Raw genomic sequence first — 227233 nt, forward strand, 5'->3', positions numbered from 1 at the left:
TTGAGGATTGATAAATGTTCCGTCGAATCACCCTGTTGATTCCCCTGCTGGCCATGCTGACCCTGTCAGGCTGCATCATCATGCCCCGCGATGGCTGGCATCACCGCTACCATGACGGCGGCCCGGGCTACTACTACCACCGTTGAGCGACTGCCAGCGCCGAGCCATCCGGCCAGTCCACCGCCCACCACGCATCGCCCACTAGCCACGCCCGCCCTGTCGCGGGCGTTTTGCTGCCCGGGCCCGGCCCTGATTGCGACCACGGATGAGTTCGTCCTGCCGGGCGAACAGATCCACCAGCCAGTCGACGAACACCCGTATGCGAGTCGAAAGGTGGCGCTGGGGCGGATACAACGCTGTCAACGGCAAGGGCGGTGGCGCATGTTCCGCCAGCACCTCTTGCAAGGCACCGGCCTGCAGTTGTCGGGCGGCATGGTAGTACGGGGTCTGGATCAAGCCGTAGCCCGCTTCGCAGGCCGCCAGGTAGCCATCGGCACTGTTGACGGCGACCTGCTTGGGCAAATTGACCTCAAGCAGCTCACCGCCCACCAGGAACTCCAAGCCATAGCGTTTGCCGGAAACCGCAGAGAAGTACTCCACCATCCGATGCCCCTGCAACTGCGCCACGGAGGTCGGAACACCATGCTCGCGCAAGTAGCCGGGGCTGGCGCAAGTCACCTGAGCCAGCTGCGCCAGAGGGCGCGCCACCAGGCTCTCGTCCAGTAGCGGACCGCCACGCAAGGCACAGTCCACGCCCTCGCGAATCAGGTCCACCGGGCGGTCATTGAGACCGATCTCCAGTTCGAGCAAGGGATAGCGCGCGGAGAACTCCGGCAACGCCGGCATCACGATCAGGTGGCCGATACCGGCCGGCATGTCGACGCGCAAGGTGCCCCGGGGATTGTGCCGCCCCAGGGAAAAGGCCGCCTCGGCCTCCTCCAGATCTGCCAGCAGACGTATGCAACGCTGGTAATAAGCGGCTCCGTCCAAGGTCGGGCTGACCTGGCGGGTGGTGCGATGCAGCAATTGCACCCCCAGGTGCGCCTCCAACTGCTTGATCAGGATGGTCACCGAGGCCCTGGGCAGTTGCAGGCTATCGGCTGCCCGGGCAAAACCGCCAAGCTCGACGATCCGGGTGAACACGCGCATGGCGTTGAAACGGTCCATGGAAAGCGCTCTTGATTATTTGGAATATCTTAATAGTGATAGCGTTTTTAGCCGGTTTATCGCTGTTTTGTCGAGTAGCACAATGAGCGCCTCCCCACTACTACTGGAGTAGCCAGCGATGCACACTCGACAACTGGGCCACAACGGCCCGCAGGTTTCCGCCATTGGCCTGGGCTGCATGGGCATGAGCGATTTCTACACCACCGGCAGCGATTCCCGGGAGTCGATCGCCACCCTGCACCGGGCGCTGGACTTGGGCGTGACCCTGCTGGACACCGCCGACATGTACGGCCCCCACAGCAATGAAGAACTGATCGGCCAGGCCATTCGCGGCAAGCGCGAACAAGTGGTGCTGGCCAGCAAGTTCGGCATTGTCCGTGACCCCGCCAATGCCTCGGCCCGTGGTGTCGATGGTCGTCCGGAGTATGTGCGCGCCGCCATCGATGGCAGCCTGCGGCGCCTGGGCGTGGATACCCTGGACCTCTACTACCAGCACCGGGTCGACCCACAGGTGCCGATCGAGGAAACCGTCGGCGCCATGGCCGAACTGGTCAAGGCCGGCAAGGTGCGCTACCTGGGCTTGAGCGAAGCCTCGGCGGCGACCCTGGAACGGGCGCATAAGGTCCACCCCATCAGCGCCCTGCAAAGCGAATACTCATTGTGGAGCCGCGACCCCGAGGAAAACGGCTGCCTTGCCACCTGCCAGCGCCTGGGCATCGCTTTCGTTCCCTACAGCCCGCTGGGCCGGGGGTTTCTCACCGGCGCCCTGAAGAGCCCGGACGACTTCGCCGCCGATGATTACCGGCGTTTCAACCCGCGTTTCCAGGGAGAGAACTTCCAGCGCAACCTGCGCCTGGTGGAACAGGTGCAGCAGTTGGCAATACAGAAGGAGGTCAGCGCTGGGCAACTGGCCCTGGCCTGGGTCCTGGCTCAGGGCGAATACCTGATACCCATCCCCGGCACCAAGCAGCGGCGCTATCTGGAGGAGAACGTAGCAGCCCTGGACGTGCGCCTGAGCGCCGATGACCTGGCGTCGCTGGACCGCATCTTCAGCCCGCAAGCCGCCGCCGGCACTCGCTACAGCGAAGAGGTGCTGGCCCTGCTGGATCGCTGAAACGACAAGGCCGGGGTCGCTGGAAAGCGCCCCGGCCCTTTTTCGAAACCCGGCTCAGGCCTTGGCGGAGGTAGCACCGTCTTTGTTGGGTACCGTGGTGCCGTTGCCCTTGCCGTAGTTCTGCAGGCTCTGCAGGACGTAGATGGCCTTCTTGTACTCGGGAATCAGGTAGTTGGCGTACTTGTTGCCCTTGAGGTTGTTGTTCTGGATATCGTCGATCTTCATCGCGAAGTATTCCAGCGCGTTGAAAGGCTCCTCGGGGTTTTTCGGAATGCCGAAACGGTCGAACTTGTCACCGGCATTGAGCAGGTTGAGCGCAGTGACATCGGAGATCAGGCCGTTGTTCTTGAGGAAAGTGCTCATGCCACCCAAGGACTTGATGGTGACATTCGTCGGATCGAAGCCCTTGATCTGCTTGTGCAGCTTCAACTGATCCATCTTGCGCACGTCGAGCACGGTAGCGTTCTGCCCCACCATGGTCAGGATCTGGCGCACCTTGGCGCTCTGCGGGGCCTTCTTGACGTCGCCGCCTCCCTGCAACAGGCCTGCCTTGCTGCTCCAGCCGCCAACGTATCCGATTGCCATACTGCAACTCCTGTAGTCCGGCTTGTCGATTCCCCTGTCCTGCCTTCATGGAAACTTCGTAAAGCTCCGGGAAGACCTCAGAGACAGGTCGGCAAGCCATGGTGAAACATCTGAATGGGGGCAAGTATCAACGCCGAAACAATTCGCGCCAACGAATTATTTCGGAAATTTACATTTTTTATACATTTCCGACAAATTCGCCAGGAGCCCCTGATTTAAAGGGCCTGGCCAATATTCAAGACTTCTCTCGGAGCATTTTCGCGGGCCTTGCCGGTTACCGCTGCCGACGTCACTGGCACTTCGGCAAACTCCTTGCAAACAAAATCGATTTTTCTGGACGAACGTCCTAAAGAGCGCATGTCTGGCGCCGATACCTTCTTAATGCCCTGCATAAGGCGCAGCTCTCCCAAAGAATAAGAAACGCTCGGTAAGGACAGGTCCCATGCCCGCTTTGCGCACGATTCAAGCCCGCTACACGCTCTTTCTGGTCCTGTTCATAGCCGTGATGCTGGTACTCACGGTGTTGGGTATCGGCCAGCTGGTGGCCCCCAAATTGCGTCAGACCGAAGAACAGGTCGCCCTGGACCGCATCGCCGAAGTGGCGCAACGCATCCAGGGTGAACTGAACAAGGTCCAGGCCCAGCAACGCAGCATTACCCAGACCGTCGCCCTGCTCGACAGCGACAGCATCGACCGGGTCCTGCCGGGACTGGTGGACCAGTATGGAGAGCAGAAGGTCTTCGGCGGTGGCATCTGGCCCCTGCCCGGCCAGCGCACTCCAGGGCGCCCCAAGCACAGTACCTTCTGGCACCGCGATGCCTCGGGCCAGCTCAAGGTCAATACCTTCTGGAACAGCGACGCGGCGCCCAACTACTACGACCAGCCCTGGTACAAGGGCGGCATGCGGACCGCCCCGGGCCAATGCGCCTGGGCCGCCGCCTACAAGGACGATGCCAGCGCCGAACCGCGTACCAACTGTGCCATGGCCATCAGCCGCGACGGCGTGCCCTATGGCGTGGCCACCATCGACGTGACCCTGGGCTTCTTCAATGACCTGGTGGCCACCCAGGAAAAAGCCCTGGGCGCGCAGATGCTGATCGTCGAGGGCGACGGCAAGATCATCAGCAACAGTTCGCGGATCAACGGCCCCATCGTCCTGAAGAACATCGCCGAACTGGCCAGCAGCTCGGCCTTCGTCGCCCAGGTGCAGCAGGCCCTGGGCAATCGCGGCAGCGGCCTGCAGCGCCTGGAGTTCGACAACGCCGGGGAACCGAGCACCTTCTTCATGCAGCCTATCGACGGCACTCCCTGGTTCCTCGCCAGCGCCCTGCCCAACCGCCTGATCACCGCCCAGCGCGACGACGTGCTGAGCACCCTGGGCCTGCTGCAACTGCCCATGGTGATCCTGCTGGTGTTGCTGCAGATCTATGCCATCGGCCAGTTGGTGCAGCGCATGAAGGCCCTCAAGGCCAACATCGACACCCTGGCCACCGGCGACGCCGACCTGACCCGGCGCATCACCATCCGCGCCGAGGATGAGCTGGGGGCCATCGGCCACTCGGTCAATCGCTTCATCATCTATCTGCAGGACATGATCGGCGAGGTGACCCAGGCCACCGAGGCCATGGCCGGCAGCCTGCAACAACTGCAACGCACCAGCGAGCAAAGCGGACAGATTCTCGCCCGGCACGCCTCGGAAACCGACCAGACCGTCACCGCCATCACCCAGATGAGCTCCACCGCTGACAGCGTGGCGGCCAATGCCGCCGAAACCGCGGCATTCACCCAGCGCGCCAACGAGCATGCCGAGCGTTCGCGGGTGGTGGTGGGCGAAGCGTCCGGCAGCGTGATCGCCCTGATCGACGAAGTGGCCAGCGCCACCCACAAGGTCGAGGCCATGCAGCAAGATGCCCAGCGCATCACCGAGATCCTCGGGGTGATCGGCGCCATCGCCGGGCAGACCAACCTGCTGGCGCTCAACGCCGCCATCGAGGCGGCCCGGGCCGGGGAGCAGGGTCGCGGCTTTGCCGTGGTGGCCGACGAAGTACGCGCCTTGGCCGCCCGTACCCAGGCCAGTACCTCGGAAATCAACGAGATGCTCACTCGCCTGACCCAGGGGGTCAGCTCCTCGGTCAGCGCCATGGAAAACACCCAGGCCAGCTGCCAGTCGGCGGCCGATGCCACTGCCCGGGTCAACTCGGGCCTAGATGAAATGGCCGGCTCGGTCAGCCAGATCAACAGCCTGAGCACCCAGATCGCCACCGCCGCCGAACAACAGAGCGCGGTCACCGAGGAAATCAACCGCAGCATGGTGAGCATCCGACATATGGTCGAGGAACTACTGCAAAGCGGCCAGGCCAGTGAACACAACACCCGGAGCCTGGTCCAGGCCAACCAGCGGGTCAGTGCCCTGATGGGCCGCTTCAAAGTCCGCTGAATGGTCGAGCGCACTCCCGCCCCAGCGCGGGAGTGCGACTATATTTGCAGCTCCGGCCACAAGGAGGTGCATGCATCATGGGCCAGCGCCAGCCCCACCTGACGGGCGAATACATCAGCCAGCAGCGGTACATCGCCGCCAGCATCGATACGGTCTACTACTACCTTTCCCAACCTGACCGCTGGCACGAATGGCATCCCGGGTCCCTGCGCGCCGATACCGGCCTGGGCGGCTCGCTGCCGGCCGGCCACAGGTTCAGCGAAACCATCAACCTGCTGGGCTTGCAGGTGCACCTGAGCTGCCGGGTCCTGTGCGCAGTGCTGCCCAGGGAATTCAAGATCGTGTTCAGCTCTGCGCCCCTGGATGGCATCGTCCACTACCAGTTGCGCAAACAGGGCGGCGGCACCCTGCTCAAGCACAGCCTGCAATACTCCACCGACCTCAATCTCGGCGGCTTGCGCTCGCGCATGGAGCGCTGTTGCGAGCAGGCCCTAGACAACCTCAAGCGCCTCCTCGAAGCAGCGCCTGGCTGATCAAGCGCCCGGGCCCGGATACCGTCGACGGTCGAGGCCAATACCCCATCAGCCACGCTGACAAATCTGTAACCTGAACCTCAGTTGGCTGACAGCCAGCGCCGATTAGTCTCTGCCTGAACCTGAACCCCAGGACTGACAGGACTCACTCGGCATGCTTGGCAATCCAACACGACGCAGCTTGATCAAGGGCCTGGGCGTCGCCGGCGCACTGGCCGGCAGCGGCCTCTGGCACTCCCCCGCCTGGCCCCGGGCCAACCCTGGCCTGCCCCAGGAAATACGCGGTCGACAGTTCGACCTGCACATCGGCCAAACGCCGGTGAACTTCAGCGGTACCCCGCGCACCGCGATGACCATCAATGGTGGCCTGCCCGGCCCGCTGCTGCGCTGGCGCGAAGGCGATACAGTGAGCATCCGCGTGAGCAACCGCCTGGAGGAAGACACCTCGATCCACTGGCACGGCATCCTCCTGCCGGCCAACATGGACGGCGTGCCCGGCCTGAGTTTCGCCGGCATCGCCCCGGGCAGCGTCTACGAGTACCGCTTCCAGGTCCGCCAGCACGGCACCTACTGGTACCACAGCCATTCCGGACTGCAGGAGCAGGCCGGGGTCTATGGCCCGTTGGTGATCGATCCCCGGGAGCCTGAGTCGTTCCAGTACGATCGCGAGCATGTGCTGCTGCTCAGCGACTGGAGCGACCTTGCACCACAGCGCCTGATGCAGATCCTGAAAAAGCAGTCCGGCTACTTCAATTACCACAAGCGCACCGTGGGCGACTTCATCGACGATGTCGGCCGCGATGGCTGGGCCGCGACCCTGGCTGATCGCAAGATGTGGGCCGAAATGAACATGAGCCCCACCGACCTGGCCGACATCAGCGCCGCCAGCTACAGCTACCTGCTCAACGGCCAGACCCCGGGCAGCAACTGGACCGGGCTGTTCAAGCCCGGTGAACGGCTGCGCCTGCGGCTGATCAACGCCTCGGCCATGAGCTACTTCGATGTGCGCATCCCGGGATTGCAGATGACGGTGGTCGCCGCCGACGGCCAGCAGGTGCGCCCGGTCAGCGTCGACGAATTGCGCATCGCCGTGGCCGAGACCTACGACGTGCTGGTGGAACCCGGCCGCGAGCCGGCCTACACCGTCTTCGCCCAGTCCATGGATCGTACCGGCTATGCCCGTGGCACCCTGGCGGTGAGCCACGGCCTGGGCGCCGTAGTACCGCCGCTGGATCCGCGTCCACTGCTGAGCATGGCCGACATGGGCATGAGCCACGGCGCCATGGCGCCCGCGGGCATGGGGGACATGCCGGGAATGGGACACGAGCCGATGGCCGCCATGGACCATGGCGACATGCAGGGCATGGACCACAGCCAGGCCAGCGAGATGGCGCCGATGCAACGCCACCCGGCGTCGGAGCGCGGCAACCCGCTGGTGGACATGCAGACCATGAACCCGACGCCAAAACTTGCCGACCCCGGGATTGGCCTGCGCGACAACGGCCGACGGGTGCTGACCTACGCCGACTTGCGCAGCACCTTCGAGGATCCCGACGGCCGCGAGCCCAGCCGCACCATCGAGTTGCACCTGACCGGACACATGGAGAAGTTCGCCTGGTCCTTCGATGGCATCAAGTTCAGCGACGCCCAGCCCTTGCGCCTGGCCTATGGCGAGCGAGTGCGGATCGTCCTGGTCAACGACACCATGATGACCCACCCCATCCACCTGCACGGCGTATGGAGCGACCTGGAGGACGAACAGGGACGCTTCCAGGTGCGCAAGCACACCATCGACATGCCCCCCGGCACCCGCCGCAGTTATCGGGTCACCGCCGATGCCCTGGGCCGCTGGGCCTATCACTGCCACCTGCTGTACCACATGGAGATGGGCATGTTCCGCGAAGTACGCATCGACCAGGAAGGAAGTCCGTCATGAAGCGCCAGCCTGCTGCGCCGTTACCCGGCTTGCTGCTCGGCCTGGGCCTGGTGGCCAGCGCCGCCAATGCCACGCCCGACCCTGTCGCCATGGACCACCGGAGCATGCCCGGCATGGCGCCCGGCGCGATGTCCACCATGGATCACGGCGCCCACGACCTGCCCCCTACCCCAGCCCGGGAACGCAGCCGGACGCCGATCCCGACGCCTACCGAAGCCGATCGACGCGCAGCCTTTCCCGAGGTGTCAGGCCATGGTGTCCATGACCAGGCGATCAATTCGCTCTGGCTGATCAACCAGCTGGAATACCAGGATGCAGATCGCGGCAGTACCCTGGCCTGGGAAATGAATGCCTGGATCGGTGGCGATATCGATCGCCTGTGGCTGCGCAGCGAAGGCGAACGCAACGACGGTCGCAGCGAGAAAATCGAGCTCGAGGCGCTCTGGGGCCATGCCATCGGCCCTTGGTGGGACCTGGTCGGCGGTGTGCGCCAGGATTTCAAACCCGCCTCGCCCCAGACCTGGGCCGCCATCGGCCTGCAGGGCATGGCCTTGTACAACTTCGAAAGCCAGGTCACCGCCTACCTCGGCGAAGGCGGCCAAACGGCCCTGCGTCTCAAGGGCGACTACGACATCTTGCTGAGCAATCGCTTGATCCTGCAGCCCACGATGGAGATCAACCTCTATGGCCGCAACGATCCTGAGCGGGGCCTGGGATCGGGCCTGGCGCAAACCGAAGTCGGGCTGCGCCTGCGCTATGAACTGGATCGCCAGTTCGCCCCCTACCTGGGCGTGACCTGGAACCGCAGCTACGGCAGCAGTGCCGATTACGCCCGTGCCGAAGGCGACAAACGCAGCGAGGCACGCCTGGTACTGGGTGTCCGCCTGTGGTTCTGACCCCGGTTGCCCGCCTGTGTCTTGTATAACCTTGATACACAAGCCTCGCTCCTGGCGCTGCAAAAAACGCAAAATGCACGGCGATTCGCGCAGCCCCCAGGGCGCCACCTTCGATCCACACGAGACTCCCGATGATATCCACCCTGCGTCTGGCGGCCCTGTCCGCCCTGCTGTTCACTTCCCTGGCCCAGGCCGCCGCCCCCATCGACATCGATGTGCACCGCGACGCCAACTGCGGCTGCTGCAAAAAGTGGATCGAGCATTTGCAAGCCAATGGTTTCAAGGTCCATGACCATGTCGAGAACGACATGAGCAGCGTCAAGCAGCGCCTAGGCGTGGCCCCGCGCCTGGCCTCTTGCCATACCGCGGTGCTCGACGGCAAGTTCGTCGAAGGTCATGTGCCGGCCGAGCAGATCCTGGCCTTGCGCAAGCGCGATGACCTGCTGGGCATCGCCGCTCCCGGCATGCCCATGGGATCGCCGGGCATGGAAATGGACGGCATGGGCGCCGACGCCTACCAGGTCATCGGCCTGACCAAGGAAGGTCGGGACGTGGTGGTCGCGGACTACCCGGCCCGTTGATCGGCGTCTATTTCGGCTTGTTCCTGGCGGCCTTCGGCGCCGCCACCCTGCTACCGCTGCAGTCCGAAGCGCTGCTGGCAGGCCTGCTGCTCAACGGCCAATGGTCGGTGCTGGGCCTGTGGCTGGTGGCGACCCTGGGCAATGTCCTCGGCTCGTTGGTCAACTGGTGGCTGGGGCAGCGCCTGGAGCACTACAAGGACCGCCGCTGGTTCCCCGTCGGCCCGCGTCACCTGCAACGGGCCCGGGTGCATTACCAGCGCTACGGGCATTGGTCGCTACTGCTGAGCTGGCTGCCGCTGATCGGCGACCCACTGACCCTGGTGGCCGGGGTGATGGGCGAGCCGCTCAAGCGCTTCCTGCTGATCGTCAGCCTGGCCAAGGGCGCGCGTTATGCGGTGCTGGCCTGGCTGACCCTGGGCTGGATCGGCTGATCCCCAGGCTCCACAGTAGATTCCCGGCTGGCCGCCGAAGGTTTTGCGGCTTGTCGCAGCTTCACGGTCTCAGCAGCGGCTAAAGGTTGCGAGGTCGCAGACTGCTTCGTGTAGCCGCTGCCGCAGGCAGCATAGGGCGTGCAGCGGCCGCCATCGCGCGACCCGGGCCAGCCCCGAAGATCCCAATGCCCCATCACGGACCGCCTGGCGCTCGACGCACCCATTTCGGGCATCCCCAGACCCTGCGCGGGCGACCTTTCGTCGGCTGCAACCCCATGCCCTGCCTGGCGCCACGGCGAAACGCGAACCCCGTCCGGCACCGCCAAGGCTTCTGTCCTAGACTGGCTCTCGCATCGTGACCAGGCAGTCACAGCGGCAGGAAAAAAGTCGAAACTTTTCGTTCCGGCCCAGGGTCAGGGTAAAGGTAGGGCCGCTGCCGCTGGTGCATTCCTTGCAGCGACTCCTCCATCCATTCTGCTTCAGCACTCGGGCAGCACGGGCTGATCGAAGTGCGATGCGTTCGTGCCCGGCCACAGGAACCGGCCGGCACGGCGTGCAATACGCCAAAACAGATCGACGACACGGGAGAGACATATGATCAGCGCCGTATTGGATACCCAGGGAGAACCCATTCCGCAGCAGGCCGGTGGACGCAGCCATCCCCTGGTCCCGCTCCCCGGGAGCAAGACGATACTGCCGCTGGCCCACCAGAACCCCAACCGCAAGCGGGTGCTGTTCGTCACCTCGGAGCTCACCGACCTGGTCAAGACCGGCGGCCTGGGCGACGTCTCCGCCGCCCTGCCCCGGGCCATGGCCCATCTGCACGACGTACGGGTGCTGATCCCCGGCTATCCGCAGGTCCTGCACAGCGAGAACCCAATCCATATAATCGGCGAACTGGGCGGCCATGCCGCGCTGCCGGCCTGCAAGATCGGTCGCATGGACATGCCCGACGGCCTGGTGATCTACGTGCTGATCTGCCCCGAACTCTATGAGCGCGAAGGCACGCCCTATGGCGCCAACAACGGCCGCGACTGGCCGGACAACCATATCCGCTTCGCCCGCCTGGGCCTGGCCGCCGCCGATATCGCCGCCAACCTGGCGCAGATTCACTGGTGCCCGGACCTGGTGCATGCCCACGACTGGCCCGCCGGCCTGGCACCGGCCTACATGCACTGGCGCGGCCAACGCACCCCGACGTTGTTCACCATCCACAACCTGGCCTACCAGGGCGTGGTCAGCCTGGCCTGCTGCCCGGAGCTGGGCATCCCTGAGCACGCCCTGCAACAAGAAGGCATGGAGTTCTACGGCAAGCTGTCGTTCCTCAAGGCGGGCATGGCCTATGCCAGCCACATCACCACGGTGAGCGCCACCTACGCCCGGGAGATCACCACCCCGGACTTCGGCTGCGGGCTCGACGGCTTCCTGGCCAGCAAGACCCAGCAAGGCCTGCTCAGCGGCATTCCCAACGGTATCGACGAAAGCTGGGACGCCGCCACCGACCCGCACCTGTTCTGCCCCTTCGGCATCGGCGACTGGGATGGCAAGGCCGTCAACGCCGCCCACGTACGCCAGCTGTTCGGCCTGGAGCCAAGCGCCGGACCGTTGTTCGCCGTGGTATCGCGGCTGGTCTACCAGAAAGGCCTGGACCTGACCGAAGCGGTGGCCGAGTTCATCGTCGACGCGGGCGGCCAGATCGCCATCATCGGCCGCGGCGAACCGGAGGAAGAACAAGCCATGCGCGAGCTGGCCCGGCGCTTCCCCGGCCGCGTCGGCGTGCACATCGGCTTCAACGAGACCGATGCCCGGCGCATGTTCGCCGGCAGCGACTTCCTGCTCATGCCCTCGCGCTACGAGCCCTGCGGCCTGAGCCAGATGTACGCCCAGCGCTTCGGCTCGCTGCCGGTGGCGCGCAACACCGGCGGCCTTGCGGACACCATCGACGACGGTGTCACCGGCTTCTTGTTCGACGAGTCCAGCGTGGCCAGCTACCAGGCCGCCTTGCAGCGCGCCTTCCAGGTGTTCGCCCGGCCCGCGCTGCTGCATGCCATGCGCTGCCGGGCCATGGCCGCGCCCTTCAACTGGTGCCAGGCGGTGGAACCCTATGCCGAACTCTACGAGCAACTGGTGACCCAGGCCTTGGGCTACACCGCCAGGTAAGGGAGCCCTGACCAATGCCCGCAAGCACGCCATCCAGTCTGCGCCACGGCGCAGTGCTGCTCGACGCCGAACGGACCCGCTTCGCGCTCTGGGCCCCGGATGCGCACCATGTCAGCGTTGAACTGGGCAACGGCCAGTCCGTGCCCATGCTGCCCCAGCCCGAAGGCTGGTTCATGATCCAGGTGCGCTGCCCGGCGGGCAGCCGCTACCGGTTCAATATCGACGACCGACTGCAGGTGCCGGACCCGGCGTCCCGGGCCCAGGACGGCGGCGTGCATGGCCCCAGCCTGGTGGTCGATCCCCATGCCTATGCCTGGCAGCACCCACAGTGGGCCGGCCGGCCCTGGGCCGAAGCGGTGATCTACGAGTTGCACGTGGGCTTGCTGGGCGGCTACCAGGGAGTACAGCAGGTGCTGCCGGCGCTGGTGGAACTGGGGGTGACGGCCATCGAACTGATGCCCCTGGCGCAGTTCCCTGGTGAACGCAACTGGGGCTACGACGGCGTCTTGCCTTATGCCCCACAAGCCTCCTATGGCACGCCCGAGCAACTCAAGGCCCTGGTGGACGCGGCCCACGGCCTGGGTCTTGCGGTGATCCTGGACGTGGTCTACAACCACTTCGGCCCCGACGGCAACTATTTGCAGCGCTACGCCAGTGCATTCTTTCGCGAGGACCGGCAGACCCCCTGGGGTGCCGCCATCGACTTCCGTCGCCGGCCGGTGCGTGACTTCTTCATCGACAACGCCTTGATGTGGCTGCTGGACTACCGTTTCGACGGCCTGCGCCTGGATGCGGTGCATGCCATCGACGATCCGGGTTTCCTGAAGGAGCTGGCCCAGCGGGTGCGCGAAGCTGTTCCCGGCGACCGCCAGGTGTGGCTCAACCTGGAGAACGAGGCGAACCAGGCCAGCCTGTTGCAGCACGGCTTCGATGCCCAGTGGAACGACGACGGCCATAACGCCCTGCACGTATTGCTCACCGGGGAAACGGAGGCTTACTACGCTGACTTCGCCGAACAGCCGACCCAGCAGCTGGCGCGCTGCCTGGGCCAGGGCTTCGCCTTCCAGGGCCACCTGGACCGCCATGGGCGGCGGCGCGGCGAACCCAGCGCCCACTTGCCGCCCAATGCCTTCGTGCTGTTCTTGCAGAACCACGACCAGATCGGCAACCGCGCGTTCGGCGAACGCCTCAACCAGCTGGCCCCGCCACAAGCCTTGCACGCGGCCACGGTGCTGTTGCTGCTGGCACCGATGATCCCGCTGCTGTTCATGGGCGATGAAGTGGCGGCGCAGGAGCCTTTCCTGTTCTTCACCAGCCACCAGGGCGAGCTGGCCGAAGCCGTGCGCCAGGGCCGGCGCGACGAATTCGCCGCCTTCAGCGCCTTCGCCGATGCCTCAGAGCGCCAGCGCATTCCCGATCCCAATGCCCAGTCGACCTTCCAGGCCTCGCGTCCGGGCCATGACGGCGAGCAGGCCGAGGCCACCCGGGCGCTGTACCGCGAACTGCTGCGGATCCGCCACCGCGAACTGGTGCCGCGCCTGCCCGGGTCCCGTGCCCTGGGCGCCGAGGTGCTGGCCGACGGCGCCCTCACCGCCCGCTGGCGCCTGGGCGATGGCAGCCTGCTGCGCATCGACCTCAACCTCAGCGCGCACCGGGTCGAACTGCAGCCCGGGACCGATGCCCAGCCATGGTTCCAGCACCCGCCAGGCACCCTGGAGCATTGGCGCCAGGGCTGGTTGCCGGCCTTCAGCGCGCTGGTGCAACTGCAGCCTGCGACAGCCCCCGATGGAGAGCGTTAATGAGCGATGCGCAACTGGAAATACTCGCCAGCCGCGCCGGCCTGGCGGTGGACTGGATCGACGCCAACGGCCGGCCGCAGAAGGTCGAGCCCCGGGTCCTGCGGGCGGTGCTGGCCGGATTGGGCCACCCGGCCGGCAACGACCAGGAGATCGAACGCAGCCTGCAGCAACTGCAACAACGGCAGCAGGGCCGGCACCTGCCGCCACTGTTGACCGCCGATGTCGGCCAGGGCCTGGACCTGGCCCGTTATTTCCCGGCGCAGACCCAGTGCCGAGTGCAGTTGGAAGACGGCAGCAGCCGGCAATTGCAGCTGGATGACGAAAGCCGGTTGCCCGGGGAATTGCCCGTGGGCTACCACAGCGTGGATATCGAGGACGAACGCTTCATCCTCGCCGTGGCCCCCGAACGTTGCTACAGCGTGGCCGACGCAGTGGCCGACAAACCACCGCGGGCCTGGGGCCTGGGGGTGCAGTTGTACTCCCTGCGCCGCAGCGGCGATGGCGGTTTCGGCGATACCCAGGCCCTGGAGGAGCTGGCCCGCCAGGCCGCCGAACGTGGCGCCGATGCCCTGGCCATCAGCCCGCTGCATGCGATGTTCAGCTGCGATCCGCGGCGCTACAGCCCCTACTCGCCCTCCAGCCGGTTGTTCCTCAACAGCCTGTACGCCGCCCCGGGGACGATCCTTGGCGAACGGGCCTGGCGTACCGCCATCGAGGCCTGTGGCCTGGGCCCGCAGTTGCAGGCGCTGGAACAACAACCGCTGATCGACTGGCCGGCAGCGGCCCAGGCCAAGCAACAAGTGCTACGCGAGCTGTACCAGGGCTTCCGCCATGGCGAGCACCCGCTGCATCAGGACTTCGCCAGCTATCGCCAGGCTGCCGGCGAGGCCCTGGAAAACCATTGTCGTTTCGAGGCGATCCAAGCCTTGCGGGTGGCCCGTGGCGAAGATCCGGACTGGCGCCATTGGCCGCAGTACTGGCGCGACCCGGCCAGCCCGGAACTGGCACGCCTGGCCGAGGAGCAAGCCGAGGAAATCGACTTCCATGCGTTCTGCCAATGGCTGATCGCACGCAACCTGGAGCGCGTGCAGAGCGCGGCCCGTAGCAGCGGCATGGGCATCGGCCTGATCGCCGACCTGGCAGTGGGCGCCGACGGTGGCGGCAGCCAGGCCTGGAGCCGCCAGGATCAGTTGCTGGCCGAGCTGACCGTGGGCGCGCCGCCGGACATCCTCAACCGCCAGGGCCAGGGCTGGGGGATCTCGGCCTTCTCCCCCGAAGGCCTGCAACGCAATGGCTTTCGTGCCTTCATCGAGATGCTGCGGGCCAACTTCGCCCATGCCGGCGGCTTGCGCATCGACCATGTCATGGGCTTGCAGCGGCTCTGGGTGATTCCCCTGGGCGCCCCGCCCTGCGACGGTGCGTACCTGTATTACCCGGTGGACGACCTGCTGCGCCTGCTGGCCCTGGAGTCCCATCGCCACCAGGCCATCGTCCTCGGCGAAGACCTGGGCACAGTGCCCGACGGCCTGCGGGAGAAGCTCGCCGCAAGGGCCATCCTCGGCATGCGCGTGCTGCTGTTCGAGCAGGACCACGGCTGTCACTTCAAGCCGATCCTGGACTGGCCGGACGACGCCCTGGCCACCACCAGCACCCATGACCTGCCGCCCCTGGCCGGTTGGTGGCACGGCCGCGACATCGAGTGGAACCAGCGCCTGGAACTGGTGGATGACGCCGGGGCCAGGCACTGGCGCGAACACCGCCAGCGCGAACGCGACGGCCTGCGCCAGGCCCTGGCCCGGGACCCGCAGAACTTTCGCGAACCGCTGGATGAAACCGACCAGTTGCTCGACGCCAGCGTGCGCTTCCTTGGCCATACCCGTGCGCCCCTGGTGCTGTTGCCGCTAGAGGATGCGCTGGGCATCGACGAACAGGCCAACCTGCCGGGCACTGTCACCGGCCACCCCAATTGGCGTCGCCGCCTGGCCGGCAGCGCCCGGCACTTGCTGGACGACAGCGATGCCGCGCGGCGCCTGGAGCAACTCGCTTGCGCCCGGCGCCAAGCCCAGGAGCGCGACCGATGAACACGCCACCGTCCCGCGAATTGCGGGCCAGCCTGCGCCTGCAGTTCCACCACGGCTTCACCCTGGATGACGCCGTGCCGCTGGTGCCCTACTTCACACGCCTGGGCATCAGCCACCTCTATGCCTCGCCCTTGCTCTGCGCCCGCGCCGGCTCCATGCACGGCTACGACGTGGTGGACCCGACCCGGGTCAACCCGGAGCTGGGCGGCGAAGCGGCGCTCGAGCGCCTGGTGGCCGCCCTGCGCCCGCACGGCATGGGGCTGATCCTGGATATCGTCTCCAATCACATGGCGGTCGGTGGCGGTGACAATCCCTGGTGGCTCGACCTGCTGCGCTGGGGGCGCCTGAGCCCCTATGGCGAGTTCTTCGATATCCAGTGGCACTCTTCCGATCCGCTGATGGCTGGCCAGTTGCTGCTGCCGTTCCTGGGCAGCGACTACGGCCAGGCGCTGCAGGAAGGCAGCCTGCAATTGCATCTGGACGATGACTTGCGGGGGTTCCATGTCCGCCACCACGAGCATCGTTTCCCCATCTGCCCCGGCGACTATGCAGAGTTGCTGCACGCTGACGGCGCAGCGGCCGAAACCTTGAAGCCCCTGGCCGACGCCTTCGCCGCGCTGCGCTTCAACAGCGATGCCCACGCCCAGGCGCAGGCCTTGCAACAGGCCCTGGGCGAGGCCCTGCAACAACCGGGCTTGCGCCAGGCCGTGGCACACAAGCTTGCCGACTACGACTCCCGGCAGGCTCCCGGCTTCGAACGCCTGCACCAGTTGCTGGAGCGCCAGGTCTATCGCCTGGCCAGCTGGCGCACGGCTGCCGACGACATCAACTGGCGCAGGTTCTTCGACATCAACGAACTGGGCGGCCTGCGGGTCGAGCGGCCTGCGGTATTCGCAGCCACCCACGGCAAGATCTTCGAGCTGATCCAGCGCCGCCTGGTAGATGGCCTGCGCATCGACCATGTCGACGGCCTGGCCGCCCCCCGGGGCTACTGCCGCAAGCTGCGGCGCCGGGTCGACCGCCTGCGCCCCGGCGAGCACTTGCCGATCTATGTGGAGAAGATCCTCGGTGCCGGGGAAACCCTGCATCGCGACTGGGGGGTCGACGGCAGCACCGGCTACGAGTTCATGAACCAGCTATCGCTGCTGCAACTGGACCCGGCCGGCCAGGCACCCCTGGCCGAACTATGGAGCCAGCACAGCCAGCGCTCGCCCCAGTTCGTCGACGAGGCGCGGTTGGCCCGCCAGCAGATCCTCAATGGTTCCCTGGCCGGGGATTTCGAAAGCGTGGCCCAGGCCCTGCTGCAAGTGGCACGGCTGGACCTGATGAGCCGCGACCTGACCCTGGGCGCCATCCGCCGGGCCTTGCAGGAGCTGATCGTGCACTTCCCGGTGTACCGCACCTATATCGGCGGATGCGGCCGCGGGCCCCAGGACCAGCGCTTTTTCCAGCAAGCGCTGGAAGGCGCCCGGGCCAGCCTCAGCGAAGCCGACTGGCCGGTTCTGGATTACCTGGACCGCTGGCTCGGCGGCCAGGGCTGGCGCCAGGTGCCACCAGGGCCGGCCCGCAGCCTGCTACGCCATGCCGGGGTGCGCTTCCAGCAACTGACCTCCCCCGCGGCGGCCAAGGCCGTGGAAGACACGGCCTTCTATCGCTCGGCAGTGCTGCTGGCGCGCAACGACGTCGGCTTCGATCCCCAGGCCTTCAGTGCGCCACTGGCGGCGTTCCACCAGGCCTGCAGCGAACGCCTGGAGAAATTTCCCGACAACCTGCTGGCCACCGCCACCCATGACCACAAGCGCGGCGAGGACAGCCGGGCCCGGCTGGCGGTGCTCAGCGAACGCGCCACCTGGTATGCCCGGCAAGTGGCCCACTGGCGAGCCCTGGCAGTGCCGCTGCGCGCCAACGCCGATGCACCCTCGGCGGCGGACGAGCTGATTCTCTACCAGAGCCTGCTGGGCAGCTGGCCCCTGGACCTGCAGGCCGACGCGGGCCCGGCCCTGGAGGAATATGCCCGGCGCATCTGGCAATGGCAGCTCAAGGCCCTGCGCGAGGCCAAGCTGCACAGCGGCTGGTCCGCCCCCAACCCACCATACGAAGAGGCCGTGCAGGCCTTCGTCGAGAACCTGCTGCTCGCGCCCCAGGGCCTGGAGCTGCGCCAAGCGATCGCCGCCGCGGCCCGCTCCATCGCCCCCGCCGGCGCCCTCAACAGCCTGGCGCAGACCCTGTTGCGGCTGACCGTGCCCGGGGTCCCCGACCTGTACCAGGGCAATGAGTTCTGGGACTTCAGCCTGGTGGACCCGGACAACCGCCGGCCGGTGGACTACCAGGCCCGACGCCAGGCCCTGGAACAGCCGGCCACGGCGGCCCAGTGGCTGGCCCAATGGCACACCGGCCACATCAAGCAAGGCCTGATCGCCCGCACCCTGGAGCTGCGCCGGCAGCATCCGCAGCTGTTCCGCCATGGCAGCTACCAGCCGCTGCCGGTCCTCGGGCAGCGGGCCGGCCAGGTCCTGGCCTTCCTGCGCGAATACCGCCAGCAGCGAGCGCTGGTACTGGTGCCGGTACGGGTCGCCGGACTGCTCGGTGACAGTCCGCTGCCGCACCTGGATGCCGCGCTCTGGGGCGATACCCGGGTGCAACTGCCGTTCGCCGCCCCGGGGCGCAATCTGAATGGACTTTTTGCCAACGCGACAGTCACAGCCCACAGGGAGCTGATGCTCGCCGAGGTCCTGCGGGACTTCGCGTTGAACCTCTTGATCGACCATTGAATCCAGCGCGGGAGCATTGCGATGAGTACCGACGATAAACGCATTCGTGAGTTCGCCTACCAGATCTGGGAGTCGGAAGGAAAACCCCAGGGCCAGGAACAACGCCATTGGGAAATGGCCTGCAAGCTCGCCGAGGCCGAAGCCCTGGCCCCGGCCAAGCCGCCCAAGGCCACGCAGGCCAAGCCGGCGGCCGCCAAGCCCGGCAGCAAGGCGGCGCTCAAGCCCAAGGCCAAGTCGGCCACCGCAGTGCTGCCGCCGGGAGAGAAACCGGCCGTGGCCAAGAAGCCCCGGGCACCACGCAAGCCGCCCGCCAGCTGACACCTTACGCAGCCGGACTACCCCTTGGCGTTGTGACACCCCCCGTGTCGCAATGATCGCGTTCGCGCCTGTTCCACCCTTCTCATTGCAGGAGCAACCATGAGTACAGCCACCAAGCACAGCCTGACCGCAGGCCCCGATGGCGAGCCCTCGCGCATCCGTGAAGGCCTGCCCTTCCCCCTGGGCGCCACCTGGGACGGCCTGGGCGTCAACTTCGCTCTGTTCTCGGCCAATGCCACCAAGGTCGAGCTTTGCATCTTCGACGCTGCCGGCGAGGTGGAGCTGGAGCGGATCGAGCTACCGGAATACACCGACGAGATCTTCCACGGCTACCTGCCCGACGCCCATCCCGGGCTGGTCTATGGCTACCGCGTGCACGGCCCCTACGATCCGGTCAATGGCCATCGCTTCAACCCCAACAAGCTGTTGATCGACCCCTATGCCAAGCAACTGGTGGGTGGGCTCAAGTGGTCCGAGGCACTGTTCGGCTACACCATCGGCCACCCCGATGCCGACCTGAGCTTCGATGAGCGCGACAGCGCGCCCTTCGTGCCCAAGTGCAAGGTCATCGACCCGGCCCATACCTGGGGCAACGACCAGCGCGTCAGCGTGCCCTGGGACAAGACCATCATCTACGAGACCCATGTCCGTGGCTTCACCATGCGCCACCCGGCGGTTCCCGAGCAGTTGCGCGGCAGCTTCGCCGGGCTGATGGTCGAGGACGTGCTCAAGCACATCCGCAGCCTGGGGGTGTCGTCGGTGGAACTGCTGCCGATCCACGCCTTCGTCAACGACCAGCACCTGCTGCAAAAAGGCATGACCAACTACTGGGGCTACAACAGCATCGCCTTCTTCGCCCCGGACCCACGCTACCTGGCCAGCGGCAAGATCGCCGAGTTCAAGGAGATGGTCGCGCACCTGCACGAGGCCGGCCTGGAGGTGCTGCTGGACGTGGTCTACAACCACACCGCCGAGGGCAACGAACAGGGTCCGACCCTGTCCATGCGTGGTATCGACAACGCCTCGTACTACCGCCTGATGCCCGACGACAAGCGCTTCTACATCAATGATTCCGGGACCGGCAACACCCTGGACCTTAGCCATCCGTGCGTCTTGCAGATGGTCACCGACTCGCTGCGCTACTGGGCCGGCGAGATGCACGTCGATGGTTTCCGCTTCGACCTGGCGACCATTCTCGGGCGTTATCACGATGGCTTCGACGAGCGCCACAGCTTCCTCGTGGCCTGCCGCCAGGACCCGCTGCTGCGTCAGGTGAAGATGATCGCCGAGCCCTGGGATTGCGGCCCGGGTGGTTACCAGGTGGGGCGCTTCCCGCCGGGCTGGATGGAGTGGAACGATCGCTTTCGCGACACCGTGCGCGCCTTCTGGAAAGGCGATGACGGCCAATTGGCGGATTTCGCCGGGCGCATGACCGCCTCCGGGGAGATGTTCAACCAGCGAGGGCGCCGCCCGTACGCCTCGGTCAACTTCATCACCGCCCACGACGGCTTCACCCTGCACGACCTGGTGTCCTACAACGACAAGCACAACGAGGCCAACGACGAGAACAACCAGGACGGCAGCAACAACAACCTGTCCTGGAATCACGGGACAGAAGGCCCCACCGACGATCCGGCGATCAATGCACTGCGCCTGCGCCAGATGCGCAACTTCTTCGCCACCCTGCTGCTGGCCCAGGGCACGCCGATGATGGTGGCCGGCGACGAGTTCGCCCGTACCCAGCACGGCAACAACAACGCCTATTGCCAGGACAGCGAGATCGGCTGGGTCAACTGGGACCTGGACGAAGATGGCAAGTCGCTGCTCAAGTTCGTCAAGCGCCTGGTCAAGCTGCGCCTGAGCTATCCGATCCTGCGGCGCGGGCGCTTCCTGGTGGGCAACTACAACGAGGACATCGGGGTCAAGGACGTGACCTGGCTGGCCCCCGACGGCAGCGAGATGACCACCGAGCATTGGCAGGATGCCCATGGCCGGTGCCTGGGCATGCTGCTCGATGGCCGCGCCCAGGAAACCGGCATCCGCCGCCCGGGCGCCGACGCCACGGTGCTGCTGGTGGTCAACGCGCACCACGACATCGTCAATTTCCGCCTGCCGCAAGTGCCGGCCGGGGAATTCTGGACATGCATGCTCGACACCAACCAGCCGGCGGTGCGCGGCCAGGAACGCCTGGATTTCGGCCATGAATACTCGGTGACCGGGCGTTCGCTGCTGTTCTTCGAGCTCCAGCACGAGGATCAGGAATAGCCGCAACCCAGGCTGGCGGGGCCTGCCGGGCCGGCCTGGGAACGCCTTGGGACAGAGTCTTGGGGGACGCCTGGCGCTTTTCGGGGACGATATTCGTCAGGACGACATACCCGGTAACGAAATGCGTCTACCCTATCAAGCGGACCGCAATCGATAAATTATCCTGGCGCCCCCCCTGTGTGGACGGCGCCGGGCTGAGTATGATTGCGCAGCTATCACGGCGTTCCAAAGGGATGGGACACCGGTACTTCACGCTGAGGCAGGTGCCATGGAATCAGCGTGCGTGCAAACCCAGGGCCGATGCTGAACGCTCGTTCAGCTTTTCGCATACGACCCGGAAACAGGGATGTATCACGTTATGAAAGCCATATCCGCAATAGATAACAGCTGGCCCAGCCAGATCTGGAACAGCGCCCATAACCTGGCCGAGGTCCCGGCCATCAATCTTGCCAACCTGGTACCGGCCGGTTCCCGGGCGGTGATGGTGGCTCCGCATCCCGGTGACGAAGTGATCGCCAGTGGCGGCCTGCTGCAAGTGCTGGCCCACCACGGCCACCCCCTGGAGCTGATCTCGGTCAGCGACGGCAGCGCCAGCCACCCCGGATCCGAGCTCTGGCCGGAACGCCGCCTGAGTGTGTTCCGGCCCCAGGAAAGCGCCGAGGCCCTGCGCCGCCTGGGCCTGCCTTTGCATAGCCTGAAATGGATTCGCGGCGGGTTCGCCGACAGCGCCTTGAGCGAGCGCGAACAGCAGCTGGTACCGTTCATCAGCCGCTACCTGCGCCCTGGGGACGTGGTGTTCAGTACCTGGCGCGAAGACGGCAACCTCGATCACGAGGCCGTCGGCCGGGCTGCCGCCAAGGCCGCGGCGCAAGTGGGGGCAAGGTTCTGCGAGATCCCCGTGTGGGCCTGGCACAGCTCGGCCCGCGAGGAGCACCAGATTCCCTGGCAACGCGCGCGCAAGCTGCGCCTGGACACCTGGACCGTGGCCCGCAAGCGCCACGCCGCCCATGCCTACGCCAGCCAACTGCAGGGCGAGCCGGAGATCGGCTTGCAGCCGTCGCTGTCGCCCATCGTGTTGGAACGCATGCGCCTGCCCTACGAGATCATCCTCATGTAGCGCGGTCCGAGTGGAATCCAGCTGAACGCCAGCGCCGGTCATCAGTCCCAAGCAGTAACCGCCACTGATTTCACAGGAGCGAGCGTGAACAGCGATTCCACCCGGCCAGTGCCCCACGGGGCCACCCAGCGGTTGCGCATCCTGACGGTCAACACCCACAAGGGCTTCACCGCCCTGAACCGGCGCTTCATCCTCCCCGAGCTGCGCGAAGCGGTGCGCAGCACCCAGGCCGACCTGGTGTTCCTCCAGGAGGTGCTGGGCGAGCATGGCCGCCACGCCTCGCGCCTGGACAACTGGCCTTCCCAGTCGCAGTACGAGTTCCTCGCCGACAGCATGTGGAGCGACTATGCCTACGGGCGCAACGCGGTGTATCCCGACGGCCATCACGGCAATGCCGTGCTGTCGAAATTCCCCATCCGCCAGTATCGCAACCTCGATGTATCGATCACCGGCCCCGAGCGCCGGGGCCTGCTGCATTGCGTGCTGGATGTGCCTGGCCACGACGAAGTGCATGCCATCTGCGTGCACCTGAGCCTCCTGGAAAGCCACCGGCAGCTACAGCTGGCCCTGCTCTGCCAACTGCTCGAATCCCTGCCCGGGCAGGCCCCGGTGATCATCGCCGGTGACTTCAACGACTGGCAGCTGCGCGGCAACAGCATCCTGGGCCGGCGCAACGACCTGCACGAAGCCTTTGAACGCCATCATGGCCGCCCGGCCCGCACCTATCCGGCACGTTGGCCGCTACTGCGCCTGGACCGGGTCTACCTGCGCAACGCCGGTAGCCAAAGCCCGCAGATCCTGGGCAACAAACCCTGGACCCACCTCTCCGACCACCTGCCCCTGGCGGTGGAAGTCCACCTGCCGGAACCTGCCGTACATCCGGATTGCTGATCCGGCACTGGCGCCGCAATGAGACTGATGCATGCTCTGTAACGGACAGGGATCCTGGGCATCCGCCCGGGGCCGCCCCTGCCCTGAAAAGGAGCGATGCCATGAGCGATACCCCCACGATCGTCCTGGTCCACGGGTTCTGGGGCGGCGCCGCCCACTGGAACCGGGTCATCGACGAATTGCTGGAACGCGGCCAGCAGAAGATCCGCGCGGTAGAGTTGCCCCTGACGTCCCTGGCCGACGACGTCGAGCGCACCCGCAAACTGCTGGCCCAGCAAACCGGGCCGGTACTGCTGGTGGGGCATTCCTACGGCGGCGCGGTGATCACCCAGGCCGGCCACGAGGCCAACGTCGCTGGTTTGGTGTACATCGCCGCCTTCGCTCCCGACAGCGGCGAGAGCCCCGGCAGCCTGACCCAGGAGTTTCCTCCCGCGGCCGCGGCCAACCTGGAACCGGACAGCGACGGCTACCTGTGGGTTCGTCCGGAGCGCTTCCATGAGAGTTTTTGCCAGGACCTGCCGGCCCGCGAGGGACTGATCATGGGCCTGACCCAGAAAGCCCCGCTGGCCAGCACCTTCGGCGATACCCTGGGCGCCCCGGCCTGGCGCGACAAACCCTCGTGGTACCAGATCTCCAGCGCCGACCGCATGATCGCCCCGCACAACCAGGAGCGCATGGCCGCGCGCCTGAACGCGCGCAAGGTGATCCGCCTGGACGCCAGCCATGCCTCCCTGGCCTCGCAGTCGCACGCCGTGGCCGAGTTGATCGCCGAGGCCGCCGCCAGCCTCTGATCGGCCAGGGCTGGCGTTCAACTTCGGCAGCGGCTAAACGAAGCGTGCCCTGTGGCCGTGTCAGTGGCCGGGGCGCAGGATCAGCACCGCCAGGGGCGGCAGGTTGAGCACCAGGGACAGGGCCTGGCCGTGGCTTTCCTGCTCTTCGCTGAAGGCTTCGCCGGCGTTGCCGTAGTTGGACCCGGCATAGAGCTGCGAATCGCTGTTGAGCACCTCGCTCCAGCGCCCGGCCAGGGGTACGCCCACGCGATACCCCTCGCGTGGCACCGGGGTGAAGTTGGCCACCACCAGCAACGGCTCGCCATTGCGGCTCCAGCGCAGCCAGGCATACACACTGTTGAGCGCATCGTCGCCAATCAGCCACTGGAAGCCCTGGGGCACGTGGTCCTGCTCGTGCAGCGCCGGATACTCGCGGTACAGGCGGTTGAGGTCGCCCACCAGCTGTTGCACGCCACGGTGTTCGGGATATTGCAACAAGTACCAGTCCAGCTGCTGGTCGTGGTTCCACTCGCGCCACTGGCCGAACTCGCAGCCCATGAACAACAGCTTCTTGCCCGGATGGGTCCACATGAAGCTCAGGTAGGCCCGCAGGTTGGCGAACTTCTGCCAGCGATCGCCAGGCATCTTGTCGATCAGCGAATGCTTGCCGTGCACCACTTCGTCATGGGAGATCGGCAGGATGAAGCGCTCGGACCAGGCATACACCAGGCCGAAGCTCAGTTCGTTGTGGTGGTGGGCCCGATAGACCGGGTCTTGCTGGATGTAATGCAGGGAGTCGTGCATCCAGCCCATGTTCCACTTGTAGGCGAAGCCCAGCCCGCCATGCTCGGTACTCTGGCTGACCCCGGGCCAGGCGGTGGATTCCTCGGCGATCACCAGGGCGCCCGGCGCCTCCAGGTCCACCACGTCGTTGAGATGGCGCAGGAACTCGATCGCCTCGAGGTTTTCCCGGCCGCCGTGACGGTTGGGCACCCACTCCCCGGCCTTGCGCGAGTAGTCGCGGTAGAGCATCGAGGCCACCGCATCGACCCGCAGTCCATCGACATGGAAATGCTTGAGCCAATGCAGGGCCGAGGCCAGCATGAAGCCGTGCACCTCGGTACGCCCGAGGTTGTAGATCAGGGTGTCCCAGTCCTGGTGGAAACCTTCCAGGGGGTTGCCGTACTCATACAGCGCCGTGCCATCAAACTGCGCCAACCCATGGGTATCGGTGGGAAAGTGCGCCGGCACCCAGTCCAGGATCACCCCGATCTGCGCCAGGTGGCAGGCATTGACGAAAGCCGCGAACTCCTCGGGCGTACCGTAGCGGGCGCTGGGCGCGAACTGCGCCAGGGGCTGGTAGCCCCAGGAACCGCCGAACGGGTGTTCCATGATCGGCATCAGCTCGATATGGGTGAAGCCCAGTTCCTTGACGTAGGGAATCAACCGTTCGGCCAGCTCCGGCCAACTGTAGTGGCGGGCCACCTCGCCCACGTCGTCGACCTCGCACTGCCAGGAACCGGCGTGCAGCTCGTAGATCGCCAGCGGCGCATCGACCCGCTGGCGTTCGCCACGGGCCAGCATCCACTCCTGGTCCTGCCAGTCGATGGCCAGCGGCGCCGCGACCTTCGACGCGGTGTCGGGCGGCAGCTGGGTCGCCAGGGCTACCGGGTCGGCCTTGAGCGGCAGGATGCCGTGGGGCCCGAGGACCTCGTACTTGTAGGATTCACCAGCGTGCAGTCGCGGGATGAACAGCTCCCAGACCCCCGAAGGATGACGCAGGCGCATGGGATGCCGACGGCCATCCCAGACATTGAAGTCACCCACCACCGAGACCCGCCGGGCATTGGGCGCCCACACCGCGAAACGCACGCCGGCGACGCCGTCCACCGTGGTCAACTGGGCTCCCAGGCAACTGCCGAGGTCGCGGTGATTGCCTTCGGCGAACAGGTACAGGTCCATTTCGCCAAGCAACGACCCGAAGCTGTAGGGGTCTTCGCTGACCTGTTCGCCACCGGCCCACTGCACACGCAGGAGGTAGGGCCGGGCCTCGGGAAAATGCCCGGCGAACAACCCCGGCACCTCGTCGGCTTCCAGGTTGCCGAGCAATTGCTGCTGCTCGCGGTCCAGCACCTGGACACTCAGCGCCCCGGGCAGGAAAGCCCGGATGACCTGCCCACCGGCACCGTCGCCATGGGGCCCGAGGATGGCGAACGGGTCGTTGTTCTCGGCCCGGACCAGGGCCTCGATAGCCCCGGCCGGTGGCAGCAACCTCTCCTGGCGCCGCTCCTGCTCCCTGTTCGAGAAATTCATGACTGCTCTCCATCGATGTCGGAAAAGTCCGGTAGTTCACGCAACAGGCCAGCCAGGCCGCGCAGCGGCACGTGCAACCAGGCGGGCCGGTTCTGCGCCTCATAGGCCAGCTCGTAGGCCGCCTTCTCCAGGCTGAACAGCACCAGGGCAGCATCGGCCGCCGACGCTCGCCAGCCATGGGCAAGATTAGCCGTCGCCTGCCGGTACGCCGTGACGAAAGCCTGCCGGGAGCGCTCCAGGTAGCGCCCGACCACGGCTTGCCGGACCGCCTGGGCATCCGGCGCGCCATCCACCGCCGGCGCCTCCAGGGCCAGGGCCGCGGCGTAGTCGAACGAACGCAGCACGCCACTGACATCCTTGTAGGGGCTGTGCTTGGCCCGGCGTTCCGTCAGGGGCCGCGCCGGCTCGCCCTCGAAGTCGATCAGGTAGGCATCGCCCTTGATCACCAGCACCTGGCCCAGGTGCAGGTCGCCATGGACCCGGATGCGCAAGCCGCCCAGCAATTGCCCGGCCAGTTGATCGACGGCGTCGAGTATGCGCCCCTTGTGCCGCAACAGGCGCCGGCACAGGCCACGGTCGGTCTCGGCGAGGCTGTCCTGGTGTTCTTCGAGCAACTGCAAACTGTGTTCCAGTTGCCCACTGACTTGGCGCTGGCAAGCCTGGAGATCCTCCTGGGTATAGGCCTGGGGCGTGAAATCCGCAGCACTGCCGGGGGCGGCGAGCAGCATGTGCATTTCCCCCAGGCGCTGGCCCAGGAGTCCGGCGAAGTCCTGGAGTTCGGCCAGGGCGTTGTAATGCTGCTCCTGCTCGGAAACGGCGCTGGCCAGCTCGTCGCGAATCGCCCGCTCCAGGTTGCTCTGGGTCCACTCCCAGGCGTCGCCCTGGTTGCTCAGGTAGCCCTGGGCGATCATCAGCAGGTGATCCTCGCCCTGCGCGTCACGGCGCACCACCGAGCCCAGCAATGGCGAAATATGGGCAAAACCGGCCTGGGTGAGAAAAGCGCCCATTTCCAGTTCCGGGTGGATGCCGCCGGCCACCTTGCGCACCAGCTTGAGCACCAGGCTTTCGCCCACCACCACCGAGCTGTTGGATTGCTCGGCCGACAGGTAGCGCACGTCGACCTCGGCATCCAGGCCCAGGCGCTGCAGTTGCGGGCTGCCATCGAAACGGATCTGCCCGGCGGCGCTGTCCAAGCGGGCCTGGGCCTGGAGCGCCTGGAGCACGCTGCGCACGAAGCTGTCGAGGGCGAAGGCATCGGTTATCAAGCCCACCTGGCGCCCGCGCCGGACCCGGGACATGGCCAGTTGCTGGGGCAAGGCGCTGCTGATCTGGTCCTCGGCCAGCAGGCCGAATGGCACCTGGTAGCGCTGGCTGCGGCCCTGGCTGGTGACCTCGATCTCGCCCAGCAGCACCGGGTGCTGCGGATCGCCGAAGCGCACGCCATACACCAGCTGCACTTGGCCCAGGGTGCTGTCCTTGTCGGCGAACCAGCGGCGCTTGGGCAGCCAGCTGGGCAGGATTTCCTGCTCCAGGGTGGTGCGCGACGGCGCCTCCAGCAATTCCTCGAGGCGTTTCTTCAACACCAGGGTGGTGAACTCCGGCAGGCTCTGGGCCGGCTCGACATGCCAGCTGGGCATCTGCTGCTCGCTGGCCAGGACGAACCAGTAGAAGCCATAGGGCGCCAGCGTCAGCAGGAAATTCAATTGGCCGATGGGCGGGAAGGCGCTGCCGCCGAGCATCTCCACCGGCACCATGCCGGCGAAGCTCGACAGGTCCAGCTCCGCCGCCTGGGCGCTGCGCGAGACGTTGGCCACGCAGAGGATGATCTCCTGCTTGCCATCGGCCCCGGTGTATTCGCGGGTATAGGCCAGGATCCGGCGATTGTTCGGCGACAGCATCTTCAGCGTGCCCCGGCCGAAGGCCCTGGATTGCTTGCGCACCGCCAGCAGGCGCCGGGTCCAGTTGAGCAGCGAATGCGGATCGCCGGACTGGGTCTCGACGTTCACCGACTGGTAGCCGTAGAGCGGGTCCATGATCGGCGGCAGCACCAGGCTCGCCGGGTCGGCCCGGGAGAAACCGCCGTTACGGTCGATGGACCACTGCATCGGCGTGCGCACGCCATCGCGGTCGCCCAGGTAGATGTTGTCGCCCATGCCGATCTCGTCGCCGTAGTACAGGGTCGGAGTACCGGGCATCGACAGCAGCAGGCTGTTGAGCAGTTCGATGCGCCGCCGATCACGCTCCATCAGCGGTGCCAGGCGCCGGCGGATGCCCAGGTTGATCCGCGCCCGCCGGTCAGCGGCGTAGTAGTTCCACAGGTAGTCGCGCTCCTTGTCGGTGACCATTTCCAGGGTCAGCTCATCGTGGTTGCGCAGGAAGATCGCCCACTGGCAATTGGCCGGGATTTCCGGGGTCTGGCGCAGGATGTCGGTGATCGGGAAGCGATCTTCCTGGGCCAGGGCCATGTACATGCGTGGCATCAGCGGAAAGTGGAAGGCCATGTGGCATTCGTCGCCATCGGCACCATTGCCACTGGCCTGGCCGAAGTACAGCTGGGTGTCCTCGGGCCACTGGTTGGCCTCGGCCAGGAGCATGCGGTCCGGATAATGGGCATCGATCTCGGCGCGGATGCGCTTGAGCACATCGTGGGTCTCGGCCAGGTTCTCGTTGTTGGTGCCATCGCGCTCGATCAGGTAGGGGATGGCGTCCAGGCGCAGGCCGTCGATACCCATGTCCAGCCAGTGGCGCATGACCGAGAGCACCGCCTTCATCACCTGCGGATTGTCGAAGTTCAGGTCCGGCTGGTGGGAATAGAAGCGGTGCCAGAAGTACTGGCCCGCCACCGGGTCCCAGGTCCAGTTGGACTTCTCGGTGTCGAGGAAGATGATGCGCGTGCCGGCGTACTTCTGGTCGTCGTCGGACCACACATAGAAGTTGCGCGCCGCCGAACCGGGCTTTGCCTTGCGGGCACGCTGGAACCAGGGGTGCTGGTCGGAGGTGTGGTTGATCACCAGTTCGGCGATCACCCGCAGTTCGCGCTTGTGGGCCTCGGCGATGAACCGCCGGACGTCCGCCAGGGTGCCATAGTCGGGGCTGACCCCACGGTACTCGGCGATGTCGTAGCCGTCGTCGCGCCGTGGCGAGGGATAGAACGGCAACAACCAGATGGTGTTGACCCCCAGTTCCTTGATGTAGTCCAGCTTGGCGATCAGCCCGGGAAAGTCGCCGACGCCATCGTCGTTGGAATCGAAATAGGACTTCACATGCACTTGGTAGATCACCGCGTCCTTGTACCAGAGCGGATCCTTGATGAAGGTCGCTGGTCGGGTTTTCTTCGCCATTGCTCACTCCTGAATCTGTTCAGAGGTCCCTGCCCGGCCACTGCCGCCTGGCCTTAGGGCCGGCGGCGCGGCCAGGTCAGTCGACGCTGATGCGCCAGATACCGAACGGTTGGGCCGGTTCAAGGCGCATGAACTGGACCTTGCCGTACCAGGTCCAGCGATGGCCGTTCATCAAGTCCTCGCCCTGGGTGGCGGCATCGTCGGGCAGGCCCATTTCCCAGAGTGGCAGCTCGAAATGCGCCTCCTGGGGGTTGAAGGGATCGAGGCTGACCGCCACCAGCACGAAGTTGCCGCCGTCGGCGCTGCGTTTGCCGAAGTACAGGATCCGGTCGTTCCAGGCGTTGTACAGCTTGAGCCCCAGGTGCGATTGCAGCGCCGGGTTCTGGCGGCGGATACGGTTGAGCTGGGCGATCTCGGCGATGATGTTGCCCGGGGCATTGAAGTCCCGCGGGCGGATCTCGTACTTCTCCGAATCCAGGTATTCCTCCTTGCCTGGCAACGGCGCCGACTCGCACAGCTCGAACCCCGAATACATGCCCCACAGGCCCGAACCCATGGTCGCCAGCGCCGCGCGGATGAGAAAGCCGGGGCGGCCCGAGTCATGCAGGAAGCCGGGGTTGATATCCGGAGTGTTGACGAAGAAATTCGGCCGGAAGCATTCGCGCCAGGGCGACTGGTTCAGCTCGCTGAAATAACTGGCCAGTTCGCTCTTGGTGTTGCGCCAGGTGAAGTAGGTGTAGCTCTGGGAGTAACCGATCTTGCCCAGGCGCGCCATCATCGCCGGGGTGGTGAAGGCCTCGGCCAGGAAGATCACCTGCGGGTGCCGGCTGCGCACATCTGCGATCAACCACTGCCAGAACGGCAACGGCTTGGTATGCGGGTTATCGACCCGGAAGATGGTGACGCCCTCCTCGACCCAGCCGAGCACTATGTCTCGCAGCTCCAGCCATAGGCTGGGGATGGCATCGGCGGCATAGAAGTCGACGTTGACGATGTCCTGGTACTTCTTGGGCGGGTTCTCGGCGTATTTGATCGTGCCGTCCGGGCGCCAGTTGAACCAGCCCGGATGCTGGGTCAGCCAGGGATGGTCCTGGGAGCACTGGATGGCGAAATCCAGGGCGATTTCCAGGCCATGGTCGGCGGCTGCGGCCACCAGCCGGCGAAAATCCTCGCGGCTGCCCAGTTGCGGATGGATCGCCTCGTGGCCGCCCTCCTCGCTGCCGATGGCATAGGGGCTGCCGGGATCGTCCGGGGCCGCGACCAAGGCGTTGTTGCGCCCCTTGCGGTGGCGCCGGCCAATGGGGTGGATCGGCGGGAAATACAACACGTCGAAGCCCATGTCATGGATCATCGACAAGCGCGAATGCACATCGTCGAAGGTGCCGTGGCGCGCCGGATCGTCGGTGATGGAACGGGGAAACAGCTCGTACCAGCTGGCGAACTGCGCACGCTCGCGCTCCACGTCCAATGGGTACTCGGGACTCAGGCTGAGGTAGGGACGCAGGTCGGCCTCGGCCATCAGCCGGGCACTGTCGGCACTCAAGAACAGCGCCACCTGCTCGGCCGCGAGCAAGCCGCCCAGTTGCTGGTGCAGTACCAGCAGTTGTTCGCGCAGCGCGCCTTCGCTGCGTTCGCCAGCCTGCTGCACCAGGGTGCGGCCTTCTTGCAGTTCCAGGCTGACCGGCTGGGCGGCCAGGTGCTTCTTTTCCAGCTCGTAGCAGAAGCTGGCGAACAGGTCGATCCAGGCCTCGATGCAGAAGCGGTAGCGGCCCGCCTCCGGCACCGGGAAGTGCCCCAGCCAGCCATCGTTGCCCTGGTCTTCCAGGACCCGGCTGTGCCAAACATCCTGCCGTTCGTTGCGCCAGCGCACCCGCACCGCCAGCTTGTCGTGGCCATCGGCGAAGACCTTGCACCCCACCTCCACCTGCTGGCCCGCAGTGGCCTTGGCCGCGAACTGGCCGCCATCGAGCACCGGGCGGGTACCTTCGATGGCGATGCGCGGCAGCAGCAAGGCCTGGGACAACGGCAGGTGCGCCTGGTAGTCCTGTTCGGTCGGTTGTTCTGCGCTCATCGAGCATCACCCCTCTGTACTGGTTCTCGACGCTAGGCTGACCGGGTCGGCGATGCCCCGGTACAGCGCTGGATCGACACACTTAGGTTCCGAGCCACCCGCCTTACGGAAAGTTCAGCGCAATTGATCATCGTGACGGCGGGAATCAAATGCGCCGTTGCGGGGTCCACCGAACGAGCCGGTGCAACTGCAAGCACCCAGGAGGCCAGCAATGAGTATCCCGATCCCGGCGGATCCACCTGATCCGAACATCGACCAGCCACCCCTGCCGCCCAGCGAACCACCGGAGGTTCCCGAGCAGGAGCCACCGGACAGCACCCCGCCGCCCAAGGTCGACCCGCCCATGCCCAGGCCGCCGGTACTGGCCGAGCAGCGGGAATGAGTGCGGCGGTTCGCCGGCAAGCATAGATAGACAGGCGGTATTCAGCGCTTTTCCAGGCGCCGCACGATCAACGGCATCAGGCTGAAGACCATCAATGCCAGCAAGGTGCTCAACAGCGCCGTGGCCTCGCGGCCCATGCCGGCCGCGACGCCGATGGCGGCGGTCATCCACAACCCGGCGGCGGTGGTCAGGCCCTTGACGTGCTGGCCTGCCTCCTCCTCACGCCCCTTGAGAATGGTCCCGGCACCGAGGAAGCCGATCCCGGCGATCACTCCCTGGAGCACCCGGCTCATGGCGTCGGACTGGGCTCCCGAAAGGCTCGGCACCAGCACGAACAAGGCGGCGCCCATGGCCACCAGCATGTGGGTGCGCACTCCTGCCGCCTTGCCCTTCTGTTCCCGCTCGAACCCCAGCACCGCGCCCAGCGCTGCTGCCAGCAGCAGGCGCAGGATGATCCGGGTCATCTGCCGCGCATCGCCGATATCAGCGAACTCCGCTTGCAGGGTCAGCCATACCTCATGCCACCAGGCGTCCATCGAGTGTTCCTCCGGCCATCCCGGCCCCGCGGGTTGCGGGCCATGGGCTTCATTAAGGATGGACCGCGGCGTCGGGCAGATGGTGCCGGCCCACTGCCTGGCCGCCGTTGATCGCCGGCGGCGAACCCTGGCCGCGCTTCGGGCCCTAACCTGTATAGCCATCGCCAGGAGGTACCCGACATGAGCCTGCGCATCGAACAGCAGCACTGTTATTTCGACACCCAGACCCTCCACGAACGCCTGCCCGCCAGTGCCGTGACCATCATCACCGACAGCGCCAAGGCGATGTCGGCGGTGGAGATCAAGGGCGAGCGGATCTACATCACCGAAGCAGAAGCCGACGCATTGACCGTAGCAGGTGCCACCGACGGCCGACGCCACCTGAAGGCCTCCGGGGGTGATTCGGTGATTTGACTGACCTGGATCAGGGTCCGCCCCGTAGCCCTGTGCCATCAGCCTGCGGGGCCAGGTCCCCGGGGAACTTGCCGGGGTGCAGCAAGTTGTCGCAGGCCTCCTGGAAAGGCCATCTGATCCGCTTTTTTATCAAATAGCTGAGTCTGTTATGCAAACAGATCCGTGGTCATAGTTGCGCGGCCTGATGGAGGCTATGAGCGAACGACCATGAGCGAAAGAATCCCCGTCCGATTAGTAGAGACCTTCGAACCTTCACGCCCTAAACAGATGAAGACGAAGAGCACCGACAAACACGTCTACACCCGTAGTTTCAGCGGCCTGTTCCGCACCCTGCGCATGAGCGGCGCAGGGTTCCTGTTCCTCTTGTTCTTCGGCACCGTCTGGCTGAACTGGGGCGGACGCCAAGCAGTGCTGTGGGACCTGGCGGAAAGCAAGTTCCATATCTTCGGCGCCACCTTCTGGCCCCAGGACTTCATCCTCCTCTCGGCGCTGCTGATCATCTGCGCCTTCGGCCTGTTCTCCATCACGGTGTTCGCCGGCCGGGTGTGGTGCGGCTATACCTGCCCGCAGAGCTCCTGGACCTGGCTGTTCATGTGGTGCGAAAAGGTCACCGAGGGCGACCGCAACCAGCGGATCAAGCTGCAGGCCGCGCCCTGGAGCGCCAACAAGCTGGCCCGCCGGGCCCTCAAGCACACCCTGTGGCTGGGCATCAGCCTGCTCACCGGCCTGACCTTCGTTGGCTACTTCACCCCGATCCGGCCCCTGGCCCAGGAACTGATGACCCTGCAGATCGGCGGCCTGAGCCTGTTCTGGGTAGTGTTCTTCGCCGGCGCTACCTATATCAATGCCGGCTGGATGCGCGAAGCAGTGTGCATGCACATGTGCCCTTATGCCCGCTTCCAGAGCGTGATGTTCGACAAGGACACCCTGACCATTTCCTACAACCCGGCCCGTGGCGAAAGCCGAGGCCCGCGCAAGCGCGACGTCAAGCCCGCCGACGTCGGCCTGGGCGATTGCATCGACTGCCAGCTGTGCGTGCAGGTATGCCCCACCGGCATCGACATCCGCGACGGCCTGCAGATGGAATGCATCGGCTGCGCCGCCTGCATCGATGCCTGCGACTCGATCATGGACAAGATGGGCTACGCCCGCGGCCTGATCTCCTATACCTCCGAACATGAGCTGCAAGGAGGCAAGACCCACCTGCTGCGGCCGCGCCTGGTGGGCTACTGCGCAGTGATGCTGGTGATGATCGGCGCGCTGACCCTGGCCCTGGTGCAACGGCCGATGGTGTCCCTGGACGTGACCAAGGACCGTGGCCTGTTCCGCGAGAACGCCCTGGGACAGATCGAGAACATCTACAGCCTGAAGATCATCAACAAGACCCAGCAACGCCAGCAATACCAGGTAGCCCTGGTGGATGGCGAAGGCTTCGAGCTGCAAGGCAAGACCGAGCTGAGCCTGGCTCCAGGTGAAATCATCGACTTGCCGGTTTCGGTGGCGCTGGTCCAGGAACGCCCGCAAAGCAGTTCCCAGGACATCAGCTTCAAGGTCAGCGATAGCGACGATCCGGGCATCCAGGCCGTGGCGGCGAGTCGTTTTGTCGCGCCGATGAACCGCTGAACCTCTAGAATGCCGTGGCGAGGGGTATCCCGGGCCACGCCACGAGCACCCGCGGGCGCCCTGGACCTTCCTGGCGCCCGCGGGTCGCAGTCCCTACTCTCGCTACCTCACGCATGTCGCACCGATGACCAGACTGGATCTTGCACCGCAGATGAAACGCTACGAAAAATTCGCCGATGACATCGCCGAACTGATCCGTTCCGGGGTCCTGGGTCCTGGCCAGCGCGTACCCTCGGTGCGCTATGCCAGCCAGACCTACGGGGTCAGCCCGTCGACGGTGTTCCAGGCCTATTACCTGCTGGAACGCCGCGGGTTGATCCGTGCCCGCCCGCGTTCGGGCTACTTCGTCAATGCCCACGCGCCCAGCCCATTCTCCGAGCCGGTGATCAGCAGCGAAGTCAACGAATCCACCGAAGTCGATGTCAGCGAACTGGTGTTCTCGGTGCTCGACTCGATCAAGGACCCGAGTACCGTGCCCTTCGGCTCGGCCTTCCCCAGCCCGACCCTGTTCCCCCTGCAGCGCCTGTCCCGCTCCCTGGCCAGCGCGAGCCGCGAGATGGACCCACGGGTGGTGGTCACCGACATGTCGCCGGGCAACCCGCAACTGCGGCGGCAGATCGCCCTGCGCTACATGGTGGCGGGGCTGATGCTGCCCATGGAGGAGCTGCTGATCACCAACGGCGCCCTCGAGGCGCTGAACCTGTGCTTGCAGGCCGTGACCGAACCCGGCGACCTGGTGGCCATCGAGGCCCCGGCCTTCTATGCCAGCCTGCAGGTCCTGGAGCGACTCAAGCTCAAGGCGGTGGAGATTCCCGTGCACCCACGGGACGGCATCGACCTGGGGGTCCTGGCCCAGACCCTGGAGCGCCATCCGATCAAGGCTTGCTGGTGCATGACCAACTTCCAGAACCCCATGGGCGCGAGCATGCCCGAGGCCAAGAAACAGGAACTGGTGGAACTGCTGCGCCAGCACCAGGTGCCGCTGATCGAGGACGATGTCTACGCCGAGCTGTACTACGGCCAGCAAGCCCCGAAACCGGCCAAGGCCTTCGATACCGAGGGCCTGGTGATGCACTGCGGGTCCTTCGCCAAGAGCCTGGCCCCGGGCTACCGCATCGGTTGGGTGGCCGCCGGGCGCTACGCACAGAAGATCGAACGGCTCAAGTTGATGACCTCGTTGTGCGCCTCGATGCCGGCCCAGGCGGCGATCGCCGACTACCTGCAACATGGCGGCTACGACCGTCACCTGCGCAAGCTGCGCTATGCCCTGGAAGAACAGCAAAGCGCCATGCTGGCGGCGATCGCCCGGCACTTCCCGGCCCAGACCCGGGTCAGCCAGCCCGCTGGCGGCTACTTCCTGTGGCTGGAGCTACCGCCGCAGATGGACTCGCTGAAACTGTTCCAGATGGCCCTGGCCCAGGGCATCAGCATCGCCCCCGGGCCGATCTTTTCCCCGACCCAGCGTTTTCGCAATTGCATTCGCCTCAACTACGGCAGCCCCTGGAACGAGACGATGGAAAAGGCCATGGAGACCCTGGGGCGGATCATCCGCTCGTTCTGACCCCCGCCGAGCGCAGCCTGTGCTTGACTGGCCGAACGCTTGAGGTCCTGCGGACCTTGGCGCAGTCTCGACAGCGGCTACGGACTCGCTTCTTATGTCCGCTGCCGCAGGCTGCCCACAGGCGCGCAGCGGTCGCAGAGATACGCCCTTGGTGGTCAAACGACTTGCCCCCAGGCCGGCACTGGTGCAGCATCCGCGCTCGAATTTTCCAGGGAAGGAGCACGGCATGGTCGAAGACCTGTATTACGACGACTATCCAGAAGCCAAGGCCGAACTGAGCCAAGCCATCAAGCGCGGTCGCCTGCCGCTGCTGGCCCAGGAGCTCAACGCCTACGATACGGTCCAGGCGATCCTTGAACTGGATGCAGTGAACAATGACCAGGACGAAGCAGACGCCCTCTTCGACCTGGCCCTGGCCTTGATCGGCTGGATCCCCGGCCCCGGGCAGGAATTCAAGCTCATCCTGCGCCAGATCAACCGCGCCCCCTGGCGCCACGCCGATAAGCTCTTCGACCTGATCCGCCATACGCTGCTGAGCTGCCGGATCAAGACCAGCCCGGAACAATTACTGGAAAAATCCCTGGACCCCGCTCGCCTGACCGAGGAAATGCCAGAGATCGTCCGTGGCGTGCAGGCGTCCTCGACCTTCACAGGCCTTGCCCCACGCCAGCAGCAACTGGTGCTGCACAACCTGGACGAGGCCCGGGACCACAGCCAGATGCTCATGCAAGCGGTGCAGCAACGCATCGCACCGTGGCTGGCGGTGCAACGCAACAGTTCGGCCCTGGCCCACAGCCAGGGCCCGGCCCTGTTGCCCAAGCCGCAATCGGCAGGCAGTGCCGGTACCAGCAGTACCTTGCCCGCAGCCCGCGAGGCCGCCAGCACTCCACAAGCCATCAACCAGGGCATGGAGCACCTCACCGGCGACGGCCACTGGCTGGAACTGAACCTGCATTACTCCAACCTCGAACCCGTGTCCGGTGCCGCCTACCGGGTGGTCTTCACCGACGGTTCGCAAATCCAGGGGCACCTCGACGAAGAAGGCTTCGCCCGCCTGGAAGGCATCCCTGCCGGCACCGCCAAGGTCTACTACGGCGAAGACCCACGCCCCTACCAACGCCTGCCGATCCAGGCACTGGCGGCCGACCGCCCAGCCCTGGAGGAGGAGCTCGGCATCCTGTGCCTGGAGCCTACCGAGGTGGACCTGCCGACCCTGCTGCTGGAAGCGTCCGAGCGCAAGCCGGCTTTCACCCTGATCCCCTATTGAACCGAGGCGAGCGCGATGAACCGCAGGCAAGTGTTTCTCAGCCACAAACAGTACTACCAGCTCAGCGAGCACCTGGAAGGCACCGAGGCCTTCTGGCAGGAGCACTCCATGGAGGCCGACTGCCCCCTCCAGGAAGCCTCCTTCAAGGCCCGGCAGGTGCAGCAAGCGCGCCTGCACCGGCTGATCCTCGGCTACACCGCTGGCGAGCCCATGCAAGCGCTGGCCCAGGCCCTGGACGCAGTGGTGGAAAGCTACGAGGACTACCAGCGCAAGCTGGCGCGCTATGAAGAACTGCCGGAAATCGCGCCCCTGGCGATCGATCACTACCCTCATGACTTCGAGGAGTACGTACAGGTCATCAGCCTGTGCATCCTCCTGCAACGCAGCGACCTGCTGCCACGGGTGGCGCTGTTGCAGGATCGCGCCGGCTACCATGGCGAGGACGTGCTGATCGAGGATCTGCTCAAGGGTTTCCTGGCCGACCGGGTGGAGGTGGATGAGTGGTACCACGAGGTCTACACGCCCCTGGTGCGCGCGGTCTACCACGAGGACCCGGCGCAAGCCCGAGAATTGTTGGTGGAGTACTGCAACCAGTGGTACCCGGCCTTCGTGCACGCTCCGTGGCACGACAGCCATAGTTTCGACGACGATGGCGGCTACTTCGGCTATTGGGCCTTCGAGGCCGCGGCCATCGTCTACCTCTACGGCCTGGACGATGGCGCGGTGCGGCACATGATCTATCCCCGGGACATGCTCCAATATGCCCGCCGCTTCACCCCACCGAATATTCCCGGGCAGGCGACACAAGACTGATGCGTGCCGTTTTGGCTCCATTTACACAGGCGGCGAAACAGCCATGAAATCCTGGATCAAGACCCTGCTGGTCACCCTCCTCGCCGCAGCCCTGTGCCTGCTGTTCGCTCGCGTCGTACTGCCCCCGGTGCTGATGCTGATAATGCTGCCAAGCTGGGAAGGCGGCGGCTGGTACTGGGCCAACCTGCTGCTGGCCGGTTTCCTGGCCGGACTGCTGGTAGCGCCCCTGTTGCCGACCCGACGCTTTTATCCAGTGCCTTTGCTGTTGCTGCTATCGGCCTTGCTGGTGTTGCACAACTGGAGCGAGAGCCGCTGCAACGATGCCCAGTTGCAGGCCATCGAACAACTGGCGGCACGTGAAGCGAGCCATGCCAAGCTGGAGCTCTCGGATGAGCAACTGGCGCCATCAGACCCGACACCGGTGAACAAGGTCCCGGGAGTCTGGGCAGATGAGCAGGGTTATGGATTTCGCTATAGCTGCATACGCCCTGGCGAAACCCTGAGTCGCCTGCTGCCGCTATCGATGAGCTATGCCACCGGCCTGCTTGGGCTACTGCTGGCCTTGCTGATCGCGCCCCGCCGCCGCACCGTCGACGCGTTGCCCTGAGCCCTGGCATCCGCAGTCTGGTGCCAGGCTCAGGGGTTATTGGCCGACAAACCGGCTCATGGACCAGGAATCAGCGACCGCCGCCCAGGTCGACGAAGGTGCCGGTGGCATAGGAGGCCTTGTCCGACAGCAGCCAGATGATGGCCTCGGCCACCTCGTCCGGACGCCCGCCGCGGCCCATGGGGATGGCGCTCTCCAGCTTGCTGACACGGTCGGCATCGCCGCTGAGCGCATGGAAATCGGTATAGATATAGCCCGGGCGCACGGCGTTGACGCGGATGCCCTCGCCCGCCACTTCCTTGGCCAGGCCGATGGTGAAGGTGTCCAGCGCGCCCTTGGAAGCCGCGTAGTCGATGTACTCGCCAGGCGAGCCCAGGCGCGCCGCCACCGATGATACGTTGACGATGCTGCCGCCCTGCCCGCCATGGCGCGGCGACATGCGCAGCACCGCGTGCTTGGCGCAGAGGATCGGCCCCATGACGTTGGTCTTCATGATCTTCTGGATGCGGAACTCGGACATTTCCTCCAGGCGCGACTTCTGCCCCACGGTGCCGGCATTGTTGACCAGCGCCGTAACCCGGCCCAGCTCGGCGTCGACCCGCTGGAACAGGCCGATGACTTCATCTTCGATACTGACATCGGCCCGTACGGCGATCGCCTGGGCGCCCAGGGCCCGGACCTGCTCCAGGACCTGCTGGGCAGACTGCTCGTCGGCCTGGTAGTTGATACACACCTTGAAACCCTGCTGCGCGGCCAGCAACGCCGTGGCTGCGCCGATCCCCCGCCCGCCACCGGTGATGACGATGACTTTGTCCATGCTGCCAACTCCCTCACTGATCATTTCAACGCGAGCCATTAAACACCGCGCAGCCAGTGATGAAAACCGCAACCGACCGCCCTTGGCGCAATCGGCCAGGCACAGGCTCTGTGCAGCCGCTGCCGCAGGCTGCGCACGCCTGCACGGCGGGCGCAGGACCAAGTAATGGGGCGAGCCTGGAGCATCGTGCGCCAGGGGTTGCGGCGGCGCAGCTGCCTGCAGGACTCAGGCTTCGCGTTCGAGTTTCTGCAGGTTCTGGCGCAAGCCCTGGAGGAATCGCTCGGGAGGCATAGGGTGGCCGAGGTAGTAGCCTTGCAGCGAATCGCACCCAAGCTCGGTGAGGAAGGTCCGCTGCACACCGGTCTCCACACCCTCGGCGACGATCCGCAGGCCCAGCGCCTGGCCCAGGGCGACGATCGCCGAGACGATGGCGGCGTCGTCGCTGTCGTGCTCCAGGTCACGGACGAAGCCACGGTCGATCTTCAGTTCGTTGGCCGGCAAGCGCTTGAGGTACATCAGGCTCGAATAGCCGGTGCCGAAATCGTCGATGGACAGGTCCACGCCCATGTCCGCCAATTGCTGCAGGACGATCATGCTGACATCGGCATCATGCATCGCCGTGGTCTCGGTGATTTCCAGGGTCAGGTTGTTGGCCGGCAGGTGGTAGCGCTCCAAGGCGCCGGACACGCTGTTGACCAGCCCCCCATGGCAGAACTGCATGGCCGACAGGTTCACCGCGATGCGCCAATCGGTATAACCCTCGGCGTACCACTGCTGCATCTGCCGGCAGGCTTCGTCCAGCACCCACTCACCGATGGAAATGATCAGGCCGGTCTTCTCCGCCAGCTCGATGAACTTGTCCGGCATCAGCAGCCCGTGCTGCGGATGCTCCCAGCGCAACAAGGCCTCGGCCCCTACCGGCCGGCCGTCGACGGCATCGAACTTGGGCTGGTAGTGCAGGCGGAACTGATGGTGTTCCAGGGCATTGCGCAGGTCCTGGAGCAACTGCAGCTGGCGCCGGGCATTGTTGTTCATCGAGGCATCGAAAAAGCTGTAGCCGTTCTTGCCGGTGCCCTTGGCGTGATACATCGCGGCATCGGCGTTCATCAAGAGCTCCTGGGCGCTCTGGCCATTGCCCGGATACACCGCGATGCCGATGCTGGCGGAGATCTGCAGCTCGTGCTCGGCCACCTTGAACGAACGCGATACCAAGCCCACCTGGCGCGACGCCAGGCGCAGGGCGTCGTCGGGCTCGGCAAGCTGCACCAGCAGCACGAACTCGTCGCCGCCGATCCGGGCCAGGGTATCTTCGCTGCGCAGATCCTCGCGCAGGCGCTGGGCCACCTCGCGCAGGAGCTGGTCGCCCATGTGGTGGCCGAAGGCGTCGTTGACCGGCTTGAAACCGTCCAGGTCGATGAACATCAGGGCGAAGCAGCCACCGTGGGCGGTGACCCGGTGCATGGCCTGGTCGATGCGGTCGGCCAGCAGGATGCGGTTCGGCAAGCCGGTCAGGGTATCGTGCAGGGCCAGTTGGGTGAGTTCCTTGTTGGCCTCGGTCAGGGACTGCGCCAGCACGGCGGTGCGCGCCTCCAGGCGAGCATCGAGTACCGAGGTCAGCAAGGCGATGATCAACACCGCCAGGGTGGTGATCAGCACCAGGTTGTCCAGGCCCTTGCCACTCAGGCCGTCGGCCAGGGCCCCGCAGAAGCTGCCCCCGGAAAATCGTGCGGCGGCCATGCCGGTGTAGTGCATGCCGACGATGGCGAAGCCCATGATGATCGCCGCGCCGGTGCGCACCAGGCGTACGTAGGGCGTGTTCTGGCGCAGGCGGAAGGCGATCCACAGCGCCGCCAGGGATGCGCCGAAGGCGATCAGCAGCGAAGCGCCGAACAGCTGCGGGTCGTAGTCGATACCCGGCTGCATGCGCAGGGCCGCCATGCCGGTGTAGTGCATTCCGCTGATTCCCGAGCCCATGATCAGCGCCCCGAACAGCAACTGCATCACTGGCAGGCGCGGCTGGCTCACCAGCCATAGGGCGAAACCGCAAGACAGGAAGGAAATCAGCAACGACAGCGCCGTGAGGCCGATGTCGTAGCCCAGGTCGATGGGCAATGAAAAGGCCAGCATGCCGATGAAATGCATGGACCAGACGCCGATGCCCATGGCCAGGGCACCGCCGCCCATCCACAGGTAGGCCGCGCGTCCCTGGGCGGTGGCTATGCGGCCGGTGAGATCGAGAGCGGTATAGGAAGCGAGGATCGCCACGAAAATGGAGATCAGGACCAGTGCGGAGGAGTAGCTACCGATGAGCATTAGGCGTCTCTTGGCCGTTGTGCCGACATCCCTGCGCGGCGGGCAAAACCGCAGATTGTACTGATTGCAGGAAATAACGCATCCATAAAGTTAGCAAAAGGCCATCAGTCTGACAGAGGGTCCACAAGCCCCTACAAGCCTCATGGATATGGCCTTGGCACATTCACAGGAGCGTCTTTCGGCCGGCGCCGGACAATCTCGGTTGCTTCCTGCTTTATCGGCGTCGACAGCAAATACTGTAGCTGCTGATGACGATCTCGAAGGCTCTGCATCGCGCGATCGTGGCAGGCCCCCATGGCTGCCCCGCTCCCGGCTACTTCTGCTCGCTGACCTGCAACTGGCCATCCCAGCCGCCGCCCAGGGCCGCGATCAGTTGCACGCTGGCGATCAGGCGACTCTGCAACAGGCTCAGGACACTGCGCTCATTGCTCAGCGCGGTGGTCTGGCTGGTCACCACATCCAGATAGCCGATGAGCCCGGCCTTGTACTGGTTCTCGGTCAGGCGCAGGGCATCGCGGGCCGAGTCCAGGGCCTGCTGGCGCACGCCCGCCTCGTCCTCCAGGACCTTGAGCTGGGTCATGTAGTTCTCTACCTCGCGAAAGCCGTCGAGCACGGTCTGTCGGTACTTGGCCACGGTCTGGTCGTATACCGCCACCGTGCGGTCCACCTCCGCCGAGCGCTGGCCGCCATCGAACAGGGTCATCGCCAGTTTCGGCCCCACCGACCAGAAACGGTTCGGCAACGTGATCCAGTTGGAGTAGGTGCTGCTGCTATAGCCGCCGGCCATGCTCAAGGTCAGGTCCGGATAATAGGCCGCCTTGGCTACGCCGATATTGGCGTTGGCCGCCATCATCGCCCGCTCGGCCGAGGCGATGTCGGGGCGCCGCTCCAGCAATTGCGAAGGCACGCCCAGGGGGACCTGGGGCAGTACCGGGACGTTCTGCACCTCGGCCAGCTTGAACTCGGCCGGCGGCACGCCGATCAGCACCGCAATGGCGTTCTCGAACTGAGCGCGCTGCCAGATCAGGTCGATCAGGTCGGCCTGGGTGCTCTTGAGCTGGGTCTGGGCCTGGGCCACCGCGTCCTTGCCGGCGACTCCGGCCTGGTACTGGTTCTGCGTCATGGTCAGGGACCGCTGATAGGCCACCACCGTGGCTTCCAGCAGGCGCTTCTGCTCATCGATCACCCGCAGTTGCAGGTAGTTCTGCACCAGTTCGGACTGCTGGCTCAGGCGCATGGCCGCCAGGTCGGCGAAGCTCGCCTCGGCACTGCCCTCGTTGGCCTCCAGGCCACGGCGCAGCTTGCCCCAGATATCGGCCTCCCAACTCACCCCCAGCTGGGTGTTATAGGTGTCGCGGATACCGCTGCTGGAACTGCTCAGGGCCGAGCTACTGCTGCCGGTGCCCTGGCTGGCGCGGGTCTTGCCAGCACTCAGGTCGACACTGGGAAAGAACGCCCCGCGGGAACTGCGCACCAGGGCCTGGGCCTGGCGGTACTGGGCTTCGGCCTGGGCCACGCTCTGGTTGGCACTATTGAGCTGGGCCACCAGGCCATTGAGCTGGGTATCGCCATACAGCTCCCACCAGGCGCCACGGGCCAGGGCATCGCTGGGACTGGCCTGGCGCCAGCCCTCGGCGGCCTTGTATTGCGCAGGCTCGGCCACTTCGGGTCGCTGGTAGTCGGGACCGATGGCGCAGGCGCTGAGCAACAGCACGCACAGGCCCAGGCTCAGGGCCCGTGAGCCCCGGGCCATGGCCAGGCGCTGGGCGGACAACAGCGAAACGGGACGGGACGAGTGTTCGGTCATAGCGGCGTTTCCAGAGCGGCATCGGTACGGACCCCACGCCAGTGGTTGAACTTGTGGCGCAGGCGGTCGAGATAGAGGTAGACCACCGGGGTGGTGTAGAGGGTCAGGATCTGGCTGAAGACCAGGCCGCCGATGATGGTCAGGCCCAGGGGCTGGCGCATTTCCGAGCCCTCGGCAGTGCCCAGCAGCAGCGGCAAGGCGCCGAGGATCGCCGCCAGGGTGGTCATCAGGATCGGCCGCAGGCGCTGCAGGCAGGCACTGCGGATCGACTGCAGCGGGTCGAGCTTCTCATGCCGTTCCAGTTGCAGCGCCAGGTCGATCATCAGGATCGCGTTCTTCTTCACCACGCCGATCAGCAGGAACAGCCCCAGCAGCGAAATCAGGCTGAACTCGCTACCCAGCACGTAGATCGAGAGCAAGGCGCCGACGCCGGCCGAGGGCAAGGTAGAAAGGATGGTCAGCGGGTGGATGTAGCTCTCGTAGAGCACCCCGAGCACCAGGTACACCGCCAGCAGCGCACCGAGGATCATGAACGGCTGGCTTTTCTGGGTGGCGGCGAAGGCGTCGGCGGTGCCGGCCATCTTGATGATCACGTCCTCGGGCATGCCCAGCTTGGCGATCGCCCGTTCGATGGCGGCGGTGCCCTGCTCCACGGTGATGCCTTCAGCCATGTCGAAGGAAATGCTCTCCGAGGCGAACTGGCCCTCGTGGCTGACCCGATCGTCTTCCAGGCTGCTCTCGTAATGGGCGATGGTCGACAGCGGGATCCGAGCCCCGTCGGCGGTGATCACCTGCACCTGGTTCAGGGTGATCGGGTCCTGGGCGTACTTGGGATTGACCTCCATCACCACCTGGTACTGGTTGAGGCTGTCGTAGATGGTGGAGATCTGCCGCTGGCTGTAGGCGTTGTTGAGCACCGCGGTGACCATGTCCATGTCCACCCCCAGGCGCTTGGCCTGGTCACGGTCCACCACCAGGGTCACCTGTTGCGCACCGTGGCCGTCCCGGGCATCGATGGCGGTCAGCTCGGGCAAGGCCCGCAACGCCGCGACCACCTTCGGGTACCACTCGCGCAGTTCGCCCAGGTCGCCGCTCTGCAGGATGTAGGAATACTGCGAGGTGGTCTGTTCGCGGCCACCACCGAACTGCAGGTCCTGGTCGGCCATCAGCATCAGCTGGGCCCCGGGCACCTTGGGCATTTCCTTGCGCAGGCGCTCGATGACCTTCTGCGCCGAGATACTGCGTTCCTTGATGGGTTTCAGGCGCACCAGCATGAAGGCGTTGTTGGTGCCGTTGGAGCCACCGATGAAGCCGGCCACGCTCTCCACCGCCTCATCCTTGAGCACGGCGCGGCGGAAGATCTCCATCTTCGGCTGCATCACGCTGAAGGACAGGCCGTCGTCGCCACGGACGAAACCGATCAACTGGCCAGTGTCCTGCTGGGGCATGAAGGTCTTGGGCACCACTACATACAAGGCGACGTTGACGCCAATGGTCAGCAGCAGGCTGAGCAGGGTCAGGCGTCGATGCCGTAGCACCCAGTCCAGGCTGCTGGCGTACTTGCCGACCATCCAGTCGTTGCTGCGCCGGCTCCAGCGCTGCAGGGCATTCTCCTGGCCCGGCAGATGGGGCTTGAGCCAGCGGGCGCAGAGCATCGGCGTCAGGGTCAGGGACACCACCAGCGAGACCACGATGGCCGCCGCCAGGGTGATGGAGAACTCGCGGAACAGGCTCTCGATGATCCCGCCCATGAACAGGATCGACAGGAACACCGCCACCAGCGAGACGTTCATCGACAACAGGGTGAAGCCCACTTCCTTGGCTCCCATGTAGGCAGCCTGCAGCGGCTTCACGCCCTCGTCGATATGCCGCGAGATGTTCTCCAGGACCACGATGGCATCGTCCACCACCAACCCCGTGGCCAGGATCAGCGCCATCAGCGACAGGTTGTTCAGGGAAAAGCCGTACAGGTACATGACGGCGAAGGTGCCCACCAGCGATACCGGTACCGCCAGGGTCGGGATCACCGAGGCGCGGAAGTTGCCCAGGAACAGGAACACCACCAGGATCACCAGGGCCACGGCGATCAGCAGCGTCATCTCGGCCTCGTGCAAGGTGGCCTTGATCACCGGCGAACGGTCCATGGCCAGGTTGAGCTTGACGCTGGCCGGCAGCACCGCCTGCAACGCCGGCAACTGGGCCTTGATCTCGTTCACCGTCTCGATGATGTTGGCCCCGGCCTGGCGGTTGATCACCAGCAGCACGGCGGCGTCGTCGTTGAAGAAGCCGCTGTTGTAGCGATCCTCGACGCCATCGCTGACCTTGGCCACGTCCTTCAGGCGCAGGGCCGCGCCGTTGTTGTAGTGGATGATCAGCGGTTCGTAATCACGGGCCTTCTCCAGCTGGTCGTTGGCCTGGATCTGCCACAGCCGCTGGTCATCCTCCACCGAGCCCTTGGGCCGGCGCTGGTTGGCATTGGCGATGGCGTTGCGTACGTCGTCCAGGGCCACCCCGTACTGGTTGAGCAGTTGCGGCTCCAGTTCGATGCGCACCGCCGGCAGCGAGCTGCCACCGACCTGTACCTCGCCCACCCCCTGAACCTGGGACAGGCTCTGGGACAGGATCGTCGAGGCCAGGTCGTAGAGCTGGCCCTTCTCCAGCACGTCGGAGGTCAAGGACAGCACCATGATCGGCGCCTGGGACGGGTTGACCTTCTTGTAGGTGGGCATGCTGCGCATGCCGCTGGGCAACAGGTTGCGCGAGGCGTTGATCGCCGCCTGCACTTCCCGCGCCGCACCATTGATATCGCGGCCCAGGTCGAATTGCAGGATCACCCGGGTCGAACCCTGGCTGGAGCGGCTGCTCATGGTGTCGATCCCGGCGATGGCGCCGAAGGAACGCTCCAGGGGCGTGGCCACGGTGGAGGCCATGACCTCGGGGCTGGCCCCGGGCAGGCTGGCCTGGACCACGATCACCGGGAAATCCATCTGCGGCAACGGCGCCACCGGCAACAGGCCGAAGCTGACGCCGCCCAATAACATAATCGCCAGACTCAAGAGCATCGTCGCCACGGGACGCCTGATAAAAGGTCCGGACAGGTTCATGGGCGGCAGCTCCAAGCTTCAAGCTGCAAGCTACAAGAGAAAAGCAGGACGCCCAGCAGCGGCTCTGGCTTTTGCTCCGGCTTGCCGCTTGCAGCTTGCAACTTGCCGCTGACGCCCCTCACACCACTTCTCCTACGGCGGGCTTGGCAAACCGGCGGCCCAAGCGGTCGAAGTACAGGTAGATAACGGGCGTCGTGAACAGGGTCAGGACCTGGCTCACCAGCAGGCCACCCACCATCACCAGGCCCAGGGGCTGGCGCAACTCGGCGCCGGAACCGGTGGCCAGCATCAGTGGCACGGCGCCGAACAGCGCCGCCAGGGTGGTCATGAGGATCGGCCGGAAACGCAGCAATGCCGCCTGGTAGATGGCCTGCTGCGGATCCATGCCCTGGTGCCGTTCGGCATCGAGGGCGAAGTCGATCATCATGATCGCGTTCTTCTTGACGATACCGATCAGCAAGATGATGCCGATGATCGCGATCATGCCCAGGTCGTTGCCGCTGAGGATCAGCGCCAGCAAGGCCCCCACCGCTGCCGAGGGCAAGGTGGAAAGAATGGTGACCGGGTGGATGTAGCTCTCGTAGAGCACGCCGAGCACGATGTACATGGTCACCACCGCCGCCAGGATCAGCAGCAAGGTACTGGACAGCGAAGCCTGGAAGGCCTCCGCCGCGCCCTGGAAGCGGGTCTGCACCCCCACCGGCATGCCGATCTCCCGCTGTACCTGCTCGATGACCTTGACCGCCTCGCCCAGCGCCACCCCGGGCGCCAGGTTGAAGGACATCATCACCGCCGGGAACTGGCCGATATGGGCAATCGCCAGTTGAGCCTGGCGCTCCTCGACATGGGCCAGGCTGGACAGGCGCACCTGCCCGCCATCGGTGGTCTTGACGTGGATCTGGTCCAGGGCCTGGGGCCCGATGCGCTCCCCGGCCTGGGCCTGGAGCACCACCCGGTACTGGCTGGCCTGGGTATAGATGGTGGAAATCTGTCGCTGGCCGAAGGCGTCGTACAGGGCATCGGTGATGTTCGACACCGAGACTCCCAGCCGGGAGGCGGCGTCACGGTCGATCACCAGGTACACCTGCAAGCCCTTGTCCTGCAGGTCGCTGGCCACATCGATGAGCTCGGGACGCTGGGCCAGGGCCTCCACCAGGCGACCGCTCCACAGACTCAGCAGGTCGGCATCGGGCGACGACAGGCTGAACTGGTACTGGGTACGGCTGACCCGGTCTTCGATGGTCAGGTCTTGTACCGGCTGCATGAACAGGCGGATGCCCAGCAGCTTGTCCACTTGCGGCTGCAACCGCGCGATCACCTGGGCGGCGCTGAGATCGCGCTGGCTGTGGGGCTTGAGGTTGATCAGCAGGCGGCCGCTGTTGAGGGTGGCGTTGTCGCCGTCGACCCCGATGTAGGATGACAGGCTCTGTACCGCCGGATCTTGCAGGATGACCTTGGCCAAGTCCTGCTGGCGTTGGCTCATGGCGGCGAAGGACACCGATTGCGGCGCCTCGGAAATCCCCTGGATGACCCCAGTGTCCTGCACCGGGAAGAAGCCCTTGGGCACTATCAGGTAGAGGAATACCGTCAGCGCCAGGGTGCCGATGGCCACCAGCAAGGTCAGGAACTGGTGCTTGAGCACCCATTGCAGCTGGCGCCCGTAGCCTGCGATCAGCCAGTCGATCCAGGCGCCGCTGGCGCGATAGAACCGCCCCTGCTCGTGCTCCTTGGGCTCGGGCTTGAGCAACCGCGCGCACATCATCGGGGTCAGGGTCAGGGACACCACCAGGGAAATCAGGATCGCCACCGCCAGGGTGATGGCGAACTCACGGAACAACCGCCCGACCACATCGGCCATGAACAGCAGCGGGATCAGCACCGCGATCAGGGACAGGGTCAGGGAGATCAGGGTGAAGCCGATCTGCTTGGCTCCCTTGAGCGCCGCCTGCAACGGGCTGTCGCCCTCCTCGATGAAGCGCGAGATGTTCTCCAGCATGACGATGGCGTCATCCACCACGAAGCCGGTGGCGATGGTCAACGCCATCAGGGTCAGGTTGTTCACCGAGAACCCGGCCAGGTACATCACGCCGAAGGTGCCGATCAGCGACAACGGCACGGCGATCGAGGGGATCACGGTGGCGCTGGCCCGACGCAGGAACAGGAAGGTCACCATCACCACCAGGGCGATGGCGATGAACAGTTCGTGCTGCACATCGGTGACCGAGGCGCGGATGGTCTGGGTGCGATCGGTGAGCACGGTGACATCCAGGCCCGCCGGCAGGTTGTCGGTGATGCTCGGCAGCATGGCCTTGATCCGGTCCACCACCTCGATGACGTTGGCCCCGGGCTGGCGCTGGATGTTCAGCAGTACCGCCTGGTTCTCGTTGGCCCAGGCGGCCAGGCGCTCGTTCTCGGCGCCGTCGACGATCTCGGCCACATCCTTGAGGCGCAAGGGCGCGCCGTTCTTGTAGGCCAGGATCAGCTCGGCATAGTCCTTGGGCGAGGTCAGCTGGTCGTTGGCGTCGAGCATCGACACCCGGGTCGGGCCGTCGAAGTTGCCCTTGGGCTGGTTGACGTTGGACGCGGCGATCAGCGTACGCACGTCCGAAAGGTTCAGGCCGTTGGCCGCCAGGGCCTCGGGATTGACCTTGATCCGCACGGCCTGGCGCTGGCCGCCGGCGATGCTGACCATGCCCACACCGCTGATCTGGGCGATCTTCTGCGCCATGCGGGTGTCCACCAGGTCATTGAGCTTGGGCAGCAGCATGGTCTTGGAAGTGATGGCCAGGGTCAGCACCGGGGTATCCGCCGGGTTGACCTTGTTGTACACCGGCGGTGCCGGCAGGTCCTTGGGCAGCAGGTTGGTGGCGGCGTTGATCGCGGCCTGCACCTGCTGTTCGGCCACATCCATATTGATGTCGAGGCTGAAACGCAGGGTCAGCACCGAAGCGCCACCGGAGCTGGTGGAGGCCATCTGGGTCAGGCCCGGCATCTGCCCGAACTGGCGTTCCAGGGGCGCGGTGACCGCGCTGGTCATCACATCCGGGCTGGCTCCGGGATACAGGGTCATGACCCGGATGGTCGGGTAGTCCACCTGGGGCAAGGCCGAGACCGGCAGCAGGCGATAGGCGATCAGGCCGGCCAGGACAATGGCCAGCATGCTCAGGGTGGTGGCTACCGGACGGAGGATGAACAGCCGCGAGAAATTCATGCGCCGGCCTTTTGTGCCTTGCCATCGACCGGCTTGGCATTGGCCGGGGCACTGGCCGAGCCCGCAGGCTGGCCTTGCAGGTGTTCGGTCGGAGTGGTCGGCACATCGATGGCGTCATTGACCACTTCCACCTCGCTGCCATCCTTCAGGCGATCGGTCCCTTCCATCACCACCCGATCGCCCGCCTTGAGGCCCTCGGTGATCACCGTCGAGTCGCCGTTGCTGGCGCCGACCTTGAGTTGCTGGATCTTGACCTTGTGGTCCCCATCCATGGCATAGACGAAAGTGCCGTTGGTACCGAACTGGATCGCCGCCGAAGGGGCCAGCACCACGTTCTTCTGGGTGTCGGCCAGCAGGTGCACGTTGACGAACTGGTTGGGGAACAGGCCCTGGTCGCGGTTATCGAAGCGCGCCTTGAACTTCAGGGTGCCGGTCGTGGTGTCGATCTGGTTGTCCAGGCTCTGCAGCACGCCGCTGGCCTGCAACTTGAGGTCGCCACGGTCCCAGGCCTCCACCGGCAGCCGAGCGCCGCCGTGATAACGGGCGAGTACGGTTTCCAGGCTGTTTTCCGGCAGGGTGAAGGCCACGCTGATGGGCTGGGTCTGAGTGATGATCACCAGCGCCGTGGTGTCATTGGCCGCCACCAGGTTGCCCACGTCCAGCTGGCGCAGGCCCAGGCGCCCGGTGATGGGCGCGCGGATATTGGTGAACTCGAGGTTGAGCCGGGCATCGTTGACCGCCGCCTGGTTGGTCTTGACCGTGCCCTGGTACTGGCCCACCAGCGCCACGGCGTTGTCCAGGGTCTGCTTGGCGACGCTGTCCTGGGCATACAGCCCGCGATAGCGCTCGAGGTCGATCTGGGCGTTCTTCAACTGCGCCTGATTCTGCAACAGGGTGCCCTCGGCCTGGAGCAAGGCGTTCTGGTAGGGCCGCGGATCGATCTGCGCCAACAGGTCGCCGGCCTTGACCATCTGCCCTTCCTCAAAGTTGACCTTGACCAGCTCTCCCGCCACCCGGCTGCGCACGTTGATGGTGTTCAGCGCGGTCACCGTACCCAGGGCCTTGTAGTACAGCGGGAAATCCCCCTGGGTCACCGGCAGCACCCGCACCGGGATCGGCCCACTGGCGCCACCGAAGCCGGGACGCACGCTGCCGCTGCGGCCGGTATGCCCGCTGGCGGCCTTCTGCTGCGCCGCATCCTTGTGGGTGCTGCTGGCTGGCCAGAATTTCCAGCACAGGCCAGCGACCAGCAGCAGGACAAACAGGCCGAACAGCCAGCGGCGGGAGTTGCGGGTAGCAGAGGATTGCATGGAGTGATCAACCATTGGGCGCGTGGGAGTGTCTTTTGAGAAGGCTGAAAGATAAGCACTAGAGCGGTTTTAGCAAAGGGCCTTTACCGGCAATTTACCTTTGCCTGACGTTTTCAAAGTGTGTCGCTAACTTACTGAAGCACAAATAAAAACGGCCTGGGCAAGCCAGGCCGTGAATAATTGTAAAAGCCCTTACTTGAGCACGGCCAGGGCAGCGTCGTAGTTCGGCTCCTCGGCGATCTCCTTGACCAGCTCGCTGTGCAGTACCTGGTCGTTTTCATCCAGTACCACCACGGCACGGGCGGTCAGGCCGGCCAGCGGGCCGTCGGCGATGGCCACGCCGTAGTTCTCGATGAATTCGCGGCCACGCAGGGTCGACAGGTTCTGTACGTTTTCCAGGCCTTCGGCGCCGCAGAAGCGTGCCTGGGCGAACGGCAGGTCGGCGGAGATGCACAGCACCACGGTGTTGGCCAGGTCATTGGCCTGGGCATTGAACTTGCGTACCGAGGTCGCGCAGGTCGGAGTGTCGACGCTTGGGAAGATGTTCAGCACCTTGCGCTTGCCGGCAAGGCTGGCCAGAGAGACATCGGCGAGGCCGGCGCCCACCAGGGAGAATGCAGGCGCCTTGGAGCCGACTTGCGGCAGTTGGCCGTTGACCTGGACCGGATTGCCTTTGAGGGTGACTTGAGCCATGAGCGGAGTCCTTTGCGGGAGTGATGGAAAATCGTCGAGAGGCCGAAGTTAAGCATGAAACGGCGCAAGCACCTATGCCCGCTGGATAAATTGTCCAACAAGCCCCGCGGCCGTTAGCGGCGGCCAACGCACGGTTCTCACTCTACCCAGGGACTTCGCAGCTCCATGGACAAGCCATGACGGCATCGCCGCCACCTGCAACAGCAGGCACTGGAAACGAACGCCCCCGTAAAAACCTCATCCAGAGTCGAGGAAAATCATATAAACAAGATTACATAACAATCATATCTATATGTTTTATATGTATTTTTTCTATTCTAGAAATCACTTTAAATAAACCACTCAAAATGAATGGTCATGAATACAAAGCACATTAAGCAGCAGCTTCGGCATCCGCCCTTCTCGCCGTATCCACCCCTTGGGTTTTTCTCGTGGATCGGTTGTAGACCGTAGTATCATCGCGCCACCAACGAGCCCCGCCGCGGTTTTCACGGAGTCGTACCGCCCAATGAGTTGCTGGACCCTGCTCGGCCTGCCGGCCACCCCTGACACCCGCACGATCAAGCGCCATTACGCCAAGCTGCTGAAACAGACCCGTCCGGACGAAGACCCGGAGGCTTTCCAGCGCCTGCGCGATGCCTATGAGCAAGCCATGGAGCAGGCGCAGTGGCTGGACGAAGAACAAGAGCCCGATACCGGCGCGGCCGATGAACCGTCCGATAACCTGGCGACAGTAAAACCCACCGTGCAACTGACTCCGGCGCAGCGGGTCGCCCCGCTGCTGGAAGGGATTCGTATCGAGCAACTGGATCAACGCCATGAGCAAGCGATCGCCAGCGGTTGCGCACTGGAGTTCGAACTGGGCCTGCTGCGCCATTGCGTGGAGCGCCCGGAACAGTCCGGGCAGTTGCTGGCCTGGGGCTTCGACACCTTCCACTGGCTGAGCGCCTGGCAACACCTGGACCTGCCGGAGTACCTCACCGACGCCCTGCTGCGCCAATGCCGCCAGGCCCTGGAGCAATCCCTGCGCAGCGCCCTGGACCGACAGGACGACGAAGCCTTCCTCCACAGCTATGCCAACCGCGCCACCCACGGCTGGCTGGATGAACTGGACCAGCGCCACTGGTTCAATCAGTGCCTGGCACAAATGCTCGCGGACAACCCCTATTGGTCCAGCACGCTGTTCCAGGCCCTGTGCCTCGGCCAAGGCTGGAAGCGCGGAAAAGACAACCTCTGCCCCGAACATGAATGGAACCGCCTGCTGGTGCGCGAGGAAGGCCTGGCGTTCATCGCCAACCAGCGAGCTCTCGCCAGCCAACCACCGGCCTCGCCGGAGCAACGAGCGGCCTACCTGCTGTTGGCACCCATCAGCCTGCACCGCCGCCGAGCCTTCGCCCGACGCCTCGCCGAAGAGGACTGGGCCGCATGCCGCAAGCTCAGCTCGCACCTGCACGCCTATTACCCGCAGGTGGCGGCCGAGATGCCGGGTGGCACCCCATTCTTCTGGCGTGACTGGGAATTCGCGTTCGACTCCTGGCCGATGTACCTGGCGCTGTTCAGCGCCTGCCTGGCAGGAGCCGTGGCCCGCTACGCCCCACAAGGCAACAGCCTGGGAGAGATCATCGGGGTCACGCTGTTCTGGAGCGCCTGTTTCGCTGGCTCCGCGGCGCTCCTGCATTGGCTTTGGCAACCCCTGGCCCATTGCCTGTGGGCCCACGACCATCGTCTTGGCAGCCGCCTGCCAGGCTGGCTGAATCCCGGCCAACGCTTGCTGCCCCTGCGTGACCTGCTGCCGGTGGCCGTGCTCGGCCCGGCCCTGGGCTACATCTGCGGCCCGATCAGCGCGATGGTTTATCTGGCAGTGCTGCCGAGCGTCGCCCTGGCGCGCAATATCGAGGTCAAGCACGGTATTTCCTGGCGTCAGCTCGCGCCCTGGCAACGACGCCTGCTGGGCGGGCTGGGCTGTGTGCTGCTGGCCATCGCCCTGGTGGCGATCAAGCTGGTGGGCGACTACGGCACGGTCACCGCCAACCAGGGCCTGCAACAATGGAGCGAACGCCTGTGCGCACGGATGCCGGCCAATGCCCCGGGCTGCGCCGCGCCGGCCACCAGCGCCCAGTGGTACGGCCGGGAGGGCACGCCATGAACCCCAATTGGTTGTTTCCGATCAGCCTGGGCCTGGGATTGACCCTGTTCGGGCTGGCCGGCTCTGGCACGCAGCTGGGACAAATCGGCCTCTGGCTCGATAACCGGGACAGCCCCTATACCGCCCAGGCCAATGCCCTGAATCCGATCATCGACTGCATGAACCAGGTGGATGTGCCCTGGCGCATGGTGCACCAGGCCTACCTGGCCGAGGGCAAGCCACGCTCGACAGCCCCTGGAGCCTATGACCTGAGCAGCCAGGGCGGCCCGGACATCGATCTGGCCTATCGCAGCTCCTGCAGTGGCGACATTGGCGCCAAACTGCGCCGCCTCGACCCCGGCAACCCCCTGCTGGCCGCCACCGAACGCTACCAGCAAGTGCTCGCGCGCTTCGTCGCCTTGACCAAGGATGCACACATGCACCGCCTGGGGCTTGGTCGAACGCTGGATGAGGCACAGCTCGATGAACTGGTACGGCAATTGGAGATCCAGGCCCCGGACTATCTGCAAGCCTCGAATGCTGTCCGCCAACTGCTACTGCCGCAGGATGTCGAGCATCGCCCCCAGCAGTTGCAACGCCTGGAGCAGCGCCTGGGCCGTAACGTCCACTGGGCTTTGCTCAACTACATGATCCAGGCCAGAAGCACCATGGACTTGCTCGACGACGGTATCCGCCAGCGCACCCTGACCCCGGCGCAACTGACCCAGGCCACCCAGGAACTGCGCCAGGCCTGGGAGGCCCGGCAACAGTTCATCGGCAGCATCCAGGACCAGGAAACCCGCGAAGCACTGTACCTCTGGCAACTGATCGCCGCCCCCAGCCAGCATTACCTGCAGGCCCTGGACACCCTGCACCGGGACTGGCTGCAGCATGCCGAGCCGCAACGCCTGGGCGAGGACTTCCACGCCGTGACCCAGGGCTACGACCAGATGCTCTATCACTACAACCAGCTGGCGCGTAGCCGTTATTGAAAGTGCTGCCCCGGCCTGGCCGGGGCAGCGCTGCGCGGCTCATTTGTTCTTCAGTTGCACATAGGACTGGTGCAGGTCCGAAGCCCAGCTATCGATGACGCTCTGCACATCGCTGGCCTGCATCACCTGGGTATCGTTCGCCAACGGCTTGCCGGTGCCCTTGCGCACTACCTCGGCGATCACCCGGCCATCACCACCGTCGAGGAAGGCCGCCTCGGTGCCCAGGGTGGTCTCCTGGTCGCGGATACCACTGGCGGTGCTCACCGCAGCCGCCACCAGGGCCACCGGGATGATTTCATAGGGCTTGAGCCCTTCGGTCTTGCTGCTCACCGCAGTGATCGCCGCCCGTACCACCACCACGCCCGGCCCGGGACCGGTTGCCAGCGGCATGGATTTGCCCAGCTCGCGCTTGAGCGCTTCATCGTAGTAGCGGGTGATGCCGGCCAGGGTGGATTGGGGAATCTTCACCGTCGGCTGTGGCTGCGGATGGAACTGGGTGGGCTCGATGTACACACTGCGATACTGATCCAGCTTGAGCTTGGGGTCGATCCAGCGCATGACCTGCACCCCGGACGGCGACTTGGCCTCCTTGAGCAGGCTGTAGTCACTGAGGAACCCGGAATAGTCCTCGGGCCGGGGCTCGTTGCTGGAACACCCCGCCATGGCGAGAGTGGCGAGGCACAGCATGCTGAGGGTCAGTGCAAGCTTCATGGATAACTCCTGTAGGTGAAGCAGCCATGGACTGGCTAGGGGAACTACAGGTATAGCCAAAAGCCTGCACTTGCGCCGCCACCCTCGAACCGCCGGCCGACGACGCCACGAACCCCTCCTAGCGCCGGCGAAACAGCGGGCGCGGCTCGATCACCGAACGCCCGTAGAGCACGCTCATGCCCGCCAGGCCCTTGAGCGCATCCAGGGCGCATTTGTTCTCGCGCACGGCGAAGCTGTCGAAACCGCATTGGCGCATGTGACTCAACTGGTCGCGCAGCACATCGCCCACGGCCCGCAGCTCGCCCATCCAGCCCAGGCGGGTACGCAGCAGGTAGGCCTGGCTGTAGCCCCGGCCATCGCGAAAGCTGGGAAAGTCCACCGCCACCACAGGGATCAACTTGAGCCAGGGCTTGAGGCCTTCGACCTCATCGTCCGGGCCGAGCCAGACACCGTCCCGGGCCGGATGATGCTCGATGCGGCGCATCAGCCAACGAGCCAGCGGCAGGATCAGCGGCCCTTCGGGCAAGGGATCGTCGACACCGCGCACCAGGCTCCAGGGATCGTCCTCTACCAGGCGCGCCTCGCCATCCTGCAAGCTCAACAGGTTGTTCATGCCGAGAGCTCCTGTGCCTTGGAATAGACCCTTTCCTTGAACGGCTCCAGGCCGATACGCTGCAAGGTATCGAGGAACGGCTCGTCGCTCTCGCGATAGCGCACGAAGGTGCCGATGATGCGCTCGATCACCAGGGGGATTTCCCCAGCGCTGAACGATGGGCCGATCACCTTGCCCAGGGCGCTGTCCTTGCCCTGGGCGCCGCCGAGGGTGACCTGGAACCACTCCTGGCCGTTCTTGTCGACCCCAAGGATGCCGATATTGCCGATATGGTGATGACCGCAGGCATTCATGCAGCCGGAGATGTTCAGGCTGATGTCCCCCAGGTCATGCACATAGTCCAGGTCATCGAAACGCTGCTGGATGGCCTGGGTGATGGGAATCGAGCGAGCGTTGGCCAGGGCACAGAAGTCGCCGCCCGGACAGGCGATGATGTCGGTCAGCAGGCCGGCGTTGGGGGTACCCAGGCCCTTGTCGCAGGCCAGTTGCCAGAGCTCGTACAGCTGTGACTTGGGCACATCCGGAAGGACGATGTTCTGCTCATGGGCGATGCGGATCTCGCCGAAGCCGAAACGCTCCGACCATTCGGCCACCGCCTCCATCTGCAATCCGGTGACATCCCCAGGTGGCGCGGCCAACCCCGGCTTGGTCGACAGCACCACGCTGGCGTAGCCCGGGACCTTGTGCGGCTGCACGTTGTGGGCCACCCAGCGGGCGAAACCCGCGTCCTCCGCCAGGCGACTGCCGTACTCCAGGTCGGTGTCCCCCAGGTGTTCGTAGATCGGCGGCACGAAAGCGCTGGCAACCCGCTGGTATTCGTCCTCGGTAAGCTGCGCCGGCCCCTCCTTGAGGTGCTGCCACTCCTCCTCCACTTCACGGGCGAACGCCTCGATGCCCAGGGCCTTGACCAGGATCTTGATCCGCGCCTTGTACTTGTTGTCACGCCGGCCATGGCGGTTGTAAACCCGCAGGATCGCCTCGACGTAGGACAACAGGTGCTGCCAGGGCAAGCCCTCGCGGATCTGCTGGCTGAGGATCGGAGTGCGGCCCAGGCCGCCGCCGACCATTACCCGCAACAGCATCTGGTCGTCGGCGGCGCGATACAGGTAAAGGCCGATGTCATGCATCATGATCGCCGCGCGATCCTGCTCCGCCGAACAGATGGCGATCTTGAACTTGCGCGGCAGGAACAGGAACTCCGGGTTGATGGTCGACCATTGGCGGAGGATTTCCGCCAGCGGCCGCGGGTCCAGCAACTCGTCGGCGGCGACCCCGGCGAAGGCCTCGGTGGTGATGTTGCGCACGCAGTTGCCCGAAGTCTGGATGGCGTGCATTTCCACCGCGGCCAGACGCTCGAGAATGTCCGGCACCTGGGTCAGCTCGATCCAGTTGAACTGCAGGTTCTGGCGGGTGGTGAAGTGCCCGTAGCCGCGGTCGTAGTCCCTGGCGATGCCGGCCAGGGTGCGCATCTGCCGCGCGCTGAGGGTGCCGTAGGGGATCGCCACCCGCAGCATGTAGGCGTGCCGTTGCAGGTACAGGCCGTTCTGCAGGCGCAGGGGCAGGAACTCCTCCTCGCTCAGCTGGCCCTCCATGAAGCGCTCCACCTGGTCGCGAAACTGCGCCACCCGCTCAAAGACCAGGGCCCGGTCATAGTCGTCGTACTGATACATGTGCCTACCTCGTCCTCATCGGTACTGGTCGTGCTGCGGGCCCTGTACCCAAAACCGGCGACATCCGGACCGCGAAACAGCCGTGGCATGGCGAAGCACTCCGGCATCGCAGGCAGCCCGCTCGGGCCGTGCCGGTCATGGCCTTGCCTGGTGTTCGCTCGACGAGCTTGCGCTACAGGACCCAACGGCGCGTTGGGGTGAGGCGGCGACTATGCGCTTGCGGCGCAGATCGTTACAGATCCAGGTAAAAACTAAAAAACCATATCAGTAGCTGTGATATCCAGCCTGCCTTGAGGAAAATCTGATCCGTATTATTGCTGTTTTTCTGAGCCTGTTTTGTTTTGTCCATGATTCCTACAGTGCACCCCGTGCCAGACCGGGTGGCCTGGCAAGACTCTGCAACCGTGGAAGCATTGACCATGAACTCAGCAACACTCGAACAGGCCTACAACTACAAGGTGGTTCGCCAATTCGTCGTCGCAACAGTGGTATGGGGTGTGATCGGCATGGCCATGGGGGTATGGATTGCCTCGCAGCTGGTGTGGCCGGACATGAACCTCGACCTGCCGTGGACCACCTTCGGGCGCCTGCGGCCGCTGCACACCAGCCTGGTGATCTTCGGCTTCGCCGGCAGCGCGCAGTTCGCCGCCAGCTACTATGCGGTGCAGCGTACCTGCCAGGTACGGCTGTACTCCGACACGCTGGCAGCCTTCACCTTCTGGGGCTGGCAATCGGTGATCGTGATCATGCTGGTCACCCTGCCCCTGGGCTACACCACCACCAAGGAATACGCCGAGATCGAATTCGCCGGCGCGGTATGGATGGCGGTGGTCTGGGTGGTCTACGGCATCGTGTTCTTCACCACCGTGGTCCAGCGCAAGAGCCAGCACATCTATGTCGGCAACTGGTTCTTCGGCGCCTTCATCCTGGTGATCGCCATGCTCCACGTGGTCAACCACCTGTCGATCCCGGTGGACTGGTTCAAATCCTACCCGGTGTATTCCGGGGCCACCGATGCCATGGTCCAGTGGTGGTACGGCCACAACGCCGTGGGCTTCTTCCTGACCACCGGCTTCCTGGGGATGATGTATTACTTCGTACCCAAGCAAGTGGGCCGCCCGGTCTATTCCTATCGCCTGTCGATCGTGCACTTCTGGGCGCTGATCACCCTGTATATCTGGGCCGGCCCGCACCACCTGCACTACACCGCGCTGCCGGACTGGGCGCAATCGCTGGGCATGGCCATGTCGCTGATCCTCCTGGCTCCGAGCTGGGGCGGCATGATCAACGGCATGATGACCCTCTCGGGCGCCTGGCATAAGCTGCGCACCGACCCGATCCTGCGCTTCCTGGTGCTGTCGCTGGCGTTCTACGGCATGTCGACCTTCGAAGGCCCGATGATGGCGATCAAGACCGTCAACGCCCTCTCCCACTACACCGACTGGACAATCGGCCACGTACACGCCGGCGCCCTGGGCTGGGTAGCCATGATCACCTTCGGCGCCATCTACCACATGGTGCCCAAGGTGTTCGGCCGCGAGCAGATGCACAGCGTGCCGCTGATCAACCTGCACTTCTGGCTGGCCACCATCGGCACCGTGCTCTACATCGCCTCGATGTGGGTCAACGGCATCACCCAGGGCCTGATGTGGCGCGCGGTCAACGAAGACGGCACCCTCACCTATTCCTTCGTCGAGGGCCTGGTGGCCAGCCATCCGGGCTTCGTGGTGCGCTTCGCCGGTGGCGTGTTCTTCCTCAGCGGCATGCTGCTGATGGCCTACAACACCTGGCGCACCGTGCGCGTGGCTGATTCCCGGCTGGCGCTGAGCGACGCCCGGATCGCCTGATCCACCTCCAGACGCCGGCCCCGGGCCGGCGTTTTCATTCCAGGGAGCAAGACCGTCATGGACATTCTGTTCAACCTGCTGGGGGTGGTGTTTCTCTACCTCTGCATCGAGTACTGCCTGCGCCACCAGAGCGCCAAGAGCCTGGACGAGGCTAGCCTGATTCCTTTCGCCGACGATCCGGAAGTGGCGCGCCGGGTGGAGGCCGCCACCGGCAAGAAGATCGACGCCGTGGCTCCGGAGGAAGCCAAGCCGGGCTGGATCAACCTGGAGATGTAGCCGTCACGGCTCGCGCTGCTGGAACCGCAAACGGTACTGGCGTGGCGTCAACCCAAGGCCCTTGCGCAAGGCACTGCCCAGGTGCGATTGATGGGCAAAACCGCAGTCCTGGGCAATGGCTGCCAACGGCAGGTCGCTGTGTTCCAGCAAGCGCCGGGCCGCTTGCAGGCGGATCTCGGTGAGCCAGGCATGGGGCGTCATACCCACCCCACGGCTGAAGTCCCGCAGCAGGCGCAACTCGTTATGCCCATAGGTGACGGCCAGTTGCGCCAGGGACAAGGGCTGGGCGTACTCATCGGCCATTCTCTGCAGTACCCGGCGCAGATCGGCCACCGGTGGCTTGGTGATGGGCTGCCAGGGCAAGCCGACAAAGGCCAGGGCGCACTGTTCCAGGGCCAGTTCGTCGGACTGCGGCATTAACAACAACCGTCGGGCCTCGCGCCCCAAGGCCAAGGCGCGGGCATGTCCGGGGCTCTGCAGGCGCCGCTCGACGGCCTCCGGCCAAAGCGGCCCCTGCCAACGGGCCAGCAGGTACTCACCACCTTCGGCGGATTCGGAAAACACTTCGATACCCTTGGGCGTCAAGGCCAGGGTTCCGGGCCAGGTGTCGAAATCCTCACGCCGGTCGGAGCCGATCGCATGCACTCCGCGCTGGCGCTCCAGGGCCACGCCCAGGGTCTGCCATTGCACCGGGTCACGGGCGCTATAGGCCGCAGCCGGCAGCAGCTGCAGGACCAGCTGGCCGTCCAGCAAGCGATGTTCAAGCACCTGGGGCATGTGAAATTTCCTGATAGATCACTGGCCTTGAGCAAGCCAGACTGAGCCGTATCCAACACGACCCAAGGAGTTGCAGATGCGCACCATCGGCCTGATCGGCGGCATGAGCTGGGAGTCCAGCGCCGAATACTATCGCCTGATCAACCAGCAGGTCCGCGACCGCCTGGGCGCCCTGCGTTCAGCGCGGCTGCTAATGTACAGCGTCGACTTCGGACCTGTCGAACGGGCCCAGCACGCCGGAGACTGGGACGCGGCAGCGGCGATCCTGGTGGACGCCGCCCGGCGCCTGGAGGCCGGCGGCGCCGACTGCCTGGTGCTGTGCACCAACACCATGCACAAGGTGGCCGCACCGATCCAGGCGGCGACGAACCTGCCTTTTCTGCACATTGCCGACCCCACCGCCCAGGCGGCGCTGGCCGCCGGCACCCTGAAGGTGGGCCTGCTGGGCACGGCCTTCACCATGGAGCAGGACTTCCTCAAGCAGCGTCTGGCCGACCAGGGCCTGCAAGTGCTGGTGCCGGACGCCGAGCAGCGCCAGGTCGTGCATCGGATCATCTATGAAGAGTTGTGCGTGGGTGTGATCCGCGAACAATCGCGCAGGCAGTACCAGCAGGTCATCCAGTCGCTGCAGGCCCGCGGGGCCCAGGCGGTGATCCTCGGCTGCACCGAAATCGGCCTGCTGCTCAAGCCGGAGCACAGCCCCCTGCCGCTGCTGGATACCACTGAGCTGCACGCCCAGGCGGCGGTGGCATTCGCCCTGGCTTGACCGGGAGCATGGCGCGGCAGGCGGATCGTGGATCTACGGTTGCCGGGCAAGCGCTCGCAAGCCCACCGCGCAAAGCCGGCCACCCAGCAGGAACCAGCGTCAGGCCAGGCCATTGATGAGCGCCGCCCGCCTCAGTCTTGCAACAGGCTGGCCAGGCGTTCGCGGGAGGTTTCGGGTTCGCCTTCCACCGGCTGCGCGGAAGACAGGATGGGGCTGGAATAGAGCAACAGCAGAACCACAGTCAGACGCATTACCATGCTATCGATCCTTGCTCGGGAAAGAGTCAATAATTCAGCGCCAAATTTAAACACATGGCGATGTGACACTACCAAGCAAAATTCGCCGCCTTGTGCGCCTGGTCGCAAACAGGTCATGCAGGAGCGACAGCACTGCACCAGTGATGTCGCTCCTGCATACCTGGATATGGACGAGTCGGGCTCAGCTATGGGACTTGTGATCCAGCGCGGCATAGAAGTTGGCGCTTTGTTGCAGGTACTTCTGGGTGTAGGTGTTGGTGGCGGATTTCTTCTGGCTGATTTCCACGTTGGCGCCGGCAGGCAGGACCACGCTGGCGGAAATGGCCGAGGCGGCGATCACGGAGAAGAGATTGAAATTCATGGGGTAACCCTCGTATTCGGTTGGCTGGCTTGCCCGTGTGGGCCGTGGAGCAAACTTACTATCGAGGGTTGGCGGGAAAAAATTCTTTGCACCAGTAGCCGATATCAGCGTCATTAATAGAAGCGCTCAGGCCCCGGGTGCCGGGGCCTGCGGCTTATTGACGCACCAGGAACTTGATATCGCTAGGGGCATCGAACGGCAGTTTTTGCACGGTCTTGCCCAGGAAACCGGTCTTGGCGTCACGCTCGATCACCACGATCTGGTTGCTCTTCTGGTTGCCGATCAGCACATAGCGGTTGCTCGGATCGAGGCTGAACTCCCGTGGGTGATCGCCCTCCACCGAACGGCGCTGGATCTCCTTGAGCTGGCCGTTGGCCGGGTCGATGGCGAACACCAGCAGCTGGTTGGCGGTGCCACGGTTGCTCACGTACAGGTACTGGCCGTCCTTGGAGGCATGCAGGGCTCCGGCGGCCTTCTTCTCCTTGCCGGCGTTGGCCGCCAGGTCGAGGATCTGGCGCTGGGTCAGCTTGCCGTCCTGGTAGTCGAACACCGCCACCTGGGCGCTCATCTCCATGGTCAGGTAGGCATGCTTGCCATCGGCACTGAACAGCAAATGGCGCGGGCCACTACCCGGCGGCAACTGGACGAAGGCCGGATCGGCGGCGCTCAGCGGGTGCTCCGGATTGGCCTTGGGATCGTAGCGGTAGACGAAGATCTTGTCCGCCCCCAGGTCGTTGGCGAACAGGAACTTGCCATCCGGCGACGATACCGACGAATGCACGTGGGCCGACTGCTGGCGCTCGGGATCGACCCGGCTGGCCGGGTGGCTGCTCAGCTGCACCACCGGCGACAAATGGCCATCGGCGCTGACCGGAACCACTGCCAGGCTGCCGCCCGGGTCCACGTCCACCGAATAGTTGCTGACGAACAGGTAGCTGCCATCGGCGCTCAAGCTGGAATGGGTCGGCTCGTTGCCCTGGCTCTGCACCTGGTTGATCAGGCTCAGCTGATGGGTCTTGGGAGCCAGGCTGTAGCTGCTGACCCGGCCGATGGGGTCGGCCTGGCCCGGACTGTTCTCGTTCACCGCGAAGACGAACTTCAGGTCCTTGGACAGGGTCAGCCAGGACGGGTTGGAGCTCTTGACCACCTGCAGCGGCTTGGGATCGATCTGCCCGGTACGCTCGTTGAAGCGCAGGCGGTACAACCCCTGGCTCTGGCCCTGGGTGTAGGAGCCCACCAACAGTTCCTGGGTCTCCACCGGCGCGGCCTGCACCGCCATGGCACCGACACTGCCAGCGATCAGCAGCGGCCAGAAATTACGCATCTTCATGGTCATCTTCCTCTTCGTCACGGGCACTGAACGCGCTCATGCACACCAGGCGGTGCTCGCCGCTGTCGCCCTCCACGACCCAGCTCTGCAAGGCCTGGTCGAAATTCGCGGCCTGCACCTGGGCCAGGGTGAAGCTCCAGCGCTTGGCGGCGCGGCCATCCATGCACTCGATCAGCAATTGCTGGTCGTCGAGGGAGAAGTCGAAGGCGTGCAGGCCATCGATCTCCAGCATGTCGCAGGCCTGGAGAGCGTTGAGCAAGGTGTCGGTAGCAGCGGTCATAGCGATCAATCATCAGTTGGAAAGGCGCAATGATAGCCGATTGGCGCGGGGCGGTCGGGCCAGTATTGCGCCTCCTCGAAGCCCAATCATGCGCCCATGAAAAAGCCGCAACCTCGTGGGGTTGCGGCTTTGGGAGACATCTGCCGATCAGTGGGCGAACAGCGAGTTGCCCTTCTGCCCCGCCAGCTTCTCGGGACGGATCAGGAAGCGGGCCAGGGCCGGCAGCAGCCACAGCGCGCCGAACATGTTCCACAGCAGCATGAAGGTCAGCATCAGGCCCATGTCGGCCTGGAACTTGATGGCCGAGAAGATCCAGGTACACACGCCGATGGCCAGGCACAGGCCGGTGAACAACACCGCCTTGCCGGTGGACCGCAGGGTCTGGTAGTAGGCCTCCTGCAACGACAACCCGGCGCGCAGGAAGCTTTCCAGGCGGCTGTAGATGTAGATGCCGTAGTCGACACCGATGCCCACGCCCAGCGCCACCACCGGCAGGGTCGCCACCTTGACCCCGATGCCCATGAAGGCCATCAGCGCGTTCCCCAGTACCGAGGTCAACACCAGCGGCAGGACGATGCACAGGGTCGCTGCCCAGGAACGGAAGGTGATCATGCACATGGCCGCCACGCAGATGTACACCAGGATCAGGATGGTCAGCTCCGAGGTCTTGATCACCTCGTTGGTGGCCGCCTCGATCCCGGCGTTACCCGCGGCCAGGATGAATTCCAGGCCATCCTTGTTGTTTTCCTTGGCGAACTCCTGCACCGCATGCACAGCGCGATTGAGGGTCTCGGCCTTGTGGTCGTTGAGGAACACCAGCACCGGGGCCAGGGAGCAGTTGTTGTTGTACAGGCCGTCGGCGCGGGCGATGGAGTTGTTCAGCACATCGGGGTTGCGCGACAGGGTTTCCCATTTCAGGTTGCCCTCGTTCATGCCCTTGATCATCTGCTTGGACACGGTCACCAGGGAGATCGCCGACTGCACGCCCTCGGTGTTCTGCATCTTCCACATCAGCTCGTCGATCGGCGCCATGGCTTCGTAGCGCGAGCAGCCCTCGGCGGCGGTCTTGACCATCACCACCAGCACGTCGGAGCTGGTGGAATAGTTGCTGATGATGAAGTTGTTGTCCTTGTTGTAGCGCGAATCCGGACGCAGCTCCGGTGCGCCCTGGTCGAGGTCGCCGATCTTCAGGTTCTGGCTGTACCAGAGACCGCCACCGAAGGCCACCAAGGCCAGGGCAATGGACACGGGAGCGACCTTGGGGCTGGCGAAATTGGACAGCAGGCGCCAGAACGGATGCTCGCGGGAAGCGTCCTTCTTGCTGCGCTCCACGGCGCGCTGGCTGATGCCGACATAGGAAATCGCCACCGGCAGCAGGATCAGGTTGGTGAACACGATCACCGCCACGCCGATGGAAGCGCCGATGGCCAGTTCGCGGATCACCCCGATATCGATGATCAGCAGCGTGATGAAACCCACGGCATCGGCCAGGATCGCGATCATTCCCGGCAGGAACAGCTGGCGGAAGGTGCGCCGCGCCGCGGTTAGGGCGTTGTCGGCATCACTGGATTGCAAGGCGATGCCGTTGATCTTCTGCACCCCATGGGAAATGCCGATGGCGAAGATCAGGAACGGTACCAGCATCGAGTACGGATCCAGGCCGAAACCGATGGCATGCATCAGCCCCAACTGCCAAACCACCGCCACCAGGGTGGTGATCAGCACCGCGATGGTGCTGCGGATGCACCAGGTGAACCAATACAACAGCACCAGGGTAATGACGAAGGCCACGCCGAAGAACAGCACCACCATGATCAGGCCGTCGATCAGGTCGCCGACCTTCTTGGCGAAACCGACGATGTGAATCTTCACATTGGGGTTCTGCGCCTCGAACTTGTCGCGGATCTTCTCTTCCAGCTGGTGGGAGAACTTCTGGTAGTCCAGGGCCAGCAGCTTGCCCTGGTCCTGCGGGTCCGGATAGGACTCCAGCAGTGGAATATCGACGATGCTGGACTTGAAATCGTTGGCTACCAGGCGCCCCACCTGGCCGGACTTGAGCACGTTGTTGCGCAGCTTATCGAGGCTCGCGGCGGAGCCGTTGTAGCTCTGGGGGATCACCTCGCCGCCGGCGAAACCTTCCTCGGTGACCTCGGTCCAGCGCACGCTGGGGCTCCACAGGGACTTGAGCCCGGAGCGGTCGACGCCCGGGATGTAGAACACCTCGTCGTTGATCTGCCTGAGGGTCTCCATGTATTCCTGGGTGAAGATATCGCCGTCCCTGGCCTCCACCGAGATGCGCACGGTGTTGCCCAGGTTGGCCAGGTCATTGCGGTGCTCCATCATCCGCTCGATGAACGGGTGCTTGAGCGGAATCATCTTTTCGAAGCTGGTGGAGGGTCGGATCAGGGTCGCCTGCCAGAACAGGAAGACGCTGACCAGCAAGCAGATGAAGATCACTGCCGGGCGGTTGTTGAAAATCAGGCGTTCGAGAAAGTTCGCCTTGTCCTGGTGATGACTGCTCATGGAATTCCCCACCTTCTTATTATGTGCCCGGCCTATTTATTGCCGAGTTCAGCGCCCGTTGCCGCCGCGACGCGAACGCCGCCCTGCCCGGCCAGGACCAGGTTGCCGTTGCCGGCCGCACTCACCGATGACAGGGAAATGCGATCTGGACGGTTGAATACGCTGAAGCTCTGGCCCTGGTCGGTACTGCGGATCACGCTGCCGCCATGACCGACTATCACCAGCGAGCCGTCGTCGAGCAGCGTGGCGCCAGACAAGCCGAACTCCAGGGCGCCGCGCGTGGCCTCGAGCCGCACCTGCTCCCAGGTGCCACCGAAATCCGTGGAGCGATAGAGGTTGCCGCGCAGGCCGTAGACCAGCAGGGTCGCCGGCTGGCCGGTGCCGATCACACCGAACAGCGAGCCCTCGTAAGGCCCCTCGAGGCGTTCCCAGGTCTGTCCGTCATCGGCGGAGCGGAACATGCTGCCCTGCTCACCGACGATGAACAGCCCCGAGCCCTTGACCTGGGCAATGGCGTTGAGGTGGTACTGGTCTTCGTTGTCCAGGCGCTCGCTGGCGTCTTCCCAGTGCTGGCCGCCATCGGTGGTTTCCAGGAAGGCGCCATAGGCACCCACCGCATAACCGGTCTGGGCATCCTTGAACCATACGTCCAGCAGCGGCGCTTCGCGCTTGAGGTCCTGGAACTGCCGGGTCCAGGTGGCACCGCCATCCTGGCTGGCGAGGATCTGCGCATCATGGCCCACGGCCCAGCCATGTTGCTCGTTGACGAAATACACCGCGGTCAACAACTGCCGGCTCGGCACCTTGGCCTGGTTCCAGGTCGCGCCCTGGTCGTCGGAATAGAGGATATGCCCGCGATCGCCCACCGCCACCAGGCGCTTGCCAGCGTGGACCACATCGAGCATCAGGTTCTTCGCCGCCTTGGGCGATTCGATGGAATAGACAGCGGCGTCCGCCGTATCGGCGGCAGCCCGGACAGGCAGCGCCAGTGTCGCGACACTCAACAGCGAGAGCGCTGCAGCCAACGATGCGACCCTACGCAACGCCGGCGGGCGGCCAGCAACCACACCCATGACAGGCTCACTCATAGACCTCTCCCCATTATTATTGTCAGGTCGTTCAACCTTTCAGGGCGCCTGCAGGGTCTCGCGGGTGTTCGTCCGATCCGCTCGATCGTCCTGAAACCTGCAATCTAGAGCCCCTTTGGCTGCGGGCTATCCTATCGGGCTTTGGAAACGTCTGACAATCGACGCCACGTTATCTTTTGTTAATCGCAGCCCCTCGGGCCAGGCCTGAATATTCGGGCATTCGTCGAAGTGATCGATACCCAGGCAATACCCAGGCAGCGCTCAGCGCAGCCTGCCGGCAGCTTGCCGGGACCGAAGAGAGGGAGTGCGCAAACAAAAAGCCCGGCGCTGCCTGGGCAGCACCGGGGAGCGAAGGCACGGCAGGGTCGCCGTGCCCGGGGGCAGATCAGGCCAGGCTCTTGCTGACCACCTCGAACACATCGCTGGACAGCTCGCCCGAGCCGCGGATGCGCTCCAGCTCGGCCTTCATCAACGCCTGCCGGGCGCTGTCGTACTTGCGCCAGCGAGTCAGCGGCGCCAGCTGGCGGGAAGCGATCTGCGGGTTGAAACCGTTGAGCTGGATCACCAGGTCCGCCAGGAAGCGGTAGCCCGAACCGTCGGCGGCGTGGAAGTTGATCAGGTTCTGGCCGGCGAAGGCCCCGATCAGCGCCCGCACCTTGTTCGGGTTCTTGATGTTGAACGCCGGGTGCTGCATCAACGCCTTGACCCGCTCCAGGCCGCCAGGCAACGGGCTGGCCGCCTGGACGCTGAACCACTGGTCCATGACCAGCGCATTGTCCTTGAAGTTTTCGGCGAACACCGCCAGGGCCTGGGCCTTCTCGGCCTCGAACGGCGAATTGACCAGCACCGCCAGGGCGGTCAGGCGCTCGGTCATGTTGTCGGCGCTGTCGAATTGCTCGATGGCGGCCGCCAGGACCTCAGGCTCGCCGACCAGCATCAGGTAGGACAAGGCGATGTTCTGCAGCGCGCGGCGGGCGAAGTGCTCGGACTCGGCCACATAGGCGGTGGCGCGGGACAGCTCGCGATTGGCCTGGTAGCGCTTGAGCAAGGCAGCGGACAGCTGCTCGGCCAGTTGCTTGCGAGCGAACTCGCGGGCCCCATGGATGGCCTCGACGTCCGCTACTTCGCTGATTTCGGTGAGGTAGGCCTCGCCCGGCAACGACAGCATCTCGGCGACCATGGCCGGGTCCAGGCTTTCGTCGGCCAGCACGCTGCCCAGGGCCGTCACCAGGCGTTGGTCCATCACCAGGGCCTGGCCCTGTTGGTGCTGGGCGATCAGCTCCTGCAGTACCTGCACCGCCAGTTGCTGGCCGGCCTCCCAACGGTTGAAACCATCGCTGTCATGCTGCATGAGGAACATCAGCTGGTCGCGATCGTAGGGGAAGCCCAGCTTGACCGGCGCCGAGAAACCGCGCAGCAGCGACGGCAACGGACGCTCGGCGACGTCGACGAACGTGAAGGTCTGCTCGGCCTCGGTCACCGAGATCACCCGGGAGTTGCCCTGGGCGCTGGCCTCGCCGACCAGGCGCAGGGCGATGGCGGCGCCCTGGCTGTCCAGCAGGCCCAGTTCCACCGGGATCACGAACGGCAGTTTTTCCGCCTTGTCCGGCGTCTGCGGGCAACTCTGGCGGAAGGTCAGGCTGTAGGTCTTGGCTGCGGCGTCGTAGGCCTCGCTGACCGCGAGGCGCGGAGTGCCGGCCTGGCTGTACCAGCGCTTGAACTGGGTCAGGTCGACGCCATTGGCATCTTCCATGGCCTTGACGAAGTCGTCGCAGGTCACGGCCTGGCCATCATGGCGTTCGAAGTACAGGTCGCTGCCCTTGCGAAAGCCCTCGGCGCCCAGCAGCGTGTGGATCATGCCCACTACTTCCGAGCCCTTCTCGTACACGGTCAGGGTGTAGAAGTTGGAGATCTCGATGAAGCTCTCCGGGCGCACTGCGTGGGCCATGGGCCCGGCGTCTTCGGCGAACTGGTGGGTGCGCAGGTAGGCCACGTCCTGGATGCGTTTGACCGTGCGCGAATTCATGTCCGAGGAGAACCCGGCATCGCGGAACACCGTGAAACCTTCCTTGAGCGACAGCTGGAACCAGTCGCGACAGGTCACCCGGTTGCCCGACCAGTTGTGGAAGTACTCGTGGGCGACGATGGCCTCGACCCGCTGGTGGGCGGCGTCGGTGGCGGTCTCGGCGCGGGCCAGCACGGCACTGGAGTTGAAGATATTCAGGCCCTTGTTTTCCATGGCGCCCATGTTGAAATCGTTGACCGCGACGATCATGAAGATGTCCAGGTCATATTCCCGGCCATAGGTCTGTTCGTCCCAGCGCATGGATTTCTTCAGGCTGTTCATGGCGTGCTGGCATTTGTCGATGTTCTCAGGCTCGACGTAGATGCGCAGCGCCACATCGCGACCGCTCATGGTGCAAAAGCTGTCCTCGACGCACCACAGGTCCCCCGCCACCAGGGCGAACAGGTAGGCCGGCTTCATGAACGGGTCTTCCCAGGTCGCCCAGTGCCGGCCGTCTTCACCCGGGCCGCTGGCGATCGGGTTGCCGTTGGACAACAGCACGGGATAGCGGTGCTGCTCGGCCACCACGGTGGTGGTGAACTTGCTCATCACATCCGGACGGTCCAGGTAATAGGTGATCTTGCGAAAGCCCTCGGCTTCGCACTGGGTGCAGAACATGCCGCTGGACTTGTACAGGCCTTCCAGGGCGGTATTGGTTTGCGGGTTGATCCTGACGCTGGTGTCCACGGTGAAGCTGGCACTGGCCGGGTGCAGGGTCAGGTGGCTGTCGTCCAGCTGGTAGTCGGCCGCGCCCAGGGGCTGGTCGGCCAGGCTCACCGACAACAGCTCCAGTTGCTGGCCATCGAGCACCAGCGGCGGCAGCCCGGCGCCACGGGCCGGGTTGCGGCGCATCACCAGTTGCGCGTGGACCAGGCTGTGGTCCTCGAACAACTCGAAGGTCAGGTGGGTCTCGTCGATCAGGTACTCGGGGGCCTGATAGTCCTTCAGGTAGATCATCTTCGGCTGTTCGGTGCGCATGGCGAATTCCTTCTACTGATGCACGGCCAGCTGGTAGGCCGTGTATTTGCGAATGTTGATCACGCCGGTGTCGAAGATCAGGTACTGGCCCTTGATCCCCAGCAGGGTGCCTTCGGCGATCGGATTCTTGTCCAGGTTGAAGCTGACGATCTTGGCCGGGTACTGCTCGACCGGATAGCGGATTTCCAGGGGCTCGATGTCACGCACCGGCTGGATCGCCTGCAAACCGAAACGCTCCTGCAAAGCCAGTAAACCCTCGGCGCAGGATGCGAACAGCTGCTCGCGCACCTGGACCAGGTCCACGGCCTGGGCGTCGCCCTTGAGCAAGGCCCGCCAGTTGGTCTTGTCGGCCACCTGGGTGCGGAACAGATCCTCGACGAAACCGGACTGCTGGCGGGTCGCCACGCGCATGATCGGCAGCGCCTGGCTGGCGCCCTGGTCGAGCCAGCGGGTGGGCAACTGGGTAGCCCGGGTGATGCCGACCTTGATCCCCGAGGAGTTGGCCAGGTAGACCACGTGGTCGGTCATGCAGAACTGCTCGCCCCAGGACGGCTCGCGGCAAGTGCCGGCGTCGTAGTGGCAACGCTCCGGGCTCATGATGCAGACATCGCACTGGGCCAGCTTGGTCATGCACGGATAGCAGTAGCCCTGGCTGAAGCTGGTCTTGGTCTTGCGCCCGCAATGGGTGCAGTGGATCGCCCCCAGGTATTCCAGGCGCAGCTTGCTGCCGATCAAGGGATTGACCGGCACTTCGCTGTCGCCCAGGCGGAAGGCGTATTGCACATTCGGCCCGTCCAGGCGGGTCGACATTTTACTGATGGAGCCGCGGCCGATCTCGATCAATGGATGGCATCCGACTTGAACAGGATGTTCGGCACGGTCTCGGCCTTGGACGAGCACTCCTGCGGGCCCATGTAGCCGGTGCGCTCTTCCTCTGGCAGGTTGTGCATTTCCCAGGCGATCATGGCCTGCAGCGACAGCTCGCGCTGCTCGGGGGTGAGCTTGCGGCCATCGGACCATTTGCCGATCTCCACCGCCAGCTTCAGGCTGCGATAGATATCGGGGGTGATGTTTTCGATCATTTCGACAAAGGACGACATACAAGACTCCAGGAATTAGAGGGCCAGTTTACGGCGGCTATACAAGCCGCCCAACAAACCGGTGAGGCAACCGACGAGCAACCCGCCGACATGGGCGGCATTGGCGATTTCACCGAAGCCGATCATCGAGACCAGCCCGGACAGGCACAGCAGCAACCACACCAGCATCATCACCAGCACACCACGGGGCAGGCGATAAATGGGGTTGGGCGACAGCCATTGATAGATCCAGCAATGCCCCAGCAGACCGTACAGCACCCCGGACAAACCACCGAACAGGCTGGGGCCGCTGAAATGATATTGCGCGTAATTGGAAACCAGGCTGAACAACAGGGTCAGGCCCAGCAGGTTGATGCTGCCCTGGCGCAACTCGATGCGCCGCCCCAGCTCCCAGTACCACATGCCGTTCATGGCGATGTGCAGGATGCCGAAGTGGATCAGCATCGGCGTCACCAGCCGCCACCACTGCCCTGCCGCCAGGCCGTCGGCCAGGGGGCGGAACTGCAGGTAGTCGCCGGCTACGCGAAAATCGAGGAAAGTGAACCAGCTCAGCACTTGCAGGTTGTCCCCCAGCAACGTGATGCCGCAGACCACCAGGCTCAGGACCAGCACCAGGGCCGTCACCGGGCTGCGCCGCAGCTGCTGGGCCAGCCCAGGTCCCTCGGGGGCAGTGGCCTGGGCGATGTCCAGCTGTTGCTCGGGATCGCCCTTTGGGAAGCGCTGGTACAAGCCCAGCACATCCTGGCTGATGGACTCGGGCACCCACAGCACCTGTTCCCCGGCTTCCTCGCTGACCCGATGAGGTACCTGCATGCGTTGCAAGAGCTTGACGAAACCGCTGAGGTCGGTAGCCAGTGGCAGGCGCAAGATAGCTACCGCGCTCATCGCGACACCTCCGGCCGCTCGACGTCGACCCAGACGAACTTGTTCGGATCCAGGCGCGTTTCCTGGTCCAGGCGGTAGGCGGCGAGCTTGCCGTAGAGCACCGCGCTGTAGTCCAGGCAAGCCAGGTTGGGCCGGATCGGCGCCGGCGTACCGCTGCGCCAGTAGTGGCCGACGAACAGCAGCGGCTCCTCGATCCCGTAGCGCAGCAGGCTGTTCTTCTCGTCCCGGGACAACGGCGTGCGAGCCACCGGCTCGGGCAAGGCATCGGGCTGGAAGACGATATCGCCATAGGTCTGCGGATCGTCCTCCCAGAACTTGGTACGGAAGAACGAACGGGTCAGGCCATCGCCGCTGGTCATGGTCAGGCCATGGGGCAGGCGCATGTCGGTGCCCCGCAGCAGGCGGTCGAAGGCGTTGCTGGCGAAGCTGTCAGGCAGCGCCGAGGCCTGCAGGAAATCGCGATCGATGCAGCCGTCCGGGTAGCGCTGGCGTAGCTGGGCGATCAGCGTCGAATCCCAGCAGGCGTGCACCACCCGGAAGCGTCCGGCGTCGACGAACAACGGCATCCGGTAGAACCATTCAAGGAAGTCGTGCCAGTCGCCGGGGTGCTGTTCGAACTGGGCCAGGGTCTCGTGGATCAGCCGGGCATGACGCGGGGTGTGCTCACGCACGAACTGCTTGCCGCTGCCCTCGGCCGCCGGGGTGCTCCAGCCCAGGGCATTGAACTCGTGGTTGCCCATGATGCACAGCGCCTGGCCGGCCTCGACCATGTCGTGGACGATGTGCAAGGCCTCGCGAATCCGCGGGCCGCGATCGATGATGTCGCCAAGGAACACCGCCATGCGTGACGGGTGCCGCCAGACGCCACCCTGCTTGTGGTAACCGAGCCGGTCCAGCAGGTGTTCGAGGGTCAGGGCACAACCGTGCACGTCACCGACCAGGTCGTAGCTACGCGCGGGATCGAGCATCAGTCGCCTCCACCACCCAGGCGGCTGCCCCAGCCGAGCTTGGTCCGGCAGACCTCGTAGTAGTTGTGGTCCAGCGGATGGATCAGGCGCAGCTTCTGGGCCTTCTTGCTCACCGTGATGGTGTCGCCCGGAGCACAGGTGAAGTGGTTCTGCCCGTCGCAGGAAACCTGCGGATAGATCTGCATATCTTTGGACACGACGATTTTCAGCTCACTGTTGCCATCGACCACGATCGGCCGTCCGGACAAGGTATGGGGGTACATCGGCACGATCACAATGGCATCGAGCTTGGGATGCATGATCGGACCGCCGGCAGACAGTGCGTAGGCCGTGGAGCCGGTGGGGGTAGCGACGATCAGGCCGTCGGCCTTCTGGCTGCAGACGAACTGGCCGTCGATATAGATCTCGAACTCGATCATCCGGGTCGACTTGCCCGGGTGCAGCACCACGTCGTTCAAGGCATCGCCCTGGCCGATGGCCTCGGCATGCCGGCGCACCTCGGCCTGCAGCAGGAAACGGTTCTCCACCAGGTAGTGGCCGTCCAGCACTTCGGCGACCTTGATCTCCAGTTCGTCGGGACGGATATCGGTGAGAAAGCCCAGGCTGCCGCGGTTGATCCCCAGCACCGGGACATTGTGCCGCGCCAGGGCCCGGGCGGCGCCCAGCAGGCTGCCGTCGCCACCGACCACGATGACCATGTCGCAGACCTCGCCCAACAGCTTGCGCGAAGAGGTCTGCAGGCCGTGGCCTGGCAGCACTTCAGCGATGGTGTCCTCGAGGATCACGTGCAGGTGGCGTTCGAGCAGAAACTTTTTCAGTCGGCGCACTGTGTCCAGCACCTGGGAGCTGCCCAGGCGACCGATAATGCCGATATTGCGAAATTGCTCCATGGGGCTCCTGCGGGGGTTCGGGCGAAACGGAGGATTATGGGCGAAACCCGGCGCCAGACAAAATCCTTTCAGCCGTACAGGCTCGCCCGGCGCCCGGGCGGCAGGTATTTATCGCGAGCCGTCGCGGTTTGCGTCTATGCTCGCAACATGCTCCCGTTCGCCGATTTGCTCAACCTCCCCCGCCAGCTCCGCCAGCCCGAAGTGCGCGATCTCGCCTGGGTGCTCCTCGCCCCGCCAATGCTCAGCGCCACACCCTGGCCCCAGCGTCACCCCCTGGCCGGCAGCGACTGGACCCTGGAGCCGCAACGGCTGGCCCACTGGCTGCAAGTGCAGGACCAGGACAGCAGCGCGCTGCGCCAGTGGCTCAGCCGCAGCCCGACCCGGCGCCTGGGCCTGTACTACGAGCGGCTCTGGCAGTTCGCCGTGCAGCACGCCCCGGGAGTGGAGCTATTGGCGGCCAACCTGCCGATCCGTCGCGACGGCCATACCCTGGGCGAGCTGGACATGCTCCTGCGCGACCGCGACGGGGTGCACCACCTGGAGCTGGCGATCAAGCTCTACCTCGGTCCACAGCAAGGGCCCGGCGGCGATAGCGCGCAATGGCTGGGCCCGGGCTGCCACGACCGCCTGGACCGCAAGCTGGCCCACCTGGCCGCGCACCAGCTGCCGCTTTCGGCCCGGGAAGAAAGCCACGCCACCCTGGCGGCGCTGAAGGTCGGCCAACCCAGCGCCCACCTGTGGCTCGGCGGCTACCTGCTGTATCCCTGGCCGGGCCATGCCGACCCGCCCCTGGGCGCCCATCCGCAGCACCTGCGCGGGCGCTGGCTGCATCAGCGCGACTGGCCGGCGTTCATCGACAGCAGCCCGCCGGGGCGCTGGCAGCCCCTGCCCCGGCATGCCTGGCTGGCTCCGGCGCGCTACCCCGGCGGACACACCTGGAGCGCCGCCCAGTTGCAGCAATGGTTGGCCGAGCTCGATCCCCTGGCCCCGGCGCAACTGCTGGTGCGCCTGCAAGAGAGCGCCGAAGGCGACTGGGTCGAGGCCGAACGCCTGTTCCTGGTGGCCGACCCGTGGCCCGACCTGCCCGCCGCGCCCCAGTCCTAGCCGGCCTCAGAGCAACAGTCGCAGGGCCAGCGCCGCCAGGGTCACCAGCAACACCGGCAGGGTCAGCACCATCCCGACCCGCAGGTAGTAACCCCAGCCGACATGAATGCCCTTGCGGTCCAGCACATGCAGCCAGAGCAAGGTCGCCAGGCTACCTATGGGAGTGATCTTGGGCCCCAGGTCACTGCCGATCACGTTGGCGTAGATCATCGCCTCCCTGACCACGCCCGTGGCCTGGCTGGCATCGATGGACAAGGCGCCGACCAGCACTGCCGGCAGATTGTTCATCACCGACGACAAGCCTGCCGCCAGCAGCCCGGTGCCCAGCGCCGCGCCCCAGACCCCGCCGGCGGCGAAAGCGTCCAGCCAGTCGGCCAGGTGCGTGGTGAGCCCGGCGTTACGCAAGCCGTACACCACCAGGTACATGCCCAGGGAGAACAGCACGATCTGCCACGGGGCCTCCTTGAGTACCTTGCGCGTGGAAATCCTCTGGCCCCGGGCAGCCACCATCAACAACAGGCAAGCGCAGCCCGCCGAAATGGCGCTGATGGGAATGCCCAGGGGTTCCAGGGCGAAGCAGCCCAGCAGCAGGATCAACAGCACCCACCAGCCGGCGAAAAAGGTGCCGCGATCGTGAATGGCGCTCGCCGGGTCGGCCAGTTGCCGTGGGTCATAGGCCTGGGGAATGTCCCGGCCAAAGAACCACAGCAACACCCCCAGGGTGGCGACGACGCTTACCAGGTTCACCGGCAGCATCACTGCGGCGTAGCGGTTGAAACCGATACCGAAGAAGTCGGCGCAAACGATGTTCACCAGGTTCGACACCACCAGCGGCAGGCTCGCGGTATCGGCTATGAACCCGGCCCCCATGACGAAGGCCAGGGTCGCCGCCCTGGAAAAGTGCAAGGCCAGGAGCATGGAGATGACGATGGGCGTCAGGATCAGCGCCGCGCCATCGTTGGCGAACAGCGCCGAGACCAGCGCCCCGAGCAACACCATCCAGGCGAACAGCCGGCGGCCCTTGCCCTGCCCCCAACGCGCCACGTGCAACGCGGCCCAGGCGAAGAAACCAGCCTCGTCCAGCAACAAGCTGATGATGATCAAGGCGACGAAAGTGCCGGTGGCATTCCAGATGATCTGCCATACCACCGGGATATCGGCGAGCTGCACCGTTCCGCAGAGCAACGCCAGCAGCGCGCCGCCCATTGCACTCCAGCCCACGCCCAGCCCTCGGGGCTGCCAGATCACCAGGATGATGGTCAGCAGGAAGATCGCTACGGCAATCAGCATGTCTTGGCAGGCATCCGTGGCTCGCGGGCAAGCCCCAAGGGCGGGGCTTGAGGGGGGACGGCCCGGCCTTTTCCAAAGCCGGGACCGCCGCACTGGGGGGAACTCAGGTGCGCTTCTGTTGCTCGACCCACTGGCCGAAGGCGTTGATGAAACCCTGGAGGAATGGCCGGGTGGCCTCCGCCAGCTTGCCGGACTCATCGAATGCGGAACCGGCGCCGCCCATGTAGGCCTCGGGCTGCTGCATGCACGGCACATTCAAGAACACCAGGGACTGGCGCAAATGATGATTGGCGCCAAAACCGCCGATGGCCCCCGGGGACACGCTGATCACCGCCCCCGGCTTGCCGCTCCAGTTGTTCTTGCCATAGGGGCGCGAGCCGACGTCGATGGCATTCTTCAGCACCGCCGGCACTGAACGGTTGTACTCGGGAGTCACGAACAGCACCGCATCGGCCTCGACGATCCGTTGGCGAAACGCCACGTAGCTGGCCGGGGGAGTCGCCTCGATATCCTCGTTGTAGAACGGCAAGTCGCCGATCTCGACAATGTTCAGCTGGAGATTGGCCGGGGCCAGCTCAGCCAGGGTCAAGGCAACCTTGCGGTTCAGGGACTGCTTTCTCAAACTGCCGACCAGTACTGCAACCTTGTAGACATTGCTCATTGGAGTTTCCAACCGTTGGCTTGGGGGAAGTGCTAGTTATAGATGAGCCAAGGCGGACTCTGCTACCCCGACGCCAGGCGCTCTTTAATATTTTTTCCCCTGGGTAAAACTTCCGCCCGGTCCCCCGGGTCTACAGCACCGAAATTTGCGTGTTCTATCTCCAGAGGCTCTAAAAAGATGGCAGAAGTACTTGTCGGACAATTCCATGCAAGAGATGCCGAGGGGCGGGTGTATTCCGTCCATGAATTCCAGGAATCCATGCCAGCGCAAGATGGCGAGGCCAGCGCGGAACCCGTGACCACCTACCGCCTGGCCATCGGCGATCGGGTGCGCAAGCTCGACGACGACAACTTCCTGCTGGTGCAACTGGACGTGACCCTGGTACGCGAACCCGACTCTCCCGTGACTCCCTGACCTGCGATCCCCCTCCTCCCGCGCCGGGCGTCCGCCCCGGCCTGCCCCTGCGACAACCGCTACAGATTCCGGGCGCGGACTTGGGGTAGGATTCGACGCTTGCGTCCCTAACCGGCTGGATATGGATTTCAAGCATGCGTTTACGTCATATCGAAGTGATTCAGGCGCTCCTGCAAACCGCCCACCTGGGCACGGCCGCCCAATTGCTGCAACTATCGGTGGCCGAAGTCGAGGCCCTGCTGCGCGATGCGGAAAGCCAGCTGGGCTTCATGTTGTTCGCCAGTGTGCGCGGACGCCTGCAGGCCACCCGCGAAGCGCGAGAGCTGCAGGGCGCAATCACCCGGGTCTATGACGCCTTCGAACCAGTGCAACGCCTGGCCGACAGCCTGAGGTTCCACCAGGCGCCGCCTTTGCGCATCGTCGGCACCGCCCCCTTGGTCCAGCAGCTGTTGCCCCAATGCATCGCCGCCCTGCGCCGGCGCTTCGCCGATACGCCGTGCAGCCTCCTGTGCCAGAACACCCGAGAGATCATCGACAGCCTGCTGTTGCGCGATTGCGACCTGGGCCTGAGCCTGCATGACCCCGAACATCCGGACATCCACAGCCAGGCCCTGGCCCAGGGCAAGCTGTTCCTGCTGGCGCCCCATGGCTGGTTGCAGGCCAAGCAGAAATACGTGTCCCTGCAGGACCTGGCCGGCCAGGCCATGGTTGGCCTGGAGGGACACGACCCGCTGAGCGCGGTCCTGGCCGGCAAGTTGCAGAACCTGCGGCCCAGCCCGGTGATCCAGACCCGGGTCCAGACCTACCAGATGATGCGCAGCCTGGTGGAAGCCGGCGAAGGCCTGGCCATCGTCGACCCGTTCACCGCCGCCGGGGCCCGGGGCTCGGGGCTCGACATCAGCCCCTTGTCGCCGCCCGTGGGCGTCACCCTCTACGCCTTGCGCCGCCAGGGCAGCGACAGCTCGCCCCTGCTCAATGCCCTGCTGGAATTGCTGGCCGAACAAGCCACGGCGTTGCTGGCAGGCTAGGCTGGCTCTTCGGCGAACAGCAGGTACCAGAAGATCGCCGTTTCAGCGGTCTGCGGATCGATGCCGCGATAACGCAAATGATCCACGCCGCCCACCACGTAGCCGCAACGCTCGTACAAGCGGCAGGCGCCAAGGTTGTTGTTCTGGGTTTCCAGCATTACCCCCGGCAGGCCCTTCTTGCGGCTCCAAAACTGCGCCACCTCCAGCAGGGCCCTGGCCACCCCATGGCGCCGCGCCGGGGCATGCACCGCCAGTTCATCGATATGGCCATAACCGTTCCAGTTGGTGCTGACCACCACATGTCCCACCGGATGCCCATCCAGGTATGCCATGAACACCTCGCTGCCCGGAGCATTGCGGTAGCTGCTGAACTCCTCCGGGTCGATGCCGTAGCACTTGCGATAAGGCACCACCTGGCGCAATGGCCAACTGGCCACCGCCACGTCGCGTTCGGCCTCGGCGTAGGCCTCGACCTGGAAACTGAAATCGCTGTCGTTGACATAGGCCGCGAACCCGGCATCGGCGACACGAACCGCGAGCCCCGGATGCGGGCAGAATGCTGGCTGCATGGGTACTGCTCTCCTCACTCCCGGACGCAATCGACGGTGTACTGCCGGCCACTGCCCAGGTCCTCATGTTGCAGGCCGTGCACATCGGCGACGAACCCGGGGAAGCGACTGTCGAAATCCCGGGCGAACGCCAGGTAGTCGATGATCGAACGGGTGGACTCGGTAAAACGTTCGCCGGGCATGATCAATGGGATGCCCGGCGGATAAGGCACCAACATCACTGCGGCGATGCGGTCCTGCAACTGATCGATGGACACCGCCTCGACATCGCCGCGCACCAGGTGATCATAGGCATCGGCGGGTTTCATCGCCACCTCCGGCAGTACCGTGTACATGCGCCGCAAATGCTTGGCGGTGGCGTTGCTGCGATAGCAGGCATGCAACTGGTCGCACAAGTCTTGCAGGCCCATGCCCTGGTAGCGCTGCGGGTCCTGGCTGGCGACGCTGGGCAGGCACCCGGCCAGGCTGGCATTGGCGTCGTAGCTGCGCTTGAACTCCAGCAACTCGGTGAGCAAGGTGCTCCACTTGCCCTTGGTGATGCCCATGGAGAACAGCACCAGGAACGAATACAGGCCGGTCTTCTCCACCACCAGCCCACGCTCCCAGAGGAACTTGCTGACCACCGCCGCCGGAATCCCGCGCTCGCTCAAGGCGCCACCCGCGGTCAGGCCGGGCATGACCAGGGTCACCTTGATCGGGTCGAGCAGCACGTAGTCGTCGGTGACACCGGCAAAGCCGTGCCACTCGCCCTCGGGCTCCAGCAGCCAGTCGACGGTGCGTACCTGGTCGATGCCCTCGACCCGCTCCGGTTGCCAGACCGAGAACCACCAGTCATCGGCGGCGATGTTCTGCCGCAGGTTGGCCAGGGCGCGGCGGAAGCTCAGGGCCTCGTCGAACATCTCTTGCAGCAACGAGCGGCCGGCCGGCCCCTCCATCATCGCCGAGGCCACGTCCAGCGAAGCCATGATGCTGTACTGCGGCGACGTGGAGATGTGCATCATGAAGGCTTCGTTGAAACGATCACGATCCAGTTGCCGGGCCCCGCCGTCCTGCACATGGATCATCGACGCCTGGCTGAAGGCGGCCAGCAGCTTGTGGGTCGAGTGGGTGGTGAACACCAGTGGACTGTCGGCCGAACGCGAGGTGCCCATGCCGTAGCGACCGGCGAAAAATTCGTGGAACGCCGCATAGGCGTACCAGGCCTCGTCGAAGTGCAGCACCTCGACGCTGTTGCCCAGGCTCTGCTTGATCAACTCGGCGTTGTAGCACAGGCCGTCGTAGGTCGAGTTGGTGATCACCGCCAGCTTGACCTTGGGTGCCCGGCCGCGGGTCAGCGCACTGGCGTCGATCTTGGCCCGGATCGACTCGACGCTGAACTCGCTCAGCGGGATCGGGCCGATGATCCCCAGTTCGTTGCGCTCCGGGCACAGGTACAACGGGATCGCCCCGGTCATGATGATCGAATGCAGCACCGACTTGTGGCAGTTGCGGTCCACCAGCACCAGGTCATCGCGACCGACCATGGAATGCCAGACGATCTTGTTGGCCGTGGAGGTGCCATTGATCACGAAGAAGGTGTGGTCGGCGCCGAAATTGCGCGCCGCGCGGGCCTCGGCTTCCGCCAGGGGCCCGGTATGGTCGAGCAGCGAGCCCAGCTCCGGCACCGATACCGAGAGGTCCGAACGCAGGGTGTTCTCACCGAAGAACTGGTGGAACGCCTGCCCCACCGCGCTCTTGCGATAGGCCACGCCACCACCGTGGCCCGGGGTGTGCCAGGAATAGTTGGAGTCGGCAGTGTGTTGCACCAGGGCCTTGAAGAATGGCGGCAACAGGCCATCCAGGTAACCCCGTGCAGCACGGGCCACTTGCCGGGCCAGGAACGGCACGGTGTCCTCGAACAGGTAGAGGATGCCGCGCAGCTGGTTGAGTTCGCTCATGGCATCGGCGGGAGCGTTTTCCAGGGTCACCTGCTCGCCCAGAGCGAAGATCGGCAGCAGCGGCGCCCGGACCCGGGCCAGGCGAATCAACTCCACCATGTTCTGCAGCAGGTGGGTGTTCTCCCCCGCCCCCTCGGCGGCGATCAACATGCAGGCCAGGCCGTGATGGGTGGAGGCCACCAACCGGCCCTCGGCATAGTCCACCGCGGAAAAGATGCTGAAGCCATCCTTTTCCAGCTCCCGGGCGATGCCCCGCACCCGGTCCCCCGCGACCGTGTCGGCCTTGATATCACGGTGCACGATCAGGATCGGAAACTGCAGGTCTTTATACATGGGGCGGCAAGTCCTGAGGCGACGGGTAGGCCCCGCCAATGGACTCAGGGTAGAAGCTGCACGGCTGGCGTGTCACCCCGGGTGGGGACACCTTGTAACAAAACGTCGCACTGGAACAACAACCGGTTGGAGCCGCTGCGGCACCCAAGAGGCTGCGACAGCGGCTACAGGCTCAATGCTGGGTTTCGAGCAGTTGGGTCCAGAGCGCCGGGCCGCCAGCGGATTTGGCGATGGCTTCCAGGCGGGCCTGGTGCTCGGACAGCTCGGCCTCACTGGCCATGATGATCCGTCCACGCGGACGGTCGGCTGCCAGGCGGCGGATCGCCGAAGCCTGGGTGCCACCCTCGCCCGTACCACCATCGGCGCCATTGCCGGCCAGGGACAGGCTGGTCTGGCCGCCGGTCATGGTCAGGTAGACGTCGGCGAGGATCTCCGAGTCGAGCAAGGCACCGTGCAGCTCACGGCCGGAGTTGTCGACGCCATAGCGCTTGCACAAGGCGTCGAGGCTGTTGCGCTGGCCCGGGTGCCGCTCGCGGGCCATCAGCAAGGTATCGAGGATGCTGCAATGCTGGGTGATGTCGGCCCGCTCATGCTGGCCCAGCAAGGCGAATTCGTTGTTGATGAAGCCAACGTCGAACGCCGCGTTGTGGATGATCAGCTGCGCGCCCTTGATGAATTCGAAGAACTCATCGGCCACTTCGGCGAAACGCGGCTTGCCCACCAGGAATTCGTTGGTGATGCCGTGGACGCCGATGGCGCCCTCGTCGCTCTCGCGATCAGGTTGCAGGTAGACGTGGAAGTGACGCCCGGTCAGGCGTCGGCCAATCAACTCGACGCCACCGATTTCAATGATCCGGTGGCCGTCGGTCACCGGCATACCGGTGGTTTCGGTATCGAGGACAATAGATCTGTTGGCCATCAGTGGTCAGTTCTCAATCTGGCAAAGGGCGGGATTTTAGCACGCCCCGCCCGGGGACGGCGCACAGGCGCGGCAAGGCCGACCCAGCGCACATGAATGCAGCGAACGGCAGGACGACAGCCATCAGGCCTTGTTGCCACGGACCTCGTCCACGCCGCGGTTGGCCAGTTGATCGGCACGCTCGTTGCCATGGTGCCCGGTATGGCCGCGTACCCATTTCCAGGTGACCTGATGCCGGTTGACCTGCTCGTCCAGCTGTTGCCACAGGTCGGCGTTCTTCACCGGCTCCTTGGCAGCGGTCTTCCAGCCCCGCTTCTTCCAGTTGACCATCCACTCGGTGATGCCCTTCATCACGTACTGCGAGTCGGTGATCAGCTGTACGTCGCACTGGCGCTTGAGTTCCTGCAGGCCGCGAATCGCCGCCAGCAGCTCCATGCGGTTGTTGGTGGTATTGGCCTCGCCACCCCAGAGCTCCTTCTCGACGCCCTTGCACACCAGCAGCGCGCCCCAGCCACCCGGGCCGGGATTGCCCTTGCAGGCACCGTCGGTAAAGATTTCTACGCTATCGCTCATCCACGCCTTCCATCAGAAATTGCCATTGCCCCACCAGCCACAGCCGACAGGGCCAAGACCGGGCAAGCCCGGCCGATCTATATAAAGAGAGAGTTGCAGCAGTTGTTCAGGGCTCGCTATTGCGCCGGTTGACCTTGGCCATGGGCAGCGGCACCAGCTTGCCCACCGGCTCGCGCCGGACCTGGCGTACCGGGCGCAGGCCCACGGCGATCTTGCGCGCCACCAGCAGGTAGAAACCACCACCCGATAGCTGCCATTTGCCGGCCCGGCGCTCCCAACCGGCCAGCCGCGCCTGCCATGCTGGCGAAGCAAGCGGCGGACGATAGCACCCGAAGCGCCGTTTCTCCAGCGCGAAGCCCAGCAGGTTGAGCCAGTCGCCGACGCGCGAGGGCGCGATGCAACGGGCCTGGCGCAAGCCGTCGTGGGCGAACGCCCGGCGCAGGCCCCAGGTACTCCAGGGATTGATCCCGACGATCAGCAGGTGGCCACCCGGACGCACGCTGCTGGCCGCCTCGCGCAGCAGTCCATGGGGCGACAGCGAAAAATCCAGGCCATGCTGCAGCACCACTACATCGGCAGCATGTTCGCTCAGGGGCCAGGCCTGCTCCTCGCAGACGATCTCCACCCCCGGCAACGGCGCTCCCAGGCGAACGTTGCGCTGGACCTGGGGCGCCGCCGGCGGGGTCTGCGCCGAAGGGCCGTAGTGCACCAGGTAACCGCCGAAGAACCGCCCCAGTTCTTCTTCGAGCATGCGCCGCTCTTCATCCAGCAGGAATTGCCCCAGCGGCCCGGACAGCCAGTCCCGGGCCGTGCTGATCAGGGCCAGCCAGTCGGGATCTGCCTGAGCGAAGGCTTTATCGGTCATTGCATTCTCCAACACGCCAGGAAGTTCTAAGATGCGCCATTGTTTTCCCCTTGGCGAATCCGAAGATGATACAGATCAGTGCCCTGCCCGCCTTCACCGACAACTACATCTGGTTGTTACAAGATCATCGCAGCCAGCGCTGCGCCGTCGTCGACCCGGGGGATGCGGCACCGGTACTGGCCTGGCTGGAACAACACCCGGACTGGCGCCTGAGCGACATCCTGGTGACCCACCACCACCACGACCACGTCGGCGGCGTCGAGCGCTTGAAACAGCATAGCGGCGCCACGGTCTACGGCCCGGCCCGGGAGAAGATCCCCGCCCGCGACGTGGCCCTGGACGATGAAGACCAGCTCAACATCCTCGGCTGGGACTTCCTGGTCCTGGCGGTACCCGGCCATACCCTGGGGCATATCGCCTACTACCACCGGGGCCTGCTGTTCTGTGGCGACACGCTGTTCGCCGCCGGTTGCGGTCGCCTGTTCGAGGGCACCGCCGAACAGATGCACCAGTCCCTGGGCCGCCTCGCGGCGCTGCCGGACGACACCCTGGTCTACTGCACCCACGAATACACCTTGGGCAACCTGCGCTTCGCCCAGGCCGTGGAGCCGACCAACCCAGAGATCGCCCAGCGCCTGGAAAAAGTCGCGCGCCAGCGCGAGCAAGGCCTCATGACCCTGCCATCGACCCTGGCCCTGGAGAAGTCGACCAACCCTTTCCTGCGTACCGGTGAAACATCCGTTAAACAAAAAGCGGACGAACGGAACGGCCGGGATACCCCGTCGCAGAGTGCGGTTTTTGCGGCTTTGCGGGCCTGGAAAGATAAATTCTAAGAACCCCAGCATTGGCATAGAAATTCTGAATGGTTGACCGCTCTTCGGGTGCTTTCTAGAATCGCCCGACATTTTTGCCCGGAACTAACTTCCAGCCAATGTCGTCATTTATTCGTTACGCCATCAGTTCAGACGCATTGACGCGCTTGGCCCAGGCCATCGCGGTAGCTGTGTCAGCGACTCTTGCGGGCTGCCAAAGCACCGGTCACGTCCCGCAGACTGAAGCCACACACACTCCGAATCTCAACGCCCGTATCAAGCAGAAACCCATCTGGCTGGGCACCCAGCCCAGCCCGCAAGTCCCCCAGGACGTCTGGGAACGCATGCGCCAGGGCTTCCAGTTGCAAGAGAATCTGGGCGTCAACCCGCGCATCGAGCAACAGCGCCTGTGGTTCGCCAGCAATCCGTCCTTCCTGCAGAACGCCAGCGAGCGCGGCAGCCTTTATATCCACTACATCGTCGAGCGTCTTGAAGAGCGCAACATGCCGCTGGAGCTGGCCCTGCTGCCAGTAATCGAAAGCGCCTACAATCCGCTGGCCTATTCCCGGGCCGATGCCGTGGGCCTGTGGCAATTCGTCCCGGCCACCGGTCGCTCCTTCAACTTGCGCCAGACCCGTTTCTACGATGGCCGCCGCGACATCACCGCCTCGACCACCGCGGCCATGGACTACCTGACCCGCCTGCATGACATGTTCAACGGCGACTGGCTGCTGGCCCTCGCGGCCTACAACGCCGGCGAAGGCACCGTCAGCCGGGCCATCGAGCGCAACGAGAAGCTCGGCCTGCCCACCGACTATTGGAACCTGCCGCTGCCATCGGAAACCCAGGCCTACGTGCCCAAGCTGCTGGCCCTGTCCCAGGTGGTGCTGGCCCCCGAGGCCTACGGCATCAACCTCAACCCCATCGCCAACGAACCCTACTTCCAGGTGGTGGAGATCAACCAGCGCATGGACCTGTCCAAGGTCGCGGCGGTGGCCAACATCGATGAGGACGAGCTGTTCCAGCTCAACCCGGCGTTCAAGCAGCGCACCACCATCGACGGTCCGCAGCACTTGCTGGTACCCACCTCCAAGGCGCAGTTGCTGACCACCAGCCTGTCGACCATGAAGCCTGAGGAACTGATCAGCAAGCGCTCGCTCAAGGCCGCGTTCGCCAGCGACGAAGGCCGCGACTCGCTGCGCAAGCGGGTCTACAAGGTCAAGCGCGGCGACAACCTGGCGCTGATCGCCAAGGCCAACAAGGTCGGGGTCCAGGACCTGCAGCGCTGGAACAAGCTCAGCGGCAAGAACCTCAAGGTCGGCCAGACCCTGGTCCTGCAGGACGCGCGCCAGGCCGGCAGCAAGAAGACCACCGTGGCCGCTACCGAGAAACGCAAGTCGACCCAGTACAAGGTCAAGCAAGGCGATTCGCTGTACATGGTAGCCAAGCGATTCAACGTCGAGATGCAGCACCTCAAGCGCTGGAATCCACGGGCCGGCCAGGCCCTCAAGCCAGGCCAGACGCTCACCGTCTACCTGCCGCACTGAGTGCCGACGGGGCTTGCCGGTGTCACCACCGGCAAGCCCTGCGCCTGAGCTTCCCAGAGCACCCGGCAATACCGACCCGCCCCCGCCCCAGAGCCCACCTGCCGCCATCCGCGCGCGCCGCCAGAACGAGCTTTTTCCTGCCGATACAAGCTGTTACTGTACTGGACACATAGCCCAAGCCGCCTGGATCGGATCTCTGACTCGATGCGTCTCCTGCTCCCGCTCCTCATCAGCCTGGCCTTGAGCTTTCCCGCAAGCGCGACACTCATCGAGAGTCATGGCTATGCGCAGTTCGGCACGCTCAAGTACCCGGCCCGCTTCACCCACTTCGACTGGGTCAACCCCGCCGCGCCCAAGGGCGGCACCTTGCGGGTCATGGCCTTCGGCACTTTCGACACCCTCAACCCCTACACCTTCAAGGGCACCAGCCCGGTGGCCACGCCGAACTTCCTGCAGTACGGAGTCAACGAGCTCAACGAGCCGCTGATGGTGGGCACTGGCCTCTATGCGCCCTCCGGCGACGAACCCACTTCCAGCTACGGCCTGATCGCCCGTTCGGTGGAGTACAGCGAAGATCGCAGCTGGGTGGTGTTCAACCTGCGTCCCGAGGCCCGCTTCCACGACGGCATGCCGATCACCGCCCGGGACGTGGCGTTCTCCTACCGCCTGCTGCTCAAGGAAGGCCATCCGCAGTACCGCACCAACCTGCAGGAAGTGCAGCGGGTCGACATCCTCGGCCCGCAGCGCATCCGCTTCGTGTTCAAGCGTGCCGGCAACCCGCTGCTGATCCTGCGCCTGGGGGAAATGCCGGTATTGCCCCAGCATTACTGGAAGGACCGCGACTTCAAGGCCACCACCTTCACCCCGCCCCTGGGCAGCGGTCCCTATCGCATTACCCAGGTGCAGCCGGGCCGCCAGCTGGTGTTCGAGAGGGTCAAGGACTATTGGGGCAAGGACTTGCCGGTCAACCGCGGGTTCGCCAACTTCGACCGGGTCGAGGTGGAGTTCTACCGCGACAGCGACGTGGCGTTCGAGGCCTTCAAGGCCGGTGAGTTCGATATCTATATCGAACACCAGGCCAAGAACTGGGCCAGCGGCTACGACTTCCCGGCGGTGCGCCGTGGCGAGGTGATCAAGGCCCAGGTGGCGCACCAGATCCCCACCCAGACCCAGGGCCTGTTCATGAACACCCGGCGCGCGACTTTCGCCGATGTGCGGGTACGTGAGGCCCTGGGCATGATGTTCGACTTCCAGTGGACCAACCGCACGCTGTTCAGCGGCGCCTACCAGCGCGCCCTGAGCTACTACCCCAACAGCGCGTTCTCCGCCACGGGCGTGCCCCAGGGCCGCGAATGGCTGCTGCTTTCGCCCTATCGCGAGCAGTTGCCAGCCAGCCTCTTCACCCAGCCCTTCAGCTTGCCGAGCACCGACGGCCGCGGCATCCCGCGCCAGACCCTGCGCCGAGCCCTGGGGCTGCTGGGTGAGGCTGGCTGGAAGCTCAACGGCCAGCGCCTGCAGAACAGTGCCGGGCAACCGCTGCGGTTCGAGCTGATGCTGGTCAACCCCAACCTGGAGCGCATCCTCCAGCCCTACGTGGAGAACCTGGCCAGCATCGGCATCGACGCGCGCCTGCGCACCGTCGACCGCGCGCAATACAAGCAGCGCCTGGACCAGTTCGACTACGACATGATCCTCATGACCCTCAACCAGACCCTGAGCCCGGGCCTGGAGCAATGGCAGTACTTCCACTCAAGCCAGGTAGCGGTCAAGGGCAGCAAGAACTATGCGGGCATCGACAACCCCATCGTCGATCACCTGCTGGAGCAGCTCCTGGCGGCCCAGAGCCGCGATGAGCAATTGGCCGCCGGCCGTGCCCTGGACCGGGTGCTACTGTGGCAGCACTACATGATTCCCAACTGGTACCTCAACTATCACCGCCTGGCCTACCGTAACCGGTTCGCCTTCGTCACCACGCCGCCCTATACCCTGGGTCTCGGCGCCTGGTGGCTGAAGTCCTTGGAGACCACCCAATGATGCCCCTGCGTGCCCTGCTCCTGCGCACCAGCGGCTTGTTGCTCGGCGTCATCGCCTGCTGCGCCCAGGCCACGCCACAACATGCCGTGACCCTCTACGGCGAAGCGCCGAAATACCCGGCGGGCTTCCAGCACTTCGACTTCGTCAAGCCCGACGCCCCCAAGGGCGGGACCTTCCGCATGGCCGGCTTCGGCAGCTTCGACAGCCTCAACCCGTTCATCAGCAAGGGCGTGCCGGAGAGCAACATCGGCCTGGTGTACGACACCCTGATGGCCCAGAGCCTGGACGAACCCTTCACCGAGTACGGCCTGGTGGCCGGGCGAATCGAGAAAGCGCCAGACAACAGCTGGGTACGTTTCTACCTGCGGCCCGAGGCACGCTTCAACGATGGCCACCCGCTGCGCGCCGAGGATGTGGTGTTCAGCTTCCAGACCCTGACCAACGCCGGCTCGCCGTTGTATCGCGGCTACTACGCCGATGTCGAGCAGGTGATCGCCGAAGACCCGTTGCGGGTCCTGTTCAAGTTCAAGCACAGCAACAACCGCGAGCTACCGCTGATCCTCGGCCAGCTGACGATCCTGCCCAAGCACTGGTGGGAGCACCGCGACTTCGCCAAGAGCAACCTCGAAGTACCCCTGGGCAGCGGCCCCTACCGGGTGACCGAGGTCAAGGCCGGGCGTTCGATCCGCTATGAGCGGATCAAGGACTACTGGGCCCGCGACTTGCCGGTCAATCGCGGCTTCTACAACTTCGACACCATCACCAGCGACTACTACCGCGACAACACCGTGGCCCTGGAAGCCCTCAAGGCCGGCCAGTTCGACTACTGGCTGGAAATAAGCGCGAAGAACTGGGCCAACGCCTACAACGTCCCGGCCGTGACCCAGGGACGGTTGATCAAGGAGCAGATCCCCAACGGCAACCCTACCGGCATGCAGGGTTTCGTCTTCAACACCCGGCGCCCGCTGTTCCAGGACGTGCGGGTGCGCCATGCCCTGAGCCTGCTGCTGGACTTCGAATGGAGCAACAAGCAGCTGTTCAACGGCGCCTATACCCGTACCCGCAGCTACTTCGAGAACTCGGAGATGGCCGCCACCGGCCTGCCGGGCCCGGACGAGCTGGCGATCCTCGAGCCGCTACGCGGGCAGATTCCCGAGCAGGTGTTCACCCAGGCCTTCGCCCCGGCCCTGTGCGACGGCAGCGGCATGATCCGCGCCCAACAGCGCCAGGCCTACCAACTGCTGCAGGAGGCCGGCTGGCATATCGTCGACGACAAGATGGTGGACGCCCAAGGCAAGCCGGTGGTGCTCGAGTTCCTGCTGGCCCAGACCGAGTTCGAGCGCGTGCTGCTGCCGTTCAAGCGCAACCTCGCCGACCTGGGCATCGACCTGGTGATCCGCCGGGTGGACGTGTCCCAGTACATCACCCGGGTCCGCTCGCGGGACTTCGACATGATCGTCGGCAGCTTCCCGCAGTCCAATTCCCCGGGTAACGAGCAGCGTGAGTTCTGGATGTCCAGCAGCGCCGACAAGCCCGGCAGCCGCAACTACATCGGCCTCAAGGACCCGGCCATCGACCGACTGGTGGAGAGCCTGATCAACGCCGACTCCCGAGCCAGCTTGGTGGCCCATGCCAAGGCCCTGGACCGGGTCCTGCAATGGGGCTACTACGTGATCCCCAACTGGCACATCAAGACCTGGCGCGTGGCCTACTGGGACCACATCGGCCACCCGCAGGTCGCGCCCAAGTACGACATCGGCATCTACACCTGGTGGATCAAGCCCGATGCCAAGCCCGCCGTGGAACCGGCGCCGGACAACCAGGCGGCCGCGGCCGAAACGGTGCAATGAGATGCTGGCCTACATCATTCGCCGCCTGTTGCTGATCATCCCGACCCTGCTGGGCATCCTCCTGATCAACTTCGTGATCATCCAGGCCGCCCCGGGCGGGCCGGTGGAGCAGATGATCGCCAAGCTCGAAGGCTTCGAAGGCGCCACCAGCCGCATCGCCGGCGGTGGCGCCGAAGTCTCGGTGGCCGGGTCCAGCTACCGTGGCGCCCAGGGCCTGGACCCGGCGCTGATCAAGGAAATCGAGCACATGTACGGCTTCGACAAGTCGGCGCCGGAACGCCTGTGGATCATGATCAAGAACTACGCCACCCTGGACTTCGGCGACAGTTTCTTCCGCGATGCCAAGGTGGTGGACCTGATCAAGGAAAAGATGCCGGTCTCGATCTCCCTCGGGTTGTGGAGCACCCTGATCATGTACCTGGTGTCGATCCCCCTGGGGATCGCCAAGGCCACCCGCCACGGCAGCCATTTCGACGTCTGGACCAGCTCGGCGATCATCATCGGCTACGCAATCCCAGCGTTCCTGTTCGCTATCCTGCTGATCGTGGTGTTCGCCGGCGGCAGCTACCTCAACTGGTTCCCCCTGCGCGGCTTGACCTCCAGCGACTTCGAGCAACTGAGCCTGGGGCGCAAGGTCCTCGACTACTTCTGGCACCTGGCGCTGCCGGTCACGGCCCTGGTGATCGGCCACTTCGCCACCATGACCTTGCTGACCAAGAACAGCTTCCTCGACGAGATCAACAAGCAATACGTGATCACCGCCAAGGCCAAGGGCCTGACCCAGCGCCGGGTGCTCTACGGCCATGTGTTCCGCAACGCCATGCTGCTGGTGATCGCCGGCTTCCCGTCGGCCTTCATCGGCATCTTCTTCACTGGGTCCTTGCTGGTGGAAGTGATCTTTTCCCTGGACGGCCTGGGCCTGATGAGCTTCGAGGCCGCGATCAACCGCGACTACCCGGTAGTGTTCGGCACACTGTTCATCTTCACCCTGCTGGGCCTGGTGGTGAAACTGATCGGCGACCTGACCTACACCCTGGTCGACCCACGCATCGACTTCGACAGCCGGGAGCATTGAGATGAACCTGTCCCCCCTCAATCGCCGGCGCTTCGAGCGCTTCAAGGCCAACAAGCGCGGCTGGTGGTCGCTGTGGCTGTTCCTGGTGCTGTTCGTCCTGAGCCTGGGCGCCGAGTTGATCGCCAACGACAAACCCCTGGTAGTGCACTACGACGGCGGCTGGTATTTCCCGGCGCTCAAGCGCTACCCGGAAACCACCTTCGGCGGCGAATTCCCCCTGGAAGCCAACTACAAGAGCCCGTACATCCGCGAACTGCTGGCCCAGAAGGATGCCTGGGTGCTCTGGGCACCGATCCCCTTCAGCTACCAGAGCATCAACTACGACCTGCGGGTGCCAGCCCCGGCGCCGCCCTCCAGCGACAACCTGCTGGGCACCGACGACCAGGGCCGCGACGTCCTGGCGCGGATCATCTACGGCTTCCGGGTATCGGTGCTGTTCGCCCTGACCCTGACCATCCTCAGCTCGATCATCGGCGTCACCGCCGGCGCCCTCCAGGGCTTCTACGGTGGCTGGGTGGACCTGGCCGGGCAGCGTTTCCTGGAAATGTGGTCCGGGCTACCGGTGCTCTACCTGCTGATCATCCTCGCCAGCTTCGTGCAGCCCAACTTCTGGTGGCTGCTGGGCATCATGCTGCTGTTTTCCTGGATGAGCCTGGTGGACGTGGTGCGGGCCGAGTTCCTGCGCGGGCGCAACCTGGAATACGTGCGTGCGGCCCGGGCCCTGGGGATGCAGAACGGCGCCATCATGTTCCGCCATATCCTGCCCAACGCCATGGTCTCGACCATGACCTTCATGCCGTTCATCCTCACCGGCGCCATCGGCACCCTCACCGCCCTGGACTTCCTCGGCTTCGGCCTGCCTCCCGGCGCGCCGTCCCTGGGCGAGCTGGTGGCCCAGGGCAAGTCCAACCTGCAGGCGCCCTGGCTGGGCATGAGTGCCTTCGCCGTGCTGGCCCTGATGCTGAGCCTGCTGGTGTTCATCGGCGAATCCGCCCGCGATGCCTTCGACCCGAGGAAATGACATGACCCAGGACAACCTGATCGAAGTGCGCGAGCTGGCGGTCGAATTCGTCGCCGGCGAACAGCGCCAGCGAGTGGTCGAAGGCATCAGCTTCGACATCAAGCGCGGCGAGACCCTGGCCCTGGTGGGCGAGAGCGGGTCGGGCAAGTCGGTCACCGCCCACTCCATCCTGCGCCTGCTGCCCTACCCGCTGGCCCAGCACCCGTCGGGCAGCATCAACTATTCCGGGCACGACCTGCTGACCCTGAAGGAAAAGAGCATCCGGCATATTCGTGGCAACCGCATCGCCATGATCTTCCAGGAGCCCATGACCTCGCTGAACCCGCTGCACACCATCGAGAAGCAGATCAACGAGGTGCTGGCGATCCACAAGGGCCTGACCGGCAAGGTCGCCACCCAGCGCACCCTGGAACTGCTGGAGCTGGTGGGCATCCCCGAGCCGCGCAAGCGCCTCAAGGCCCTGCCCCACGAGCTGTCCGGCGGCCAGCGCCAACGGGTGATGATCGCCATGGCCCTGGCCTGCGAGCCGGAACTGCTGATCGCCGACGAACCCACCACTGCGCTGGACGTCACCGTACAGTTGAAGATCCTGCAGTTGCTCAAGGAACTGCAGGCGCGCCTGGGCATGGCCCTGCTGCTGATCAGTCACGACCTCAACCTGGTACGGCGCATCGCCCATCGGGTGTGCGTCATGCAAAAGGGCCGGATCGTCGAGCAGGCGCCTTGCGAAGAACTGTTCCGGGCCCCGCAGCATCCCTATACCCGGGAACTGCTGGCCGCCGAGCCCAGTGGCCTGCCAGTCGCCAGCCAGGTCGGCGCGCCTCTGCTGGAAGTGAATGACCTCAAGGTCTGGTTCCCGATCAAGAAGGGCCTGCTGCGCCGCACCGTGGACCACGTCAAGGCGGTGGACGGCATCCATTTCAGCCTGCCCCAGGGCCAGACCCTGGGCATCGTCGGCGAGAGCGGTTCGGGCAAGTCGACCCTGGGCCTGGCGATCCTGCGGCTGATCGCCAGCCAGGGCCTGATCCGCTTCGAAGGCCAGCAGTTGGACCGCCTGTCCCAGCAGCAGGTACGACCGCTACGGCGAGAAATGCAGGTGGTGTTCCAGGACCCCTTCGGCAGCCTCAGCCCGCGCATGAGCGTGAGCCAGATCGTTGGCGAGGGCTTGCGCATCCACGGGATCGGCACCGAGCAGGAACAAGAACAGGCGATCATCGCGGCGCTCGAGGAAGTGGGCCTGGACCCGCAGACGCGCCACCGCTACCCCCATGAGTTTTCCGGCGGTCAACGCCAGCGCATCGCCATTGCCCGGGCCCTGGTGCTCAAGCCCCGGCTGATCCTCCTGGACGAACCGACCTCGGCCCTGGATCGCACCGTCCAGCGCCAGGTGGTGGAGCTGCTGCGCAGGCTGCAAGGCAAGTACAACCTGACCTACCTGTTCATCAGTCATGACCTGGCGGTGGTCAAGGCCCTGAGCCACCAACTGATGGTGATCAAGCACGGCCAGGTGGTGGAACAAGGCGACGCCAGGACGATCTTCGACGCCCCACAACACCCTTACACCCGCCAATTGCTGGAAGCCGCGTTCCTGGCACCGGCAAACGCCGGATGAGCCGCAACCGGGGCCGCCGGCCAGGCCCCAACCTTCATCACCGGACATGCTGAATCCATGCATGACAAACAATGGGCCATGATGGCCCTGGGCGGTCTTTTCGCAATGAGCGTCCAAGCCCAACCAACGACTTTCCAGCCGGACAAGCACACCACCGTCACGCTTGCCCTGCATGGCCAGCAGGTCAGCCTGGAAATACAACGCAACGGTCACACCCAATCCAGAGAACTGCGGGTGCAGGCCGAAAAGCCGCTGCACATCGAGCTCGACGATTTCAACTTCGATGGGGCCGGCGACTTCGCCATCTGGCATGTCGATGATGGGATGGGTACTTACACGATCCACCGGGTGTTCATCTACAACCCGACGCAGGGCCAGTTCGTCGAGCGATTTCCCGCCTGCGGCGATGAATTCCTCAATCTCAAGGTCAACAAGCCCGGGAAATTCCTGGTCAGTACCTACTATCAGGGCAACATCCCAAGACGCTGCCTGACGCGGCCGGACCAGGCTCCGGGGCCTGAGCCACTGTCTGCCGATCAGTCTTGACGCTGGCGCTTGCTGGCCTGCTTTTGCAGGTACATGGCCTTGTCGGCATCGGCCAGCAACGCCTCCACGTCCGGATGGCGCTCGGCGTTGTATTCGATCTGGCCGACGCTGAAGCGAATGTCGTAGCCGCGCTTCAAGGTGGCATTGCGTTCATCGAGGATCTCGCGCAATCGGGCCATGATGTTCGAGGTTTCCACATGATCGGCGGCGGTCAGTAGGACCACGAACTCATCGCCACCCAGGCGACCGACCACATCGCTCTCGCGAAAGGCGATGCGCAGCACGTCGGCGAAGGTCTTCAGCGCACCATCGCCCTCGGCATGGCCATAGGTGTCGTTGATCTGCTTGAAATCGTTGAGATCGAAGAACAGCAGGGTCGCCGGCTTGTCCAGGCGCTTGCAGACTCCCAGCGCATGCCGGGCCAGGGCCTCGAAACCACGACGGTTGGACAGCAGGGTCAGCTCATCCATGCTGGCCATCTGCACCGCCGCCAGCTCCTGCTCGGCCATGCGCGCCAGGTCCCGCAGCAGCGCCCGCTCCTCGTCGTCCAGGTCCCGGGGCTTGACGTCGATCAGGCACAAGGTGCCCAGCTTGCTGCCGTTGGCCACCGTCAGCGGGCAGCCGGCGTAGAAGCGGATTCCGGGATCGCCCACCACCAGCGGGTTGTCATGGAAACGCACGTCCTGCTCGGCATCGCACACCGTGAGGATCTGGTCGCCAAGGATCGCATGTCCGCAGAACGAGATATCCCGTGGCGTTTCGCTGGCATCCAGGCCCGCGCAGGACTTGAACCACTGGCGATCGCCGTCCACCAGGCTGACCAACGCGATGGGCACGTTGAACAAGCGCTTGGCCAGCCGGGTCAGGCGATCGAAACGCTCCTCCGGCGGGGTGTCGAGGACATTCAGCGCCCGCAAGGTCTGGATCCGCAGGGCCTCATTGTTGGGTTTGCTTGGGTACAACATCGCTGACTCCATTCGCGGCTAAGACGTCAAGCGTAGTTCAAAATGCCCGGAGCCAGGGCAAAACGGGCCTGCGCCTGCCCCCGGGGGCCAGGGCACGAAGGCCTGGGGCATCAGTCATCGCCGGGCGCCTGGGCGGCCTGGGCCCTCTGGCTGGCGAACCCGGGAATCTGCGCGCCCGGCAGCGCCTTGCTGTAGTACCAGCCCTGGATAATCAGCTCCGAGCTCGACTGCAGGAACTCCAGCTGCTCCTGAGTCTCCACCCCCTCCACTACCACCTTGAGGCCCAGGGTCTCGCAAAAACGCAGCAAGCCGTTGAGGACCTGGGCACCCTGGGGCTCACGCTGGGCCAGGACGAAGCTGCGGTCGATCTTGATGCCGTCCACCGGGAACTGGTGCAGGTAGCTCAGGGCCGAGAAACCGGTACCGAAATCATCGATGTAGACCTTCGCCCCCAGGGCGTGCAACTGCTCGATCCAGCGCAAGGTACGCAGCGCGTCGCCCACCAGGGCATCCTCGGTGATCTCCACCGACACCTGGCCGCGGGCCCGGCCCAGGATGTCCAGCAAGCGCTCGCCATGCTCCGCCGAGGCCAGGGTAGCGCTGGAGACATTGATGGTGATCGGCAACTCGAAGCCATTGCGGCGCCAGAGCAAGTGCTGGCGCACCGCCTGGGAGGCGACCCAGAAATCCACCTCGGGCATCAGCCCGGCCTGGCCCAGCCACTGCAGCAACTCCCAGGGCAGGCGCACCTGGCCATCGCCGTCGCGCGCGCGCATCAGCGCCTCGCAACCGGTGCAGCGGCCCGTGTCCTTGGACACCTGGGGCTGGTACTCCAGATGGAAGTCGTACTCGCTCAATTGCTGGATCCGCGCCAGTTGCAGGGACTGCCGGGCGGTTTCCTTGTAGGACGCGACCATCGGGTCCAGTTCGAACAGCCGGCTACGCTCCTCGAGGCCACGGAACGTGGTGTCGAAAGTCTTCAGGTAGACCTGCTCGCCAGCCTCGCCCTGATGGTGAAGGCTGCGGATATAGGGGATGTAGATCAGGGTGCCGACACCCAGCAGCACCAGTTGCAGGAGCACCGCGCCCCAGTCGCCCTGGGTGCTGAGGTAAGCGTTGAGCAGCACCGGTGAGGTGAAGGGCACTTCCACCAGCGCCGGGCTCACCCAACCCAGCTGCACCACTAGCAGTGCCAGGCTGACGTTGACCATGGGCACCAGCATGAAAGGCACCAGCAGCCTCGGGTTGAGGATGATCGGCAGGCCGAACAACAGCAGCTCGTTGACGTTGAACAGCGACAGCGCCAGGCTCGCCAAGGCCAGCAGGCGCAGGGAGCGGATGCTGGAGAACCCGAGGATAGCCAACACCAGCGCCAGGGAGCCGCCGGAACCGCCAATGAAGGCGAAACACCCCAGCAGGCCGCTGTTGAGGGCGTAACGCAGCGGTTGGCCGGCGGCCTGGTCCGCGGCATTGAGCGCCACCGCCTGGTCCATCACCTCCATGAAGGGTTGCAGGGCGTGGGTGCCGTGGATGCCGAAGAACCACAACAGCGAATTGCCCAGGGTCAGCGCCACGCCGCTGAGGTAGGGATTGCCCAGGTCCTTGAGGTCCAGCGGCTGCTGGATGTAGGCGAAGTCCTGGATCTGCAGCAGCGACTGCAAGACCGCCACCAGCAACAACGAGGTGAAGATCCCCGGCAGCACCATGTTGATGGTGCCCTTGAGGTTGTGCCCCACCAGGTCCTCGTCCAGCAGCCTGGTCCAGCGCTGGCGGTGCAGCCTGGCCATGATGGGCACGTTGACCAGCGGCGAGGCGATGGCGATGAACAGCACGAAGCTCGCCGCCGCCAGCGGGTAGTCATGCAGCATGTAGATGGCGATCACCACGTAGGACAGGCACAGGAAAGCCACCGGCAGCTGCGGCAGGCGGTACTGGAGCGCCAGCATGTAGCCGATGGACGCTGCCACCAACAGTGGAATGATCGAATTGATGCGCTCGTGCAGGCCGGCCAGCAGCTGCATCAGTTCCCTCGGTGCCCCCAGGACCTGGGCACATTGCGCGAGGATCAGCAGCAACGCCGAGAGCAGCAGGCAGGGCAATAGCCAGAGCAGGCCTTCGCGGATCGAACGCAGGGATTCGGCACCCGCCAGGAGCGCCAGACGATGGGTGAAAAACAGCTTGAATCGCGGTCCGCGCATCAGCTTCCCCCCTTTGCAGTCACTGCCGGCCTGATACCACCAGGGGCGTCCCGTCTTGTCTCGCCCCGGTACTGCGGCACATCGCCGTACCCTGAGACTGAAAGCGAAGATACCACTTAAGAAACCCCTTCCAGCAAGCACTGAATAGCCAGGCCCAGGATCTTTCATCGCTTCATACACGCCAGGCCCGGCGGCAATTTAACCCATACGCTCAAACACCGCCCATTGCAGCGCAGCGGCTCGATATCGTTTGCAGGGGCCAGGGGCTTTTGATTTAATCGCGATCAATTCCCATTTACACCCAGCTCGCCACCGGATACCGCCTCTTGTCCTCCCCTCCACTCGCCAGTCCCGTCTCGGTGCATAACCTCTACGACGCCCATCACCACTGGCTCTACGAGATGCTGCGCCGGCGCCTGAACCATGCCTGGGATGCCGCTGACCTGGCCCACGACATTTTTGTCCGGGTGCTCAAGCGCCCACCCGAGCTGCACGACGAGGTCCACCAGCGCTCCTATCTCGCCACCGTGGCCCGGGGCCTATGCATCGACCACTGGCGCCGCCGACAACTGGAACAGGCCTGGCAACAGGCCCTGGCGGCGCGGCCACAGGCAGTGCAACCGTCCCTGGAACAACGAGCGATCATTGTCGAGACCTTGCATGAAGTGGACGCCATGCTCAGCCGCCTGCCGGCCAAGGTGCGCGCGGCGTTCATCCTGGCGCAACTGCACGGCCGGCCCTACAAGGCGATTGCCGAGGAACTGGCAGTGTCGGAACGCATGGTCAAGAAGTACCTGGCCCAGGCTCTGCTGCATTGTGCGGTGCTGGAGGCCGAGCTCGACGGCCTGTTGGTGGAGTGACCCATGGACCAGCAATCCAGCGGCCGGCTCAGCCATGCCAGCCTGCAACAAGCGGCGCATTGGTATGTGCAACTGCAGGATCAGGCCAGCAGCGACGAACAGCACCGCCAATGGCAAGCCTGGTTCGAACACAGTGCGGAACATCGCCAGGCCTGGGCCTATGTCGAACGGATCCACCAGCGCCTGTTACCGCTGCAGGAAACCAATACCCGCCAGCCCGCCAGCCAGGCGCTGCGCAGTAACCGGCGCGCGCCCCTGGCACGACGCCAGGTGCTCGGTGCGCTACTGCTGGCCGGCCTGGGCTGGAGTACGTGGCGCGGCACCGCCCTGCCCCAGGCCCTGAGCCGCTGGCGCGCGGACTACGCCACTGGCACCGGGGAAATCCGCGACACCCTGCTCAGCGATGGCACGCACCTGTGGCTCAACGCGCTGAGCGCCGTGGATGTGCTCTACAGCAGCGAGCAACGACTGCTGGCATTACGCCTGGGGGAAATCCTCATCGACACCGCCAAGGACCCGCAGCGCCCGTTCCTGGTGCAGACCGATCACGGACGCCTGCGCGCCCTGGGAACCCGTTTCAGCGTGCGCTGCAACGCCAGCGACAGCCAGCTCAATGTCTACGCCGGCGCCGTGGAAGTACGCAGCACCGATGGCCGGCAGGTACAGGTGGTAAATGCCGGCCAGCAATTGCGCTTCGACAACCTGTCCCAGGGACAACTGCAGGCCGCCAGCTCTGCCCGCCAAGCCTGGAGTCGTGGCCTGCTGCTGGCCGACAACCTGCCCCTGGAGCAGTTGCTGGAAGAGCTGGGGCGCTATCGCGGCGGCCACCTGGGTTGCGATCCGGCCATCGCCCGCCTGCCGGTGATGGGCTCCTTCCCCCTGCACGATCCCGACCAGGCCCTGACCCTGCTGGAAGCGGCGTTACCAGTGCGGGTCCGGCGCCTGGCCTCTTGGTGGGTGACCCTGGAGCCGCGAACCTGAGGCTGATGTTTTTTTTGCATGACCGGTTCCCTTTTGCCGTTGGCGTTCGGTCAACCCGGTAACAGTCCTCACATTGCCGATCCACAAGGGAACCCCATGCCATCACCCAGCCGTTCGCGCCTGCCCTTCCATACCCTGCCCCTGTGCGCCGCGCTGCTATGCGCCGCTCCCTGGGTCCATGCCGCGCCGGAGGGTGGTGACAGCCAGGGCGCAGCCATGCGCCGCAACTACAGCATCGGTCCCGGGCCGCTGGTCACCGTGCTCAACCGCTTCGCCGAGCAAAGCACGCTGTTCATCGCCGGGCACAACGACCTGGCGGCGGGCAAGCAAAGTCCCGGCCTGAACGGTAGCTACAGCGTCGCAGAAGGCCTGCAACTGCTGCTGGCGAACTCCGGCCTGCAGGCCCAGGCGGTCAGCGGCGGCTATGTACTCAAGGTGCTTCCCGCCAACAACGGTTCACTGCAGCTGGGCGCCACGCAGATTTCCGCCCAGGCCCTGGGCAATGTCACCGAAGACAGCCACAGCTACACTACCGGCGCCAGCGCCTCGGCCACCGGTCTCAACCTGTCACTGCGCGAAACCCCGCAAACAGTGACCGTGGTCACCCGCCAGCAGATGGACGACCAGGGCGCTACCAGCATCGCCGACACCTTGCGCCGGGCCCCCGGCGTCAGCGTGCAGAACTACGACAGCGAGCGCTGGGAGTTCTCCAGCCGCGGCATGCCCATCACCAATTTCCAGTACGACGGAGTCAACGCCACCTACGACGGGGTCTACGACTACGGCACCACCAGCACCGACATGGCGACCTTCGACCGAGTGGAGATCATCAAGGGCGCCACCGGCCTGATGACCGGCTCCGGCGATCCTTCAGCCACCGTCAACCTGATCCGCAAGCGGCCGACCAAAGAGTTCAAGGCCTCGGTCACCGGCACGGTCGGCTCCTGGGACAACTATCGCAGTGAAGGGGATATCTCCGGCCCGCTGAGCGAAACAGGCAAGCTGCGCGGACGTTTTGTCGGGGTCTACCAGGACCGCAGCTCCTACCTCGACCATTACCAGAACACCAAGGACATCGCCTACGGCGTGCTCGAGGCCGACCTCACCCCGGACACCCTGCTGACCATAGGCCTGGACCAGCAGAACACGCGCTCCCGGGGCGCCACCTGGACCGGCTTCCCGATGTACTTCGGCAACGGCTCGCGGACCCACTTCTCCCGTTCGTTCAACCCGGCTACCGACTGGAGCCGCCGCGACTTCAAGAACCAGACCCTGTTCACCTCCGTGGAACAACAACTGGCCCACGACTGGACCTTGAAGGTCAGCTACGACCGCCTGCGCCGCCAGCACGACACCCTGTTGGGTTCGGCCAGCGGCGGCAACCCGGACCAGGCCACAGGCAACGGCATGTTCATGTACATGGGCAAGTTCAAGGGCGAACAGGTGCAAGACAACCTCGACATCAACCTGCACGGCCCCTTCAGCCTGTTCGGCCGCGAGCACGAGCTGATCGCCGGTTTCATGTTGATGAACGCCAAGCAGGACATCCCGGTCCACGGCTCGGTTTACCCGCCGGTGGGCGGCAGCATCTACGACTGGCGCGGCGAGTTCGCCAAGCCGGACATCCCGAAGATCGGCGACAACGACATCCTCCAGCGCCAGACCGGCGCCTACCTGGCCACCCGGCTCAAGCCCAGCGACGACCTGGCGGTGATCCTCGGCACCCGGGTCAGCGACTTCAAGGGCATCGACAACACCCGCTACTTCGACCCCGGCCAGGCCGATGCACGCCAGCGCTACCAGCAGACCGGGGTCGTCACCCCTTACGCTGGGCTGGTCTACGACCTCGATGAGCGCTATTCGCTGTACACCAGCTACACCAGCATCTACCAACCACAGATGAGCAAGGGTGTCGACGGCAAGATCCTCGACCCTGTGCAGGGCGACAGCTACGAAGCCGGGATCAAGGCCGAATACCTGGACGGTCGGGTCAACGCCAGCTTCGCGGTCTTCCACACCGAGCAGGACAACGTCGCGCAACTGGTGGACGGCTGGGGCATCGATGCCATCTACCGCCCGACCAAGGGCGCGACCACCAAGGGCTTCGAAATCGAGGTGGCCGGCGAACTGCGCGAAGGCTGGAACCTGTCCGCCGGCTACAGCTACAACCACACCCGCGATGCCAACCACGACTACGTCTACGGCTCGGTCCTGCAGACCACCGAACCACAGCAAGTGGCACGGCTGTTCAGCACCTACCGCCTGCCTGGCGCCTGGGAACGCCTGACCTTGGGCGGCGGGGTCAACTGGCAGAGCCAGTTCTTCGGCAAGGTCTACCAGCCCGACCCGAACGACACGGTCAATGGCGGGCACGACTCGCGTATTGCCCAGGATGGTTATTTCCTGGTGGATGCCATGGCGCGCTATCAGTTCAGCCAGCACCTGAGCTCCACGCTGAACGTGAAGAACCTCTTCGACAAGAAGTACTACACCGGCATCGGCAACTTCGGCACCGGCTTCTACGGCGAACCGCGCAGCCTGCAACTGGCCACCCGCTGGGATTTCTAACCCGGCCCGATCCACGGTAACCCGCCTCGCCAGCGGGTTGACTACGCTTATGCAAGCGTGATCAACCCGCAGAGGGCCGGCACCATGCAACGCATCCAGACCATCACGCCCTGCCTGTGGTTCGACCACCAGGCCCAGGAGGCCGCGCAGTTCTACTGCTCGATCTTCGAGCGCTCGCGCATCACCCACGTGAGCCACTACGGCAAGGCCGGCTTCGAGCTCCATGGCCGACCCGAAGGCTCGGTGATGAGCGTGGTGTTCGAACTCGACGGCCAGGCCTTCACCGCGCTCAACGGCGGCCCGGCCTTCACCTTCAACGAAGCCATATCGCTGCAGGTGCATTGCCGGACCCAGGCCGAACTGGACCACTACTGGAATGCCCTGGGTTTTGGCGGCCCGCCACAGGCCCAGCAATGCGGCTGGCTCAAGGACCGCTTCGGCCTGTCCTGGCAGATCGTGCCGCAGGTCCTGGCACAGATGATGTGCGACCCCGACCCGAGCCGCTCACAACGAGTGATGCAAGCCCTGCTGGGCATGAAGAAACTGGATATCCAGCGCCTGCAACGCGCCTTCGATGGCAAATCCTGAGCCATCCCCTCTACAATCGCCGGCACCCTGGACAATGGACGGCCCTGATGAAGAGCGCCCTGCACCCTGACATCGCCCCGCGTTTCTGGCGCGACCCGGCCCTGCCCTTCATCGAGGCCCGGTCCATCGCCGATGGACACAAGGTCTGCTACAACCGCCATGCCCATGAGCAGTTCTCCATCGGCTGCATCACCGCGGGCCAGAGCACCTACCTCAGCGAAGGCGAACAGTGGCGGGTCGGAACCGGCACCGTGGTGTTGATGAACCCCGGCGTGGTGCATGCCTGCAACCCGATCGACGACCAACCCTGGTCTTATCGCATGCTCTACGTCGATACCCCCTGGCTGACCGCCTTGCAGCATGAGCTGGGCTTCGATACGGCTTCGGGCTTTCGTCCTTTCAGTGCCACCCACAGCGACGATCCGCAATTGTTTGCCGAGCTCCAGACGCTGTACCAGGTCCTGGTGGACGAACGCGGCGATACCCTGCACAAGCACAACTGTGCCGTGGCGTTCTTCAGTGACCTGCACCAGCGCCTGAACCCGGCCGACAGCCTCCTCCGGGACAGCAACGAAAAGCTCGAGCGCGCCGCCCGCTACATCCGCCAGCACTGCACCGAGCCCCTGGTCCTGGAAGATATCTGCCAGGCTGCCCAACTCTCGGCCTCCTACCTGACCCGCGCCTTTGGCCAGCGGTTCGGCATGCCGCCCCATGCCTACCTGGTCAACCAGCGGGTGCAGTTCGCCCAGGCCCGCCTGCGCAGCGGTGCATCGATCGCCGAGGTGGCCCTGGAGGCCGGCTTTGCCGACCAGGCGCACTTCCAGCGGGCGTTCAAGCAGCACTTGGCCGCGACGCCCGGACAGTACCAGCAAGGCCTCAGGTAAACAGGTACGCCGCGCTGACCGCCAGCAATGCAGCCATGCTGCGATTGAACAGGCGCATGCCCGCAGGATTGTCCAGGTAGTGGCGCAGGAAACTGCCGGCATAGGCCCAGCAGGCAACCGACAGGTAGCAGATAACGAGATACACCGCGGCGAACAGCCAGACCAGCCGCGTATCGCCGTCGGCGGCAAACGCCCCGATGCCGGCCACGCAGGCCAGCCAGGCCTTGGGATTGAGCCACTGCATCAGGGCACCGTACCAGGCCGAAGGTGCGCGGACCTGGCCGTCGGTAGCCACTCGACCATCATCCCGGACCAGCTTCCAGGCCATGTACAGCAGGAACGCCACGCCAAACAGGCGGATGCCCTGGGTCAGCACCGGCCACTGGCGCAACAGTTCGTTCAACCCCAGGCCCGTCAGTACCAGCAGCAAGGTAAAGCCCAGGGTCGCGCCAGCGACGTGGCTCAGGCTGGCCTTGAAGCCGAAACGGGCCCCGCTGCCCAGGGCCAGGATATTCACCGGCCCCGGGGTAATGGATGCAGCCAGGGCAAAGGCCGCCATGGAAAACACTACGCTCATCTCTCGCCTCTCTTGTCCGGGTCGAATCGACCGCCCACAGATTACGAAGCGAGCAACATCACGTATTGAAGAAAACAACCCTGCAATCGTCGTTCAGCTATTGAAGCGCGTGACCAGGGCATTGAGCTCATGGGCCGTGGACTCAAGGTCGCCGCCGATGCTGCAGGAGTGCACGGCGATATCGGCGTTCTGGTCCGAGACCCGGGCGATATTGGTGATCTGCCCGGAAATCTCCTCGGCCACATGGGCCTGCTGCTCGGAAGCGGCGGCCATCTGCTGGCTCATCTGCTGGATGCGCTCCATCGCCGTATTGATGCCATCCAGCGCCTGTTCGGTGCTGATCACCTGGGCCACTCCGGAGCGCGCCTCGACACTGCCCTGGCGCGCCACTTCCACCGCCTGGCTGGCCACCTCCTGCAAGGTGGCGATGATCTGCTGGATGCTCTGGGTCGACTCCCGGGTCTTGGATGCCAGGGCCCTTACCTCATCGGCCACCACGGCGAAGCCACGCCCCTGCTCTCCGGCGCGGGCAGCCTCGATGGCGGCATTGAGCGCCAAGAGGTTGGTCTGCTCGGCGATGGAATGAATCATGTTCGCCGCCAGCTGGATCGACTGGGTCTCGTCGGCCAGGCCCTGGACCGACTGGCTGACCGTGTCCACGGTAGCGGCCAGCTTCTCGATCATGACCCGGGTCCGCCGGGCTTCCTCGGAACCGACATGGGTCAGCTCGTTGACCCGGTCGGCCGCCGAGGCGGTGTCCTGCACATGCACCGAGACCTGGGCAATGGACGCCGCCATCTGGTTCATCGCCGTGGCCGCCATGTCCGCCTCGTCACGCTGCTTGCCCAGGGCCGACTCTGCCTGGCGCGACAGGTTCTGGCTGGTGGAAGCCAGCTCCGCGGCCTGGTTGGCATAGTCCCCGAGACGGCTCAGGGCGGTACGGATCTTCGCCGCCTCGCTGATCAGGATCATCTGCAGGCGCGCCACCGGCCCACGCTCGTCGGTATAGGTGCGGGCGATCAGTTCGCTATCGAAGCTGCCCAGGGACACCGCGCTGATGCGCGCCAGCAACCGCCGGGTGCGATATGCACCATGGGCCTGCACGGCGAACAGCCCGGCCACGGCGCAAGCCAATCCGGCCCAGGGTCCACCCAGCCAGCTGGCCAGGGCAATGGCTGCCAGGGCGAGCAGCGGCGGTAGCAGGATCTCGCCAGCCACCAGCAGCCGCTGGCTCCAGGGCATGGCCATGTCGGCGCCGCGCATGCGCTGGTAGAGGGCCGCGGCCCGCTCGACCTGCTCGCGCTCGGGCTTGACCCGCACCGACTCGTAGCCGGTGATCACGCCTGCGCTGAAAATCGGCGTGACATAGGCATTGACCCAGTAGTGGTCGCCGTTCTGGCAGCGATTCTTGACGATGCCCATCCAGCTCTTGCCGTCCTTGAGGTAGGACCACATATGGGCGAATACCGCTGGCGGCATGTCCGGGTGGCGCACGATATTGTGCGGGCTGCCGATCAGTTGTTCGCGGGTGAAACCGCTGACCTCGACGAACTCGTCGTTGCAGTAGGTCAGCTTGCCGTGGGAGTCGGTGGCGGAGATGAGCCGCTGCTCGGCGGGGAACACCCGCTCGCGCTGGGTCACTGGGAGATTGTTCTTCACCTTGAAAAAACCTCGCAGGAAGTCTGTTGATTGCCCGTCATGATCGAACCGCAACTGCGCATCCTGCGATGACTCGAAGACTGCTCCTGCCCCCGGCAAGACTTCCCCGGCAGTCGGCGCCGGTGGAGTCGAGTGTAGATAGCGCCTTGGCGAGCGCTATCGAATGTGCGGTGTGGACAGGAACGATCCGGCAACAATCTGCAAGACTCTTGATATGGATCAATACGTAGCCTGGCAACTGAAAACCTTTCAGAGAAAGCTTCGTGATGGTGTAGCACAAGCCTGGCCCCGGGACCCTGCGCCGCACCCGGGGAGGATTGACAAAACGCCGGACGGTTCCTGAAACTGGGCGCCTTGTTTGCGAGCCGGCCACTACCATGCCCCACGCCACCCTCCACGTACCGCGCGCCATTGGCCAAGTTGCCAAGGCCCCGACGTGGATGGCCTGCAGCCGCAAATCGAAGAAACAGCCGCTCATGTGACCGGGGCGCTGTGTCCCGTCAGATGAGCTGACAGGACCTCGCTACGGAACACCCCTTGCCGACCGCCCTTCTACTCTTCTGACGACGACCCGACGGTCAAGCACCAGGAGAATATGCATGTCATCGTTTCACGGTATCTGGGTCCCCATTGTCACTCCTTTTCGCCACGGCGCCATCGATTTCACCGCCCTGCGCCGCCTTGCCGCCCACCTGCTGGAGAGCGGCGTTACCGGCCTGGTAGCCTGCGGCACCACCGGTGAAGCCGCCGCCCTGGACAAGGACGAGCAACTGGCGGTGCTCGACGCACTGGTGGAGCTGGCGCCCCCCGGGAAAGTGCTCATGGGGCTGGCTGGCAACAACCTGCCGGCCCTGCTGGACCTGCAACAGCGCATCCTGGAACGTCCGGTGGCCGGCCTGCTGGTGCCGGCGCCCTACTACATCCGTCCCTCCCAGGCTGCCCTGGAAAGCTTCTTCGGCTGCGTCGCCGATGCGTCCAGCGTGCCGCTGATCATCTACGACATCCCGTATCGCACCGGAGTGACCCTGAACCAGCAGACTTTGCTGGCGATCGTCCGCCACCCGCAGGTCGCGGCGGTCAAGGACTGTGGTGGCAATCTGGAAAAGACCCTGGCAGTGCTGGCCAGCGGCGACGCGCAGGTGCTGTGCGGCGAGGACCTGCAACTGTTCAACGCGCTCTGCCTGGGCGCCAGCGGCGCGATCGCCGCCTCGGCGCATATCCGCCCCGAGTTGTTCGTGCAGTTACAACGCCAGGTTGCGGATCAACAGTTGGAAGCCGCCCGCGCCACCTTCATGCGCCTGGCGCCATTGATCCAGGGCTTGTTCAGCGAGCCCAATCCGGCACCGGTCAAGGCCTTGCTGGCCCATCAGGGATTGCTCGAAGCACAGTTGCGGGCACCGATGGAGGATTGCAGCGCAGCAACCGCCGGGCGCCTGCAGCGCCTGCTGGCCGCCCTTTAGCCCGCAAACCGGCTCCAGCCCTCGCGGCAGGAGCCGGCAGCTCGTTCAGCGCACCGGAGGAATGCGGATCTGCCCGGATCGGCACTGGGTCTTCACGCCCTTGCCGCAGTCGGCGAACTCCAGGTCCTTGCCCAGGCACACCCGCACTTCGGACAGCTCCGGCCCGCTGCACAGGACTGCCACGCCATTTTCGGTGATCCCCGGGTTGCTCTGGCGCAACTGCTGGGCGATTTGCGCCGCCTCGTAGTAACGCACGCTGGTGGAGGGTTGCAGGGTTTCTGGAATCTTCACCTTGCCCAGGGCCTGGTCGGCCTTGTCCAGGTAACCCATGGCGCCCAGGCCACTGCAGGTACCGTGCTTGCTCCACTCATGCTTGAGCAGCTTTTCGGTGGGGAACAGAGTCAGGCCCTTGGCGATTTCCTCACGGTTGAGCTGGGTCAAGGGTGGGCACGACTGCGGCCAGCCGCCCCGGCTGTATTGCGGCCACAAGCCGTGCAGGACGAAGCCGTAGCCCTTGCCCGAGCACTGCTCGTTGTCCGGATGCATCAGGCAGAAGGTCGGCGACCAGGACAGGCTCAACAAGTAATAGTCGAAGCTCCCGGCCACCGAGTCGCGTTGTTGCTTGGACGAACGCGCGTCGCTGATCCCTACCATCCCCAGGGTCAGCACCAGGGCTGCCAGCAGGGTGAAAAGCTTTCTCATCGTGACCTCTCCTTGGAAAACGGACGCGTTCCGGCCCCGGTCTCGAGGCGGCGCAGATCAAACATAGCGGATCCTTATTGGCATGCAGGCATTGCAGGAACATGACAGGAACGCCAAGGCGCCCCCGGATAGCCGGCCAGCACCGGCGCGCCAAGATACCAGTGAAACCACCCCGGCGCTGGGCTGTAACCTGCTCGATACCAGTATGCGCAATGGCACCTGGGACGGGTCAGGTCCGAGGGCAAGCGCCCTTGCGGTCAAGAATGTAGAGCCTTCAGACCTGGCTCGGCCCTATGTCTGACCACAAGAACACTGCTATGCCTATGGCTGATGATCAAGGAATCGACCTGCTTGCTGGCCGTAGCGCGCCGTCAATGGGCCGGGTCGACGCTGGCCGGCAGCCCGGCGAAGAGATCCAGCAGGTTCTGGTTCAAAAGCGGCCCGGCCAGGTAGAGCCCCTGCACTTCATCGCAGCCGATATCGCGCAGGGCCTGGAACTGTTGCTGGTCCTGCACGCCTTCGGCGACCACCCGCAACGACAAGGCGTGGCCCAGGTCGACGATCGCCTGGACGATCGAACGCCCGGCAGCGTTGCCCGCCAGGCCCGCGACGAAGCTGCGGTCGATCTTCAAGCCATCCAGGGGCAGGCTCTGCAGATGCTGCAAGGCCCAGTAGCCGGTGCCGAAATCATCCATCAACAGGCCCACGCCCAAGGTCTTGAGCCCACGCATGATGTCCAGCACCTGGCGCCGGTCGTCCAGCAGCAGCTTGTCGCTCAGTTCCAGTTCCAGGCGCCCTGCAGCCAGGCCGCTGTGCTCCAGCGCCGCCTTGACCCGCGCCACCAGCCTGGCCCGCTGGAACTCCGCGGACGACACCTTGACCGCCACCGGCAGCTCTTGCGGCCAGTCCAGCGCCGCCTGGCAGGCCGCCTGCAACACCCAGTTGCTCAGCGGCAGGATCAGCCCGCTGTCTTCGGCGATGGGTACGAACACTTCCGGCCCCAGCAGCCCGTGCCGGGGATGGGCCCAGCGCACCAATGCCTCGGCGCCCACCAGCCGATGGTCCGCCAGGCGGTAGCGCGGCAGGAATTGCAGCTGCAACTGGCCCTGGTCGATGGCCTGGCGCAAGTCCTGCTCCAGACGCCGGCGCTCGATGATCCGCGCGTTCATCTGCGCCGCATAGAAACGCCAGGTGCTGCGCCCGGCGGCCTTGGCCTCGTAGAGGGCGATATCGGCCAGGCGCAGCAATTCATCGGCCTGGGTCGCATCCGCCGGGGCCCGGGCGATGCCGATGCTGGCGCTGATGAACACTTCGTGGCCGGCCACGTAGAACGGCGCCTCGATATGCTCGATCACCCGCCGGCACAGGCCCTCGATCTCCACCTGGGCCACATGCCCCGGCACCACCAGCACGAACTCGTCGCCACCGACCCGGGCCACCAGGTCCTCGCTGCGCAGGCAACGACTCAGGCGCCGGGACACCTCGTGCAGCACCTGGTCGCCGGCGCCATGGCCCAGCAGGTCGTTCACCGGCTTGAAGCGATCGAGGTCGACGCTGAGCATCAGCAGCGGCTCCTGCAAGGATGGCGACACCAACAGCTTGCCCTCGAGGAACTCTTGCATTCGCGCCCGGTTGGCCAGCCCGGTGAGGGTGTCGTGCTGGGACAGGTATTCGATGCGCCGGCGGGCCGCGACTTCCTCGGTGATGTCGCTGGCGGTGCCGCGAAACCCGCCTTCGACCAAGGCGCGCAACGACAGGCGGCAGATCCGCGGCTGCCGGCCGCCGTCCAGGTAGGTGCATTGCAGCACCGTCCGCGCGGACTGTCCGGGTGCCGCCAGCCATTGCGACAGCGACCCCTGCTCGCTGCTGAGCAAGGTATCCAGGGGTTGGCCCAGGGTCGCATCGCGGGACAACCCGGTGACCGTCTGGAAACGCTCGGACAGGTAGGTCAGGCGCAGTTGCCCATCGACCTCCCAGATCCAGTCGGAGGCCGCCTCGGCCACATCGCGAAAGCGCGCCTCGCTGGCCGCCAGGGCCGCGCGACCGGCCTGTAGCTCGTGCATCTGCCGGTCCATGACTTGGGCTGCCAGGGCGGTCCGGCGCAGCAGGAACATTGCCAGCAATCCCACCAGCAGCCCGACCAGCAACAACAGCGGCATCACCACCACCAGCAACTGATGGCCGGGGCGGGCCGGCTGCCACTGCAAGAACCCGGCGGCGTCGGGCAAGGCCAGCCGGGGCTGGTTCCCCGGGAGCGCGGCGCCGGCCACCCGCAGTTGCTCGATCTCCAGCCCACGGCCCATGGCCAACAAGCGCGGCGGGTTGAGCCGGGCAACGAACACCAGCACCGACTGCGGCCCGTTGTCGGCGCGAACCTGGGGATCGCCGCCAGTGCCCAGCACATCGGCGGCCACCAGGGCCGGCGTGCCGCCGATGGACAAGTAGCGGCTGACCGGATGCCCGGCCGGGGTCTGGCGCGCCTGGGCCACCAACGGCGCGAGTTGCGCCCCCAGCCAGTCGCCGGCGTCCATCGCGGCCAGCTGGCCGGCCACCAGGGCATAGCGGGTGGTGCCAGCAGGGCCGATCACGAAGACGCCGTCGAAGCCCAGGTCGCGATACAGACTGGAGCCGAAGTTCTGCCGGGTGAAGGCCCAGTCGATATCCACCGCCAGGTGCAGGTTCCGGTAGGCATCGCCCCACAACGCGTAGTCCTTGATGGTGGTGCGGGTGTTACTGGCCAGGGTTTGCAGGGCCTTGTCGATATCCTGGCGGTTGTGTTGCTCGGCGCTGCGGTTCTGCTCCAGGGCGATGAACACCAGGAGCGCCGTGGTGAACAGGAACAGCGCCAGCAACAGCCCGCAGCAGCTGAGCAAGGTGACCCGGGTCAACGCCTGGTTGGAGGGGCTGAACCCTTGGGGCAGAACAGGACCGTGGTTTTCCATAGTGCTCCAGGTGCCATGACGACAGATCGACCGGCGCGTCCCTGCGGCTCCCGCGCGGCGTTCGACGAAGCTCCCGCTTGCCTATAGACGATAGACAGTATTTTTCCGCGGGGCTGGCAGGCGCCGCGCACCTGGCGTTGCACGAATGGACAGGGGCCGGCGGCACGCCCGGGCGAACCCGGGCGCCGCTGGCGCGATGGAGGGGCAGCCGGGGCGGTTCAGTTGCGCTCGACGGGGAGCACCGGCAACTGTTCGACCCCGTGGTAGATGGCCAGGCCCTGGCGCCGGGCCTGCTCGAGCATGGCGTCGCAGCCGGTCGATGGCCCGCCGATCCGCAATACCGCGTCGCAGCGCTGCAACAGGCGTTCGGCGTAGGCATGGAACCGCGCCTGGTAGATTTCATCGCCCACTGCCGTGGAGCCGGCCAGGCGCGTCATGGGCAGGGCCACCCACTCCCCCAGCAGCGGAAAATGCCCGGCGGCCAGCACCTGCGCCGCACACTGCTCCATGGCCTCGACGTTGCGCGCCAGCAGCGCCGGGTCGTCACCGGTACCGGAACGGTAAGGGCCGGCCACCAGCACCATCAGGCTGCGGGGCTTGAGCACATGCAACTGCAAGTACTGCAGGAGCATGATGGTCTTGCCGTCGGCGATTTCCCCGCTGTGGATCATGCCCAGGGCCTGGTCGATATCCAGTTCCAGGACCTCGATGTCCTCGCCTTCGTGCTCCAGGCCGCCGCCATCGTCGATCCGGTCCTCGGCCTGATAGCGGGCGATGAAGAAATGCACGCGCTCGGTCACCGAGCCGGGGCTCATGAAGGCGTCGAAGACCTTCTGCACCTCGCCGACCCGGTAGCCGGTTTCCTCCTCGGCTTCCTGGCGGATGCGCACCTCGGGGCTGGCGTTGTCCAGCAGTCCGGCGGCGGTCTCGATCAGGTAGCCGTCGTGATCGTTGACATAGGCCGGCATGCGGAACTGCCGGGTCAGCAGCACCGTGCGCCGCTCCAGGTTGTACAGCAAGATGGTGGCGCCGTTGCCACGGTCATAGACCTCGCGGGTCTGGGCCTGCCAACTGCCGTCGCGGCGGCGCAGCTCGAAGCTGTATTTCTTCAGCACATACCAGTTGTCGGAGAGGGTCTGCTCGCCGGTGATGCGGATCGAGGCCTCGCTCATGGTTGCTCCTGGAGTACCAGTGGGGTGGCGGGAAAGCCAGCCAATTGATCGAGCAGGTGCTGGCGGTATTCGGCGCTGAAGGCAAAACCACCACCGACCTGGAGCAACTGGCCGCCGGCCATCCTTGCCCGCCACCAGTCGTTGATGAAGTCAGGGGCGTAGCCACCGCTGCCGAAGCCCTTGGCGAAGGCGATCATCTCGCGGTAGTCCTGCAGGTACTGCTGTTTGCCGATGCCCCCGTGGCGTTCCTGGTACAGCCAGAACTGCAGGTCGTACAGCAGTTGCGACAACGGGTCGGCATGCAGGGCGAAGTAGCGCTTGTCCTGGACGATGCCCAGGGCGATGTGGCGGATGCGCGGGCCCAGGTCCGGCACCTGGGCGAAGTGCTCCAGCAGCTCGGCCAGCATCGGCGAGAACTCGGCGTTGGCCACCTTGTCCAGGTCATCCAGGTAGTCCTGCTCGGAGGTGTCGTAGACCTCCCAGGACACCAGGCCACGGACGAAGGTCTCGAAGTCCGGGGCCAGGACGGTCACCTCGTAGTCGCCCTCCTGGTCCACGTGCACCACTCGCGGCTCACCTTGCGGCCCGCACTCGCTGTAGTCCAGGGCCACCATGTCGTGCCCGGCGGACGGGCAGTCGCAGATGTAGATCCCCAGGTCCGGATAGCCCCAGTCCTCGATCATGAAACGGCTGCCGGAGGGTCCGCCCAGACTGTCGCCACCCTCGCGGGAGATGGCCAGGAACGAGTCGATCGCACAATGATCCTCGGCCCAGGAGGTGCCCTGCTCCACCGGGAAACAGGTGAGCTCGGGCCGCCCGCCATTGCGCAGGCGCATGAAGGCCACATAGGAATCGGGGAAGCGGTAGCCCAGTTCCTCTTGCAGTTCGGCGATCAGCTGGTCGCTGGGAGGTGGCAGGCGCTTGGCGGGATCATCCTGGCCCCAGAACTGGTCCAGGTCGATGTCATGGGGAAATTCGCTCATCCGGTGCTTCCGTTGCGGTTGGTGGGCCGCCTGGGCCCAAAGGTGCCCAGGCTACCGCAATCGGCCGCTACAGCCACCAGCGCAGGAGAAAAAAGAAACCCATGCTCAACAGCATGCTGAGCAAGGTGTTGCGGGTGTAGATCACCAGCACGATGGCCACCAGGGAGCTGAGCAGGTAGGGATTGTCCAGCCGCAGGTTCAACTGGTGCTCGGGCATGAACACGATCGGCCCGCAGATCGCGGTGAGCATGCCCGGCACGGCGAAACCGAGGAACTGCCGCGCATTGCTGCTCAAGCGCAGCGGCAGGCGCGGTTCGAGGAACACGTAGCGGTTGAGGAAGACCAGCAGGCCCATGCCGAAAATCACTGCCCAGACCATCATGCGCGCCCCCGATACAGCTTGTTGCAGACAAAACCCGCGGTCATGCCCGCCAGGCCCGAGATCACCAGGGCCGAGCCCCACTGCCAGTAGCTCAACAGCACCGAGCAGAACAACGACACCGCGACGCAGACCACGGTCGGTACATTGCGCACCAGGGGGGTGATCAAGGCGATGAAGGTGGCGGCGATGGAGAAGTCCAGCCCCAGGTGTTCAAGCCCCGGAATGCTCTTGCCGAGCACGATGCCCAGCAGGGTGAACAGGTTCCAGGCCACGTAGAAGGTCAGGCCCACGCCCAGGGCATACCAGCGGTCGAACTGCTGCTTGTCGTGAGCGCTGGTGAGGGCGAACAGCTCGTCGGTGAGCAGAAAGCCCAGGCCCAGGCGCCAGCGCCCCGGCAACGGCGCGATCACCGACCGCATGCTCATGCCATACAGCAGGTGCTGGGAGGTGAGCAGCAAGGTGGTCAGCAGGATCGAGAAGATCCCCGCCCCGCCCTTGAGCATGCCGATGGCCACCAGCTGCGCGGCACCGGCGAACACGATGCCCGACAGGCCCTGGGCCTGCAACGGCGAAAGATTGGCCTCGATGGCCATGGAGCCGGCCAGCAAGCCCCAGGGCGCGGTGGCCAGGGACAGGGGCACGATGGCAATGGCGCCGCGGATGAAGGCGGCGCGCGGTAGAAGAACGCTGGACATGGAACCCCGCACGCAAATGATGGACCCGGACTGTGCCAGCCGCTGCCGGTCCTGGCTTGAACAATCTTGCGCACTTGCGCCTGCTACAGGCTGGCGATGGAGCGCCAGGCCGCGGCAGCCAAGTGCTCGCGGTACTCGCGGGGACGCCCCTGGACCCGACCGGACAACCAGGCCCGGCAATAGCTCTCGGCCTGGCCGATGATCAACGACGGTAGCAGTTCGGCCGGGATGGCCGGCAAGGTGTCGGAGGTCGAGCAGGCCTTGAGCCACTCCAGCAAGCTGCGGTTGCGCGTGCGGTTGCGCTCGGCCAACTCCTCACTGAAGGGCCCACGGGTCACGGCAAAGCGTGCATGGAACTGGAACCGCGCCCACTCCGGCTGGGCGTCGACCCAATCCACATAGCTGTGCACCAGGGCCTGAACGCCCTGCTCCAGGGTCTGCGCCTGGGCCAGGTAGCTGTCGCGCAATTGCGCCTGGTCGTCCAGGGCGGTGAAGAACAACGCGGCGACCAGGCCTTCCTTGTTAGTGAAATGGTGATAGATGGCGCCGACGCTGGTCTCGCATTCGGCACGAATCATCTCGATGGTGGTGGCCTCCAGGCCCAGCCGGTTGAAGCAGCCCAGGGCCTGCTGGAGGATGTTGCGCTTGAGTTCGGCGCGGCGGCCCGGGTAGCAGCGTTCCAGCAGATCGGTATCCGGCATGGGGGATCTGGCTCCTTGCAGGGTCAATGGATGGGGCAGGCACGAGCCTAACAGGCCGTTTAAAAACTACCTGCGTTGCCATCGCTGCGTTGAAAACAAGCTGGTACGCGCCCGGTCAAAGTGCTCATTTAGCACTCGTAAACTGCGCTTTTTCACCTGTTTTGCCTTGCGCTGACTGCCTCGCCGACGTTTTTCAACGGCCTGCCAAGGCCCATAGCTTGACAGGTTTTCTTTTTACAGAATATTGTTCTTTTACAGAATATTATTCTGTAAACCCTGCTCCCCTACCACAGCGAGGCATTTCCATGAGTCAGGTTCTCAGCATGTTCAACGCCGCCGGGGCGGAAAAATTCACCCAGATGGCCTGCCAGATGGCGCCCTACTTCTCCAGCATCACGCCCTTGATCGATGAGTTGCAGGCTGGCCACTGTCAGGTGCGGGTACCGTTTCGCCGGGAAATCACCAACCACCTGGGTACGGTGCACGCCATCGCCCTGTGCAATGCCGCCGAACTGGCGGCCGGGGTCATGACCGATGTGTCGATTCCCGCCGGTGCGCGGTGGATTCCCAAGGGCATGACCGTGGCCTACCTGGCCAAGGCCAAGGGCGATATCCGGGCAGTGGCCGACGGCAGCGCGGTGGACTGGTCCAGCGCCGGGGACAAGGTGGTGGCGGTGACGGCCTTCGATGACCAGGAGCAAGCGGTGTTCACCGCGCAGATCACCATGAACGTGAAGCTGGCCTGAGCCATGAACGACAACGCCCCTCACGATGGAGGGGCGTTGGCTCACGCGGGCAGTGCGGTTACAGCTGGACCAGCTTGTCGATCTTCACGTCCGGATCGACATCGGCTTCGTAGTCGACACCGTCGATCTCGAAACCGAACAGGCGCAGGAACTCCTGCTTGTAGCCGGCGAAGTCGGTCAGCTGGTACAGGTTGTCGCTGGTGACTTCGTCCCACAGTTGCTTCACGCGGTCCTGGACCTCAGGTTGCAGCTCCTTGTAGTCGGCGCGCAGGCGGCCTTCTTCGTCGATGATCGGGTTCGGGTTGTACAGGCTGTCCTTGTACAGGCCGTAGACCTGCTCGATGCAACCTTCGTGGCTGCCCTGCTCCTTCATCACCTTGAACAGCAGCGACAGGTACAGCGGCATGATCGGGATCGCCGAGCTGGCCTGGGTCACCACGGCCTTGAGCACCGATACCCGGGCATCGCCACCCAGGTCCGAGAGTTCCTTGCGAATGCCGATGACCTTCTGGTCCAGGTCCTTCTTGGCTTCGCCGATGGAACCGTTCCAGTAGATGTCGTGGGTCAGCTTCTCGCCCAGGTAGGTGAAGGCGGTGGTCTTGGCGCCTTCGGCCAGGACGCCGGCTTCGTGCAGGGCATCGATCCACATCTGCCAGTCTTCGCCACCCATGACCGCCACGGTGCCGTCGATCTCTTCCTGGGTCGCAGGTTGCAGGGTGGTTTCCTTGACGATTTCCTTGTCGGTGTCGACACCGCGCAGGGTCACGGACTTGCCCAGGGGCTTGAGGGTCGAGCTCAGCACTTCACCGGTCTTGGGGTGAGTGCGGCGCGGGGCGGCCAGGCTGTAGACCACCAGGTCGATCTTGCCCAGGTCGCGCTTGATGGTCTCGATGGTTTCGGCCTTGACCGCATCGGAGAAGGCGTCGCCGTTGATGCTCTTGGCGTACAGGCCCTTTTCTTCGGCGAACTTGTGGAACGCCGCGCTGTTGTACCAGCCGGCGGTGCCCAGCTTGCCGTCGACGCTGCCGCGCTCGAAGAACACGCCCAGGGTATTGGCGCCACAGCCGAAGGCTGCAGTGATCCGCGCAGCCAGGCCGTAGCCGGTGGAAGCGCCGAGGACCAGTACGTTCTTCGGCCCTGCGTCGATGGCGCCCTGCTGGGTGACGTAATCGATCTGTTGCTTGACGTTGGCCTCACAGCCGACCGGGTGGGTCGTCACACAGATAAAGCCGCGAACGCGGGGTTTGATGACCATACAGATTCTCCCAATTTCAAATGTGCCAGGCGCCGATGACGGCGGCGGCAGTGTCACTTGCACAAGTCGTAGACGCTCTCGCGGGCTTCGCGTCACCAACCGCTGGAATTTGTCCGCCAGGACCGGGTGTCCCCGCCTGCCAGGGGCGAGACTCTAGCAGTTGCGCGGGCAGGCTTCAGCATCCCCGCGCGTAAATTCCAGGGCGCCGGGTTCAGGGCATCATGTCCAGCGCCAGGCGCTTGCCCTTGGTGCGTTCTTCGTACCACGCCTGCACCACGTCCGGCAGGCTGTGCTTCCACTCCGGCACGTTGCTGTAGTAGCGCACCCGTACCTCGTCCGCAGGCCCCTGCACCACCAGCATGGCGGTCCACAGCTGGCCCTGCGACCCACGCAGGAAGATCGCGGCATTGGTGTTCGCCACCCCGCGCAGCCACATCTGGGTGACCTGGGCGTCTGGCAGCTCGGCCGAATGCTGCTCGATGAACACCGAGCCGCTGTCGAGCAGGGTCTGGTAGTCCGCGCCCAGCAATTGGCGGGCCTGGCGATCTTCCTCCTCGGTATGCACCAGCGCCGTGCTCAGCAGATCGTAATGCGGTTTCAGTTCACGCTTGGAGGCCACGTAGCGGCCACTGTAGTTCACCCCGCTACCCGCCCCGCAGGCATAGGACTCGCCTTCCTGGTCCACCTCCAGCAGGCCATCGCGGGTGCGAAAAACCAGGCTGCAACCCTCCACCGCATAGTGCGCCTCATTGCCCTGGATCCGCGCCTCGCCCTGCAAGGCCCCGGAGTTGGCGCCGCCCATGCCGGAGATCTCGAAATCCAGGCGGTCCTGGGCCAGGCGGCGAATGAACAGCTCACCGGCGAAGTAAGGGCTGGTGGACACCCGCTGCCAGGTGCCCTGCCAGGCGAACGGCACATTCACAAAGGGCAGCTCCAGCAGGCGACTCTGGTAGGTGCCGCGCAGGCAGGCCAGGTTGGCCTGGCAGTCATCGCGCTCCTTGAGCCACTGGCGTTGGGCCTGGCGCAGGGCCTTGGGCTCCCTGGACTGGGCCAGGGCCGTGGTCCAGGCGCTGGCCAGTTGGCTATCCAGTTGCAAGGTGTAGGAATCGGCGCAAATCGCCTTTTCGCTGGCGGTGGCGGCCTTGGCGCAAGCCAGGCCCGCAGCCTGGGCGGTCGGGGCACAGGCCAGGGCCAGGCACAACAGCCCTGCGGCCCGCAGGGAGGTGAACGAGGATCGGGGCATCGGTTAGCGTCCATGGTGCAAATGGCGCGCAGCATACTCCTGGGGCACGAGCGCTGGCGACGCTGGCGTGCAGGCTTGTCCCCGGCGCCCCGGCAGATGGCGCGAGAGCTGGAAATACCTGGGATTTTCTGCGACAGCCCGCATCCTCGCGTACTAAGCTCTGCTCTTTTGTGCTCAAGGTGTGCGATGAACTGGGTGCTGGGAGCCATGCTGTCCCTGTTGAGCCTTGCGGCCAGCGCAGAGCCGCTGCGCATGCTGACCGACAACCACCCACCGCTGCACTTCCAGCAGGGCGAGCACATGGCAGGTTTCGGCGTCGATGTGGTGCAGGCCCTGGCGCAACGCAGCGGCGACCCTGTCCAGATCCAGCAACGGCCGATGCTGCGGGCCCTGCGCGATGCCAGCGAGGAAGCCGATACCGCGGTGTTCACCATCCTGCGCACCGCCGAGCGCGAAACCCGCTACCAGTGGGTCGGGCCTTTGATGCAGACTGAGACCGCGCTCTACAGCCGCAGCAGCGACACCATGCCAGTGGCCGACCTGCAGCAGACCCAGGGCCAGATCGCCGTGCCGCGCAAGTGGCTGGTCTACAGCTTCCTCCGGCAACAGGGCCTGACCAACCTATGGGGCGTGGACAGCCCGGAAATCATGATGCGCCTGTTGCAGATCGGCCGCGTGCAGTACGTGGTCGCCGACACCATGAGCGTCGGCACCTTCGCCGCCGAGCAAGGCATGGGGCTGGAACAGCTGCGCTACCAGATCCCGCTGATGCACCAGGATGCCTATATCGCCTTCTCGCCCAAGGTCGACCCGGCCCAGGTCGCCCGCTGGCAGCAGGCCCTTGAGGCGATGGAGCGCGATGGCAGCTTGCAACGGCTCAAGCAGCGCTGGAAGATCGACCGCCCACGCACATCGACCGATTGAACCGAGCATGACCGGCCTCTATCAGTACCACCCCATGCCCCACCAACTGGCACTGGCCTGCCCCCAATGCGCGGGCCAGGCCGACTTCGAATTCCTGGTGGCGGTGAGCATCGAGCGCAAGGCCGGCGTGCCCTGGTTCCAGGCCCATCCGTTGCTGGAATACTGGCGCCCCCAGGACAGCTGCGGCCACTACCGCCACTACGCCCTGTACTATCCCGGCCTGCATGGCGACCCGTTGCAGAGCCTGGGACCGCTGCCCGAGGGCTATCGCGCCGAGCAATGGCGACAACCGCGCCACGGCTACCGCCAGCACAGCCTGGACCATGGCTCGGTCAGTTGCCCGCACTGCGATTACCAGGCCAGGCATGTACTGAACTGGCCAACCGAGGCTTATTACGGCGTGCCATACAGGGGCCAGTTGCTGTGGGCCTACCACCGGGAGTCGGCCCTGGCCCTGCACGATTACCTGCTGTCTACCCGGCGCGATCCGGGGGGGCATCCCTGGCAGCACTTCTTGCGACATATCCCTGCGCCGTTCAAGAGCCGCAAGGCCCGGGAACCGCTGACCCGCCTGCTCAAACGGCTGCTGAACCACGCCTGAGTACCCTGCCAAGGAACCATCGATGCCCACCTTCACCCCCGCCCGCGCCCTTCACCGCCTGAACTGCACCGGCTGCGGCTGGACACTGGCGATCCTCGGGCAGCACGAACAGCCCCTGCAAAAGTGCCCCTGGTGCGGCTGCAACGAGTTCAGCGCAGAACAGCCCGCCCGCAGCGGCGCCGGGCAAGTGCTGGAGTGCCCGCGCCACGGCCCGGTGGTGGTGCAGGTCCTGGACGCGAACATCCACAGCGATGACTTCCTGGACAACCTGTACTGCCCCTTCTGCCCCTAGCCCGGGGCCATCGCATCAACGCGCCTGCCAGTCCCGCAGCCATTGCAGGCCGGCGCTGGTGTCGCCCCGGGGCCGGTACTCGCAACCGACCCAGCCGGCGTAACCCAGCTCATCCAGCCACTGGAACAGGTAGGGGTAATGCAACTCGCCCTGATCCGGTTCATGGCGCTCCGGCACCCCGGCGACCTGGATATGGCCGATGCCCGCCAGGTCGCGGCGCAGCTTGGTGGCCACGTCACCCTCGACGATCTGGCAGTGGTAGCAGTCGAACTGCACCTTGAGGTTGTCGGCCCCTACTTCGCGGCAGATGGCCTGGGCCTGGTCCTGGCGGGTGAGGAAGAACCCCGGCATGTCCCGGGTGTTGATCGGCTCCACCAGTACCGTGATACCCACCTCGGCGGCCCGGGCGCAGGCATGGGCCAGGTTCTCCAGGTAGACCCCATGGTGCCGGGCCCGCTCGCCTTCGTCGGCCAGCAATCCGGCCATCACATGGATGCGTGCATTACCCAGCACCGCGGCGTACTCCAGGGCCCGGGCGAACCCTGCGCGAAACTCCTGCTCGCGTCCGGGCAGCGAGGCCGTGCCACGCTCTCCCGCCGCCCAGTCCCCCGGTGGTGCGTTGAACAGCACCTGCTGCAGGCCGTGGTCGTCCAGGCGCTGCCTGAGTTCCTCAGGGCGATGCTCATAGGGAAACAGGTATTCCACGCCGGTAAAGCCATCGGCGGCAGCTGCGGCGAAGCGATCGAGAAAGGTGTGTTGCGGGTAGAGCATGCTGAGGTTGGCGGCGAAGCGAGGCATGGCGACTCCAGGGACCCGAGAGCGGACGACAATCAGTGACGCAGGGTAATACAACCGTCACGAATCACCGCAAGGTAATGGCCGGACACTGGCTCTTCATACCACTCGTCCCCTTCTGCCATCGCTGGCCGCACCGCTGGTCGGAAGCCCCGGGACACTGGTCGGCTGGCTGCTACAAACATTCACAGCCCTGACTTGGATCAGCATCGCCAGCGGAGCACTGGCCGAGGCTGGATGCACGAGGGCTGCTGACTGGTGGTAGTGCCCTTCATCGCAACTCCGTTGACGCTCGCCATGACGGCGAGCCCAATGGCCTGTCTGGTTATGCTTGGATAAGGATGATTCAACATGGCAAAGATCGAGGTTTTATCGGGTGATTTCCTGCAAGGCACCGGTGAGTACCGGCACGGTACCTTCAGGCTCAAGACGGTGTTCAACAGTGCCGGGGTCGACGTCAAGGCATCGGCGTTCAAGTCCCTGGAAATCGCCAGCGAAAGTCCCGTGGCCAACCGCGACGCCCTGGGCTACGGCCTGGCCGGCGCCATGTTGTTGGGTCCGGTGGGGGCCCTGGCCGGCTACCTGATCGCGGGCACGGAAAACGAGGTGACCTTCATCGGCACCTTCAAGGATGGCCGGCAATTGATGGCCGCCACTGACAGCGCCACCTACAAGGACATTTCCCAGCACCTGCTCCATTGAGGTCCTGGCAACTTCGCGACTATTGAGTGCCCATGATGCTTATCGATCATGGGCACTTTTTATTATCCGCCTACTTCATATGTTCAAGTTCACAAATTACTTATCCCGCGCCTGAACCTCAGCTGAAAAAAACATCATCGAACATTGATTATCGGGCAATTTGAACTTGACTCATCCCAGCGCCCTGAGTAAATTGCGCGGGCCGGTCAAACCGGCCTTTTTTCCAACTCACCAAAGAAGCCAATGGACACAGTATCTAGACGCTGTCTGGTCGCGGCCCTCGGGCACCGCCAGGCACTTAACCCTGAACAAGACGGGACTCGACTCCACGGTCGGGTGAGCTGCGCTAGAGCTTGACGCTCCTACGTAACTTGCCTCCTCCGGAGCCAGTCCGGTCGCGAGGCAACTGTTATGACCTTCACTTCCTCTGTAATGCCCGGTGTTCGCGCCTTTGCCGCGACCATGCGGGTCAAGCTGCGCCCTGAGCCCAAGGCCCAGGCCCGCTCGCCTTTCTCTCGCACCACAGCTGCCTGCGCCACGCACCTGCGGGCCAACTGGCGTGTCTGCCCCACCAGCGGCCAACTGCAACAACGCTGGAGCTTCGACGACAGCCAGGACCCGCAGAGTCGGGGCGCGGCCTGGCTCTTCACCCAGGCCGCCTTGATCCTTGGCCTGTATCTCGGGGCTCGCACCTAAGTTCCAGGCGCCAATAACTTTCGTTATTCAAAGACGAATTCCTTATATAGGAACTTGTCGGCACCCTATCGCCTTCAAGTTAATGAACATGCTGGAGAAAGTTATGGAAGAGGCCAGTAGTAGGTTCGCTGTCCATGCAACTTCATTGCATGGGCAGCGAACGTTAAATCCTGAAAGACGCCCAGATCAAAATCGATCGCCAACCTGCGGTTCGACATACTTTCGCTCGCCTTTGATTAGTTGAGTGGCTCGTGTGTCGCGCCGTCAGCAAGCGGCAGGAGCACACACCCATGACTTTAAAAATCGCAACTTCCCGCAACCACAACGCCACCGGCGACCAGCACAAGCTGTCGATGCGCGCCGCCCGTGAAGCCCAGAACGGCCTGGCCGTGACCCTGGCCAATGTCAATTCCAGCACCGCCGGCCTCACCGAACTGGACGCCGAAGGCCGCCTGCAACGGGACGGCCACAACGAGGTCGCCCACGACCGTCCGCCGCACGCCCTGGTGCAGCTGCTGCAAGCCTTCAACAACCCCTTCATCTATGTGCTGATGACCCTGACCGGTATCAGTTTCTTCACCGACTTCTGGCTGCCGCTGCAGGCCGGCGAAGAAACCGATCTCACCGGGGTCATCATCGTCCTGGTGATGGTCCTGGCCAGCGGCCTGATGCGCTTCTGGCAGGAGCACCGCTCGGCCAAGGCCGCCGAGGCCCTCAAGGCGATGGTCCGCACCACCGCCGCGGTCCTGCGGCGCGAGCAGATGGGCATGCAGGCCCGGGTACGCGAAGTACCGATGCGCGAACTGGTGGTGGGCGACATCATCCAGCTCTCGGCGGGCGACATGATCCCCGCCGATATCCGCCTGATCGAATCCCGCGACCTGTTCATCAGCCAGGCGGTGCTCACCGGCGAAGCCTTGCCGGTGGAGAAGTACGACACCTTGGGCGCCGTGCAGGAGAAATCCGCCAAGGCCCAGGCCGCCGACCAACAAGACCTGCTGGATTTGCCCAACATCTGCTTCATGGGCACCAACGTGGTCAGCGGCACCGCCACCGCCGTGGTGGTGGCCACCGGCGCGCGTACCTACTTCGGCTCCCTGGCCCGCTCCATCGTCGGCTCGCGCTCGCAAACCGCCTTCGACCGCGGGGTCAACAGCGTCAGCTGGCTGCTGATCCGCTTCATGCTGGTAATGGTGCCGGTGGTGCTTCTGATCAACGGCTTCACCAAGGGCGACTGGGCCGATGCCTTCATGTTCGCCCTGGCGGTGGCCGTCGGCCTGACCCCGGAAATGCTGCCGATGATCGTCAGCGCCAACCTGGCCAAGGGCGCCGCGGCCATGGCCAAGCGCAAGGTGGTGGTCAAGCGCCTCAACGCGATCCAGAACTTCGGCGCCATGGACGTGCTCTGCACCGACAAGACCGGCACCCTGACCCAGGACCGGATCATCCTCGAGCACCACGTGGGCATCGACGGCCAACGCTGCGACCAGGTACTGCAACTGGCCTGGCTCAACAGCTACCACCAGAGCGGCATGAAGAACCTGATGGACCGCGCGGTGGTGGCCTTCGCCGAGGAGAACCCGCGCTTCACCCCGCCCGCCGCCTGGCGCAAGATCGATGAGTTGCCGTTCGACTTCGTGCGCCGGCGCCTGTCGGTGATCCTCGCTGACGCCCATGGCCAGCACCTCCTGGTGTGCAAGGGCGCGGTGGAGGAAATGCTCGAGACCGCCACCCGGGTGCGCCAGGACGGCATCACCGTGGCGCTGGACGCCGAGCGCCGGGCACAACTGCTGACCCTGGCCGAAAGCTACAACCGCGACGGCTTTCGCGTGTTGCTGGTGGGCACCCGGGAGCTGCCCAAAGGCCAGACCCGCAGCCAGTACAGCGCCAGCGATGAGCGCGAACTGGTGATCGAAGGCTGCCTGACCTTCCTCGATCCGCCCAAGGAAACCGCCGGCCCGGCCATCGCCGCCCTGCGCGACAACGGCGTGGCGGTCAAGGTACTGACTGGCGACAACCCTATCGTCACCGCCAAGATCTGCCGCGAGGTCGGCCTGGAAGCCGGCGAGCCACTGCTGGGCCGCGACATCGAGCACATGGACGATGAAGTCCTGGGCCGGCTGGTGGAAGAACGCACGGTGTTCGCCAAGCTGACCCCGCTGCAGAAGTCGCGGGTGCTCAAGGCCCTGCAGGCCAACGGCCACACCGTGGGCTTCCTCGGCGACGGGATCAACGACGCCCCGGCCCTGCGCGATGCCGACGTCGGCATCTCGGTGGACAGCGGTACCGACATCGCCAAGGAATCGGCGGACATCATCCTCCTGGAAAAGAGCCTGATGGTGCTCGAGGAAGGGGTGATCAAGGGGCGCGAGACCTTCGGCAACATCATGAAGTACCTGAACATGACCGCCAGCTCCAACTTCGGCAACGTGTTCTCGGTACTGGTGGCCAGTGCCTTCATCCCGTTCCTGCCGATGCTGGCGATCCACCTGCTGCTGCAGAACCTGATGTACGACTTCTCCCAGCTGGCCCTGCCCTGGGACAAGATGGACAAGGAGTACCTGGCCAAGCCGCGCAAGTGGGACGCCAACAACATCGGGCGCTTCATGATCTGGATCGGGCCGACCTCGTCGATCTTCGACATCACCACCTTCGCCCTGATGTGGTACGTGTTCGCCGCCAACAGCGTGGAGATGGCGGCGCTGTTCCAGTCCGGCTGGTTCATCGAGGGGCTGCTGTCCCAGACCCTGGTGGTGCACATGCTGCGCACCCGCAAGATCCCGTTCATCCAGAGCACCGCGGCCTTGCCGGTGATGCTGGCTACTGGACTGGTGATGGCGCTGGGGATCTACGTGCCCTTCTCGCCCCTGGGCAGCATGGTCGGCCTGGTGCCGCTGCCGTGGGAGTACTTCCCTTGGCTGGTGGGCACCCTGCTCAGCTACTGCGTGGTCGCCCAGACCATGAAGACCCTGTACATCCGCCGCTTCAAGCAGTGGTTCTAAGGGCCTGAAACGTGGCGCGGCCGCCCGCCGGCGGTCGCTTGCGATCATCCAGACCACTGCTGCCACCGTCGGCGCGGCCCGCGCCGTGCCGACGCCGACAGCGCTCGCCCCAAAGGAGCGTCGCCATGTACCTCAAGCCTTTTTCTTCGTTACAACGCGGCCTCAAGGCCTTGCTGGTCTGCGCCTTGTGCGCCTGTGCCCGGCTGCTCGCCCGCCTGGGTTGCCGTCTCTATGCGCGGGGCCTGTTGAGCGCCGTGGAAATGCGTTTCGTGCTGGATTTGAGCGCCGCCATCAACCGCGCCTCGCTGCGCCTGGCGATCGCCTGAACCCGCACCCGTCCCGGGAGAACCCTCATGTCGGGAACCACCCTTCTGATCAACCTGGCCGGCGCCATCGCCCTCTTGCTGTGGGGCTCGCAGATGATCTGCAACTCGCTGCTGCGCGGCTTCGGCAGCCCGCTGCGTCACTGGCTCGGGCAACACCTGAACAACCGCTGGCTGGCGCTGCTGTGCGGCGTCGGCATCACCGGGGTGCTGCAAAGCAGTACCGCAGTGAGCCTGATGGCCAGCTCCTTCACCGCCGCCGGCACCCTGGGCCTGGCCCCGGCGCTGGCGGTGATGCTGGGGGCCAACATCGGCTCGACCCTGGTGGTCCAGCTGCTGAGCCTGGATCTCTCGCTGGCCGCCCCGGTGGCGTTGCTGGCAGGCTTCTTGTGCCTGCGCCTGCGCGATGACTCGCGCTTTGAAAGCATCGGCGCCGCGCTGATCGGCCTGGGCCTGATGCTCCTGGCCCTGGGCACGCTCGGCGCCACCCTGGGTGCGGTGGAACACACCCCGGTGTTGCGCCTGGTGATGCAAAGCCTGGACGGCGACCTGCTGCTGGCGCTGCTGGTGGCGGTCGTGCTGACCTGGATGTGCCACTCCAGCGTGGCAGTGGTGCTGCTGGTCGCCTCGCTGGCCGGCACCGGGCTGCTGTCGCCGGCCACCAGCATGGCCCTGGTGCTGGGGGTCAATCTCGGCGGCAGCCTGCCCTCGCTGCTGGGCGCCAGCGGCAACGTCGCCCGGCGCCTGCCCCTGGGCAACCTGTTGGTACGCCTGGCCGGGGTAGCGCTGGTACTGCCGTGGATCGGCGCACTGGCCCAGCTCGAAGGCGTGCGCCAGCTGCCCGGGGCGCTGCTGGTGGTCTACCTGCACAGCGTCTTCAGCCTGGTGCTGGGGCTGCTGTTCATCGGTTTCACCGAGCCCATGGGCAAGCTGCTGACCCGCTTGCTGCCGGCCCCGCCGCCAGTGACCGATCCGGGCATGCCGCTGTACCTGGACGAGGCCGGGCTGGAAGTGGCCAATATCGGCCTGGCCAATGCCGCCCGCGAGGCCCTGCGCATGGCCGACATGCTCTCGGGCATGCTCGACCGGGTCCTGCAACTGCTGCGCACCTCGCAGGTGGCCAACGCCGAGCAGATCCGCCAGATCGACCAGTCCCTGGACCTGCTCAGCGCGGCGATCCGCGCTTATCTGGCGGACATCGGCAAGGAAGGCATCAGCGACCAGGACGCCGACCGCTCCCAGGAAATCCTGCTGCTGGTGATCAACCTGGAGCACGCCGGCGACATCCTCAGCAGCAGCCTGGCGCAACTGGCGGTGCGGCGCCTGCGCCGCAGCGAGCCGTTCTCCGCCTTCGAGCTGGGGACCCTGGTGCCGCTGCACCAGGAACTGCTGGCCAGCCTTAGCCTCGCGGTCACGGTGTTCCTGCGCGAAGACCTGGCCACCGCCCATCAACTGGTGGCACGCAAGGAGAACGTGCGCCGCCTGGAAGCCGCCGCCGGCCGCGAGCACTTTCGCCAACTGCGCGAAGACCGCAGCGCCTGGGCCGAGTCCGGGGACATTTTCCAGCGCCTGCTGCGCGACTACCGGCGGGTCCACCACCACATCGCCGCCCTGGCCTACCCAGTGCTGGAGCGGGCCGGCGAGCGTGACATCGAGCACGGCTATCTCGGCGAGCCACTGGCCGAGACCCTGCCCGGCCAGTCGCACGACACCCGGGAGGACAGCCGATGCGCGTCCTGATCTGCGCGGGTCGCCACTACACCGACAGCCGCCGCTGCCGCCAGGTGCTGGAGGCCTTCCAGCGCCTGCACCCGGTACGGGTGGTGATCCATGGCGGCAGCCAGTTCCTCGGGGCGCAGATCGAGGACTGGGCCCGGGAGATCGGCGCCGACCTCGTCCGCTACCCGCCCAACTGGCAGTTGCACGGCAAGCACGCCGAGCGCCTGCGCAACCGCTTCATGCTGGCCGACAGCCGCCCCGACATCGTCCTCGCCCTGCCCGGTGGCGACGACACCGAGGAACTGCTGGCCCAAGCCCGGACCCAGGGCATCCAGACCCTGGGCCTGGGTGAGTGATCACCCGCCACTTCATGACGCCAACCCCGGGCGCCGCCAACCCGGCGCCCACAGCCGTGAGATTCGCCATGACCCAGCATCGTCCGCATCGCTCCTCCCGCTCCCGCGCCTGGGGCCAACCGCTGCCCGTCGCCAAAAGCCGCATGCTCAAGCGCAACCTGCTGTTCCTGGCCATCACCGCCGGCGCCACCGCGACCCTGGCCCTGTGCTCCAAGGCCCAGGCCGCCGGTGGCGCCTACGTGGTGGACAACGGCGGGATCAACGCCCCCGGCGAATGCAATGTCGACCTCTGGTACCAGGTCGATCGCCGCCAAGGCTCGAACCACAACAGCGTGCTGGTCCCGGCCTGCACCTTCAGCCAACTGCCCGGGGTGCAATTGGGCGCCGCGCTGCAACGCCAGGAAACCGATGAGCACGGCGAAACCCAGCTCAGCCCCCAGGTCAAGCTGGCCTTGCTGGACCGCGACGACCTGGGCCTGCAACTGGCGCTCGCCGGTTCCGCCCACTGGGCACTGAACCGCAGCCACAGCTTCGACGGCGGCGACCTCAGCCTGCCGCTGACCTTCAGCCCCAGCGACGCGCTGCACCTGAACCTCAGTACCGGCTGGAGCCACGCCTATGACGACGGCCAGCAGCACCATCGCTGGACCTGGGGCACGGGGGTGGAATACGAACTGCTGCCCAGCCTGACCCTGATCGCCGAACGCTACGGCCAGCGCGGCGGCGAACAAGCCTGGCAAGCCGGCCCGCGCCTGCACATCGGCCACGCCCTGGACCTGGACCTGATCCTGGGCCAGCACCTGACGGACCGGCGCGACCGCTGGCTGACCACCGGTGTCACCCTGCGCTTCTGAGCCGATCCCCCCACGGGCGGCTACACCCCCTGTAGCCGCTGCTGAGCCTGCGAAGCTGCGCCAAGGCCCGCAGGGCCTTCCAGCAATCGCCAACCCCGTGGCCGCTAGGCGCCCATGCGCAACCTGCGGCGGCGGCTACACGAAGCCCATCACGCCGGCAACGGATACAGGGCCTCGTCGAACTGTTCCAGGCGTGGGAACACCAGCGGTTGCTCCTCATCGATGCGCTCCAGGCGCTGGCGGTACTGGGCCAGGAACCCTTCGCGCGCATCCTGGCTGATGTAGGGCACGTGCCAGGCCACGAACGGCTCCAGCACCTGGCAACCGACATAGGCCAGGGTGCCGCGCAAGAGCGGGCGCAACATGTCCTCCAGCGGACCGTGGATCGCCCCCTGGCCGAACATGTGCTCGCGCCCGCCCAGGGTCAGGCTCAGCAGGGCCTTCTTGCCCACCAGGCCGCCCTGGTCGTAGAAACGCTTGCCGCCGTAGCACACCCCGGACACCAGCACCCGGTCGATCCAGCCCTTGAGCATGGCCGGCACCGAGAACCAGTACACCGGGAAATTGAGGATCAGCAGATCGGCCCACAGCAATTTGTCCAGCTCGCCCTGGATGTCGGCGGCGATCCCGCCGTTCTTCACCCCCACCCGCTGCTCCAGGGCATAGACCAGGTACTCGGGGTTATCGCGCCGGGCAAAGTCGGCGGCGCTGGCCACCGGGTTCCAGTCCATGGCGTACAGGTCGCTGACCTGCACCTGGTGCCCCAGGGCCTCCAAGGTGCTGCGAGCCTGGTCGCGCAGCGCGGCGGTGAAGGATTGCGGCTCGGGGTGAGCGTGGACGATCAGCACATTCATGGCGGTTCCTCGGGGTTTATTTATAATTGTTACCGTAACAAATACTTTATTTTCCACACAATCGCTTTCACCGCGTCGTTGAACGGCCAGCGCTGGCATACTGGCGCCTTCCCAGGGACTTGCAGACACCCATGAGCCAGTCGACCCGCCTGATCACCGCTTCCTACATCCTGTCCTTCGTGGCCGCCAACGCGCCGCAGAAGCTGCGCACCGAGACCATCGCCAAATGGGTCAAGATCCACCCGGCGCGGGTGCGCAACCTGGTGTCGCAGATGGTCAAGGCCGATATCCTCGCCTCCTGCCGTGGCCCCAAGGGCGGCCTGACCCTGGCCCGCCCAGCGGCGCAGATCACCCTGCAGGACGTCTACGACGCGGTGCAGGAAAGCTCGCTGATCGCCGAGAAGATCGACAACCCCTTCTCTGGCATGGAAGAGCACTGCAAGGTGTTCGACGTCTTCACCCGGCTGTTCAGCCTGCTGGAGCGCAACATGCGCCAGGACCTGGCCAACATCACCGCCGACCAGCTGTTCGTGGCCTTCGACCCACCCCTGGAAACCGACCGCGCTTAACCCCCAACACCTTCCAACGATCCCCAACCCTGCAGCCGCTGCGCGCCCGTGCGCAGCCTGCGGCAGCGGCTACACCAAGCCTGTAGCCGCTGCTGAGCCTGCGAAGCTGCGCCAAGGCCCACAGGACCTTCCGACGATCCTCCGCCTAGGCGAGGCAATCGCTGGCGCAGCGGGCGATGCGCCGGCAGGCTTCGCGCAGGGCCTCGGGCTCCAGCACCAGGCCCAGGCGGATATGCCCGGCGGCGCTGGGACCGAAGGCCTCGCCGGCCAATACCGACACCCCCTGCTCGTCCAGCAGCCGTTCGCTGAAGGCCTGGGCACTCAGGCCCGTGGCGCGGATGTCGACCATCACGAACATGCCGCCATCGGGCTTCAGCGGCCGGGCACCCGGGCAGTCGGCCAGGCAATCGCAGACCAGGTCGCGCCGCTGGCGGTAGGCCTCGGTCATCGCCGCCAACTGCGGCAAGGGTTGCTCCAGGGCGACGATGGCGGCGTCCTGGATGAACTCCGGCGAGCCATAGAGCATGCACAGCGCCAGGTTCTCCAGGTGCGCGGCCAGGGGCGCCGGGGCCACCACCCAGCCCAGGCGCCAGCCGGTCATGGCATGGGACTTGGACAAGCTGTTGAGGGTCGCGGTGCGCTCGGCCATGCCCGGCAGGCTGGCCGGGCTGACGTGCTCGCCTTCGTACAGCAGTTCGCTGTAGACCTCATCGCAGATCAGCCACAGGTCATGCTCGATGCACAGCGCCGCCAACGCCTCCCAGGTGGCCCGGGGAATGCTCGCCCCCGTGGGGTTGTGCGGGCTGTTGAGCACCAGCGCCCGGGTCTTGCCGGTGATGCGCGCGGCCACGTCCTCTGGGCGCACCTGGAAGCGCTCCTCGGCGCGTACCGGCAACGGCACCACCTGGGCATTGCAGGCGCCGAACACCGCCTCGTAGGTGACGTACATCGGCTCGGCGACGATCACCTCGTCCCCCGGGTCCAGCAGGCATTGGGCGACGCTGTACAGCGCGCACTGGGCACCGGCCAGTACCACCACCTCATCGGCCTGCACCGCCTGCCCGCTGCGCGACTGGTGACGGCGGGCAATGGCCTCGCGCAGTGCACGCTTGCCGCGCACGTCGGCGTAATGGGTATGGCCGTCGCGCAGGCTGTCGATGGCCGCCTGGACGATGGGCTGCGGGGTGTCGAAATCCGGGTCGCCCACCGACAGCAGCCACACCGGCTCGCCCCGCTCGCGCTTGGCCAGGGCCCGGTAGTGGATGTCCCAGGCGGCGGCGCCATCGCCGGCGATACGTTGGGTCAGCTTGGAAAAACGCATGGCGAAACTCCTGGCAAAAAATGTAGGTCAGGCCTGGGCACAGGCGTGCTTGAGCTCGATCAGCGTCACCCCGGGCTGGGCGAACCCACGGCGCAGCGCCTGTTGCAGCTCGTCGAGGCTGGCCGGCTGGCTCACCGGGCAACCGAAGGCCCGAGCCAGGGCGGTGAAGTCCGGGTTGCGCGGCAAAACCCCGATGGGCTCGATGTCCAGGGCCTGCATGTCATCGCGGATCTGGCCCAGGGCGTCGTTGTTCCACAACAGCACCACCAGCGGGCTGTCCAGTTCCTCCACCGCCGTGGCCAGCTCCTGCACGGTGTAGAGAAAACCACCGTCGCCCACCAGCACCAGGCCCGGGCGACCGGGCGCGCCGAGCTTGGCGCCGATGGCCGCCGGCAGGCCGTAGCCCAGGGTGCCGTAGCCGGTGGGGTGCAACCAGCTACGCGGCCCCTGGCTGGGGTACAGGTAGTTGCCGCTGTAGGCCAGCTGGGTCATGTCGCTGCTGATGAAGCCGCGCTCGGGCAGCTCGGCCGCCACTCGCTGGAGAATCTGCTGGTGGATGCGCTGCAAGGGCCCCTGCCCCTCGTCCACCGTACGGCGCAACCTGGCCACCGCCGCCACCGCCCAACCGGAGTCCGCCGGCGGCTGTTCCAGGTCCTCGAGCAAGGCCTCCAGGGTCTGCCGGGCATCGCCGTGCAAGGCCACGGCGCAGGGGTAGAAGTCGTTGAACTTGCGTGGGTCGAGGTCCAGCCGCACGAGCTGGCCGTTGAGCGGCAGGCGCTCGCGCCAGTAGTCGGTGTCGGCCATCTCGGTGCCCACCGCCAGCACCACATCGGCCTGGCTGATCAACTGCCAACCGGGCTCCACGCACAGGGTCGCACCGGCATTGAGCGGCGCCCGGTCCGCCAGCAGGCCCTTGCCGGCCACGCTGCTGAAGCACACCGCGCCCAGCCGGGTCGCCAGTTCCTGCAGGGCCGCGCCGGCGTGCAAAGCCCCTCCGCCGGCGATGATCATCGGCCGCTTGGCCAGGCGCAACAGGTCCGCCGCCTGGTGCACATCCGCCGCTGCGGCGGGACCACGGGCCGGGCGCCGCCGCACCTCGCCAGTCCAGTCCCGGGCCACCGGGGCCGCCAGCACATCCAACGGCACCGAGAGATGCACCGGCCGCGGGCGCTCGCTGTCGAATACGGCGAAGGCCCGGGCCAGCAGCTCGGGCAGGTCCTCGGGGCTCAGGGCCAGGGCCGAAAACGCGGTGATCGGCGCGGTAATGGCGCGCTGGTCCTGGGTTTCGTGCAGCGAGCCCCAGCCCTTGCCGAGGCTGGCGCTGTGGTTGACGCTGGAAATCACCAGCAGCGGGATCGAATCGGCATAGGCCTGGCCAATGGGCGTGGCGACGTTGGTCACCCCCGGGCCGCTGATGACGAAACACACCCCCGGCTTGCCGCTGCCCCGGGCATAACCGTCGGCCATGAACCCGGCGCCCTGTTCGTGGCGCGTCAGCACATGGCGGATGCCGCTGCCGGGCAGGCCGCGATACAACTCCAGGGTGTGCACCCCGGGAATACCGAATACCGTGTCGACGCCGTAGCCGGCCAGCAGGCGCACCAGGGCCTGGCCACCGGTCAAGGTCTGTTCGTGCATGTCTCTCTCCTCATACCCGGCCAAGGCGAATCAACGCATCGACCGCGACGGTGCCGCGGGCACCGACCAACAATGGGTTCACATCCAGTTCCAGCAGGGTCGCAGCGTGTTCGCAGGCGTAGTCGGCCACCGCACCGATGGCCGCTACCAGCGCGTCCAGGTCGGCCGCCGGGCGTCCGCGAAAGCCTTGCAGCAAGGCAGCGCTGCGCAGTTGCAGCACGGCCTGGCGGATCGCCGCCGGATGAGTCGGCAGCAACAGGCTGCGACTGTCCTTGAGCAGCTCCACCAGCACCCCGCCGGCGCCGATCACCAGGGCCAGGCCGAAATGCTCCTCGCGCTTGATGCCGACGATCAGCTCGGCCAGGGGCGGCGCGGCCATGGGCTCCAGCAGCACCTGGTCGAAGACCACCCCCGGGGCATGCTCGGCGATCCGCGCGCGCATCTGCCGCAGCGCCGCGCCTAGCGCCTCGGGGTCCTTGAGGTTCAGAGCCACCGCGCCGGCTTCGGTCTTGTGCGGCAGCTCGACGCTGACCGCCTTGAGCACCAGCGGATAACCCACCGCCGCCGCAGCGCTCAGCGCCTGCTCGGGAGTGCTCAGCAGGCCCTCGGGAATGCGCAGGCCAAATTCGCGCAGGGCCTGCTTGGATTGCCACTCATCCAGCAGTTGGCCCGTCCCCTCCAGGGCCTCGGGACACAGCGGCACCAGGGCCGCCTCGCCCAGTTCCAGCAAGGCCTGGCGCCGGCCCTGGTAGGCGGCGATCCGGCCCCAGGCCGCCAGGCCGTCCTCGACCCCCTGCAAGGCCGGGATGCCCAGGGCATGCAGGCGCTCCCGGGCCGCCGCCGGCAGCAATTCGGGGAAGGCCGAGGTGACGAAACCGCGCTTGCCATGGCGTTGCAACGCGGCGCAGAACAGCTCCAGCAGCAGGTCGCATTCCTTGCGCTCGCCGGTGAACTCGGCCGGGTAATCCAGCACCAGCATGGCGCTGTCGGCTGCGCTGCCCAGCACGGTATCGAGCATCTGCTGCAAGGCCTGGGCATCGCCCCAGATCGCGGTGGTGAAATCCAGCGGATTGACCAGGTTGGCGTACCCCGGCAGCACCTGGGCCAGTGCCTGGCATTGCTCGCTCGCCAGCTTGGGCAACTCCAGGCCGTTGCGCTCGGCGTAGTCGGCGATCAACCCGGCATCGCCCCCGGAACAGGCCAGGGCCATCAACTGCGGGCCCGCGGGCAACTGGCCGCAGGACGCGGCCTTCAAGGTCTCGACAAAACTCACCGGGCCGCTGACGCGGATCACCCCCAGGCGCTGGAACAAGGCGTCGTACAGCGCATCGGAGCCGGAGAGCGAGCTGGTGTGGCTCAGGGCCAACTCGGCGCCGATCTGCGACACCCCGGTCTTCAGGGCGATGATCGGAATGCCCTTTTCCAGGGCCTTGTACGCAGCCTTGGCGAACCCCGGCACGTTCTTGAGGCCTTCCAGGTGCAGGCCGATGGCGGTGACTCGGGGTTCGTCCAGCAGCACGTCCATCAGTTCGGCGATGCCCAGTTGCGCCTGGTTGCCCACCGAGGCCATGTAGGCCACCGGCAACGAACGGTCGCTCATGGACAGGTTGTAGGCGAAGTTGCCGCTCTGGGTCAGCACCGCCACACCCCGCTCGACCTGCTGGCCGCCGTGGGCCACCGGCCACAGGGCGGCGCCGTGCAGGTAATCCAGCAGGCCGTAGCAGTTGGGCCCCAGCAGGGCCATGTCGCCGGCGGCCTGCAGCAATCGCTGTTGCAGGGCCTGACCCTCGGCGCCGGTCTCGGCGAACCCCGAGGCGTAGCAGATCGTCCCGCCCGCGCCCTTGGCCGCCAGCTGGGCGACGCAGTCCAGGGTCAGCTCGCGGTGGGTGGCGACGAACACCGCATCCGGGCCGCAAGGCAGTTGGTCGATACTGGCCACGCAGGGCACGCCGTCGATCTGCGCGTGCTGCGGGTTGACCAGCCACAGGTCGCCGGCAAAACCGCCCTCGGCGCAGCGCTTGAGGGCCCGGGCCATGCTGCGGCCGCCGACGAAGGCCAGGTGCCGGGGCGCCAGCAGGCGCTTGAGGTTGTCACGTAGGGTCTGGGACATGACTCAGGTTCTCCAGGCGGTTCAGCGCAGCAACGGCCGCAGCAGTTCACGGGAAATGATGTGCCGCTGGATCTCCGAGGTGCCCTCCCAGATCCGCTCGATCCGCGCGTTGCGCCAGATGCGCTCCACCGGGCCTTCGTCCATCAGGCCCATGCCGCCGTAGATCTGCACCGCCTCGTCGGCCACCTTGCCCAGCACTTCGCTGGCGAACAGCTTGGCCATGCCGGCCTCGCCGTCGGTCATGCTGCCCTGGTCCATCTTCCAGGCGGTGTGCAGGGTCAAGAGCTCGGCGGCGCGGATCTGCGTGGCCATGTCCGCCAGCTTGAACGACACCCCCTGGTAGCTGCCGATGGCCTGGCCGAACTGCTTGCGGTCCGCCGCCCATTGCAGGGAGGCATCCAGCGCCCGCTGCGCCTGGCCCACGCAGTTGGCCGCGACCATCACCCGCCCGGCGGTGAGCCAGGCGTTGGCCACCTCCCAGCCCTTGCCCACCTCCCCCAAAACCTGGTGGGCCGGCACCCGGCAGTCGTCGAAGAACATCTCGAAGGTGTGGTAGCCACGGTTGCTCACGCACTTGGGGCCACGGCGAATGGTCAGGCCCGGGGTGTCGCGGTCCACCAGGAACGCGGTCACGGCATTGCGCTGGCGGCCGTTGTGCTCGTAGGTGCCGGTGACGGCGAAGACGATGGCGAAATCCGCATGCCCGGCGTGGCTGATGAAGTGCTTGGCGCCATTGATCACGAAGTCGCCGCCCTCGCGCACGGCGCGGGTCTTGATGGCATTGGCATCGGAGCCGGCGCCGGGTTCGGTGAGGGCGAAGCAGTCGATCTTCTTGCCCTGCACGCAAGGCAGCAGGTAGTCGCCGATCTGCGAGCCGGTGCAGGCCATGAGGATCTTCGATGGTCGGGCGACGAACACATGCAGGGCCCAGGAACACTTGGCCAGCTCGCGCTCGATCAGCGCCTGGGACAGGTAGTCGAGGCCACCGCCACCGACCTCCTCGGGCATGTTGAAGGCATAGAAACCAGCGGCGATGGCCTTGTTGCGAATCTCTGCGGCCAGTTCGGCCGGGACCTCGTCGGCGCGGTCCACCGCCTCTTCGTGGGGCAGCAACTCCTTGCTGACAAAACTGCGGACTGCATCGACCAACATTTCTTGTTCTTGGCTGAGTTGGAAGTTCATGGCGCTACCTGTGGCGGGTTGACGGTGCGAAATAAGTGGATTGGGTCGCGGCTCAGCGACCGATAAAGCGCGGCGGGCGTTTTTCCGTGGCCGCGCGCAGGGCCTCGGTGCCGTCGGCACTGCGCCCGCACAGCAAGCCGGCGGCCAGTTCGGCGGCCAGTTGCCCGGGCAGGTCGCGCTCGGCGCTTTCGCGCAGCAGGCGCTTGGTCTGGGCGAAAGCGAAAGTCGGGCCGTTGGCCAGGCGGCCGGCCAGTTCGCTGACGGTGGCGCGCAGTTGCTCGTCGGCGCAGACCTCGCCCACCAGCCCGGCGGCCAGGGCACGTTCGGCGCTCCAGAGCTCATCGAGGAACAGCAGGCGCTTGGCCTGCTCGCTGCCGATCAACCTTGGCAGGTGCCAGCTGGCACCGGCATCCGGCGAATAGGCCATGCCGGTGTAGCCGGCCTTGAACCGCGCCGACTGCCCCGCTACCCGCAGGTCGCAGCACAGCGCCAGGTCCATGCCGGCGCCCACGGCCGTGCCGTTGATGGCGGCGATGGTGGGTTTGTCCAGGCTGTGCAGGCAGCTCATCAGGGCGTGGGCGGTTTCGGTCCAGCCGTAGCTTTCCAGGGCGCCCCGGGCTTCGGCTTCGGCCCATTCGGCCAGGTCGGCGCCGGCGCAAAAACTGCGGCCGCTACCGCCCAGCACCACCACCCGCACCGCCGGGTCGTCCTGGCAGCGCTCGAGCAAGCCGTGCAATTGGCGCAGGCCGGGAATGTCCAGGGCATTGCGCTGGTCCGGGCGGTTGAGGGTGATCCAGGCGATACCCGCCTCGATCTGGCAAAGCAGCGACGATGAAGTGCTCATGGGCGTCCTCGAATGATTGTATTTGGCATGAGGGAGGTGAGTTGCGAACCATGCTAAACGACTGTTCAACAAGACGGCAATTGCTCGAGCGGTACACCGGCCAGGGCCGGATTACCTATCCATCCTGTTGTTTTTATTGAATAAATAGTGATTCGAACGATTTGTGGCCGAGCTGCTGTTACAACTTCGAACAAGCCACTACAACCCGGTAAAGATGCAGACCTTGCGGCCGCTGCGCCCCCGTACGCAGCCTGCGGCAGCGGCTACAAAACCCTGTAGCCGCTGTCGAGCATAGCGAGGCTGCGCCAAGGCCCGCAGGGCCTTCGGCTGTCAGGTGGCGGCGGCCAATGGCTGGGCCTGGCGCTTGCGATTCACCAGGTAGTAGGCGCCGTAGCACAGGGCGATGAAACCGAAGCCCCAGTACAAGGATGGGCGCTGGGTTTCATCCAGGGCCAGGAACACGAACAGCGAACTGCACAGGACGATGCACAGCAGCGGCACCAGGGGGAACCACGGCGCACGGTACTTGAGCTGCTCCAACTGCCCGCCCTCACGCAGAAACTGGCGACGGAAGCGGTACTGGGCCAGGGCGATGACGATCCAGGTCACGGTGCCGGCCATGCCGCTCACCGCCATCAGCACCATGAACAGGGTGTCGGCGGCGATGAAGCTGGTCATCAGCGAGATCAGCGCGAAGCACAGGGTGATCGCCAGGGCCCGCAGCGGCACGCCCTGCTTGCTCAGGGGCGACAGCGCCTTGGGCGCCATGCCGCTCTTGGACATGGCCCAGAGGATGCGGGTCGAGGCGTACAGCCCGGAGTTGCCCACCGAGAGAATCGCCGTGAGGATCACGAAGTTCATCAGGTCCGCGGCATAGGGAATGCCCACCATGTCGAACACCTGGACGAACGGGCTTTCCACCAATCCGGCCTGCTGCCAGGGAATGATCGCCGCCAGCACCATCACCGCCAGCACGTAGAAGATCAGCACCCGGAACACCACGTTGCGCACCGCCCGTGGAATGCTCTTTTCCGGCTGGTCGGTCTCCCCCGCTGCCACGCCCATGATCTCGCAGCCCTGGAAGGCATAGACCACGGTCATCATCACCGCGAACACCGCCGGCAGGCCGTTGGGAAACAGCGAATCGCCGGTGAGGTTGTCGAACATCGGCGCCGGGGCGCCACCGGGCAGGTCGATGACGCCGAAGATCACCAGCACCCCGACCACGATGAAGCTGAGGATCGCCAGCACCTTGATCCCGGCGAACCAGTACTCGGCCTCGCCGAAAGCGCGGGTGGCCAGGGCATTGATGCCGAACAGCAAGGCAACGAAGAAGGCCGACCAGTACCAGATCGGCACCCCGGGGAACCAACGCTGCATGAGCATGCCCGCGGCGGTGAACTCCAGGCCCACGGTGGTGGCCCAGCTCATCCAGTAGACCCAGCCGATCATGAAGCCGGTGGCCGGGCCGATGTACTTCGTGGCATGGGCCTGGAACGAGCCGGACACCGGCATCTGCACCGACAGCTCACCCAGGCAGACCATCACTAGGTACATCAGGAAGCCCGCCACCAGGTAGGACAGGATCGCCCCCCAGGGACCGCCCTGGTTGATGGTCACCCCGGAGCCCATAAACAGCCCGGTGCCGATCACCCCTCCCAGGGACAACATGAAGATGTGCCGGCTCTTCAAGGCCCGGGTCAGTTGGATGCCTTTGCGTTCAGTAGTGGTCGTCACGGCGCACCTCAGCAGTCGGTGAGGCGCAGGGCGCGCTGGGAAGGGGTACGACGGGATGGGGCAGCAGCTTGCAGGCGGTTCATTATTATTATCTCCAATAAGCTTCGAAGGCCGCGGCGGGCGCGGCTCGACCGATTATTGGAAAGCCATGTAAGTTCGCGTTGAAGCAAAAGATCGAAGATGTAAAAAGTCGTAAGGTTTTTGTACTTCAGGCCGCCAGCAGTTGTTCCAGGGCCCTGCGCGCCCGCTGCCAGGCCTGCTGCAGGTGTGGTACCTGGGCGGCCATTGCCGCGACACCGGACTGCCCCGCCGCATCCTCCAGCGCCCGCAGCACCCGGGCCAGTTCGCAAAAGCCCAGGGAATCGGCACTGCCGGCCAGGCGGTGAGCCAGGTGCTGCACCTGGGTACTATCGGCCGCCGCCAGGGCGTCATCGAGCAACGGCCGTTGCTGGTCCAGGGTGCTCGCCAAGACCTTGAACAGCCCCTGCAACTTCTGCTCCCCCAGCAGGCTGCGGTGGGTGTCCAGCAGTTCCTGGTCGAGCACGCCCTCGGCGCTCCGGGCTGGCGGCGCCAGTTCCTCGCTGGCCTGCTCCGCGGTGGCCAGGACCTGGCGCAGGCTGTCCATCTGCAAGGGCTTGCCGAGGATGCCCTGCATCCCCGCCTCCAGGTAACTGCGCACCAGGGCCGGCTGGACGCTGGCGGTCAGGGCGAAGATCCGCGCCTGGCGATTGGGCCCCGGGCGCCGGCGCAGTTCGCGGCACAGCTCGATGCCACTGATACCCGGCAGTTGCACGTCCAGCAGCAACAAATCGAAGCCCTGGCGCTGGCACAGCTCCAGCGCCGCCTCGCCGTCCTCCACCAGCCACACCTGGTGGCCGTCGCGCTCCAGCAAGCCCTGGGCCACCTCGCGATTGAGCGCCACATCCTCCACCACCAGGATCTTCAGCCCCGGCACCGGTGCCGCGACCGGCGGTGGCGCCGGTAGCCCCAGGCCGACCCCCAGGGCCAGTTCGAACCAGAAACGACTGCCCTGCCCCAGCTCGCTGTCCACGCCGATGTGCCCGTCCAGTTGCTGCACCAGGTGCTTGCAGATCGCCAGGCCCAGGCCGGTGCCGCCATAGCGCCGGCTCACCGCGTCGCTGGCCTGGACGAAGCGCTCGAAGATCTTGTCGCGCATCGAGGTCGCGATACCGATGCCGTTATCGGCCACCGAGCAGCGCAGCCGTTGCCGTTGTGGTCCGTCCTCCAGAACCTGGACCTCGACCCGCACCCAGCCGCCTTCGGTAAAGCGGATGGCGTTGGCCAGCAGGTTGCTCAGCACCTGGCGCAGGTACTGCTCGGCGCCGTGCTGCCCCGGGGCCAAGCGCGGGTCGACATGCACCTGCAACTGCGTGCCGTGCTCCCGGGCCCGGGGTTCGAGCAGTGTGCTGACCTCCTCCAGCAACTGGCGCAGGGAAAAATCCCGGGCCTCCGGACGGCTTTGCCCCTCCTCCAGGCGGGCGAAGGACAGCACCTCGTCGAGGATCGTCAGCAAGCCCTCGCCGGCCTTGTGCAGGGCCTGCAAACGCTGGCGGTCCTGGTGCGCAAGCGGCGCGCCGCGCAAGAGTTCGGCCATGCCGAGGATGCCGTTCAACGGCGTGCGCAGTTCGTGGCTCATGGTGGCCAAAAAGCGCGACTTGGCCAGGTTGGCCGCCTCGGCCTCATCCTTGGCGTGCATCAGGCTGGCAGTGCGGCGCTGGACCATTTTCTGCAATTCGTCGCGCTTGTCCTGCAGGGCCTGGCGGTCCTGCTCGCGGCGCTGGATGTCATCGAGAATCGCCCGGCGCATGTCGTCCAGGGCCCCGGCCACGGTGTCGATCTCGTCGCCGCCCGGGCGCTGGCGCTTGTCCAGGTGCAGGGGCTGCTGCAAGTCGCCGCCGGCCACGCGGCGGGCGAACTCGGCCATGACTTGCAAGTGCCGGGTGACCAGGCGATAGAACAGCCCGGACAGCGCCACCGCCAGGCCGCAGAGAAACACGCTCATCCACAGCAGGCTGGCCAGCCCGGTGGTGTACAGGCGCCGGTACACCGCCCCCAGGTCAGTGCTGACCTGCAACTCCCCCAGCTCGCGACGCGGCCCGGACGGCGGCTGGTAGCTCAGGGCGAAGCGCTCCACCCGCAAAGGCCCGATCAGCTCGGCACTGCCCTGTTGCAGGTCGAAATCACTGCTGAGCAGGTGCACCCGGGCCACATCGGAAAAGTCCACCAGGCCCTGCAACTGCACCGTCAGCTGTTCCTGGTTGAGGTCCCACAGGTTGCGCTCCAGGCTGCCCAGGTAACCGGCGCGGATCAGCTCCATGCGGCTGTCGATGTCGCGCATTTCGCGGCGGTATTCGAAGTACAGCTGCACGGCGCTGGCCAGCACGGTGAAGCACAGGCTGAACAGCAGGATGAACAGCAACAGGCGCCGCAGCAGGCCGCCGGGCCGTGGGCCGATCATGGCGCCACACCGGCTTGGGCCTTGAGCATGGCGCGGTAGCCGGCCTGGCTTTGGTCCAGCCAGCGCTGTACCGCGCCGCTGTCGACCTGGCGCTGCAACTGTGTGTCGATCTCGTCCATGCGCGCCGCCAAGGGCGACTGGCGCGACACCGCCAGGCGCAGGTAGTCGACGCTGATCGCCTGGGGCAAGGCGACGATGTCCTCGGCGCCCGGCAGGCGCTCGATGAACAACTGCCCGGTACGCCGCTCGTGGGGGATGAAATCGATGCGCTGGCGGATCAGCTTGCCGAAGTTCTGCACGCTGCTGGACACCCACTCGATGTTGCCGTGCTGCACCACCTCACGGTCGAAATCCTGGCCGTAGCTCTCACCGAACAGCAGGCCGCCACGATAGGCGGTGAGGTCTTGCAACTGCTGGAAGCGCGGCAAGTGGCGGCGGTTGACGAACAACGCCACCTCCTCGCGCAGCACCGGCACCCGGGAGAACCGCAACCCCTGCTGGCGCTGGCCGGTGCGGTAGGCCAGCACCACGTCCACGCGGCCGGCGGCGGCATCCAGCAGGCAGCGCTTCCAGTTGCCCAGCACCACCACTTGCACCTGGTATCCCAAGTCCCCCAGCACCTGGCGCACCAGGCTCGGGGCCAGGCCGCGCACCTGGCTACCGTCGCTCCAGGAGATCGGCGGGTACACCGGGTAGTCGCAATATTTCAGGGTCGGCCGGGGCTCGGCCAGCGCCGCGCCGGCCAGCAGCATCAGCCCCAGGGCCCAGGCGCGGCGCAGCACCTCAGGCGGCCACGCTGGCAGTGAACAGATAGCCGGCACCGTGGATGGTGATGATCAGCTCCGGCTCGGCCGGGTCGTCATGCAGCTTGCGCCGCAAGCGCCCCACCAGTACGTCGATGGAGCGGTCGCTGGGCACCCACTCGCGGTTGCGGATCTGGTCCATCAACTGGTCGCGGCTGAGGGTGTGGCCGCTGTTGCGCAGGAACACGCTGAGCAGCTGGTATTCGCCGTGGGTCAGCAGGGTCTCGCCGCCCCGGGCGTCGATCAGCCGGCGGCGGTCGGTGTCCAGGGCCCAGTCGGCGAACTGCTTGACCGGGCTGGGATGGCTGGCCGGCGCTGGCGGCTGGCGGGCATGGCGCACGCGGCGGACCAGGTTCTTGGCCCGGGACACCAGCTCGCGGGGGTTGAGGGGCTTGATCACGTAGTCATCGGCGCCGCATTCCAGGCCGACGATACGGTCGATGTCGTCGTTGCGCCCGGTGATCAGGATGATCCCCACCTCCGAGCGCACCCGCAGCTCGCGGGTCAGGGTCAGGCCGTCCTTGCCGGGCAGGCGGATATCGAGCATCAACAGATCGACCGTGTGCTGGTCGAGGAAGCTCTCGGCCTGTTCCGCCGTGGCGGCGCAATGCACGTCGTAGCCTTCCTGGGACAGATAGGCCTGGAGCAGTTCGCGAATCAACGGATCGTCGTCGACGATCAATACCCGAGGAGTCATCGCCTGTGTTCCTGATTATTTTTATTAGAGGTGTCGCCTTGTGCGCAGCAGCCTAGCCATTACTGAACAACCGATCAACAGCCCTATGTCGGCTGGCGAAAGCCCCGCCCCTGGCTGGCCAGCACGCCCTCGACCCAGGCTTCGCAGATCTGCACGCCCTGCTGCGGGCTGAAGGTCCCGGGGTTGAGCCCGGACTCCAGCCACAGGCCGTCGAGCAAGGCGCTGAGGCTGATGGCCGCCAGGTCCGCGTCGAAGTCGGCCCAGGCCTGGTCCCCGGCCAGGCTGGCCAGGAGCCCGGCCAGTTCGTTGCGGTATTCGGCGTAGGAATGGTCGTGGGCCTGGTTGATCGCCTCGGCGGTCTTCACCGCGCCCCAGAACGCCAACCAGGCGTCCAGCAGTTGCGGGTCCAGCAGTTCGGCGCAGAACGAGGCCCGGAAGAACGCCGACAAACGTTCCCGGGGCGCCGGCGCGGCCTGGTCCATGGCTTCGCGCAGCAGGTTCATAACCCGTCCGGTGATCGAGCGATAGGCCTCGGCCACCAGCTCGTCCTTGCCGGAATAGTGATGGCTGATCAGCCCCACCGAGACCCCGGCCTCGGCGCTGATCTTGCGGATCGACGCGCCCTGGAAACCGTGGAGCTTGAGGCAGGTAAGGGTCGCCTCGATCAGCTCGGCCTTGCGCAACCCGGGTTCCAGGCGGGAAAAGCGCGCTTCCTGGTTCATGGGGCATGACTCCTTGGCAATGACGGGAAATGACAGTTGAACGACTGTACAACAAGCTTTTGTGAACTGGCCAGATTCCCAGCGGTACCGGGACAGTGTTGGCCGGTCGATCGCTGAAGGCCCTGCGGGCCTTGACGCAGCCTCGCTGCGCTCGACAGCGACTACAGGCTTCGTGTAGCCGCTGCCGCAGGCTGCGCACGGCTCGGCACTAGCCGCCAATCGTTATCCATGGTTTGCCTGCCGCGCTGCGGTGCTTGGTGTTGCGGCCGCTGGGGTGGAGGGTCAATCGCGGTAGTCGGGGGCGATGCGCTCGAGCAGGCGCAGCAGCGCGGCCCAGGCCAGTTGCATGGCGTCCGGGTCGCTCAGTTCGCCCTCCTGCAACGGCCGGCCCGGGTCGTTGAACTGGCGCTCGGTGTGGGCGCAGACCGCGTCCGGTGGCAGCACGATCTCCCCCGCCGCCTGGGCCGCCAGCTGGATCTCGCAGGCCTTCTCCAGGTAATACATGCGCAAGAATGCCTGGCTGACGGTTTCGCCCACGGTGAGCAGGCCGTGGTTGCGCAGCATCAGCACGCTCTTGTCGCCCAGGTCAGCCACCAGCCGCTGCTGCTCGGCCAGGTCCAGGGCCACGCCTTCGTAGTCGTGGTAGGCCACCCGGCCATAGAACTCCATGGAGATCTGGTTCACCGGCAGCAAGCCACACTTGAGCGCCGCCACCGCACAACCGGCCTTGGTATGGGTGTGCAGCACACACTGGGCATCATCGCGAGCGCCATGGATGGCGCTGTGGATCACGAACCCCGCCGGGTTCACCGGGTACGGCGAAGGCTCCACGGCCTGGCCATCGAGGTCGATCTTCACCAGGTTGGAGGCAGTGATTTCCTCGAACATCAGCCCGTAGGGGTTGATCAGGAAGTGATGCTCGGGCCCGGGCAGGCGCACCGAGATATGGGTGAAGATCAAATCGGTCATGCGAAAGTGCGCGATCAGGCGGTAGCAAGCCGCCAGCTCTTCGCGCAGGCGCTGCTCGGTGGCGCTGCGCTCGGTCAGGGCGTGGGGGCCGGGCACGATCTTATTCATTATTGGAGTCCTCCAGGCTGTTGGGCTGGCAAACGATAGGGCCGCACGTCCGCCGACGTCCAGCCCGTTGGGGTTACTTGCTGGCCCAGGCGTTGAAGCGCTCTTCCAGCTCCTCGCCATGATCGACCCAGAACTCCACGTTCATCGCCAGGGCGCCCTTGAGGTTCTGCTCCGAGGTCGGCACCCACTGGGCCAGCGCCGGATCGAGCCGGGCCGCGGCCAGGGTGTTGGTGGGGCCGTAGGGAATGGCGCGCACATAGTCGACCTGGGCCTCGGGGCGGTTGGCGTAGGCAATGAAGCGCTTGGCCTGGGCCACGTGCCTGGAGCCCTTGATGATCGCCCAGTAATCCATGCCATACAGGCTGCCGGGCCAGACCACGGCCAGGGGCGCACCGTCCTGGGCGGCCGCGGCGATGCGACCGCTGTAGGTCGAGGTCATCACCACATCGCCGGCGCTGAGCCACTGCGCCGGCTGCGCCCCGGCCTCCCACCACTGGATGTACGGCTTGAGCTGGCTGAGCTTGGCGAAGGCCCGATCCACCCCCTCAGGCGTGGCCAGGACCTTGTACACGTCCTCGACCTTGACCCCATCGGCCAGCAGCGCGAACTCCAGGTTGTACACCGCGCGCTTGCGCAGGCCGCGCTTGCCGGGGAACTGCTTGACGTCCCAGAAATCGGCCCAGGAGGCCGGGGCCCTGGCCAGCTTGTTGCGGTCGTAGGCGATGGCCACGCTCCACACCAGCACAGCCGAGCCACAGGGCTGGGCGGCATCGGCGATCAGTTCGTCGGCGTGGCCCAGGGCCTTCCAGTCCAGGGGTTCGTACATGCCTTCGTCGCAGCCGCGCATCAGGTCCGGACCTTCGATCTGCACCACGTCCCAATCGACGTTGCCGGTGTCGACCATGACCTTGATCCGCGCCATCTCGCCGTTGTACTCGCTCTGGATCAGCTTGCTGCCATCGGCCTTGGCAAAGGGTTGGAACAACGCCACATCCTGGGCTTTCTGGCCGGCTCCGCCGTACCCCACCACGACCATGTCGGGGGCTGCCCGGGCACTGTCCAGGCCCAATGTCAGGGCGAGGCTCAGGGCCAGGAACGAACAACCATGCTTGCGGGTGAGCGCTTTCATCGGTGATTCCTCGTGACGGTGCCCTGCCGGACAGCTCCGGCACGGCCCTTTTTTATTGTTGTGAGGGGCGCCCCGCAGGCTGGGGCGCCAATCGAAGCTACTGCAAGGATCAGTAAAAAAACAAGTTGATTTTTTACTACCGGTAAATTTTTATAGGCAAACAATAACAACGCCAAGGCATCGCCCTGCCCTTGGCCAGCCTGGAGCCCGCGCCATGACCACCGCCTTCCCGCACCTCTTCGCGCCGTTGCAGATCCGTGGCAAGCGCCTGAAGAACCGCATCATGTCCAGCGGCCACGACACCTCGATGCCCACCGACAACCTGGTCAACGAGCAGTTGATCGCCTACCACCGGGCCCGGGCCGAAGGCGGGGTTGGGCTGATCGTGTTGCAGGTGGCCGGGGTCCACGACAGTGCGCGCTACACCAGCCATGTGCTGATGGCCACCGACGATGCCTGCATCGACGGCTACCGGCGCCTGGCCGAGACCTGCCATGCCCACGGCACGCTGGTGCTGTCCCAGGTGTTTCATCCGGGGCGCGAGATCATGGAGTCCGCCGACGGCCTGCTGGCGGTGGCCTATGCCCCCTCGGGCGTGCCCAACGAGCGCTTCCGGGTCATGCCCCGGGCCCTGGACCAGGAGATGATCGACGCGATCATCCAGGGTTACGCCGACGCTGCCCGGCGCCTGCACCAGGCCGGCCTGGATGGCGTGGAGCTGGTGGCCAGCCATGGCTACCTGCCAGCGCAATTCCTCAACCCGCGGGTCAACCGCCGCAGCGACGGCTACAACGGCGAGCTGGAGCAGCGCCTGCGGTTCATTCGCGAGGTGCTGGCGGCCATGCGCGCCAGCACCGCCGACGACTTCATCATCGGCCTGCGCATCAGCGCCGACGAACGCGACCCCGAGGGCCTGACCGAGGACGAGTCCCTGGCCGCCGCCCAACACCTGCAAGGCCAGCTGGACTACCTGCACATCGTTGCCGGCACCTCGGCCTCCCTCGGCGGCGCCGTGCACATCGTCCCGCCCATGGCGGTGGAAGCGGCTTACCTGGCCCGCGAAGCCGGAACCTTCAAGGCCGCGCTGCAAATCCCGTTGTTCGTCACCGGGCGCATCAACCAGCCCCAGGAAGCCGAGGCCATCCTCGCCAAAGGCCAGGCCGACGTGTGCGGCATGACCCGGGCGCTGATCTGCGATCCGCAAATGCCCAACAAGAGCGACAGCGGCCGGGTCGACGACGTGCGTGCCTGCATCGCCTGCAACCAGGCGTGCATCGGCCACTTCCACAAGGGCCTGCCGATCTCTTGCATCCAGCACCCGGAAACCGGCCGCGAACTGCTGTACGCCCAGGCTCGGCCGGCCCAACAGCGCAAGCGCATCCTGGTGGTGGGCGGTGGCCCGGCGGGCATGAAGGCCGCCGCCGTCGCCGCCCAGCGCGGCCACCAGGTGACCCTCTACGAAGCCGGCTCCCAGCTCGGTGGCCAGGTGCTGCTGGCGCAACTGCTGCCCCGGCGCAGCGAATTCGGCGGCGCCAGCACCAACCTGCAACGGGAAATGCAACTGGCCGGGGTCGAGGTGGTGCGCAACACCCGGGTCGATCGCGCCCTGGTGGAGCGCGAACAGCCCGACCACGTGATCATCGCCACCGGCGCCCGCCCCTACTGGCCCCATTTCGAGCGCGCCGGCGAGCTGCAAGTGGTGGACGCCTGGCAAGTGCTGCGCGACGAGGTCCAGCTCGGGCGCTCGGTGGTGGTGGCCGACTGGCGCTGCGACTGGATCGGCCCAGGCATCGCCGAGCGCCTGCTGCGCGCCGGGCACCAGGTGCAACTGGCGGTCAACGGCACCCACTGCGGCGAAAGCCTGCCGCTGTACGTGCGCGACCAACTGGCCGGCGAACTGCACAAGCTGGGGCTGCCGATCATCCCCTACGCCCGCCTCTACGGCTGCGACGACAACACCGTGTACCTGCAACACACCGCCAGCGGCGAGCCGATGCTGCTGGAAAACGTCGACAGCCTGGTGCTGTGCCAGGGCCACCAGCCGGTGGACGACCTGGGTGAGCAACTCAAGGGCCTGGTGGCCTTCCAGCGCATCGGCGACTGCCTGGCCCCGCGCACCGTCGAAGAGGCCATCCACGAAGGCTTGAAAGTCGCCTGGGCGCTTTGAGGCTGCTTTATACTCCAGGGCTTTTGCAGGACGGGTGCTCGGACGCGCCCGCCTTCCAAGCCTGGAGCCCGCCATGACCCAAAGCAGCAAGACGCCGCCCGCGAGCCACCTGCCCGAGCCCGGCGGCGACCACCAGCCCCCCGGCGGCCCGCAGTTCCTTGGCACGCGCATCCGCGGTCTGCGCAAACGCCGCGGCCTGACCCTGAGCGAACTGGCCCAGCAGAGCGAACTCACCGCCGGCTACATCAGCCAGCTGGAACGCAACCTCGCCTATCCCTCCATCCCCGCCCTGTTCAACATCGCCCGCAGCCTGGGCGTGACCATCCAATGGTTCTTCGCCAGCGAAACCCAGACCGCCCCCGAAGACCAGGGCTACGTGGTGCGCAAGAAACAGCGGTTGCAGGTGAACTACGAAAACGGCATCGTCGACCAACTGCTGACCCCGCAACCGACCCAGCAACTGGAATTCTTGCACTCACGCTTTCCCCCGGGCACCTACAGCAAGGAGAGCTACAGCCATGAGGGCGAGGAAGCCGGGTATGTGCTGTCGGGGAGCTTCGAGCTGTGGGTGGGCGAGCGCTATTTCCAGCTGAGCGAGGGGGACAGCTTCAGGTTCTCCAGCCAGGAGCCGCATAAGTATGGGAATCCTGGGGAGGAGGATGCGGTGGTGTTGTGGGTGATCACGCCGCCGACGTTTTGAGGGTTGGGCTGAGGTGGAGTTATGCCCCGCCCTTTCACTTAGTGAGTCTGGATACTTCCAGGTCGGGAAATACGCCGCTCCGCTTCAGATACGCTCCAGATACTCCATGGAAACCTCCCCGCCAAGGTAAGGGCCGTCATCACTGCAATCCATGGTGGGCTTCTCAAAATCCACCCATACACTGGTAATAATTCTGTCTTTTCCAGCAATAGTTCGCTGAGTACCAGTGAGCTCCACCTCCCCCGCCAAGGCTTCCCTTACAGACTCTGAAGGTAACGAAACCACCCCAACTCCGCCATTCGGCCACCACAAGTGGGGCTTAACTTTTACCCTGTCACCCTCATTAAATTTCATTTATTTCCCTCCATATTGTCGACTTTAATTTGCCCTTTAACGCTCGACCAAAGGGAGAGCCTGAGCTAGTTCAAGTGATCAAAGCGAACGAGTTGATCGAACTTTATCCCTTACTGTAAAGGGCAATAAGCACATTCCAGAATCCGTACAGAATCTGGCGAGCGATGTGCGTATCTCATCATTAAAGAGAATCACCTCGCTTTGCTAGACACCGTTGAGTTTCTGCTTCTGGCCGTTAGGTGCCCTTCGCCGAGGGCTGATTTCTTCCGGTAAAGGCCACCCTGTTCTGGTTAAGTTCGTGTTATTACGCAACTGAAAAACGCTGAGATATTTTAGGACAAATTTAGGGCAAAACGGGGGACGCTGTAGTCCGTTTTAGGCTGATCATCAAGGCTCAATATTCTGTAAACTCAGGCCTGTACCGGCCTGCTGATCAAAAGGAGGGGGTTCGAATCCCTATCCTCGCTACCCTGGTGTGCATTTGCCGAACTGGTTGTTGGCTAGTGAGGCGCGGTTGTGGGGTAAAATGGGGCAATCTGTACGCCAATCAATGTTATTTAATGCCAAATGGCACTGTCTCTTGCTTTTTTGCGTTAATACCCGAGCACAATCGGTGTGTGCGGGTCGTTGTTGATCATCCTGCCCAGTCCAAGATTTAGGTGTTGCCTGCATACTTAACGTAAAATATTCTCTAGTTTTGTTCTTAAGTCTTCCACAGCTGAAGCTTTTGCAATTCGCGAGCAAAGATGGCAAGAGTCCTGAAGTGGGTCTTTAAGAACCTGTTTCCAAATGTCCGAATCTGCAGTTAGGAGGCTGAGCCCGGAAAATCCTACTTCTCTGATGGTGATTAAATAAGCGTCGTTGAGCGCTTTGCGTAACAATGTTTTCAAAGTATCGCGATAAGCATTCCCCACTAATAGATCTCTTTCTTTATTTACTACGTACGTCGAACAGCAGGGGTAGGTATCTCCGTTGGGCCAGACTGACAATGTCAATGATTGTTTCATGGGGCAGCATGAGTTTGAAAAATCCAGTCTATTATCACCACTCAGGTCACTGAATAGAGCGAAACCTACAGGTGAAACGTAGTGGTATTCTATTTTTAGAAATTGCGAAGGCGTAACAAATGACGGAAGCTCTGGCTGCCTTTGATTTGAAGTGCAGCTCACAGTTGTAGGGATTTTATTCGAAACTAATTGTTCAAGGAAATAAGGCATCCATATTTTGTTTTTTGAGCGAAGGTGGGCGCTATCAACGCTGACTGTTATGTCTCCAATTCCAGACGCTACTAGAGAGCTAATAGTGTCATCCACCTTCTTTTTAGACGTGGCCCATCCTCCGCCAGTTGTCAAACCCCAAACAATTCCTGAGCCAATCAACTTAGTTCCAAGTTTCGAAATTAACGGCAAGCGAATGAGTGGCTCTCCACCAGTAAACCCAATGAAGGAAAATACTTTGAGTTCTAAGGCTTGGTCTATTAATGATAGTGCAATTTTTTCATCCAGGTCCCCTGGGCCAGGTGGAACACAGCAGTATTCGCACCGGAGCGGACAACGATTGGTCAAAGCTAGAGCCAGCGTGTGCATAGCTAAATCATCCGCCGTTCCCAAGTCCGCCTTTGCCACCGAAGCTAGCTTTCCCGAAATTTTGACCAGGTTTAGTATTTACTACCCAGCCGCCATTTTTGTAAACAACATTGAGTGCGAGTTTGTCCTTATTGTTGCTAAGTCCTTTCACACCGGTGAAATCTGTCACTCCATGGGTTTCTAGGGCTTGAATTGCTACTTCTGCTAATTGTTTGTTAAAAGCCTCATTTTCCATGTTAGGGTCTATCAGTAATACTGGGTTCCCATCGTCATCATCCGCTAGAGTGACTGTTGCGTCATCTGGTGGTACTCCTAGATCATTCATTTTTTGAACGATGGTATCGGTTAATTTTGAGCGAATTTCTGGATCATTCTGAAATAGCTGGTTGAATTCATCCATGTTCATTTTTTGATCTCGTCTGTAAGTGGTTTATTTTGAGGGTTTGATATGAGTCAAGTCTTTGCAGAATAGCTTGCTTCGCTAAAGAGGAAATTTTTCGGGTGGATTTTCTTATATTAATTTTTGATATAGTTGATTTCTTTTTTTGTTGTGTTCATTTTCATACACCTGTAGTGGCCTAATGAAACCGGGCACCCATTTAGGCGAGAATGCTCGCCAGATAGAGGTGCCTGATGACCAAGCAACGTCGTTCATTTTTCGCTGAGTTCAAACGTGAGGCCGCAGGCCTTGTGCTTGATCAAGGCTATAGCCACATCGAAGCCTGCCGTTCACTTGGGGTAGTCGAGTCTGCGCTGCGTCGCTGGGTTAACCAGCTTCAGCAAGAGCGCAATGGCGTGACTCCGCAAAGCAAAGCGTTGACGCCCGAGCAGCAAAAAATCCAGGAGTTGGAAGCCCGGTTCAATCGGCTGGAACGGGAAAAACGATTCTAAAAAAGGCCACCGCGCTCTTGATGGCCGAGGAACACGAGCGTTCGCGTTAATTGATCAACTTCGTTCTGAAGAACCTGTTGATCTGTTGTGCTCGCTCTTTGAAGTCACCCGATCTTGCTATTACGCGCACTGCCGCAAGCGTCGATCTCCGAACTTTGAGCGGCTTCGGTTACGCAGTCGAGTCAATCAACTGTTTACGCAAAGTAGAAGCGCCGCCGGCAGCTGCAGCATCGTGTTGATGATGCAGGGAGACGGCGAGCAAATCGGGCGGTTCAAGGTACGTGGCCTGATGCGGGAACTGGCGTTAGTCAGTAAACAATCGGGATCACATGCCTACAAACAAGCGACGGTCGAGCAGCCTGATATTCCGAACATCTTGAATCGGGAATTTGATGTGCCGGCGCCTAATCAGGTCTGGTGTGGCGATATCACCTACATCTGGGTGCTGGGAAGATGGCATTACTTGGCGGTCGTTCTGGATCTCTACGCACGCCGAATTTTGGGCTGGGCGCTGTCAAACAAACCCGATGCTGAGTTGGTGATCAAGGCGTTGGACATGGCTTATGAACAGCGTGGCAGGCCTCAAGTGATGCTGTTCCACTCGGATCAGGAATCGTAATATGGCAGCCGTCAGTTTCGCCAACGGCTCTGGCGTTATCGCATGCGCCAGAGTATGAGCCGCCGTGGAAACTGCTGGGACAGTGCGCCGATGGAACGCGTGTTCCGGAGTTTGAAAACTGAGTGGATACCGACCGTAGGCTATATGACGGCCCAAGAAGCGCATCGAGACATCAGCCATTATTTGATGCATCGGTACAACTGGATTCGACCACATCAGTTCAACGGTGGGCTGGCGCCTGCAGTGGCCGAGGAGAAACTTAACGCAGTGCCCGGGATTAGTTGACCACTACATAGTATTGAGCTGGAAGGTTAGTGCAGGGCGCGCAGATCAGATAGCTGTCTCCATGGGACACCCTCTTGGATGGTCATTTGTCAGATAGCGATATAGTCAGCAGGGCTGATTTTCGAATAAACCCCTCCACCATTATCAAGCAATTTATACTTAAAAGCCTGACACCACGCATCTAACCACGGATAAACCAGTCAAAATAGCGCAAACACTCTTAACTGCAAATCAAAAACCCTAAAAACAAAAAAGGCAACTTTTTGATTCCGTGCAGCCCGCAAAAATAAAGCACCTCCACAATCAAACTGAAGACGCAGAAGCGCACTAAAAACCTAAAAAGAATTAGCACGCTCACCGCACACACCAACTCCAGAACAATGTGACAAGTCACGATAACTCTCTAAGTCGCTAGCAGTAATAACCTCTAACTTCACGCTCACGGGAAGTTTTTCAGCTATCTCCACAGTAAGTTTTGATAGTTTATCCCTATAGACCTCCTCTTCCAACTTTGTTTCACAGTACTGTTCAAAAAACAGAACTGCAGTATCCGGACGAAGCCTTTCACACTCCGCGATAAAATTATCAATCTCTCTAGGCGAGTCCACAAAACTCGCAGCACTAAGCTTAACTTCCACAACAAAAAAAACACCATCCACTATAGCCACAATATCAACTTCATTTATACAATTTTTGTCATCGACATTGTCATACAGATTAATTTCCGGCAAATAAATCGACTGTTGCAAATCAGATCTTTTTAACAGATACGCAATGGCCATCAATACGGTCAACCCATTCCGCTCAGCTAGTGACTCAACAACAAATGGAGCAATACGATACTTCCATTCAGCATCGACAGGATAAAGATGTTGAAACTGACAAACATCGCAATCATTATCAAGCCTTAATGTATTTATATTTCTCTTATTATCACTACCACAGTATGTACACCTCCATACATAAAGCTGTTGCACCACCCCTAGATGGATCAAATATTCAACTGTATCCTTTAAGCTTGACAGCAGGTACTTCTTTACACTCCTCACATCAACAAAACTTCTATCGCTAATTTTTCTAAGTTCGGTGATTGAGATTTGCTGTATCAGTGCTTCCAACTGATTCATTGTATACTTTTTGTTGGGCTTATTTACGCAAGCCCTGATTATTGATCGCCAAAAACAATTCGCCAAAATATCCGCGGCCTCAACAGGACCTCTAAACTTAGAAACAATACCTCTATGATTTAACCCCTTATCCGAAAGCTCAACAAATTCGTATTTTTTATAGTTAAACCCTTCTCGTAGATCATCAAACCCTAACGAACCCTCACTTTGTATTAGCCTCTTAAAAACCAACTCATCCTCAGGAAACGAAATTGATACTTGATGGCTTTTTTTATTATCATTCGCCATTGCGAGACTACAGTTATCAACAGCCAAAATTGCTAAAGTTCCACGCCTTGTAATTTTACCAGGAGAATTTGCAAATACACTGACTAGCTCTCGGCGACGAGGCAACTTCCAGTCATTAAGAACATTTGAATACCTCTCGTCACCTTGATGCCTTTCAATATCAAAATCAATTACCCAATGCCCATTTCGGGCCTCTAAATATCCTGGCGGCAAGAACCGAAAATGCTCAGGCTCATTAGCCAAAAACTTAATCTTCCTCTCTTGCGTTTTAAAGGATGGGTTAGACACTCCTCGATCTTGAGTAAAAGAACCAACTTCAAATTCAGGCTTAAAATTAAACGTCTCTTCAGTCCGAATTGAGTTCCACGTCAAGGGCTGAATTTTTCCTGCCAATTCAATACACGTATCTTTACCGATGCTTTGAGAGCGAATATTCACTTTCGATTGCCCACTCCCTGAGTGCTTGAAGTTTGTGCCATTCAAGTATTTTCCAAGCGCAGCAACAAACTCCTCATCTAAAAGCTGCTCAAGTGAAACTAGAATTGCAGACTCATTCACATTATTTTTCGAGCCAGACAATAAACGAGAGTTCCAGAAACAAACACGATCAGCGGCTGTACTGCCTACAAACAAGTTAAACACATTACTCCACTCATTATGTACAGCATGATACACGCCGAAAGCGCTAGCAGAGGACAACTGTGAAAAGGTAGAAACCTGCCCACTGGATATACCCTCCAATATAAAACATTCAGAAAAAAACCTTCTTGTTGCAATTTTATTACTTTCTGGAACCCCCTCATCACAGCAACTAATCGTTTCGTAAACCCCAGAAACTTCATTAGTGCAATTATAATTATGATGTGCAACTCCGAAATTATCAGGCAAGAAGCGATTCTTAGATACGTCTTTAAACTGAGTCAAACAAAGATGCACAGCAGATCCATTTCTGCCACTTACTAACCCACGACGGGGATCATACAAAGTTGACACGGACAAGACAGGAGTCACGCCTCCATAGTCTGGCAAATAATTTCGCCAATTCCCACCCCCCGCCACCCGACACTGGTGACTTATTATTCTAACAGGACAAAGAGAGCTTAAAAAACAAAGATCACTCTCTTGTATTTTTACATACACATAAATCAGGTCCGGCTCATAAAACTCCAACCAAGAAACATAGGAGGAATCAATTACCGAAGCATCATTGCAACTAACAATTAGTGAATTAGCACCTCCCCATCTAGAGTAAGAGTCATGAAATACAGCATCGAGTATTAGATTTGTCTCACACGAATCATCACCAGGAACCAAGAAGGCAACTTTAATCGGCCTAGTGTACGTCCGCACATCAATACTTTTAGGTAGCCTACCATCCATGTCTATCTCCCATACCCAATACAATCCGACACTTTCTATTAAGCATACAAAAACAGCCACCCAAGCATTCTAGATCTTAACCTAACTTACACAACCCTCCCCCTGAAAGTATTATCGACTTATTTTAAGCCGATCCAGTCAGTCATAATGCGCCGCTCACTATCAAGTAATAAGCGGCGCCGAGTCTATTCTCACGCGGAAACTCAAATCAGCACCGCCCCTTCAATGACTCTGCTTCCCCCAACCCCAAACACATATCATCAATCACCGCCTTGCCCATCTCAGCCAGGAAGTGCGAAGCCCAAGCATAGCGCTCACCCTGCTCTTCCATCGCGGCATCCAGCGCAAGTTTCTTGGCGTAGTACAGGAGTGTCGAGGCGTGCTCCAACGCCTGCTCCAAAGGCACATCAGCGTTTACGCGAAACAGCGTTAATTCAGGATCGGCACAACTGCCAAAGGTAACGAAACCCAACGTCTTGACTGTGGTGGAAGTGCTCATCGGACACCTCCTACAACAGCCCGGAGACGGGTATTACGAAAGGAAGGTCCAGATAGATTACGGGCGTACATGATTGAAACTCCCATATCGGTAATGAGAGCTGCCGCGTTCGTTCTCAGGCGAATGGGTGGCAGCTGTGCGCGGGCTGAGAAACCGGAGATACAGGAACCCGGCAGACCCGAAGGTCTCCCACGCACAGCCGCCATAACACGAATAGACGGGCACAAAAATGCGCCAGCATCGTGGGCGGGCGCTTGTGCGCCTGCATCTTACCGGGTTCTCAGGCCCGGTCGCTGATTTTGCAGCGACCGCAGCAGACTAGGCGCTCTGCTTAGGGTCCGGCAACCGCTAAACCTTAGCGGGTTATGTCGCTCGGATAGGCGAGCCGTTATGCTTTCCCCCTGCCCGGATAAGGACATCTGCCCCCTCATGATCGACCGCGAACAACTCCATCAAAACGGCTACCAGTTGCTGCGCCAGGCGGTACCCGCCAACTGGCTGGATGAGTTGCGGGCCACGTTCGAGGCGGGGGTGATTGCGCCGCAGCAATGGCCGGTGCCTCGGGGCCACGATTGGCGTCATGCGCTGGTGGATCTGGATGCGCGGGTGCAGGCGGTCTGTCGGTTGCCGGCGGTGTTGGCGGTGGCCGGCGAGTTGATTGGGGACCGTTTTTTTCTGGCTCAGGTGGAGGGCCGCGAGCCGTTGCCGGGGGGCGGTCATCAGGTGCTGCATCGGGATCTGTCGGAGCAGCGCCTCGGGGATCGGGCCATTGCCCTGGTCTATCTCGATGACTATGGACCGGCCAATGGCGCGACGCGCATCGTGCCCGGCAGTCACCGCCCGGGGGAGCTTTTGGCGCCCTTTGATTTCAGTGATGAGTCCCATGCGGTGCAGCTCTCGGGCGCTGCGGGAGACATTCTGCTGTTCGATGCCGATTTGGTGCATGGGGCCAGCCTGAACCCCAGCGGCGCGCGCCGCCGCAGCTTGCTGATCAGCTATTGCGCCCAGGGGTTGTATGAGGCCCATCTGCAAACGCTGGGCCTGCGCTTTGTGCGCATGGATACCAGCGAGCGCTTCGAGCCTGCGGACTTTGTCTGAGTGGGCTCGGGTGCCAGGGGTGCGTCAGCCAAAGTGTGGCGTTCACTCAGCCGGCAAGGCGGCTGGCCAAGTCTTGCAGGGCCTGTGCTGCGCTCAGCTCCACCGGGTCGTAATGCACAGTGCTGGCCTGAACTGAATCGAGCTGCCCTGCTCGCCCCACAGCACACCTCGCCCTCGCTGCCCTTGAACGAATCCGTTGCGCGGTCAACCGCCCCCTCACTCTCCGCGCCCATGGGCCACGGCCAGTGCCAACAAGCGGGTGAAGTTGGCAATGGCGAAATACAGGTCATCCTGGGTGTCGCCATCCCACTCCTCCACCGCTTCGCGCTGGGCGGTCAGCGTGGCGATGCGCGCCTTGATCTCGACGATTTCCGCCTCGCCACACTGCCAGGCGATGGCCTCCCAGGCGGCCTGGGGGATGTTCTGCTGAACAGAGAGGCCAGCCTTGGCTTCAGCGATCAGCGCAGTCAATTTGCTCATGGTTCATCATCCTCAAGAGGCTAGGGCTTGCCGCGTTCCGCCCCTGGCGGGTGGCCGAAGTGGGCTTTATAGGCGTGGTTGAAATTGGCGGGGTTGGCGTAGCCCAGGCGATAGGCGATCTGCGCCACTTGCCATTTGCCCTGGCGCAACAGGGTGCGGGCCAGTTCCATGCGCTGCTGGCGCAGGTACTGCAGCATCGACTGGCCGAAGACCTGGGCGAAGGCCCGGCGCAGGGTGGTTTCCCCCACGCCCAGTTGCTGGGCCAGGGCCTGGCTGCCGGGCGGCTCGATCAGCTGGGCGTCGAGCAGGCGCCGGGCTTCGTGGGCCAGGTCCAGGCGACCACGTACCGTTGGCGGTGGCCCGGGGCGCTGGCCTTGCAGGTGCGCCGCCAGCTCCACCAGCACCGCCAGGCTCAGGCTCTCCTGGTGCAGGCGCTCCAGGGCGCCCTGGTACGGCGACTGGTATAGCCGTCGCAGCAGGTTGCCCAGGGCCTGGCAGCGCTGGAATTCGCTGAAGCACATGCCGTCGTCCAGCAGGCCGAGCAAGGGTTGCAGGCTGGAGTCTTCCTCGGCCAGTTCGCGCAGGTAATGCCCGGCGATACGCAGCCCGGAGAGGCAGGCGTGGCTACCGGCGGGCAGTTGGTCCACCGCTTCCATGGTTTCGCTCAGGCCCAGGGCGTGGGGCGCGCCGGGGGTGTAGTGGTTGAGCTGGCCATCGACCCGGTGCCGCCACTGGCCGTCGAGCACCTGGACGATGCACAGGCTGTCTGGCAGCACCTTGTGGATGCGCAGCGGCTCGGGAAATTGCAGGTTGCAGTCGAAGTACTGCACATGGGCGCGCACGGTGCGGGCGCGGTAGTGGCCGATGGCGCTGCCCATCACTCGGCGGGCAGTGGGATCGAAGACCCCGGCACGGGCCAGGGCGCCGGGCCGGTCGAAGCGAAATTGGGTGTCGAGATAGGGGTTCCAGCATTCCATCGGTAAAGCGTGTCCATGACTGCCTGGCGTGCGGTGGCCAATGGTAACCCACTCACACTTTGCCCATCGCCACTTGTGAGCGACGGCATTTTTAGTGTGCGCGACGGTCATAGTGCTTGGCAGCGCGGCCAGCGCCGACTTCAATAGCTGCCCCTTTTCAATTTCTCAGGAGCGTGAAGGATGCACTTGTATAGCCGATGGACGGCCGCATGGGCCATGGCGTTGGCCCTGGTGGCCGGGATGGCCCAGGCCGAGGAACGCCCGCAGGTGGCGGACAAGATAGTGGCCTACAACGGCCCGCACGGGGTGAAGGTCTGGACCCTGCGCATTGGCGAGCGCAGCGCCAACCAGGCGCTGGTGCAGGTGGAAGACGCCGACCACGACTGGAACATGCGCATCCAGAAGATGAACGTGGAACAGACCTCCCGCGACACGCGCTATTTCACCCAGGTCGACGGCCAGAAGTTCGTGGTGCTGGTGCTCCAGGAAGGTTATGGCGAGCTGCACCTGCCGGGCCAGGCCAAGCCGCTGAAGGTGGGTTATGACGACAACCTGTCCAGCTATGGCAATGCCCAGGCCTTCCTCAACGACTACCTCAAGGCGCAATGACCCTCACGCGGGCGAGCGCCCCCGCGCCGCCCGTGCTTGTTCCCTCCCCTGATCCAAGGCTCCCCCATGACCGATGCCCAACACCCCGATTCCGCCCTCCCGCCCATGGCCGAGCATCCCCAGGCCGCCCAGCGCCAGCGGGTGATCGCCGAGCTGCAACAGGTGATCGAGCGCGTGCCCGAGCAGAGCGAGTTCACCAACACCCGCCGCTACCAGGTGTTCGGCCCGTTGCTGACCCTCGCGTCCCTCGGCGCCCTGGCCCTGGGCCTGCACCAGGGCAAGACCGGCCTGCTGCTCTGCGGCCTGTTCCTGACCCTGCTGTTCGCCGTGGTCAGCTGGCAGCACCGCAACGCCGGCCAGCAGGTCTTCATGCGCCTGACCCGGCGCCAGTTGTTCGCCGAGCCGTTGAGCGCGCCGGTCAACCTCACCGACGTGGTGGACATCCAGGTCAAGGACGAGCTGCTGCAAACCCTGCAACAACTGACCCTGCGCGCCGACGCCCCGCTGCCCAGCCATCGCCCGGTGCGCCAGCTTTTCGGCAACCAGGCCGTGGCCCTGCGCGACCCGCAACCGCAGATCCGCATCCACTCCGCCGGCCTGATGCGCGCCGGGCAAAAACTCAGCGTCGATGACATCTCGGCCCTGCTGGACGCCTACTGCCAGGCCGCCAACGCCCAGCAGCAACTGGATGAGCTGCAAGGCCGTGGATAACGCCGGCAAGGAAGCGCTGCTGGAACAACTGCAAGCGGCCGCCGACGGCCCCCAGGGCCAGTGCGAGATTCATGAGCGCTGCCTGGGCCAGGCGGCCCTGCTGGCCCTGCTCTCGGTGCTGTTGCTGGCCATCGGCGGCTGGTTGGCCAGCCTGCCCACGGCCTGGCAGTTGCACTCGGCCCAGCTGTTGTTCTGGGTGCCTGGCGCGCTGCTGCTCGGCGCTGGGCTCGCCGGCCTGATGGGGGCCGAGGCCCTGCGCCGACGCCACGGCCAGCGGGTGCTGGCACTGAGCGCCGACAGCCTGCAGTTCGCCAACGCCACCGAACCCACGCCCTGGACCTGTTTCGATGCCTTCGAACTGGAGCAGCGCTACCTGAGCCTGGCCGTGGTGTTCTCGGTGAGCGCCGGCCAGCGCGCGCCGGAACTGGCCCCGGCCGGCTTCAAGGCCCTGGCCGCGCCCAACGCCCGGAGCGTGGCGGCGGGCATGCGGGTCCGCCTGTGGCTGTGCAATCCCATGCTCGACGGCCGACGCCTGGGCTTCGAAGACCTGACCGACCTGCTCTACGCCTACCTGGAGGCGGCCCAGGCCCGTCGCACCCTGGGCCAGCTGTTCCCCGAGGTGCAGCGCTTGGGCGCCAGGCCATAGCCCCTACCCCGACTGAAACCGCTACCGCACCCCGCCGCTGCTCTACCAGCAGAGGCGGCGGCGAAAACCCAGCCAACAGCGCTGAAAATAGGCGATCCGGCACTTAATTCGCCGCGCCGCGGCGGCGGTTGCCGATAATCAATTCCTGCCTACTAAGGGCAACTTGAAAGTTGCCGAGAAAGTTCAAGAAAGACCCGCCCATCGCACTTTTTAACAATCTTTAGCAAAAGCCCTGAGGTTGCCGAAGGTTACCCGTTGGTAGGGTTCACCCCCGAATTTAACCCCAACTTAACCTTCGTAGATCCAATGAAACGGCCAAACTTTCCCCGCCTGTTATGTGTTGTTTGCGGCCTGATGAGCATGCATGCCCACGCCACCAGTTTCGTCATGACCACCGATATTTCGGTCAGTCTCACCATGAGTGCGTCCAAAGGCACTAGCGGCTCGTTCAAGGACGACAAGATCGTGCTGGCGGCCAAGGATGACGCAGCGGCATTCGTGGCCAGTGACGGCGATATTCGCGGGGTCCGCATTGAAGCGGCATTCGCCAGGATTCGCCAAGCAACGGGAGACTCGCAGCTCTCGGACCAGCAACTAGCCAGAGCCATCCTGGCGCTTTAAATGGAATTTACATGCCTCTTGCCAACACCCTCGTGGACCCGCAACTGATCAATATCCGCCATCTGTTCTCCACGCCGGTAGCGAGCCTGCGCCACCCCGATGCCCAAGCGCTGAATGTGCAACTCAAGGCCCTGATCGACAGCCGCATGGCCCAGGACCTGTGTGGCGCGCAGCACAGCAACGACGGCGGCTGGCAATCGGCGAGCGATTTCAACCTCTGGGGAGGCACGGCTTGCGAATCCCTGGTGCAATTCGCCAAGGACTTCGCCAGCCAACTCACTGCGGTGCACAGCGAACAATACGGCCTGGTCGAACCCAACTTCGAGTGGAAGATCAACGCCTGGGTCAACGTCAATCAAGCCGGCCATGCCAATGCATTGCATGGGCACCCCGGGGCATTCTGGTCCGGGGTCTATTGGGTCGATACCGGCGGGCGCGAAGAGCAACTGCAGGTGGGAGGCGATATCGAATTCATCGACCCCAGGGGCATGATCGCCTCGACTTACAACCCGGCACTGCGCATGCGCATCAAGGACTGTTTGGCTGCGGGCTTTGGCATCACCCAAGCTCCGGAAAGTGGCACCTTCCTGATGTTTCCCTCATGGCTTTTGCATTCGGTGCAACGCTATTCAGGCAACCGGCCAAGAATATCCATCGCTTTCAACTTCGGTGTTTGAAACAACGTGCGATTTAACCGCGTTGATCGGCCGGCAGGTGCAACTTTCAGGCAGTAGGTCGCGCGATATTCAAACGATAAAAAGCCTCGTCCAGCGTCCGCAGAAGACTCGCCGGCGCTGCCGCAAAAAGCACCCGCAGCGCTTCGGTGATACGGTCATCGCGTTGCCCGCAGGCCGCAAGTGCCTCGACTGCGGCGCGAGGCACCAGGGTGGCGCGGGTCGCGTCGCACAAGATCGCCCACTGCCCTGTCGGGTACCACACCGTGGCAAACACCGCTGTTCCCCGTTCCTCGTGCTGGCGGGCATTGGGATTGCCGCCCACGTCCTGCAAGAGCCTAGGCAGCGCGTGGGGGCTGCTGACGAAAGCATGCTCCAGGCTGGCGAACTTGTGCGCCGCCAGGGTGTGGCGGCGCCAGGCACAACGCACATGGGCGGCGCCGAACTCCAGTGATTCGCCGGGCATTTCACGGACCTGGGTCCAGGATAAAACGGTCATTGGCAGCTCCTTGCGCGTTATGCCTGGCAGTGCTGATCATCGACCCTGAACGGCTGTGCTGATGGCAGCTGCTACCCACAGACTAGCGTTCAGTCATCCAGGCTAGGTTCATTTACCAGTGCCTGGTGAAACATAGCTTGGCAACGCTGACTGTACTAGCAAGGCCCCAATATGCATGGACAGCGACCTGGCTCGAACGCTTGAAGCTATCCCGCGCGCAATCCGGATCGCCAGCTCACTGGTGAGCGTGTGGATAGGCGAGGTTGAACTCATGGGCCAGTTCCCCGGCCTTCGAGAAGAGCAGCATCTCGATATCATCGATGTCGACGCCCAACTGCCCTGCAACGTTTGTAATCAGCTCGATGTAGCGCGCATACACCTGCCTGGTCCCGATTCGAAGCCACCCTTGCTGCCTGGCCATGACCTTCAAGCGCGGCCAGCACCCGTTGAGCAGGTTGTTTCGACCCGGCAAGTGCGGGAACCAGCAGTGCTGGCCGCGCCCCTGGAGCAATTGAATCGCGTTGAGGGAAAACGACACGCGTGCATCGAAGATTGCATGCAAGCCCGGGTCCGAGAACGCCGCCACCTTCGACCATGAAGCGATGCCCTTATGAGTGGCGGGTACGCCTCCCTCCGACACCGCCTGCACATAACCTTGCATCGTCGTGGCAAGGTTTGCGCCAACCCCGCCCCAGGTTTTTACTGCGTAATTGGCAATGTCTGTGCGCTTTTCCGGGAAAAGCGCCCACTGTCCTGAAAGGCCGCGCTTGAGCGTGCGCGCCCTTTCGTACCAGTTCGCACCAGCAACGGTGAGCCCGAACGACTCATGGACGATCGCCGCATCGAACTTCCATGCATAGGTATGAGGAAGTGCTGGCAGGTGCTGTTCGGAATAAGCACACAAAGTTGTCTCTATCGATTGCATGGACCCGACCCAAGGCGCTGAGCAAGCCGGACAGAGTAGTCCAACTGACCACTGGATGAATATCCCGGCATTCATCCAACAGGCACTTCAGGGCACAACCACCCCACCGTTCACTGCAAAAAGAAATGCTCCTTGATGCAATCCAGGATCAGCGCCTTGACCACCTGCATCGCTTCATCGTGCTTGCTGCCCACGCGCATGCCGATCTCCAGCTCGTAGGACGGCATCGGCACGGGACAGGGAAAGGTTTGCAACGAGGTGATCCGTGCCATCGCCCGGGCGGCGTGGGTCGGCACTGTGGTGATCAGGCTGGAGCCCACCAGCAGGAACGGCACGGCGGCAAAGTGCGAGGTCGAGACCTTGACCGTGCGCTTGTAGCCGGCGGCGTTCAGCCCTTCGTCGACGATGCCCACGTAGCCGGCCGAGGACACCAGCAGGTGCGGGCGCCCCGCATAGTCTGCGGCACTCTGGGGGATCGAGTTGTGGGCATCGGCGATACACAGGTAGTTGCCCCGGCCCAGGCGGGTGCGGGTCACCAGTTGGGATGAGAAGCCACCGGCGCTGATGGCGATATCGACCTTGTGGCCCATGAGCATGTCCTGCACCACGCCGCTGTGGGTCTGGCGGAAGATGATCCGCAGCCCGGGCAGGCGCTGCTCCACAGCCGCCAGGATCTGCTGCCCGAGGGCGATCTCGCTGTCGTCGGAAAGGCCGATGGTGATGGTCCGGCCACGGGTCTCCCGGCCGCCCACCGACAGGCTCAGGGCCAGGCGGCAACGGTCGATGGCCTCGCCGATCAGCGGCGCCAGCTCATTGGCCCGGGTGGTCGGGCGCAGGCCACGGCCGGTGCGCTCGAACAGCGGGTCGCCGTAGATGTCCCGCAGGCGCCCGAGGGCGGCGCTGACCGCCGGCTGGGTGACCCCAAGGCGAATGGCGGCCCGACTGGCCCCGCCCTCCTCGATCAAGGCGACGAACACCCGGAGCAGGTTGAGGTCCACCGCTTCGATATCAACTGAATTCATATCAGATAGCCCATATAGCGCGTTGCTCTATATTCTAGCCTTCTTAAAATGTCCCCCCATAACCTTTTATCGTCCACTAAGCGATTGAGCGATAAGGCTTTTCAAGCGACACAGGAATATCCGCAGCAAGTGCAACCCGGGCCCGATGGGCATCAGGAAAGGCACGACGGATACCAGGGGACTAGACATGAAACAGCATGCCAAGCACGGCGCAGCCCTGGCGGCCTTGGCCCTGCTGCTGGCGGTGCCTGCCGGGGCGTTCGCGGCAGCGCTGGCGAGCCAGGAGCCGGACACGGTTGCCGCCGGCCCCTGCTCAGCGCCCGAGCCACACTGCATGCAGGAGGCCCCAGGCTCGGCATCCGGCCAGCAGGTCATCAGCCAGTTGCAACGGGCGCTGGCCGCACGGGACTACTACCAGGGCCTGGTCGATGGCGTGGCGGGTGAACAGACCGCCCAGGCGATCTTCCTGTTCCAGATGGACTGCGAGTTGCCGCTGACCGGCAGCCTCAATGCCCGGATCCTCAAGTTGCTGCACATCCCCAGCCCTGCCTGGTTAACCGAATGACGCCACGGCTGGACCCGCCGTGTACGACCTCTTCAAGCCATCGACTGCCCGCCGCGGGCCTGCAAAGCACTGCCCCATGACTCCAGCATCAACCATCCGCCAGCCCTGGCGCTTCAGCCTGGCCGTGGCCATCGTCGCCGGCATGGCCCTGGCGATCTGCGCGCGGATCATCCAGCTGCAAGTGACCGACAAGGCCTTCCTGATCAAGCAGGGCGATGCCCGCAGCCTGCGGCACCTCGGCCTGCCCGCGTACCGGGGGCTGATCACCGACCGCAACGGCCAGCCGCTGTCGGTGAGCACCCCGGTCACCACCCTGTGGGCCAACCCCCGGCAGTTGCTCGAACAACGCCCGCATTGGCCGGCCCTGGCCCAGGCCCTGGAAATCCCGCCAGCCCGCCTGGAGGCCTTGCTGCTGGGCAATCGCCACAAGGCGTTTCTCTACCTGCATCGGCGCCTGGCACCGCAAGTCGCCGAACGCATGCTGCAGCAAGTGCAAGCGCTCGAGATCGACGGCGTGCACGCCGTGCAAGAGTCGCGACGCTTCTACCCGGCCGGGGCGACGGCGGCCCATGCGGTGGGTTTCACCGATATCGACAACCGCGGCAGCGAGGGCATCGAGCTCGCCTATGACCCACTGCTGCGCGGGCACGATGGCTTGCAACGGGTGCTGAAGGATCGGCGTGGGCAGTTGATCCAGGACCTGGGCGTGTCCCGCCCGGCCCGACCCGGCCAGCACCTGGCGCTGTCCCTGGACCTGCGCTTGCAGTACGTCGCCCATCGCGAGCTGCACCAAGGCATCGAGGACAACGGTGCCGATGCCGGCAGCGTGGTGATCCTCGACGTCAAGACCGGGGAGATCCTCGCCCTGGCCAACCAGCCCAGCTACAACCCCAACAACCGCGCGCAGCTGAGCCCGGCAATGATGCGCAACCGCGCCGTGGTGGACGTATTCGAGCCAGCCTCGACCATCAAGCCGTTCTCGGTGGCGGCGGCCCTGGAAAGCGGGCGCTGGAAACCCGGCGACAGCGTGCTCGTCGACACCGGCACCCTGAAGGTCGGCCGCTACACCATCCGCGATGCCTCCAGGACCGCCGGCCAGACCCTGGACCTGACCGGCATCCTGGTGCGTTCGAGCAACGTGGCGATCAGCAAGGTGGCCTTCGACATCGGCGCGCCACGCATCCATGACCTGCTGCAACGGGTGGGCCTGGGCCAGGCAACGGGCCTTGAATTTCCCGGCGAACGGCTCGGCGTGCTGCCCAACCGGGCAACCTGGCGCCCGAGCGAAACCGCTACCCTCGCCTACGGCTACGGCCTCTCGGTCAGCGCGGTGCAACTGGCCAGGGCCTACGCCACCCTGGCCAACGGTGGCGTCCGCCTGCCCTTGTCGCTGCTGCGGCTATCGGCGCCGCCCAAGGGCGTGCAGGCCATGGCGCCGCAGGTGGCCAACCGCGTGCGGGACATGCTGGTGCAGGTGGTCGAGGGGCCACGGGGCATCTACCGGGCGCGGGTCGCGGGTTACCAGGTGGGCGGCAAGAGCGGCACGGCGCGCAAGACCGGTGCCGGAGTCCAGGGCTACCTGGCGCACTCCTACCGGGCGGTGTTCGCCGGTTTCGCCCCGGCTGCCGCGCCGCGCTACGTGATCGTGGTGGTGGTGGACAACCCGCGCCAGCACGGCTTCTTCGGCGGCCTGGTAGCGGCGCCTTTGTTCAGCCGGATCATGGCCGAGACCCTGCGCCTGAACCAGGTCGCCCCGGACCCGGGCTGAAGCCAGCCCATGTCCATGCTCGTGCGCATCCGTCCACCAACACGGCCCGCCGCGCTCCGACCCACGATCGTGGTTGCCCCCGGCGACCACCGCCAATGTTCCCCATGCTGGCCGGCCATCCACCTGGCCGGTCACTGCCCAGCCCCAAGAGTCTTCAATGCCAGAGCACACCCCCTTCCACGATCAGGCCGGCAACCAGCGGATCGTCAACCGCCGCATCATCGCCAGCGCCGTGCTGGTGATCGTCCTAACCTGCGCGCTGGTGGGCCGGCTGTATGTCCTGCAGGTGACGCAACACGACTACCAGGTGGCGGTGTCCGAGAAGAACCGCATCCACCTGCGCCCGATCCCGCCGCCCCGGGGCCTGGTGTATGACCGCAACAAGGTGCTGCTGGCGGGCAACGTGCCGACCTTCAACCTGTTCCTCACCCGCGAGCGGGCCGGCGACGTAGCAACGGTCATCGCCCGCCTGAGCCGGATCCTCGGCCTGGACGCCGGGCAACAGGCGCGGATCGCCAAGCTGCTGCAACGCCGTGGGCGGGCCTTCGAGCCGCTGATGCTGCTGCCGGACCTGAGCGAGCGGCAAATCGCCCTGATCGCGGTGAACCAGTTCCACCTGCCGGGGCTGGACGTCCAGGCGCAATTCTCGCGGGTCTATCCCTTGGGGGAACATTTCGCCCACTCGGTGGGTTATGTCGGGCGGATCAACGAACAGGAATACTCGCGTCTCGACCCGGCCAAGTACCTGCGCAGCCAGTTGATCGGCAAGACCGGCATCGAGCGTTTCTATGAAGAGGCGCTGCATGGCCGCATGGGTTACGAAGAGGTGGAGACCAACGCCCAGGGCCGGGTCATGCGGGTGCTGCGCCGCCAGCCGCCGGTGCCCGGCCAGGACATCGTGCTGAGCCTGGACGTGCGCTTGCAGGGCGCCGCCGAAGCGGCCCTTGGCGAGCGCCGGGGCGCGGTGGTGGCCCTGGACCCGGACACCGGCCAGGTGCTGGCCATGGTCAGCCGCCCGAGCTTCGACCCCAACCCCTTCGTCAAGGGCATCGGTGCCGGGGCCTATGCCGCCCTGCGCGACTCCGCCGACATGCCGCTGTTCAACCGGGTGCTGCGCGGGCTCTACCCGCCCGGCTCGACCATCAAGCCCATGGTGGTGGTCGCGGGGCTCGACAGCGGCGTGACCACCCCGAGCCAGCGGGTGTTCGATCGCGGCTACTACGAACTGCCCAACTACCGGCACAAGTACCGCAACTGGAATCGCGGCGGCGATGGCTGGGTGGACATGTACGACGCGATCATGCGGTCCAATGACACCTACTTCTACGACCTGGCGCACAAGCTGGGCATCCGCCGGCTGCACGACTACCTCAGCGAGTTCGGCCTGGGGCAGCGGGTGTCCATCGACATGTTCGAGGAGTCGCCCGGGCTGATGCCATCCCTGAGTGGAAACGCGCGACCCACCGCCAGGACTGGTACCCCGGGGAGACCCTGATCCTGGGGATCGGCCAGGGCTACATGCAGGTCACCCCGCTGCAACTGGCCCAGGCCACCAGCCTGATCGCCAGTCGAGGTATCTGGCACCGGCCGCACCTGGCGCTGTCGGTCGGCGGCCAGGCCCTGGTCGACCCACAGCCGCTGCCGGACATCCGCCTCAAGGACCCGCAGACCTGGGACCAGGTGATCCAGGGCATGCAGATGGTCATGCACCACCCGCGCGGGGTCGGGCGCCGGGCGGCCCGTGGCGCGCAGTACCGGATCGCCGGCAAGAGCGGCACCGCCCAGGTGGTGGCGATCAAGCAGGGCGAACGCTACAACCGCGCCAAGACCCATGAACGCCACCGCGACAACGCCTTGTTCGTCGGCTTCGCCCCGGCCCAGCGCCCGGCCATCGTGGTCGCCGTGATGATCGAGAACGGCGAGGCCGGCGCCCGGGTGGCAGGTCCGGTGGTGCGCCAGGTGATGGACGCCTGGCTCTTGGATGACAGCGGCCGGCTCAAGGCCGAGTACGCCGTGCCGGCCGCCGGGGAGCAGGCGGCGCTCGGCGAACCACGGCGCGCCGCCAGTGCAACCCTTTGAGGCCCATGCCGGGCCCATCGCCAACCGCAGTCGAGGAACCTTTGATGCGACTACTGAAGAACCTGGGCTGGTGTGCCCTGGCCATCGCCAGCCTGCTGGTGCTCGGCGCCAGCGGCACCTACCTGTACCTGCAACCGCAACTGCCCGATGTGGCGACGCTCAAGGACGTGCAGTTGCAAGAGCCGCTGCAGATCCTCAGCCACGAGGGCAAGCTGATTGCCGAATTCGGCGAGATCCGCCGGATTCCCATCGCCAACGCCGATATTCCCGATGACTTCCTCGCGGCCTTCATGGCCGCCGAGGATGGCAACTTCCGCCAGCACGCCGGCGTCGATCCCTCGGGGTTGTTGCGCGCGGCCCTGGAGCTGGCCAGGAGCGGGCATGTGCGTTCCGGGGGCAGCACCATCACCATGCAGGTGGCGAAGAACTTCTTCCTCAGCCAGGAGCGGACCTTCTCGCGCAAGCTGACCGAGATCCTGCTGGCCTTGCAGATCGAACGCAGCCTGTCCAAGGACGAGATCTTCAACCTGTACGTCAACAAGATCTACCTGGGCAAGCGCGCCTACGGCATCGCCGCTGCCGCGCAGGTCTACTACGGCAAGCCGGTGGCGCAACTGACCCTGGCCCAGACGGCGATGATCGCCGGCCTGCCCAAGGCGCCGTCGCGCTTCAACCCGATCAACAACCCGACCCGGGCCAAGCAGCGCCGGGACTGGATCCTGGGGCGCATGCACGAGCTGGGCAGCATCGATGCCGCGCGCTACCAGGCAGCCCTGGCCGAGCCGCTCACGGCCCGCTACCACGCACCGGAACCCGAGGTGGACGCGCCCTACGTGGCGGAGATGGCCCGGGCGCAGATGGTCGAGCGTTTCGGCGAACAGGCCTACACCCGTGGGCTGCAGGTGGTGACGACGGTCACCGCGCCATTGCAGGCGGCGGCCAACAGCGCGCTGCAAAAGGGCTTGAAGGTGTATGACCGGCGCCACGGCTATCGCGGCCCCGAAGCCCAGCTGCGTGGCACGCCGCGGCCGGACTGGCCACAAGCGCTGCAGGCCTACCCGACCCTGGGCGGCCTGAAGGCGGTGGCGGTGACCCAGGTCCTGGACCAGAGCCTGGTGATCGTCGATGGCAGTGGCCGGGAACACGCCGTGCCCTGGTCGACCATGGCCTGGGCCCGGCCCTTCATCAGCCACAACGCATTGGGCCGCGCCCCGGCGCGACCGGCCGACCTGATCAAGGTGGGCGATGTGATCCGCGTCGAACAACAAGATGCACAGCCACTGGCCTTCAGCCAGGTGCCCAAGGCCCAGGGTGCGCTGGTGTCGGTGGCAGCGGAAGATGGCGCGATCCGCGCGCTGGTGGGCGGCTTCGACTTCCAGCAGAGCCACTTCAACCGGGTGCTGCAAGCCAAGCGCCAGCCGGGTTCGAGCTTCAAGCCCTTCATCTACGCCGCAGCGCTGGACAACGGTTTTACCCCGGCGAGCATCGTCAACGACGCGCCCATCGTGCTGGGCAGCGACTACGCCGGCCCGGCCTGGCGCCCACGCAACGAGAACCGCACCTTCCTCGGCCCGATCCGCTTGCGCGAGGCGCTGTATCGCTCGCGGAACATGATCGCGATCCGCCTGGTGCAGGCCATGGGCATCGACCCGACCCTCGACTACATCCGGCGCTTCGGGTTCGCCGCCGACGATCTGCCGCGCAACCTGTCCCTGGCCCTGGGCACGGCCTCGGTGACGCCCATGGAGGTGGTCGCGGCCTGGAGCGTGTTCGCCAACGGCGGCTACCGGGTCACGCCCTACCTCATCGAGCGCATCGAGGACCGCAACGGCCAGCTGCTCTTCGCCGCCAACCCGAGCTGCGCCCCCAGCCCGCGCAATCCGGCGCCAGCCGCCGTGGCCGAACAGGTGGTGGACGGCCGCACCACCTACCTGCTGACCAGCATGCTCCAGGACGTGATCAAGCGCGGCACCGGGCGCGCTGCCGCTGCCATGGGGCGACCGGACATCGCCGGCAAGACCGGCACCACCAACGACGCCAAGGACTCCTGGTTCACCGGCTACAACGGCGACTACGTGACCAGTGTCTGGGCCGGTTTCGACCAGCCGCAAAGCCTGGGCCGCCGGGAATGGGGGGTGACCATCGCCCTGCCGATCTGGATGGACTACATGGGCCAGGCGCTGGCGGGCAAAGCCCCCTACTCGCAGCCCGAACCGCCGGGCATCGTCACCCGGCGCATCCACCTGGGAGATGGCACGGCCGCGCCCGCGGACGCCGCGCACACGGCCATGGAGCTGTTCAAGAGCGAGAACGCACCGACGCTGGAGAGTACCGCGCCCGCCTCGAACCCGGCCGTGGAGCGCACCTTGCAGGAGCTGTTCTGAACCCCGCGCCCCTAGCCCTGGGCCTCGAAACCCGGATGAAAGCGCACCTCACCCTCCGGGCAGCGGCCCTGGAACGCCAGCGCCTGGAAGTACTCAGGGGGCACCCCGGGCAATACCGGTCCTTGCCCGGCCTTGAAGCCGAAACGCGCGTAGTAGGCCGGGTCGCCCAGCACCACGCAGCCGGCGGCGCCCTGCTCCTGCAACTGCGCCAGCAACTGGCGGATCAAGCGTGAGCCGATCCCCTGGCCCTGGCGCTCCGGCACTACCGAGACCGGCGCCAGGCCGAACCAGCCGGGCTCGCCACCGCTGAAGACCACCGGGGAGATCGATCCATGGCCGAGCAGTGCAGCGCCCTCCTCGGCCACCAGGGACAGGGTCAGCGCTCCGGCACTGCGCAGGGCGTTGACGATGTACTGCTCGGTATGGCTGGAGTGAGGCGCATCGCGAAAGGCTTCGCGGGTCAGCTGTTCGATGGCCGGGATATCGCCGGGACGTTCAGCGCGCAGGATCGGGTTCATGGGCTGCGGATACTCTCTGCAAGGGACCGGCGCTCAGCCGGCCGCGTCGATGTGGCGCCGCGTGTCGTGGTCGATCTGCTCGCGCAAGGCTCGGAACAGCGGCGTGGCGCTAGTGTAGCGGCGGCCGTAGTCGAGGTTGAAGCGGTAATCGAAATCCGCTGGGTTGCGCCCCTGATTGTGCTGCACCAGGGTCTCCAGTTTGTCCAGGGCCTTGACCGCCCGGGCCTCGGCCGAACTGGCATTCTCGTATTCGTCCCACAAGGCCAGCAGGCGCTGGCGGGCCGGGGCATCGAGGCAACTGGCGAGGGTCTGCAGGTCTTCGCGCTCCTGCTGGCCCTTGTCCGGGTGGGCCGCCTGCTGCACCGCCGGGATGTCGCCATGGATGGCTTCGCCCAGGTCGTGGACGATGCACAGCTTGAGCACTTGCAAAAGGTCCAGCTCGCCCAGCTGGTCTTCCAGCAGCAAGGCCATCAGGCACAGGCGCCAGCTGTGCTCGGCGGTGCTTTCCTGGCGACCGCTGGAGGTGTGGGCACTGCGCAGTACGTCCTTGAGGCGCTCCGCCTGGCGCAGGAATTCGAGGCGACCGCCGAGGAGTTGATCGTTCATGGCTAAACCTGGATGAAATGACAGCCCAGCCTAACCACGATGTGTGTAACCGACCACGGATAAAATATCCGTGGCGCCGGAGCAGGCTGGAGTCAGAGGGTTTCCACCAGCCGCACCGCGTTGCCGTCGGACAGGTTCAGGCGGGTCCAGCGGCACTGGCTGGCCGCGATGGGCACGATGGCCGAATCGTTGTGGCCACTGAAGAACTCCAGCGCCGGGGGCGCCAGCACTTCACGCCAGCCAAGATCGTCGAGGGCCCTCTCCTTGCGCACGATTTCCTCGGTGCAAAAGCCCCACAAGGATTGCCCCAGCAACTCGCTCAAGGGCACCCCGAACTCCCCGGCGCGAGTGGCCGAGCAGGCCAGCAGGCGGTGGGTCAGGTCGCAGACCAGGTGCACCGCCCGCGGGCTGTCGTTCACCAACCGGGCCAGGGCCTGGTCGGCGGCGGCGCTGAGGTTGGCCGCCAGCAGTTGCTCGAGCTTGGCGCGCTCGCTGGGCTCCATGGCTTGCTGGCCGTTTTCCCAGCGGGAAATGCTCGACTGCGCCACCCCGAACAGCTCGGCGGCGTGCTGTTGCTTGACCCGGTGCAGCAGGCGCCAGCGGCGCAGGGCCAGGCCCAGGTGCGGGGAAGTGAACAAGGATGCGGACATGAAAGCGACAGGTCCCGGCTGGAAAGACGCGACAGTTTGCCCGGGGCCGCAGCCTGCCAGCAAATCGGCCTGACCGAGCGCACCAGCGCTGGACAAGCGGGCCGAAGCCGCGAAAACTCTCGGCCCTCGCCCGCCATCACGGCGGCACCATCAGCCAGGGAACCCGGCAGAATGCTCAATGTGTTGTTCGTCTGCAGCCAGAACAAGCTGCGCAGCCCCACCGCCGAACAGGTATTCGCCGATTGGCCGGGGATCGTCACCGCGTCCGCCGGGCTCAACCACGATGCCCAGGTGCCCCTGGGCCCGGAGCTGGTGCAATGGGCCGGGCTGATCCTGGTGATGGAAACCCGGCACCGGGAAAAACTGCGCAAGCGCTTCAAGCAGCACCTGCACAAGCAACAGGTGGTGTGCCTGAACATTCCCGATGACTACGAGTTCATGGACCCGCAACTGATCCAGCTGCTGCAACAGCGAGTGCCACCCTTCCTGCCCGAGTCCTGACGGCCGCTGCGCGCCCGTGCGCAGCCTGCGGCAGCGGCTACACCAAACCTGTAGCCGCTGCTGAGCCCGCGAAGCTGCGACAAGGCCCGCAGGGCCTTCAGCGATCGACCGTATAACCCACTACAGAAGCGCCTGGGCCAGTTCCGGGGAGGCGTTGTACAGCGGGGTACGGCCTTGCAGCAGGATCTGTGCGCTGCGCCGGTAGGCAGCGCCATCGATCGACAGCTCGCCGCCATGCACGCGGGCGCTGATCAGGGTCTCGAGGATGCCGGCGGGGTTTTCGATGGCCAGCGGATACTCGCTTCGGGTCGCGCTCAATTGCCGGGGCTGGGCCAGCAGTTGCTGGGCCACGGTGCCCTCGGCCAGGCAGGCCGCCGCCAGGCAACAGCCACCGGATACCGCCAGGGACGGATGGGCGTTCTGCGGGGTGAAGTAGCGGGTGGCGATATCACCGCCTTCGCGGGCCGGGCTGACGATGCAGATCTTGGGAATGGTTTCGCTGCGCCGCAGTTCCTCGGCCGTCAGCAAGCCACCGTCGCGCCGGCGCAGGCCCATGCGCAGGCCGCCCTCGACCATCAGCCCCAGCAGGCGCTCCTTGAACAGCGGGTCGGCGTCCAGCTGCGCCGGGGTTTCCTGCCCGCTCTTGCCCAGGTCCGTGGCCCGCACAATGACCATGGGCACCGCCACATCGATGCAGGTGGCCGGGACGCCGTGGAGCAGGTCGACGCGCTGCCCGGTGGGAAACAGCGCCCCGGTCTTGGCGCCTACCGGGTCATCGAGGAATAGATCGACCCCGGGGAACTGGCCATTGACCCCGGGGATCCGCGTGTCGCTGAGCAAGCGGCCGGCGTGGAAGCCCAGGCGCGCGCGCAGGGTGGTCTGGGTGTTGCTGTTGTAGATCTCGATCTGCCCATCATCGACTTCCGGCGACAGCCAGCCGCGCTGCCAGGCGTACAGCGGCAGGGCTGCCGACATGTTGCCGCAGTTGACGCTCCAGTCGATGGCGCTCTTGCCCGCCGCCAACTGCGCCAGGGTGCTGATCATCCGCGTCTGGCCGGGGCGACGCTCGACGATAAACACCTTGTTGCTGGTGGGGCCACCCCGGCCCAGACCGGTGATCTGGCTATTGCCCGGCCACTCGCCAGCCAGGGGTACGCCCATCAGGTGGCGCAGCAGCTCCTCCACCAGGGCCTCGTCCTCGGGCAAGTCTTCCCGGGCCAGGATCAGCCCGGTGGAGGTACCGCCACGGGCGTGGCACACGGGAAATTCGGGGATGGGCATGACAGAGGAATCGGGCATGGCGGGCGCCTCCGGGCTGGGCGAGAGGGAAAGGCCGCCGACCCGGGCTCGGGGTCGACGACAGCGCATGATAAACCGCCGACGCGCGGCTGTGCGCGATGCTGGATCCAGCACAGGACCCGCTCCGTGACGAGGCACTGCAGGCTGGCGAAGTGATACCGCTCGTCCAGCATCGCCGTTTTTCCCGCCCGCTGATTTGACTCTGGATACCGGCGATCTAGATTCCACTCGCGACTTCATGGAAGTGCATCCAGCCCGCTGTCGGCATACCGGGCCAGAGACCCGATGCTCGGTGGTCGCACCCCGGAAAGGTGATTACCCATGCGCCTGGACAACCGGGCGTCCAATCTGCTAGCAGGGAGCTGGATATGAACCACGAAAACGAAAAAGTCGTGGACATCATGATCGTCATCGATGTCCTCACCATCTTGCAGTGCAACGATCAGGGCGTATTCAAAAATGGCCTGAGCCCACACCCCGACCGACCGACTCAGCTATACAATTTTTACATGCCCAATTCGTCTACGCGGGTTTCCGACCAGGTCGTCTGCATGTACACCACCCGCAACTACGTCAGCGGCGGCAGCAACAGTGAAGGCACCGCCGAGCTCTCGGTGGACCTGAACCAGGATGATTACGTCCACTGGCGCACCACCACCCTGACCAAGGACATGAAGTACTCGGCAATCCTCTACCAATACACCCAGACCTATCCCGATCCCACCACGGACAGCAATGTCTACCTGGATCAAATAACCGCCAATGTCTCGCCGAACACCCCGATGCCCATCATCAACAACAGCAACCCTCCGAGCAGCTACTGCGAGCAGCCGTTCCCGCAGAAGATCACGGCCTACTACTGGAGCGCCCGTGCCGCCAGGGCCTGCAGCAACCTGAGGTACAACTGGTCGTTCATGATCGTGGGCGACGACAGTATCCTCGGCTATTGCGCCTGGGACCCTTACTTCGTCATCAGCTAGCTCTCTAGGCTCCTGCCTCTCTCTGGGTCTGGGAGAGGGGCTGGCCTCAGGCTCGCCGCGCCAGCAGCAACAATGACGCCGCCCCCGAAAGCAAGACCGCGCAACCACGGTTGAACACGCGGCGCCCGGCGGGTTGGCCGAACCAGCGGCGCATGTGCAGGCCCATGCCGGCATAGGCGGCGATGGCCACGCACTCCAGCACCAGGAACAAGCCCCCAAGCATTAGGAACTGCCCGGCCACCGGCGCTTTGGGATCGACGAACTGCGGCAGGAATGCGCTGAAGACCAGGATCGCCTTGGGATTGCCGATGGCGATCAAAAACTCCTGTCGTGCCAGGGCCAACAGTCCGCCTGCAGCGTCCCGGCCTTCTACCGCGACGCGGGTATCGGCCGTCCACAGCCGATATGCCAGGTACAGCAGGTAGCCAGCGCCAAGAATCTTGATCCCATGGAACAGCAGCTCCGAGGCCTGCAGCACCGCCGCCAGCCCCACCGAGGCCAGGCCGATCATCAGCATGAAAGCCAGCAAGCGCCCCACCCCGGCCAGGCACGAAACCCGAAAACCAAAGGTGGTGGCGTTCTTAACCGAAAGCAGGTTGTTGGGGCCGGGCGCCATGTTCAGCGCAAAACAGGCAGGCAGGAACAAAACCAGGGTGGTGAGGTTCATTGGTGGTGCACCTTGTGCTGGGCTTGGGGACGGGCCAGCCGCGAATATAAAAGAGCGCCAAGGCGCCACACAACCTGCCATCCCTAGCGCTGGCGCGCCGTACGCTCGATGGCCGCCAGCACCTGGGGCTGACAGGCCGGTGGCAGGTCATGGCCCATGCCGGGAATCAGCAACCACTCGGCACCGGGGATCGAACGCGCGGTGTCCTCGCCACAGGCTGCGGGCACCAGCGGGTCGTCGCTGCCATGGACCACCAGGGTCGGCGCCTGGATGCTGGCCAGCCGAGCCCGGCGATCCCCGGCACAGGCCAGGGCCGCCAGCTGGCGCATGAAACCTGCGGGGTTCCAGCCCCGGCGCAGTTCCTCCAGCACCAGCTCGCGCTGGGCCGCTTCGTCGAATGCCCGGGCACTGCCGGCGATGCAGCGGGCCAGGGCCAGGCGCTGGGCAACATGGCCCTCCAGGTCGAGCGCCGGGTCTGCCGCCGGTGCCGTCAGCAAGGCCATGACCTGCGGTGCGGGCGGCGGCAAGGCCGGGTTGCCGCTGCTGGCCATGATCGAAGTCAACGAACGCACCCGCTGCGGATACTCGCAGGCCAGGACCTGGGCGATCACTCCGCCCATGGAACGCCCCACCACATGGGCTCGCTCGATGCCCAGGTGATCCAGCAGCCCCAGGGCATCGGCGGCCATGTCTTGCAGGCTGTAGGGCAGCGCCGGCGGCCGACCGGCCAGCAGTGCCGCAAGATCCGGAACATCGGCCTCGACCAGGTGCGTCGAAGCGCCAACATCGCGATTGTCGAAGCGAATCACCCGGAACCCACGGGCAGCCAAGGCCCGGCAAAAGTCCGAGGTCCAGCGCACCATCTGGGTACCCAGGCCGGCGATCAGCAGGATCGCCTCGGCGGTCTCGTCGCCATGACTGTCCCAGGCCAGTTCGATGCCATTGACCGATGCGCGCTGCAGGCCGGCACCCGGCCGGGCCATCACTGCCCTGCCCCAGCGAACCGGGCCCCAGTGGCCAGGCGCAGGGCATGTTCGCGGATGTCTTCGGGCCAACCTTGCAGTTGCTGGCCCAGGCCCTCGAGATCACCGGCGAACAATGCGCGGGTGGCTTCTTCGTAGCCGGGCAAATCCCCGGCCAGCGCCAGCATGAACTGATAGGCAGCCTCTTGCGCCATGCGTCGTTGCTGCGCCGCATCGGGATTGCGCCGGGCCTCGTCCACCAGCCGCCGCAGCACCGCCGAGGCACCACCGGGCTGGCTGGCCAGCCAGTCCCACTGGCGTGGCAGCAAGGTCACCTCGCGGGCGATCACCCCCAGCTTGGGCCGCCCACGGCCACGGGGCGAATCGGCCGCAACCTCCACCTCGGTCTCGGCAGCCGCGGCCGAACGGTAACGCCCGCGACCCGGCGCAGGGGCCTGCGCCAGGCGTTGCGTCAATTCGGCCTCGCTGCCCCGCAGATCGAGGTCGACGACCCGCCCCGTAGCATCGTCGAATACCAGCAGGCTGGCGCAAGCCGGATCCCGGGACGCGTCGCGCACCGCCAGGGCCACTTCCAGCAACGGGCCACGGGCCAGCAAGCGCTGGGCCTGGAAGGCGGTGACAGGTTTGGTGAGGATGTCGGACATGGCAACGGTCTCATGAAGATGAAGCCGAATAATACCCGGGTAATAAAAACTCAATCAATATACCCGGGTAAAAAATATTCGATCCGCCGTCTCCGGCCCTTTCCGGTTCAGTGGGTATCGCGCTCCGGCGGGGCTGGTTCGGCGCTGGCCGGGATGTCGAAACCCCAGTCGCCATGCAGATACCAGTCTTCACCGAGCATTTCGGAAGGATGCATGGTGCGATCCGAGCCGTTGCCACACGACAAGGCATTGGCGGCGCAGTAACGGTCGCAGCCCCAGCAGATGCGCTCGGGATGCTTGGGGGAAAGGGGAAAGGGCTTGGCCATGGGAACTCCCGATGCCGGGGGAAAGGAGCTTCACGTTAAAACGTCCCATGCGCCGCGACCTTGATCCCGATCAAGCCCGGCCCGCCAGCGTGGCGAGGCCGGAAAGACTGTCGGGGTTTCCCGGGGCACAGCGGCCCTGGCACTGGGCATATCGGCAGAACCGGTCCGCGAACTAGTCCATCTGTACTAATGACGAGCCGTTTTCGGCGTCGCTATAGTCCTGCCCACACCCCTTCCTTGTGTTCCACCTCCCTCTCACCGCAGCCCTGCGGTGCGAGGGTTCCCTCCCCCCTTTTCCAAGACTGCCGAGCCGTTGCCGGCCCGGTGCAGATTTAGCTGCGAAAGCCGGAACGCCGCCGCTATGATGGATCCCCATGAATCCAAGCCCTGCGATCCGCCAACCCTGCCCGCCCGGTGCCTGCGTCTGCCAACGCGAGCAGTTGCTGGACACTCCCGGAGCCGACCTGCGCATCCTCAATCTCACGCGCCAGGAAGAAAAACGCCTGGTGCAGCGCCTGGAGAATCTCAAGGACCTGGCCGACCTGGAGCACATGCAACGCCGGATGTACCAGCAACTGGGAATCCGCCTGGAAATCACCCCCAGCGACAATGAAGTGCGCAGCATGCGCGGCATCGCCATCGTCCTGGTCGAGCATCCCGGACTGTGCCGCAAGACCCGGCAGAACATACCCGCCGCAATTCGCCGGGCCATGGAGATCCGTCCGGAAATCGCCTACCGCCTGCTCGACTCCCAGGACCTGCTGCGCGACGCCTGAAACGCCCGGTGCTTGCAGCCACAACGCCAAGGCTTGAGAATCGCCGCTGTTTTTCCCTGGAATGCCCATCATGCAGAACACTCCCCTGAACGCCGCCGACTTCGAGACGCTCGAAGACACCCTGCTCAAGTACGGCGACGACCACTCGGTACTCAACCCCTGCGAGCTGGACGGCTACTTCACCGCCCTGGTGTCGGGCCCGGCCCAGGTCGATATCGCCGAATGGTTCCCGGCGATCTGGGGCGGCGAGAACCCGGCCTGGGAAACCCCGCAGGAATGCCGGCAGTTCATCGACCTGTGCGTGCGCCACATCAACAGCCTGGCGGTGCAACTGGACAGCGACGCCGCAGGCTTCAAGGCGCGCCTGGAAGCCACCGAGCACCAGGGCCAATCGTTGTTGCTGGCCGAGGAATGGTGCTTCGGCTACCTGCGCGGGGTCGCGGTGGGCAACTGGCCGCAGATGCCGGCGCCGCAGACCGCCTTGCTGCAGACCATCATCGACTGCGCCGAGCAGGACAACTTCGAGCTGCCCGCGGACCTGGATATCGCCCGGCACCAGCAGCAGGTGGCGAGCATCGAACCCGCCGCCCGCCAGTTGCACCAGTACTGGTCGAGCCAGCGCTAATTCCACCGCCGCCTCTATGGCCTGTACACCCCCCGGGCTCCTCTGGCGAGCCCGGCTCTTCAAGGATGAATGCCCGATGATCGAATGGATCAAGCGTCTGTTTGGCCGTGATGCCTCGGCAACGTCCCTCTCACTGCCAACAGCAATACCCGAGCCCGCCCCACCGACGCTCACGGATTTGCTGGCAACCATGCAGACCTGCGCTCAGGATCCAGCGGGCGACTTCTACTACAGGACCGAGGCCGCCAATGGGTGGGGAGATTTTTTTACCACCGAGTTTCGCGTGACCTGTCGTAACAAAGATGGCGGGATCACCCAAGACTTGAGGAAGAATCCGCCTCTTCTACAGGCCGCCGCAGGCGGCGCCCTGGTGCATGCCTTCTATTACTACGCCTCGTTCAACGACGGGCAGGCCAAGATCAACAGTTTTCATCGCCAGGTCGTCCGTGCCGATAACGGCATGCCAGTGACTTGTGCCGACAAGATGTTGCTGTGTTTGCTGACCCGCTACAGGAAGACCACTGCAGCCTTGGTTGGCCGACATAATCATGTCGACCTGACCCAAAACGATCAGAGCTGCCAGTACATCATCTGCAATGCCAACAACCTGCACATTCCCCGGCAAGACATCCAGCTGTACCTGGAGGGCCAGTGGTACCCATTGCCCGCCATCGACGACCTCACCCTGAGCACCATCATGACGACCTGGAAGAACGAGGCCCATCTGAGCGCGACAGCCTTCGCAACGCTGCTCAAGGCGCTGAAGGTCTGAACACTCGCCCTCCCCCAGCGCCTCGTTGCTGCCGCCTCACCGAGCAGGCGCGTACTGCTCCACCAGCTTCCACAACAGGCGCCCCATGGGCAGGCGGTAGATATCGCTGTGGGCACCGCCACCCGATCCGGGCGAGTTGAACTGGGTGATGCCGTTCGACGCATCGATATAGGCCACCTTGTGCCCCTGGCCGGTGCCGTCGAACGGGTCGACACATCCCGCCTGGCCATACTTGCAGACCTCGAACCGGCCACCGGGAGTGGCGGAAGTATCGGAGGCGGTCATGCAATCGAATATCGGCTGATACAGCGAGCCCGGCGCAGCGCAAGCCTTGCGGTAGGAGCCGATGGAACCGGCCGGGTCGGTCCAGACCACGAAGGGCGCGCCGGTGGCCGAGTCTTCGGTGGCGGCGGTCAAGACGATCTTGGTCTTGTCCAGCCGTGCGAAGTCACGGTAAGGGGCGCCTTCACTGCCTAGCTGCGCCGCAAACCGGTTGATGCTCATGGCTCCCTGCAGACCGACCGCCAAGTCCACCGGGCTGCTCACCATGGACTGGTCGGGAAAACCGCCCTGCAAGGGCACCAGTGCCGGCGAACTGAACACCGCCCGGGTCATGGCGCGAGCACCGAAGCTGTGCCCGAGGGCCACCACCCGGGCGTGGCTGCCGGAAGCTTGGAGACTGAGCGGGATGGTTTCGTTGAGCAGCTTGTTCAACCAAGACAAACCGATTTCGTCGGCATCGTTGGCCTTGTTGGAATAACTGAACACGTTGCCGAACGAGTTGGACCAATAAGAAGGCCAGGTCACCCCGATCACCAGGGGCCGGAAGCTGCCAGCAGGACGGTCCTTGGCCAGTGGCTGGATCGCCTTGGTGCGGTCGATGGGACTTTCCTGCTGGCCGCTGGCCGCTTCGAGCGAAGCCGCCATCAAGTTGCCGGTCAGGTCGTTGAAGTTGCGAATGGCTTCCTGTTGCGCGGTGTTCCAACCCATCACTATTACCAGGACATGGGTGTAGTTGCCCTGCTTCAGGTCCTTGGTCAAGTTGTCTTGCAATGACACCAGCGCGTACTTTCCATAATCATAAAGTTGATACTTCTTGGCATCTACCTTGTCGAGGTTGGTCGAGATTTCGCAAGCGTGCCAATCGCTGACCTTGGCCAGGTCGTAGTCTTTTCGCGTCAAGGATATGGGTTTGGCGGCATAAGCGTTATATACAAAGCAGTGGCTTTTCGAGAAGTAAGGAACATTACCGCCACGATCGTCCCTGGCTACCGAATTCTTGATGATGTGCGACACGAACATCGCCTTGGGATCGCTGTTCTGGAAGCGCTCGATCTGGCTGGACGTGCCCCAGCGGCTGGGTTGTTCGGCCTGGATGTACCGGCCACTCTTGACGAAACTGACCTGGGGATAGGGCTTGGGCCCACCCACCGTCGCTTGTGGGCTCTTTTCCAGGGCCACTACATAGCCCGGGTAATGCAGGGCCGTGCCGGAGGGAAAGTACAGGCTGGAATGAAAACCTTGCGCATTGGTGCTCTCGACGTCCAACGCCGACTCATAGGGCTCCATAACCGTACCGGGCCCGGAACAACCGGCGATACTGATACCCAGGATCCAGATACCCGCCCACTTCAGACTCGCCATGACTGACTCCCTGGGTCATGTTTGACCCGGCTGCTGACAGTTGCATTTTTTATTCTTGGATGACGTGCAGCAACTGCACGCACCGTTGACCACAGCCTGAATATAGTCAGCAAACATCAAATAGCCATTAACCAGAAAACACCCAAGAAAAAATAAATAAAATCAAAGCGCCGACACTGATAGTTCGACGCAATGCTGAAATCTCGAATATGAAAATTCGTAAAAAGCGCAAACTTAAGCAGAAGCGAATAGCCAACTTATAATTAGCTGGCAATCAACTTAATCATTCATGCCGCGCAACACAGAGACCGCAAGTCGCAGGCGAGCGCAATCATTCATAACAGCCATCGCAGGCCTCCAGCAGGTTGAGCAGCAGTTGCTCATCGATCTGCTCGTCGTCCAGGCCAACGGGGCCGGCCTGGCCAGGGTCCGAGATGCACTCCAGCACCCGCAAGGGCAACTGGGCGGCGCCGAAGAACGCCAGGATGTCGCGCACTTCCTGTTCCCGTTGCACATGGTCGTTATGGAACAGCCAGGCGCTGTAGAACACTCCCTGGGGCCCCTGCCCCAAGTGCTCCCGGGCGATGCGCAGCGACATGCCCAGGCGCTGGTGGAGAAATTTCACCAGCGCCAGGTCGGTGCTGGGAGCCATCAAGGCGATGCTGATTCTGGACATGTCCTGATCCTGCGAAAAAGTAGGAGGCCCTGCTCTAGTCCGGGCGCCAGGGTTTGACACCTTGCAGATGCCGCTCGATGTCGTCCATGTCGTCCTCGCCCAGGGTCAGGTCGAAGGGCTCGGTGAGGATCCTGCGGACCTGCGCCAGACGCCCAGTGACGCGCTCGTTGTCGATGAAGTCGGTGGTCGCGCGCTGGTAGTCCGCCACGGGCTTGTCCACGTAGTGGCTGCCCATGCGGTGCAGCGACAGCACGATGAACTCCAGCTGCGCCAGGGCTTGCAACGCCTGGTCTGCGGTGAGCGTGATCTTGCGGTTGTTCTCGCGTATCGGTCCTGCTGCCATCGCCCTGCCCTCAATCGCCCTGGGGGCCCTTGAACGGCGGCGCGCCCAAGCGTGCCGCATCGATGCCACAGGCCATGTTGCGCAGCTCGCCGATCACCGACTGCCGGGGAAAGGCCGCCCATTGCGCGTGGGCCTCCTTGCGCATGACCTCCACGCCCTGGGCGAAGGGTTCGGAGAAATACACCCGGCCCAGTTGCGCCGACTCATCGCGCTCGCAGTTGATGATCCGCACCACCCGCGAGCTGTGGATCAGGGGTTTGGAATCTCCCGGGTCGGTGGGCTTGCTGTAGTTGTTGATCAGGTAGAACTGCCGCAGATGCGGGTTGTTCTGGTACAGGGCCAGGGAGTTGGCCGCGAAGTAAGTCGCCGACTCTGGAGTGTCCAGCACTTTGAACATGGCCTCGGGACGCGCCGCGCCAGCATCGCCGGCCTGGTCATGGGCACAGCCCGCCAGCAGGAGCACGCCACCCAGCCACCACAGGCGCTTCATCGCGCTGCTCCCTGGGCCATGTCTGGCCGCTCCTGGCGCAACAACGTGGCATCGACGCTGCCTTGCAACGAGCAGAGCATGCGGGTCTTGCCGTGCTCCACGCTGAGCATGAGGATCTTCTCCGCGGAGCCCGGGGCCGGGGCGATCTCGGAGACCGCCGCCGGGTTGTCCTGCCAGGGCGCCTGGGCGCTGGGCTTGATCTGCGGCCGGGAGATGAAGTACTCGCCAGCCTCCTGCCAGCCGGCCTGGGGCATGACGGCCATCACCGCTTCCCGGCTGGCATCGATCTCCAGGCCCCAGAAGTAGTAGATGCCCTCGCTACCCAGGTCGAACACGCTGTCGTAGTAGCCGGTCAGCTTCAGGCCCTTGTCTTGCAGTGGGCGGGAGAAGGTGGCGGTGGAGGTCGAGCTGTCGTGCCGGTCGGGCACCGGAATCCAGGCGATGCCTTGCTGGTCGTCGTGCTTGAGAGGCACTACCCGGCCGATCTCGGCGCGCTGCTGGTACAGGTCCTTGAAGAACGCCGGCTGGCATTGCATCAGGCTGTCGCTCAGGCTGGCCGCCAGCGAACTACCGGCCCACAGGCTCAACACAAGGGCCAGGGGCTTGGGTGAATGGTGGGAGATGGCGCGGATCAAATCCATTGTCAGAAGCTTCCGGGTCAGGCGAAAAAATCGCGACTCTAAACCTCGCCAGCTTCCGACACAAATAATCCCGGGAGCCCAGGCTCCCGGGAACCGCCTCAGAGGAAAATGCTGCCACGCAGGTACAGCGCGCCATGGCCGCTGATGATGACCCGTCCGTTGTCCAGCACCTGGCACTGCAACTGGCCCTTGCGCGCCCCGCCCTGCTGCGCCCGCAACTGGCTCTTGCCCAGGCGCGCGGCCCAATAGGGCGCCAGCGAGGTGTGGGCGGAACCGGTGACCGGATCTTCATTGACCCCGACGCTGGGACCGAACCAGCGGGAAACGAAATCGAACTCCCGGGACGGCGCGGTCACCGCGATGCCCCGCACGCCGAACTGGGCCAGGGCCACGAAATCCGGCTTGAGCTCGTCCAGCAGGCGCTCGTCGTCCACCACCAGCAGGTAGTCGTCGGTGCGATACAACGCCTCGGCCCGACTCAAGCCCAGGGCTTGCAACAAGGCCGCGGGGAGCTCCACCGCTTCGGGCTGCTTGGCCGGGAAGTCCATGGACAGCAAACCGCCCTCGCGGCTGACCCGCAACTCGCCGCTGCGGGTGAAAAAGCGCAGCACGTCGCGCTGCTCGCCCAACTGCTCGAACAGCACCCAGGCCGCTGCCAGGGTGGCATGGCCGCACAGGTCGACCTCTACCGTCGGGGTGAACCAGCGCAGCTCGAATCCCTCGTCCTTGGGCACGAAGTAGGCGGTTTCGGACAGGTTGTTCTCCTCGGCGATGCGTTGCAGCACCGCGTCCGGCAGCCAGGCCTGCAGCGGGCAGACCGCCGCCGGGTTGCCGCCGAAGACACTGGAGGTAAAGGCATCCACTTGAAAGATATCGATCTGCATCGCGGTCATTCCTCAGCGCCTTGGGCGCGGATCTGGTCCAGGTAGTTGTAGATGGTGTAGCGAGTCACACCGAGGGCCGCGGCGGCCTTCTCGATCCCGCCCTTGACGATGAACAGGCCGCGCTCCTGCATCTGGCGCACGGCTTCGAGCTTGTGCTGCTTGGTCAACCGCGCCCCGGGCTCCGGACAGGCCGCCTGGATGATCTGGGCCAGCAGTTGCTCCATGTCCTGGGGCTCATCGCCCCGTGGCTCGGGCGTGCTGCCCAGGCCCAGCATCTGCCCCAGGCAGACATGGGCCGCGGCGATCCCGCTCAGGTCGCTGTTGCTGCACAGGCTGGCGAAGGGCTGCCCGCCGCTGTCGCGAAAGACCACGGTGGAGCTGCGCAGCTCGCGGCCATCGGGCGCCAGGGTCGGGTAGTTCTCCAGCACCAGCGGGGTGCTGCCGGAACGGTCGTGCAAGGCCCGCAGCACCGCGGCGAAGCCCAGGTCCTGGCGCGGTCCGCCCAGCACCGGGCCACCGACCCGGCGCCCGGTGACATGGCCGTTGGCGATGGCGATGATCGAGCGCTCGGGCTGGTCGAGATCGTGCAGGACGATCTCCACATGGGGCCCCACCACACCGGCCAGCATCTGCAAGGTACTGCGCAGTACCTGCAGGACCAGCTGGCGCTCGGCCAGGACAGCGGAAGAAGGCTGGCTCATGGACACTCCGGGAAAAATCTTTGGCGAAAAATATCAACGCAATGTTGAATATTCAACTTTTTGTTTATCTGACCTCAATCAACCCTGGCCATCACGGCAATTGCATCGCCAGGGGCATTGCTGCAATATTCGCGGATGTTAAACGTTCTCATTTAAGCCCTTTCTCCAGCCGCTTGCGCAAAGTACCCCACCCCATGACCCCCAATCTGCTTCTCGTGGAAGACGACGCCCGGCTGCGCCAGGACCTGGACCGGCATTTTCGCCAGCGCGGCTTCGCCGTCAGCGCCTGCATCGATGGTCGCGAAGGACTGGCGACGCTGCGCGCCGGGCACTTCGACCTGGTGCTGCTGGACATCATGCTGCCCGGCCTTGATGGCCTGGCCCTGCTCGATACCCTGCGCCACGAACAAGGCATCCCGGTGATGCTGATGTCGGCCCTGGGCGCCGAACAGGACCGCATCACCGGGTTCACCCGGGGCGCCGACGACTACCTGCCCAAGCCCTTCAGCCTGGCCGAGCTGGATGCCCGGGTCGATGCGCTGCTGCGACGCATGGCCCGGGTCCAGCCGCCCCCCAGCCAACGCCAGGACCCTTTGCTCGCCTTCGACGACCAGGCCCAGGACGTGCTCAGCCAAGGCCGCGCCGCCGGCCTCACCGGCTCCGAATACCGCCTGCTGGTGACCCTGCGCGAGCATCCCGGGCAGACCCTGAGCAAACCCTTCCTCTACCAGCAGGTGCTGCACCGCATCTACACCCGCCTGGATCGCGGCCTGGACGTGCACGTCTGCAACCTGCGGCGCAAGCTGGCCGAAATTGGCGTGCAGCACTTGCAGATCCAGGCCGTGCGCGGTGCCGGCTACATCCTGGTACAAGCGGACCGCTGCTGATGCGCCGCCACCCCCTGTTGTGGAAGCTGGCGCTGTTGCAGATCGGCTTCTGCCTGCTGCTGACCTGGATCATCTGGACCTGGGGCCTGTCGGCCGAACGCAGCACTTACTTTCTTGACCCGGCCGACCGCCAGTACCTGGCCAGCTATGCGCAACAGGCCGAAAGCGCCTGGCGCCAGGACGGCGCGGCCGGGGTCGACGCCTTCCAGCGCCAGCTGGCCGCCCGGGAACACACCTGGGTCGCGGTGATCGGCGAGCGCCTGCAAAGCCTCGGCAGTACGCCCTTGAGCGCCGAGGAAGCCAGCCACCTGACCTTCATGCGCAAGCTGGACTGGCCCATGAGCCGGCGCCTGCAGGACGAGTTGCCCTACGTCAGCATCCAGTTCCCGGAACATCCCGAACAGGGCCGGCTGGTGCTGCAACTGCCCGAACGCCTGCTGCCCAGCGGCCTCACGCCCTGGACCCACGTGCTCAGCCACGGGGTGGTGCCGACCTTGCTGGCCGCGCTGCTCGGCTTGTTGCTCTACCGTCATCTGGTGCTGCCGTTGAACCGCCTGCGCGACCGTGCCGATGCCCTGCGCGCTGACGACCTGGAGAGCCCGGGCCTGGATACGCCCCTGGCCCGGCGCAGCGACGAACTCGGCGAGTTGGCCCTGGCCTTCGAGCACATGGCCGAGCGCCTGCGCCAGAGCCTGGCCCAGCAACGCCTGCTGCTGCGGACCTTGTCCCATGAGCTGCGCACGCCCCTGGCACGACTGCGCATCGCCCATGACAGCCGGCTACCGCCGGAGCAACTGCGCCAGCGCCTGGACCGCGAGATCCTCGACATGCAGCGCCTGCTGGAAGACACCCTGGACCTGGCCTGGCTCGACACCGAACGCCCGCAACTGTCCACCGAGCCAGTGCAGGTGCTGTCGATCTGGGAGGCCCTGCGCGAAGACGCCTGCTTCGAGAGCGGCTGGAACCTCGAGCGCCTGCCCTGCCTGCTGGACGCCGATTGCCGGGTCCAGGTGCACCTGGACAGCATTGCCCAGGCCCTGGAGAACCTGTTGCGCAACGCCATCCGTTATTCCCCCGAGGACGGTCGGGTCAGCCTGCGCGGCTGGCGCGAGGGCAGCCACTGGCACCTGTGCCTGGAGGATGAAGGCCCGGGGGTCGCCGAACAGGACCTGCAGCGGATCTTCCAGCCCTACCAGCGCCTGGGCTCGGCCCAGGGCGAGGGTTTCGGCCTGGGCCTGGCCATCGCCCAGCGCGCCGTGGAGCTGCACCAGGGGCGGATCTGGGCCAGCAACGGCCATCCGGGATTGTGCATGCACCTGCTGTTGCCGGCCGCCTTAAGGCAGGCTGTGCCAGCCCGTAGACCGCCCCGTTACCGCCGAAGTGTTTAGAAAGTTAATGCGCTTTACTCGCAAATAGCAGTCATTATCATTCGTGATCTTCCTGTTCCAGCTTCCGTCCCGGAGATCACCGATGTCCATGCGCTCGATGCGTCCTTTCGCTCCCTTCCTGCTGTCCAGCTGCTGCCTGCTCAGCCATGCCGTCCAGGCGGCCAATGCCGAGGCGCCGCAGCCGGTCCTGGAACTCCAGCCCCAGAGCATCGTCGCCACCGCCAAGGAAGAGACCAAGCAGGCCCCTGGGGTCTCGGTGATCACCGCCGAGGACATCCAGAAGCGCCCGCCGGCCAACGACCTGTCGCAGATCATCCGCACCATGCCCGGGGTCAACCTCACCGGTAACTCCACCAGTGGCCAGCGCGGCAACAACCGGCAGATCGACATTCGCGGCATGGGCCCGGAGAACACCCTGATCCTGGTGGACGGCAAGCCGGTGGGCAGCCGCAACTCGGTGCGCTATGGCTGGCGCGGCGAGCGCGATACCCGGGGCGACACCAACTGGGTGCCGGCCGACCAGGTGGAGCGCATCGAAGTGATCCGCGGCCCGGCCGCCGCCCGCTATGGCAACGGCGCCGCCGGCGGGGTGATCAACATCATCACCAAGCAGGCCGGCAGCCAGACTCACGGCAATGCCACGCTCTACAGCTCGTTCCCCACCCACAAGGACGAAGGCGCGACCCAGCGCATGAGCTTCGGCCTCAACGGCCCGCTGACCGACACCCTTAGCTACCGGGTCTATGGCAACGTGGCCCGCACCGACTCCGACGACGCCGACATCAACGCCGGCCATGAGTCGCTGCGCACCGGCAAGCAGGCCGGCACCCTGCCCGCCGGCCGCGAAGGCGTGCGCAACAAGGACCTCAACGGCCTCTTGAGCTGGCAGCTGACCCCGGACCAGAGCCTGGACTTCGAAGCCGGCTTCAGCCGCCAGGGCAACATCTATACCGGCGACACCCAGAACACCAACAGCAACAAGACCGTGAAGAGCCTCCTGGGCCACGAGACCAACCGCACCTACCGCGAGACGTACTCGCTGACTCACCGCGGCGAGTGGGACTTCGGCAGTTCCATGGCCTACCTGCAATACGAGAAGACCCGCAATACACGGATCAACGAAGGCCTGGCCGGCGGTACCGAAGGCATCTTCAGCGACGCCAACTTCTACACCTCGGTGCTGCGCGACCTGACCGCCCATGGCGAACTCAACCTGCCGCTGCACGCAGGCTTCGAGCAGACCCTGACCCTGGGCAGCGAATGGACGCAGCAGAAGCTCGACGATCCCAGCTCCAACACCCAGGACACCAAGGAAGCCGGCGCCATCCCCGGCCTGGCCTCGAACAACCGCAGCAGCCAGATCAGCGCGCAGATCTTCTCGCTGTTCGCCGAGGACAACATCGAGCTGGCGCCTGGCACCATGCTCACCCCCGGCTTGCGCTTCGATCACCACAGCATCGTCGGCGACAACTGGAGCCCGTCGCTGAACCTGTCCCATGCCCTGAGCGACAGCCTGACCCTCAAGGCCGGTATCGCCCGGGCCTACAAGGCGCCGAACCTGTACCAGCTCAACCCCGACTACCTGCTCTACAGCCGTGGCCAGGGCTGCTATGGCCAGACCACCAGTTGCTACCTGCGGGGCAACGACAAGCTGGAGGCGGAAACCAGCGTCAACAAGGAGCTGGGCCTGGAGTACAAGGCCGACGGCTGGGTGGCCGGCCTGACCTACTTCCGCAACGACTACAAGAACAAGGTCGAGTCGGGCCTCGCGCCCACCGGCCGGGCCAGCGGCGGCAGTTCGGCGCTGTACAAGAACGCCGCGGTGTATGAGTGGGAAAACGTGCCCAAGGCCGTGGTCGAAGGCCTGGAAGGCACCCTGACCGTGCCCCTGGCCAGCCAGCTGACCTGGAACAACAACTTCACCTACATGCTGCAATCGAAGAACAAGGAGACCGGCGACTACCTCTCGGTGACCCCGCGCTTCACCCTCAATTCGATGCTCGACTGGCAAGCCACCCAGGACCTGTCGCTGCAGATGAACGTGGCCTGGTACGGCAAGCAGACGCCGAAGAAATTCGACTACCACGGCGACCGCGTCACCGGCAGCGCCACCCAGCAACTGGCCCCCTACGCCATCGCCGGCATCAGCGGCACTTACGCCCTGACCCGCAACCTGAGCCTGACCGCCGGAGTCGACAACCTGTTCGACAAGCGCCTGTATCGCGAAGGCAATGCCCAGGGCGTGGTGGATATCGCCGGGGCCGGCGCCGCCACCTACAACGAACCGGGACGCACCCTGTACACCAGCCTGAGTGCGTCGTTCTAAGCCCATAATGAGAAAGCCTGATGAGAACCACGACCTTGCGCCTGGCCCTGGGCTGGGCGCTGGCCGCCGCCAGTTGCCTGGCGACGGCCCAACCGGCTCCCGAGCAGCGGATGGACAGCAGCCTGCTGCAACGCCAGGACCTGCCCTATCGCTTCAGCAGCCTGCAACTGGATTCCACCGACGGCCAGCGGCACTACCAGATATGGATCGGCCAGCCGCTCAAGGCCGCCCCCGAGCACGGCTATCCGGTGCTGTGGATGCTCGATGGCAACGCCGCCATCGGCGCCCTCGACCCGCAACAGCTCAAGCAGCTGGACCAGGGCCAGGCGCCGTTGCTGGTGGCGGTGGGCTACCAGACGCCGCTACGCATCGAGCGTACCGCCAGGACCTACGACTACACCCCGCGCCAGCCTGGCCGCGAAGTGCAGCAAGACCCCTTGACCGGACAACCCAGCGGTGGCGGCGAAGCGTTCCTGCAACTGTTGCGCGAGCGCCTGCGCCCAGCGGTGGCCGCCCGGCTAGCGATCGACCCTGCGCAGCAGACCTTGTGGGGGCACTCCTATGGTGGCCTGCTGGTGCTGCAGGCATTGTTCGAGCAGCCCCGGGAGTTTCGCCACTACGCCGCCGCCAGCCCCTCATTGTGGTGGGGCGATGGGCTGATCCTCGACCAGGCCCGGGGGCTGGCTGAGCACATGCAGGGGCATCGGGCACAGCTGCTGCTGATGCGCGGTGATGCCGAGCCGGGGGACCCACGCCAGGCCGCCACGTCGACTCCGGCCCCCGACGCCGACCAACGGGCCCGGCAACTGCGCACGCAACTGGCCCAAGTTCCCGGACTGGCCCTTGAGTACCACAGCTTCGAGAAACTCAGCCACGGCCAGACCCTGGCGGCGTCCCTGCACTATGTGCTGGAGCGCCTGTACCTGTCCCCGGACAAGGACTGAGGCCCAGTTCCAGCGCAAGGGACGGGGTGCCAGGACGGGACGCAGCGGCTAACCTGCCAGGCGTCCCGACCCTTGCCCCGGATCACCGATGCCCGCCAGCCCCGATTTTGCCAGCACCTTCCTCGCCGCCCTGGATGCCGACTGGGCCCGGCATATCGCCGCCATCGGCCCCTGCCTGCACCAGCCCCGGCCGGAACGCGAGCCCTACCAGGCGCTGGTGCGCGCCGTGGCCTACCAGCAACTGCATGCCAAGGCCGGCGACGCGATCCTCGCCCGGCTGCGGGCGTTGTTTCCCGGCCAGGACTTTCCCAGCCCCGGGCAGCTCTGTGCGAGCAGCGCCGAACAGCTGCGCGGCTGCGGTTTTTCCGCGCGCAAGGCGGCCACCCTGCAGGGTATCGCCCAGGCCACCCTGGACGGCCTGGTGCCGTCGGCGGACGCTGCACGGGAGTTGGACGACGAACAACTGGTCGAACGGCTGACGCAACTGCCCGGGATCGGTCGCTGGACCGTGGAGATGCTGTTGATCTACAGCCTGGAGCGCCAGGACGTACTGCCAGTGGACGACTTCGGCGTACGCGAGGGCTACCGGCGCCTCAAGGGCCTGGAGCGCCAGCCCAGCCCGCGCCAGATGCGTGAACTGGGCCAAACCTGGAGCCCCTGGCGCACCACCGCCGCCTGGTACCTGTGGCGGGTACCGGCGCCATGAGCGACCAGGCAACGCGGCACTGGACCCTGCTGGACCGCCACGGCCAGCCCTGGTCCAGCCCCTGCCCCGGGACCCTGGGCGGTCATCGGCGCAGCCGGATCTATGGCCGCCTGGATTGCCCCTGCGCCCTGGCCGCCATCGCCCGGGGCGGCTACGTGCGCCAGCGAGTGTTCTTCCTCGATGCCCAGACCGCGCTCGCCGCCGGCTACCGTCCCTGCGCTCGTTGCCTACCCCAGGCCTACCGCGCCTGGCGCGAGTCGGGCGCGAGCCCATAGGCAGGCTCCGAGCGGTAGCACGGGGCGATACGAGCGGAACATGCCGGTATCGGTCGACAAAAGTCGCATCGTCGATTGAACCCCCGTTGCGTAACCCCTAAAGTCACGCCTTTCCGATTCCTGCTTCGAGATCGTCGATGGCTGCCCTTCGCCTGACCACACTGCACACCACCCAAGCAGTACTGGACGCTTTTCGCGACAGCGACGTCCCGGCCCAGGTGTTGCTGGAAGGCAGCGGCATCCAGCTGGCGGACCTGGAGCTGCCCAACAGCCTGATCAACATCAGCCAGGAAATGCGCGTCTTCGGCAATGCCGTGGCCCTGCGCCCGGACCTCGGGCTGGTGCTGGGGCGCAACCTGCACATCTGCGCCTACGGCATGTTCGGCCTGACCCTGCTGACCAGCGCCACCCTGCGCGAGGGCTGGTCCCTGGCGCTGCGCTATCCGTTGCTGCTGGGCACCTTCTTCCACCTCGACCTGGAACTGCGCGACGGCCTGGCCTGGCTCACCGCCGACCAGTACAGCGAGAGCGAGCTGGAGGTGTTCAACACCGATTTCTGCATGTCGTCCTACCGGGTCACCTGCCAGGACCTGCTGGGCTGTTCGCTGCCACTGCGCGAAGTGCATCTCAAGCACGGGCCTCAACCCTACCTGGACAGCTACGAGCAGGCGTTCAACTGCCCGGTGCAATTCAATGCCGGGCGCAACGCCATCGGCTTCGACCCGGAGTGGCTGGACCGGCGCCTGCCCCTGGCGGACCTGGTGACCCAGAACGACATGCTGCAACGCTGCATCCGCCTGAACGAGGAGCTCAGCGCCCGCCCGACCTGGATCGACCAGGTGCGGCGCATCCTCAACGAACAGCTGCACGCCGTGCCGGACTTCGACAGCCTGGCGCGCCAGGTGCACTGCTCGCCCAGCACCCTGCGCCGACGCCTGCGGGCCCAGGACACCAGCTACCAGCAATTGCTCGACGAGCTGCGCTACACCCGGGCCCGCCAGTTGCTGGAACAGCACAGCCTGCCCATCTACCGCATCGCCGAGGCCCTGGGTTTCAAGGAGACCGCCAGCTTCCGCCATGCCTTCCAACGCTGGAGCGGCGTCGCTCCGGGGCGTTTCCGGCAATTGGCCGGCCAGCTGGGTCCGCTGTCAGACCATTCGCAAGAATGACGTCAAATATCCCCTATTGACCGTTGCCAACATTCTCTGTGGGACACTTCCGGCGAAAAATGACGCCCGGAAGGTTTCGCTTTCTTAAAGACATGGAGCTGTCGCATGAAATCGCTGCATACCGCGTTCACCAGCCTGGCCCTGGGCCTGGCCCTGACCTGTTCCTCCAGTGCCATGGCAGCCGCCGAGCGCACGGTGAACATCTTCAACTGGTCGGAATACATCGCCCCCAACACCATCAAGGATTTCCAGGCCAGCAGCGGGATCAAGGTCAAGTACGACATCTTCGAAAGCAACGAAGTGCTCGAGGCCAAGCTGCTCACCGGCAATAGCGGCTACGACGTGGTGGTGCCCTCCAGTGGCTTCGTCAGCAAGCAGATCAGTGCCGGGGCCTTCCAACCCCTGGACCGCGCCCAGTTGCCGAACTGGAAGAACCTCGACCCGGCGGTGATGAAGCTGCTGGAACAGAGCGACCCGGGCAACCGCTACGTGATCCCCTACATGTGGGGCACCAACCTGATCGGTTATGACCGTGACAAGGTTCGCCAATTGCTGGGCGACGATGCGCCGGTCAACAGCTGGGACCTGGTGTTCAAGGAAGAAAACCTGAAGAAGCTCAGCCAGTGCGGCGTGACCTTCCTCGACTCGCCTACCGAGATGCTGCCCCTGGCCCTGCACTACCTGGGCCTTGACCCCAATAGCCAGAAACCCGAGGACTACCGCAAGGCCGAGGCCCTGCTGCTCAAGCTGCGTCCCTATGTGCGCTATTTCCACAGCGCCAAGTGGATGGGTGATATCGCCAACGGCAACATCTGCGTGGCAGTGGGCTATTCCGGCGGTTTCCTACAGGCCGCCAACCGTGCCAACGAGGCCAAGAACGGCGTGCATATCGAGATGCGCATTCCCAAGGAAGGCACCCTGGCCTGGATCGACACCGTGGCCATCCCCAGCGGCGCCAAGCACGTGGACACCGCCCATGCCTTCCTCAACTACCTGATGGAACCCAAGGTCATCGCCTCCATCAGCAACTTCGTCGGCTACCCCAACGGCGTCACGGACTCCAAGCCGTTCATCCAGCAGTCGCTGCTGGATAACCCGGACCTGTTCCCCAGCGCCGAGACCATGACCCGCCTGTTCCCCCTGGCGCCGCTGCCGGCCAAGGCCGAACGCACCCGTACCCGGACCTGGATCAAGGTCACCAGCGGCCGCTGAACCACTTGCCCCGGAAGCCTTGCGGCCTGATGCAGAACCGGCCGCAAGCTTTCACCGCCGACTTGCCAGCGCATCCGGCGCCCTTGAAAGAAGAGTTGTCCATGTCGCCAGCCACGCCCAGCCATCCACCCCTGCACCAGCTGTCGATCGAGGCCTTGCTGCACGGTTTCGCCACCTTGCAGTTCACCCCGGTAGACCTGCTGCGCGACCTCTTGGCGCGCATCGAGCAGCATGAACCACGGCTCAACGCCCTGTGTGCGCGCCAGGATGCGGCGGCGTTGCTGGCCGCCCAGGCCAGTACCGAACGCTGGGCCGCCGGGCAACCCATGGGCCGCCTGGACGGCATCGCGGTGCTGGTCAAGGACAACCACGACATCCGGGGCTGGCAGACTCGCAACGGTTCCAGGGCCCTGGCCAACCGCCCGCCCCTGGAGCACGACTGCGCCCTGGTGGCGCGCCTGCGCGAAGCCGGGGCGATCTTCATCGCCAAGACCACCTTGCCGGAACTGGCTTGCACGCCCCTGACCGACAGCCCCTTGACCGGAGTCACCCGCAACCCGTGGGATCTCGCCCTGCATGCCGCCGGCAGCAGCGGTGGCAGCACCGCCGGGGTGGCGGCCGGTTATGCCCCGGCCGCCACGGCCAACGACGCGGCCGGCTCGATCCGCACCCCGGCGAGCTTCTGCGGGGTGATCGGCCTCAAGCCCAGCCACGGCCTGGTTTCGACCAGCCCGGCCATCGATCCAGGTGGCATGTCCGCCGAGGGTCCGATCGCCCGCCATGTGCGCGACATCGCCTTGTTGCTGGAACACATGAGCGCCTATGAGCCCGGCGAGCCCTTTGCCTGGCCCCATGCCCCTTTGGGTTTCCTGGAACAGATCGAGGATGGCGTCCGGGGTTTGCGCATCGCCTTCAGCGCGGACCTAGGTTATGCCGCCTATGTCGACCCGCAGATCGCCGCCAGTTGCCTGGTTGCGGCCCGACGCCTGGAGGCTGCCGGCGCGACCCTGGTACTGGCCTCGCCGGACATCGGCAACCCCGCCCCCGGTTTCGTGCGCTCTTGGCCCGTGGAAGCGGCCAGCGCCGTGGACCTGGAAATTCCCGGGGAGCAACAGCACCTGATGAGCGACTTTCTCCAGCAGACCCAGTTGCGGGCCCGCCAGCTCAATGCCCTGGACTATGCCAACGCCGTGCAGGAACGGCACCAGGTAGCCCAGGTCCTGCATGCCTTTCTCAGCGACTACGACCTGCTGCTGACCCCGACCGCGGTGGTCGAGCCATTCGCCGTGGAATTGTCGAGTCCGCCCGATTGGCCGCAACAGGCCAGCAGCATGTGGCAGCCGACCACGTTCCCATTCAACTACAGCCGCCAGCCGGCGCTGAGCATGCCTTGCGGCCTGAGCGCCGCCGGCCTGCCCATCGGCTTGCAGATCGTCGCGCGCTTCGGTCGCGACGACCTGGTACTGCGAGCGGCCAGGACCCTGGAAAAGCTCCAGCCCATGGCACCCTTCGCACATCCCCACGGCCTGGCCGACGCCCCTGAGGCGTCGGGTATCGAACAATAACGTACAAGCACGACCTGTCGCTGCCAGCCAGCGATGCGACACGGACAAGGAGGTGGACCATGGATTCTTCAAGCAGTTGGTACCAAGACACCCAGTTCGAGCATGACATCTACGTGATGGTCATCCGCGAGCCCAGTTCGCCGAGCCTTGACCCGCACCAGTCCGGCTCCAGCTACAGCTATGTCGGGCGCCTGGCCGGACAGGGCCAGCATCCGTGCTTTTCCCTGCACTTCGCCTGCCCGCCCTACGGCAACGACTACGCCAGTACCGACGCTGCCCTGCAAGCCGGCATGGCCCACGGCCGGGCACTGGTGGAGCACTGGCGGACCCGTGGGCGCAAGCCGCCTGTCAGCGGCGAGATCGCCCTGCCCAGCTACAGCAACTGATCGCCCCCGCCACGCCCCCCTGCCCCTACTGCGGGCAGCCCTTGCTGATCCAGGCGCTGAGCTCATCGATCTGGGCTTGCGGCAGGTAGGGGCCGCCCGGAGGCATCTGGCCAAAGGCTCCGGTCGGTCCCCAGAAGGTGCCCTGGGTGCCACTCAGGGCATAGATGATGTTCGAGTGGGCGCCATCGCCCTTGACCAGGATCGGCAGCGCCTGCCCCGTCGACGGGTTCTGTACCCCCGGCACGTTGCCCGTCACGAACGCCTGGTAGGAGGTCTGCCAGAACGCGCCATGGGGCGCGCCGGAAATATCCAGGTTGTTCTGCGCGACGAAGTTGTCGAGAAGGGCCTGCACATCCTTGAAACTATTGAGCGCCATGGCTATCGCCCTCGATGTGGGGGTTGAACACTTCCTGGTAACGGGCGCTGGCTTCGGCCAGCGCATTGCCGCCAGGAGCCTCGGGCAGTCGGACCTGGCCGCCCTTGAGGATGAAGCTGAAGTCGTAGCCGGCGACCTGGGCATTGCCATGGCAGCCCATGCATCCCCCCATGTTCACCCCTTGGGCCACCGGCGGCCGGTTGGTCAGGGAGTACACATTGGGTGGCGGCGGCGCCCCAGCGGCCTGGAAGGAAGTCGGCGCACCGTTGGCAGCAATGCGGCCCTTGAACTGCTGCAGGGTGTAGTCGGTCTCGACCATGATATTGGCCTGGTAGAAGACCGCCGGGCCGTGGCTGACGTCGCTTCTGGAGATCTGGCTGACATCGAACGGCTGGGCCTGGACCGAGACCAGCTTGTAGTACTGCCAGGGCGAACTCCCGATCCCCCGGCCCAGGGTATAGGCCTGGATGGCCTGGTGCGCATCGCGGTTGGCCTGGATCACCTCGGCGGTGATCGACTCATAGCGCTGGTTGACGCAGATCGAGCCACCGACGGGTTTCCCGCTGCCCGGGGTTTCCTGATAGTACAGCTGCCTGGCCGGCTGGCAGAAAGGGCCATTGGCCCTGACCTGGGGATTGCTCGGCGAGTCCTGGTAGCTCAGGGCTGGCGTGGTCGGTGACGAGACCGGCGGACGCCTGAGGATGACCCCGTTCTGGTCTTCGACCCGCGAGCCGTCGGCCAACAGGATGTTGTCGCTTTGCTCGAAGGTGGCATAGATGAAGTTGGGGGCCGAGGGGGTCTTGTGGATGATATGCAGCGCGACCATGGCCCACTGCTCTTCGAAATAGCAGAGGCCGTTGTTCGTCCCCTTGCGTTCGTAGAAACGTACGGTCTGGCGGTGAAAGCGCGAGGGATCTTCAGTGGGCGCCAGCTTGCGCCAGGCTGACTTGACCTCGATGGTGCCGCTGGGAAACGCCACTCGGCCGGCCGCGAACCTGGGCGGCACTTGCTTGATCCCGTTGACGAAGTTCTGCGCGGCCTGGCGCAATGCGGCATTGGTGTACCAATACTGATTGGCCGCGACATAGCTGTATTGCGTCTGGTTGGCTTTGGCCAGGAAGCGCACCAGCTGCGGCTGCGAATTGCGGTTGGACGGGGCCGTGGACGAGATCCCGGCGAACATCTGGTTCAGGCCGATCTGGGTGATCTCATCGAGGTTGACCCAGGCCGGCTGCGACACGGGGGCCTGGCCGGGGCAGGCGGGCACCGGGATTGCGTAGTTGTAGATGGGGGTCGTGTTGTAGCCATAGCTGGGGCCCCCGGCTGGGGAATAGCCTGGCGGCCCGACATTGGCATTACCGTTGCCCGGGAAGATCTCCACCTTGCTGCGGTAGGTCTGCCAGACCAATGGCCCACCCGAGGCACCGAAAGGCCGGTTGAAATCGGGCACATCGCGCTGCCCGGCGCGGGCTGGCCAGTTCAGGGCGATGAACTCTTGCCAGGCGAAGGCCGCAGCGGCCGCCAGCGAGGCCTGTGGCGCCCCTCCGGGAATGTCCCGGGGCACGTTGGGAGACACCGTGATCGCCAGCGACTGGGCATGGGCACTGGCGCCCAGCAGCATCGCGGCGCTGGCCAGGGCACTGGCAAACGACTTGCACAACCACCTCGCACCGCTGGTCCGACGCTCCATGTCATGACTCCTGTCTGTCCTGCTCGAGAGCGTAGATCAGCTCATTCGCAGCACAGCCGGGAAGTTCCAGAATATTAAGCGATAGCCCTAATAGCCAATGGCCTTATCAGTGACCACGCCATGACCGGTGATCAGCCGATTGCCGGTACAGCCAGAGATATTGATGCCGGTCAAGCAACCGCATCTTCACAAGGATGAAGCTTTGGGCAACCAGGGCTGTGGTTGCAGCCCGCCCCTCGCCTCCCAGGAGACTTGACCATGTCCAGCAGCGCTCTCGATATGCTCCCTCACCCGCCGTTCCCGGCGCAGCAAGGCCAGTACTGGATCGACGCCTTGAGCGACGGCAGCCATGTGTTGATCCGCCCACTGCGCCCGCAGGATCGCCAGCGGGAAAAAGCCTTCATCGAAAACCTTTCGCCCATCACCCGGCACCAGCGCTTTCTCGGCGAAGTCAAGGAAGTGGGTGATCAACTGCTCGACCAGTTGATGGATGTCGGCACCGCGCAACGGGTGGCCTACGTGGCGCTGGTGCATGACAACGGCGAACTGCGGGAAGTCGGTATCAGCCGTTATGCCCAGGTGGACGACCAGCCCTGGCGCTGCGAATTCGCCGTGACCATCGCCGATGAATGGCAAGGCAAGGGCCTTGGTGCCCTGCTGATGCAGCACCTGATCGACGAGGCCCGCCACAACGGCTACCAGCAGATGTACTCGGTGGACTCGGCCACCAACTACAGCATGCGCCGCCTGGCCAAGCTCCTGGGCATGCGTAGCGCCATCGACCCCGACGACGCCACCCAGGTGATCCACAGCCTGGCGTTGTAACCCTCCAGGCCGCGCCTCAGCCCGAGGCGCGGCCGCATTGCCCGCAGAACCTCGCCCCCGCCGACAACGGCGCCCCACACTGCGCACAACCTGCCGCAAGCAGCGCTGCCGCGCATTGCTGGCAGAACCTGGCCCCCGGCGCATTCATCGCCCGGCATTGCGGGCAGGAACTGCCGGTGCCCTGCGGATTCCCTCGGGAACCATGATGGCCACCCCGGGAACCGCCGTGGCCATTACCGTGATGACCCATCAGCAGACGTTTGAAAAAGCCCATGTCGATCACTCCTTCTTGAGATGATCGCCAGTAAAAACCCTAAAGTAACTATAGGGTCAAGCCACCGCCGACAAGTGCTCATAGAGGATCGCGCTGCCGACGATGATCAACACCAGGCCTCCCAGGGCCTCGGCACGCTGCCCCATGACCGTGCCGATGGCCCGGCCCAGCATGACGCCCAAGGTGACCATGGTCATGGTGGCCAGGCCGATGGCGGTGGCCGCCACCCAGATATTGACGTTGACGAAGGCTAACCCTACCCCGACCGCCAGGGCGTCGATGCTGGTGGCGAAACCGGTGACCGCCAGCAACCAGAATCCATGCGCCTTGGGCGCTTGCGGCTCGGCTTCAGTCTCCAACCGCACCCCGTTGTAGATCATGTGCAGGCCCAGCGCCGAGAGCAGGGCGAAGGCGATCCAATGGTCCCAGGCGGCCGCCCACTGGGCCGCGGCCTGGCCGATGAACCAGCCGACTACGGGGGTAATGACTTCGATGACGCCGAATATCAGGCCGATGCGCAGGGCTTCGAGCAGGCGCGGCTTGAACATGGCCGAACCCTTGCCGACCGCAGCCGCGAAGGCGTCGGTGGACATGGCGAAGGCGAGGAAAATGATCGAGGCTGGATTCATCTTGGGTCTTCCGGTCGGGCTTGAGTCCACGACATGCCCACGCGCCCGACTTCAGCGTAGGTATGTCGATGGTCTCACCAACCGCAACGGCGCCCGCACCACGGCAGGTTGCCGAGAGTGTTGATACGGGCTCCACCGCAAGAAGCGGTGGCAGGCTACTCCCCAAAGAGGCGCGCAGCTTAACCCCCCACTTGTGAAAATTTCATCAGCGGCCCTGCATCCCCCGGTTAACTGCCGGTTTAACACTCTTTGACATTTTCCTGACAAAGCTGCCAAAGACTGGCTTCACGCCCTTCCCTAGCATTCCCGGCATCCAATCCTTGTGCCCGGGTGCTTCATGTCCGCCAAACTCTTTGGCCTGCCGCTGCTGGGCATCTTGCTCAGCAACCTGGGCTGCAATGGCCAGCCGCCAACACCACCAAGCATCGCCCAGGGTGACTACGCCAGCATCATTCGCTACCTGAAGCAGTACATCCCGCAGCAGATGGCCGAACATCAGGTGCCCGGCTTGTCCATCGCCTTGGTAGACGGCCAGGAGTTGATCTGGGCCCGGGGCTTTGGTTTCGCCGACAAGGAGCGGGGCCTGCAAGTGACCGAGAACACCGCGTTCCGTGCCGGTGCCTTGTCGCAGTTGCTGACGGCCACGGCGGTGATGCAATTGGTGGAGCAAGGTCGCTTGCAGCTCGATGCCCCCCTGCAAGCCACGCTCAAGGAGTTCTACGTCCGCTCGCGCTTTCACGACGACCAGGACGCCGCCGACCAGGCAGTGACCCTGCGCCGCCTGCTCAGCCACCAGGCCGGCATGCCCGCCGAATACCTGCATGACCTGCGCACGCCCCATGTCCTGGGCCAGCTACCGCAGAAGGTCAGCGGGGTATGGCTGAACAATGCCCCCGGCACCCGCACCGCCTATTCCAACCTTGGCTACGCCTTGCTGGGCGCGGCCATCGAACGCAGCACCGGCCAGGACTTCGAGCAGCATCTGCAGACCAGCCTGCTGCGGCCCCTGGGCATGCGCCAGTCGAGTTTCATCGGTGACAGCCGCCAGGAGCCCTATCGCGCCCGCGGTTACCAGGATGGTGCCGCCAGCGGCCATAGCCCGGAGCGCGACATTCCCGCCGGCGGCCTGTGGACCAGCCCGCGGGACCTGAGCCAGTTCGTCCGGATGCTGTTCGCCCAGGGTCACTACAAGCAACGCCAGTTGCTGTCGGCCAGCTCGATCCAGGAGATGACCCGCCCGCAGAACATCGGCAATGCCCTGGATTTCGACTGTGAAGTGGGCCTGGGCTGGTTCCTCTCGCCATGCGGCGACGAGTGGGTGCGCCCCGGCATTCGTACCTGGCAGCACAGCGGCATCGGCAACAACTTCCATGCCCAGGTCAGCGTGCTGGCGGAACAACAGCTGGCGGTGATCGTGATGAGCAACTCCGACACTGGCGAAACGCTGGTCCCGGGCCTGGTGACCCAGGCCTTGCGCCTGCTGCTGCAGGCCCACGGCGCTCCCGAGGAACAAGACACGGGCACTGGCCTGCCACCCCGTGAGCAGGCAGTACGACGCCGAGTGCCGGAAGCCGCCGATCGCCAGCAACTGGCCGGCTTCTATGCCACGGCCTATGGCGTGCTGCGGATCAGGGACCAGGGCCAGCGCCTGTTCGGCGAGGTGGCTGGCGTGCGCTTCGAGCTACTGCGCGACGAACATGGCTGGCTGCGGGCGCAGAAAAAAATCCTCGGCCTCTGGCTCCGGGACCTGGGCGACCTGGGCCGGGTGCAACTGGATGTCGTCAGCATCCAGGGACATCGGGTGTTCACCGCCAAGAGCCACGGCCAGCTGCTGGCGGTGGGCGAGCGCATCGATCCGGTGCCTTTGCCCGACAACTGGCTGGCCACGGTGGGCACCTACGAAGCCCTTGCCGACAGCGAGGAAAACACTCCCGTCAGCGGAGTCAGCATCGCCCTGGAAGAGGGTTTCCTGATGATTCGCAGCCTGCAGCAGGGCCGCACCCTGACTGACTACATCCTGGCCCCGGTGGACAACGCGCATGCGGTGATCGCCGGCCATGGTCCCGGCCTGGGCGACACCGTGCGACGCCAGATCAATGGAGTCAACGTCCTGGGCTACTCGTTCAAACGTTCCTATAACGCCAACTACCTGAGGTTCTAAACCGATATGAAAACCCTGAAACGCTCCGCCACCACCGCGCTGTGGCTCGGCACCCTGGGCCTGACCACGGCCTCTGCCGTGGCCCATGCCGAGGATTGGAAATTCGGCGTCAACGCCGGGGTGGCCAGCGTTCCACGCTACAGCGGCAGCGACGAGCGCACCGTGGTGCCGATCCTCGGCGCCGAGGTTGTCAGCCCCTACGGCATCTTCCTCAACACCCAGCAGGGCCTGGGCTGGGGCAATAAATGGGGCGACCTGTCGTTCAGCACCTGGGTCGGCCCGAGCGAGTCGCGCCGCGACAAGAACCACATGGGCCAGGGCTCCAAGCGCCTGAGGGGCATGGGTGATATCAAGACCCGGGCGCAATACGGCGCGCACCTGGGCTACGACCTGGGCCCATTCGAGCTGGGCGCCACCGTGACCCACGCCGTGAAGAAGAACAACAACCGCGATACCGGCCGGGCCTACAGCCAGCTGGAACTGAGCATCGGCACCAACCTGTATGAAGGCAGCTACGGCAGCCTGGACGCCAGCGTCAACACCCTGTTCGGCAACGCCGACTACATGCAGACCTGGTACGGCGTCAGCAGCACCCAGGCGGCCAACAGTCGCTTTGGCGCCTACAACGCCAAGGGCGGGCTGGTCAGCAGCGGTGCCGACCTGACCTGGACCTTGCCGCTCAACGAGCAGACCAAGCTGTCCACCCAACTGTCGATGGACTACCTGGGCAAGAAGGCAGCCGACAGCCCGATCGTCGACCGGCGCCTGCAGACGGTGCTGTCCACCCAGATCGAGTACAGCTTCTAAGGCCGCAAAGAATACGGCCCGTGATCACGGGCCGTATGGCATTGAAGACCAAGCCCCCACGAGGGGCCTGGTCATTTGATGCAGGGCGCTTGTCACCTCGCCCGGTGCCGCGTCAGTCGGCGCTGGCCCAGGTCATGCGGAACGAGGCGCCGCCCCACTCCGAGTCCACGACTTCCACCTTGCCGCCATGCCACTGCGAGACCCTGCGCACCAGGGCCAGGCCCAGGCCGAAACCGCCGGTGCGCCGGTCGCGGCTGGCATCGAGCCGGGAGAATGGCTCGAAGATCTTTTCCCGCCCCTCCACCGGTACACCGGGGCCATCGTCGTTGACCCGCACCTCATAGCCGTTATCCAGGCGTACCAGGGATACCTCCACCCGCCGCTCGGCGTAGCGGATGGCGTTGCGCAGCAGGTTGATCACCGCCCGGGCCATGAAGCGTGGCTCGATGCTCACGTAGTCCACCTGGCAGGAGCGAATCAGCAACTGCACCCCGGCCGCCTCGGCCTCCAGAGTCACGCTGCCGACCACGCTGTCGAGCCAGCTCTGGGCCTGGATGTTCTCGCGATTGATCGAGGCCGCGCCATGTTCCAGGCTGGCGTAGCTCAAGAGTTCGGAAACCATTTCCTCCAGCTCGCCCAGGTCGGCGTACATGTCGCAGATCAGTTCCTGGCTTTCCTGGGGATCCGGGTTCTGCTTGAGCTGGTCCAGTTCGAACGACAGCCGGGCGATGGGCGTGCGCAGTTCATGGGATACCGCGTTGGTCAGCTCGCGCTGGTTGGCGATCAGGCCTTCGATACGGGCCGCCATGCGATTGAAGTGCTGGGCCAGGTCGCGGATGTTGGAGCGCCGCGACAGGTGCAGGCGAGTACCCAGGTCGTTGCTGCCGAAACGCTCGGCGGCCAGGCGCAAACGCTCCAGGTCACGCCAGTGCGGCCGCACCCAGAAGTACAGGACGATGCCCAGCAGGGCGCCGAGCAAGGCATAGCCTGCAATGTTGTAGTGCAGGGTCATCGGCTGTTCTTCCGGCAACTTGATGCTCAACAGCTGCGAGCCGCCGTCGATACTGGAGATGAACTCGTCGTAATCGCCACCGCGCACCACCAATTGGCTGGAGTCCAGCAGGGCCTGCTCGCGAGGGGTCAGGTTCAGTTGATCGGCATTGACCAGCGCCAGCAGCAGGCCATAGTGAGGCTTGAGCTCCTCCAGCTGGCGCTGGCGCCCGGCTTCGTCCAGCGGGCGTAGCTGTTCACCCAGGCTGTAGGCCGGCCCCCGGACCGCCTCGCGGTTGTAGGATTCGATCAGGTCGGCTGCCAGGTAATTGAGGAAGATGTGTTGCACTGCCGCCATCGATCCGGCGAAACCCAGGACCAGGAACAGGTAGAGCCCCAGAAACAGCCGCAGCATTCAGATCTCCCAGGCGAATGGATTGAACAGGTAGCCCTTGCCCCACACGGTCTTGATGCAGGCCGGTTCACGGGGGTTGTCCTTGAGTTTGTAGCGCAGCTTGCTGATGTAGACGTCGACGCTGCGGTTGAGGCCGTCGAACTCGATACCGCGCATGCGGTTGAGGATGTCGTCCCGGGACAGGGTCTTGCCCGCCGCGCTGGCCAGCAGCCACAACAGTTCGAATTCCATGGTGGTCAACTCGACCGACTCGCCGCCCAAGCGTACCTCGCGGCTGCTGCGATCGATGCTCAGCACGCCGAACTCCAGGGCGCCACGCTGGGCCGCGGGCTCGGGCACCTGGCGGCGCTGCAAGGCCCGCAGGCGCGCCAGCAGCACCGCCGGCTTGATCGGCTTGATCACGTAGTCATCGGCGCCGGATTCCAGGCCCAGGATATGGTCCAGATCATCCTCCTTGGCGGTGAGGATGACGATCGGGACGTCCGATACCGCGCGGATTTCCCGGCACACGTGCAAGCCGCTCTGGCCTGGCAGCATCAGGTCGAGCACCACCAGTTTCGGTTTGAATTCATCAAAAGCCGCCAGGGCCACATCGCCCCGATGGACCGTCAACACTTCAAAGCCATGCTGGGAGAGGAAATTCGCGATCAGCCCGGCGAGCTTTTCGTCATCTTCCACCAGCAATACTTTGCCAAGACCCAGGTTATCCATAAATACCAGTCTGCGAACGCACGATTTGAGTGCGCGCATTATATGCGGCAGAGGATTAAAGAAAGGCTAAAGCGCAGCACAAAACCTGGAACCTGCACGGTTTTTTGCAAGGTTTCATCTTTTTAAGAGTTTTTAACAATTTGCCCCCGGGCGCGCCCCGGGGGCCAGGGTTCACCAGGCCGGCACGCCGCTATGGAAGCGGAACTCCTGGTCGGGGGATTCGATCAGTTCCTGCTCGGCGGCCCGGACCTTATCGATCACCCGGGCGATATCGTCGGCATCGCCGTACTGGTAGGCCAGCTTCAGGTAACCCTGGTAATGCCGGGCCTCACTCTTGAGCAGGCCGAAGTAGAACTTGCCCAACTCCTCGTCCAGGTGCGGTACCAGGGCCTCGAAACGCTCGCAACTGCGGGCTTCGATGAAAGCCCCCACCACCAGGGTATCCACCAGCTTCACCGGCTCGTGGTTACGCACCACCTTGCGCAGGCCCGAGGCATAACGCCCGGCGGACAACTGGCGCAGTTCGACCTTGCGCTTCTTCATCAGGCGCAGGACCTGCTCGTGGTGCACCAGTTCTTCGCGGGCCAGGCGCGACATCATGTTGATCAGGTCGATGTGCGAGTGGTACTTGGCGATCAGGCTCAGGGCCGTGCTGGCAGCCTTGAACTCGCAGTTCTTGTGGTCGATCAGCAGGTTTTCCTGGTCGGCCAGGGCTGCCTGGACCCAGGCATCGGGAGTCCGGCAGCCGAGGAATTGATCAATGGGCGGGAAGTTCATCGGCAGGTTTCCGGGCGGCCCGCCCCAGCGCGGGGCTGGCGGGCGGCATCAGCAGTGGTCGATAACATGAGGCTCACGGTACAGGCAGGGCTTCACAGGCAAAGGCGGCGATTATACCGGCCACGCCGCAGACCACCAGCGACCGCGATTGATATGCATCAACGTCCCGCCCAAGTGCCAGCAACTATAGTTATGAGCAGTTCCCATTCACTCTTTGCCGGAGTTCACGATCATGCAAAGCATCCGCAGCATCCTGGTGGTCATCGATCCCGCGCCTGGCGAAAGCCTGGCCCTCAAGCGCGCCAAGCTGATCGCCGGGGTCACCCAGGCCCACCTGCACTTGCTGGTCTGCGACAAGAAGCATGAGCATTCGGCGCTGCTCAGCGTGCTCAAGAGCAGCCTCACCGGCGAGGGCTACAGCGTCACCACCGAACAAGCGTGGAACGAGAGCCTGCACGAAACCATCATCGACGTGCAGCAGGCCGAGGGTTGCGGCCTGGTAATCAAGCAGCACCTGCCCGATACCCCGCTGAAAAAGGCCCTGCTGACGCCAGCCGACTGGAAACTGCTGCGCTACTGCCCGACCCCGGTCCTGCTGGTCAAGACCGCCACGCCCTGGACCGGCGGGGTGGTCATGGCGGCCATCGACGTCGGCAACCTGGATGGCGAGCACCGCGCCCTGCATGCCAGCATCGTCGACCATGGCTTCGACATCGCCAGCCTGGCCAAGGCCCAGCTGCATGTGATCAGCGCCCATCCGTCGCCGATGCTGTCGGCGGCCGATCCGGTGTTCCAGCTCAAGGAAACCATCGAAAAACGCTACCGCGATGCCTGCCGGGCGTTCCAGAGCGAATTCGATATCGACGATGGCCACCTGCACATAGAAGAAGGCCCGGCGGACGTACTGATTCCCCACATGGCCCACAAGCTGGAAGCGGCGCTGACCATCATCGGCACCGTGGCCCGCACCGGCCTCTCGGGGGCGCTGATCGGCAATACCGCCGAGGTCGTGCTCGATGCCCTGGACAGCGATGTGCTGGTGCTCAAGCCGGCGCAGATCATGAGCCACCTCGAAGAACTGGCCGCCAAGGCCTGAGGCAGCGAACCGTGGCGAGGCAAGCCGCCCCGCCACGCGGCTCACTCAGGAGCCCAGCGCGTCCTTGAGGAAACCCGGGGCGATATAGCGCTGGTAGTGGGCCTCGGAGAGCAGGAAGAACTCGCGATCGATGGCGTCGCGCAACTCCGGCAAGCCCCAATCGCGAAACTCCGGCAACAGCACCATCCCGTAGGCATCCAACTGGTTGATAACCCGCGCGCCCCGGGCGATCAGCTGGTAGGCCCAGCAGTATTCCGACTGGTGGGGCACGAACCGGATCTTGCGCTGCTCCAGCTGGGCCCGCAGGCGTGCTGGATCGAAGACTTCCAGCTTGGCCGTCATCACCTGCACCAGCAGCTGTTCGAGGCGCAGCCAGACCGCGCGCTTCTCATCCTCGTTGTAGCCGTTCCAGTTGACCACCTCGTGGTGGAAGCGCTTGCAGCCACGACACACCAGGTCGCCGTAGACAGTAGAGCAGAGGCCGACGCAGGGGGTCTTGATGGTCTGGTTAGGCATAGGTGAAGGTCACGCGGGAAAACAAAACAGGCCGGCATGTTAGCCCTTTGTCTAACATTGATCACCCCTCAAACTTCAATACGCCAACTTACGTTTAGATTTTTTTTGCCGTAGAATCATCCAGCCTTTTTAGGCGCCAATGTCCGTTTGAAGCTGTTTTCAAAGCGTCACGAGCACAGTCGTTCCTTCAGAGCGGTGTTGGCGAAGGGTTTTTCCAGCGGGGAAAAGCCCGGAGCCAACCCTCATCAGCTCCCGTTCTGCAGGCGTAAAACTTTGAAAGCAGCTTCTGTAAGGAATTGTCGGTAATTCTGGCTAAGTGGCCCACAACGCCACGCAGCGCATGAGTACGGCAATTTCGGGATGAGCGTCCCGGACACCCATTTGGGACCACTGATGAGGGTAATAACTGTGCTTGAAGCCTACCGCAAACATATCGAAGAGCGTGCAGCACTGGGTATCGTTCCCCAGCCGCTAAACGCCGAACAAACTGCAGGCCTGGTCGAGCTGCTGAAAAACCCGCCGGCCGGCGAAGAAGCCTTCCTCGTAGACCTGATCACCAACCGCGTTCCGCCAGGAGTCGACGAAGCTGCCTACGTCAAGGCGGCCTTCCTCTCCGCCGTGGCCAAGGGCGAAGCAAAATCGCCATTGATCGACCGCAAGCACGCCACCGAACTGCTGGGCACCATGCAGGGCGGCTACAACATCGAGACTCTGGTCGCGCTGCTGGATGACGCCGAACTGGGCGCCGTCGCCGCCGAACAGCTCAAGCACACCCTGCTGATGTTCGATGCCTTCCACGACGTGGCCGAAAAAGCCAAGGCCGGCAATGCCCACGCCAAGGCCGTGCTGGACTCCTGGGCCGCCGGCGAGTGGTTCACCGCCCGTCCCGCCATCGCCGACAAATACACCCTGACCGTGTTCAAGGTGCCTGGCGAAACCAACACCGACGACCTGTCCCCTGCCCCGGACGCCTGGTCGCGCCCTGATATCCCGCTGCACGCCCTGGCCATGCTGAAGATGGCTCGCGATGGCATCGAGCCTTCGCAACCAGGTTCGGTCGGCCCACTGGCGCAGATCGAAGCGGTCAAGGCCAAGGGCTTCCCGGTCGCCTACGTCGGTGACGTGGTCGGTACCGGTTCCTCGCGTAAATCGGCCACCAACTCGGTGCTGTGGTTCTTCGGCGACGACATCCCGTTTGTTCCGAACAAGCGCGCCGGTGGCTTCTGCTTCGGCACCAAGATCGCCCCGATCTTCTACAACACCATGGAAGACGCCGGCGCCCTGCCGATCGAATTCGACTGCACCAACCTGGCCATGGGCGACGTCATCGACGTTTATCCATTCAAGGGCGAAGTACGTCGCCATGACAGCAACGAGCTGGTCACCAACTTCGAACTCAAGACCGAAGTGCTGCTGGACGAAGTCCGCGCCGGCGGTCGTATCCCGCTGATCGTCGGCCGTGGCCTGACCGAGAAGGCCCGTGCCGAGCTTAACCTGGGTGCTTCCGACCTGTTCAAGAAGCCAGAGCAGCCTGCCGACTCCGGCAAGGGCTTCACCCTGGCGCAGAAAATGGTCGGCCGTGCTTGCGGCCTGCCAGAAGGCCAGGGCGTGCGCCCGGGTGCCTACTGCGAACCGAAGATGACCACCGTCGGCTCCCAGGACACCACTGGCCCGATGACTCGCGACGAACTGAAAGACCTGGCTTGCCTGGGCTTCTCCGCCGACCTGGTCATGCAGTCGTTCTGCCACACCGCGGCCTATCCGAAGCCGATCGACGTCACCACCCACCACACCCTGCCTGACTTCATCCGCACCCGTGGTGGCGTGTCCCTGCGTCCTGGCGACGGCATCATCCACAGCTGGCTGAACCGCATGCTGATGCCGGATACCGTGGGTACCGGTGGCGACTCCCACACCCGCTTCCCGATCGGCATCTCGTTCCCGGCCGGTTCCGGCCTGGTAGCCTTCGCCGCTGCCACCGGCGTCATGCCGCTGGACATGCCGGAGTCGATCCTGGTGCGTTTCAAGGGCAAGCTGCAACCTGGCATCACCCTGCGTGACCTGGTTCATGCCATCCCTTACTACGCCATCCAGAAAGGCCTGCTGACCGTCGAGAAGAAAGGCAAGAAGAACGCCTTCTCCGGCCGCATCCTGGAGATCGAAGGCCTCAACGACCTGACCGTCGAGCAAGCTTTCGAACTGTCCGACGCCTCGGCCGAACGTTCCGCTGCCGGCTGCACCATCAAGCTGCCGGAAAAGGCCATCGCCGAGTACCTGCAGTCCAACATCACCCTGTTGCGCTGGATGATCGGTGAAGGCTACGGCGATGCCCGTACCCTGGAGCGCCGTGCCCAGGCCATGGAAGCCTGGCTGGCCAAGCCTGAGCTGCTGTCGGCCGACGCCGATGCCGAATACGCCGAAATCATCGAAATCGACCTGGCCGACGTCAAGGAGCCTGTGCTCTGCGCGCCGAACGACCCGGACGACGCCCGCCTGCTGTCCTCGGTACAGGGCGAGAAGATCGACGAAGTGTTCATCGGTTCGTGCATGACCAACATCGGTCACTTCCGCGCTGCCGGTAAGCTGCTGGACAAGGTCAAGGGTGGTATCCCGACCCGTCTGTGGCTGGCTCCGCCAACCAAGATGGACGCTCACCAGCTGACCGAAGAAGGCTACTACGGCATCTACGGCAAGGCCGGTGCGCGCATGGAAATGCCAGGCTGCTCGCTGTGCATGGGTAACCAGGCACGTGTGCAGACCGGTTCGACCGTGGTCTCCACCTCGACCCGTAACTTCCCGAACCGCCTGGGCGACGCCACCAACGTGTACCTGGCATCGGCCGAGCTGGCCGCTGTCGCTTCGATCATCGGCAAGCTGCCGACCGTCGAGGAGTACATGCAATACGCCAAGGACATCGACAGCATGGCTGCCGACGTCTACCGCTACCTGAGCTTCGACCAGATCGCCGAGTTCCGCGAAGCGGCAGCCAACGCCAAGATCCCGGTGGTGCAAGCCTAAGGTTCTAGCGCTGTAGAAAGAACGCCGCGTATTCCACGATACGCGGCGTTTTTTATTGCCCCGACCTCAGTCCCTCCTCCCTCGGGCAACAGAGCGCTGCGCCAAGCCCGCGCCGTTCGACCTCGAGCCCGGAACAAGGCTGCGGCCAACCCGCTCGTGCTACGCGACTCCTGCGCTTCCTGCTGCACAGGTGCCGCATCCCCCCATGAACGACAACGCCGCCGGTGCAGTGAAGCACCGGCGGCGTTGCTTGCAGCTATTGGGTTGCGACTGGCAAGCCCGGCCTCAGGAGGCCAGCGAGTACACCAGTGCGGTGATGGCCACCAGGCCCACCAGGGTCACGAACACGTTGGACGCCTGGCCGCGATAGCGCGCCATGGCTGGCACCTTGCGGATGGCGTACATCGGCATCAGGAACAGGATGGCCGCGATCACCGGGCCGCCCAGGGTTTCGATCATGCCCAGGATGCTCGGGTTCAAGGTCGCCACCGCCCAGCAGATCACCAGCATGAAGGCCGCGGTCACCCGGTCCAGGGTCTTGGCGCCCGGGCGCCGGCCGCTCTTGATGATCAGGCCCTTGAGGCCTTCGCTGGCACCGATGTAGTGGCCCAGGAACGACTTGGCGATGGCCACGAACGCGATCAGCGGCGCAGCGAAGGCGATGGTCGGGTTGCTGAAGTGGTTGGCCAGGTAGGACAGGATCGACAGGTTCTGCGCCTTGGCTTCGGCCAGTTGGGCCGGCGACAGGGTCAACACGCAGCTGAAGACGAAGAACAGCACCATGGCCACCATCAGCAGGTGGGCGCGGGACAGGATCTGCGAGCTGCGCTGCTCGGCGTGCTGGCCGTAGCGGCGCTTCTGGTCCACGGCGAAGGCCGAGATGATCGGCGAGTGGTTGAAGGAGAACACCATCACCGGAATCGCCAGCCACAGGGTATGCAGGAAGGCCGATGGCGCCGGGATATCGCCGGCGGTGGCGAGGATGCCGCCGTTCCAGTGCGGGATCAGGAACACCGCCAGGAACAGCAAGGCGATGATGAACGGGTAGACCATCAGGCTCATGGCCTTGACGATCACTTGCTCACCACAGCGCACCACCGCCAGCAGGCCGAGGATCAGCACCAGGGACAGGATCGCCCGCGGCGGCGGGGCGATGTGCAGCTGGTGCTCCATGAAGCTGCCGACGGTATTGGTCAGGGCCACGCTGTAGATCAGCAGGATGGGGAAGATGGCGAAGAAGTAGAGCAAGGTGATCAGGGCCCCGGCCTTGATCCCGAAATGCTCCTCCACCACCTCGGTGATGTCGGCGCCGTCACGTCCGGAGAGCACGAAGCGGGTCAGGCCACGGTGCGCGTAGAAGGTCATGGGGAAGGCCAGCAGCGCCAGGATCAGCAACGGCCAGAAGCCGCCGAGGCCAGCGTTGATGGGCAGAAACAGGGTACCGGCACCAATGGCGGTGCCGAACAGGCCCAGCATCCAAGTGGTGTCTTGGCGATTCCAGCTGCTCAGGGTCGCTGGGGCCGCCGTTTCAAAGCGTTGATCAACGCTGTTGGCCTGATCATTCATCCGGTGGGATCTCCACATTCCGGTCGTTTGCCGTTGGCTCGAAGCGCGTCGGAATACCCGACAGACAGAACCCCGAGCAAACAGAGGGGGGCGCGATTGTCCGGGATTCCAAGGGCGCTGCATAGACTCAGCGGAGGAATGGCACCTGCGTTGCAGCAATAATGTCCGTTTTTGTCGCAAGGCGTCTGGCCCGGCCCTCTCCCTGGTCCTGCGGCTTTTTCGCAGGTGCCGATCAGCCCGTCAAAGCGGCTTATCGCCTCACCCCTGGCGAATCCCGGCCGACCCGCGCCTGCGTTGACAGGAGTCGGCGACGAACGGCATGATCGGACCCATGAATGCCTATCCGCTCATCCCTACCACCTACACCACGACTGCCTCCGGCGGGTCGTGTGGTGGCTGTGCAGGATGAAGCAAGCACAGTGACAACCAAGGCCCCGCCAGCAATGGACGGGGCCTTTTGTTTCTCCGTCCGGCTGGCACAACAAGGAGAGACAAGATGCCTTCACCCAACGCCAAGCGCGCCCTGCTGGTCATCGACATGCAGGTCGGACTGTTCAACGGACCGGACAAGCCCTACCAGCGCGAACAGGTCCTGGACCACATCAACCAGCTGATCCGTCGCGCCCGCCAGGCCGGGGCACCGATCTTCGCCATGCGCCATACCGGTACGGCCGACTCGCCCATCGCTCCCGGCAGCCCGTTCTGGCAGTTGCTGCCGACCCTGGAAGTGGACGAGCAACAAGACTGCGTACTGGACAAGACGCGCCCCAATTGCTTCACCGGCACCGGGCTGGCCGAGCGCCTGCACCAGGCCCAGGTCGGTGAGCTGGTGATCGTCGGCATGAAGACCCAGTACTGCGTCGATGCCACTTGCCGCGCCGCCGGCGACCTGGGCTTTACCGCACTGCTGGTGCAGGATGCCCATACCTGCATGGACACCCCATACCTGGGGGCGCGCAAGATCATCGATCATCACAACACCACCCTGGACGGCGCCTTCGTCACCCTCGCCGCGACCGCCGACGTCGCCTTCTGATCTTGCAATCAATGCCCGGGACGCGCCGATCACGGCGCCACTCCCCGGCAACGGCTGTTCCGGGCATTGCCAAATGCCCGGCTAATGCGCACCCTTGAGCCTTCGCCATCGTCCGACTGGAGTTGCCCATGAGTGTTGCCGGCTTCGTGCTCTACAGCCTTGATCCACAAGCATTGGCGCGGTTCTACAGCGCACTGCTGGACTGGCCCGTCAGCGAGCGACAGCCCGACTACCTGCAACTGCAACACCAGGGCATGGAGCTGACGCTGATCCAGGTACCGGCGGCGATCGCCGCGCGCATCGTCCTGCAAGATCCCCTCCTGCCCCGCAGCGAATCCGCCTGCAAGCCAGTGTTCTGGGTCAGTGACCTGGATCTGGCCCGGCAACGCGCCGCCGGTGCTGGCGGGCGGCTGTACGAACCCGAACGTGAATGGCAGTTCAAGGACGCCCGGGTCTGCGACGGTATCGATCCGGAAGGCAATATCTTCCAGTTGCGGCAAACCCTGTCTCGATAACCTGAGGAGTCCACCATGCCCGCCACCGTCCTGGTCCTGGTTGAGAATTTCAATGCCTACCTGCCACGGCTCGAAGCGCTGGGCTTTGTACTAATCCTGGCCCAGACGCCCGCTGCCAGGGCCCGGGCGATCGTCGACCACGCCGGGCAGATCGACGCCGTGCTGACCCGTGGCCCCCTGGGCCTGAGCGCACAGGAGATCGGCGCCCTGCCCCGGTTGCAGATCATCTGCGTGATCGGCGCCGGCTACGAGCAGGTGGACCTGCAAGCAGCGAGCAATCGCGGGATCGCCGTGACCACTGGCGCCGGGATCAATGCTCCGTCGGTGGCCGACCACGCCCTGGCGCTGCTGTTGTCCCTGGTGCGCGGCATCCCCCAGGCGGACGCGGCGGTACGCCAGGGGCATTGGCCGAAAGTCACGCGCCCGTCATTGACCGGCATGCACCTGGGCATCCTCGGGCTCGGCGCGGTGGGCCAGGCCATCGCCCGGCGCTGTGCCCTGGGCCTGGACATGCAGGTCAGCTATCACAGCCGCCAGCCGCGACCGGAGCAGCCCTATCGTTTCTGCCCGACCCTGCTGGAACTGGCCCGGGATGTCGACCTGCTGGTGATCGCCACCCCCGGTGGCGCCGAGACCCGGCACCTGGTGGACCACGAGGTGCTGGCGGCCCTGGGGCCCGAGGGTTTCCTGGTGAATGTGGCGCGGGCCAGCGTGGTAGACACCGAGGCCCTGCTGCTGGCACTGGAGCAGCGTCGGCTCGCCGGAGCGGCCCTGGACGTGTTCGATGCCGAACCTGGGGTTCCGGAGCGCTTCAAGCGCCTGGACAACGTGGTGCTCACCCCCCATGTCGCCGGGCTGTCGCCAGAGGCCAGCCGCGACAGCATGGACATGGTCGGCCGCAACCTGCTGGCGCACTTCTCCGGCCAGCCCTTGCTGACCCCCCTGGCCCTGCCGCTACCCAGTCGCGGCTGAATCCCGAACAGCGCCTATGCTCTTGGCAGCGGTTCAAACGCCTGTATCAAAAACAATGATTGTCCAGCAACACCCACGCCAATAACGGCCCACCGCGATTGTGGGGGGCCAGCGCGCGCATTAGATTAGTCAATAATCTCTGGCCTCCAGAATAAGCAGAAGGGATAAGCATGGCGCTTACAGACCAGTCCACCCGCACCCGCTCCGGTGAAGAACTCGACGCCGCTCTGATCGATCCGTACCTCAAGGCGCAGATTCCCGGCCTGACCGGCACGCCACGGATCAGCCAGTTCCCCGGCGGTGCCTCGAACCTCACCTACCTGCTGGAATACCCCGAGCAGGAATTCGTCCTGCGCCGCCCGCCATTCGGCCACAAGGCCAAGTCGGCCCACGACATGGGCCGCGAGTTCCGCATTCTCAACCAGCTCAAGGACGGCTTCCCGTACTGCCCCAAGGCCTACGTGCACTGCACCGACGAATCGGTGATCGGTGCCGAGTTCTATGTCATGGAACGGGTCAAGGGCATCATCCTGCGCTCCGACCTGCCAGCGGAACTGAATCTCGATGCCAGCCACACCCAGGCGCTGTGCAAGAGCTTCATCGACCGCTTCGTCGAGCTGCATCGGGTCGACTACCAGGCCTGCGGCCTGGGCGACCTGGGCAAGCCCGAAGGTTATGTGCAGCGCCAGATCAAGGGCTGGAGCGACCGCTACGAGAAAGCCCTGACTCCCGATGCCCCGCAGTGGGAGGTGGTCAAGGCCTGGCTCAACGACAAGATGCCCGCCGACCATCCGACCTCGAGCATCGTGCATAACGACTACCGCTTCGACAACGTGATCCTCGACCCGCAGAACCCGATGCAGATCATCGGCGTGCTGGACTGGGAACTGACCACCTTGGGCGACCCGCTGATGGACCTGGGCAACACCCTGGCCTACTGGATCGAGGCCAGCGACCCGGGACCGGTGCAACTGATGCGCCGCCAGCCAAGCAACGCCCCGGGCATGCTCAGCCGCCAGCAGTTCGTCGACTACTACGCCGAGCGCTCCGGCATCCAGATCGGCAACTTCGACTTCTACTACACCTACGGCCTGTTCCGCCTGGCGGGCATCGTGCAGCAGATCTACTACCGCTTCTACCATGGCCAGACCCAGGACAAACGCTTCGCGCAGTTCATCCACATGAACAAGCTGCTGGAGCAGATGAGCCTGCAAGTCATCGGCAAATCCAGCCTCTGAGGGCGCTTCGGCGCCTGACCGCCCAACAAGGAAAAACCATGTCCAAGACTCAGTTGTTCGACCTCGACGGCAAGATCGCATTCGTCTCCGGCGCCAGCCGTGGCATCGGCGAGGCCATTGCCAAGTTGCTGGCCCAGCAAGGCGCCCATGTGATCGTTTCGAGCCGCAAGCTCGAAGGCTGCCAGGAGGTGGCCGAGGCCATCGTCGCCGCCGGCGGCAAAGCCACCGCCATTGCTTGCCACATCGGTGAGATGGAGCAGATCCAACAGGTGTTCGCCGCCATCCGCGAGCAGTTCGGGCGCCTGGACATCCTGGTCAACAACGCCGCCACCAACCCGCAGTTCTGCAATGTGCTGGACACTGACCTGGGTGCCTTCCAGAAGACCGTCGACGTGAATATCCGCGGTTATTTCTTCATGTCGGTGGAAGCCGGCAAGCTGATGCGTGAAAACGGTGGCGGCAGCATCATCAACGTGGCTTCGATCAACGGCGTATCGCCGGGGCTGTTCCAGGGCATCTACTCGGTGACCAAGGCCGCGGTGATCAACATGACCAAGGTCTTCGCCAAGGAATGCGCGCAGTTCGGCATCCGCTGCAACGCCCTGCTGCCGGGCCTGACCGACACCAAGTTCGCCTCGGCCCTGGTCAAGAACGACAGCATCCGCAACGCCGCCCTGGCGCAAATCCCGCTCAAGCGCGTGGCCGACCCGAGCGAGATGGCCGGTGCGGTGCTCTACCTGGCCAGCGACGCTTCCAGCTACACCACCGGCACTGCGCTGAACGTGGATGGCGGTTTCTTGTCCTGAGCCACCTGCGCCGTACAAAAAGGCAGCCTGCGGGCTGCCTTTTTCATGCCCCACATAAACCTGTAGCAGCAGCCGGTGGACGCTCGATTGCGCGCGATAAACCAGAGGACACCGCGTCCCGTCAGGCAATCCAAGTCATCGTTAACGACCATCGCAAGCAAGCGATGCTCCTACAGGGACGCATAAAAAGAATATTTATTCTCAATATTGAATTAAAGGAATTTTTATTCCATAAATAGCCATCCCTACCACAACAACTCCAAAGGTGCGGCGATGGATGAACTGGGCGTTGGGCTGATCGGAACCGGATTCATGGGGCGCGCCCACGCCCTGGCTTTTCGCAGTGTCGGTGCGGTATTCGAACTGCCGGTGCGCCCGCGCCTGGCAGCCCTGGCGGATGCCGATGGGCAACGCGCCGCGCAGTGTGCCAAGGCCTGGGGGTTCGCCAAGGCCCACGCGGATTGGCGCCAGTTGGTCGATGATCCCCAGGTCGGCCTGGTGGCGATCACCACCCCCAATCACTTGCACTTTCCCATGGCCATGGCGGCCCTGGCAGCCGGCAAGGCGGTGTACTGCGAAAAACCCCTGGCCGTGACCAGCGAACAGGCCCGGCAGATGCATCAAGCCGCACAGGCGGCCGGGGTGGTGACCCGGGTCGGCTACAACTACCAGCACAATCCGTTGATCGTCCTGGCCCGGGAGCTGATCGACAAAGGCGAGCTGGGACAACTGGTGAGTTTCCAGGGTGAATTCAGCGAGGATTTCATGGCCGATCCGGACGCCCCCTGGTCCTGGCGTTGCGACCCGCAACAAGCAGGCGGCGCCCTGGCGGACCTGGGCAGCCACCTGCTGGCCATGGCGCGTTTTCTCATGGGGCCGGTGGTGGCGGTGTGCGCCGATACCCATACCGTGCATCAGGAGCGCCCCGTTCGGGCCGGCAGCCATGAGCGCCGCGCCATCGCCGTGGATGACCAGGCCCATGCGCTGCTGCGCTTCGCCAATGGCGCCCGGGGCAGCGTGGGCAGCAGCTGGATCAAGCACGGCTACAAGAACCACCTGGCCTTCGAGATCAGCGGCACCCTGGGCACCCTGGCCTTCGACCAGGAACGCCTGAACGAACTGCGCCTGTATCGGGCCGGCCAGCAGGGTTTCCAGCGCCTGCTGGCCGGCCCGGCCCTGCCCGGCTACGCGGCCTTCAGCCCGGCGCCGGGGCACCAGCTGGGCTACAACGAACTCAAGACCCTGGAAGTGCAGGAACTGCTCATGGCGATGTGCGGCCAGGGGCGAGACGGCACCGATTTCCAGGAAGCCTGGGAAGTGGAACGACTGGCGGCAGCGATCCGCCTGGCCGCCCGGGAGCAACGCTGGATCACCTTGTAACCGCTGCCGGGCCAGGGCGAGGACTTCATCACGCCAAGCCCAATGCCCGCCAGCGGCTACAACAACGCTGCCAGGCGTATGGCCAGGGCCTTGGCTTGCAGGGCCACATCGGTGACCGCGGTGCTTTCCCACCACAGGCCACGCAATGGCGGGCCCATGGCGAACAGGCGTTCGCCGGCCCGGCCCTGGGCGTCATGCACCGCGCCGTCGGGCTCGGCACTGATGCCCAGGGCCAGCGGTCCCGGTTGCACCAGGCCCCGGGCCAGGAGCTGCCGGGGCAAGGGCCGGTCCACCCGGCGCCAGTCGTACTCGATGCCACTGGAGTTGATCAAGGCATCGCCCAACACCCGCGTGCTTTCCCGGCTGCCGCGATAACGCAAGCGAATCGCCAGGCGCCCCTCACTGTCCGGGTCCAGCCCCTGGTAGCTGGCGGCATGGATCCGCAGCCGACCCTGGGCATGCAGGCGCCTCACCAGTTCATCGCTCAAGGGCGGCGAACGATGGTGATGGCTCTCCCACCAGGGCCGCACATGCCGTACGAACTGGCGACGCTGGAAATCGCTGGCCTGGCTCCACAAACGCGGGATATGCACCCGCACCGTGTCCAACGGCGCTTGCCAGTCGATACCCTGGGCCAGGGCCTGGCAGCACTGGCGACGCAGCTCGCGGAGCAATTGGCGAGGGCTGCGGATCGCCGGGTCCTGGCCCAGGAAGTCGACCCAGGCCGGCGGTTGCCGACGGACATGGGGCCGCAGCCCGTGGCGGGAAAACACTTCGATGGGGCCCCGGTGCCCGGCTTGCTCCAGCGACACCACCGCATCGACCATGGTCAGCCCGGAACCGATGATCAGCACCCTGGACATCGGGTCCAGGCGCGCCATGGCGCCCACATCCCAAGGGTCCAGGGCGGCAGCGTTGAGGCCACTGGAATGGGTTTGCCGAGTACGGGCGGCGGGGAACATGCCCGTGGCCAGCACCGCCACCGCGCCCCGCAACCGGCGCCCATCGGCCAGGGTCAGTGCAATCCCGTCCTCATGGCCCTGCAGGTCCACCACCTCACTGCGCACATGCTCCACTGAGGAGCCCTGCTCCAAACCCAGCGCCCGGGCCTCGGCCAAACGCTGCTGGACATAGACCCCGAACAACCCTCGGGGCGGGAAGAGCTCGCTGATGGGCACCGGCTGGCCGGCCGATTCGGGCCAGCCACCTTCAGCAATATGCTGGGTCAGCCACTGGGTCAGGTCGTCGGGGTTGTCCGGGTCGATGCTCATGCGCGCCGCATTGCCATTGAGCGTATGGCCCAGTTCGGTGGCGCTATAGGCCTCGCCGCGCCCCAGCTCGGCACGCGGCTCGATCACCAGGATGCGGCGCCGCCCCGGTTGGCGTAGCAATTGCGCGGCCAGCGAGGCGCCACTGAGGCCGCCACCGATGATCAGGATCTCGGCATCGCGGGGGGCAGGGTCCGGTTGCCCGGTAAAGGTCTGCTTCATGAAGTGCTCGCGGTCAGGATTGGCCGGGACTCTGGCCCCGGGTGGGCGTGGGGCGTTCCCGTGCAGCAGGGTAATGCCTGGCCCGGCACCGGGAACATCCCCAGCAAGATAATAGGCCTGCGCCACGACCGGATTCGCCAGGCAGTACCAAAGTAGGACGCCATCCGCTGTGGCCTATCCGGGGCGGCGTTCGAACCGGCCGATCCAGCCCGGTAGCGCTCCTTGGGACGGCATCGGCTGCCAGATGAAGCGCAGGCGGGCCAGGCCCAGAACACGCCGCACCTGGCGCTCCAGCAGCCGCGCCAGGGCGCTGCGCGGATGGCGCATGGTCCAGCCCCACAAGCGTCGGCGCCAGCTACCGACGGGCCCCAGGCGGGATTCGATCTCCTCTGCCAGGCCCTGCAAACGCAGCGGTGACAGCAACAGCTCGCTGGGAGCCACTTCGCGCCGGTCACGGGCCGCCGAACCCTGGTTTTCAGGAAACGCCAGGCTGTGCCCGCTACCCAGCCATTGCCCGAGCAACACCTCCAGCCCGCCCGGCCATTGGGTCCCCTCCTCGCTCCACAACTGTCCGGTAGCGTTGCGCTGACGCCAAGATGCCTGGCGCCGGGAACCACTGCCGGGCCCCAGCAACTGACTGAAGGCCAGCCAGGGCTGGAGCGAACTCGCCAAGCCGACTGGCGACTCACGGACGATCAGCAGGCCGGGGGCCACGCCGTTCTCCCCCGCCGCCATCCAGCACGCCAGTTGCCGGCCGCTGCCGACGAACACATGGCTGGGGCGCCAGCGCCACAGGCATTGACGCAAGGCCCCGATGGGCGACTGGTCGTCGAGGCTCGCCACCTCGGCCCCCAGGCTGCGCGCCGCCAGGGCCAAAAGCAGCAGGTCCGGCTCGAACGCCCCACTCAGGATCAGCCGGGAGCGCCAGCCAAGGCCATGCTGGCGCAAGCCATCGGCCAGGCGCTCGACATCGCGCAGTACATCGATCCAGCGCCAACCATGCCAACGGCCCCGGCGCTTGTGACGCAGGGCGTTGGCCAAGGGCCGCACACGGGCCCAGTGTCGCAGCGACTCGTACATTTCCATGACCGCTCCCTGGTGCCCCCGCGTGACCGCTGCCGCCAGCGGACACCGAGTGACGCACTACGGCCGCTGCGCCGCCGGGCGCAGCCGCACCGGCTCGGCAGCCGCTACCACCTGGCGTTGCGCGCCGAGATCGCGCCAGGCACTGCCCGGATGGCTCTCGGGCAACCTAGGGCCTGCGCCGAACAGCTTCTCGCGCAGGGTGCCTGGCGCATAGTCGGTCTTGTACGCCCCGCGCTTCTGCAACTCCGGCACCAGCAGTTCCACGGCGTCGATAAAGGTTTCATGGGTCAAGGCGTAGGCCAGGTTGAAGCCATCCACGTCGGTTTCCTCGACCCACTCCTGCAACAGGTCGGCCACGGTCTGGGGACCACCGACGAACAACGGGCCGAAACCACCGATGCCCACCCAGTCCGCCAGCTCGTGGGGTGTCCAGACCTTGTTCGGATCTGCCGTGGAGAAGGCCTCCACCGCCGACTGGATGGCATTGGTATGCACATGCTGCAGCGGTTCGTCGGGGCGGAAGCGACTGAAATCGATGCCGGTCCAGCCACTGATCAGGGCCATGGCGCCTTCGTAGCTGACCCAGCTCTTGTACTCCTCGAACTTGGCCTTGGCCTGGGCATCGGTCTCGCCGAGGATCACCGTCTGCAGGTTGAAGATCAGCAGTTTCGACGGATCGCGCCCGGCCTCGGCGGCGCGGCGGCGGATATCGGCCACGGTCTTTTTCAGCAACACCTTGGAGGGCGCCGCGACGAACACACATTCGGCCTGCTCGGCAGCGAACTGCTTGCCCCGGCTGGAGGCCCCGGCCTGGTAGAGCACCGGGGTGCGCTGCGGCGAAGGCTCGCACAAATGGATGCCCGGCACCTGGAAGTGCCTGCCCTGGTGGCGAATCTCGTGGATCTTGCTTGGATCGCTGAAGATCCGCCGCTCGCGGTCGCGCAGCACCGCGCCGTCTTCCCAACTGCCCTCCCAGAGCTTGTAGCAGACCTCCAGGTACTCCTCGGCGTAGTCATAGCGGGCGTCGTGCTCGGTCTGGGCCTGCTGGCCGATGTTGCGTGCACCGCTCTCCAGGTACGAGGTGACGATGTTCCAGCCGGCCCGGCCCTTGGTCAGGTGATCGAGGGTGGAAAGGCGCCGGGCGAAAGGATAAGGGTGCTCGAAAGACAGCGACGCGGTGAGGCCGAACCCCAGGTGTTCGGTGACCAGGGCCATGGGCGGAATCAGTTGCAGCGGATCGTTCACCGGCACTTGGGCCGCCTGGCGGATCGCCGCCTCGCCGTTGCCGTTGTAGACGTCATAGATGCCCAGCACATCGGCGATGAACAGTCCGTCGAACTTGCCCCTCTCGAGGATTCGCGCCAGGTCGGTCCAGTATTCCAGGTCCTTGTACTGCCAGGAGCGATCCCGGGGGTGGGCCCAGAGCCCGGGAGACTGATGACCGACGCAGTTCATGTCGAAGGCATTGAGGCGGATCTCACGGGGCATCAGGCAGCACTCCCGAACCTTCGGGCAACACGCCATTGAGGCGATAGTTGCCGATCAACTGGTACTTCCAACGCAGCGGGTCGTCCAGGGTCGAGGGCTGCGGGCTGCGCTGGCCGGTGAGTTCGAACTCGGCGTTGCTGGCAGCCAGCAACGCTTCGCCGACGGCGATCGCCGCCTCCGCCAGGGCGACCCGGGTCTGGGCCGGGTCCTGCTCCGCGTGCAAGTGGCGCTGGGCACGCTCCTGCAGGGCCGCGGCCACTTCGATGCGGATATGCAGGTCACCGAAGCGGCTGATCACGTAGGGGTCCTGGCTGGCCTGCGCCAAGCCGCTGCCCGGCCACGGCCGGGCTTGCTGGCATACGTAGGCCAGGGTCTGGTGCAACAGGGCTCGGGCCCGCTGCAACTGTTCGGCATTGCGGGCCAGGGCATCCTGGGGGGTATCGGGTCGAGTCAAGGCATTCATGGGGCTGTCCTTCAGTTCCAGGCGTGGCGGGCCGGCTTGACGCCGTTGAGCAGGAAATTGCCGATCAGGTGGTATTTCCAGCGGGCCGGATCGTGCAGGGTGTGGGTCCGGGCATTGCGCCAGTGGCGGTCGAGGTTGTACCTGGCCGACACCGAACGAGTTCCGGCCAGTTCGAACAGCTTGCTGGCCGCGAGCAAGGCGCTTTCGGTGGACAGCACCTTGGCCTGGGCCACCACCAGCGAGGCTTGGGCGACGCTGTCCGCATCAGGGTTGGCCAGGGCCTGGTCGATGGCCTGGGCCGCGCGGGTGAGGATTTCCTCGGCACCGTGCACCCGCCACTCCAGGTCGCCGATGGCCGCGATGGTGTAGGGATCCTGCCAGCCATGGTCCAGGCCACTATCGATCCAGGGCCGGGACTGCCGGGCGTGGAGCTTGGCATCCTCCAGGGCGGCGACGGCGATGCCAGTGTCGATCGCGGCCTGGATCACCTGGGAGATCGGCCCATCGGCGGTGGGCTGGTCGAAGGCCCGGTGGGCCGGGATCACCGCGCTGCGCGGCACCTGCACCGCCTGCAGGCTGACCCCGCCACTAGCGGTGGTGCGCTGGCCGAAGCCGTCCCAGCTATCGATTACCGTCAGCCCGGGGTTGTCCCGCTCGATGAACGCGATATGGGCCTGGCCGTCCTCATCCACGGCCACTGCCGGGACGATATGGGCGAACAAGGCACCGGTGCAGTAGAACTTCTGCCCATCGATCCGGGCCTGGTCGCCGTCGAAGCGGATCTGGCTCTGGAAGGCGCCGACATGCTTGCTACCGGCCTCGGAGAAGGCGTTGCCGAAGCGATAGCCCCGCAGCACTTGGCTGAAGTAGCGGCGCTTCTGCTCCTCGCTGCCGGTCTGCAACAGGATGTCCACCACCCCAAGGTGGTTCTGCGGCAACTGGCCCAGGGATGGGTCGGCGGCGGAGATGATCTTGATCACCTCCACCAGGGTCACATAGGACACCCCGGCACCGCCGTATTCGCGGGGAATGGTGATGCCCCACAGGCCGCTGGCGGAGAACTCGTCCAGCTCGGCCACCGGCAGGCGCCGTTCACGGTCGCGTATTGCGGCTTCCACGGCGAAGCGCCGGGCCAGGTCCCGGGCGATGCTGATGGCTTCGGCATCGCTGCGGATGATATGGGCAGTGCGAGGGGGTTGGGCTGGGGCTGTCATGGGCCGGTTCCGCTTGCTGGTGGTCAAGATCGACACCCGTCGGGTGCCTGCCACCAGGACCATTGCAGAACTCGTGCCCAGGAATAAAAACCTTCTATTTCAATGAGCTATGAATAAAACCGACAAAACACCGCAATACAAAACAGGCAAACTGCCCAACCACTGTTGGCAGGCGGACAGTTGTCGCGGAATCAGATCACCACGTTGCGCACGAAGCGCGTGGGCTGGGTGCCATCGTTGCGGTAGCCATGGGGTACATGGCTGGCGAACATGAAGAAGTCGCCGCTTTCCAGGCGGCGCTCGGTGTCGCCGAAGAACACCGTCAGGCAGCCCTCGAACACATACAACTGCTCGCTCCAGCCCTGGGCATCGCACTCGGAGCGGTACTCCTCGCCAGGCTCCAGGTGCCATTCCCACAGTTCCACCTCACGGCTGGCCTCGGCCTTGGACAGCAGCACTGCGCGGCTGCCGGGAATCAGCCCCGCCCAGGCAAGTTCGTTGATACGGCTGGAGTCCCGGGAATCCGGGGCCTGGATCAGGTCGCTGAAGGCCACGCCCAGGGCCTCGGCGACCCGATCCAGGGTCCCGAGGCTGACGTTCTTCTCCCCCGCCTCGATGGCCACCAGCATCCGCCGGCTGACCGTCGACTTCTGCGCCAGGGCACTCTGGCTCAAGCCGGCGGCGTGGCGCAGGCGCCGGACATTGAGGCTGACATGTTGCAGGACCGAAGCCCGATGACTGTTTTCCTTATGCACTCTATTCGCTCGCTCCCTGGGCCTGCGCAGTATACTGCCCAATTTCCGGCGCATTGTGCGTCCCCCTCAGGTAGCACGCAAGACCATGACATCCGGGACTTCCAGCACTTTTTCCTACAAGCTCAGCAAGGCCGAGGCCGTACTGGTGCTGATCACCATGATCTGGGGCGGCACCTTTCTCCTGGTGCAACAAGCCATGGGCGTCAGCGGCCCGATGTTCTTCGTTGGCCTGCGCTTCGCCGCGGCCGCCGCCATCGTCGCGCTCTTCTCCTGGTCGCGCCTGCGCGGCCTGACCCTGTTCGAGTTGCGCGCCGGCAGCTTCATCGGGGTTGCCATCATGCTCGGTTATGGCTTGCAGACCGTGGGTCTGCAAACCATCCCCAGCAGCCAGTCGGCCTTCATCACTGCGCTGTACGTGCCCTTCGTGCCCCTGTTGCAATGGCTGTTCATGGGCAAGCGCCCGGGCTTGCTGCCCAGCCTGGGGATCATGCTGGCATTCACTGGGCTGATGCTGCTGTCCGGGCCCAACGGCGCCTCCCTGGATTTCAGCCCCGGAGAGATCGCGACTTTGATCAGCACCGTGGCGATCGCCGCGGAAATCATCCTCATCAGCAGCTTTGCCGGGCGCGTGGATGTGCGCCGGGTAACGGTGGTGCAACTGGCGGTGACCTCGGTACTGGCCTTTGCCATGGTGCTGCCCACCGGGGAAACACTGCCGGAATTCTCCTGGCTGCTGCTGGTCATCGCCCTGGGCCTGGGAGCCTCCAGCGCGGCGATCCAGGTGGCGATGAACTGGGCCCAGAAGAGCGTCTCGCCGACCCGGGCCACGCTGATCTATGCCGGCGAACCGGTCTGGGCCGGGATCGTCGGGCGCATCGCCGGGGAACGCCTGCCCGCCCTGGCCCTGCTGGGCGGGGTGATGATCGTGCTGGCGGTGATCGTCAGCGAGCTGAAGATCAACCGCAGATCGACGCACAGACCAGAAGCCTCACTGGGCGGTGAGTCGACACCGTCCTGACCCCAGCCACCTACAAGGACGGCCCATCGGGCCCGGGGCTCGAAAGCCAGCCCGGGGCGATCAAGGACCCATGGTGCTTGGGCTCCAGCGGCAGCGGATCACCTTCAATGGCGCCCTTGTAATAGAAATAGGCCCGGTAGCGGACATGCCCCTCCGGCATGGCCTTTTCGTAATACAGCACGGTGCCCGGCGGCAACAGGTAGCGGTGCCCGTCGTCCGGGGGGCCGTCGATGACCAGGGCCTTGCGAGTGCTGATCATCTCCTGGGCCGGCGGGTACAGCCGTTCCAGGCCGATGGCCAACGCGGCGCCCAGGCAGGTGAACAGCAGGGCAAAGCAGCCACGCCGGAGCAAACGGCTGCTGGTGGTGGTTTTGGCTGGGTGCATCCGTGTCGATCCTTGTCCGATGAGTTACGTGCAGGGCAAACCTTGTGCGAACACCCGGGAACGGGCGAAGCGGGCATTTGTCTCCTACCTTTGAAAGCGCATGTAACATTTCCGATGGCTATCCAGCCGCGCTTGGCGGTTGGTGATCAAGGGCCTGGCACGTATTATGCGTCATACTTTTCCGCAGATTAGAAGCCTATGTCCCTGATAGTTCTACTGCTTCTGCCATTCATGGGCAGCTGTCTGGCGGCCCTGTTGCCGCACAACGCACGTAACACCGAATCGCTGCTGGCCGGCCTGGTTGCCCTCATCGGCACCATTCAGGTGGCTTTGCTGTATCCGCAGATCGCCGATGGCGGAGTGATTCGCGAGGAGTACACCTGGCTGCCGAGCCTGGGACTGAACTTCGTGTTGCGCCTGGACGGCTTCGCCTGGCTGTTCTCGCTGCTGGTGCTGGGCATCGGCACCCTGGTGTCGTTGTATGCGCGCTACTACATGTCGCCCCAGGACCCGGTGCCGCGCTTCTTCGCCTTTTTCCTGGCGTTCATGGGCGCCATGCTGGGCCTGGTGATCTCCGGCAACCTGATCCAGATCGTGTTCTTCTGGGAACTGACCAGCCTCTTCTCGTTCCTGCTGATCGGCTATTGGCATCACCGTTCCGACGCCCGCCGTGGCGCCTACATGGCGTTGATGGTCACCGGGGCCGGGGGATTATGCCTGCTGGCGGGGGTCATGCTGCTCGGCCATGTGGTCGGCAGCTATGACCTGGACCAGGTACTGGCTGCCGCGGACAAGATCAAGGCCCATGCCCTCTACCCTGTCCTGCTTCCCTTGATCCTGCTCGGTGCGCTGAGCAAGAGCGCACAATTCCCCTTCCACTTCTGGCTTCCCCACGCCATGGCCGCACCGACACCGGTCTCGGCCTACCTGCACTCGGCGACCATGGTCAAGGCCGGGGTGTTTCTCCTGGCCCGCTTGTGGCCATCGCTGTCCGGCAGCGAAGAATGGTTCTGGATCGTCGGCGGCGCCGGCGCCTGTACCCTGGTGCTGGGCGCCTATTGCGCGATGTTCCAGAACGACCTCAAGGGCCTGCTGGCCTACTCCACCATCAGCCACCTGGGCCTGATCACCCTGCTGCTGGGCCTGAACAGTCCGCTGGCGGCGGTGGCCGCGGTATTCCACATCCTCAACCACGCCACCTTCAAGGCCTCGCTGTTCATGGCAGCCGGGATCATCGACCACGAGAGCGGCAGCCGCGACATCCGCAAGCTCAACGGCCTGATC

At 64.7% G+C, this 227233-nt stretch carries 201 protein-coding genes, 2 pseudogenes and 1 riboswitch (1 of these 204 only partly in view); of the genes and pseudogenes, 99 read left to right on the top strand and 104 right to left on the bottom strand.

The window, feature by feature from the left end:
* Positions 1-14 precede the first annotated feature (14 nt).
* Positions 15-146, top strand: a complete 132-nt coding sequence (locus tag C4K40_RS31945) for a hypothetical protein (protein WP_022644277.1) — start codon at positions 15-17, stop codon at positions 144-146.
* A 55-nt stretch (positions 147-201) separates the two neighbouring features.
* Here C4K40_RS31945 and C4K40_RS16610 read toward each other — a convergent pair whose 3' ends face one another.
* Positions 202-1167: a LysR family transcriptional regulator gene (locus tag C4K40_RS16610; protein ID WP_053130327.1), complete on the bottom strand. Its 966-nt coding sequence runs from the start codon at positions 1165-1167 to the stop codon at positions 202-204.
* Between the two features lie 118 nt (positions 1168-1285).
* On the opposite strand from C4K40_RS16610, the gene C4K40_RS16615 reads away from it, so the two are divergent.
* Positions 1286-2281, top strand: a complete 996-nt coding sequence (locus C4K40_RS16615; protein ID WP_053130330.1) for an aldo/keto reductase — start codon at positions 1286-1288, stop codon at positions 2279-2281.
* A 54-nt stretch (positions 2282-2335) separates the two neighbouring features.
* Here the strand turns inward: C4K40_RS16615 and C4K40_RS16620 are convergent, their stop codons facing one another.
* Complete coding sequence (locus C4K40_RS16620; RefSeq protein WP_022644273.1) at positions 2336-2866, bottom strand: hypothetical protein; 531 nt, start codon at positions 2864-2866, stop codon at positions 2336-2338.
* Between the two features lie 442 nt (positions 2867-3308).
* Here C4K40_RS16620 and C4K40_RS16625 point away from each other — a divergent pair, with 442 nt between their 5' ends.
* The 15 genes from C4K40_RS16625 to C4K40_RS16695 all read left to right on the top strand — a co-directional run bounded on the left by C4K40_RS16625 (position 3309) and on the right by C4K40_RS16695 (position 23873).
* Entirely contained in the window at positions 3309-5303 is a 1995-nt protein-coding gene (locus C4K40_RS16625) for a methyl-accepting chemotaxis protein (RefSeq protein WP_053130333.1), read from the top strand.
* A gap of 77 nt (positions 5304-5380) precedes the next feature.
* Positions 5381-5836, top strand: a complete 456-nt coding sequence (locus C4K40_RS16630; protein ID WP_022644271.1) for an SRPBCC family protein — start codon at positions 5381-5383, stop codon at positions 5834-5836.
* A gap of 154 nt (positions 5837-5990) precedes the next feature.
* Positions 5991-7772, top strand: coding sequence for a copper resistance system multicopper oxidase (locus tag C4K40_RS16635; RefSeq protein WP_053130336.1), 1782 nt, complete (start codon positions 5991-5993; stop codon positions 7770-7772).
* Positions 7769-8668: a copper resistance protein B gene (locus tag C4K40_RS16640; RefSeq protein ID WP_053130339.1), complete on the top strand. Its 900-nt coding sequence runs from the start codon at positions 7769-7771 to the stop codon at positions 8666-8668. Before C4K40_RS16635 ends, C4K40_RS16640 begins: the two co-directional genes overlap by 4 nt.
* 131 nt (positions 8669-8799) lie before the next feature.
* A complete protein-coding gene (locus tag C4K40_RS16645; RefSeq protein WP_053130342.1) occupies positions 8800-9249 on the top strand; it encodes a DUF411 domain-containing protein in 450 nt (149 codons plus the stop codon).
* Positions 9246-9680 (top strand): YqaA family protein, encoded by a 435-nt coding sequence (locus C4K40_RS16650; protein WP_053130345.1) that lies wholly within the window; start codon positions 9246-9248, stop codon positions 9678-9680. The genes C4K40_RS16645 and C4K40_RS16650 overlap by 4 nt, the downstream gene beginning before the upstream one ends.
* 594 nt (positions 9681-10274) lie before the next feature.
* Positions 10275-11840 (top strand): glycogen synthase GlgA, encoded by a 1566-nt coding sequence (glgA, locus tag C4K40_RS16655; RefSeq protein WP_053130348.1) that lies wholly within the window; start codon positions 10275-10277, stop codon positions 11838-11840.
* 14 nt (positions 11841-11854) lie between these two features.
* On the top strand, positions 11855-13639 hold the full coding sequence (gene treZ / locus C4K40_RS16660; protein WP_053130350.1) for a malto-oligosyltrehalose trehalohydrolase: 1785 nt from the start codon (positions 11855-11857) through the stop codon (positions 13637-13639).
* Positions 13639-15720: a 4-alpha-glucanotransferase gene (malQ, locus tag C4K40_RS16665; RefSeq protein ID WP_053130352.1), complete on the top strand. Its 2082-nt coding sequence runs from the start codon at positions 13639-13641 to the stop codon at positions 15718-15720. The genes treZ and malQ overlap by 1 nt, the downstream gene beginning before the upstream one ends.
* Positions 15717-18491 carry a malto-oligosyltrehalose synthase gene (locus tag C4K40_RS16670; protein WP_053130354.1) on the top strand — a complete coding sequence of 925 codons (2775 nt, stop codon included), beginning with the start codon at positions 15717-15719 and terminating at the stop codon, positions 18489-18491. Before malQ ends, C4K40_RS16670 begins: the two co-directional genes overlap by 4 nt.
* A 21-nt stretch (positions 18492-18512) precedes the next feature.
* Positions 18513-18809 (top strand): DUF2934 domain-containing protein, encoded by a 297-nt coding sequence (locus tag C4K40_RS16675; RefSeq protein ID WP_053130356.1) that lies wholly within the window; start codon positions 18513-18515, stop codon positions 18807-18809.
* Between the two features lie 99 nt (positions 18810-18908).
* Positions 18909-21074, top strand: coding sequence for a glycogen debranching protein GlgX (gene glgX / locus C4K40_RS16680; protein ID WP_053130357.1), 2166 nt, complete (start codon positions 18909-18911; stop codon positions 21072-21074).
* 358 nt (positions 21075-21432) lie between these two features.
* The gene (locus C4K40_RS16685; protein WP_022644260.1) at positions 21433-22191 is read left to right on the top strand and encodes a PIG-L deacetylase family protein; all 759 of its coding nucleotides are present in this window, start codon (positions 21433-21435) and stop codon (positions 22189-22191) included.
* Positions 22192-22275: 84 nt separating this feature from the next.
* Positions 22276-23082, top strand: a complete 807-nt coding sequence (locus tag C4K40_RS16690) for an endonuclease/exonuclease/phosphatase family protein (RefSeq protein ID WP_053130359.1) — start codon at positions 22276-22278, stop codon at positions 23080-23082.
* A 101-nt stretch (positions 23083-23183) separates the two neighbouring features.
* Positions 23184-23873, top strand: a complete 690-nt coding sequence (locus C4K40_RS16695) for an alpha/beta hydrolase (protein WP_053130361.1) — start codon at positions 23184-23186, stop codon at positions 23871-23873.
* Between the two features lie 60 nt (positions 23874-23933).
* On the opposite strand, the gene glgB is transcribed toward C4K40_RS16695, so the two are convergent.
* The 3 genes from glgB to C4K40_RS16710 all read right to left on the bottom strand — a co-directional run bounded on the left by glgB (position 23934) and on the right by C4K40_RS16710 (position 31577).
* Positions 23934-26165: a 1,4-alpha-glucan branching protein GlgB gene (gene glgB / locus C4K40_RS16700; protein WP_124421329.1), complete on the bottom strand. Its 2232-nt coding sequence runs from the start codon at positions 26163-26165 to the stop codon at positions 23934-23936.
* Positions 26162-29506 carry a maltose alpha-D-glucosyltransferase gene (gene treS / locus C4K40_RS16705; protein ID WP_053130363.1) on the bottom strand — a complete coding sequence of 1115 codons (3345 nt, stop codon included), beginning with the start codon at positions 29504-29506 and terminating at the stop codon, positions 26162-26164. Before treS ends, glgB begins: the two co-directional genes overlap by 4 nt.
* Positions 29507-29582: 76 nt before the next feature.
* The gene (locus C4K40_RS16710) at positions 29583-31577 is read right to left on the bottom strand and encodes an alpha-1,4-glucan--maltose-1-phosphate maltosyltransferase (RefSeq protein ID WP_053130365.1); all 1995 of its coding nucleotides are present in this window, start codon (positions 31575-31577) and stop codon (positions 29583-29585) included.
* 211 nt (positions 31578-31788) lie between these two features.
* Between C4K40_RS16710 and C4K40_RS31570 the strand changes: the two genes are divergently transcribed.
* Entirely contained in the window at positions 31789-31959 is a 171-nt protein-coding gene (locus tag C4K40_RS31570) for a hypothetical protein (RefSeq protein ID WP_164485028.1), read from the top strand.
* A gap of 41 nt (positions 31960-32000) precedes the next feature.
* Here the strand turns inward: C4K40_RS31570 and C4K40_RS16715 are convergent, their stop codons facing one another.
* Positions 32001-32495 carry an MgtC/SapB family protein gene (locus tag C4K40_RS16715; protein ID WP_022639000.1) on the bottom strand — a complete coding sequence of 165 codons (495 nt, stop codon included), beginning with the start codon at positions 32493-32495 and terminating at the stop codon, positions 32001-32003.
* Between the two features lie 180 nt (positions 32496-32675).
* Here C4K40_RS16715 and C4K40_RS16720 point away from each other — a divergent pair, with 180 nt between their 5' ends.
* From C4K40_RS16720 to C4K40_RS16745, 6 genes are all read left to right on the top strand, one after another.
* Positions 32676-32909, top strand: coding sequence for a DUF3203 family protein (locus C4K40_RS16720; protein ID WP_022639001.1), 234 nt, complete (start codon positions 32676-32678; stop codon positions 32907-32909).
* A 207-nt stretch (positions 32910-33116) separates the two neighbouring features.
* Complete coding sequence (gene ccoG / locus C4K40_RS16725) at positions 33117-34532, top strand: cytochrome c oxidase accessory protein CcoG (RefSeq protein WP_053130367.1); 1416 nt, start codon at positions 33117-33119, stop codon at positions 34530-34532.
* Between the two features lie 151 nt (positions 34533-34683).
* Entirely contained in the window at positions 34684-36093 is a 1410-nt protein-coding gene (gene mapR / locus C4K40_RS16730; RefSeq protein ID WP_053130369.1) for a GntR family transcriptional regulator MpaR, read from the top strand.
* 226 nt (positions 36094-36319) lie between these two features.
* A complete protein-coding gene (locus C4K40_RS16735) occupies positions 36320-37360 on the top strand; it encodes a hypothetical protein (RefSeq protein ID WP_022639003.1) in 1041 nt (346 codons plus the stop codon).
* Positions 37361-37375: 15 nt separating this feature from the next.
* Positions 37376-38173 (top strand): PoNe immunity protein domain-containing protein, encoded by a 798-nt coding sequence (locus tag C4K40_RS16740; protein WP_053130371.1) that lies wholly within the window; start codon positions 37376-37378, stop codon positions 38171-38173.
* A gap of 43 nt (positions 38174-38216) precedes the next feature.
* Positions 38217-38780: a hypothetical protein gene (locus C4K40_RS16745; protein WP_053130373.1), complete on the top strand. Its 564-nt coding sequence runs from the start codon at positions 38217-38219 to the stop codon at positions 38778-38780.
* Between the two features lie 70 nt (positions 38781-38850).
* Here C4K40_RS16745 and C4K40_RS16750 read toward each other — a convergent pair whose 3' ends face one another.
* The 7 genes from C4K40_RS16750 to tpx all read right to left on the bottom strand — a co-directional run bounded on the left by C4K40_RS16750 (position 38851) and on the right by tpx (position 52035).
* Entirely contained in the window at positions 38851-39597 is a 747-nt protein-coding gene (locus tag C4K40_RS16750; RefSeq protein ID WP_022639007.1) for an SDR family oxidoreductase, read from the bottom strand.
* 225 nt (positions 39598-39822) lie between these two features.
* Positions 39823-41910 (bottom strand): bifunctional diguanylate cyclase/phosphodiesterase, encoded by a 2088-nt coding sequence (locus C4K40_RS16755; RefSeq protein ID WP_053130376.1) that lies wholly within the window; start codon positions 41908-41910, stop codon positions 39823-39825.
* A gap of 313 nt (positions 41911-42223) precedes the next feature.
* Positions 42224-43717, bottom strand: coding sequence for an efflux transporter outer membrane subunit (locus tag C4K40_RS16760; RefSeq protein WP_053130379.1), 1494 nt, complete (start codon positions 43715-43717; stop codon positions 42224-42226).
* Positions 43714-46821, bottom strand: coding sequence for an efflux RND transporter permease subunit (locus C4K40_RS16765; protein ID WP_053130382.1), 3108 nt, complete (start codon positions 46819-46821; stop codon positions 43714-43716). Before C4K40_RS16765 ends, C4K40_RS16760 begins: the two co-directional genes overlap by 4 nt.
* Before the next feature lie 118 nt (positions 46822-46939).
* The gene (locus tag C4K40_RS16770; protein WP_053130384.1) at positions 46940-50032 is read right to left on the bottom strand and encodes an MdtB/MuxB family multidrug efflux RND transporter permease subunit; all 3093 of its coding nucleotides are present in this window, start codon (positions 50030-50032) and stop codon (positions 46940-46942) included.
* Complete coding sequence (locus C4K40_RS16775; protein ID WP_053130386.1) at positions 50029-51357, bottom strand: MdtA/MuxA family multidrug efflux RND transporter periplasmic adaptor subunit; 1329 nt, start codon at positions 51355-51357, stop codon at positions 50029-50031. The genes C4K40_RS16770 and C4K40_RS16775 overlap by 4 nt, the downstream gene beginning before the upstream one ends.
* Positions 51358-51534: 177 nt before the next feature.
* Positions 51535-52035: a thiol peroxidase gene (gene tpx / locus C4K40_RS16780; RefSeq protein WP_022639010.1), complete on the bottom strand. Its 501-nt coding sequence runs from the start codon at positions 52033-52035 to the stop codon at positions 51535-51537.
* A gap of 508 nt (positions 52036-52543) precedes the next feature.
* Between tpx and C4K40_RS16785 the strand changes: the two genes are divergently transcribed.
* Both C4K40_RS16785 and C4K40_RS16790 read left to right on the top strand, forming a co-directional pair.
* Entirely contained in the window at positions 52544-54181 is a 1638-nt protein-coding gene (locus tag C4K40_RS16785) for a molecular chaperone DnaJ (RefSeq protein ID WP_053130388.1), read from the top strand.
* Entirely contained in the window at positions 54178-55152 is a 975-nt protein-coding gene (locus C4K40_RS16790) for a DUF3829 domain-containing protein (protein ID WP_053130391.1), read from the top strand. The genes C4K40_RS16785 and C4K40_RS16790 overlap by 4 nt, the downstream gene beginning before the upstream one ends.
* 39 nt (positions 55153-55191) lie before the next feature.
* On the opposite strand, the gene C4K40_RS16795 is transcribed toward C4K40_RS16790, so the two are convergent.
* From C4K40_RS16795 to C4K40_RS16805, 3 genes are all read right to left on the bottom strand, one after another.
* Entirely contained in the window at positions 55192-55863 is a 672-nt protein-coding gene (locus C4K40_RS16795) for a DUF3313 domain-containing protein (RefSeq protein WP_053130393.1), read from the bottom strand.
* 118 nt (positions 55864-55981) lie between these two features.
* Entirely contained in the window at positions 55982-56476 is a 495-nt protein-coding gene (locus tag C4K40_RS16800) for a DUF934 domain-containing protein (RefSeq protein ID WP_053130396.1), read from the bottom strand.
* Entirely contained in the window at positions 56473-58146 is a 1674-nt protein-coding gene (locus C4K40_RS16805; protein WP_053130399.1) for a nitrite/sulfite reductase, read from the bottom strand. Before C4K40_RS16805 ends, C4K40_RS16800 begins: the two co-directional genes overlap by 4 nt.
* A gap of 419 nt (positions 58147-58565) precedes the next feature.
* Here C4K40_RS16805 and ccoN point away from each other — a divergent pair, with 419 nt between their 5' ends.
* Together ccoN and C4K40_RS16820 are read left to right on the top strand one after the other, a co-directional pair.
* Positions 58566-59993, top strand: coding sequence for a cytochrome-c oxidase, cbb3-type subunit I (gene ccoN / locus C4K40_RS16815; RefSeq protein WP_053130401.1), 1428 nt, complete (start codon positions 58566-58568; stop codon positions 59991-59993).
* Between the two features lie 57 nt (positions 59994-60050).
* Complete coding sequence (locus C4K40_RS16820; RefSeq protein WP_031319938.1) at positions 60051-60269, top strand: hypothetical protein; 219 nt, start codon at positions 60051-60053, stop codon at positions 60267-60269.
* A gap of 3 nt (positions 60270-60272) precedes the next feature.
* Here the strand turns inward: C4K40_RS16820 and C4K40_RS16825 are convergent, their stop codons facing one another.
* Positions 60273-61046, bottom strand: coding sequence for a helix-turn-helix domain-containing protein (locus tag C4K40_RS16825; RefSeq protein ID WP_053130404.1), 774 nt, complete (start codon positions 61044-61046; stop codon positions 60273-60275).
* 76 nt (positions 61047-61122) lie between these two features.
* Here C4K40_RS16825 and C4K40_RS16830 point away from each other — a divergent pair, with 76 nt between their 5' ends.
* Positions 61123-61812: an aspartate/glutamate racemase family protein gene (locus C4K40_RS16830; RefSeq protein ID WP_053130407.1), complete on the top strand. Its 690-nt coding sequence runs from the start codon at positions 61123-61125 to the stop codon at positions 61810-61812.
* Between the two features lie 131 nt (positions 61813-61943).
* Here C4K40_RS16830 and C4K40_RS31950 read toward each other — a convergent pair whose 3' ends face one another.
* From C4K40_RS31950 to C4K40_RS16885, 12 genes are all read right to left on the bottom strand, one after another.
* Positions 61944-62069: a hypothetical protein gene (locus tag C4K40_RS31950; RefSeq protein ID WP_022639020.1), complete on the bottom strand. Its 126-nt coding sequence runs from the start codon at positions 62067-62069 to the stop codon at positions 61944-61946.
* 181 nt (positions 62070-62250) lie between these two features.
* Complete coding sequence (locus tag C4K40_RS16835) at positions 62251-62430, bottom strand: hypothetical protein (RefSeq protein WP_022639021.1); 180 nt, start codon at positions 62428-62430, stop codon at positions 62251-62253.
* 154 nt (positions 62431-62584) lie between these two features.
* Positions 62585-63760, bottom strand: coding sequence for a lactonase family protein (locus tag C4K40_RS16840; protein WP_022639022.1), 1176 nt, complete (start codon positions 63758-63760; stop codon positions 62585-62587).
* A complete protein-coding gene (locus C4K40_RS16845) occupies positions 63747-64040 on the bottom strand; it encodes a DUF5629 family protein (RefSeq protein WP_022639023.1) in 294 nt (97 codons plus the stop codon). Before C4K40_RS16845 ends, C4K40_RS16840 begins: the two co-directional genes overlap by 14 nt.
* 147 nt (positions 64041-64187) lie before the next feature.
* The gene (locus tag C4K40_RS16850) at positions 64188-66563 is read right to left on the bottom strand and encodes an RND family transporter (RefSeq protein WP_022639024.1); all 2376 of its coding nucleotides are present in this window, start codon (positions 66561-66563) and stop codon (positions 64188-64190) included.
* Positions 66564-66595: 32 nt separating this feature from the next.
* Positions 66596-67651, bottom strand: coding sequence for a YCF48-related protein (locus C4K40_RS16855; protein ID WP_053130411.1), 1056 nt, complete (start codon positions 67649-67651; stop codon positions 66596-66598).
* A 385-nt stretch (positions 67652-68036) separates the two neighbouring features.
* On the bottom strand, positions 68037-70694 hold the full coding sequence (gene pepN, locus C4K40_RS16860; RefSeq protein ID WP_053130414.1) for an aminopeptidase N: 2658 nt from the start codon (positions 70692-70694) through the stop codon (positions 68037-68039).
* A gap of 12 nt (positions 70695-70706) precedes the next feature.
* The gene (locus C4K40_RS16865) at positions 70707-71537 is read right to left on the bottom strand and encodes a DUF2797 domain-containing protein (RefSeq protein WP_022639027.1); all 831 of its coding nucleotides are present in this window, start codon (positions 71535-71537) and stop codon (positions 70707-70709) included.
* Positions 71534-71794, bottom strand: a complete 261-nt coding sequence (locus C4K40_RS16870; RefSeq protein ID WP_022639028.1) for a YeaC family protein — start codon at positions 71792-71794, stop codon at positions 71534-71536. Before C4K40_RS16870 ends, C4K40_RS16865 begins: the two co-directional genes overlap by 4 nt.
* A 15-nt stretch (positions 71795-71809) precedes the next feature.
* Positions 71810-72679 carry a rhomboid family intramembrane serine protease gene (locus C4K40_RS16875; protein ID WP_022639029.1) on the bottom strand — a complete coding sequence of 290 codons (870 nt, stop codon included), beginning with the start codon at positions 72677-72679 and terminating at the stop codon, positions 71810-71812.
* Complete coding sequence (locus tag C4K40_RS16880) at positions 72676-73650, bottom strand: metallophosphoesterase (RefSeq protein WP_172681624.1); 975 nt, start codon at positions 73648-73650, stop codon at positions 72676-72678. The genes C4K40_RS16875 and C4K40_RS16880 overlap by 4 nt, the downstream gene beginning before the upstream one ends.
* The gene (locus tag C4K40_RS16885) at positions 73647-74537 is read right to left on the bottom strand and encodes an NAD(+) kinase (protein ID WP_022639033.1); all 891 of its coding nucleotides are present in this window, start codon (positions 74535-74537) and stop codon (positions 73647-73649) included. The genes C4K40_RS16880 and C4K40_RS16885 overlap by 4 nt, the downstream gene beginning before the upstream one ends.
* Positions 74538-74684: 147 nt before the next feature.
* On the opposite strand from C4K40_RS16885, the gene C4K40_RS16890 reads away from it, so the two are divergent.
* Positions 74685-75641 carry a DUF1853 family protein gene (locus C4K40_RS16890; RefSeq protein ID WP_053130418.1) on the top strand — a complete coding sequence of 319 codons (957 nt, stop codon included), beginning with the start codon at positions 74685-74687 and terminating at the stop codon, positions 75639-75641.
* Between the two features lie 6 nt (positions 75642-75647).
* On the opposite strand, the gene C4K40_RS16895 is transcribed toward C4K40_RS16890, so the two are convergent.
* Together C4K40_RS16895 and C4K40_RS16900 are read right to left on the bottom strand one after the other, a co-directional pair.
* Positions 75648-76931: an arsenic transporter gene (locus C4K40_RS16895; RefSeq protein ID WP_053130422.1), complete on the bottom strand. Its 1284-nt coding sequence runs from the start codon at positions 76929-76931 to the stop codon at positions 75648-75650.
* A 103-nt stretch (positions 76932-77034) separates the two neighbouring features.
* Positions 77035-77592, bottom strand: coding sequence for an NADPH-dependent FMN reductase (locus tag C4K40_RS16900; protein WP_053130426.1), 558 nt, complete (start codon positions 77590-77592; stop codon positions 77035-77037).
* Positions 77593-77769: 177 nt separating this feature from the next.
* Here C4K40_RS16900 and C4K40_RS16905 point away from each other — a divergent pair, with 177 nt between their 5' ends.
* Together C4K40_RS16905 and C4K40_RS16910 are read left to right on the top strand one after the other, a co-directional pair.
* Positions 77770-78006 (top strand): hypothetical protein, encoded by a 237-nt coding sequence (locus tag C4K40_RS16905; protein ID WP_031319940.1) that lies wholly within the window; start codon positions 77770-77772, stop codon positions 78004-78006.
* A 134-nt stretch (positions 78007-78140) separates the two neighbouring features.
* Positions 78141-79034: a LysR family transcriptional regulator gene (locus C4K40_RS16910; protein ID WP_022639038.1), complete on the top strand. Its 894-nt coding sequence runs from the start codon at positions 78141-78143 to the stop codon at positions 79032-79034.
* On the opposite strand, the gene C4K40_RS16915 is transcribed toward C4K40_RS16910, so the two are convergent.
* The 5 genes from C4K40_RS16915 to C4K40_RS16935 all read right to left on the bottom strand — a co-directional run bounded on the left by C4K40_RS16915 (position 79031) and on the right by C4K40_RS16935 (position 84230).
* Positions 79031-79603 (bottom strand): GNAT family N-acetyltransferase, encoded by a 573-nt coding sequence (locus C4K40_RS16915; protein WP_022639039.1) that lies wholly within the window; start codon positions 79601-79603, stop codon positions 79031-79033. The two genes, C4K40_RS16910 and C4K40_RS16915, sit on opposite strands and share 4 nt — an antisense overlap.
* A 14-nt stretch (positions 79604-79617) precedes the next feature.
* On the bottom strand, positions 79618-81873 hold the full coding sequence (locus tag C4K40_RS16920; RefSeq protein ID WP_053130429.1) for an arginine/lysine/ornithine decarboxylase: 2256 nt from the start codon (positions 81871-81873) through the stop codon (positions 79618-79620).
* 172 nt (positions 81874-82045) lie between these two features.
* A complete protein-coding gene (dnaQ, locus tag C4K40_RS16925; RefSeq protein WP_053130431.1) occupies positions 82046-82792 on the bottom strand; it encodes a DNA polymerase III subunit epsilon in 747 nt (248 codons plus the stop codon).
* Between the two features lie 123 nt (positions 82793-82915).
* Positions 82916-83365 (bottom strand): ribonuclease HI, encoded by a 450-nt coding sequence (gene rnhA, locus C4K40_RS16930; protein WP_022639041.1) that lies wholly within the window; start codon positions 83363-83365, stop codon positions 82916-82918.
* Positions 83366-83471: 106 nt separating this feature from the next.
* Complete coding sequence (locus tag C4K40_RS16935) at positions 83472-84230, bottom strand: class I SAM-dependent methyltransferase (RefSeq protein ID WP_053130435.1); 759 nt, start codon at positions 84228-84230, stop codon at positions 83472-83474.
* 65 nt (positions 84231-84295) lie between these two features.
* Between C4K40_RS16935 and gloB the strand changes: the two genes are divergently transcribed.
* From gloB to C4K40_RS16975, 8 genes are all read left to right on the top strand, one after another.
* Positions 84296-85063 (top strand): hydroxyacylglutathione hydrolase, encoded by a 768-nt coding sequence (gene gloB / locus C4K40_RS16940; RefSeq protein WP_053131383.1) that lies wholly within the window; start codon positions 84296-84298, stop codon positions 85061-85063.
* Positions 85064-85161: 98 nt separating this feature from the next.
* On the top strand, positions 85162-86589 hold the full coding sequence (locus C4K40_RS16945) for a transglycosylase SLT domain-containing protein (protein ID WP_053130437.1): 1428 nt from the start codon (positions 85162-85164) through the stop codon (positions 86587-86589).
* Between the two features lie 204 nt (positions 86590-86793).
* Positions 86794-88623, top strand: a complete 1830-nt coding sequence (locus C4K40_RS16950) for an extracellular solute-binding protein (RefSeq protein WP_053130439.1) — start codon at positions 86794-86796, stop codon at positions 88621-88623.
* On the top strand, positions 88620-90473 hold the full coding sequence (locus tag C4K40_RS16955) for an extracellular solute-binding protein (protein WP_053130441.1): 1854 nt from the start codon (positions 88620-88622) through the stop codon (positions 90471-90473). The genes C4K40_RS16950 and C4K40_RS16955 overlap by 4 nt, the downstream gene beginning before the upstream one ends.
* Before the next feature lies 1 nt (position 90474).
* The gene (locus tag C4K40_RS16960) at positions 90475-91548 is read left to right on the top strand and encodes a microcin C ABC transporter permease YejB (RefSeq protein ID WP_022639045.1); all 1074 of its coding nucleotides are present in this window, start codon (positions 90475-90477) and stop codon (positions 91546-91548) included.
* A 1-nt stretch (position 91549) separates the two neighbouring features.
* Positions 91550-92569 carry an ABC transporter permease gene (locus tag C4K40_RS16965; protein WP_022639046.1) on the top strand — a complete coding sequence of 340 codons (1020 nt, stop codon included), beginning with the start codon at positions 91550-91552 and terminating at the stop codon, positions 92567-92569.
* 1 nt (position 92570) lies between these two features.
* A complete protein-coding gene (locus tag C4K40_RS16970; RefSeq protein WP_053130443.1) occupies positions 92571-94181 on the top strand; it encodes an ABC transporter ATP-binding protein in 1611 nt (536 codons plus the stop codon).
* 57 nt (positions 94182-94238) lie between these two features.
* Entirely contained in the window at positions 94239-94727 is a 489-nt protein-coding gene (locus C4K40_RS16975; protein WP_053130446.1) for a hypothetical protein, read from the top strand.
* Here the strand turns inward: C4K40_RS16975 and C4K40_RS16980 are convergent.
* Both C4K40_RS16980 and C4K40_RS16985 read right to left on the bottom strand, forming a co-directional pair.
* A complete protein-coding gene (locus C4K40_RS16980) occupies positions 94718-95692 on the bottom strand; it encodes a sensor domain-containing diguanylate cyclase (protein WP_022639049.1) in 975 nt (324 codons plus the stop codon). The two genes, C4K40_RS16975 and C4K40_RS16980, sit on opposite strands and share 10 nt — an antisense overlap.
* Positions 95693-95802: 110 nt before the next feature.
* Complete coding sequence (locus C4K40_RS16985; protein WP_053130448.1) at positions 95803-97890, bottom strand: EAL domain-containing protein; 2088 nt, start codon at positions 97888-97890, stop codon at positions 95803-95805.
* 326 nt (positions 97891-98216) lie between these two features.
* Between C4K40_RS16985 and C4K40_RS16990 the strand changes: the two genes are divergently transcribed.
* The 5 genes from C4K40_RS16990 to C4K40_RS17010 all read left to right on the top strand — a co-directional run bounded on the left by C4K40_RS16990 (position 98217) and on the right by C4K40_RS17010 (position 103771).
* Positions 98217-98750: a sigma-70 family RNA polymerase sigma factor gene (locus C4K40_RS16990; protein ID WP_053130451.1), complete on the top strand. Its 534-nt coding sequence runs from the start codon at positions 98217-98219 to the stop codon at positions 98748-98750.
* A gap of 3 nt (positions 98751-98753) precedes the next feature.
* Entirely contained in the window at positions 98754-99731 is a 978-nt protein-coding gene (locus C4K40_RS16995) for a FecR domain-containing protein (RefSeq protein ID WP_053130453.1), read from the top strand.
* 96 nt (positions 99732-99827) lie between these two features.
* Complete coding sequence (locus C4K40_RS17000) at positions 99828-102299, top strand: TonB-dependent siderophore receptor (RefSeq protein WP_053130456.1); 2472 nt, start codon at positions 99828-99830, stop codon at positions 102297-102299.
* A gap of 84 nt (positions 102300-102383) precedes the next feature.
* On the top strand, positions 102384-102887 hold the full coding sequence (locus tag C4K40_RS17005) for a VOC family protein (protein WP_053131386.1): 504 nt from the start codon (positions 102384-102386) through the stop codon (positions 102885-102887).
* Between the two features lie 47 nt (positions 102888-102934).
* Positions 102935-103771, top strand: coding sequence for an AraC family transcriptional regulator (locus C4K40_RS17010; protein ID WP_022639056.1), 837 nt, complete (start codon positions 102935-102937; stop codon positions 103769-103771).
* Here C4K40_RS17010 and C4K40_RS17015 read toward each other — a convergent pair.
* Positions 103764-104348, bottom strand: a complete 585-nt coding sequence (locus tag C4K40_RS17015) for a LysE family translocator (RefSeq protein ID WP_053130458.1) — start codon at positions 104346-104348, stop codon at positions 103764-103766. The two genes, C4K40_RS17010 and C4K40_RS17015, sit on opposite strands and share 8 nt — an antisense overlap.
* 93 nt (positions 104349-104441) lie before the next feature.
* Positions 104442-106007, bottom strand: coding sequence for a PAS domain-containing methyl-accepting chemotaxis protein (locus C4K40_RS17020; RefSeq protein ID WP_053131389.1), 1566 nt, complete (start codon positions 106005-106007; stop codon positions 104442-104444).
* 599 nt (positions 106008-106606) lie between these two features.
* Between C4K40_RS17020 and dapA the strand changes: the two genes are divergently transcribed.
* Positions 106607-107467, top strand: coding sequence for a 4-hydroxy-tetrahydrodipicolinate synthase (gene dapA / locus C4K40_RS17025; protein ID WP_053130461.1), 861 nt, complete (start codon positions 106607-106609; stop codon positions 107465-107467).
* 45 nt (positions 107468-107512) lie between these two features.
* On the opposite strand, the gene C4K40_RS17030 is transcribed toward dapA, so the two are convergent.
* The 7 genes from C4K40_RS17030 to C4K40_RS17060 form a co-directional block, all read right to left on the bottom strand.
* On the bottom strand, positions 107513-108169 hold the full coding sequence (locus tag C4K40_RS17030; RefSeq protein WP_053130464.1) for a ribonuclease T2: 657 nt from the start codon (positions 108167-108169) through the stop codon (positions 107513-107515).
* 371 nt (positions 108170-108540) lie between these two features.
* On the bottom strand, positions 108541-111111 hold the full coding sequence (locus tag C4K40_RS17035) for an EAL domain-containing protein (protein WP_053130466.1): 2571 nt from the start codon (positions 111109-111111) through the stop codon (positions 108541-108543).
* A 218-nt stretch (positions 111112-111329) separates the two neighbouring features.
* Complete coding sequence (nudK, locus tag C4K40_RS17040; RefSeq protein ID WP_022644079.1) at positions 111330-112283, bottom strand: GDP-mannose pyrophosphatase NudK; 954 nt, start codon at positions 112281-112283, stop codon at positions 111330-111332.
* A complete protein-coding gene (locus C4K40_RS17045) occupies positions 112280-113266 on the bottom strand; it encodes an SMI1/KNR4 family protein (RefSeq protein ID WP_053130469.1) in 987 nt (328 codons plus the stop codon). The genes nudK and C4K40_RS17045 overlap by 4 nt, the downstream gene beginning before the upstream one ends.
* Positions 113267-113333: 67 nt before the next feature.
* Positions 113334-113645, bottom strand: coding sequence for an AzlD domain-containing protein (locus C4K40_RS17050; protein ID WP_164485051.1), 312 nt, complete (start codon positions 113643-113645; stop codon positions 113334-113336).
* Complete coding sequence (locus C4K40_RS17055; protein ID WP_022644076.1) at positions 113645-114343, bottom strand: AzlC family ABC transporter permease; 699 nt, start codon at positions 114341-114343, stop codon at positions 113645-113647. The genes C4K40_RS17050 and C4K40_RS17055 overlap by 1 nt, the downstream gene beginning before the upstream one ends.
* A gap of 83 nt (positions 114344-114426) precedes the next feature.
* Positions 114427-115044, bottom strand: a complete 618-nt coding sequence (locus tag C4K40_RS17060) for a TetR/AcrR family transcriptional regulator (protein WP_053130475.1) — start codon at positions 115042-115044, stop codon at positions 114427-114429.
* Between the two features lie 305 nt (positions 115045-115349).
* Between C4K40_RS17060 and C4K40_RS17065 the strand changes: the two genes are divergently transcribed.
* The gene (locus C4K40_RS17065; protein ID WP_022644074.1) at positions 115350-115790 is read left to right on the top strand and encodes a hotdog fold domain-containing protein; all 441 of its coding nucleotides are present in this window, start codon (positions 115350-115352) and stop codon (positions 115788-115790) included.
* Between the two features lie 58 nt (positions 115791-115848).
* Here the strand turns inward: C4K40_RS17065 and fabV are convergent, their stop codons facing one another.
* Complete coding sequence (gene fabV, locus C4K40_RS17070; protein ID WP_022644073.1) at positions 115849-117045, bottom strand: enoyl-ACP reductase FabV; 1197 nt, start codon at positions 117043-117045, stop codon at positions 115849-115851.
* Positions 117046-117256: 211 nt separating this feature from the next.
* Positions 117257-118288: a lysozyme inhibitor LprI family protein gene (locus C4K40_RS17075; RefSeq protein WP_053130478.1), complete on the bottom strand. Its 1032-nt coding sequence runs from the start codon at positions 118286-118288 to the stop codon at positions 117257-117259.
* A gap of 186 nt (positions 118289-118474) precedes the next feature.
* Between C4K40_RS17075 and C4K40_RS17080 the strand changes: the two genes are divergently transcribed.
* The 3 genes from C4K40_RS17080 to C4K40_RS17090 are packed head-to-tail and all read left to right on the top strand — an operon-like array spanning position 118475 to position 120105.
* Positions 118475-119212, top strand: coding sequence for an ABC transporter substrate-binding protein (locus C4K40_RS17080; RefSeq protein ID WP_022644071.1), 738 nt, complete (start codon positions 118475-118477; stop codon positions 119210-119212).
* 7 nt (positions 119213-119219) lie between these two features.
* Complete coding sequence (locus C4K40_RS17085) at positions 119220-119813, top strand: hypothetical protein (RefSeq protein ID WP_053130481.1); 594 nt, start codon at positions 119220-119222, stop codon at positions 119811-119813.
* Between the two features lie 22 nt (positions 119814-119835).
* Positions 119836-120105, top strand: a complete 270-nt coding sequence (locus C4K40_RS17090; RefSeq protein ID WP_022644069.1) for a hypothetical protein — start codon at positions 119836-119838, stop codon at positions 120103-120105.
* A 15-nt stretch (positions 120106-120120) separates the two neighbouring features.
* Here the strand turns inward: C4K40_RS17090 and otnI are convergent, their stop codons facing one another.
* Positions 120121-120903 carry a 2-oxo-tetronate isomerase gene (otnI, locus tag C4K40_RS17095; protein ID WP_053130484.1) on the bottom strand — a complete coding sequence of 261 codons (783 nt, stop codon included), beginning with the start codon at positions 120901-120903 and terminating at the stop codon, positions 120121-120123.
* Positions 120904-121251: 348 nt separating this feature from the next.
* Here otnI and C4K40_RS17100 point away from each other — a divergent pair, with 348 nt between their 5' ends.
* The 7 genes from C4K40_RS17100 to C4K40_RS17130 all read left to right on the top strand — a co-directional run bounded on the left by C4K40_RS17100 (position 121252) and on the right by C4K40_RS17130 (position 128552).
* On the top strand, positions 121252-121602 hold the full coding sequence (locus tag C4K40_RS17100; protein ID WP_022644067.1) for a hypothetical protein: 351 nt from the start codon (positions 121252-121254) through the stop codon (positions 121600-121602).
* Between the two features lie 411 nt (positions 121603-122013).
* Positions 122014-122298, top strand: a complete 285-nt coding sequence (locus tag C4K40_RS17105) for a hypothetical protein (protein WP_031321607.1) — start codon at positions 122014-122016, stop codon at positions 122296-122298.
* A gap of 290 nt (positions 122299-122588) precedes the next feature.
* Positions 122589-125300: a magnesium-translocating P-type ATPase gene (gene mgtA / locus C4K40_RS17110; RefSeq protein ID WP_053130487.1), complete on the top strand. Its 2712-nt coding sequence runs from the start codon at positions 122589-122591 to the stop codon at positions 125298-125300.
* Positions 125301-125425: 125 nt separating this feature from the next.
* Positions 125426-125626, top strand: coding sequence for a hypothetical protein (locus tag C4K40_RS17115; RefSeq protein ID WP_053130490.1), 201 nt, complete (start codon positions 125426-125428; stop codon positions 125624-125626).
* A gap of 27 nt (positions 125627-125653) precedes the next feature.
* Complete coding sequence (locus C4K40_RS17120) at positions 125654-127363, top strand: Na/Pi cotransporter family protein (RefSeq protein ID WP_053130492.1); 1710 nt, start codon at positions 125654-125656, stop codon at positions 127361-127363.
* Positions 127351-127698 carry a DUF2493 domain-containing protein gene (locus C4K40_RS17125; protein ID WP_022644062.1) on the top strand — a complete coding sequence of 116 codons (348 nt, stop codon included), beginning with the start codon at positions 127351-127353 and terminating at the stop codon, positions 127696-127698. The genes C4K40_RS17120 and C4K40_RS17125 overlap by 13 nt, the downstream gene beginning before the upstream one ends.
* A gap of 68 nt (positions 127699-127766) precedes the next feature.
* Positions 127767-128552: a hypothetical protein gene (locus C4K40_RS17130; protein ID WP_022644061.1), complete on the top strand. Its 786-nt coding sequence runs from the start codon at positions 127767-127769 to the stop codon at positions 128550-128552.
* A 149-nt stretch (positions 128553-128701) separates the two neighbouring features.
* Here the strand turns inward: C4K40_RS17130 and C4K40_RS17135 are convergent, their stop codons facing one another.
* Positions 128702-129406 (bottom strand): NAD(P)H-dependent oxidoreductase, encoded by a 705-nt coding sequence (locus tag C4K40_RS17135; RefSeq protein WP_053130494.1) that lies wholly within the window; start codon positions 129404-129406, stop codon positions 128702-128704.
* 131 nt (positions 129407-129537) lie between these two features.
* Between C4K40_RS17135 and C4K40_RS17140 the strand changes: the two genes are divergently transcribed.
* Positions 129538-129975: an Rrf2 family transcriptional regulator gene (locus C4K40_RS17140; protein ID WP_022644059.1), complete on the top strand. Its 438-nt coding sequence runs from the start codon at positions 129538-129540 to the stop codon at positions 129973-129975.
* A gap of 145 nt (positions 129976-130120) precedes the next feature.
* Here the strand turns inward: C4K40_RS17140 and C4K40_RS17145 are convergent, their stop codons facing one another.
* From C4K40_RS17145 to C4K40_RS17200, 12 genes are all read right to left on the bottom strand, one after another.
* Entirely contained in the window at positions 130121-131296 is a 1176-nt protein-coding gene (locus C4K40_RS17145; protein WP_022644058.1) for a pyridoxal phosphate-dependent aminotransferase, read from the bottom strand.
* Positions 131297-131323: 27 nt separating this feature from the next.
* A complete protein-coding gene (locus C4K40_RS17150) occupies positions 131324-132934 on the bottom strand; it encodes a 5-guanidino-2-oxopentanoate decarboxylase (RefSeq protein WP_053130496.1) in 1611 nt (536 codons plus the stop codon).
* Positions 132935-132944: 10 nt separating this feature from the next.
* Positions 132945-135044, bottom strand: coding sequence for an acetate--CoA ligase family protein (locus C4K40_RS17155; protein ID WP_053130498.1), 2100 nt, complete (start codon positions 135042-135044; stop codon positions 132945-132947).
* 21 nt (positions 135045-135065) lie between these two features.
* Positions 135066-136226: an acyl-CoA dehydrogenase family protein gene (locus tag C4K40_RS17160; protein WP_022644056.1), complete on the bottom strand. Its 1161-nt coding sequence runs from the start codon at positions 136224-136226 to the stop codon at positions 135066-135068.
* A 52-nt stretch (positions 136227-136278) separates the two neighbouring features.
* Entirely contained in the window at positions 136279-137070 is a 792-nt protein-coding gene (locus C4K40_RS17165) for an enoyl-CoA hydratase/isomerase family protein (protein WP_053130500.1), read from the bottom strand.
* Positions 137071-137400: 330 nt separating this feature from the next.
* Positions 137401-138741 (bottom strand): amino acid permease, encoded by a 1341-nt coding sequence (locus tag C4K40_RS17170; RefSeq protein WP_164485052.1) that lies wholly within the window; start codon positions 138739-138741, stop codon positions 137401-137403.
* Between the two features lie 274 nt (positions 138742-139015).
* A complete protein-coding gene (locus C4K40_RS17175; protein ID WP_053130506.1) occupies positions 139016-141286 on the bottom strand; it encodes an ATP-binding protein in 2271 nt (756 codons plus the stop codon).
* Complete coding sequence (locus C4K40_RS17180) at positions 141283-142068, bottom strand: ABC transporter substrate-binding protein (RefSeq protein WP_053130507.1); 786 nt, start codon at positions 142066-142068, stop codon at positions 141283-141285. The genes C4K40_RS17175 and C4K40_RS17180 overlap by 4 nt, the downstream gene beginning before the upstream one ends.
* Position 142069: 1 nt before the next feature.
* Complete coding sequence (locus tag C4K40_RS17185) at positions 142070-142786, bottom strand: response regulator (RefSeq protein ID WP_022644050.1); 717 nt, start codon at positions 142784-142786, stop codon at positions 142070-142072.
* Between the two features lie 83 nt (positions 142787-142869).
* The gene (locus tag C4K40_RS17190) at positions 142870-143508 is read right to left on the bottom strand and encodes a TetR family transcriptional regulator C-terminal domain-containing protein (protein ID WP_022644049.1); all 639 of its coding nucleotides are present in this window, start codon (positions 143506-143508) and stop codon (positions 142870-142872) included.
* Positions 143509-143790: 282 nt separating this feature from the next.
* Positions 143791-144585, bottom strand: coding sequence for a class II aldolase/adducin family protein (locus C4K40_RS17195; RefSeq protein ID WP_053130508.1), 795 nt, complete (start codon positions 144583-144585; stop codon positions 143791-143793).
* 73 nt (positions 144586-144658) lie between these two features.
* Positions 144659-145714: an ABC transporter substrate-binding protein gene (locus tag C4K40_RS17200; RefSeq protein ID WP_053130509.1), complete on the bottom strand. Its 1056-nt coding sequence runs from the start codon at positions 145712-145714 to the stop codon at positions 144659-144661.
* A 214-nt stretch (positions 145715-145928) separates the two neighbouring features.
* Between C4K40_RS17200 and C4K40_RS17205 the strand changes: the two genes are divergently transcribed.
* Both C4K40_RS17205 and C4K40_RS17210 read left to right on the top strand, forming a co-directional pair.
* On the top strand, positions 145929-147881 hold the full coding sequence (locus C4K40_RS17205) for an FAD-dependent oxidoreductase (protein ID WP_053130510.1): 1953 nt from the start codon (positions 145929-145931) through the stop codon (positions 147879-147881).
* A 73-nt stretch (positions 147882-147954) separates the two neighbouring features.
* Positions 147955-148581: a helix-turn-helix domain-containing protein gene (locus C4K40_RS17210; RefSeq protein ID WP_053130511.1), complete on the top strand. Its 627-nt coding sequence runs from the start codon at positions 147955-147957 to the stop codon at positions 148579-148581.
* Positions 148582-148665: 84 nt separating this feature from the next.
* Here the strand turns inward: C4K40_RS17210 and C4K40_RS17215 are convergent, their stop codons facing one another.
* The 3 genes from C4K40_RS17215 to C4K40_RS17225 form a co-directional block, all read right to left on the bottom strand.
* Complete coding sequence (locus tag C4K40_RS17215) at positions 148666-148935, bottom strand: hypothetical protein (protein ID WP_053130513.1); 270 nt, start codon at positions 148933-148935, stop codon at positions 148666-148668.
* Between the two features lie 674 nt (positions 148936-149609).
* A complete protein-coding gene (locus tag C4K40_RS17220) occupies positions 149610-150560 on the bottom strand; it encodes a radical SAM protein (RefSeq protein WP_124421330.1) in 951 nt (316 codons plus the stop codon).
* Positions 150529-150927: a hypothetical protein gene (locus C4K40_RS17225; protein ID WP_124421331.1), complete on the bottom strand. Its 399-nt coding sequence runs from the start codon at positions 150925-150927 to the stop codon at positions 150529-150531. Before C4K40_RS17225 ends, C4K40_RS17220 begins: the two co-directional genes overlap by 32 nt.
* 227 nt (positions 150928-151154) lie before the next feature.
* On the opposite strand from C4K40_RS17225, the pseudogene C4K40_RS17230 reads away from it, so the two are divergent.
* Positions 151155-152316: pseudogene (locus C4K40_RS17230) on the top strand (IS3 family transposase).
* Between the two features lie 335 nt (positions 152317-152651).
* Here the strand turns inward: C4K40_RS17230 and C4K40_RS17235 are convergent.
* Together C4K40_RS17235 and C4K40_RS17240 are read right to left on the bottom strand one after the other, a co-directional pair.
* On the bottom strand, positions 152652-155111 hold the full coding sequence (locus tag C4K40_RS17235; protein ID WP_124421332.1) for a hypothetical protein: 2460 nt from the start codon (positions 155109-155111) through the stop codon (positions 152652-152654).
* A 208-nt stretch (positions 155112-155319) separates the two neighbouring features.
* On the bottom strand, positions 155320-155610 hold the full coding sequence (locus C4K40_RS17240) for a DUF3077 domain-containing protein (RefSeq protein ID WP_053130514.1): 291 nt from the start codon (positions 155608-155610) through the stop codon (positions 155320-155322).
* A gap of 429 nt (positions 155611-156039) precedes the next feature.
* Between C4K40_RS17240 and C4K40_RS17245 the strand changes: the two genes are divergently transcribed.
* Positions 156040-156708 (top strand): phytanoyl-CoA dioxygenase family protein, encoded by a 669-nt coding sequence (locus tag C4K40_RS17245; protein WP_053130516.1) that lies wholly within the window; start codon positions 156040-156042, stop codon positions 156706-156708.
* A 216-nt stretch (positions 156709-156924) separates the two neighbouring features.
* Here the strand turns inward: C4K40_RS17245 and C4K40_RS17250 are convergent, their stop codons facing one another.
* Positions 156925-157188: a hypothetical protein gene (locus tag C4K40_RS17250; RefSeq protein ID WP_053130519.1), complete on the bottom strand. Its 264-nt coding sequence runs from the start codon at positions 157186-157188 to the stop codon at positions 156925-156927.
* A gap of 20 nt (positions 157189-157208) precedes the next feature.
* Positions 157209-158165 (bottom strand): AraC family transcriptional regulator, encoded by a 957-nt coding sequence (locus tag C4K40_RS17255; protein ID WP_053130521.1) that lies wholly within the window; start codon positions 158163-158165, stop codon positions 157209-157211.
* 180 nt (positions 158166-158345) lie between these two features.
* Between C4K40_RS17255 and C4K40_RS17260 the strand changes: the two genes are divergently transcribed.
* The 5 genes from C4K40_RS17260 (at position 158346) to C4K40_RS17280 (ending at position 161429) form a co-directional block, all read left to right on the top strand.
* A complete protein-coding gene (locus C4K40_RS17260) occupies positions 158346-158774 on the top strand; it encodes a hypothetical protein (RefSeq protein WP_053130524.1) in 429 nt (142 codons plus the stop codon).
* A gap of 66 nt (positions 158775-158840) precedes the next feature.
* Positions 158841-159485 carry a hypothetical protein gene (locus C4K40_RS17265; RefSeq protein ID WP_053130527.1) on the top strand — a complete coding sequence of 215 codons (645 nt, stop codon included), beginning with the start codon at positions 158841-158843 and terminating at the stop codon, positions 159483-159485.
* The gene (locus tag C4K40_RS17270; protein ID WP_053130530.1) at positions 159463-160131 is read left to right on the top strand and encodes a hypothetical protein; all 669 of its coding nucleotides are present in this window, start codon (positions 159463-159465) and stop codon (positions 160129-160131) included. The genes C4K40_RS17265 and C4K40_RS17270 overlap by 23 nt, the downstream gene beginning before the upstream one ends.
* 306 nt (positions 160132-160437) lie before the next feature.
* Positions 160438-160752, top strand: coding sequence for a DUF2388 domain-containing protein (locus tag C4K40_RS17275; RefSeq protein WP_053131391.1), 315 nt, complete (start codon positions 160438-160440; stop codon positions 160750-160752).
* A gap of 11 nt (positions 160753-160763) precedes the next feature.
* Complete coding sequence (locus C4K40_RS17280) at positions 160764-161429, top strand: TIGR02466 family protein (RefSeq protein WP_053130533.1); 666 nt, start codon at positions 160764-160766, stop codon at positions 161427-161429.
* A gap of 46 nt (positions 161430-161475) precedes the next feature.
* Here the strand turns inward: C4K40_RS17280 and C4K40_RS17285 are convergent, their stop codons facing one another.
* From C4K40_RS17285 to C4K40_RS17295, 3 genes are all read right to left on the bottom strand, one after another.
* Positions 161476-161925: a hypothetical protein gene (locus C4K40_RS17285; protein ID WP_053130536.1), complete on the bottom strand. Its 450-nt coding sequence runs from the start codon at positions 161923-161925 to the stop codon at positions 161476-161478.
* Positions 161926-162160: 235 nt separating this feature from the next.
* The gene (locus C4K40_RS17290) at positions 162161-162850 is read right to left on the bottom strand and encodes a hypothetical protein (protein ID WP_124421333.1); all 690 of its coding nucleotides are present in this window, start codon (positions 162848-162850) and stop codon (positions 162161-162163) included.
* Positions 162851-162960: 110 nt separating this feature from the next.
* Positions 162961-163872 (bottom strand): LysR family transcriptional regulator, encoded by a 912-nt coding sequence (locus C4K40_RS17295; RefSeq protein WP_053130542.1) that lies wholly within the window; start codon positions 163870-163872, stop codon positions 162961-162963.
* A gap of 187 nt (positions 163873-164059) precedes the next feature.
* Here C4K40_RS17295 and C4K40_RS17300 point away from each other — a divergent pair, with 187 nt between their 5' ends.
* From C4K40_RS17300 to C4K40_RS17315, 4 genes and pseudogenes are all read left to right on the top strand, one after another.
* Entirely contained in the window at positions 164060-164437 is a 378-nt protein-coding gene (locus C4K40_RS17300) for a peptidoglycan-binding protein (protein WP_053130545.1), read from the top strand.
* Between the two features lie 76 nt (positions 164438-164513).
* On the top strand, positions 164514-166205 hold the full coding sequence (locus C4K40_RS17305) for a penicillin-binding protein 2 (RefSeq protein WP_053130548.1): 1692 nt from the start codon (positions 164514-164516) through the stop codon (positions 166203-166205).
* 157 nt (positions 166206-166362) lie between these two features.
* Positions 166363-168284 (top strand): annotated as a pseudogene (gene mrdA / locus C4K40_RS17310) (penicillin-binding protein 2).
* A 41-nt stretch (positions 168285-168325) separates the two neighbouring features.
* Complete coding sequence (locus C4K40_RS17315; protein ID WP_053130551.1) at positions 168326-170668, top strand: penicillin-binding protein 1A; 2343 nt, start codon at positions 168326-168328, stop codon at positions 170666-170668.
* Between the two features lie 11 nt (positions 170669-170679).
* Here the strand turns inward: C4K40_RS17315 and C4K40_RS17320 are convergent, their stop codons facing one another.
* From C4K40_RS17320 to C4K40_RS17330, 3 genes are all read right to left on the bottom strand, one after another.
* Entirely contained in the window at positions 170680-171186 is a 507-nt protein-coding gene (locus C4K40_RS17320; RefSeq protein ID WP_053130555.1) for a GNAT family N-acetyltransferase, read from the bottom strand.
* Between the two features lie 33 nt (positions 171187-171219).
* Positions 171220-171792 (bottom strand): HD domain-containing protein, encoded by a 573-nt coding sequence (locus C4K40_RS17325; protein ID WP_022639878.1) that lies wholly within the window; start codon positions 171790-171792, stop codon positions 171220-171222.
* Positions 171793-171884: 92 nt separating this feature from the next.
* Positions 171885-172442, bottom strand: a complete 558-nt coding sequence (locus C4K40_RS17330; protein ID WP_053130558.1) for a helix-turn-helix transcriptional regulator — start codon at positions 172440-172442, stop codon at positions 171885-171887.
* Positions 172443-172613: 171 nt separating this feature from the next.
* Here C4K40_RS17330 and C4K40_RS17335 point away from each other — a divergent pair, with 171 nt between their 5' ends.
* Positions 172614-172943, top strand: a complete 330-nt coding sequence (locus C4K40_RS17335) for a low molecular weight protein tyrosine phosphatase family protein (RefSeq protein ID WP_022639876.1) — start codon at positions 172614-172616, stop codon at positions 172941-172943.
* Positions 172944-173063: 120 nt separating this feature from the next.
* Here the strand turns inward: C4K40_RS17335 and C4K40_RS17340 are convergent, their stop codons facing one another.
* Positions 173064-174242, bottom strand: a complete 1179-nt coding sequence (locus tag C4K40_RS17340; RefSeq protein ID WP_053130566.1) for a PrpF domain-containing protein — start codon at positions 174240-174242, stop codon at positions 173064-173066.
* A gap of 401 nt (positions 174243-174643) precedes the next feature.
* Between C4K40_RS17340 and C4K40_RS17345 the strand changes: the two genes are divergently transcribed.
* On the top strand, positions 174644-175222 hold the full coding sequence (locus tag C4K40_RS17345) for an AidA/PixA family protein (protein WP_256223936.1): 579 nt from the start codon (positions 174644-174646) through the stop codon (positions 175220-175222).
* A 46-nt stretch (positions 175223-175268) separates the two neighbouring features.
* On the opposite strand, the gene C4K40_RS17350 is transcribed toward C4K40_RS17345, so the two are convergent.
* From C4K40_RS17350 to C4K40_RS17365, 4 genes are all read right to left on the bottom strand, one after another.
* Complete coding sequence (locus C4K40_RS17350; RefSeq protein WP_053130571.1) at positions 175269-175889, bottom strand: LysE family translocator; 621 nt, start codon at positions 175887-175889, stop codon at positions 175269-175271.
* An 83-nt stretch (positions 175890-175972) separates the two neighbouring features.
* On the bottom strand, positions 175973-176872 hold the full coding sequence (locus C4K40_RS17355) for an alpha/beta fold hydrolase (RefSeq protein WP_053130574.1): 900 nt from the start codon (positions 176870-176872) through the stop codon (positions 175973-175975).
* Positions 176872-177516: a DUF2239 family protein gene (locus C4K40_RS17360; protein ID WP_053130576.1), complete on the bottom strand. Its 645-nt coding sequence runs from the start codon at positions 177514-177516 to the stop codon at positions 176872-176874. The genes C4K40_RS17355 and C4K40_RS17360 overlap by 1 nt, the downstream gene beginning before the upstream one ends.
* 107 nt (positions 177517-177623) lie before the next feature.
* Positions 177624-177842, bottom strand: a complete 219-nt coding sequence (locus tag C4K40_RS17365; protein ID WP_022644042.1) for a DUF3079 domain-containing protein — start codon at positions 177840-177842, stop codon at positions 177624-177626.
* Between the two features lie 374 nt (positions 177843-178216).
* On the opposite strand from C4K40_RS17365, the gene C4K40_RS17370 reads away from it, so the two are divergent.
* The 3 genes from C4K40_RS17370 (at position 178217) to C4K40_RS17380 (ending at position 180015) form a co-directional block, all read left to right on the top strand.
* Positions 178217-178618 (top strand): hypothetical protein, encoded by a 402-nt coding sequence (locus C4K40_RS17370; protein ID WP_022644041.1) that lies wholly within the window; start codon positions 178217-178219, stop codon positions 178616-178618.
* 70 nt (positions 178619-178688) lie between these two features.
* Positions 178689-179243 (top strand): UPF0149 family protein, encoded by a 555-nt coding sequence (locus C4K40_RS17375; protein WP_022644040.1) that lies wholly within the window; start codon positions 178689-178691, stop codon positions 179241-179243.
* 76 nt (positions 179244-179319) lie between these two features.
* Positions 179320-180015: a hypothetical protein gene (locus C4K40_RS17380; protein WP_031321599.1), complete on the top strand. Its 696-nt coding sequence runs from the start codon at positions 179320-179322 to the stop codon at positions 180013-180015.
* Between the two features lie 36 nt (positions 180016-180051).
* Here C4K40_RS17380 and C4K40_RS17385 read toward each other — a convergent pair whose 3' ends face one another.
* The 7 genes from C4K40_RS17385 to C4K40_RS17415 form a co-directional block, all read right to left on the bottom strand.
* Positions 180052-181659: an alpha/beta hydrolase gene (locus C4K40_RS17385; RefSeq protein ID WP_053130579.1), complete on the bottom strand. Its 1608-nt coding sequence runs from the start codon at positions 181657-181659 to the stop codon at positions 180052-180054.
* A 331-nt stretch (positions 181660-181990) separates the two neighbouring features.
* Positions 181991-182335, bottom strand: coding sequence for a hypothetical protein (locus C4K40_RS17390; protein WP_053130582.1), 345 nt, complete (start codon positions 182333-182335; stop codon positions 181991-181993).
* A gap of 34 nt (positions 182336-182369) precedes the next feature.
* Positions 182370-182678, bottom strand: coding sequence for a hypothetical protein (locus C4K40_RS17395; RefSeq protein ID WP_022644035.1), 309 nt, complete (start codon positions 182676-182678; stop codon positions 182370-182372).
* 10 nt (positions 182679-182688) lie between these two features.
* A complete protein-coding gene (locus tag C4K40_RS17400; protein WP_053130584.1) occupies positions 182689-183168 on the bottom strand; it encodes a surface-adhesin E family protein in 480 nt (159 codons plus the stop codon).
* Complete coding sequence (locus C4K40_RS17405; RefSeq protein WP_053130586.1) at positions 183165-183809, bottom strand: hypothetical protein; 645 nt, start codon at positions 183807-183809, stop codon at positions 183165-183167. The genes C4K40_RS17400 and C4K40_RS17405 overlap by 4 nt, the downstream gene beginning before the upstream one ends.
* 98 nt (positions 183810-183907) lie before the next feature.
* Positions 183908-184693 (bottom strand): PhzF family phenazine biosynthesis protein, encoded by a 786-nt coding sequence (locus C4K40_RS17410; RefSeq protein WP_031321595.1) that lies wholly within the window; start codon positions 184691-184693, stop codon positions 183908-183910.
* 5 nt (positions 184694-184698) lie between these two features.
* On the bottom strand, positions 184699-185394 hold the full coding sequence (locus C4K40_RS17415) for a transcriptional regulator (protein WP_053130588.1): 696 nt from the start codon (positions 185392-185394) through the stop codon (positions 184699-184701).
* A gap of 194 nt (positions 185395-185588) precedes the next feature.
* On the opposite strand from C4K40_RS17415, the gene C4K40_RS17420 reads away from it, so the two are divergent.
* The 10 genes from C4K40_RS17420 to C4K40_RS17465 all read left to right on the top strand — a co-directional run bounded on the left by C4K40_RS17420 (position 185589) and on the right by C4K40_RS17465 (position 196252).
* A complete protein-coding gene (locus C4K40_RS17420) occupies positions 185589-186281 on the top strand; it encodes a response regulator transcription factor (RefSeq protein WP_053130591.1) in 693 nt (230 codons plus the stop codon).
* On the top strand, positions 186281-187669 hold the full coding sequence (locus C4K40_RS17425; RefSeq protein WP_053130592.1) for a sensor histidine kinase: 1389 nt from the start codon (positions 186281-186283) through the stop codon (positions 187667-187669). Before C4K40_RS17420 ends, C4K40_RS17425 begins: the two co-directional genes overlap by 1 nt.
* Positions 187670-187757: 88 nt before the next feature.
* The gene (locus C4K40_RS17430; protein WP_371263420.1) at positions 187758-189995 is read left to right on the top strand and encodes a TonB-dependent siderophore receptor; all 2238 of its coding nucleotides are present in this window, start codon (positions 187758-187760) and stop codon (positions 189993-189995) included.
* A 20-nt stretch (positions 189996-190015) separates the two neighbouring features.
* Positions 190016-190939 carry an alpha/beta hydrolase gene (locus C4K40_RS17435; protein ID WP_053130598.1) on the top strand — a complete coding sequence of 308 codons (924 nt, stop codon included), beginning with the start codon at positions 190016-190018 and terminating at the stop codon, positions 190937-190939.
* A gap of 88 nt (positions 190940-191027) precedes the next feature.
* On the top strand, positions 191028-191645 hold the full coding sequence (locus C4K40_RS17440) for a DNA-3-methyladenine glycosylase (protein WP_022644025.1): 618 nt from the start codon (positions 191028-191030) through the stop codon (positions 191643-191645).
* Positions 191642-191920: an Ada metal-binding domain-containing protein gene (locus tag C4K40_RS17445; RefSeq protein WP_053131394.1), complete on the top strand. Its 279-nt coding sequence runs from the start codon at positions 191642-191644 to the stop codon at positions 191918-191920. Before C4K40_RS17440 ends, C4K40_RS17445 begins: the two co-directional genes overlap by 4 nt.
* Before the next feature lie 137 nt (positions 191921-192057).
* Entirely contained in the window at positions 192058-193089 is a 1032-nt protein-coding gene (locus tag C4K40_RS17450) for an AraC family transcriptional regulator (RefSeq protein ID WP_022644023.1), read from the top strand.
* Positions 193090-193194: 105 nt separating this feature from the next.
* Entirely contained in the window at positions 193195-194301 is a 1107-nt protein-coding gene (locus C4K40_RS17455; protein WP_053130601.1) for a polyamine ABC transporter substrate-binding protein, read from the top strand.
* A gap of 101 nt (positions 194302-194402) precedes the next feature.
* On the top strand, positions 194403-195866 hold the full coding sequence (locus C4K40_RS17460) for an amidase (RefSeq protein WP_053131396.1): 1464 nt from the start codon (positions 194403-194405) through the stop codon (positions 195864-195866).
* 59 nt (positions 195867-195925) lie between these two features.
* Positions 195926-196252, top strand: coding sequence for a hypothetical protein (locus tag C4K40_RS17465; protein WP_022644019.1), 327 nt, complete (start codon positions 195926-195928; stop codon positions 196250-196252).
* Positions 196253-196277: 25 nt separating this feature from the next.
* On the opposite strand, the gene C4K40_RS17470 is transcribed toward C4K40_RS17465, so the two are convergent.
* Together C4K40_RS17470 and C4K40_RS17475 are read right to left on the bottom strand one after the other, a co-directional pair.
* Complete coding sequence (locus C4K40_RS17470) at positions 196278-196628, bottom strand: hypothetical protein (protein WP_022644018.1); 351 nt, start codon at positions 196626-196628, stop codon at positions 196278-196280.
* Positions 196615-198318: a hypothetical protein gene (locus C4K40_RS17475; protein WP_053130603.1), complete on the bottom strand. Its 1704-nt coding sequence runs from the start codon at positions 198316-198318 to the stop codon at positions 196615-196617. The genes C4K40_RS17470 and C4K40_RS17475 overlap by 14 nt, the downstream gene beginning before the upstream one ends.
* Before the next feature lie 258 nt (positions 198319-198576).
* On the opposite strand from C4K40_RS17475, the gene C4K40_RS17480 reads away from it, so the two are divergent.
* On the top strand, positions 198577-199143 hold the full coding sequence (locus C4K40_RS17480; RefSeq protein ID WP_053130604.1) for a GNAT family N-acetyltransferase: 567 nt from the start codon (positions 198577-198579) through the stop codon (positions 199141-199143).
* A gap of 16 nt (positions 199144-199159) precedes the next feature.
* Here C4K40_RS17480 and C4K40_RS17485 read toward each other — a convergent pair whose 3' ends face one another.
* Positions 199160-199417, bottom strand: coding sequence for a zinc-ribbon domain-containing protein (locus tag C4K40_RS17485; protein WP_083456874.1), 258 nt, complete (start codon positions 199415-199417; stop codon positions 199160-199162).
* Positions 199418-199473: 56 nt separating this feature from the next.
* Positions 199474-200046, bottom strand: coding sequence for a manganese efflux pump MntP family protein (locus C4K40_RS17490; RefSeq protein WP_053130605.1), 573 nt, complete (start codon positions 200044-200046; stop codon positions 199474-199476).
* 5 nt (positions 200047-200051) lie between these two features.
* A riboswitch (yybP-ykoY riboswitch) is annotated at positions 200052-200217 on the bottom strand.
* A gap of 166 nt (positions 200218-200383) precedes the next feature.
* Here C4K40_RS17490 and C4K40_RS17495 point away from each other — a divergent pair.
* Both C4K40_RS17495 and C4K40_RS17500 read left to right on the top strand, forming a co-directional pair.
* Positions 200384-202207 carry a serine hydrolase gene (locus C4K40_RS17495; RefSeq protein ID WP_053130606.1) on the top strand — a complete coding sequence of 608 codons (1824 nt, stop codon included), beginning with the start codon at positions 200384-200386 and terminating at the stop codon, positions 202205-202207.
* Between the two features lie 6 nt (positions 202208-202213).
* A complete protein-coding gene (locus C4K40_RS17500; RefSeq protein ID WP_053130607.1) occupies positions 202214-203014 on the top strand; it encodes a MipA/OmpV family protein in 801 nt (266 codons plus the stop codon).
* Positions 203015-203126: 112 nt separating this feature from the next.
* Here the strand turns inward: C4K40_RS17500 and C4K40_RS17505 are convergent, their stop codons facing one another.
* The 3 genes from C4K40_RS17505 to C4K40_RS17515 all read right to left on the bottom strand — a co-directional run bounded on the left by C4K40_RS17505 (position 203127) and on the right by C4K40_RS17515 (position 205907).
* On the bottom strand, positions 203127-204419 hold the full coding sequence (locus C4K40_RS17505) for an ATP-binding protein (protein ID WP_022644011.1): 1293 nt from the start codon (positions 204417-204419) through the stop codon (positions 203127-203129).
* Entirely contained in the window at positions 204420-205130 is a 711-nt protein-coding gene (locus C4K40_RS17510) for a response regulator (protein ID WP_031321582.1), read from the bottom strand.
* A gap of 171 nt (positions 205131-205301) precedes the next feature.
* Positions 205302-205907: a tRNA-(ms[2]io[6]A)-hydroxylase gene (locus C4K40_RS17515; protein ID WP_022644009.1), complete on the bottom strand. Its 606-nt coding sequence runs from the start codon at positions 205905-205907 to the stop codon at positions 205302-205304.
* 232 nt (positions 205908-206139) lie between these two features.
* Between C4K40_RS17515 and C4K40_RS17520 the strand changes: the two genes are divergently transcribed.
* Positions 206140-207003, top strand: coding sequence for a universal stress protein (locus tag C4K40_RS17520; protein WP_053130609.1), 864 nt, complete (start codon positions 206140-206142; stop codon positions 207001-207003).
* Positions 207004-207048: 45 nt separating this feature from the next.
* On the opposite strand, the gene C4K40_RS17525 is transcribed toward C4K40_RS17520, so the two are convergent.
* A complete protein-coding gene (locus C4K40_RS17525) occupies positions 207049-207519 on the bottom strand; it encodes a DUF1289 domain-containing protein (RefSeq protein ID WP_022644007.1) in 471 nt (156 codons plus the stop codon).
* A gap of 408 nt (positions 207520-207927) precedes the next feature.
* On the opposite strand from C4K40_RS17525, the gene acnB reads away from it, so the two are divergent.
* Complete coding sequence (gene acnB, locus C4K40_RS17530) at positions 207928-210537, top strand: bifunctional aconitate hydratase 2/2-methylisocitrate dehydratase (protein WP_053130612.1); 2610 nt, start codon at positions 207928-207930, stop codon at positions 210535-210537.
* A gap of 285 nt (positions 210538-210822) precedes the next feature.
* On the opposite strand, the gene C4K40_RS17535 is transcribed toward acnB, so the two are convergent.
* A complete protein-coding gene (locus C4K40_RS17535) occupies positions 210823-212103 on the bottom strand; it encodes a serine/threonine transporter (protein WP_022644005.1) in 1281 nt (426 codons plus the stop codon).
* 496 nt (positions 212104-212599) lie between these two features.
* On the opposite strand from C4K40_RS17535, the gene C4K40_RS17540 reads away from it, so the two are divergent.
* The 6 genes from C4K40_RS17540 to C4K40_RS17565 all read left to right on the top strand — a co-directional run bounded on the left by C4K40_RS17540 (position 212600) and on the right by C4K40_RS17565 (position 218050).
* The gene (locus C4K40_RS17540; RefSeq protein ID WP_053130615.1) at positions 212600-213139 is read left to right on the top strand and encodes a cysteine hydrolase family protein; all 540 of its coding nucleotides are present in this window, start codon (positions 212600-212602) and stop codon (positions 213137-213139) included.
* A gap of 128 nt (positions 213140-213267) precedes the next feature.
* Entirely contained in the window at positions 213268-213654 is a 387-nt protein-coding gene (locus tag C4K40_RS17545) for a VOC family protein (protein WP_053130617.1), read from the top strand.
* A 15-nt stretch (positions 213655-213669) separates the two neighbouring features.
* Positions 213670-214626, top strand: coding sequence for a 2-hydroxyacid dehydrogenase (locus C4K40_RS17550; RefSeq protein ID WP_053130619.1), 957 nt, complete (start codon positions 213670-213672; stop codon positions 214624-214626).
* 170 nt (positions 214627-214796) lie between these two features.
* Positions 214797-215864: a phosphotransferase family protein gene (locus tag C4K40_RS17555; protein ID WP_022644001.1), complete on the top strand. Its 1068-nt coding sequence runs from the start codon at positions 214797-214799 to the stop codon at positions 215862-215864.
* Positions 215865-215902: 38 nt separating this feature from the next.
* Complete coding sequence (locus C4K40_RS17560; RefSeq protein ID WP_022644000.1) at positions 215903-216670, top strand: SDR family oxidoreductase; 768 nt, start codon at positions 215903-215905, stop codon at positions 216668-216670.
* Between the two features lie 273 nt (positions 216671-216943).
* On the top strand, positions 216944-218050 hold the full coding sequence (locus C4K40_RS17565) for a Gfo/Idh/MocA family protein (RefSeq protein WP_053130621.1): 1107 nt from the start codon (positions 216944-216946) through the stop codon (positions 218048-218050).
* A gap of 56 nt (positions 218051-218106) precedes the next feature.
* Here the strand turns inward: C4K40_RS17565 and C4K40_RS17570 are convergent, their stop codons facing one another.
* The 6 genes from C4K40_RS17570 to C4K40_RS17595 all read right to left on the bottom strand — a co-directional run bounded on the left by C4K40_RS17570 (position 218107) and on the right by C4K40_RS17595 (position 224546).
* The gene (locus C4K40_RS17570; RefSeq protein ID WP_053130623.1) at positions 218107-219540 is read right to left on the bottom strand and encodes an FAD/NAD(P)-binding protein; all 1434 of its coding nucleotides are present in this window, start codon (positions 219538-219540) and stop codon (positions 218107-218109) included.
* Positions 219541-219714: 174 nt separating this feature from the next.
* Positions 219715-220626, bottom strand: coding sequence for an acyl-CoA synthetase (locus C4K40_RS17575; protein ID WP_124421334.1), 912 nt, complete (start codon positions 220624-220626; stop codon positions 219715-219717).
* A gap of 57 nt (positions 220627-220683) precedes the next feature.
* Positions 220684-222114 (bottom strand): LLM class flavin-dependent oxidoreductase, encoded by a 1431-nt coding sequence (locus C4K40_RS17580; RefSeq protein WP_053130629.1) that lies wholly within the window; start codon positions 222112-222114, stop codon positions 220684-220686.
* Positions 222104-222577, bottom strand: a complete 474-nt coding sequence (locus tag C4K40_RS17585; protein ID WP_053130632.1) for an acyl-CoA dehydrogenase — start codon at positions 222575-222577, stop codon at positions 222104-222106. The genes C4K40_RS17580 and C4K40_RS17585 overlap by 11 nt, the downstream gene beginning before the upstream one ends.
* 11 nt (positions 222578-222588) lie before the next feature.
* Positions 222589-223791, bottom strand: a complete 1203-nt coding sequence (locus tag C4K40_RS17590) for an SfnB family sulfur acquisition oxidoreductase (RefSeq protein WP_053131397.1) — start codon at positions 223789-223791, stop codon at positions 222589-222591.
* A 191-nt stretch (positions 223792-223982) separates the two neighbouring features.
* On the bottom strand, positions 223983-224546 hold the full coding sequence (locus C4K40_RS17595) for a helix-turn-helix domain-containing protein (protein ID WP_053130633.1): 564 nt from the start codon (positions 224544-224546) through the stop codon (positions 223983-223985).
* Between the two features lie 85 nt (positions 224547-224631).
* Here C4K40_RS17595 and C4K40_RS17600 point away from each other — a divergent pair, with 85 nt between their 5' ends.
* Positions 224632-225564, top strand: a complete 933-nt coding sequence (locus C4K40_RS17600) for a DMT family transporter (protein WP_053130636.1) — start codon at positions 224632-224634, stop codon at positions 225562-225564.
* 10 nt (positions 225565-225574) lie between these two features.
* On the opposite strand, the gene C4K40_RS17605 is transcribed toward C4K40_RS17600, so the two are convergent.
* A complete protein-coding gene (locus tag C4K40_RS17605) occupies positions 225575-225949 on the bottom strand; it encodes a hypothetical protein (RefSeq protein ID WP_053130638.1) in 375 nt (124 codons plus the stop codon).
* Between the two features lie 198 nt (positions 225950-226147).
* Here C4K40_RS17605 and C4K40_RS17610 point away from each other — a divergent pair, with 198 nt between their 5' ends.
* Positions 226148-227233, top strand: partial view of a monovalent cation/H+ antiporter subunit A gene (locus tag C4K40_RS17610; protein ID WP_053130640.1) — the 5' portion only. 1833 nt of this gene lie beyond the right edge of the window; only the first 1086 of its 2919 coding nucleotides appear in the window; it begins with the start codon at positions 226148-226150; the stop codon falls past the right edge of the window.

This window comes from Pseudomonas sp. CMR5c, assembly GCF_003850545.1.
GTDB lineage: Bacteria > Pseudomonadota > Gammaproteobacteria > Pseudomonadales > Pseudomonadaceae > Aquipseudomonas > Aquipseudomonas piscis.

What these genes read in the sequence shown, in the direction of transcription:
- C4K40_RS31945 (WP_022644277.1), top strand. Translation starts at nt 15, where the DNA reads ATGTTCCGTCGAATCACCCTGTTGATTCCCCTGCTGGCCATGCTGACC.
- C4K40_RS16610 (WP_053130327.1), bottom strand. Translation starts at nt 1,167, where the DNA reads ATGGACCGTTTCAACGCCATGCGCGTGTTCACCCGGATCGTCGAGCTT.
- C4K40_RS16615 (WP_053130330.1), top strand. Translation starts at nt 1,286, where the DNA reads ATGCACACTCGACAACTGGGCCACAACGGCCCGCAGGTTTCCGCCATT.
- C4K40_RS16620 (WP_022644273.1), bottom strand. Translation starts at nt 2,866, where the DNA reads ATGGCAATCGGATACGTTGGCGGCTGGAGCAGCAAGGCAGGCCTGTTG.
- C4K40_RS16625 (WP_053130333.1), top strand. Translation starts at nt 3,309, where the DNA reads ATGCCCGCTTTGCGCACGATTCAAGCCCGCTACACGCTCTTTCTGGTC.
- C4K40_RS16630 (WP_022644271.1), top strand. Translation starts at nt 5,381, where the DNA reads ATGGGCCAGCGCCAGCCCCACCTGACGGGCGAATACATCAGCCAGCAG.
- C4K40_RS16635 (WP_053130336.1), top strand. Translation starts at nt 5,991, where the DNA reads ATGCTTGGCAATCCAACACGACGCAGCTTGATCAAGGGCCTGGGCGTC.
- C4K40_RS16640 (WP_053130339.1), top strand. Translation starts at nt 7,769, where the DNA reads ATGAAGCGCCAGCCTGCTGCGCCGTTACCCGGCTTGCTGCTCGGCCTG.
- C4K40_RS16645 (WP_053130342.1), top strand. Translation starts at nt 8,800, where the DNA reads ATGATATCCACCCTGCGTCTGGCGGCCCTGTCCGCCCTGCTGTTCACT.
- glgA (WP_053130348.1), top strand. Translation starts at nt 10,275, where the DNA reads ATGATCAGCGCCGTATTGGATACCCAGGGAGAACCCATTCCGCAGCAG.
- treZ (WP_053130350.1), top strand. Translation starts at nt 11,855, where the DNA reads ATGCCCGCAAGCACGCCATCCAGTCTGCGCCACGGCGCAGTGCTGCTC.
- malQ (WP_053130352.1), top strand. Translation starts at nt 13,639, where the DNA reads ATGAGCGATGCGCAACTGGAAATACTCGCCAGCCGCGCCGGCCTGGCG.
- C4K40_RS16670 (WP_053130354.1), top strand. Translation starts at nt 15,717, where the DNA reads ATGAACACGCCACCGTCCCGCGAATTGCGGGCCAGCCTGCGCCTGCAG.
- C4K40_RS16675 (WP_053130356.1), top strand. Translation starts at nt 18,513, where the DNA reads ATGAGTACCGACGATAAACGCATTCGTGAGTTCGCCTACCAGATCTGG.
- glgX (WP_053130357.1), top strand. Translation starts at nt 18,909, where the DNA reads ATGAGTACAGCCACCAAGCACAGCCTGACCGCAGGCCCCGATGGCGAG.
- C4K40_RS16685 (WP_022644260.1), top strand. Translation starts at nt 21,433, where the DNA reads ATGAAAGCCATATCCGCAATAGATAACAGCTGGCCCAGCCAGATCTGG.
- C4K40_RS16695 (WP_053130361.1), top strand. Translation starts at nt 23,184, where the DNA reads ATGAGCGATACCCCCACGATCGTCCTGGTCCACGGGTTCTGGGGCGGC.
- glgB (WP_124421329.1), bottom strand. Translation starts at nt 26,165, where the DNA reads ATGAATTTCTCGAACAGGGAGCAGGAGCGGCGCCAGGAGAGGTTGCTG.
- treS (WP_053130363.1), bottom strand. Translation starts at nt 29,506, where the DNA reads ATGGCGAAGAAAACCCGACCAGCGACCTTCATCAAGGATCCGCTCTGG.
- C4K40_RS16710 (WP_053130365.1), bottom strand. Translation starts at nt 31,577, where the DNA reads ATGAGCGCAGAACAACCGACCGAACAGGACTACCAGGCGCACCTGCCG.
- C4K40_RS31570 (WP_164485028.1), top strand. Translation starts at nt 31,789, where the DNA reads ATGAGTATCCCGATCCCGGCGGATCCACCTGATCCGAACATCGACCAG.
- C4K40_RS16715 (WP_022639000.1), bottom strand. Translation starts at nt 32,495, where the DNA reads ATGGACGCCTGGTGGCATGAGGTATGGCTGACCCTGCAAGCGGAGTTC.
- C4K40_RS16720 (WP_022639001.1), top strand. Translation starts at nt 32,676, where the DNA reads ATGAGCCTGCGCATCGAACAGCAGCACTGTTATTTCGACACCCAGACC.
- ccoG (WP_053130367.1), top strand. Translation starts at nt 33,117, where the DNA reads ATGAGCGAAAGAATCCCCGTCCGATTAGTAGAGACCTTCGAACCTTCA.
- mapR (WP_053130369.1), top strand. Translation starts at nt 34,684, where the DNA reads ATGAAACGCTACGAAAAATTCGCCGATGACATCGCCGAACTGATCCGT.
- C4K40_RS16735 (WP_022639003.1), top strand. Translation starts at nt 36,320, where the DNA reads ATGGTCGAAGACCTGTATTACGACGACTATCCAGAAGCCAAGGCCGAA.
- C4K40_RS16740 (WP_053130371.1), top strand. Translation starts at nt 37,376, where the DNA reads ATGAACCGCAGGCAAGTGTTTCTCAGCCACAAACAGTACTACCAGCTC.
- C4K40_RS16745 (WP_053130373.1), top strand. Translation starts at nt 38,217, where the DNA reads ATGAAATCCTGGATCAAGACCCTGCTGGTCACCCTCCTCGCCGCAGCC.
- C4K40_RS16750 (WP_022639007.1), bottom strand. Translation starts at nt 39,597, where the DNA reads ATGGACAAAGTCATCGTCATCACCGGTGGCGGGCGGGGGATCGGCGCA.
- C4K40_RS16755 (WP_053130376.1), bottom strand. Translation starts at nt 41,910, where the DNA reads ATGCTCATCGGTAGCTACTCCTCCGCACTGGTCCTGATCTCCATTTTC.
- C4K40_RS16760 (WP_053130379.1), bottom strand. Translation starts at nt 43,717, where the DNA reads ATGACCGAACACTCGTCCCGTCCCGTTTCGCTGTTGTCCGCCCAGCGC.
- C4K40_RS16765 (WP_053130382.1), bottom strand. Translation starts at nt 46,821, where the DNA reads ATGAACCTGTCCGGACCTTTTATCAGGCGTCCCGTGGCGACGATGCTC.
- C4K40_RS16770 (WP_053130384.1), bottom strand. Translation starts at nt 50,032, where the DNA reads ATGAATTTCTCGCGGCTGTTCATCCTCCGTCCGGTAGCCACCACCCTG.
- C4K40_RS16775 (WP_053130386.1), bottom strand. Translation starts at nt 51,357, where the DNA reads ATGGTTGATCACTCCATGCAATCCTCTGCTACCCGCAACTCCCGCCGC.
- tpx (WP_022639010.1), bottom strand. Translation starts at nt 52,035, where the DNA reads ATGGCTCAAGTCACCCTCAAAGGCAATCCGGTCCAGGTCAACGGCCAA.
- C4K40_RS16785 (WP_053130388.1), top strand. Translation starts at nt 52,544, where the DNA reads ATGAGTTGCTGGACCCTGCTCGGCCTGCCGGCCACCCCTGACACCCGC.
- C4K40_RS16790 (WP_053130391.1), top strand. Translation starts at nt 54,178, where the DNA reads ATGAACCCCAATTGGTTGTTTCCGATCAGCCTGGGCCTGGGATTGACC.
- C4K40_RS16795 (WP_053130393.1), bottom strand. Translation starts at nt 55,863, where the DNA reads ATGAAGCTTGCACTGACCCTCAGCATGCTGTGCCTCGCCACTCTCGCC.
- C4K40_RS16800 (WP_053130396.1), bottom strand. Translation starts at nt 56,476, where the DNA reads ATGAACAACCTGTTGAGCTTGCAGGATGGCGAGGCGCGCCTGGTAGAG.
- C4K40_RS16805 (WP_053130399.1), bottom strand. Translation starts at nt 58,146, where the DNA reads ATGTATCAGTACGACGACTATGACCGGGCCCTGGTCTTTGAGCGGGTG.
- ccoN (WP_053130401.1), top strand. Translation starts at nt 58,566, where the DNA reads ATGAACTCAGCAACACTCGAACAGGCCTACAACTACAAGGTGGTTCGC.
- C4K40_RS16820 (WP_031319938.1), top strand. Translation starts at nt 60,051, where the DNA reads ATGGACATTCTGTTCAACCTGCTGGGGGTGGTGTTTCTCTACCTCTGC.
- C4K40_RS16825 (WP_053130404.1), bottom strand. Translation starts at nt 61,046, where the DNA reads ATGCCCCAGGTGCTTGAACATCGCTTGCTGGACGGCCAGCTGGTCCTG.
- C4K40_RS16830 (WP_053130407.1), top strand. Translation starts at nt 61,123, where the DNA reads ATGCGCACCATCGGCCTGATCGGCGGCATGAGCTGGGAGTCCAGCGCC.
- C4K40_RS31950 (WP_022639020.1), bottom strand. Translation starts at nt 62,069, where the DNA reads ATGGTAATGCGTCTGACTGTGGTTCTGCTGTTGCTCTATTCCAGCCCC.
- C4K40_RS16835 (WP_022639021.1), bottom strand. Translation starts at nt 62,430, where the DNA reads ATGAATTTCAATCTCTTCTCCGTGATCGCCGCCTCGGCCATTTCCGCC.
- C4K40_RS16840 (WP_022639022.1), bottom strand. Translation starts at nt 63,760, where the DNA reads ATGAAGATGCGTAATTTCTGGCCGCTGCTGATCGCTGGCAGTGTCGGT.
- C4K40_RS16845 (WP_022639023.1), bottom strand. Translation starts at nt 64,040, where the DNA reads ATGACCGCTGCTACCGACACCTTGCTCAACGCTCTCCAGGCCTGCGAC.
- C4K40_RS16850 (WP_022639024.1), bottom strand. Translation starts at nt 66,563, where the DNA reads ATGAGCAGTCATCACCAGGACAAGGCGAACTTTCTCGAACGCCTGATT.
- C4K40_RS16855 (WP_053130411.1), bottom strand. Translation starts at nt 67,651, where the DNA reads ATGAGTGAGCCTGTCATGGGTGTGGTTGCTGGCCGCCCGCCGGCGTTG.
- pepN (WP_053130414.1), bottom strand. Translation starts at nt 70,694, where the DNA reads ATGCGCACCGAACAGCCGAAGATGATCTACCTGAAGGACTATCAGGCC.
- C4K40_RS16870 (WP_022639028.1), bottom strand. Translation starts at nt 71,794, where the DNA reads ATGTCGTCCTTTGTCGAAATGATCGAAAACATCACCCCCGATATCTAT.
- C4K40_RS16875 (WP_022639029.1), bottom strand. Translation starts at nt 72,679, where the DNA reads ATGAGCGCGGTAGCTATCTTGCGCCTGCCACTGGCTACCGACCTCAGC.
- C4K40_RS16885 (WP_022639033.1), bottom strand. Translation starts at nt 74,537, where the DNA reads ATGGAGCAATTTCGCAATATCGGCATTATCGGTCGCCTGGGCAGCTCC.
- C4K40_RS16890 (WP_053130418.1), top strand. Translation starts at nt 74,685, where the DNA reads ATGCTCCCGTTCGCCGATTTGCTCAACCTCCCCCGCCAGCTCCGCCAG.
- C4K40_RS16895 (WP_053130422.1), bottom strand. Translation starts at nt 76,931, where the DNA reads ATGCTGATTGCCGTAGCGATCTTCCTGCTGACCATCATCCTGGTGATC.
- C4K40_RS16900 (WP_053130426.1), bottom strand. Translation starts at nt 77,592, where the DNA reads ATGAGCAATGTCTACAAGGTTGCAGTACTGGTCGGCAGTTTGAGAAAG.
- C4K40_RS16905 (WP_031319940.1), top strand. Translation starts at nt 77,770, where the DNA reads ATGGCAGAAGTACTTGTCGGACAATTCCATGCAAGAGATGCCGAGGGG.
- C4K40_RS16910 (WP_022639038.1), top strand. Translation starts at nt 78,141, where the DNA reads ATGCGTTTACGTCATATCGAAGTGATTCAGGCGCTCCTGCAAACCGCC.
- C4K40_RS16915 (WP_022639039.1), bottom strand. Translation starts at nt 79,603, where the DNA reads ATGCAGCCAGCATTCTGCCCGCATCCGGGGCTCGCGGTTCGTGTCGCC.
- C4K40_RS16920 (WP_053130429.1), bottom strand. Translation starts at nt 81,873, where the DNA reads ATGTATAAAGACCTGCAGTTTCCGATCCTGATCGTGCACCGTGATATC.
- dnaQ (WP_053130431.1), bottom strand. Translation starts at nt 82,792, where the DNA reads ATGGCCAACAGATCTATTGTCCTCGATACCGAAACCACCGGTATGCCG.
- rnhA (WP_022639041.1), bottom strand. Translation starts at nt 83,365, where the DNA reads ATGAGCGATAGCGTAGAAATCTTTACCGACGGTGCCTGCAAGGGCAAT.
- C4K40_RS16935 (WP_053130435.1), bottom strand. Translation starts at nt 84,230, where the DNA reads ATGACCGATAAAGCCTTCGCTCAGGCAGATCCCGACTGGCTGGCCCTG.
- gloB (WP_053131383.1), top strand. Translation starts at nt 84,296, where the DNA reads ATGATACAGATCAGTGCCCTGCCCGCCTTCACCGACAACTACATCTGG.
- C4K40_RS16945 (WP_053130437.1), top strand. Translation starts at nt 85,162, where the DNA reads ATGTCGTCATTTATTCGTTACGCCATCAGTTCAGACGCATTGACGCGC.
- C4K40_RS16950 (WP_053130439.1), top strand. Translation starts at nt 86,794, where the DNA reads ATGCGTCTCCTGCTCCCGCTCCTCATCAGCCTGGCCTTGAGCTTTCCC.
- C4K40_RS16955 (WP_053130441.1), top strand. Translation starts at nt 88,620, where the DNA reads ATGATGCCCCTGCGTGCCCTGCTCCTGCGCACCAGCGGCTTGTTGCTC.
- C4K40_RS16960 (WP_022639045.1), top strand. Translation starts at nt 90,475, where the DNA reads ATGCTGGCCTACATCATTCGCCGCCTGTTGCTGATCATCCCGACCCTG.
- C4K40_RS16965 (WP_022639046.1), top strand. Translation starts at nt 91,550, where the DNA reads ATGAACCTGTCCCCCCTCAATCGCCGGCGCTTCGAGCGCTTCAAGGCC.
- C4K40_RS16970 (WP_053130443.1), top strand. Translation starts at nt 92,571, where the DNA reads ATGACCCAGGACAACCTGATCGAAGTGCGCGAGCTGGCGGTCGAATTC.
- C4K40_RS16975 (WP_053130446.1), top strand. Translation starts at nt 94,239, where the DNA reads ATGCATGACAAACAATGGGCCATGATGGCCCTGGGCGGTCTTTTCGCA.
- C4K40_RS16980 (WP_022639049.1), bottom strand. Translation starts at nt 95,692, where the DNA reads ATGTTGTACCCAAGCAAACCCAACAATGAGGCCCTGCGGATCCAGACC.
- C4K40_RS16985 (WP_053130448.1), bottom strand. Translation starts at nt 97,890, where the DNA reads ATGCGCGGACCGCGATTCAAGCTGTTTTTCACCCATCGTCTGGCGCTC.
- C4K40_RS16995 (WP_053130453.1), top strand. Translation starts at nt 98,754, where the DNA reads ATGGACCAGCAATCCAGCGGCCGGCTCAGCCATGCCAGCCTGCAACAA.
- C4K40_RS17000 (WP_053130456.1), top strand. Translation starts at nt 99,828, where the DNA reads ATGCCATCACCCAGCCGTTCGCGCCTGCCCTTCCATACCCTGCCCCTG.
- C4K40_RS17005 (WP_053131386.1), top strand. Translation starts at nt 102,384, where the DNA reads ATGCAACGCATCCAGACCATCACGCCCTGCCTGTGGTTCGACCACCAG.
- C4K40_RS17010 (WP_022639056.1), top strand. Translation starts at nt 102,935, where the DNA reads ATGAAGAGCGCCCTGCACCCTGACATCGCCCCGCGTTTCTGGCGCGAC.
- C4K40_RS17015 (WP_053130458.1), bottom strand. Translation starts at nt 104,348, where the DNA reads ATGAGCGTAGTGTTTTCCATGGCGGCCTTTGCCCTGGCTGCATCCATT.
- dapA (WP_053130461.1), top strand. Translation starts at nt 106,607, where the DNA reads ATGTCATCGTTTCACGGTATCTGGGTCCCCATTGTCACTCCTTTTCGC.
- C4K40_RS17030 (WP_053130464.1), bottom strand. Translation starts at nt 108,169, where the DNA reads ATGAGAAAGCTTTTCACCCTGCTGGCAGCCCTGGTGCTGACCCTGGGG.
- C4K40_RS17035 (WP_053130466.1), bottom strand. Translation starts at nt 111,111, where the DNA reads ATGGAAAACCACGGTCCTGTTCTGCCCCAAGGGTTCAGCCCCTCCAAC.
- nudK (WP_022644079.1), bottom strand. Translation starts at nt 112,283, where the DNA reads ATGAGCGAGGCCTCGATCCGCATCACCGGCGAGCAGACCCTCTCCGAC.
- C4K40_RS17045 (WP_053130469.1), bottom strand. Translation starts at nt 113,266, where the DNA reads ATGAGCGAATTTCCCCATGACATCGACCTGGACCAGTTCTGGGGCCAG.
- C4K40_RS17050 (WP_164485051.1), bottom strand. Translation starts at nt 113,645, where the DNA reads ATGGTCTGGGCAGTGATTTTCGGCATGGGCCTGCTGGTCTTCCTCAAC.
- C4K40_RS17055 (WP_022644076.1), bottom strand. Translation starts at nt 114,343, where the DNA reads ATGTCCAGCGTTCTTCTACCGCGCGCCGCCTTCATCCGCGGCGCCATT.
- C4K40_RS17060 (WP_053130475.1), bottom strand. Translation starts at nt 115,044, where the DNA reads ATGCCGGATACCGATCTGCTGGAACGCTGCTACCCGGGCCGCCGCGCC.
- C4K40_RS17065 (WP_022644074.1), top strand. Translation starts at nt 115,350, where the DNA reads ATGAGTCAGGTTCTCAGCATGTTCAACGCCGCCGGGGCGGAAAAATTC.
- fabV (WP_022644073.1), bottom strand. Translation starts at nt 117,045, where the DNA reads ATGGTCATCAAACCCCGCGTTCGCGGCTTTATCTGTGTGACGACCCAC.
- C4K40_RS17075 (WP_053130478.1), bottom strand. Translation starts at nt 118,288, where the DNA reads ATGCCCCGATCCTCGTTCACCTCCCTGCGGGCCGCAGGGCTGTTGTGC.
- C4K40_RS17080 (WP_022644071.1), top strand. Translation starts at nt 118,475, where the DNA reads ATGAACTGGGTGCTGGGAGCCATGCTGTCCCTGTTGAGCCTTGCGGCC.
- C4K40_RS17085 (WP_053130481.1), top strand. Translation starts at nt 119,220, where the DNA reads ATGACCGGCCTCTATCAGTACCACCCCATGCCCCACCAACTGGCACTG.
- C4K40_RS17090 (WP_022644069.1), top strand. Translation starts at nt 119,836, where the DNA reads ATGCCCACCTTCACCCCCGCCCGCGCCCTTCACCGCCTGAACTGCACC.
- otnI (WP_053130484.1), bottom strand. Translation starts at nt 120,903, where the DNA reads ATGCCTCGCTTCGCCGCCAACCTCAGCATGCTCTACCCGCAACACACC.
- C4K40_RS17100 (WP_022644067.1), top strand. Translation starts at nt 121,252, where the DNA reads ATGGCAAAGATCGAGGTTTTATCGGGTGATTTCCTGCAAGGCACCGGT.
- C4K40_RS17105 (WP_031321607.1), top strand. Translation starts at nt 122,014, where the DNA reads ATGACCTTCACTTCCTCTGTAATGCCCGGTGTTCGCGCCTTTGCCGCG.
- mgtA (WP_053130487.1), top strand. Translation starts at nt 122,589, where the DNA reads ATGACTTTAAAAATCGCAACTTCCCGCAACCACAACGCCACCGGCGAC.
- C4K40_RS17115 (WP_053130490.1), top strand. Translation starts at nt 125,426, where the DNA reads ATGTACCTCAAGCCTTTTTCTTCGTTACAACGCGGCCTCAAGGCCTTG.
- C4K40_RS17120 (WP_053130492.1), top strand. Translation starts at nt 125,654, where the DNA reads ATGTCGGGAACCACCCTTCTGATCAACCTGGCCGGCGCCATCGCCCTC.
- C4K40_RS17125 (WP_022644062.1), top strand. Translation starts at nt 127,351, where the DNA reads ATGCGCGTCCTGATCTGCGCGGGTCGCCACTACACCGACAGCCGCCGC.
- C4K40_RS17130 (WP_022644061.1), top strand. Translation starts at nt 127,767, where the DNA reads ATGACCCAGCATCGTCCGCATCGCTCCTCCCGCTCCCGCGCCTGGGGC.
- C4K40_RS17135 (WP_053130494.1), bottom strand. Translation starts at nt 129,406, where the DNA reads ATGAATGTGCTGATCGTCCACGCTCACCCCGAGCCGCAATCCTTCACC.
- C4K40_RS17140 (WP_022644059.1), top strand. Translation starts at nt 129,538, where the DNA reads ATGAGCCAGTCGACCCGCCTGATCACCGCTTCCTACATCCTGTCCTTC.
- C4K40_RS17145 (WP_022644058.1), bottom strand. Translation starts at nt 131,296, where the DNA reads ATGCGTTTTTCCAAGCTGACCCAACGTATCGCCGGCGATGGCGCCGCC.
- C4K40_RS17150 (WP_053130496.1), bottom strand. Translation starts at nt 132,934, where the DNA reads ATGCACGAACAGACCTTGACCGGTGGCCAGGCCCTGGTGCGCCTGCTG.
- C4K40_RS17155 (WP_053130498.1), bottom strand. Translation starts at nt 135,044, where the DNA reads ATGTCCCAGACCCTACGTGACAACCTCAAGCGCCTGCTGGCGCCCCGG.
- C4K40_RS17160 (WP_022644056.1), bottom strand. Translation starts at nt 136,226, where the DNA reads ATGAACTTCCAACTCAGCCAAGAACAAGAAATGTTGGTCGATGCAGTC.
- C4K40_RS17165 (WP_053130500.1), bottom strand. Translation starts at nt 137,070, where the DNA reads ATGAGCACTTCATCGTCGCTGCTTTGCCAGATCGAGGCGGGTATCGCC.
- C4K40_RS17170 (WP_164485052.1), bottom strand. Translation starts at nt 138,741, where the DNA reads ATGTTGTCCCTGGGAGGGGTGATCGGCACCGGGCTGTTTATGGGCTCC.
- C4K40_RS17175 (WP_053130506.1), bottom strand. Translation starts at nt 141,286, where the DNA reads ATGATCGGCCCACGGCCCGGCGGCCTGCTGCGGCGCCTGTTGCTGTTC.
- C4K40_RS17185 (WP_022644050.1), bottom strand. Translation starts at nt 142,786, where the DNA reads ATGACTCCTCGGGTATTGATCGTCGACGACGATCCGTTGATTCGCGAA.
- C4K40_RS17190 (WP_022644049.1), bottom strand. Translation starts at nt 143,508, where the DNA reads ATGAACCAGGAAGCGCGCTTTTCCCGCCTGGAACCCGGGTTGCGCAAG.
- C4K40_RS17195 (WP_053130508.1), bottom strand. Translation starts at nt 144,585, where the DNA reads ATGAATAAGATCGTGCCCGGCCCCCACGCCCTGACCGAGCGCAGCGCC.
- C4K40_RS17200 (WP_053130509.1), bottom strand. Translation starts at nt 145,714, where the DNA reads ATGAAAGCGCTCACCCGCAAGCATGGTTGTTCGTTCCTGGCCCTGAGC.
- C4K40_RS17205 (WP_053130510.1), top strand. Translation starts at nt 145,929, where the DNA reads ATGACCACCGCCTTCCCGCACCTCTTCGCGCCGTTGCAGATCCGTGGC.
- C4K40_RS17210 (WP_053130511.1), top strand. Translation starts at nt 147,955, where the DNA reads ATGACCCAAAGCAGCAAGACGCCGCCCGCGAGCCACCTGCCCGAGCCC.
- C4K40_RS17215 (WP_053130513.1), bottom strand. Translation starts at nt 148,935, where the DNA reads ATGAAATTTAATGAGGGTGACAGGGTAAAAGTTAAGCCCCACTTGTGG.
- C4K40_RS17225 (WP_124421331.1), bottom strand. Translation starts at nt 150,927, where the DNA reads ATGAACATGGATGAATTCAACCAGCTATTTCAGAATGATCCAGAAATT.
- C4K40_RS17235 (WP_124421332.1), bottom strand. Translation starts at nt 155,111, where the DNA reads ATGGATGGTAGGCTACCTAAAAGTATTGATGTGCGGACGTACACTAGG.
- C4K40_RS17240 (WP_053130514.1), bottom strand. Translation starts at nt 155,610, where the DNA reads ATGAGCACTTCCACCACAGTCAAGACGTTGGGTTTCGTTACCTTTGGC.
- C4K40_RS17245 (WP_053130516.1), top strand. Translation starts at nt 156,040, where the DNA reads ATGATCGACCGCGAACAACTCCATCAAAACGGCTACCAGTTGCTGCGC.
- C4K40_RS17250 (WP_053130519.1), bottom strand. Translation starts at nt 157,188, where the DNA reads ATGAGCAAATTGACTGCGCTGATCGCTGAAGCCAAGGCTGGCCTCTCT.
- C4K40_RS17255 (WP_053130521.1), bottom strand. Translation starts at nt 158,165, where the DNA reads ATGGAATGCTGGAACCCCTATCTCGACACCCAATTTCGCTTCGACCGG.
- C4K40_RS17260 (WP_053130524.1), top strand. Translation starts at nt 158,346, where the DNA reads ATGCACTTGTATAGCCGATGGACGGCCGCATGGGCCATGGCGTTGGCC.
- C4K40_RS17265 (WP_053130527.1), top strand. Translation starts at nt 158,841, where the DNA reads ATGACCGATGCCCAACACCCCGATTCCGCCCTCCCGCCCATGGCCGAG.
- C4K40_RS17270 (WP_053130530.1), top strand. Translation starts at nt 159,463, where the DNA reads ATGAGCTGCAAGGCCGTGGATAACGCCGGCAAGGAAGCGCTGCTGGAA.
- C4K40_RS17275 (WP_053131391.1), top strand. Translation starts at nt 160,438, where the DNA reads ATGAAACGGCCAAACTTTCCCCGCCTGTTATGTGTTGTTTGCGGCCTG.
- C4K40_RS17280 (WP_053130533.1), top strand. Translation starts at nt 160,764, where the DNA reads ATGCCTCTTGCCAACACCCTCGTGGACCCGCAACTGATCAATATCCGC.
- C4K40_RS17285 (WP_053130536.1), bottom strand. Translation starts at nt 161,925, where the DNA reads ATGACCGTTTTATCCTGGACCCAGGTCCGTGAAATGCCCGGCGAATCA.
- C4K40_RS17290 (WP_124421333.1), bottom strand. Translation starts at nt 162,850, where the DNA reads ATGCAATCGATAGAGACAACTTTGTGTGCTTATTCCGAACAGCACCTG.
- C4K40_RS17295 (WP_053130542.1), bottom strand. Translation starts at nt 163,872, where the DNA reads ATGAATTCAGTTGATATCGAAGCGGTGGACCTCAACCTGCTCCGGGTG.
- C4K40_RS17300 (WP_053130545.1), top strand. Translation starts at nt 164,060, where the DNA reads ATGAAACAGCATGCCAAGCACGGCGCAGCCCTGGCGGCCTTGGCCCTG.
- C4K40_RS17305 (WP_053130548.1), top strand. Translation starts at nt 164,514, where the DNA reads ATGACTCCAGCATCAACCATCCGCCAGCCCTGGCGCTTCAGCCTGGCC.
- C4K40_RS17320 (WP_053130555.1), bottom strand. Translation starts at nt 171,186, where the DNA reads ATGAACCCGATCCTGCGCGCTGAACGTCCCGGCGATATCCCGGCCATC.
- C4K40_RS17325 (WP_022639878.1), bottom strand. Translation starts at nt 171,792, where the DNA reads ATGAACGATCAACTCCTCGGCGGTCGCCTCGAATTCCTGCGCCAGGCG.
- C4K40_RS17330 (WP_053130558.1), bottom strand. Translation starts at nt 172,442, where the DNA reads ATGTCCGCATCCTTGTTCACTTCCCCGCACCTGGGCCTGGCCCTGCGC.
- C4K40_RS17335 (WP_022639876.1), top strand. Translation starts at nt 172,614, where the DNA reads ATGCTCAATGTGTTGTTCGTCTGCAGCCAGAACAAGCTGCGCAGCCCC.
- C4K40_RS17340 (WP_053130566.1), bottom strand. Translation starts at nt 174,242, where the DNA reads ATGCCCGATTCCTCTGTCATGCCCATCCCCGAATTTCCCGTGTGCCAC.
- C4K40_RS17345 (WP_256223936.1), top strand. Translation starts at nt 174,644, where the DNA reads ATGATCGTCATCGATGTCCTCACCATCTTGCAGTGCAACGATCAGGGC.
- C4K40_RS17350 (WP_053130571.1), bottom strand. Translation starts at nt 175,889, where the DNA reads ATGAACCTCACCACCCTGGTTTTGTTCCTGCCTGCCTGTTTTGCGCTG.
- C4K40_RS17355 (WP_053130574.1), bottom strand. Translation starts at nt 176,872, where the DNA reads ATGGCCCGGCCGGGTGCCGGCCTGCAGCGCGCATCGGTCAATGGCATC.
- C4K40_RS17360 (WP_053130576.1), bottom strand. Translation starts at nt 177,516, where the DNA reads ATGTCCGACATCCTCACCAAACCTGTCACCGCCTTCCAGGCCCAGCGC.
- C4K40_RS17365 (WP_022644042.1), bottom strand. Translation starts at nt 177,842, where the DNA reads ATGGCCAAGCCCTTTCCCCTTTCCCCCAAGCATCCCGAGCGCATCTGC.
- C4K40_RS17370 (WP_022644041.1), top strand. Translation starts at nt 178,217, where the DNA reads ATGAATCCAAGCCCTGCGATCCGCCAACCCTGCCCGCCCGGTGCCTGC.
- C4K40_RS17375 (WP_022644040.1), top strand. Translation starts at nt 178,689, where the DNA reads ATGCAGAACACTCCCCTGAACGCCGCCGACTTCGAGACGCTCGAAGAC.
- C4K40_RS17380 (WP_031321599.1), top strand. Translation starts at nt 179,320, where the DNA reads ATGATCGAATGGATCAAGCGTCTGTTTGGCCGTGATGCCTCGGCAACG.
- C4K40_RS17385 (WP_053130579.1), bottom strand. Translation starts at nt 181,659, where the DNA reads ATGGCGAGTCTGAAGTGGGCGGGTATCTGGATCCTGGGTATCAGTATC.
- C4K40_RS17390 (WP_053130582.1), bottom strand. Translation starts at nt 182,335, where the DNA reads ATGTCCAGAATCAGCATCGCCTTGATGGCTCCCAGCACCGACCTGGCG.
- C4K40_RS17395 (WP_022644035.1), bottom strand. Translation starts at nt 182,678, where the DNA reads ATGGCAGCAGGACCGATACGCGAGAACAACCGCAAGATCACGCTCACC.
- C4K40_RS17400 (WP_053130584.1), bottom strand. Translation starts at nt 183,168, where the DNA reads ATGAAGCGCCTGTGGTGGCTGGGTGGCGTGCTCCTGCTGGCGGGCTGT.
- C4K40_RS17405 (WP_053130586.1), bottom strand. Translation starts at nt 183,809, where the DNA reads ATGGATTTGATCCGCGCCATCTCCCACCATTCACCCAAGCCCCTGGCC.
- C4K40_RS17410 (WP_031321595.1), bottom strand. Translation starts at nt 184,693, where the DNA reads ATGCAGATCGATATCTTTCAAGTGGATGCCTTTACCTCCAGTGTCTTC.
- C4K40_RS17415 (WP_053130588.1), bottom strand. Translation starts at nt 185,394, where the DNA reads ATGAGCCAGCCTTCTTCCGCTGTCCTGGCCGAGCGCCAGCTGGTCCTG.
- C4K40_RS17420 (WP_053130591.1), top strand. Translation starts at nt 185,589, where the DNA reads ATGACCCCCAATCTGCTTCTCGTGGAAGACGACGCCCGGCTGCGCCAG.
- C4K40_RS17425 (WP_053130592.1), top strand. Translation starts at nt 186,281, where the DNA reads ATGCGCCGCCACCCCCTGTTGTGGAAGCTGGCGCTGTTGCAGATCGGC.
- C4K40_RS17430 (WP_371263420.1), top strand. Translation starts at nt 187,758, where the DNA reads ATGCGCTCGATGCGTCCTTTCGCTCCCTTCCTGCTGTCCAGCTGCTGC.
- C4K40_RS17435 (WP_053130598.1), top strand. Translation starts at nt 190,016, where the DNA reads ATGAGAACCACGACCTTGCGCCTGGCCCTGGGCTGGGCGCTGGCCGCC.
- C4K40_RS17440 (WP_022644025.1), top strand. Translation starts at nt 191,028, where the DNA reads ATGCCCGCCAGCCCCGATTTTGCCAGCACCTTCCTCGCCGCCCTGGAT.
- C4K40_RS17445 (WP_053131394.1), top strand. Translation starts at nt 191,642, where the DNA reads ATGAGCGACCAGGCAACGCGGCACTGGACCCTGCTGGACCGCCACGGC.
- C4K40_RS17450 (WP_022644023.1), top strand. Translation starts at nt 192,058, where the DNA reads ATGGCTGCCCTTCGCCTGACCACACTGCACACCACCCAAGCAGTACTG.
- C4K40_RS17455 (WP_053130601.1), top strand. Translation starts at nt 193,195, where the DNA reads ATGAAATCGCTGCATACCGCGTTCACCAGCCTGGCCCTGGGCCTGGCC.
- C4K40_RS17460 (WP_053131396.1), top strand. Translation starts at nt 194,403, where the DNA reads ATGTCGCCAGCCACGCCCAGCCATCCACCCCTGCACCAGCTGTCGATC.
- C4K40_RS17465 (WP_022644019.1), top strand. Translation starts at nt 195,926, where the DNA reads ATGGATTCTTCAAGCAGTTGGTACCAAGACACCCAGTTCGAGCATGAC.
- C4K40_RS17470 (WP_022644018.1), bottom strand. Translation starts at nt 196,628, where the DNA reads ATGGCGCTCAATAGTTTCAAGGATGTGCAGGCCCTTCTCGACAACTTC.
- C4K40_RS17475 (WP_053130603.1), bottom strand. Translation starts at nt 198,318, where the DNA reads ATGGAGCGTCGGACCAGCGGTGCGAGGTGGTTGTGCAAGTCGTTTGCC.
- C4K40_RS17480 (WP_053130604.1), top strand. Translation starts at nt 198,577, where the DNA reads ATGTCCAGCAGCGCTCTCGATATGCTCCCTCACCCGCCGTTCCCGGCG.
- C4K40_RS17485 (WP_083456874.1), bottom strand. Translation starts at nt 199,417, where the DNA reads ATGGGCTTTTTCAAACGTCTGCTGATGGGTCATCACGGTAATGGCCAC.
- C4K40_RS17490 (WP_053130605.1), bottom strand. Translation starts at nt 200,046, where the DNA reads ATGAATCCAGCCTCGATCATTTTCCTCGCCTTCGCCATGTCCACCGAC.
- C4K40_RS17495 (WP_053130606.1), top strand. Translation starts at nt 200,384, where the DNA reads ATGTCCGCCAAACTCTTTGGCCTGCCGCTGCTGGGCATCTTGCTCAGC.
- C4K40_RS17500 (WP_053130607.1), top strand. Translation starts at nt 202,214, where the DNA reads ATGAAAACCCTGAAACGCTCCGCCACCACCGCGCTGTGGCTCGGCACC.
- C4K40_RS17505 (WP_022644011.1), bottom strand. Translation starts at nt 204,419, where the DNA reads ATGCTGCGGCTGTTTCTGGGGCTCTACCTGTTCCTGGTCCTGGGTTTC.
- C4K40_RS17510 (WP_031321582.1), bottom strand. Translation starts at nt 205,130, where the DNA reads ATGGATAACCTGGGTCTTGGCAAAGTATTGCTGGTGGAAGATGACGAA.
- C4K40_RS17515 (WP_022644009.1), bottom strand. Translation starts at nt 205,907, where the DNA reads ATGAACTTCCCGCCCATTGATCAATTCCTCGGCTGCCGGACTCCCGAT.
- C4K40_RS17520 (WP_053130609.1), top strand. Translation starts at nt 206,140, where the DNA reads ATGCAAAGCATCCGCAGCATCCTGGTGGTCATCGATCCCGCGCCTGGC.
- C4K40_RS17525 (WP_022644007.1), bottom strand. Translation starts at nt 207,519, where the DNA reads ATGCCTAACCAGACCATCAAGACCCCCTGCGTCGGCCTCTGCTCTACT.
- C4K40_RS17535 (WP_022644005.1), bottom strand. Translation starts at nt 212,103, where the DNA reads ATGAATGATCAGGCCAACAGCGTTGATCAACGCTTTGAAACGGCGGCC.
- C4K40_RS17540 (WP_053130615.1), top strand. Translation starts at nt 212,600, where the DNA reads ATGCCTTCACCCAACGCCAAGCGCGCCCTGCTGGTCATCGACATGCAG.
- C4K40_RS17545 (WP_053130617.1), top strand. Translation starts at nt 213,268, where the DNA reads ATGAGTGTTGCCGGCTTCGTGCTCTACAGCCTTGATCCACAAGCATTG.
- C4K40_RS17550 (WP_053130619.1), top strand. Translation starts at nt 213,670, where the DNA reads ATGCCCGCCACCGTCCTGGTCCTGGTTGAGAATTTCAATGCCTACCTG.
- C4K40_RS17555 (WP_022644001.1), top strand. Translation starts at nt 214,797, where the DNA reads ATGGCGCTTACAGACCAGTCCACCCGCACCCGCTCCGGTGAAGAACTC.
- C4K40_RS17560 (WP_022644000.1), top strand. Translation starts at nt 215,903, where the DNA reads ATGTCCAAGACTCAGTTGTTCGACCTCGACGGCAAGATCGCATTCGTC.
- C4K40_RS17565 (WP_053130621.1), top strand. Translation starts at nt 216,944, where the DNA reads ATGGATGAACTGGGCGTTGGGCTGATCGGAACCGGATTCATGGGGCGC.
- C4K40_RS17570 (WP_053130623.1), bottom strand. Translation starts at nt 219,540, where the DNA reads ATGAAGCAGACCTTTACCGGGCAACCGGACCCTGCCCCCCGCGATGCC.
- C4K40_RS17575 (WP_124421334.1), bottom strand. Translation starts at nt 220,626, where the DNA reads ATGGAAATGTACGAGTCGCTGCGACACTGGGCCCGTGTGCGGCCCTTG.
- C4K40_RS17580 (WP_053130629.1), bottom strand. Translation starts at nt 222,114, where the DNA reads ATGCCCCGTGAGATCCGCCTCAATGCCTTCGACATGAACTGCGTCGGT.
- C4K40_RS17585 (WP_053130632.1), bottom strand. Translation starts at nt 222,577, where the DNA reads ATGAATGCCTTGACTCGACCCGATACCCCCCAGGATGCCCTGGCCCGC.
- C4K40_RS17590 (WP_053131397.1), bottom strand. Translation starts at nt 223,791, where the DNA reads ATGACAGCCCCAGCCCAACCCCCTCGCACTGCCCATATCATCCGCAGC.
- C4K40_RS17600 (WP_053130636.1), top strand. Translation starts at nt 224,632, where the DNA reads ATGACATCCGGGACTTCCAGCACTTTTTCCTACAAGCTCAGCAAGGCC.
- C4K40_RS17605 (WP_053130638.1), bottom strand. Translation starts at nt 225,949, where the DNA reads ATGCACCCAGCCAAAACCACCACCAGCAGCCGTTTGCTCCGGCGTGGC.